This window comes from Rhizobium sp. 18055 (assembly GCF_902706285.1).
GTDB lineage: Bacteria > Pseudomonadota > Alphaproteobacteria > Rhizobiales > Rhizobiaceae > Rhizobium.
Window position 1 is genome coordinate 344,677 of record NZ_CACSKD010000001.1, and the last position, 227,787, is coordinate 572,463.

The window sequence follows — 227,787 nt, forward strand, 5'->3', positions numbered from 1 at the left end:
GACAATGGACGCTACGCCAAGAGCCAGGATCGTTCCGAGAACGGTGGCGAGATTTGTGTTCACGAAAGACGCGAGATCAAGACTTGGCCGCGACTGCAGCGTCAGCATCGTTGGGATGTTGGTAGATATCCCCATGCCGATCAGGAACGTCGAGGGCTTTGCGATCAGCAGCCCGAGCGGCAGAAAGAGAAAGGCGAGAGCCAGCGCCAAAGAAGAGAAGCCATTGAGCAGCGGCATAACCGAGAAGATAAATATGAAGCTCAAAGCCATGGCAAACAAGGAGTAGGTGAGGAACTTCCGTATGATCGGCGTGGGATTGTCCATCGTCGCGAAGAAGCAGATCAGAATGCCCGCAATGACAGGCGCTCCGCCGCCGCTGCTCCAGCCGGTCATGATCCAGAACGCCGTTCCCAGGATAATCGCAAGTGCGGCGGAGAAACCGGAGAACAGCGCCATGCCATAATCCCTGTGAATGGGCCGTTCGGTGTTTTCGCCGAAGCGCCGATTGAAGCGGCTGCGCGGATACCTTGCGCCGGAGGCAATTTCCTGGCGAAGTGCGAGACAATCGCTCCATATTTGCAGCACATCGCGCAGATGTGCACTGAAATCCAGAATCAGGAGCCCCTGCCAATCGGATGATGCATTCGCCTGCCGCTTGAGCGCCGTCAGCTGCGCCAGCATGGACAGGCGTTGTTCCTCCGGCAGCGCATCACCGCTGTTCAGCCATGACGTGACCTCTTTGATCAGGCGTTCTGTCTTGTCGGTTGGCAGATGCCCGGCTCTCGCCATTGCCAACTGGACATCAGCAAGGCCGGAAATGACCGGCAGGAGCGTTACCATCAAGACCTGCAGCTCGCGCGATCGGCCGACAAGCTGGCGATGGGTGGACGTGTCGTAGGAGACATGCGTCGTGAACATCCGTATATCGGCCGCCTCGGCAGCAAGGCGCCGGGTGGTCTTTGCCAAGGTCGGATCGGCAGAACGCCCCGCCAGCGCTGCCACGACCAGAGCCGAGCCATCCTTCAGCCATGCGTCGATGCGCGATGCCAATATGGGACCGGCGTGACGGGGGAAAACCAACCGGTTGATCAGCGCAGTGCAAATGATCGCCACCGAGATTTCGATCACTCGCGACGTGGCATAGGTGAAGGCATTTTCAGGATTGGCCACCAACGGGAAGCTGGCGAGTGCAACCGTATAGCCCGCCAGCATGAAGCTGTAGCTGCGCGGCGTGCGATCAAGCAGGCTGACCGCCAGACAACCACCAACCCACAGGGCGACCGCAAGCGTCAGAAGTTCAGGTGAATTGACCAGGTTGGGCACGAGGACGATCGTCACCGCACCACCGACCGCGGTCCCGATCAACCGGTAGGCAGCCTTGGACGTGCTTGCCCCCGAGAGCGGATTTGCCACGATATAGACGGTGGTGAACGCCCAATAGGGATTGGGTAGGTCAAAACACAGCGCAATGAACAGCGCGAGCACAGCTGCCGCGAAGGTCTTGATCGAAAAAACCATGTCCCAGAAATCGGGAACCCAGGTGAGTTTGTTGGTTGCCATATGCTTGAGAAAGGCCGCTTCTCGGTCGCCGGAAAACGGTCGGAGACGTATCCGTCCGCCAGCGGTATTTACATCGTATACGTATTATTTGCATACAATCCAAAACGACACAATATGCTTTACTCACTCGCGCCCTCCCGCTAGCGCTTTTCATGCAACGGAGTGCGTTGCGAAAAAGGGGCAGATATGGCGGACGAGCATTCGAGGACTTTGACCCGAAGGGCCGCGGTGACATCCGGCCTGCTGCAGGCCGGCAGCGTCTGGAAGCGGATGGCGGAAAAGGCGCTCGCAGACGACGGCATATCGTCGTCGCGTGCAAATCTGCTGCTATGGATCAGCCGCTCCGGCGGCGGCGCAAGGCAGGTCCAACTCGCCGAAAGCCTCGGGCTGGCAAGCCAGTCTCTCGTTCGGCTTTTGGACGAAATGAACGCGAGCGGCCATGTCGAACGCAGAGAAGACACCGGGGATCGGCGAGCAAACACCATATGGTTGACGACGCAGGGACAAGAATTGGCTGATCGCGTGGAACTGGTGATCGGCTCCTTGAGAGACAGGGTCCTCCATAATATCGACGACAGCGATATCGAGGCAGCGCACCGAGTATTCGATGCGATCGTCCGTGCAAGTAGTCAATACTCTTCCACTGGTTGAGCCTCCAGCAGACAACAGGGTATCCGAGACCTTTCCGCAACACTTCGCGTCGCAAAGCAGAAATCGTCGCTCAATCGGAATGTGACTGGAATGCAAGCTATTGCCTGAGAGGAATTAGTGTTATAAACGTTAGGCAAAGCATATAATACTATACCGGGGGAACGCCCTTCAGTGTACCTGCACCATGATGATGTCAGGATTGAAGGACAATGCAAAACGCAACTACTGGTCTTGATCAGCGAGATCACAAGATACTTTTCGTATCGCGAATTCTTGGATATGCCTTCGCATTTATGCTGATTTTCATCATCGCCATGGCGATGATCCCCAACCAGTTCTTCATCGTATCGACACGTGCGGTGATCAACGCTCCCGTGCAAATGATTGCCTCGCCGATTTACGGCAGGGTGGACAAAATTTCCTTGCAGGTTGGACAGGTCGTCAATCTTGGCGACGTGATGGCCACGGTTTCAAACCCCAACCAAGACCAGACGTCCCTGACCGGGCTCCGGCTCGAGAAGCTGGACCTCGCGGAAAAGCTCGCCAACACGACGAGCGTAGTGGCCGAGCGCACCGAACAGCTTAACAAGGTCAAGGTCCAGATCGAAAGCGTCAAGGCCGGGGTGCTGAGCGAACTGGCTGCAGTGATCGACAACTCCCAATTCAACGTGCAGACCTATCAGGCCCGCCTCAGCGAGCAGGACGCACTTCTGCAGCGACAACTGGTGATGCTGAAGAAAAAGATGGTGTCCGACGCCAGCCTGGAGCCGCAGCGCCAGAAGCGAAATGCGGCTCAAGCCGAGCTTGAATCCGCCAAGGGCGAGTTGCGTCGCAACGAGATCGTCCAGTCACTCGTCGGGCGCGATATCTACACTGGCGGCACGGTTGCCGCCAATCTGCTGACACTCGAGATGCAGCGCACGAAGCTTGCCGGCGATATTGCCGAAGACAATATCGAGCTGAACCAGATGAGCGAACGCAAGATTCAGGTCGACAATCTGATTGGCCGCGAAGAAGGGCGATTGGGCAAGACCGGCGCCGCCGAAGTCACCGCTGAACGCCACGGACAGATCGTCAGCGTCGACGCCTCATTCGGCGATTTCGTCATGCAGGGCCAGCCTGTGGCCAAGTCGCTCGACTGCACCGAGGCGTTTGCCGCCGCGGTCTATAGAAGCCGCGATGTAACCGGGCTTGAGATCGGCATGCCGGCGATGGTCAATTTCCGCAGCCTCGGCGTCAAGCGAAGCGGTCATATCTATAAGATCGTCCGGTACTTCAACTCGGGGCCTGAAAACCGCTACTTTGCGAAGTTCCCGGAAGCAGAGGGCCACGAGGTCTATGTTCTGGTCAAGGTCGATGAGCCGACGGCCGAAGACGGTAGCGTCGCCCAGCAGAACAACGACAAGTTCTTCGGATGCCATGTGGGCGAGGACGTCATTGTTTCCCTCGGCGAAACGATCACGTCGCGCATCGCACGCTACTCGAGAGCCGCAGTCGCAAGCCTTGCTTCGCCGGCCGGCATACTCTCTGCATCCACGTCTCTGGACAAGTCCACCGGACCGCGTCTCCCGTCCACCAAGACTGCAACACCATAGGAAGCTGAGCCCGACGTTTGTCTGCGTATCGCGAGGGGCAGAAATGAAGCGGATAAGATGGCTGATGCATAATATCAGGCATGCGGTGCTTGCGCTGATCGGAGGAGCCATGCTCGCTGTCGCATCGACAGGCGACGTGGCGCAGGCCGCAGATGGGTCGCACAATGAGCTTGCCTGCAAGCTTTGCGACGGCTTGGCGGCCAAGATGAGCGGCGAAGTTGAGCAGCCTTTCGTGTTCCGAAGCTTCGAGCCGTCAAACGGCGGCTCGGCGCTTCACCCGGCGCTGGAAAATACCGGATTCACCTATGACAACGCACTGGCGATGATGGCGCTTTACGGCTGCCAGCGAAAAGCCGAGGCCAAACGCGTTGCCGATGCGTTGGTCGTGGCACTTGAGACAGACCGGCATTATCACGATGGACGCCTGCGCAATGCCTATCGGTCGGGACCAGTGATCCCCGGCAAGGAAGGCATGCTGCTACCCGGATATTGGAACACCGCCAGCAACTCCTGGATCGAGGACGGCTACCAGGTCGGAACCGCGACCGGCAGCACGGCATGGGGCGCCCTGGCACTGCTGATGGCATATGAGGAGACAGATCAGCAGGCCTATCTTGATGCTGCGCAAAAGATCATGGACTGGATCCATCGCAGCACCACGGATCCGAAGAATGTCGGCTACTTCGGCGGCTTCTTCGGCCACGAACCGACACCCGACCGGATGACGTGGAAATCGACGGAGCACAATCTCGATGTCTATGCTGCAGACAGCTGGCTCGCGCGCGTCGATGCGGGCGGTGACTGGAGCCATGATGGAGAAAGCGCGCTGGATTTTCTCAAAGTCATGTGGAACGACGGCGAAGGTCGATTTTATATCGGCAGCGCCGAGAACAGCAATGCGCCGAACGTCGCCATGTCGGGGCTGGACGCCCAGCTTTGGCCGCTGATCGCCGTTCCTGATTTCAAATCCAAGGCCGACCGGGTCATGGAATGGACCGATCTCAACCACGGCGTCGAGGGTGGCTACGATTTCAACAGCGACCGCGACGGCGTGTGGCTGGAAGGTACCGCGCAGGCGGCGCTGGTGCTGCGACTGACCGGCCATCCCGACAAGGCCGAGCCGTTGTTCACGACCATCGCGGCGCAGATGGCGCCTGGGGGTCTTGTCTACGCCACGGAAAACGAACAGCTGACCACTGGCCTTCAAGTGGGGCCGAACTCGGCTCCCGGCGATTTCAAATACTACCGTCTGCCGCATATCGGCGCGACCGGCTGGGCTGTCCTGGCCGCTCTCGACCTCAACCCATTTGTCGGCCGCGCAGGCCAGACGCCGAGCAGCAAGGATAGTCCATGTCCCCCGAAGTAGTCACACTGTCGGACAGTATTCTGTTCTCGATGCTGGCAATCGTGCTGATCCTCGGATGCGCATGGCTGCTTGATAGCAACCGCGGCAAGGACCGGGCCATCTTCGGCACGATCCTGATCGTCATGCTGTTGAATTATCTCTATTTCCGCGTCACCAAGACCTTGCCGGATTTCGAATGGAGCGCCTACGCCATCTGGCCGCGGATCTACCTCTCCTTCGAAGTCGTGGTGATCTTCTATACGGTCCTGTCGATCATCTTCTTCTTCCGGCGCACCAACCACAGCGGCGCCGCGGATGAAAGCGAAGCGCTGATCGATCGGACACCACGGCACCCCGCGGTCGATGTGTTCATCTGCACCTACAATGAAGAACTGTCGATTCTCGAGCGGACAATTCTTGCCGCCAAGGCAATCGACTACAGCAACTTCACGGTCTGGGTGCTGGACGACGGACGCCGCGACTGGCTGGAAGACTATTGCCTTGAGATCGGTGTGAAATATCTGCGGCGCGGCGACAATATCGGCGCCAAAGGCGGCAATATCAACAACGCGATCAGACAGTCGGCCGAAGAGACGAACGCGCCCTTCATTCTTATTCTCGACGCCGACTTTGCGCCCCAGCGCGGTATTTTGAAGCGCACTGTCGGCCAGTTCGTCGATACCGAGATCGGCCTGATCCAGACACCGCAGTTCTACTACAATGCGGACCCGGTTCAGCATAACCTGCTGGCTTCAAAGGCCTGGGTCGACGATCAGCGCATCTTCTTCGACGTCATGCAGCCATCGAAGGATGGATGGGGCGCCGCCTTCTGCGTCGGAACCTCCTGCATCGTTCGCCGCGATGCCCTGGCCCTGATCGGCGGCATGCCGCAGGAGACCGTGACCGAAGACATTCACCTGACCTACCGGCTGATGCAGAAGGGCCTGAAGACCCGCTGGCTGAACGAGCGCCTCAGCGTCGGCCTGTCGGCAGAGAGCCTGTCCGGCTATATCACCCAGCGTTGCCGCTGGTGCCTCGGCACCATACAGGTCGCGCTTCTGAAGGACGGACCGTTCTTCGGCCGTGGCTACAGCATGATGCAGCGCCTGCACTATTTCCACGGCCTGCTTTTCTGGTTTTGCCGGCCGTTCATTCTGCTGTTGATGGCAGCCCCGCTGCTGTACTACTTCCTCGGCCTGCCGGCGATCCGGATGGAGCCTGAGGCATTCTTCCTTTATGCGCTGCCGATGGTGGCTGGCATGTGGGCGTTCCACTCGTGGGTCTCCGGGCGCCGCAGCCTGCCTTTGTTCACGGAGGTCTCGCAGATGGTCTCGGCGATCCCGATCACCATTGCGCTCGTCCATGCGCTGTTCCATCCCTTCGGGCGCCCCTTCAAGGTAACGGCCAAGGGTGAGGATCGCGGGCGCGTCGAAATCCTCTATCCGATCGCCGCCACGTTCTTCTGCATCATTGTTCTGACATTCATCGGCATGCTGAACGGTCCGCTGATGGGAACCTACAACGATCTCGACGGCTTCAGCGTCGCCTGGGGCATGGTCGTGATGGTATATGCCTTCGTCTCCATGCTTGTCTGCATCGAGCTTCCGCGCGCACCACTGGACAAGCTGGAGCTGACGCTGGCACGCGAGGGGCATGTTGCGGGCGGCGGCAGGTCCTTGCCATGCATGATCGATACGATCTCGGTGAACACCGCTGCGATCACGATGAAGGAGGAAATGGAACTCGGCAAGATGCGCCTCGGCGACGTCCTGATCTTCTCTCCATTCCCCGACTTCGATGTTGCCGGACAGGTGAAAAGTCTCGACAAGAGCAAGTCCGGCATATCGATGTCCATCGTCGCCGTCCGCGACCGCCGGAATGACTGGGATATCAAGAGAGATCCGGAAGAGATCAGGAAGAAGATGGTCCAGCGGCTGTTCAGCGAAATGCCGGAGGTCATGCCTGCACGCGCTTATCCGCTTGCAGCAATTCGGGGTTTGACCCAGCGCATGTTCGCGCGCCCATCGACATTTGTCGGGACGGCGGAGCCCTACACCATCGCGGCAAATCTGAACGTCAAGCAGGCATCCCGCAATGTCCAAAAACGGCGTTTCTTCACCCCAAAAGTTCCGCTGCTGCAGATCGGTGGACAAGGCATCGCGCCACCCATGGCGGGCGAATAAGCCCGCCATTTCACGCCGCGGCATCGGTGCGGTGAATGCGCCGGCGTTGACGGCCGCCGACATCGAACGGGCCTTCGATTGGCGTCAGATCTCAGATATCAGCGCCAGCCAAGCGCCGGCGCGACGTGCGTCAGGATCGCCTCGATCACATGGGCATTGTAGTCGACGCCGAGTTGGTTCGGGACGGTCAGCAACAGCGTGTCGGCTTCCGCGATCGCCTCATCCCTGGCAAGCTGCTCGATCAACGCATCAGGCTCGGCGGCATAGCTGCGACCGAAGATCGCCCTCGTCTTCTCGTCGATGAACCCGATCTTGTCGTCACCCTGGCCGTTGCCGCCGAAATAGGCGCGGTCACGATCATCCACCAGCGCAAAGATGCTGCGGCTGACGGAGACGCGCGGCGTGCGCTTGTGTCCGGCTGCAGCCCATGCCTCCCGGTAGACGCGGATCTGATCGGCCTGCTGGACGTGGAAGGGAAGTCCGCTCTCGTCATCCTTGAGCGTCGAGCTCTGCAGGTTCATGCCGCGCTCTGCCGCCCAGACCGCGGTGGCATTCGAGCCGGAGCCCCACCAGATGCGTTCGCGCAACCCGTCGGAATGCGGCTCGAGACGCAGAAGGCCGGGCGGGTTGGGGAACATCGGCCGCGGATTGGGCTGGCCAAAACCTTCGCCGCGCAGCACATCCAGCAGAACTTCGGCATGCCGCCGTCCCATATCGGCGTCCGAACCGCCCTCCTCCGGCTGATAGCCGAAGTAGCGCCATCCCTCGATCACCTGCTCGGGAGAGCCGCGGCTGATACCGAGCTGCAAACGGCCACCGGCGATGAGGTCGGCGGCACCCGCGTCCTCAGCCATGTAAAGCGGGTTCTCGTAGCGCATGTCGATGACGCCAGTGCCGATCTCGATCCGGCTGGTCTTGGCACCGACCGCGGCCAGAAGCGGAAACGGCGAGGCGAGTTGCCGGGCGAAATGGTGCGCGCGGAAATAGGCGCCGTCGGCGCCAAGCTCCTCGGCCGCCACGGCCAGATCGATCGACTGAAGAAGCGCGTCACCTGCCGAGCGGGTCTGCGATTGCGACGAGGGCGTCCAATGCCCGAATGAAAGGAAACCGATTTTCTTCATGGATCTGCACCGTGGGAGCGTAAGGAACGTGATTGGGGTTTCATCGCACAGTTCGCCATCGCGATACAGCACGTGCGACCGGAGAAGCAACTCCAACACGAGCGGCAAGGGCGAATTTCAAACCTCCAGAATCGAAAAAGCCTGCCGCGGGAGGAGGTGCGGCAGGCTTTCGAAAAGAACCGAACAGCAGCTGGGAGGAGGAGTGCTGCTATTCCCTCAGACGTCCCTGGGAGGAGGAGTGGGTCGTCTGAACCACGAAGCTTTGCGGGAGGAGGTGCATCGCTTCGATGAAATTGACTATACTGAAATTCTGGTCGATTTCGAGGCATTTTGTTGCAGTGCAGTTATGCGCAAAGCGCACAGCTGAAAATCCGCCCCCAATGACTGCAATATGGAACGCAGAACGCCCGCTCTGAAAAGAGCGGGCGTTCTGCAAAATGACGGAATGATCGTGAGATCAGCGAGCGATCGAAGCGCGGGCGACGGTGCGGATATCGCCACGGTCGATGCCGAGATCGCTGAGTTCGCGGTTGGTCATGCGACCAAGTTCGGTAACCGTCTGACGGTACTTGCGCCAGTTGTTCAGGCTGCGTGCTACGTTCATGATGATCCCCTTTCCTGAGGTTCGTTGACGTCAGCAACCTTGATTGGCCCCGGCGTCCTCTGATGTCGCTAATATAGCGACCTCCCCTGCCCGATAACAGCGACAATGCTTCACGCCACCCATGCGCGAAATGCAACGGTTGGCAGCTTATGCGCAAATGCTGAAAACTCAGGCTCTGAAGCGATCGAACGCCGTCAGACGCTTCATCGGCGGGTCGGCATCCGGCCAGCGGTAGATCTCTGCCCTGAGATAGCCGAGTTCATCATCGACAGCCGCGTCGTCCACTTCGATCCACCAGGATTTCGGACGACCATCACTGCCATCCGACCAGCGATAGCCGCGGGATTTGAGGTGGTCCTTCATATCGAAAGGGCTGTTTTCGGCATAAACGCGAACGCGTGCGCGCTGGCTGGCATCATAGAGTTCAGCAAACGCAGTCCGTGAACCGGCATCCGGCTGTTGCCCAAGCACCTGCAGAAGCGCGAAACAATCATCGACGGCACGGTGGCCTTCGTGAAAGTAACCGGCCTGACCGACGAGGTAACCAAGCTTCGTACCTTCGAAACCGCGCGCCGACCAATCGACTTCGGCATTCGAGCAAGCCCATGCCTTGCCTGCAAAAATCGGCGAAAAGGCTTCGCAGAATGGCCGGTCGAAACCGGCATTGTGAGCGATGATCAGATCGGCGGGGTCTATCAGCGCTTTCAGCGCCGCGATATCGATCGATCGGCCGGCGACCATGTCGTCGGTGATGCCGGTGAGTTTGGTGATATCGGATGGAATTGCGACTGTCGGCTGCTGCAATCCGCTGTAAATGCTGGTCACATCGCCGATATTGCCACCTTCGTCGAAGGTGAAGGCGATGGCGCCGATTTCGATGATCTCGTCCTTGCGGTGGTTGAGGCCGGTGGTTTCGGTATCGAGAATGACACCGCGGAGCGGGAAACCAGGGCGGACCGTTGTGGCGACAGCGCGCGGCTCAAGCTTCTTGAGTATCCGGTAGCGCCCTGTTTCCAGCAGGCAATCGACCATACCCTGCTCATTGATCTCGACAGGCGCCGGGCGCTTCAATGGCGCCTTGCGAGCCGATTGGGCCGAAGCTTGATTTGCCCCGCCTGTGAACATGTCGAACTGCTCTGCCATTTCCACTGATCTCTGTCGTCGTCTATGCCTGATGTATGTCGTCGCTGCGCTCGAAGGATGAGCACCATAGGTCGGTCAATCGCGCCATCGTCACGTGCGAATCGTCCGGATATACCCGTAAAAAACAATGGAAGAATTGAGACCGGCGGCAAGAGCAATCGCACATTGACGACGATATGGTTCCGCCTGGACCATATCAATTGTGGACAAGCACCCGCCCAGGATTGAGTCGCCGGTTACGAGAGTAGACGGCAGGGCACAGTTCAATCTGCGGCCAGTCCACGTCGTCGCGACAACATCAACAACACCAGCGATATAGGGTTCGCCCAGCTCACCTGCCGCGATAGACGAACTCGCCCGGGATTGCCGCCGCATCCTTGTCGGCCTGTAGCGTCAGCGCATCGCGCAACGGCGAGCGGATGCAGACCGGGTCTGTCGCGCTGGCGTCTCCCGCGAGCGCCATGGCCTGGCAGCGGCAGCCACCGAAGTCAATCGCCTTGCGGTCGCAGCTGCGGCAGAGGTCCGGCATCCAGTCTTCGCCGCGATAGGCATTGAAGGCTGCGCCATGATACCAGATGTCGGAAAGCGACTTGTCGCGGATATTGTCGAATGTCAGCGAGGGAATGGTCTCGGCCGCATGGCAGGGCAGCACCCGGCCCGATGGCGTGACATTCAGCCCGATCCGCCCCCAGCCGCCCATGCAGGCCTTGGGGTAGGACGAGTGGTGATCGGCAGGAACATAGTCGATCACCAGTATGCCTTCGAGACGCTTGCGCGCCTCAAGAACTGTGTCATTAGCCTTGAGGACCTGTTCGCGGGTCGGCATCAGCGCGCCGCGGTTCTTTTCGGCCCAACCGTGAAACTGCACGGTCGCGATCTCTATCCTGCGGGCGCCGAGCTTGACCGCGAGATCAAGCATGTCGTCGAGTTGGTCCATGTTCTGCTTGTGGCAGACGGCATTGACCGTCAGCGGCACGCCGCTTGCCTTGATCCAGCCGGCAACCGCCATCTTGCGGTCGTAGCCGCCCTTGTAGCCACCAATGCGGTCGGCCATATCGGGGGTCGTTCCCTGCAGCGAGAGCTGTGCGTGATCAAGACCGGCATCCGCCAGTTCCATCAGCCGCTTTTCGGTGAGGCCAACGCCTGAGGTAATAAGGTTGGTGTAGAGCCCTGCCGCAGCCCCGGCCGCCGTCAGCTCGACCAGATCGCGCCGCGATGCGGGCTCGCCGCCGGACAGATGCAGATGGAGAACACCCATCGCTGCCGCTTCCTGAAACACGCGGCTCCACTCTGCAGTGGACAATTCTTCCTTGATGCCGGTGAGCTCCAGCGGATTGGAGCAGTAGGGACAGGCCAGAGGACAGCGATGCGTCAGTTCGGCCAGCAGCGCCATTGGCGGCGGTGCCACCGACGACAGCTTTCCGACCGATTGCTTGACGGCGCTTCCCTCGATCCCCATCACAATACCTGCAGCATGCGGCGGTTGGCGAGTTCGCGAATGAAGGCCAGCACGTCGGTCGCGATCTGCTCGCGCGGCGCCTGAAATTCTGCGGCGAAATCATCGGCTATGGTATCGATGCTGCGCTTGCCGTCGAGCGCTTCGACGATCTTGATGGCAATCTCGTCGAGCGCCATCGCAAGCTCCGGTGCCAGCAGCACAGTCTGGCCGCGAACGTCATCGCGCCGCAACCGGACGCCGCGGGCAAGCTTGACGATCATGGAGCCGGTTATGGCAACGGAGGTTTCCCCGGTCATTGGGCCGCCTCTTCCAGGTCGCCGATAACGCCTTCGCGCCCATCCCAGCCGCCCGGCGGGATCAGCGCCGGGGTGACATAGGCAAAATGCAGCGCGTCGAGCTGCGCCCACAGCACCTCTGTCTTGAAGGTCAGCGCGGCTGCGGCTGCATCCTGCTTTTCCAGGGTGTTTGCATGGTCGAGAACATAGGCAAGACCGAAGGCGACATCGACAGGCGCTTCGCTCAAGCGCTGCCGGAAATAGGAGAGCGCCTGTTCGTTGGCAAAGGCGTAGTGCTCCAGCAAGCCGGTGATGCGGTCGGCGTGGATTTTCGGCGCAAAGAGCTCCGTCAGGGATGCCGCGACGGCTTCCAGCAAGGGCTTGTCGCGGACGAAATGGACATAGGCCTGCACCGCAAAGCGCGTGGCCGGCAGGATACCGCGGCCCGATGCGACATAGTCTGGATCGAGGCCGACGGCTTCTGCAAGCTTCAGCCAGCGCCGGATACCGCCGCCTTCGGTGATGCCGCCATCGTGGTCTTCGATGCGCGAGCGCCAGGCGCGGCGCATGTCGGCATCCTCAAGACGTGACATGAAAGCGGCATCCTTCATCGGGATGTGGCTCTGATAGCAGTAGCGGTTGATGACCCAGGCGCGCACCTGCGTCATACTGCAGTGGCCGCCATGTAGCATTTTGTGGAATGGGTGCTTGTCGTGATAGCGGTCGGCGCCGATCGCCATCAGCCGCGCCTCGAAGGCCTGCCGGTCAGGTGTTGCTGTCAAAGTCGATCTCCATGCCGTCATAGCCGATGTGGAAGCCGCTCTCCTCGAGCATGTCGCGCTCGGGTCCGGCGCGCCAGATCGGATTTGTGTTGTTGATGTGGACATACATTTTCTGGGCGATATCGAGCCCGGCCAGCGCCGAAAGGCTGCCGTCCGCTCCGCTGATCGCCATGTGGCCCATGCGCTGGCCGGTTTTCTGGCCGACGCCGACCGTAATCATCTCATCGTCGGTGAAAACGGTGCCGTCGAACAGCAGAGCATCAGCGCCATCGATCCGGTTTTTCAGGGCGTCGCTGATATGGGCGCATCCGGGAATGTAGTAGACGCGCGCATCACCCGCCGTCAGTTCGACACCAACGGTCTGCTCGCCTTCGAGCTGCAACTCCGGCTCGCCATCTTCCATGAAGAGCGGCACTTTTCCGGGAACGGCAAACAATCGCGCCTCAAGTCCCGGCAGCAACGAGAAAGGCCGCTCCAGCACGACGCTGTAGCGCGTGACGAACGCCGGATCGAGCGCGCGGAACACCGGGTTGTCATCGATGATCTCACCGATCGCCGATGTCACGAAAACATCCAGCGGCTGCTTCTCGCGCAGGATCAGCAGGCCGGCCAGATGGTCGATGTCGCCATTGGTGATCAGCACGCTCTTGATCGGACTGTCGCGCAGCATCCTGGGATGCAGGGCTCTGTTGTCGACGATCTGCTGGCGGATATCGGGAGATGCGTTCAAAATCGCCCAGTTATCGCCGTCAAGACTGACGGCCAGCGATGATTGCGATTGTGGCCTGACACCGGAGGCCGGATCGCGCGCAAGGCGGCAATTCTGGCAACCGCAATTCCATTGCGGAAGGCCGCCGCCCGCGGCGGCCCCAAGAACCAGACCGCGAAAGCCAGATGAATCTGTCACGCGCGGACCTCTAACATTCGAACTCAAAATTGGGTGTGACTGATCCTAGAACAGGATCGGTTCGCCGCCGTCTGCCGGTGCGTAACGGTTGATTTCCATGCCGCAGGTAACTTCGATGAACTTAGGGGCGTGCCAAGACATATGTGTCTCCATTCATGCTGTTTTCTTAACGGGGCTCGAGGTAGGCCGACTTATGTTGCGCCGCAATAGCTTTTTGAGCATGGCTGCCCGTCCAATGTCGCAAAGCCATCACAATCGCGGCATTGCCGTGATCGACTGCCGGCCGGAATGGACCGGCCGACAGGAGCGCAAACTAAGCGGCAGTGTCCCATTCCGGCGCCAGACCATCAGGGCTGACGATACGGCCGTCCGGTTGCGCCAACTTCTGGATCATTGCCATGTCTTCGTTGCTGAGATCGAAATCGAAGATGGCGGCATTTTCGGCGGCACGTGCCTCCGATACCGTCTTGGACAGGGTGACAAAGCCCTGCTGAATGATCCAGCGCAGCACGATCTGCGCGACCGAGCGGCGGTGCGCCGATGCGATCTCCTGCAAGACAGGATCGGCGAGCACCTTGCCGTCTGCCATGCCGTAGTAGGCGGTCAGCGACATGCCGAGCTCTTTTGCCGTCGCGATCACCGGTCGCTGGTCGAGATAGGGATGGTACTCGACCTGATTGTTGGCCAGCGGCTGCTGGCTGAGGCGTGCGGCCTCTTGCATCAGGGCCGTGTTGAAGTTCGACACGCCGATGTGCCGTGCCTTGCCGGATTTCGCGACCGCGTTCAGCGAGGCGATCTGCTCTTCCAGGCTGACAGCGATGTTCGGCCAGTGCAGCAGGAGCAGATCGACGTAGTCCGTCTTCAGCTTCGCCAGGCTTTCATCGACAGACGCCAGGAATGCATCGCGACTGTAATTTGCGACCCAGACTTTGGTTGTGAGGAAGACATCGGCGCGCGCGACGCCCGAGGCCCGGATCCCCTGCCCGACCGCGGCCTCATTGCCATAGATCTGCGCCGTATCGATGTGGCGATAACCATGCTGGAGCACGTGGGACACCATTCGCTCTGTGTCGGCACCCTCCATCCGGAACGTACCGAAGCCGAGTGCCGGAATGGACGCGCCGTTCGCATTGATAAAATTCATGGGAAGTTCCTTTCGGCTGTATCAGGCCGCGGAGGCGGCTGTGTTGGAATGAGCGCTCGTGCGGCGGTCGAGCGAGCCGCTCCACAGGGTCAACAGAAGCGCTCCGACCACGAAGATGGCGCCGATCCACGGTGTGGCGCCAAGGCCGAGCGAGGAGGCGACAACGATACCACCGACCCAGGCGCCAGCAGCGATACCGAGGTTGAAGGCCGCAATGTTCAAAGCCGAGGCAACATCGACGGCGGCAGGCCGCACGACCCCCGCAAGCTGGACGACGTAGATCTGCAGGCCGGGTACGTTGGCAAACGACAGGAAGCCGAGGGCAGCGAGCGTCGGGATCGTGAGCCATGGCGAAACCGCGGTGAAGCCGAAGACGACGAGCACGACTGCCTGCGCCGCAAAAAGCCAGACCAGAGCCTTGACCGGATCACGGTTGGCAAGGCGACCGCCGGCGATATTGCCGATCGCAATCGCAATGCCATAGAGCACGAGGATCAGGCTGACCGACGACGCATGAAAGCCGGTGACCTGCTCGAGGATCGAGGCCAGGAAGGTAAAGGCGACGAAGGTGCCGCCGTAGCCCAGAGCCGTCATCGCAAAGACGATGAGCAGACGACCACTGCCGAGAACCTTGATCTGATCGCCGATCGTGGCGGCTGGCGCCCTCTTGAGATTGGACGGCAGAAGAAGCCAGAGCCCTGCGAAGGCGATGACGCCGAGGCCTGCGACAGCCGCAAAGGTGGCGCGCCAGCCAAATGTCTGACCGATCAGCGTACCGAGCGGAACGCCGGTGACGATTGCGACCGTCAACCCCATGAACATCATGGCAATGGCAGACGCGCGCTTGTTCTCCGGAACAAGATCAGCAGCGATCGTCGATCCCACCGAGAAGAAGACGCCGTGTGCGAAGGCGGACAACACGCGGGCAACCAGCAGAAGTGCGTAACCGGGGCTGAGTGCCGCCATCGTGTTGCCGATGATGAAGAGCGCCATCAGGCCGAGCAGCAGCAGCTTTCGGTCGATACGACCGGTCAACGCCGTCAGGATCGGTGCGCCGAAGGTGACGCCGAGTGCATAGACGCTGACGATAAGGCCTGCCAGCGGCAGGCCGATGTGGAGATCGTTCGCAACAGTCGGCAAGAGCCCGACAATCACGAACTCGGTGGTGCCGATCGCGTAGGCGGCGACCGTGAGGGCAAACAAGGCGAGAGGCATGGCAGTCATCCAGTGCTGTGCCGAGCAAGCGGCGATTTGGGATGACCGGAATATGCCCCTCTGGCATTAATCCGATAAGAAGCTATATTTCGCTAATAGTTATGAATTGAATTCACAAGGAACATTGAAGTGGACAACACCGTCGGCGAGATGGAAGTCTTCGTGCATACCGCGAGGCTGCAGAGCTTTTCCGCGGCAGGGCGATTGCTCAGGATGTCTCCGTCGGCGGTGAGCAAGCTGGTGACTCGGCTCGAGGAGCGCCTGAAGACCCGACTGGTCGTCAGAACGACGCGCAGCCTGCAACTGACCCCGGAAGGCGAAGTCTATCTCGAACGGGCGCAGCGGATTCTCGATGACATCAAGGAGGCCGAGCAGGTGGTCTCGACCGGCGGCGAAGCAACACCGCGCGGCCGTCTGCGGGTCAGCGTCTCCGTCGCCTTCGGGGTCCGTTACATCGTGCCGCTGGTGCCGGAATTTCTGGCGCGATACCCGCTCGTTCAGCTTGATCTGTCACTGACCGACGGGATCATCGACATCGTCGAGGAGCGCGCTGACGTGGCCATCCGCTCCGGCGATCTTCGCGACACCTCGTTGAAGGCTCGCAAGCTGATGGATAGCAGGCGTGTCATCGTCGCCGCACCTGCCTATCTCGAGCGCATGGGGACGCCCGAAACACCCGGAGATCTCGACCGGCACAATTGCATGACCTTCAACTTCCGCCGCACATGGGAGGAGTGGCCTTTCCGCGACCCGGCAACGGGGCAGACTTTTTCGAAGGTGGTGAACGGCAATATTGAAGTGAACAACGGCCCAACTGCGCGCAATCTTTGCATCGCAGGCGTGGGGCTTGCCCGCGTCGGGGCGTTTCACGTTCAGCCCGACATCGATGCTGGCGTGCTGGTGCCGGTGCTTGAACCATTCAACACCGGCGATGTCGAACATATCCACGCCGTCTATCCCGGGCATCCCCATCTCGCGAGCAGGATCCGGGCGTTGATCGATTTCCTCGTCGAGAGAATCTGATGAGGGGCCTCAGCGAACGGCGCATGAGATCGATGCGCCGTTCGCGATGTCAGGCGTCGGCTCAGAGGCCGGTCGTCTTCATCAGTTGCTCCGGATAACGTTCGCCCTCAACCTGGATGGCCGCGGCGGCACTCTCGATATCGGCGAGGTCGGCAGCCGTCAGAGTGACCTCTGCAGCACCAAGGTTTTCTTCGAGACGATGCAGCTTCGTGGTTCCGGGGATAGGAACAATCCACGGCTTCTGCGCCAGCAACCAGGCCAGAGCAATCTGCGCCGGCGTCGCCTTCTTGTCCTCGGCGATCCGCTTCAGCAGGTCGATCAGCGCCTGGTTCTTTTCCATCGCTTCCGGCGTGAAGCGCGGCAGCAGCTTGCGGAAATCGTTCTCGCCGATCTTCGTGTCCTTGCTCATCGCCCCGGTCAGGAAGCCCTTGCCGAGCGGGCTGTAGGCAACCAAACCGATGCCGAGCTCTTCGCAGGCTTCGAGGATGCCATTGGTTTCCGGCCCACGGGTCCACAGCGAGTATTCGTTCTGCAGAGCGGCCACCGGCTGAACGGCATGAGCGCGGCGGACCGTCTGGGCGCCAGGCTCCGACATCCCGAAGTGCTTGACCTTGCCTTCCGCAATCAGGTCCTTGACCGTGCCGGCCACATCCTCGATGGGAACGTTCGGATCTACGCGGTGCTGGTAAAGCAGGTCGATCACCTCGACGCCGAGGCGCTTCAACGAGCCCTCGGCCGCCTTGCGGATCTGTTCCGGACGGCTGTTCACGCCTGACATTTTGCCATCGACGATATTGAAGCCGAACTTGGTGGCGATCACCACCTGATCGCGCATCGGCTGCAGCGCCTCACCAACGATTTCCTCGTTGGTGTAGGGCCCATAGACCTCAGCCGTATCGAAAAATGTGACGCCGCGCTCCACTGCCTGGCGGATCAGCTTCACGCTCTCCTGCGTGCTCAGCGCGTGGCTGTAGCTGAAGTTAAGCCCCATGCAGCCGAGGCCGACCGCCGAAACCTCAACTCCGCTTTTCCCGAGTGTTCGCCTTTGCATTGTCTTTCTCCTTGGGCATTTCGAATTGTCTTGTCCATCCACGCATCCCGAAGCCGCGCAGGCACATGCGCACCGAGGTGAACCACAGCCAGGGATATCGATGAGAACGCCAGCCTGCCGCCGGCTCCATTTGTCTCATGCAGACGATATAACGCAGATTGAACGATCGCATTAGATCATCAATCTTGCATGATCTTATACTCTACCCTCATGAATGGCGCAGCCGAGAGGTCAGGGGTCCAGCGCGACTATCTTTGCCGGGCGTCTCAAACGGCGATAGGATTCATCGATATTATGCCCGGTGTCGTCGTCCCAGTCGGCAAGCACGCCGAAGACGGAACAGTTGGAAAGCCTGAACCGATCGAGAAAGTTTTGCGCATCGCATCGCCGGGACCACACAGCATCGCCTGTTGAAAGCGTGCCGTCGTGGCGAATAGCCGGGGTGGATAGTTTGCCATCGTCGCCGAGGCTGATCGTGTCCTGCTCGTCAACCGCGTTGACGCCTACCGTGTAGATCATGCCGTTTCCCGTGAAGTCCGAACAAGGTGGCTCAGATCACCTAATTACGCACAGGCGCCCATTTAGTTTCATCAGAGGTTTGACAGATTTCAATTTGTCGCAAGGCCGCCTCAGCGAAGAGGCGCTTTGTCGTTGACCCGCATCAAATACGTGCGTGAAGACATTCCGCCGCATTGATGAACCGATGATTGCGCCTACATCAGCGGTATGAGGCAGTTTCGCCGCGCATATTTTTTGGGGAAGAAAATCCGTCATGAAAGGGTCAAAGACGATCACACAGATGAGCGTGCGCGAACGCCAGGACATACTGGCAGCCGTCGCCGACGCGCTCGAAACCAGCGCGAAGGAAGCCATGATCGAAGGCAACCCAAGCTTCGCGGCAAATTCAGAGAATCTCGCCTTGACCATTCGCGGAAGCGTCTATGGCCTTGCCAACAATGATCTGAAGGCGGCGGAGATCCTACTCCAACAGGCCATGACGCTTATCGAACAATTCCGCTTTCGCGACCCGCATCGGCCTGAGACACTGACACTTCATTGACCGGGGTGGCAACCCCGATCTCACGGCGATGACAGTTGCCTGGCGTAAAGCATGAGCCTCCGCAAAACAGACATATCGACGCGGCCATCAGCAATCTGCATCGAACGAGCGCGCATAGTCCTTCAGGTGAGCCAGAAGCATCTTGGCGTATCCGGGCAACTGCAGCGCGTTCCTGACGCAGACATAGAGTTCACGATCTGCCCAGGCATCCTCGATCGGCAGCACTTGAAGTTCCATGAATTTGGAGTAGCGCGTGGCTGCGCTCTCCGGCACGATCGAGATTCCGGCTCCCTGTTCGACAACCCGGCAGGTTGCCTCAAAGCCACCGATCAGCATCCGGAAATGCGGTCTACGCCCAAGTTCATTGGCATGGCGCCCAAGAAACTGCATCAGCGCCGGATTGCCCTGCTGCCCGATCATCTCGAAATCGAGGATCCGCGAGAATGCGATCGGACCTGACGGCATCTCGAAGGCTTTTGGTGCAATCACCACCAGACGATCCGGCACAAACCGGAAGCATTCAAAACCCGCCAGGTCGGCCGACGAAGCCACGATCGCAATATCTGCTTCGCCTTGCTTCAGCATGTTGACGGCCTCGAGGCTTGGCTTGTCTTCAACGTTGACGCTGATATCCGGGCGCTCGGCCAGAAAGGAGCCCAACGCCTGCGGCAGGTGCTCTGCGAGCATATTGGTATTCGACAGCAGCCTCACTCGGCCGGTGCGTCCATCCGCAAAGGCGTCGAGATCGGCCTCGATCCGGCGCGCATCGTCCAATATCTTCCGGGCATGGCTGGCCAGCATCTCGCCAGCCAAAGTCGGCTTGATACCTCGACCGGTGCGCTCGAAAAGTTCGAGGTCAAAAGCCTCTTCCAGCCGTTTCAACCGAGCGCTGACGGCAGCCACCACGACATGGTTCTGCCTGGCCGCCGCCGTCAAGCTTCCACCATCCACGGCGTCAATGAAGATTCGCAGATCGACCAAGTCAAATTTCACGCTCGATCCTTCACTTTTTGTGAAATCTGTTTGTATGACAAATAGATTTTCAAAGATAGTACCGCGCGGTTATGACGATAGCCAAGTCGCGAGCGCGACACATCGACACACGCCCTCCATTCTCCTCTAGGATGGATTCATAAAGCAGATTCAATATTTTGCTTTGTAAATCTTCGGCATTTCTGTGATGTGCCTGACGTTGTCTCGCGGCGACGTGGATTGGCTGTGCTCGTGGGAGGTGATGCAAGGCCTGTTGTCGTTTATTCATGCTTGATGAAAGCACGTCGATAATGCACTTGCTTACCGGTACTTCCCAACACCCCCTCGCCGCGCCACGCCACGCCCATTACATCAAGCGTCTACGGTCGGCTGCTCTCTGTCTGTGCGCGCTGGTGTCGATCACCAGCGCTGCGTCGGCACAGGATCAGTCTGCAACGCAAGCCGACCTGATCGCCAAGGGCCGCTATCTCGCCACGGCCGCCGACTGTGCCGCCTGTCATACGGCGCCACACTCCGGCCAGCCGTTTGCGGGAGGCTATGCAATCGAATCGCCACTCGGCAAGATCTTCTCGACCAACATCACCCCATCCAAGGCCGACGGCATCGGCAGCTACAGCGAAGAGGACTTCGCTCGCGCCGTGCGCGACGGCATCGCCAAGGACGGCAGCCACCTTTATCCGGCCATGCCATACACGGCCTATGCCAAGCTGTCCGACGAGGACATGTCGGCGCTCTACGCCTACTTCATGCAGGAAGTGAAGCCGGTCGATCACGCGCCCGAAAAGACCGAGCTGCCATTCCCCTTCAGCATTCGTGCATCGATGTCGGTGTGGAACCTTCTGTTCCTGAGCAAGGATCGCTTCCAGCCGGATGCATCGAAGTCCGCGGAATGGAACCGGGGCGCTTACCTCGCCGAGGCGCTCGAGCACTGCAGCACCTGCCACACGCCGCGAAACACCTTCATGGCGGAAAATCACAGCAAGGCGCTGTCGGGCGGGGCGCTCGGCGCGTGGTATGCGCCCAACATCACGTCCGATCCGGTCAACGGCATCGGCGGCTGGTCGCAGGATGAGATCGTGCAATATCTGAAGACCGGCCGCGCTGCCGGCAAGGCACAGGCCGCTGGCCCGATGGCCGAAGCTGTCGAGAACAGCCTTCAGCATCTCAACGACACAGATCTCAACGCGCTTGCTGTCTATCTGAAGGAAACCAAGCCGATATCTGGCAGCGAGGCCAAGCCACGCTACGAGTTCGGCCAGCCATCTGTGACCGAAGCCGCACTTCGCGGCCTGCCTGGACAGCAGCCCAACGAGAACGGATTTCACATCTTCAGCGGCACATGCGCCGCTTGCCACCAGCCGGATGGTGGCGGCAACAAGCATTACCCGTCCCTCTTCCACAACACGGCGACCGGTGCTGACACCCCTGCCAACCTTGTGGCGACGGTCCTGTTCGGCCTCAGCCGCACGGTTGGCGACGAGACGATCTTCATGCCAGGCTTCGGCCCCAACGCACCGTTCACCGACCGTCTGTCGGATCAGGACATCGCCGATGTCAGCAATTACGTGCTGACGCAATACGGCAATCCTGCTGCCAAGGTCACAGCGGCCGACGTGGCTGAACTGCGCCAGGGTGGCCCGGAGTCGCTGATCGTCAAACTCGCACCATTCGCTGCGCCAGCGGCGGGCATCGGTGGACTGATCGTGATCCTGGCCATCGTCTGGATGGTCCGTCGCCGGCAACGCCCCGCCACCGCCTGAAATTTCGTCATTCCCATTTTCATGAGCGCACGCGCAGGAGACCAGCGATGCCCTTCGATCCTTTAAACTCAGGTGCCGGTTCCTGGCACCGCCTGTCCCGGCGCGATTTGCTGCGAACCTCCGTCGCACTGGGCGCGATGGCAGCGCTGGCAGTTCCCTTGCCGGCGTCTGCAGCACCCGATGATACGACGCAGGCCTTCATGCAACTGTCGGAGTTCCTGACCGCGCGCAAGCTCGATCCGGTTCTCGGCGGACGTTACTTCGCAGCGCTCGCAAAGCGCAATCCGAACCTTGCCGCCGATATCGCCAGTCTGCAACAGGCGATCACGACGAGCGGTGCTGCCGATATGGATGCGTTCCTGGCGCAAGCCGCGACTGATCCGGCCCTGCTGGCCTCGATGCAGAAGATCGTCGGCGCCTGGTATCTTGGCGTGGTCGGCGAGCCCGAGGATGCTGAGCTCATCACCTACAGCGAGGCCCTCATGTATGCCCCGACGAAGGGCATCCTCACCATCCCCAGCTATGGTCCTGGCCCCAACGCCTGGGGACCGAAGCCCGATAGCAATATCTGACAGGAATCAAGACAATGGCTAACGACGCATATGATGCGGACCTGATCGTTATCGGCTCGGGCGTTATGGGCGGGATCATCGCCGCCAACCTCGCCAAGGCTGGCAAGAAGGTGATCGTTCTGGAGGCCGGCCCCCGCGTCGATCGCCGCGAGATCGTCGAGACCTACCGCAACGCGCCGGTCAAACTGTCGCTGGCAAACGCCAAGCTGCAGGGCGCCGGCTCGCCCTTCCCGAGCCTGCCGCACGCGCCGTCCACTTACGGCGACTACCTGCAGTACGAAGGCCCGGTGAAGTACAACACCTCCTACCTTCGCGTGGTTGGCGGCACGACCTGGCACTTCGGCTCGGCGCTGTGGCGGATGATCCCGAACGACTTCCGCCTGCAGTCACTCTACGGCCGCGGCCGCGACTGGCCGATCGGCTACGATGACCTCGAGCCTTACTACAACAAGGCCGAACTGGAGATGGGCGTGACCGGAACCGACGGCCAGGACGAGAGCGGCCAGGGCGGCGGCCCGATGCCACCCCGCACGATGCCGTTCCCGATGAAGCAGCTGAATTCCAGCTACATGTTCGACACGCTCGCAGAAAAACTCAGCGTCGGCGGCTTCAACCCGGTGCTTGAGCCGCACGGTCGCGCATCCCGCCCCTACAAGGGCCGTCCGGTCTGCGCCGGCAACAACAACTGCAACCCGGTCTGTCCGATCGGCGCCAAGTACGACGGCTCGATGCATATCGACGAAGCCGAGCGGCATGGCGCCACGCTGCTCGACAACGCGGTGGTCTACAAGATCGAAGCCGGCGACGACGGCAAGATCACCGCCGTCTGGTACAAGAAGCCAGACAACTCCGAGCACAAGCTGACTGCACCCTACTTCGTGCTGGCCGCCTATGGCATCGAATCCGCCAAGCTGCTGCTGATTTCGACCTCCGCGAAGTATCCGAACGGAATCGCCAACTCGTCCGACCAGGTGGGCCGCAACCTGATGGACCACACCGGCATCAGCATGAACATGCTGACCAAGGAAGATGTGTGGCCGGGCGAAGGCCCGACGGAACTGCTGGTCTATCTGAACCAGCGCGACGGCGCGTTCCGCAAGGACTATCCGAGCTACAAGATCAAGGTGCGCAACACCGTGCCGACAGCGCAGATGACCGAGGGCTTCATCAAGAAGGGCATCCTCGGCTCCAAGCTCGACGAGCAGATCCGCAGATATTCGGCTCGCTCGCTCAACTGGGCAATCGATTTCGAACCGCTGCCTCTGGCCGAAAACCGCGTGACGCCATCGAAGACCAAGTTCGATGCACTCGGCATTCCAGTTCCGTCGCTCTATTACAGCGTCACCGACTACTGGAACGCCGGACGCGACCGCGGCCTGCAGGATCTGAACAGGATCGCCGAACTGCTCGATGCAGAGGTTCTATCGACCGACGTCAAGTGGCAGAACCGCCAGCACGTGATGGGTACGACCCGGATGGGCGACGATCCGAAGGATTCGGTCGTCAACCGCGATTGCCGCACCCACGATCATCCGAACATGTTCATTGCCGGCACCAGCGTCATGCCGTCGGCGTCCTGCATGAACCCGACGCTGACGGGTGCTGCACTGAGCGTGCGGATCGCAGAAACGCTCGTCAAGGAAATCTGAGCCGGGCAATCGGTTCGGACATCCAGAAAACAGCAACAGCGATCGGCTGCAAAAGCCGTTCGCTGTTGCTTGTTTCATTCGTTCAACAATTTTTTCGCTCAGCGTCGGGCGGAAACAACCGCCCAGCGATCCGGATCAGTCGCGGCTGGTATAAAGCGCACTGGAACGCTCGAGATGCTTCAGGATCGCCGCCTCGGCGCCATCAGGATCTTTGGCGGTCAGACAGTCGACGATCTGTTCGTGCTCGACCAGCGTGAACTTCTCCTTGCCGGTCCAGATCAGCATGTCGGTATGATAGGCCTTCAGCCACGCCAGCATGGCCTCGCTCACCGCAACGAAGATCGGGTTGCGAGAGATCTGCGCGATCCGGGTATGAAACTGCATATCGGCCGAGATGAACTCTTCCGCATTGCCAAGCGCCCGACGCTGATGCTCGAGGATTTCCCGGAGGTCGGCAATATCGTCGCTCGTCGTCTTGATGGCAGCCTCACGCGCCATGCCGCGCTCGAAGAATATCCGGGTACTTTTCAGGTGTTCGAGGGAGTCGGCTGACTGCGACAGCATGATCTTCGCCGTCAGATCGACCTGGCGGAAAATCGACTTGGCCGTCAGTTGCAGCACCTTGGCGCGCTCGCCGTGGGAGATATTGACCAGCCCCATGCTCGACAGCGATTGCATCGCCTCCCGGATGGCCGGCCGGCCGACACCGAACCGCTCCATCAGCACGCGCTCGGATGGCATCTCGTCACCGGGACGAAGTTCGCCCGAGGTGATCATTCTCTCCAGTCGATCAAAAACTTCATCGGACAACTTGCGACGGACGATCTGTTCGACTGGCTGGTTCATGGTCTCTCGCTGACTCACAGGTTCCCTCCCTTATGCATGTTCGCGCGCCGGCAAGAAAGGCCGTCATCTGGATTAGCTCTGTCGTCCTTCGAAAATTTTTATTGCAGAAATTGGAATACTCATTATACCAGTTCGCGAGTTGGCGCCATGGCAAACTTCGGCCTTGGCAGGTGGAGCAACGAGACCTCATGATGATCACAGTTACTTATCGCATTGAAACGACCGGCAGTGTCGAGGCGATGGCCGCCAAGATCGCCAGCGATCAATCGACGGGCACCTTCGTGCCTGTTCCCGGTGAGACCCAGGAACTCAAGGACCGTGTTGCCGCCCGCGTTCTGGCCATCCGCCCCCTGCCCGACGCCGATCACTCGACCTGGCCCGAGATTGCGCCGGGGCACGGCCGCATCCACCGCGCTGATGCCGATATCGCCTTTCCGCTGGATGCCATCGGCACCGACCTCTCGGCGCTGATGACAATCGCGATTGGCGGCGTGTTTTCGATCAAGGGCATGACCGGCATTCGCATCGTCGATATGAAGCTGCCGGAAGCGTTTGCCTCGGCGCATCCAGGCCCGCAGTTCGGCCTTCCCGGCACCCGCCGCCTCACCGGCGTCGAGAAGCGGCCGATCATCGGCACCATCGTCAAGCCGGCCCTTGGCCTGCGCCCGCATGAGACCGCCGCCCTGGTTGGCGAGCTTATCGAATCCGGCGTCGATTTCATCAAGGACGACGAGAAGCTGATGAGCCCGGCCTATTCGCCGCTCAAGGAGCGCGTCGAGGCGATCATGCCGCTGATCCTCGATCACGAGCAGAAGACCGGCAAGAAGGTGATGTACGCCTTCGGCATCTCGCATGCCGATCCCGACGAGATGATGCGCAACCATGATCTGGTGCTGAAAGCCGGTGGCAACTGCGCCGTCGTCAACATCAATTCGATCGGCTTCGGCGGCATGAGCTTCCTGCGCAAGCGCTCCGGCCTGGTGCTGCACGCCCACCGCAACGGCTGGGATATCCTGACGCGCGATCCGGGTGCCGGCCTCGACTTCAAGGTCTACCAGCAGTTCTGGCGTCTGCTCGGCGTCGACCAGTTCCAGATCAACGGCATCCGCATCAAGTACTGGGAACCGGACGACAGCTTCGTCGAATCCTTCAAGGCCGTCAGCACGCCGATGTTCAGCAAGGCCGATTGCCCGCTGCCGGTTGCCGGCTCCGGACAATGGGGCGGACAGGCGCCCGACACCTACCAGCGCACCGGTCGCACACAGGATCTGCTGTATCTATGCGGCGGCGGCATCGTCAGCCACCCGGGCGGCGCGGCCGCAGGCGTGCGCGCCGTGCAGCAGGCGTGGCAGGCCGCGGTCGCCGATATCCCGCTCGACGAATACGCCAAGGATCACCCGGAACTCGCAGCCTCGATCGCGAAGTTCGGTGACGGCAAGGCAGCCTGAGACATGACCAAGCCTCTTCTCACCTACTACGGCGACGATTTCACCGGCTCCACAGACGTCATGGAGGCGCTCGCTTCCAATGGCGTACCGACCGTGCTGTTCCTCGGCATTCCCAGCGCCGAGACGGCGGAGCGCTTCGCCGACTATCGCGCTTTCGGCATTGCCGGCACCAGCCGCAGCGAAACGCCGGAATGGATGGACGCGCATCTGCCTGCGATCTTCGAATGGCTGAAGGCGCTTGATGCCGATATCTGCCATTACAAGGTCTGCTCGACCTTCGATTCCAGCCCTGCGATCGGCAATATCGGCAAGGCGATCGAGATCGGCAAGGCGCTGTATGGCCAGCCGATGGTGCCGGTTATCGTGGGCGCACCGCAGTTGAAGCGCTACACCGCTTTCGGAAACCTGTTCGCCGCCTATCAGGATCGCTTCTACCGCATCGACCGTCACCCAGTCATGAGCCGCCACCCTGTGACGCCGATGGCGGAAGCCGATCTGGCGCTGCACATGGCAAAGCAGACATCACTGCCGGTCGCTCTTGCCGACCTGGTGACCACGGCTGCAGCCGATGCCGACCAGCGTGTCGACACGATCATCGCAGACCTCTCGGGCATCCTGCTTATCGATGTGGACAGCGCGCAATCTCAAGCCGCTGCCGGCCGACAGCTTTGGCGGGCGAAACGCGACGGCGGCCTGTTCACGGCCGGCTCCTCCGGCGTCGAATATGCATTGCTGCAAGCCTGGAAAGCCGAAGGCTTGCTTGGCTCGCCGTCGATATTTGCCGAGCCCGGCAAGGTCGAGCGCATGGCCGTGGTGTCAGGCAGCGTGTCGCCGACCACAGAACGGCAGATCCACACGGCAACGCAGAACGGCTTCGACGCCATTGCCGTCGATCCGCTTGATCTTGCCGGCGAAAATGGCGAGCAAGCCATCGAGGCGGCCGTTGCCTCTGGTGTCGAACGCCTGAGGTCCGGCCGCAGCGTACTGCTGCACACCGCCCATGGACCATCCGCCGACAGGGGCACCGATATCGATCGCATTCCCGGCGCGCGTCATCGGCTCGGCTCTGCGCTCGGTATCATCCTGCGCCGGCTCGTCGAGACCGAAAAGCTGAGCCGCGCGGTCATCGCCGGTGGCGACACCTCGAGCCATGCGTTGCAGGAACTGCGTGTCGATGCGCTGACCACCCTGCTACCCCTGCCGCAGACACCGGGTTCGCCGCTCTGCACGGCGCATGGCAACTACGCGCCCACCAACGGCCTGCAGATCGCGCTCAAGGGCGGACAGGTCGGCACCGACAATTACTTCGCACAGATACGCGACGGAAGAAGGAGCTAGGCATGCGTTACTGGGTCGGCACCAGCTTCAAGATGAACAAGGTTCTCGGCGAGGCACTGTCCTTCGCCGAACGGCTCGCGGCCGCCGATGGTGACCGCCATCAGGACATCCAGCGCTTCGTCATTCCATCGTTCACCGCGGTACGCGACGTGAAGAAGGCGCTGGGGGAAAGCTCCGTCAAAGTCGGCGCGCAGAACATGCATTGGGATTCATCAGGCGCCTGGACCGGCGAAGTCTCCGCGCCGATGCTCAAGGACTGCAATCTCGATATCGTCGAACTCGGCCACTCCGAGCGCCGCGAGCATTTCGGCGAGACAGACGAGACCGTTGGCCTCAAGGTCGAAAGTGCGGTCAAGCACGACCTGATCCCTCTGATTTGCATCGGTGAGACGCTGACTGAGCGCAATGCAGGCGACGCAGATGCCGTGCTGAAGCGGCAGGTGGAAGGGGCGCTATCGCGGGTCACCGGTGCCGAACAAGATGCGACCATTCTGCTCGCCTATGAACCCGTCTGGGCAATCGGCGTCAACGGCATTCCGGCAACTGCCGATTATGCCGACGAGAGGCACGCCCGCATTGCCGATGTGGCAGCCAGGGCGCTCGGCCGCGTCGTGCCGGTGCTCTACGGCGGCAGCGTCAACCCTGACAACTGCGAGGAACTCATCACCCAGCCGCATATCGACGGCCTTTTCATCGGCCGCTCGGCCTGGGCCGTCGAAGGCTATCTCGACATTCTGAAGCGCGTTGCCGCGGTTATCTGATCGCAGCAACCAGGCCCCTTCATCCAGCCCCCGAATGATTGAAAGGACAAAACCCATGAAAATCGCCATCGGAGCGGATAACGCCGGCAAGCCCTTGCTTGACGTGATTGCCGCCCATCTCGCCGGCAAGGCGGATCTTGAGGTCCACGATCTCAGCCAATCCGGCTTTTACGCCGACCTGTCTCAGACCCTCGCCCAGACCATTGTCGATGGCCAGCACGAGCGCGGCATCCTGATCTGCGGCACCGGCATCGGCGTGTCGATCTCGGCCAACAAGGTGCCTGGCATCCGCGCTGCACTGACCCACGACACCTATTCGGCCGAGCGCGCGGCGAAGTCCAACAACGCCCAGATCATCACGATGGGCGCACGCGTAATCGGGCCGGAACTCGCCAAGTCGATCGTCGATACCTGGCTGGCTTCCGAATTCGATCCAAAGGGCTCATCCGCAGCCAATGTCGAGGCGATCGATCGCCTTGACTCGGTAAAGTAGTACTTATTGTGGCGTGGTGATTGACTCATCATACCAGCAGCGTTAACAATCCGATAAAAACCACGAGGTGAAGGAAACATGACTTCAATTGCTCTCTTTGGCGCCGGCGGCAAAATGGGTTACCGGCTCGCGAAAAACCTCAAGGGTTCGCGCTTTGACGTCCGTCATGTCGAAATCAGCGATGTCGGCAAGGCGCGTCTGAAGGACGACCTCGGCCTTTCTACCGTTGATGTAGACACTGCCCTCGACGGCGTTGACGTCGTCATTCTGGCCGTTCCGGACACGCATATCGGCAAGGTTGCCGCGGGCATCTCCGAAAAGCTGAAAGCCGGCACCATGGTCGTCGCTCTCGACGCCGCCGCGCCGTTTGCCGGCCACCTGCCTGAGCGCGCTGACCTGACCTACTTCGTCACGCACCCATGCCATCCGCCGATCTTCAACGACGAAACCGAAATGTCGGCCAAGAAGGACCACTTCGGCGGCCTGTTTGCCAAGCAGCACATCGTTTCGGCGCTGATGCAGGGTCCGGAAGACGCCTATGCCGTCGGCGAAGAAATCGCCAAGACCATCTGGGCACCGGTCATGCGTTCGCACCGCGTCACCGTCGATCAGATGGCGATGCTGGAGCCGGGCCTGTCGGAAACCGTTGCTGCCTCGCTGCTCGTCGTCATGAAGCAGGCGATGGACGAATGCGTTTCTCGCGGTGTTCCTGAAGAAGCCGCCCGCGACTTCCTGCTCGGCCACCTGAACGTGCTCGGCGCCGTCATCTTCGGCGAAGTCCAGGGCGTGTTCTCGGACGCCTGCAACAAGGCTATCGAATTCGGCATTCCCGCCCTGATGAAGGACGATTGGAAGCGCGTCTTCGAACCGAAGGAGATTGCTGACAGCATTCAGCGTATTACCTGATACCGATCCCGGGAGGGGGCAACCCCTCCCCATTCACCGCCCTGCTGGGAACAGGGCTTTCATTGGGAGGAAACCATGAGATTGACACGTAGACTGACCGTCGCTGCCTTCGTCAGCGCGCTTGCACTCGGCACTGCCATGCCTGCCTTTTCGGCAGACCTGATTGCCATCATCACCCCCGCACACGACAATCCGTTCTTCAAGGCCGAGGCCGTCGGTGCCGAAGCCAAGGCCAAGGAACTCGGCTACGAGGCGCTTGTCATGACCCATGACGACGACGCCAACAAGCAGTCCCAGATGATCGACACCGCCATCGGCCGCGGTGCAAAAGCCATCATCCTCGACAATGCCGGCGCTGACGCCACTGTTGCTGCGGTGAAGAAGGCCAAGGATGCCGGTATTCCGTCGTTCCTGATCGACCGCGAAATCAATGCCACCGGCGTCGCCGTCGCGCAGATCGTTTCCAACAACTACCAGGGCGCCCAGCTCGGAGCGCAGGAATTCGTCAAGCTGATGGGCGAGAAGGGCAATTATGTCGAGCTCGTCGGTAAAGAGTCCGACACCAATGCCGGCATCCGCTCGCAGGGCTACCATGACGTCATCGACGACTATCCGGATCTGAAGTCGGTCGCCAAGCAGTCGGCCAACTGGAGCCAGACGGAAGCCTATGCCAAGATGGAAACCATCCTGCAGGCCAATCCCGACATCCAGGGCGTCATATCAGGCAACGACACGATGGCCATGGGCGCCATCGCAGCGCTCCAGGCTGCCGGCCGCAAGGACGTGATCGTCGTCGGCTTCGACGGCTCCAACGATGTCCGCGACTCGATCAAGTCCGGTGGCATCAAGGCCACCGTGCTGCAGCCGGCCTTCGCCCAGGCGCAGATGGCTGTCGAACAGGCTGACGCCTACATCAAGACCAAGACCGCACCGAAGGAAGAAAAGCAGCTGATGGATTGCGTTCTCATCAACGCAGACAATGCCAGCAAGCTCGAAACCTTCGCCGTCTCGAAGTAACGACGGTCCAGGCCAATGGCGAAGAGCGCGATAGCAGCGCTCTTCGCTTTTTATCCTATCCCATCATATTGGAGTTTACTGGATGGCGATGGTCAGACGCGTGGTCGTGATCGCAATGCTTGCGCTGGCACTGCCGGGCTGCAAAATCATCAAGACGCCGACAGCAGAAGAAAAGGCCGCCGATGCCGCCAAGAGCGCGTTCGATCCTGCCGCAAAGGTCGAGGCGATCTGGCAGTCGCAGGCTATTCCCTATCTGCAGAAGCGCGCCGGCGACCTGAAGGACGTCGTGGCACTTTCCGCGTCGAGCCCGGATGAGGCCGGCGCGAAATACGGCAACACGCGCAAGCAGGCCAGCGCTCCCTGGACCTATGCGGTCAAGCTCACCGGCAAGGTTGTCGCGGCCGATACCGCCTCGCGAGCGGCAACACTCGACGTCGATATGGACGGCGATGGCAAGGCCGATGCAAAGGTGCAGATCGGCCCCGCGGTCCGCGGCACGGCCCTGCGCGACACGCTCGAATTCGTCAATTTCAACGAATTCAAGAACCAGATCGAATGGGCGCAATTCGGCAAGGCGTTCAACGAGAAGATCAACACGGCCCTGCTGGCTCCGCTGCCGCGCGACGGGCTGAACGGCAAGACCGTGACGGTCACCGGCGCGTTCCCGCTGCCGGCATCCGGGCAACTGCCGCTGATTACGCCTGCCGAACTGACGGTGGGGCCGTAGCGATGGCCGAACCGATCCAACAGGACATCATCCTGCGCCTCGATGACGTGTCGAAGGTCTATTCCGGCATCGTCGCGGTCAAGCGTGCCAATCTCGAGCTGCGGCGCGGCGCGGTCAACGTACTGGTCGGCGAGAACGGCGCCGGCAAGTCGACACTGATGAAGATCATCGCCGGCGTCGAGCGCCCGACGCTTGGGCGCATCATTCTCGATGGCGAACAGGTGTCGTTCGACAGCCCAGCCGACGCCCAGGCAAACGGCATCGGGATGATCTTTCAGGAACTCAACCTGTTTTCCAACATGACGGTGGCGGAAAACATCTTCGCCACCCGCGAGATCACCCGCGGCATTCGCGGCATCGATCACAAGGCCCAGATCGAAAAGGCCAATGGATTCCTGGACCGCCTGGATGCCGGCATCAATGCCGAGACCATGGTCGAGGATTTGCCGATCGGCCAGCAGCAGCTGGTGGAGATCGCCAAGGCGATGTCGCTCAATGCCCGCATCCTGATCATGGACGAACCGACCTCGGCCCTGTCTGCAGCGGAAGTCGAGATCCTGTTCAAGGTGATTGCCGAGCTGAAGGCGTCGGGCGTCGCCATCGTCTACATCTCGCACCGGCTGGAAGAGCTGATGCGGATCGGCGATTACATCACCGTCCTGCGCGACGGCCAGATCACCGGCCAGGCCATGGTGCGCGACATCGACACCAAGTGGATCGTCCGCTCTATGATCGGCTCGGACGCCAAGGATTTTGCCAAGGCAGACGATCATGCGCTCGGCGCCGAGGCATTTCGCGCCGAAGAGATCAGCCTGCCGCGGCGCACCGGCGGCCTTGCCGTCGATCACGTCTCACTTTCGGTACGATCCGGCGAGATCCTCGGCATCTACGGATTGATGGGAGCCGGACGCAGCGAATTCTTCGAATGCGTCATCGGCCGGCACAAACACTCGACCGGCAAGATCTTCATCGACGGCGAGGAAGTCCGCGCTAGGGATACCACGCGGCGGATCAGGCGCGGCCTCGCCCTCATCCCCGAGGACCGACAGCGCGAGGGGCTGGTGCAGGTGTTGTCGATTGCCAGCAACCTGACGCTTGCCAGCCTCGAACGCTTCACCCGGATCTTCCACATCAAAGCCGGCGCCGAAAAAGAGGGCATTCGCGACATGATCCGCGATCTGTCGATCAAGGCGCCGAACCCCGATTTCGAAGTCACCTCGATGTCCGGCGGCAACCAGCAGAAGGTGGTCATCGGCAAGGCGCTGATGACCCACCCCAAGGTTCTGCTGATGGACGAACCCAGTCGCGGCATCGATGTCGGCGCCAAGGCGGACGTGTTCCGCACGATGCGGAGACTGGCCGCCAACGGCCTTGCAATATTGTTTTCAACCTCCGACCTTGAAGAGGTCATGGCCCTTTCCGACCGTATCGCCGTTCTCAGCAACGGCAAACTGGTCGCCGTCTTCGACAAGAGCGAAGCGACGGAAGAAGCCATCATCGCGGCATCCGCCAAGGGTCACGGACATACAGGAAAGATCGCGTCATGACGGCGGACACCTCTTCCACTTTCGGGGCCAAGCTGTCGAGCGGCTCCATTTTGCTGACGCTGATGAAGCTCAGGACCTTTATCGCGCTGTTTGCGGTGATCATCTTCTTCGCAATCTTCGCGCCGAACTTCACATCGACGGCGAACATGATCCTGATGTCGAAGCACGTCGCGCTCAACGCCTTCCTGGCGATGGGCATGACCTTCGTCATCATCACCGGCGGCATCGACCTTTCGGTCGGCTCGATCGTCGGCCTGTGCGGCATGGTCGCCGGCGCGCTGATCCTCAACGGCGTCGAGCTGCCGATCGGCTATACGGTGTTCTTCAATATCTACGAGATCGTGCTGATCACGCTTGCCGTCGGCCTGGCGATCGGCCTGATCAACGGATTGCTGATCACCAAACTCAACGTCGCGCCATTCATCGCGACGCTCGGGACGCTCTATATTGCCCGCGGCCTGGCGCTGCTCTCTTCCGATGGCCAGACCTTCCCAAATCTGGTCGGCCGTCCGGAATATGCGACGACGGGCTTCGACGTCTTCGGCGCCGGGCGCATGCTGGGCCTGCCGGTCTCGATCTGGATTTTGATCGTGCTCGCGCTCATTGCCGGTTACGTGGCGCGCTCGACGCCGATCGGCCGGCATATTTTTGCGGTCGGTGGCAACGAGCGTGCGGCACGCATGTCCGGTATCCGTGTCGATGTGGTCAAGATCTTCGTCTACATGTTCTCAGGGCTGTGCGCAGCGATCGTCGGCCTGATCATCTCCTCGGAGCTGATGGCCTCGCATCCGGCAACCGGCGAAAGCTTCGAACTGAACGCGATTGCCGCAGCGGTGCTCGGCGGCACGTCAATGTCGGGCGGGCGCGGGACGATCGGCGGGACGATCATCGGCGCCTTCGTTATCGGCATCCTGTCGGACGGTCTGGTGATGATGGGCGTTTCATCTTTCTGGCAGATGGTCATCAAGGGCCTGGTGATTATTATCGCGGTGGTCGTGGATCAGGCACAGCGCCGTCTGCAGCAGCGCGTGACCCTCATGCAAATGGCAAAGGCAGGCTAAGCAATGACGGAATTGAATGGCGCACTCATCGGCTGCGGTTTCTTCGCGGTCAACCAGATGCATGCGTGGCAGGATGTGGCTGGTGCCTCGATCGTGGCGATCTGCGATCGTGATCCGGAGAGGCTAAAGATCGTCGGCGACCAGTTCGGCATCGAACGACGCTACAGCGATGCAGCGCAGATGTTTGCCGATGGCGGCTTCGATTTCGTCGACATCGCCACCACCGTCCAGAGCCACCGCGCGCTGGTGGAAATGGCCGCCGCCCACGAGGTGCCGGCGATCTGCCAGAAGCCATTCGCCAAGACGCTCGATGACGCCAAGGCGATGGTCAAGGTCTGCGCCGATGCCGGCATCCCACTGATGGTGCACGAGAACTTCCGCTGGCAGACACCGATCCAGGCGGTGAAGAAAGTGCTGGAAGCCGGCACGATCGGCCAGCCCTTCTGGGGCCGCTTCTCGTTCCGCTCCGGCTATGACGTCTTCTCCGGACAGCCATATCTGGCCGAAGGCCAGCGCTTCATCATCGAGGATCTCGGCATCCACACGCTCGATATCGCCCGCTATATCCTCGGCGATGTTGCCTCGCTCAGCGCCCGCACCAAGCGGGTGAACCCTGACATCAAGGGCGAGGACGTCGCGACGATCCTGCTCGACCACGAAAGCGGCGCCACATCGATCGTCGATGTCAGCTACGCCTCCAAGCTCTCGACCGAGCCTTTCCCGGAGACGCTGATCGAGATCGACGGCACCGAAGGCAGCATCCGGCTGTCGCAGGGCTATCGTCTCGAAGTGACCGGCAGACACGGCACCGAGGTTTCCGACGTCTCGCCGACGCTGCTCTCCTGGGCATCGCGCCCCTGGCACAATATTCAGGAAAGCGTCTACGCCATCCAGCAGCATTGGGCCGAACGCCTTGCCGCAGGTGGCGAGACCTCCACCTCGGGCGCTGACAACCTGAAGACACTCGCCCTTGTCGAAGCCGCCTATGACAGTGCTGCCAGCGGCCAGACGGTGGATATCGCGGCCATGCTGCGATGAGTGCCGAAACCGATGCGTTTCTGATTTATGGGACAAGAGAGGTCGAGCCTCAGCCGGTACGGCTGATGGCCGGCAAGCTGACGGCGGATCTCAGCGGCGGCAACCTGCGCACCATCACCTATGACGGTGTCGAGGTGCTACGCGCGGTCTCCTATCTCGTGCGCGACCGCGACTGGGGCACATACGCGCCGCAGATCGCCGATATGACGATCGACCAGACGGACAACGCCTTTGCCGTCAGCTATGTCGCGCATTGCGAAGGCCCCGATGGAACCGACCTCACGATCCGGGTCCGAATTTCCGCCGAGGCCAACGCGCCGCTGATCTTCGCGGCCGATGCTCTCTCCAAGACAGGCTTCGAGACCAACCGTTGCGGCTTCTGTATCCTGCACCCGATCGTCGGCGTTGCCGGATCGCCGGTGACGGTCGAGCATGCCGACGGGCTGCGGGTGGAGACGCGTTTTCCGGACCTGATCGAACCCTGGCAGCCGTTCAAGGATATGCGCGCCATCACCCACACAGCCATGCCTGATGTGACCGCCGAGTGCATCATGGAAGGCGATGTGTTCGAGATGGAGGACCAGCGCAACTGGTCGGACGCATCCTACAAGACCTATGTTCGCCCACTCGCCCTGCCCTGGCCGTACCGGATACCGGCAGGTGAAGCGGTCACGCAGCGGATCGTTCTTGGTATTACCGACAAGCGCGCAAAACCGTCCTCGACCTCGGTCGATATCCACCAGCCGCCAGTGATCCTCGCACCCGGCGAGCACCACGGCCGGATGCCGGCGATTGGCATCGTCGTCACTCCTGAAGAGGCCGATGCGGTGCTTGAGGCGCGCGGCATGCTGGCAGAGATCAACCCTCAGGAATTGCTCTTCCATTTCGATCCGGCAGCGGGACACGACGCACAGGCTTTCAAGCGCTTTGCAGCCGTTGCAAGGCTTCATCTCGGCTCATCGACGCTGGAAATTGCCTTGCCATGCAAACGGCCCGTTGAAGTAGAAACCCGAGAGATCGCGGCCCTGATGCGGGACGCAGACTTCAAGCCGGATGCGATCATCATATCGCCGTCGGTCGATCGGCAATCGACGCCACCAGGCAGCCAATGGCCGGAATGCCCGCCGCTTGAGCAGATCTATGCCGCCGCCCATGCCGCTTTTGCGGATATCCGGATCGGTGGCGGCATGCTGAGCTATTTCACGGAGCTCAACCGCAAGCGTGTGCCTGCCGAACCACTTGCGTTCATCAGCCATTGCACCAACCCGATCGTGCATGCCGCCGATGATCTCAGCGTCATGCAGACGCTGGAAGCTCTGCCCTTCATCACACGATCGGTACGCGCTATCTATGGCGACAAGCCCTACCGCATCGGCCCATCGACCATCCCGATGCGGCAGAACCCCTACGGCAGCCGGACCATGGATAATCCCAACAATATCCGCATGCCGATGGCCAACAGCGACCCCCGGCACAACGGCCTTTTCGCCGAAGCATTTGCGATGGGCTACGTCGCCAGGGTTCTGGAGTCCGGGCTGGAATGCCTGACACTGTCGGCGCTGACCGGAAAGTTCGGCCTGCTTGCCGGCGAGGGTGAACCCGTTGCCGCCGGTGGCCGCCGCCCGCTTTTCAAGGCGGTGCAGGCTTTGGCCGGCCTTGCCGGCTGCGAATGGGTAGAATGCTCGTCCTCCGGTCCTTCACGGGTCCTGGCGTTCGTGACAAAGGCGCCGGTCGGTGCAACTCTTTGGATCGTCAACGTCACCAGCAGTGATCAGCAGGTCGATCTTGGTTCTTTCAGACGTTCAGACAAATTGATGGGTGGCGTGCTATCTCTTTCACCCTATCAGGTAACATCCATCACGCTTGCAGATTGATCTTGCGTCGCGAGAGCCTGGACACCAACACGCTTGTCAATGTGAATCGCCAGCAAGGATCGGCGCGTTCGGGCGACCTGTCGCTCGGTCATATCGGCCCGGTGAAGCATCAGAAACCGTGGCTATATCGCGGATATACCGTGTCACCCGGCGCGATTTCTTCGATGGAAACGATGCGCCGGATGGCTGAGTTGGCGGGTAACCTTACCAGCTAACCAAGCAATCGGCTTTCGGTTGCAATGGCCCATTAGGCACGGCATCAGAGACACAGCGGCCCCAAACGCCGTGGTCCGTGGGGTACGGACCGGTAGGCTCGTCCCAGCGGGGCTGGGACGGGCTTCCAATCTCGTGGTTGGTATGTCGCGACAGATTGCAAGCCAACAGCCAACGAGCAACTGGCTGTGCATTGCTAAACGCAAACAGTTCTCTTGGCTGAAACGTAGCTGGATGATCGACCGGCCGGCGCGTGTCATACGTGTCTAAAGACCCTTTGCCAGCACCTGCTGACATCCCGGCGACAGACGTGCAGCATTCTCCCTCAGGCACGCGATAGCCCGGCCGCCGCCAAGCGGCGTTGACTGGCAGAACCGGCGGAAATCGGGGCCGCAGGTTTCCCTGACAAGAATGAGCTCCTCCCTCGGTGTAAAGGAGGGCATCTGACCACGCGGGTTTGCCGCCGGCATTGCGGTTGCGGCAGGCGCGACCACCGGCGGCTGAGCGGGCGAGCCCGAGCCAGCCGCGGGCGCCGGCGCGCCCGGCCGCACAGCCACGGGCGGCACAGCCGTCGTCTTCGGCTTTGCAGTGGTGATTGCCGACACCGCCTTGCGGCAACTGTCCGAGAGCGTCGCACTGTGCTGCTGCAGGCACGTCAGCGCCTCGATCCCACCGGGTTGGACGCCAGAGCATTGCGCAATGAAATCGGATCGGCAGTCAGATTTGACCGCGTTGCGCTGTTGCGCCGTCGGCTGCTGCGACACTGCCGTGTCGCCAGCAAACAACACGATGCACAGTGAAATCAGTGCTGACGCGACCGGTCGTTTGCCCCGGTTGCTCGGCGGCCTAGAAAGCAGATCTATACGCATTCCCTCCCCCAGCATTTTGAACGTCATGCACAAAGCGTCACCGGACCAGAGCGACCGCGCCAGCTGGGCGAGCCGCTGGCTCTCATGCAGAGATGCAATATTAGTATATGTTAATTAATATGGTTCCGCTAGCTCGCGCATGCCACCCAAATCCGCAATCACGGCAGTAGACACGCAACTTGCGACAAACGCCGAGCGTCGTGTCGTCCTAGTTCGAAGCAGTGCGCCGGGAATGAGCCTGACCAGAACTCGTCGCGATATACGCGCTGGCCGGAAATTCGTCCCGTCCACGCCCTGCAAATACGCGGGCGCGCTCGTTTGCCGCCGCCTGCAGCAACTCGGCAAAAACACCAAGACTGATTTTGTCCGCGCGCAGCATCTGGCGGATCAGCGGGTCTTTCAGAACTTCCGACATGGTCATGTCATGCATGGCCGCACTCCTTGGTTTGGAGATTGCGATTTAGCACGGCCGTGTAACGGCCCGATGTCCGGAGCGTGGCAGGAAGAAGGCAGCCGTTTCATAGCGAGCAGCTCTGCAACTACGGGGTCCCGCAGGTTGCCTTCCTGTCAACAGATGAACATTTTCTTATCGACAGTACCGAAACGACGAAATCTGGCCTGTTCACGACACCGCTGAGGCGTTAGACGCCTGTTGACCGCATCTTTTTTCCCCGATGTGGGTCCAAACTCTGGCCTCGCATTCGCGAGGCTTTTTTTCTTTGATGCATGCCCTACGAGAATAGATCACCAAATCAGTGGATAGATCCCGCGCAGTGTTGAACTTTTCGCTCGTCTGATGGACGATCAAAGGAATGCGAGGGAGGCTCACAAAAATGAAATCAGGGTTGGGGACGATTACCATTGCCGACGACGGACATAGCGGCCACGTCGCTTATGAACTCGGAGACAAGGATGGCATGTTGTTTGCTGGCGAGGAGCTTCTGCGTCGCGCAAAGGCAGCGAAGCGGGTGACGCTGGCTCCGCTCTCCATGCAGGCGGAACACAAGATACGAATCGGAAATGTGGATGCGAGCTCCGCCAATTTCCTTGTCCTGCCTTAGTTAAACTCCAACTGGCTCCGGTCTGCCACCGACACAATGATCAGCGATGCCGGTTCCGGCCTTCAGTGGGACGCGGCCTATGCGCAACTCCCGGCAGTGCCTTAGCACCGGCCGCCGGGAGTAGTGAAGCCGCCCCATTCAAAGAGCGACGAAAGCCTCTTCAGCAAGGTCGTAGACACGTCGGAATGCGGCTTCGGCACCTGCGATTGCTTGCTGCTCGTCTTCCTGCGTCAGATCGACACCATCCAGTGCGGCCGTGAAGGTACGCCAATGCAGACCGCGCCCTTCAGGTGCACCCGCCAGGTGACGCGCGCCGAAGTTTTCGTCGAGACCGAGTTTGGCAGCGTATTTCAGCAGGAAGGCTGCCCCGAGGTTCGACCCTTCGATCACGTAGATCCAGCCAAGCATTTCCCCAAGACCGACATCAGCGCCGTTCACGAACCTCGGATCGGCCTTGGCCGCAGGCACGCCGACGCCGAGATCAGTCATGTCCCGCTCAATCAGGCCAAGCCTGCGGCGACCTTTGAGGTCCGGTAGCAGTGCATCGAGCTTTCCATCGAAGAACAATGCATCAAGGTCGCGATGGAACAGATACTGCATCTTCAGGAAGCGACCATAGTGGCCGCGGTCGGCAAAGGGGTTCAATTGCATGATGCGCTTGTCGAGCCGCTCATGGGCGTCGTGTGTCGCATTCTTCAGCCGTTTTGTGCGGCTCTCTTCGGTCATCGGAGTCTCTCTTTTGCAATCGACATGAACATCACGTCCTTTAGAAGCGAGTAGCCGCTCTGCAAAAGCGATGCAACATCAATCATTTAGAATGGCTCTAAGGCAACCATTCGGAGATATCACCGATAAATGGATGTTTACGAACGCGTTACGCAACGCTGGCGTTCTGCCGCGTGTTTTCCGTTCGGCGACATCCGTCAGGAGATGACCGCAAGCCGCCACTTGATGCTGGCATTCACACCGGTGGCAACCGCGACGCCACCGGTCCATATCGAACATGGTCGCCGGAAATTCACTTCAGGAATTCGGCGCGATGCGGTGTGAACGTATCGATCAGGCGTCCCGGCTCCAGCGCCCTCACGCCGTGCACCAGATCGGGTGGAACGATGAAACTGCCGCCCTTCAGCAAGGTTTCCGTCCGACCGTCGATCGTCACTTCGAAGCTGCCCTCCGCGACATAGCTTGCCTGGATATGCGGGTGCGAATGCTTTGCGCCAATCGCGTCCTTCTCGAAAACGACCTCGACCATCATCATTTCAGGCAGGTAGGCCATGATCCGGCGGGTGACACCCGGTTCCGGGCTGACCCAATCACCGTGGTCGGCAGATATGAACAGATCACCTGATGTCATTGCGCAAGCCTCGTTTCAACTCTTCGATCGTTACTTCTCGGTGCAGTTGGCATGATCGATCGCTCTCCCTGCGATATTGAATCCATCTGACGACCACAGCCAAGCATGTGTGCATCGCCTGATCTGTTCCTCTGCCAGCAACGTGTCAGCGCTCTGCACCGCTTGCCCGTTCAACCGCCGCTCTCAACTCTGCGCCAGAATAGGGCTTCCTCAACAGCAGCGCCGAAGACGGGGCATGTGCCGGCAAGCTTTGTTCGCCGGTGGCAAAGACGACGGAAATATTGGGTTGTGCCGCCAGTATGCGAATAGCCAGATCCACCCCATTGATATCGGGCAATCCAATATCGGTGATCAGGATATCAATGTCGTTCGTCTGCAAGAACGAAAGTGCCTCGGCGCCGTCTGCGGCTTCAGTCGGCTCATGACCCATCTCGATCAGCATTTCTGCCATATTGGACAGGATGAGGAAATCGTCTTCGACGATCAGTATCCGGGGCTTGCCCGACGTTTCCTTCGGCGACGGCTGCAACGACATCGCCGGTGCGGACGCCTGCTCCTGCTGCTTGCGGTTGGCAATCACATGGCGAAGCCGGCGTGCCAGGGCCTCTCGGCTATAGGGCTTCGACAGCAACTCTACACCAGGGTCGAGCCTTCCGCCGTGGACGATCGAGTTTTCTGTGTAACCTGAGGTGAAAAGCACCGCCACGCCGGGCAATCGCTCCTTGGCACGCCGCGCCATCTCGCTGCTTTTCAGCGGGCCCGGCATGACGACATCGGTGAAGATCACATCGATCGGCACGCCGCTCTCGATCACGTTCAGCCCTGCCTGGGCGTCCTTGGCCGTGAGCACGCTGTAGCCCAGATCAGACAGTGTCTCGACCACGGTGGAGCGAACCTGCTCATCATCCTCGACCACGAGGACGGTTTCGCTGCCGCCGACGACGGGTCCGTTATGGACGGCAACTTCGCGGTCTTCGTCGGCGACAGAGCGCGGCAGGTAGATCCTGACCGTCGTTCCCTGATCCACTTCACTATAGATTTTGACATGCCCGCCGGACTGCTTGACGAAGCCATAGACCATGGAGAGACCGAGCCCGGTCCCCTTGCCTTCCGGCTTGGTCGAAAAGAACGGTTCGAACACCTTGTCCAGGATCTCCGGCCGCATGCCGGATCCGGTATCGGTGACGGCGAGCATCACATATTGGCCGGGCAGCACTTCCTGGTGATTGCGGGCATATTCCTGATCAAGGGCGGCGTTGCCCATCTCGATGGTCAGTTTGCCGGAGCCACTCATCGCGTCGCGGGCGTTGATGGCGAGATTGAGCAGCGCGTTTTCCACCTGCGTCGGGTCGGCATAGGTGTTCCACAGGCCACCGCTGGTCACGACTTCGACCTCGACGGCTTCGCCGAGCGACCGCCGCAACAGATCGTCCATTCCGCCGATGAAGCGCGCGATGTTGATGACCCGCGGCTCGAGCGCCTGCCGGCGACCGAATGCCAGAAGCTGGCTCGCCAGCTTCGCCCCACGATTGACCCCGGCCAGCGCATTGGCAAGGCGGCGCTGCGCCTGTTCGTTGCCCGCCATATCCTTGGACAGAAGCTGCAGATTGCCGGAGACCACCTGAAGCAGGTTGTTGAAGTCATGGGCGACACCGCCCGTCAACTGACCGATCGCTTCCATCTTTTGCGCCTGCTGCAGGGCGCGTTCGGCCTGATGGCGCTCGGCGATCTCCGCTTCGACCCGAGCCTCAAGGCTCTCGTTCAACTGCCTCAACTGCTCCTCAGCCCGGATACGGTGCCGCACCTGCCGCTCGAGACTGGTCGCGTGCTCCTGCAGGCTGGCCTCCGCATCCCGCTGTTCGGTGATATCGGTGTGGACACCGACCCATTCTTCGATCTCGCCCGACGCATCGAGGATCGGAACGCCGCGAATGGCAAAGCTCCTATAGATCCCGTCGGCGCGCCGCACCCGGTGTTCGTAAATATAGGTTTTCTTCGCGGCGACCGCAGCCTTCCAGCTTTCGACTGAGCCGGCCTGATCGTCAGGATGAACGGCATCCGCCCAGCCGTAACCTTGATAGGTCTCGAAGGACTGGCCCGTCAACGCAGACCATGCCGGCTGCTCCCCGAGCATGCGACCATCCGCAGCATTGGTCCAGATGACGCCATGCACCGCGTTGACCGCTGCGCGGAAGCGACCATTGCTGCGCTGAAGGGCGATCTCGGATTGTTTGCGATCCTCAATGTCGATCATCACGACATAGATGCCATCGATCTCATCCGTCGATGTCTGCCGGGGGACATAGCGAATTTCAGCGGTGCGGCGCACCCCATCCGGTCTGCCGACAGGGGTATCGGTGATGATCCGCTCACCCGCCATCGCCCGCTCGATCAAGGGAAGGCGGGCCTTATAGTTCGCCTCACCGACAACCTCGGAAACATGCTTGCCGACCACCGCGTTGGCGTCGAGGCCGAACCATTCCCTGTAGCCCTGGTTTGCGAAGCGGTAGACATGGCCTCGATCGATGAAGCCGACAAGGATCGGCAGTGCGTCGGTCAACCGCCTGAGTTCCTCGCGGCTGTCCGCAAGCTCGGCGACTGCCTTCACCTTTTCGGTATTTTCCAGAACCGTGCAGAGAACGCCATCGACCTTGCCGTCATCGTCATAAATCGGCGTGTAGAAGAGATCGAACACGACCTCCTCGGGCAGACCGTTGCGATTGAGGACCATCTTCTGGTCGCGATAGGACTGAACTTCGCCGCGGAACCCGGCCTCGAGGATCTTGCTGTTCCAATCCCATATCTCCGGCCAGATGCCGGGAACCGTCGCACCGAGCGCACGTGGGTGGTAGTTGCCGGCAATCTCGACATAGCCGTCATTGTAGATCATCACATGATCGTCGCCCCACATCAGAACCTGCGGGATCGGCGAATTGACGATCGAGTTGACCTTGATCCTGAGGTTCTGCGGCCATGCGTTGATCGGACCCAGCGAGGTCGACGACCAGTCGAAATTCCGAACGAGTTCTCCGGTTTCGCCACCGCCGATGGGCCATTGGCCGGACGTGAACTGATAATGCATAAAGCCACCAAGAAACGAAGAATTCCCATGTTTCATAGGCGACGGGAATGATCCTGTCCATGGGGGAGACGGCCGGCGAAATCTCGCAATGTGCGCGAGGAGATGCAGATCGCGCTCTGCCGCAGAACCGACCTTTACGGCATGCCAGCTGCGTGGCAGAGATGACGCATTGATGCTCGGAGACAGGAAAAGACACCTCCAAAACTCATCATCAGCTTTTTCATTTAAGCTGACGCTGCTATGGGAGCATGATGTCGTCCGGTATAAAGAGGAAACAGGCGAGATGAACGACAATGTCATTCAGTTCCGCAAACCCAAGCCGCAGAAAACGCCCAAGGCACCGCCACCGTGGCTCCGCAAGGTTCTGACGGTCGTCGCCGTGATCGCGGTATTCGTGGCAGCTTGGGCCTATTTCAGGCTGACAGCCTGAGGCCGAGGCACCACCCGGCTTTCGAATGAAGTCGTCCCTGCCGGACGCCATGCGGCTGGCGAGTGAGGCAGGCCCACTCATCCAGCCGACCGTATCGACGCCAAGTCGTTGCGTCTCGCTTACCACTGTTTGCTAAGCTTGAAACTGACCGTGCGCGCATCGCCATAGCCGCAAGCGCCTATGCCTCCGCAGCTTTCGACGTAGGTCTTGTCGAAGAGGTTGGTGACGTTGAGCGAAGCCGTCCAGTTCTCCTTCTTATAGCGGATGGCGGCATCCACTACAGCTGACGACGGCACCTTCAGGGTATTTTCGTCGTCGGCCCAGGATTCACCCTTATAGCGCAGGCCGGCGCCAAGGCTTACGCCGTCAAGTGGACCTTGAGTGACAGTATAGTCGAGCCACAGCGACGCCATGACATCGGGGACGATGTAGGGCGTCTTGCCGACGAGGGCCGTGTTCAGTGGGTTCTTGGTTACCTCGATATCCGTATAGGTGAACGAGCCGAGCAGTTTCCAGTTGTCGTCGAGATTAACCTTGGCTTCGAGTTCCACCCCCTTGGATTCCACTTCGCCGAGCTGCGACCGCGTATAGGGGGCTACCGGCAGCGAGACCGTGTAATTGCGCTTGTTGATCTGGAAGACCGAAGCGGTGAAGCTTCCATCGAAAAAGGTTGGATCATATTTCACGCCCGCCTCGACCTGCTGACCCTCTTCGGGAGAGAGCGGGCCAGCCGAACTCGTGCCGACCAGCGGGTTGAAGAAAGTCGCCACGCTGACATAAGGTGTCAGGCCATTGTCGAATTCATATGCAAGGCCGGCTCGCCCGCTCCAGGCGCCATCCGTGTCGCTGTAGCTGCTCGACGGCGTAAGCTTGCTGTTGAAGTCGCTATCGACGAAATCGTAGCGGCCGTTGAGTGTTACAAGCCAGTTGTCTGCGAAGCGGATCTGGTCCTGAGCGTAGAAGCCCAGCTGCTGCATGGTTGCAACTTCGTTGTAGAGCGGTCCCGGAGCAATTTGCGACCCACCGTAGACTGGGTTGAGCACATCAAGCGTACTGGCACCGAATGTCGAGTTTTGAATATTGTCGATGCGATAGTAGCGGTAGTCGACGCCGGCCATGACCTTGTGTGAGGTGGTACCGAGATCGAATTCGTTTTCGGCGCGGTTATCCCACGCAACGCTGTCGACACCCGTGTCGCCCTCGAAATTGATCCGGTTCAACTCCGTCGAAGTGGCATAGAGATACGGATAGACGTAGTGCTCGTATTTATCGAGGTGGCCGTAGCGGAAATTGGAGCTCAGCTTCCAGCCATTGTCGAACTCGTGTTCCAGCTCGTAGCCGAGCATCTGCTGGTCATAGCGGCCGGTATCCATGTCAGGTTCGCCGGGGAAGAAGCGACGCGAGATCTTTCCAAAGGAAGCGTCGGTGACGGTCCCCTCGTAAGGCAGGAAGCTGTTGCCCGTATGAACCTGGTCCAGCCCGCCGGCATAGGCCCACACGGTCAATTTCGTCGATTCGTCGGGCGACACGGTCAGTTGCGGCATGATGAAACCGCGCACGTCATGGGTAAAGTCGGTGTAACCGTCGCCCCCGGCGATCTTTCCGGTGAGACGGTAGCTCATCGTATCGCTGGTGCCGAGCTTGTCCGACATATCGAACCCGGTGAAGGCATTTCCGTTACTGTTGATGCCGATATCGGTGTAGAAATAGGGTTCGTCGGTCGGCCGCTTGCGGACCATATTGACGATGCCGCCTGGATTGGCGCCACCATAAAGCACCGATGCAGGACCTTTCAGCACATCGACGCGCTCAAGCATGAAAGGGTCGATCTGGAAGTTGCCGAACCCATAGGCGAAGAGATTGAGCTCATCCATGTACACACCAGTCTGGCTGGCATCAAAACCGCGGATATAGTACCAATCGGTGTCCGGATCGGTGCCGTAAGGACCGACAACGACACCGGGCGTGTAACGCAGCGCTTCGTCCACCTTGTTGACGACGCCGCGGTCGTCCATTTCCTGCCGGCCGACGACCGAGACCGCCTGCGGAACCTCGTTGAGCGGCGTAGCGGTTTTGGAGCCCACTGTGGTCCTCTTGGCAACATAGCCCCTTACAGGACCTATGCCGCTCGCATCGGCTGAGTCATCAGCTAAGGCGTTTCCAGCACCCGTGCCCTGAATGACAACTGGCTTCAGCTCGGTAGGCTCTTGCGCAACGGCAAGCGTCGCGCTCGCCCCGAAGACGGCAACGCCCGCCAGAAGCTTTGCTTTGAAGATAAAACGGTCTGCTCTCGCGCCCATGCTCATTATCACCCCACTCACGCCACACCCGTCATCCCAACGGTGCAGCCGACACCTACGAATAAGATGAGTGATTAACTCAATTTAAAGCGTGCAGCTTGTCGTGATCCGGGAAAAATTGAATGTTTTTGGGCAATTTTTCGTGGCTCGATCAAACGCCCAGACAGTGTGTCGTTCAGGCAACGCGGGCTTTCTTCCAGGTCGCCGGCGTCGTCCCGACATTCTTTCGAAACACGCGGGTGAAATGGGCCTGATCGGAGAAACCCGTTTCGGCAGCAATTTCCATCAGCGACTGGTCTGCGTGGAGGAGAAGTTGCTTTGCCTGCTCCAGCCGCGCGTTCATTTGCCACTGATGCGGCGCCATGCCGGTGGACGCCTTGAAGGCGTGGCTGAAATGGGATTGCGAGAGACCGGCAAGGGTTGCGAGCTCCTCGAGCCGGATATTGCGCATGCAGTTGTCGTTGATGAAGTCCTTGGCCTTGCGCAATTGCCATGCGGCGAGCTTGCTGCGCTTGCGGACCTCCGCCTTGCCAAGCTTCATCACGTCTATGATCAGCGCCAGCGCCAGGCCATCGCCATAGAGATCGTGCAGTGGCGCCGGGTTCATGCATTCGGTCGCGATCAGCCGCGACAGCGTCAGAATGCGCTCGTCGGAGAACAGCAGGCGCGGGCTGGTCAATCGATCCGGGTCGAGTTCCTCCATCAGCCGGCGCGCCACGATTTCGGCATCGAAATGCAGGTCGAGATGGCGAAGGTATTGGACATCTGTGAGGTCCGCCCAAAGTTCCATGCCAGCCGGCACATAGGAGATCGGGCGATGTTTGGTGTCCTGCACGCCGCCAGCACCCTTCGGGGTCAGCTTGACCAACGAATTGCCGGGACCACGCATATCGAGCAGGATGAACAACCGCGGATCATTGGCGACATAATAGCCGCCGGCATAAGGCGCGCATTCCACATCCCACACGTCCGCAACGATGCCGTTCCAGGTTCGCCGATGAAGGCCACCGACGACGGAGAAACCTTCGATCTTGTTCTGCATGCGGGGTTGAAATGTCATGTACGGTGAGCGCTATACCTTCTTGATAAACTCAAGTTTAAAGCAAGCGTATCGAAATGGCAATCTCGTGCAAGATGCTCACCCTATGTTTCAGCGCGACGGCAACGGCTGTTGTGGCATCAGCCGCCTCGGATGGAACCGCGCCAGACAAGCTCGGCCTTCAACCGGACGGAGTGCGCCTCGCCAGCCTCCTCGCCGTCGCCGGTACCGACGAGCCATTGCACCGCCTTTGTGGCCATGGTCACGACCGGTTGCGCAAAGGTGGTGAGATCGAAGGATGACCACGAGGCCTGTTCGATATCGTCGAAACCTGCGATGCAGAGCTGGTCGGGTATCGACATACCGAACTGATGGCGCGCCGCGTCCATGAAACCGCAGGCGAGCAGATCCGTCGCGCAGAAGACGGCGTCGGGCCGATCGGCGCGGGTAAGCATGCGTTGCGCCAGCACCTTGCCCGCTTCATATCCTGTCGATCCGTAGCGCTCGACGACGACCTCAAGGCCCAGTTTCGCTGCGGCTGCAACGAAGCCGCGCTCCCGACCCATGAGGCTCGGCGTGCCGGCTTCGGAGTTGGCAAACGCTAAGGTGCGGCATCCGGCCCTGGCGAATGCCATGGCGATCCTGCCGCCCGATTCATAATCGTCGAGATTGATCTTCAGCGGCCCCGGCTGGTCGTCATCGCGGTTGATGAGGACTAGGCGCTGCCCGCTGCGAAGGCAAAGCTGGGTGATGGATTTGTCGGGCAAGCCAGACAGGATGATCGATGCATCTGCGCGGTAACGGATAGCTTGCTGCAGTGCCCGATCGACGCTTCCGTCTGAGCGATCGGTGTTGACGAACATCGCCACCTTGCCGACATTCTGCAACTGGATGGTCAGTTCACGCAACAGCGCCGACCTGTATGGCGTTGCCACATCCGAAACGATCAGGCAGACGATACCACTCTCGTTGCGCATCAAGCCGCGGGCAAGGTGATTAACGTGGTAGCCGAGGGCATCAGCCGCTTCGAGCACGCGTTTTCGGGTATCGGCCGACACGCTGGCGCCAGGGGTAAAGGTTCGCGACACGGCAGAACGCGACACACCTGCCCGCTCGGCGACTTCCTGCGCACTGACGAATAGCTTTGACGACATGGGCACCCTTTCGTTGCACACAGTCATGCCTCGACTTGCACTTGCGTGCAATCGCAATGCCTTCGATCAATATGAAGTTTTCATGACGAATATTGACATCACACGCGCCAATGTGCTCCGTTTGCACGCGTTTGCAAAGTATTGAACAAGCAAACAGTCGGCATCGAACATCGCATTATCGCGATCATCACTGGCTGGGTTGCAGCCATCTTTTTTCACACAAGGAAATATCGCAATGACATCGGATGTCATCCCCGGACTTGAAGCACGCCTGGCGCTTGCCGAAGCGGTTGCGCGTGAGGCAGGCGCCGTCGCACTCGACTATTTCAAGCGCCGCGAGACGCTTGTCGTCGAGACCAAGCGGGATCAGCAGGACGTGGTTTCGATTGCCGACCGCGAGGTCGAAAACCTGATCCGCGGGCGGTTTCTCCGGGCCTATCCGACGGACGGCGTTCTCGGCGAGGAATACGGCCTCACCAACGGCACCTCCGGCTTCACCTGGGTGATCGACCCGATCGATGGAACCAGCCCTTTTGTGAACGGCATGCCGAACTGGTGTGTTTCCATTGGCCTGCTGCACGACGATGTTCCGGTCATCGGGGTGATTGCGGCACCCTGCCATGACGAACTCTATGCGGCAGCGCTCGGCATGGGCGCGACGTTGAACGGACAGCGGCTCGAACTCGACCCTGGGAAGACCATCCGAAACGCCGTCACCGGCATCGGCGCGAACAACCATGTCACCCCGGCTGTCGTGGCGAAGATGGTGGAGGATCTGCTGGAGGCCGGCGGCAATTTCATCCGCAACGGCTCCGGGGCGCTGATGCTCGCTTATGTCGCGGCCGGTCGTCTCGTCGGATATTACGAGCCCTATATGCACGCATGGGATTGCCTGGCAGGCTATTGCCTGGTGAAGGAAGCCGGCGGCTGGTTCCATCCCTTCCCGACACGTGGCGAGGGGCTGACGAGGGGCGCAAAAGTGCTTGCCGCAGCGCCAGGAGCGATCGACGATCTCCGCAGAATCGCCAGCGTCTGACCATATTCGATCGCGCCGCACTCTTATCTCAAGAACGAGAGACACTTAGACAGTCAGCCTCTCGTCCTCGCAGACGTTGCAACCTATATATACGCAGGAAGAATGCTGGCGATTTGCGCCGGCGACACGGAGACATGTATGAGCCGCGATCCGTACGAGCGTCTGGGCGTCAAGAAGGATGCTACGCAAAAAGAGATACAGAGTGCGTTCCGCAAGCTCGCCAAGAAACTGCACCCGGATCTCAACCCCGGCGACAAGAAGGCAGAAGAGCAGTTCAAGGAAATCTCCGCCGCCTATGAGATTGTCGGCGACGAGGACAAGCGCAAGCGTTTCGACAAAGGCGAGATAGACATGACGGGCGCCGAGCAGGCGCAGCGCAATTATTATCGTGACTACGCATCGCAACCGGGTGCCGGAAGCCGCTATCAGAACAATGCCGGTTTTGCCGACTTCGGCGACAGCGATGACATATTCTCCAGTTTCTTCTCCGGCCGCGGGCGCGGCGGCGGGCAATCCCGCTCGCAGGGGCAAGACCGGAAGTATTCCCTCGAGATCGACTTTCTTGATGCCATCAACGGGACCAAGACCCAGATAAGACTGCCGGATGGCCCGGCGCTCGACCTGCAGATTCCAGCTGGAACGCGGGACGGCCAGACCTTGCGGTTGAAGGGAAAAGGAGAGCCGGGCATCGGCGGTGGTCCGCCAGGCGACGCCCTCGTCGAAATCCGGGTGCGCGCCCACAAATTCTATGTTCGCGATGGCGACGACATACGCTTCGATCTGCCGATATCGCTGGCCGAAGCGGTGCTTGGTGGCAAGGTGCGCGTGCCGACGCCGTCTGGCGCCGTCAATCTGACCCTGCCGGCGCATTCCAACACCGGTAAGGTTTTGCGTCTCAAGGGCAAGGGCGCTCCGAAGCGCGCCGGAGGCGCCGGCGATGTCTATGTGTCGCTGAAGATCATATTGCCCGATGCACCGGACCAGAAGCTTGCTGATTTCATCAGCGAGTGGGCACCGGCCAATCCACAGGATCCGAGAAAGAGCATGGAGGAGTAGCCATGAATGATCTTGAATTCCGCCGCGCCCTGAAGATCGACGTCACCGTGGTCGATATCTGGATCGAGCAGGGCTGGCTTATTCCCGAAGCCCACGACGGCGACCGCGAGTTTCGCGATGACGACGTTGCCCGCGCCAGGCTGATACTCGATTTGACCCGCGACATGGGCGTCAACGAAGCCGGCGTCGATCTCATCATGGAGCTTGTCGATCAGATTCATGGGCTGCGCGGCACGCTTCGCGACATGCTCGGCGCCATGGAGCAGCAGGACGACGAAGTCCGGCGCCGCCTGCGTCACAAACTCGATACGCTTACGGCCGCCCGGGGCCGCTGAGGGCCGAGGGTGCAAGTAACAGGGAGGAAAACTTGACCGACCACAGCAGCGATCACGAGCATCACCAAGATCCCATCCATGTCGATTGGCGCGAGAACGGCGTGAAGGTCATTCCCGGTCATTCAGTCGATCCGAATACGGCGCAGACACCCGGCATGAACCGGGCGACGGCGATCAACAGGGCCCGTGCCGGCGCCGAGAAGATCTGGGCCGGCACGGTGACGATCCATGCCAATGCAAAGACCGGCGCGCACCATCATGGTGACCTGGAAAGCATTATCTACGTGGTGAAGGGCAAGGCACGCATGCGCTGGGCGAAGCCCTCGAATATACCGCCGAGGCCGGGCCAGGGGACTTCATTTTCATTCCACCTTATGTGCCGCACCAGGAAATCAATGCCAGCCGAGACGAAACACTGGAATGCGTCTTGGTTCGCTCCGGCCAGGAGCCTGTCGTGGTCAATCTGGATATAGAGCCGGTAGAAAAGCCGGAAGATGTGCGATGGATCGACCCGATCCACAAGTAGTCCACTATCGGTAGAGTCGCGCCGCATAGCCGCCTCGAGATGATCCTCGAAAAGTTTGGCCGACCCAGAATGGAAAATTCTGACCCCGTGCCTGATGCTGCAAAGGCCGATGCATCATCGCGTGTTCCGTGAACTGCGTGAGCCGGCCGAAATCGGAACCGATGAAAACTCGGCACCTTGCGTCAGAAGCACTGGACAGCAGCGGTTCCGGCTGCCGCACGCGAAAAAATTCACGTCACAACAATAAGTTCAGCATGCACTAATCCAATCATCACTTCCGGACGTAAATCTTGCTATTGTCGGCCGGACAGTCTTTGGAATGATTGTTTGGGCGCGAGAATACAGTCTTCGATGCACGTTTCATTTTCCGGAATTCCTCTACCGGGAGATGCATATGTGGATCAACTGGCTGGAATGAAGCCTATTGATTACTTATGATTGTATTGGCAGTTGCGCAGATATGGTGGCTTGCCGCCTGTTTTTCAGTTGAAAGTCAGGATTTTCAGGCACACGCGTAACAGTAAAGAAAAATGACCCGGCACAATTGATCCGTTCAAATATCTTGGTTAGGTTGATGCAGGGAATAATAATCACGTCACAACTGGCGTTAGAAGGATAAGGCCATGAAAGAAGCTCCCCACACCGTTGACGTACACGTTGGCAAGACGATCCGCATCAAGCGTTTGATGCGCAAAGTCTCGCAGACAGAGCTTGGCGATCGCGTCGGCGTTACGTTCCAGCAGATCCAGAAGTACGAAAAAGGCTCCAATCGCGTTTCGGCCAGCATGCTGGTGGAGATTGCCGGTGCACTTGAGGTCGATGTCCGTTCGTTTTTCGAAGATATCTCTGCCAATGCCAACGATAATCCGACACCAAGCGATGAGTTCGTCGTTTCCCGTGACGGCGTCTTGCTGAACGCAGCCTTTCTTTCCATCAAGAACGAACAGGTTCGCAAGAAGATCGTAAAGCTGGTGCAGGCAATTTCCGGCATGGAGCAGATTGAAAGCGAAGCTGCCGAGTAAGGCAGCCTCGCAAGGTCAGTCTCTCCGGCTAGTGGCGTTCCAGGACGACGAGGTTTTCTCGCGCGTCTTTCATCGCCAGCTTTGTCTTCGTCCCGATCAGCTTCTCAAGGTTGACGTCCAGTTCGCGTTCGGGGTCGATTCCGTCCCAATCGATCACGACCTGCAGCAGCGCCATGTTTGTCAGATGCATCAGATTGTTCAACTTGAGCTTCTGAGCTTCTTCCTTTGCGGCCGAAAGCAAGCGGAATATCCGTGCGTATTCGCTCCCTGTGCCTTCGTCCATCGTCTGAATGTTCATACCGTCCGCCTCTCTGAGATGCCCCAAACACCACTTTGGGGCTTCAGTCCTGAGCCATCATTCAGGCACGGCGTTATTAGAGCGTTACAGGCGTCACGCTGGTGATTTCCGCGTGCAGCATCTCCCAGTGAGACGTTGCAGCAAACCCCCAGTCACGCTTGCCTGCCGTGAATTTCACGCTGTCCAGATGACGTAGGACCATGTCCGCATCGGCACGCTTGCGTTCGATCTTGTTTGCGCGAATCAGCCGTAATATCTCCTTGGCGCGGACATCATTGTCGAATGCGCAGCGCTCCACTGCCTTCGGGTAGGTACGCTCGGAGAAATGAAGCCCCCGGCCTGCGAGCAGAAGCTTCTTGTACTCGCCCGACATGAGCAGGCCCTGGCGGTTCAATGCGTCGATGGTTGGCTGATAGTCCACCCAAGGAACGGAAAGAGGCAGCCAGCCAAGCTCCTGCGGCGCGTGAACCAGCGCCACGGCTTCATCGTCGATCAGCCTGCCATCGGCATAGTCATCATAAATCGAACCGATGCCGATCATTCCAAATGCCGAGCATTCCGCCGCCCTGAGCGCGCCCATGCTGGCGCCGCCGGCAACGATGACGTTCTGCTGAAGGGCGAAAAGAATTTCCTTGTGCCAGACCGACGGCATCTCGCCGAAATAGCCATCGACGATGCCGATCGCGCGGGCACCATCCTCCACAGCCTGAAGGATATCGCCGCGGGCAGCCGGCGCACGGAACTCGATCGAAGGATAGGTCGTTTGAAGTCTTGCAATATCCCGGCCGAAACTCGGCCCTGCAAATATCACTCTCATGCGTGGGCTCCCTGCATGGCGCCAACGGCGCGCAAGCCAAGTTGAATGAATTCGCCGCTGACATCGACTTCGAGGCCAGGCACGATGACGCGAACGACCGACACCGGAAGGCGGGGATGCGGCATTGGCACGGCGACCACCTGCTCGATCCCGCGGGCCCGCAGGCGATCGAGGATATGCCGGATGTTTTGCTGAATGCTGCGCTGGGCCGGCTCCGCGGCAAAAGCCGGGGCGACTGGCGTCTCGTCGCAGAGATCGATCAGCTGCTGCATCGGGCCATCGCCATCCAGGCGCTGATAGACGCGCGGAGAAAAGTCGTCACGGCTGCCGGCGATAGCCGTCAACCGGCTCTGGGCGGCCTCGGTTATGGCGCGCAATGCAGCACGAACTGGATCTGGATGACAGCCGCAACCGCCGCACACATGGGTCCAGCGGGCGTCAACACGATCGCTGAGGTCGCCGGGAACGATCACCGCCAGAAAGCTCGGGACGCCAATATCGGTCGTCATGTCGAGGAGGAGAAGCCGCATACCGGCGCGGGCAATGCGATCGACGATGATGTCGATCACCGGATCGCCGAAGCCGGCGGGATCGATGCGCGAACCACGCAACTGTTCGAAAGGCCGCAGCTGCGTCAGCGCCCATGCATCGCGCTCCACCAGTTCGCAGAGGCCATGAAGCACGGCCTCGGCAGGCCGGTTGCCGGAGGCCAATCCATCACTGGATTGCTCGAAGCCGGACGGGCGCGTGCCACGGTGATCAAGTCCGACGAGCGACCAGGGCACAAACACCGGCTTGTCGTTCATGATATCAAGACCTTCACTCCAGGCAAGTGGCCCGGCATCGATCTCCGATGGAACGCAACGCGCGACGGAATCCAGATCGATCAACGACGCACGCTCAGCCTTCATGCCGGCAAGCGTCGCGACGACCAGATCGTCCGGCTGCATCTCCGCCACCCGTGTTTCGACAGCCTCCATCGCCGCCGACGTCATGGCGGCATCCTCGTCGATGCCTTTGCCCTGAAACACCGAAAGCGTGTAACTGTTGGGACGGGTTGCGAAGGCAACCGGAATCTCAAGCAGGTCGAGCGCCGTCAAAAGGCCGACGCGCGTTATTCCAAGCTCGGCAAAGTGCGGCTTGATCGCCGCGAATGTCTGTCCAGGCGTCAAGGAGCGGTCGTGGTAGGCGCTGACGCCAGCCGCGGAAAGATTTAGATCCCCAGCCAAATCCGTGAGTGCGGCCTGAACAGACATTCGCAATAACCTCAACGGAACTTCAGGGCGTGAACGATGTTCGCAGTAGCGTTGGTGTCGAACTGAACGGCATCCTGCTTCAGAACAGCCTGGGCTGCAGCGGAGAGGCGAACGGTGGACTGCTTTGCTGTGTTGGTCATGTCATTCTCCTGTTGGTAGCAGCTTTGCGCTGCAGACAGGGGAACAATGAAGGGTCGGCGTTATTCCGGTGTGACTAGGATTTGCAGGAAATAACGGCCTTTAGGGGCCCGATGTAACACTTCAGGACAGGCCAGCCATCCTGAGTCCATCTATGAGCTGGCGAGTATCGTTAGGGTTGCGATCGGGCACGAAACGCCACACATCGTCGGTGCGAAAATCAGGAAAATTCTCAAGGACAACCGAGGCATAATGCGCGGCCGTCTCCGCGTCGCCGTTTTTGGCGTGCGCTGCAGCAAGCAGGCGAGACGTCGCCGGCCTGTCCTTCACGCGATCGAGCACCTCGATCGCCTTGGCGTAGTTCTCCTGAACGAAATGGATACCGCCGAGATTCCAGTAGTAGTAATCCGGCGGCAGCGGATTGAGCTTCAGTGCGGCGTGGCTCAATTCCAGCGCACGATCGCTCTGTCCGTCGTGCAGCAAAGCGTCTGCGTGATCGGCAAGGATATCGGCATCATTGGGATTGAGCATCTGCGCTTCGGCGAAAAAATCCAGGCTGTCGGCGAAACGGCGGCGATAAAGCGCAACGAAGCCCAACTCGCGCATCGCCCGGCCGCTGTTTGGATCGCTGTCGCGCGCCTGCCATGCCGACCGATCGGCTTCTTCCAGAAGCTCGGTGTCCTTCATGCCGCGCACCAGCCACTCCATACCGAGCACCCGGGCCATGCCCGCATGGGCGGACGAGAACCGGTCATGTCTGGATAGAGCCGACTTGAACCATTTGCGCGCCTGCCTGAGGTGCTGCAGGTCGGTCTTCGAGACCAGTCGTTTGCCCTCGAGGTAAAGCCGATAAGCCGATGGCGAGACGTCGTTCATCATATCGGTCAGTTCGCGCCGCTCGATCGTGTCGGCCAGCGTCATGACGATGCGCCGCGCCAGTTGCCCGAAGGAATGGTTGAGCTTCTGCATCGCCAGCGGCAGGTCGATCGCCCACAACACTTCGGCTGTCGATGTCTTGGTCAGCCGGCATGTCGCGTAAATCTCATCCTCGCGGCCATGAATGGTCACATAGACGGTGTAGTCGAAGCGCAACTCCGGCGGCATCGGTTGAAGGTCGCCGGTGGCAAGGCTGCGGTTGAGAATCTCGACGCTGGTATGCGCGGCGATGACCTTGAAACCGCGTTGCTGGCTCAAACCGATCGTCACGTCTTCGAGCAGAGCCCGGCCGACGCGCTGCAGCAGCGGCTCCGACAGCATCGTTTCCGGCGGCAGGATCAAAACCCTCGGCTGGCCGAGCGTATCAGCAACAGCCGGTCTTGCGGGCGTCAGGTCGGCGACGACAGGCGCTGCCGGGGCGATGACCCCGAGTTCCTGGGCGAGAGCCTGGGTCGCGGCATCCGGCTCAGCGCCGTATTCGGCCTTAAGCTCATTGCGGCAACGGAAATAGGCCTGGCGCGCTGATGCAAGATCACCCGATGTCGCATGCGCACGCATCAGGGCCCGGCAGGCGACTTCATGCGCAGGGTCGGTTGCCGCAAGCAGGCCGGCCAACAAAATCGTGTCGGCGAGTGTCAGCTTATCGGGTGTCTCCAGCAGCGTGATGAGATGGGCGTCGCGGCATTCGGCTATGCGCCGACGCTCGATCGTCGCCCATTCGTCTGCCTCCATCGTTGGCGCCCGAAATCCCTCAAGCAACTCGCCCTGCAGCAGGCTCCAATCGGCACGCGCCAAAGGATGGGTGGCGTCGCGCAACAGCAAGACATCCGCAGCCCAGCTTTCGGCATTGAAGGAGATGTGCGTGTTGGTGGCATTGATGAGACGCGGGAATTCCTCCGGCACGCTCCGATCGATGCGGGCGAGTAGCTGGCGAAGGCTGCCGGCGCGCTGCTTCGACACGTCGGATTGCCAGAGCATGCCGCGCAGCGTCTCGCGTTCCATCGAGAACTGCGGAGACGCCGCCACGAATGCCAGCAGAGGATAGGCTTTCTCCGGAAGCACGATTTCGCCGTCGTTGGCGAAAAGCGCGGGCTTTCCGAGCAAGCGAAGCAGGAGGCTGTATTTAGCCACTGACACCACGGGCAACTCGCTTTTGGATGATCCGAGTGCAAGTATAGTGAAAAGCGATTGTAACGCAAAAGGATTGCGCCTGTTCGGTTGAGTTTTTCAACCGTTAGATGATGTCATCTGAAACACGGTTTAAAAAATCGGGTCTTTCAACCGGGATCGTACCGATGCGGGGCAGACCGGACATCCGCTCAAAGAAATGGCGCCGACCTTTCGATCAGCGCCATCAATGCGATTGGCAATCTTGGCTTAGGCAGCAGCCGAAGCAGAGCCGGAGATCGGAACTTCAGAGATCGTCTTCAGAACCTGCGAAGCGATCTGGTAGGGGTCGCCCTGGGAGTTCGGGCGGCGATCTTCGAGATAGCCCTTGTAGTCGTTCTTGACAAACGAGTGCGGCACGCGGATCGATGCGCCACGGTCAGCAACGCCGTAGGAGAACTTGTTCCACGGTGCAGTTTCGTGCTTGCCGGTCAGGCGCTTGTCGTTGTCAGGACCGTAGACGGCGATGTGATCCATCAGGTTCTTGTCGAACTGCGCCATCAGCGCTTCGAAGTAGGCCTTGCCGCCAACTTCGCGCATGTACTTGGTCGAGAAGTTGCAATGCATGCCCGAACCGTTCCAGTCGGTGTCGCCGAGCGGCTTGCAATGATATTCGATGTCGATGCCGTACTTTTCAGTCAGGCGCTGCAGGAGGTAGCGAGCCATCCAGATTTCGTCGGCGGCGCGCTTGGAGCCCTTGCCGAAGATCTGGAATTCCCACTGGCCCTTGGCCACTTCGGCATTGATGCCTTCGTGGTTGATGCCGGCAGCCAGGCAAAGGTCGAGATGCTCTTCGACGATTTCGCGGGCAACGTCGCCAACGTTGGAATAGCCGACGCCGGTGTAGTAAGGGCCCTGCGGGGCAGGATAGCCCTGCTCAGGGAAGCCGAGCGGACGGCCGTTCTGGTAGAAGAAGTATTCCTGTTCGAAACCGAACCAGGTGCCTTCGTCGTCCAGGATGGTGGCGCGGGCGTTGGTTGCATGCGGCGTGACGCCATCCGGCATCATGACTTCGCACATGACGAGCGCGCCATTGGTACGAGCCGGATCAGGGTAAACGGCAACCGGCTTCAGAACGCAGTCCGACGAACGGCCTTCGGCCTGCATCGTCGAGCTACCATCGAAGCCCCAGAGCGGGAGCTGATCGAGCGTCGGAAATTCGTCGAATTCCTTGACCTGCGTCTTACCGCGAAGGTTTGGTACCGGAGTGTATCCATCGAGCCAAATGTACTCGAGCTTAAACTTGGTCATGTGCGAGTCTCTCAAACAAAGGTGTGAGCAAATCCTCAAGCGAACGCTTTGGCCGAAGCCGCACCACCCGCGAAGGGATGTCTAGGAGTATGCACGAAGCGTGCCAGTTGCCGCCATCCGGCCGAACTCTTTATCGCAAAAGCGCGACCGTCCGGAGCCACGAGACTATGCACAGACAGCAGCCGGGTGCGTGAACTCCCAGCGGACTCAACCGCTTACGCCGGTGCAAAGCCGCTTCCACGTTGAGAAACGACGCGCGGAAAAGATGAACGCGCGGGTGGATATATTTTTCTACACATTGCCAAATAGTATATTTTATAGGCATTTGCCTATTTATTGTATTTATGCATTTTCTGATATAAAGCTAATCAAGTAGCGATTGCCCACTATTCAAACATTTGTTGCACTTTTTTCAATCAAATAGCGCAATCTCTGTGCAACCGTGCTATTGTCTTCCTTAACGCTCTAGGGCGGACTCATTTTGGAGGCATGACATGGTTACTGGTGTGCATCACGAGTCGGCAACGATCTACGCTTTTCCGGCGAAGCGTTTTGCATCGACTGCACTTCGGCAAGCGGCGGATATGGAAGCAGCAATGGCGCCCTGCGTCTACGATAGCTGCTGGTATCACGACGATGCGGTGAAGCAGGAAGAGGCCCCGGCAAAGCCACGGTTTACTCCGCGCGTCGTGGACTGAACCATCGCTCCTCCGTTGCAGCGCTGCCCTGATGGACCGCGCCTATTGCCATGTGCGTCCTCTCAATATCCATTGAGGTTCGTTTCGCCGATCAGCGGGGTTGCACATAGTGCGTCCCCGCGCCATGACAACGCTCGCGAATTAAATTGCAGGCGGACGCATGTCAAAGAGAGAGATCGCCATCATCGGCGGCGGACCGGCAGGGCTGATGGCGGCCGAGATGCTGTCCTCATCAGGCCACGGCGTGACTATATACGAGGCAATGCCGACTGTCGGCCGCAAGTTTCTCCTTGCCGGAAAATCCGGCCTCAATATCACCCATTCGGAAGACTATCAGCGCTTTTCAACGCGGTTTGGGACGGCTGTCCCAAAGCTGCGTAGTGCCCTTGACGGCTTTCCGCCCGACGATGTCAGAAGATGGGCAGCCGGCCTGAAAACCGAAACATTCATCGGATCGTCAGGCCGCGTCTTCCCTGTGGCGATGAAGGCTTCACCCCTGCTGCGCGCCTGGCTCGGACGCCTAGAGGCGCAGGGCGTTAATATCCTCACACGGCACCGCTGGCAGGGCTTTTCGGATGGCGGATATGTCTTCGAGACGTCCAATGGCAGCATGACTGTCCGGCCGGACGCGGCATTGCTGGCACTCGGTGGCCAAAGCTGGCCGCGGCTGGGATCCGATGGCCGATGGGTCGAGTGGCTGAGGGAGCAGGCGGTTGCCGTTCATGACTTCCAGCCGGCCAATTGCGGTTTCAATGTCGATTGGAGCCCATTCTTCCGCGAACGCTTTGCAGGCGCTGCCGTCAAATCGGTGGTGGCGACATCGGAGGCGGGATCACTGCCCGGAGAATTCGTCGTCAGCCAGCATGGCATCGAGGGCAGTCTTGTCTACGCGCACGCCGCAGGACTGCGCGACCGGCTGGCCGCAGGACAGGTTGCGGCTCTGGTGGTGGATCTGATGCCTGGCCGTGCGCTGGAACGGATCGAACACGATTTGGCGCGGCAGGACCCCAAGACGAGCCTGGCGAACCGGCTGCGCAAGGGTGCAGGTATTGATGGCGTCAAGGCGAACCTCTTGCGCGAGTGTGGTACCGATGCCGACCTGCACGACCCCGTGCAGCTAGCAAAGCTCATCAAGACATTGCCGATCCCCGTCATCGCGCCACGCCCGATCGCGGAGGCCATATCATCAGCGGGCGGCGTTGCCTGGGATGAGATCGACGAACACTATATGCTGAAACAGCTGCCCGGCCTCTTCGTCGCCGGCGAAATGATCGATTGGGAAGCGCCAACCGGCGGCTACCTGCTGACGGCCTGCTTCGCCACCGGCAGGGCCGCTGCGCAGGGCATAACGACGTGGCTGGCGCGTTGAGCAGGCGATTGGTGCAGACACTGGCGGCACCAATCGCTGCTTGGCAGACTATTCGGCGACCTTGTCCCCTGCCACAGGTTCCTCGTCCGGCCGCTTGATCCTGAACCATGCGAGATAGAGAGCAGGCAGGAACAGCAGCGTCAGCACGGTCCCGACGACGATGCCACCCATCATCGCGTACGCCATTGGCCCCCAGAAGATCTCGCGGGAAATCGGAATGAGAGCAAGGCTTGCAGCCGCAGCGGTCAGCAATATCGGCCTCATCCGGTGCTGGGTCGCCTCTCGGACCGCATCCCATGGATGATGTCCCTCATGCCGCAGTTCCTCCACCTGAACGACGAGAATGACCGAATTTCGGATCAGGATGCCGATCAGCGCGAGAATGCCCAGGATCGCCACGAAACCCATCGGCGCGCCGCTCGACAACAGCGCGATCACCACGCCGATCAAGGCCAATGGGGCGACGGCGAACACCAGGAACAGCCGCGAAAAACTCTGCAGCTGGATCATCAGGATCGTTGCCATCGTAAACAACATCATCGGCACCACGGCTGCGATCGGCGCCTGGCTCTTGGCGCTCTGCTCGACGCTGCCGCCAACCTCCACCCGGAAGCCGGGTGGCAGCTTGGCCGCATAGGCATCCATATGCTTTGCCAACTGATCGACCACCGTGGCAGGCTGCTTGCTGTCGATGACGGCAGCCTTCACGGTGATGGTCGGCAGGCGGTCCCTGCGCCAGATCTTCGGCGGCTCTGTTTCATACCGGAAGTTCGCAATCGCTGCCAAGGGAACCGAACTACCGTTGCTGGTGCGCAATTGCAGGTCACGCAGCGTCTCGATGGAGCGTCGCTCGGATTCCTGCGCGCGGGCCAGGACCGTGATCAGATAGATATCGTCCTTCACCTGCGTGACAGAGGCACCGCCGACAATGCCGTTCAGCGACGACGCAATGTCTTCCGAGGTGACGCCAAGCTGGCGCGCCTTGTCCTGCAGCACATCGACCTTCACAACACGGGCCGGCTCGTTCCAGTCGTAGACGACATCGCCAAGCGACCGGTTGCGGCCCATGACGGCGCCGAGCTCCAGCGCGCGCTGGCGCACCTGCTCGATATCGGGCCCACTCAGGCGGTAGGCGACCGGGCGACCGACAGGCGGACCGATGTCGAGCAGCTTGACGTAGGCATCGGTGCCGACAAAGGTTTTCGTCAGATATGCCTGCAGATCCGCACGCAGCTTGTCGCGAACCTCCAAACTCTTGGTGACAATCACCACCTGGCCGAAGGACGTGGCGGGAGGCTGCACGTCGAAGGAGAGAACAAAGCGCTGGGCGCCCTGCCCGACATAGGTGGACCAGCGCTCGATATCGGGATTGCCTTGCAGCTTGTCTTTTTCGAACTTCGCCATCTGCGCATCGGTTTCGCTGATCGAGGCGTTGTCCGGCAGCGAGAAATCGACGATCAGCTCCAGACGATCGGATGAAGGGAAGAACTGCTGCTGCACGAACTGCATTCCGTAGACGGCGCCGGCAAACGCAATCACTGTCACCACGATGGTGACCCAGCGGAAGCGCATGCACAAATCCAGCAGCCTCGCGAAGGCGCGGGCAAACCAGCCTTTCTTCTCGTGATGCTGCTTCATGGTCTTCGGCAGGATCGTCACGCCGAGCAGCGGTGCAAACACCACCGCCACAATCCACGACACGGTCAGCGACACGGCAATGACCACGAAGAGCGAGAAGGTGAACTCACCGGCCGCGCTGTTGTTGAGGCCGACAGGCATGAAGCTGGCCACGGTGACCATTGTGCCCGTCAGCATCGGGAAGGCGGTGTGCGAATAGACGTAGGTCGCAGCCTTGGTGATCGGATCACCGGCCTCGAGCCGTGCCACCATCATCTCGACGGCAATCATGGCATCATCGACGAGCAGGCCGAGCGCGATGATCAACGCGCCGAGCGAAATACGCTGCAGCGAGATACCGTCATACTCCATGAAGACGAAAGTGATCGCCAGCGTCAGCGGGATCGAGAATGCCACGACGAGCCCGGCCCGCATGCCGAGACTGACGAAGCTCACCAGAAGCACAATGACGATCGCCTCGGCCAATGCTCGCGTGAAGCCAGATACAGCCTCGTCGACGATGCGCGGCTGATCCGAAACCAGATGCGGCTCGACGCCAACCGGCAGCGTCGCCTGCACCTTGCGCAATTCGACCTGCAGCGCATCGCCGAACTCGAGAAGATTGGCACCCTGCTTCATGCCGATGGCAAGCGCGATCGCCGGCACGCCGTTGAACCGGAAAAGCGACGTCGGCGGATCGGTGTAGCCGCGGGTGATGGTGGCGATATCGCTCAGCCGGAAGAAACGATTGTTGACCTGCAGATTGACGCTGCGCAGGCTGTCTTCCGAGGTGAACTGGCCGCTGACCCGCAGGCTGACACGCTCGCCCTGCGCCTGTAGCACGCCAGAGGGGGTAATGGCGTTCTGCGATTGCAGCGTGCTCAGGACATCGGCCTGGCTGATACCGAGCGCAGCGAGTTGGCGGGTCGAAAATTCGAGGAAGATCACCTCGTCCTGCGCCCCGACGAGATCGACCTTGCCGACATTGGGAACCGTCAGGATGTTGCGCCGAACGTCCTCGACGTAGTCGCGCAGCTGACGCTGGGAAAAGCCGTCGGACGTGAAGGCGTAGATGTTTCCGAATACGTCACCGAAGCGGTCGTTGAAGGTGGGCGTAGCGACCCCTGAGGGGAACTGCGCCTCGATATCGCCGATCATGTTTCTGACATTGACCCAGATACCCGGCACGTCGCGCGCCTTGGTGGAATCCTTCAGGTAAACGAAGACAATGGTCTGGCCGGCTGTCGTCAGCGAGTTCGTATAGTCGAGAGAATCCAGCTCCTCGAGCTTTCGCTCGATGCGCTCGGTGACCTGGCGCGTGGTCTCCTCTGCCGAGGCACCCGGCCACTGGGCCGAGATCGTCATCGTCTTGATGGTGAAGTTCGGATCTTCCTCACGCCCGAGGTTCATGTAGGAGAATATCCCGAGCAACGCGAAGACGATCATGAAGTACCAGATCATCGACCGGTGTTCGAGCGCCCAGTCGGAGAGGTTGAACTTGTTCATGAGCGCGCACCACCCTCGACCTTGATCTTCTGACCTTCTTTCAGGCTGTGCACGCCGGCAATGACAACGCGCGTCCCCGGCTCCAGGCCCGAGACCACCTCGACATGAGCGCCACCCTGACCAACAAGCTGAACTTGCTGCGACCTGACGGCGCCCTCCTTCTCATCCACCACCCAGATCAGCGTTTTGCCATCCTGGTCGAGAATCGCTGATGCCGGCAGGAAGAGCTTCTGGACTTCGCCGGAATTGCGAACGGCAGTGATTGTGGTGCCGATGCGGAATGCAGATGGCGGTGCTTGCAGCGCGATCTTGACGCGGCGCGTGCGAGTGGCGGCATCGGCAGTCGGCGCCACCTCGCGCACGACGCCGGAAGAGGTGATCGCGGGATTGATCTGCAGCAAGATCGAATAGGCGTCGCCTATCGCCGGGATCAGCGCGCCCTCGGGAATATCGACAACCGCGTCCCGGTCCTCCGGCCTGGCCACCGTGACGACGGATTCACCAGCGGAGACGACCTGCCCCACTTCGACCGACGTTGCCGTCACCACGCCATCGAAAGTGGCGAGGATCTGGGCGTAGGAGAGGTTCTCATTCGCCTTGTCGAGCATCGTCTGCGCCTGCACCACGGCCGACTGCGCGGCTTGAGTGGCCTGGACACTACTCTCGAGGCTGGCCTTCGTTGCCGTTCCGCCCTGGAACGTCGAGCGGGCGCGCTGTTCTACCGATGCCGCGTTGGCAAGTTGGGCTTTGGCATTGGCAAGCTGCGCTTGGGCCGACCCAACGGAGAGCTGCAGCGACGTCGGATCGAGTGCCGCCAGCCGTTGACCCTTCGTCACGACATCGCCGGTGTTGACATCGCGTGCCACCATCAACCCCGCCACCCGGAAGCCAAGCGGCGTCTCGGTTTTCGGCGCAACGGTTCCGGCAAAACTCGGGCTCGGGAGATGCGCCAGTTCGATGACGCTCGAAAATACCGGCCGGACAGGTGGTCCGGCATCCTTCTTCTCCTCGCTGCAGGAGGCGAGCAAGGCGATGGCGGGCAGAACCAGCAGCATTAGAGCGTTGAAGCGACGCATCAGCTCTGACCTCCTTCAACGGTGACTTTCTGGCCTGGTCGCAGCAGTTTCCCGCCGTCGATGACCACGGTCTCGCCGTTCTCAAGGCCACCCGATACGATCACCCGGCCGGTCTCGTATGTGGCCACCTTGACAGGCTTGAGATTGACGGTTGCGTCTTTCGGATCGACCACCCAGACTGCTGGATTGCCATCGATCGCAAATAGCGCAGTCCACGGCAGGACGATCATCTGCATCGGTGCCGACTGGGCCGAGCCGGTCACCGGCGCCCCGAGCGTCATCTGCGGCGGCGTCTCCTCCAGTGTGATCTTGACGCGCACGGTGCCGGTGGACGTGTCGATCGTGGGCGACACCTCGGTGACCTTGCCGAATGCCTTGACGGTGGGATCACTGACCAGAGCCACCTCGATCCGAGGGTTGCCGGGCTTTGATTGCAGCAGCGTCTCATAGATATAGAACACCGCGTCCCGCGGACCGTCCTGCGCCACGGTGAAGGCTGTCTGCGCCGCCTGCATGACCTGTCCGACCTCGACGTTGCGGGCAGTGACGATACCGGCTGCATCGGTCTTGAGGTCAGTGTATCCGAGGGCATCCTTGGTCGTGCCCAACTGCGCCCTGGCATTGTCGAGAGAACCCTGCGAGGTCTGGAGGGCGGTCGCGGCCTGGTCGTAGGACTCCTTCGAGATCGAGCCGCTGGCAAGCAGCGTCTTGCGTCTCTCGAATTCGGACGTCGCCTGATCGACATCGGCCTGGGCTGCAACGAGCGCTGCCTGCGCAGCCTCGACATCAGCCTTCTGCTGCTGCGGATCGACGCGCGCGATGACCTGTCCGGCCGCGACATGCGAACCGATATCGGCGGTCCATTCGGTCACCTTGCCGCTGACGCGAAACGAGAGATTGGACTGGATATGGGCGGCAATCTCGCCGGTCAGCTTGATGGTGTAGCGATAATCACTGAAGGCCACCGGAACGGCACGCACCGGGACCGCTAGCTCCGAAGGCTCGCGGTCTTCCTTCTGGCAGGACACCGGCACAAGGCAGAGGAAAAGCAGGCAAAGCGTCTTGATTTGCATTGTAGGAGTTCCCCCGAATTCCACGACTGACATGCTGAATAGGCATTGCCTCAGCCGCAAGACCACAGCCATTGGCCGGCGTCTACGGCGATGAAATCCCTCCTTAAACACAGACTATCGACGTTCGATATCCGGCAGTCTTTCCCCATCCGACTCGTCGAATGTAGCGCAGTTCCACGCAGAAGCAATTTCAGTGGCGGCATCTGATCACACTTATGTACGCACAGGCGCACATATCGGGCTATCACGTTAGCCCGGGCCTATTTGCGGACCTGAAACGTGTGTTCGGGACCCGGAAACCGGCCTGCGCGAACCTCGTCGGCATAGCTTTCGACCGCCTGCGAAACGAGCGGGCTCAATTCGGCGAAGCGCTTGACGAAGCGCGGTTTGAAATCGTTGAACAGTCCCAGCATATCATCCGACACCAGCACCTGCCCATCACAGGCCGGCGATGCACCGATGCCGATGGTCGGAACGCTGAGTGACGCGCTGAGTTCCCGCGCCAACGGTTCGACCGTTCCCTCGACGACGATCGCAAATGCACCGGCGTCTGCGACAGCTGCCGCATCGCGGCGGATCTTCCCGGCCTCCTGCTCGGAGTGGCCGAGCGAACGAAAGCCACCGGCCGTGTTGACAAGCTGAGGCATCAGTCCGACATGGCCGAACACAGGCACCCCGCGCGAGGTGAGGAAGGCAATCGTCTCGGCCATTTCCTCGCCACCCTCGAGTTTGATCCCATCACAGCCCGTGTCCTGCATGATGCGCACCGCATTGCGGAAGGCCTGTTCCTTTGATTCCTGATAGCTGCCGAATGGCAGATCGACGATCACGCAGGCATGCGAGGTGCCGCGCATCACGGCACGGCCATGGGCAATCATCATGTCCAAGGTAACGCCGACCGTCGTATCCATGCCATAGAGCACCATCCCGACGGAGTCACCGACCAGCAGCAGATCACAATGCGGATCGAGCAAACGAGCAATCGGCGTCGTGTAGGCCGTCAGGCAGACGATACGCTCACCGCCCTTCATCGACCGGATGGACGCCGTCGTCAGCCGCTTCTGCTTGCCCTGCGCGCTCATTATGCGGCCCTCGAATGCGCGGCCGATCGCAGGCCGATGACACGATTATCGAGGAGACGAGTGTCTCCGATCCGCACGAACAGCGCCACGAGGGCGGGTGCCGATTGCAGCGAGGCCAAAGGCTCCAGGGTGTCGGGATGCCTGACCGCGACGACCTCGGCGTTTGCCAACGGCTCTGCTGCGATGAACTGCGCAACCGCCGCTTCCAGCGCTGCCGGATTGTCGCAGCCTTCTGCATAGAGCCGCTCCGCTTCGGCAAGCGCCCGTGGCACGATGACGGCTGCAGCGCGCTCCTTTTCATTGAGATAGACGTTTCTCGACGAGCAGGCGAGACCATCGGCTTCGCGCACGGTCGGCACCGCAATCACGCAGACCGGTTGCGCCAGGTCCTCGACCATGCGCTTGATCAGCGCGACCTGCTGATAGTCCTTCTCGCCGAAATAGGCAGCATGCGGCTGGACGATGTTGAACAGCTTTGTGACGACAGTGGCGACACCGGCAAAATGGCCGGGCCGGACGGCACCTTCCAAATGGCGGCCGAGCTCGGGAACATCGACCACCGCCAGCATGGGCCGCGGATACATGTCCGCCACCTCAGGCGCAAAAAGGAAATCAACGCCGGCGTCCTCAAGAAGGGCTGCGTCACGGTCCAGATCGCGCGGATAGCGAGCCAGATCCTCGCTGGCGCCGAACTGCAGGGGATTGACGAAGATCGACACCACGGTCACGGCGTTGTCGGCCTTGGCGCGCGAAACAAGTTCCATGTGACCAACATGCAGAGACCCCATCGTCGGCACCAGGCCGATTGTCTTCCCGGCGCGCCGGGACGCTTCAAGGTGAGCCCTGATGTCTGCTATCGATCTGATAATATGCATGAAACTGTCCTCCCATACCTCTCCGCCGGCATGGCTGGTGCGACGAGGTGGCGGATAGAACTCGATTTGACGAAAAGCGTCAACGCAAGGAGCACCATTATATCGATTAAGCAGATGTGCGGCACGCGATTTTCCGCCGATGACGTCATGCGCCGGAAGTCGGCATGCAGCGGCGGGCCCATCGCATCAAACTGTGGACAGGCGCCTGATGCCATCCAACAATCGCGGCTTTCACACAAACTTATACATTCTCTTGTCCAAACTCCGCCCCAGTGATGGTAGAAGAACGGCATTGAAAAACGAATGCCCTTCACGGGTGTCACGACGATGTCCGACAGCAGCGGAGGGACAGTGACCAATCCATACGAGATTCTCGGTGTCCGGCGGGACGCGAGCGATGAGCAGATCAAATCGGCCTACCGCAGGCGGGCGAAGACAACACATCCGGATTCCGGCGGTGACCCGAATGCGTTCGGCCGCGTGCAGAAAGCCTATGAACTGCTGCTCGATCCGGTGCGTCGCAAGGTGTTTGACGACACGGGCTATGATGTCGAGCTTGCCGATCCAGTCGATCTTCAGGCGCTGATCGTGATCGAGAAGCTCGTCAACGAGCTCACTCTGGACGAACGCGAGCCGGGGACATTCGATCCGCTCACCCGCATGCGCGAGGATCTATCGGAGGATATGCGCAAGGCTCGCTTCAGCAAGCGCGAGCTGGAACGACACTCCTCGCGCATCGAGCATCACCTGGAGCGTCTGGAAAAACGACCCTCGACCGATATTCTGGGATCGATGCTGCGCGCCCGCGTCAAGGCCATCGCCTCCGCCATCAACGAGACCGAGGCCAAGATCAAGGCGAGCGAACGCGCCTGCGAGATGCTTTACGACTACGGCTATGAAGTGGATATGCAGGAAAACGAAGACGGCCTCCTCCACGAGGAGGAAGCCGCTCCATCAATTTCTGCGCCGAAGCGCGAAGATCGTCCGCTGTGGGTCGTCCCTGCCGCCGCTCAGGAGGGCTGAGGCAGGGATCGCTCGACCACAAGGTTTACGCGGCGCGCTGCTCGGTGCCCTGAATGGCGGCAAGCTTCCAGTCGGTGCCGGACTTGCGTACGAAGGTCCAAACCTCGGTGCTTTCCGTCGGCGCGCGCGCGTCTCCACTGACCACCCGACCGCCGTCGCGCTCGACCATCGCGTCGATCGATGAATAGCGCATGGCGAGGGTCGCATAGTCCGAACCGTCTTCACGCCAAGCCTCGGCAACATCGCCCTGCAGCAGTTTTACATTGGTGACCTGGTTGCGGACACCGTTGGTGGCGTTTTCGCCCAACTCTTCGGCCAGATAAGACATTGCTTCCGGTGTCGTCAGCCTGCGAAGCGTGCCGTAATCTTCGGCGCCGTAAGCAGTCTGCACCTCCGTCAACAGTTCCTCGAACTGGTCGAGGTCGTTCTGCTTGATCCCGACTTCGTCATTCGGCTTGCTGTCGCGCGGTGGCTGCGACGAAGCATTTCCGCCACCCATGCAAAAACCGCTCCCCATGCCAGAGCCAATGGTCGGAATACGGAACGAAGAATTGCCATTCGAAGCCATCGGGTTGACGCCGCTTGGTCCCGCTGCGGCACCGTATGACGGCTGCTGGCGGCGATTGGCAAAGTAGCGAATGGCAAGCATGGCCGCACCGGCGATCAGGGCGAACTGAAGCAGCATGCCGAGGAAGCCGAAGCCACCGCCGAAACCGTGACCGAGCAGCATGCCGAGCAGACCACCGGCGACGAGGCCACCGATCATCGAGCGGCCGAATCCCCCGAACAGGCCACCTGGGCGCTGCATGCCGCCAGCCTGCTGGCCGACATTAGGCGCCGTGGTTTGCGTGCGCGGCGTCATCGAGCGCTCGATCGGAGCAGACATGGTCGGAGCCGTCTGGGTGGTCGGTGGCGCCTGAAACGTCCGCGTACCGCGGCTGCCGAAACCGGAACTGCCCGCGCGCCGTGCATCTGCCTCCCCGATGGAAGCAAATACGGTAACGCCTGTCAGGACGGCAACCGCCGCAACCTTGGCAAAACGTGAAACGGCACGAGGCATCTTGAAGTCTCCCATATGGCAACAGTTAAGTGTCGCCGTATATATAGGTGGCTTTTTCCACGTTTGAAGCTTTTGCCTCGCATATTCCTTTGTTCCCGGTCTTGTCTTCGGAAAGAAGGCGGGATTGTGCGATCGGCGATCTTCGTCCGCGACGTCAAGATGCTCCATACCAGTCCAATTATTGAGAATAGCCCGCCAGAGCCGAAGGGCCTGGCGGGATATCATTCTTCCCCAGCATTTGCCGATCCCCTTCAGGGCATCGGTTCAGAGGCTGGACGGCGAGCCCAGCTTGTCGATCACCTGCAGCAGCAGATCCGCACAGGCCTTGGTCGGCTCATCATCGGCGCACTTGATATCGATCTTGGTGTCTCCATCCTCGATGCGGAAATGCGCTGCCTTGGAAGGCGGTGGTGGCGGCGGTGGGCGATGCCCGCGCAGCCCGAATTCACCATGCCCTGGGCCCCTTCGCGGCGCATCTGCCAGATCGCGCGGCGCGCGGGGAGCGTTCATGGCATCGGGACCGCCGGGTGGCGGTGGCGGGGCTAGCTGCTGATCGGCAACAGGGGGCTCAGCGCCCGGTGGCGGCGCAGGTGGCTGTTGTGCGAAAGCAGAGCCTGCCAGCACCGTCAGTGCAAGGCTGGAGAGTAGCAATCTGTTCATGGCGATATCCTTTCGTGGTGATCGCTGTTGGCGTCGTGAAACGAGTGTCGGTTGGTTTTGTTCGCGCGCTATCGTTCAATCTTGTGAAACAGTGCGGCGAGCCCGTGGTGCGGCGGCGGTCCACCGGCGGGGCCAAGTGCAACCGTGCTTCCATCTGCGTGCACGAGGTAGCTCGCATGCACGAAGCCATTGTCGAAGCGGCCCTGTACCGTGATGGCTTCATCTTTTGCAACGAGGCTGCCATCATCGCCGGCAGGTCCTGTTTCGATCAGAGCCTTGCCGCTGTCGTCCTGGATGACGAACTTGTTGCCATAGATCTCGGCGACCTTGCCTTTGACGGTCACCAGGCTCCAGGCGGGCATCGAAGAGATCGCGACCGGCGTGACCGGCGCCATCTCCGGCGCCGAACGGGCAATCTTCATCGCGGTGGCACCACCGGCCGCCCCGATGGCAAGCACGACAAAGCCTGCGATTGCGATTGCGGCAAGGTGATTGCGGCGCTTTGACTTACCACTTCCTATCGCTGCATCCACATGGCTCGCGGATGACGGTTCCTGGCTTGTGTCTGACATCGTGTTGCTCCTTTGCATGACTGACAACCCAAACCTAAACGCCTTGTCCCCTCGCCGCGCTGAACCTTCCGGTTCAGTTTGAGTTAAGGTCGCGCCTGCTATTTCCACCCGCCTGCAACACAAGGAAAGAAAGTCGCAATGCGCGTTCTCCTCGTCGAAGACGATGACGATCTCGGCACCCGCATCGCAGCCGCGCTGCGAGCCGAACATTTCGTGGTCGATGTTGCCAGGAACGGTGAGGATGCACTCCATGCCGGAATGACGGAGCTGTTCGATGCCGCAGTTCTCGACCTCGGTCTTCCGAAGATCGACGGTGTCACCGTGCTGAAGAACTGGCGCGAGAATGCCCGCAACTTGCCGGTCCTGGTGCTGACGGCCCGTGATGGCTGGCCGGACAAAGTGGCGAGCTTCAAGGCCGGTGCCGATGACTTTTTGACGAAGCCCTTCAAGATCGAGGAACTCGTGCTGCGGCTGCGCGCGCTCGTCCGCCGCTCGACCGGACACGCCTCCTCGCAGGTCGCCTGCGGCCCCTTGCAGTTCGATGCCCAGCTTGGAACGTTCGAACTCAACGGTTTGCCGCTGAGGCTGACGGCACTGGAGTGGCGCGTATTGTCCTGCCTGATGCTGCGCGCAGAAAACGTCGTCGATCGAGGCGAATTGATCGAGCGCGTTTACGACCGAAATGCGGAGGTCGATTCCAATTCGATCGAAGTCATCATTGCCCGCCTGCGCAAGAAGCTCGGCGCGCAATGCATCGAGACCGTACGCGGCCGCGGATATATGCTGACGTCACAGGTGCCGACGTGAGAGCTTTTACCAGCCCTACGGCCTCGATTGCAGGACGCCTTCTGATTTTCTCCATTGTCTTTGTGAGCGCGGCGCTCGTCGTCGCTTCGGTCATCTTGTGGTTCGCAATCAGAACGGTGGTCCGCGAGCAGATCGACCAACGACTGGACACCCAGATCGGCGCCATCGCGAGCGCAACCGCGAACGAGGGCGGCACGCTCACCGTTGGTGGACAACTTGACGGGCCACCTTTCGATCGCCTGGGATCGGGCTGGTACTGGCAGGTAGAGGCCAATGGCCAGCGTAAGTCATCACGCTCGCTCGGCACCGGCACCATTGACGCGCCGCCTGCCCATCAGGACTTTCGGCACATGCTGTCGGGCGCATCTTCACCCAACAGCGGCTCTGATCCCGATGGCAACCGGCTGTACATACGCCAGGCTGTGAGAAGTCTGGGCGGCGCGACCGTTACAATCACGGCGACGGCACCGTCGCGGGCGCTTGTCGATCCCGCCGGTCGAGCCTTGCTCTGGCTGATCCCCTGCATGGTCGCGCTGGGCGCGGTCCTGATCGCCGGTACGCTATGGCAGATCCGCTACGGCCTGCGGCCGCTGATATCCATCACCGACGACATTGACGCCATTAAAAAAGGCGAGCTGAGGCGCGTGCCCTCGCAGCGCACCGTTGAGCTGTCGCCTTTGGCTATCAGGACCAACGAGCTTCTCGCGCAAAACGAAGATCGGCTGACCGCAACGCGCCTGCAGTTTGCCAATCTAGCGCACAGCCTGAAGACCCCCGTCGCAAGCCTGTTCCTCGCACTCAACGACCACAATGACCCGCGGGGTGAACTGCGCCAACTCGCCGATCGGATTGACCGCAGAATAAAACATCACCTGAGTGCAGCCAGGCGTGTCATGGGCGGATCGTCAAGCGGCTCGCAGACTGCGGTATTTGCAATCGTTGCAGACCTTCAGACAGTCATAGCCAAGATACATGCCGATAGGCAGGTCGAGTTCACGAGCAGTGTGGCGGCCGACCTTGCGGTTGCCTGCGACGCACAGGACGTCGAGGAGATGCTTGGAAACCTGATCGAGAATGCTTTCAAGTGGGCATCGACGCGGGTGACAGTGACATCGCGGAGGGACGGGCAGCTCACCCAGATCGCCGTGGACGACGATGGGCCGGGTATTCCGGCGGAGCGACTACAAGCCGTCATCTTGCCGGGAGTACGCGAGGACGAACGCGTTCCCGGCGATGGGTTCGGATTGACCATCGTCACAGAACTGGCGGAGCTCTATGGCGGCTCGCTGCACCTTGAAAACCGCAAGCCAACGGGCCTGTCGGCAATCCTTTCGCTGCCGTCTGTAGACAGTGGAAACATTGCACGAGAGAAGTGATTGATCGCCGCCGTTCTGACCGTTTCCGTCGAAACGACGCATCATCAAGGTCCAAAGGCCAACAGCGCTGCAAGCGACAGGAACAGTGCCGGAAACATGACCACCGCGCCGATCTTCAGGAACGCCCATGTTCCGATGCTCAGCCCTTCTCTGCGCAGCGCATTCAGCCAGAGGATCGTTGCCAACGATCCGGTGACGGACAGATTTGGTCCGAGATCGATGCCAATCAGAACCGCGCCGGCGATCTTGTCCGAGACTTGGGCAGCCTGCACCGCACTGCCGGCGACCAGTCCGGCCGGCAGGTTGTTGACCAAATTGCTGACGACTGCGGCCAGCAGACCGGAAACGGTCGCCGTCGCGGTTGGAGCAGTGATCGAATAGGCGCGCAAGATACCGGCAAGGTGATCGGTCAAACCTGTCTTGTCGAGGGCCTCCACGATCACGAACAGGCCTGCGACCAGAGGCAGGACGCTCCACGAGACGCCCTTCAGCGTTTCGAGCGGGTACTCGCGTTTGACCGACGCCACGACAATGGTGGTCAGCACCGCTGCAGCGCAGGTTGGCATGCCAAGAGCAAAGCCTTTTGCCGACGCCACGACGAGAATGAAGGCCGTCGCGGCCAGGCCGACACCCGCCATTTTTGCGCTTGCCGTCAGGTGCGACTGCTCAACGACAGTTGCGACAGTATCCGCGCTGATCGAGCGCCTCTGCGTCCACCACAATGCTGCGAACGTCGCGACGATTGCAGCCACTGACGGGGCAGCGAATGTTGCGACCCAGCGATCGAGCGGCGGCATATCGCCGCCTGCGAAAATGACGAGGTTTGCGGGGTTGGAAATAGGTAGGACGAAACTGGCGGCATTGGCGATAAAGGCACAGATCAGCAGGTACGGCATCGGGTCCCTGACCTTCGCCGCCCTACAAGCTGCGTAGACCGCGGGTGTCAGCACGACCGCCGTCGCGTCATTTGACAGGAACACCGTGACGACGATGCCGACGATATAGACGAGCACGAACAGTCGTGAAGGCGATCCCTTGGCGCGCGCGGTAGCGACGGAAGCGACCCAATCGAACAGGCCCTCCATCCGCGCCAACTCGGAAAGAAGCATCATGCCGATCAGGAAGAGATAGACGTCGAAGCCCTTGGCGATACCGGCCCAGATGTCGGACAGGCCCACGACCTGCAATGAAGCCAGCAAAACCGCACCCGCAACGGCCCACACCGCTTCTGGCCAGCGAAACGGCCTGAGGACGATACCAAACGCTGTCAAGGCGGCGACCGCCCACGTCATGGAAGCAAATGTCATAGAGTGGGAGGTCCGATCGGCATCGAATTGGCGCTGGTCTGTCTGTCGGCGATGGAACTAGCAGACATTGCGAGACTGACAAGGGGCTATCGCACAATCTGCCGCAAACGTCCCCGCTCCATGGCTTCGCTGAACAAACGCCATAGCGGCGTGTTTCCAAAGCCGCACCGAGCAGGGAGCAGTTGTTCGTGCAGTCTGGAGCCTGGACACGCAGACGGTTGCAGACGACACCTTTGAGGCGCCCTCAGATACCCCGAGACTACACCAGGAGGTTCAGCGTCTTCTCCTTTTCGACATAGGCGCGCTGCTGGTCGGTGATGTAGTCGCGGACGACAGGCGCTGCATCGCGCGAGCGCGACAGCTGCATGTGGAAGACCAGTTGGCTACCGGTACGAAACATCATCTCGGCGCTGATCAGATAGAATTCCCACATTCGAGCAAAACGCTCATCGTAGAGCGCCACCACCTTTTCGCGATTGCTCTCGTAGCGCGCAGCCCAGTGCTGCAGCGTCGTGGCGTAGTGGACACGCAAGAATTCCAGGTCGGTAACCCAAAGGCTGTTGCGCTCGACCACCTCAAAGACTTCAGAAAGCGCCGGCGAATAGGCGCCAGGAAAAATGTACTTGCGCAGCCAAGCGCTCGCCATGCCGGGCGGGCTCATATGACCGATCGAATGCAACACGGCGACGCCGTCGTCGGGCATCAGCGCATTCAGCTTCGCAAAGAATTCGTCGTAGTGATGAACACCGACATGCTCGAACATGCCGACCGACACGATGCGGTCGAAAGGGCCGGTGACGTCGCGGTAGTCGCGCAGCTCAAAAGTGACACGGTCGGCAAGGCCGGCCTTTTTGGCTCGTTCGGTTGCCAGCGCCTGCTGTTCCTTCGACAGCGTCACGCCGAGCACTTGCACATCCTCGAGCTGCGCCAGATAGAGCGCCAGATCGCCCCAGCCGCAACCGATGTCGAGTACCCTCATGCCAGGTTTCAGCCCGAGCTTGCTTGCCAGCAGCCTCAGCTTGTTGCGCTGCGCCTGCTCCAGCGTCTCGTCGGGCTCGCGAAAGTAGGCACAGGAATAGAGCATGTTGTCGTCGAGGAACAATTTGTAGAAATCATTGCCGACATCATAGTGATGAGCAACGTTCTGCTGGGCCTGGCCCTTCTTGTTCGACTGCTGGCGCTTGCGGAAACGCATCTTGACGGCCCGCAGGATTTTCTGGATCGGATACGAGCCAAGCGACAAGCGGTTGACGGAAAACAGGGTCAGAAAGTCGCGGAGGTCCGAACCTTCCTCGAAGCGCATGGTTCCGTCCATATAGGCCTCACCGGCCGCAAGCTCGGCATTGAAGACCAGCGTCCGGTAAAGCTTCTTGTCCGTCAGCCGCATCGTCACCTGCGGCCCGTCCGTACCGGCAAAGACATGCCGCTTGCCCTCAGCGTCGATGACCGTCAGGCGGCCCTTGCGGATGAAGGCCTTCATCATGTGCGACAGCGGAAACATATGGAATCCCTTAAAAGAAATTGACCTTCGGGTTCAGATTCCGGATGCCGGATCGCGCCCCTCAACATTGCGTATGCTTGGTAGGCTTTGCAGTTACCGTGCCATGAACGTTTCCTGTTCCATCCCATCTTGCAAGCCCCTCGCCCGCGGTTCAATGCCAAGAAACGCGTTGGCTTCAATTTGAAGTCTCAGCAGCACAACAACAGGCGCCATCACCCTTATATGCCGAGCAACGGCAACTTCAACACCACCAGAAATGGCACCACGATCATCGGCCGCGGCCGACGGAATGAAGCATACAGGTGGCGTGGCGACGACTTGCATCGCGAATCGCTCGAGAGTGCAGCTTCCGAAGCGCAGCGCCACCAGAATGAGAGGTGCAGAGCCAGCGCAAAGCCGAAAAATGAGCTGCGGATCAAAGCGAAAACATGAATGACAGATAGGGGCCGCTGGGCGTTCGCAGCGGAGAGAAATTCCGATCGGTCACGATCAAAAGCGTGCCGGCTCCACAAACGCTACGGGATCACACCCGAGGGAATCCTTAATCCAGCGAGACAGTTGGCCACAGCAGCCCTTAAGGCCGGCCGCTTGTGAAAGCACGCCAATCGTGCGCAGCCCCGGCATTGCCGGGATACCCCTGTAAAACTGGCGAGACCAAACAAAAGGGCAAAGCACAAAAAAATAAAGGCCCGCTGGAGCAGGCCCTTCGAAGCAATAATATTGCTTTGGAAATCAGCGACCGTAGACCCGGCGCTTCAGGTCGGAACGGCTGATGCCGATATCCTTCAGTGCTGCGTCGTCGAGGCGGGAAAGTTCGCGGTAGGCTTTGCCGAGTTGGAAGAACTCGACGATCCGATTGGTCATTTTCATTGCACATCTCCAATTTTGATGCACAAATATTTATCTCATTGCACACGAGATGAGCAGAGCCAATTTTGCATATGAGGCATCTCGAATCGCTGGCCGACCCGCACCGGCGACCAAGCCCGGTCGTTAGGACAAAAAGCATTGCCTCATGATTTCAGCGTACTAACGGGCTTCATTGATCTGGAGGAAAGGCTGGCGGGAATGGCATGGCCCGCAGCCGGACGCGCGGCGCGGTGCGCTGAGCCAGCAACGATCGCCTGCCTATTATTATACCGCGATGCTTTTGACGATACGGCTGCTGGTTTGAAGCCCGCCGGGCTGCCCGAGCCAGACCATCGCCAGCCGGTCTCCGGTCTGTTTTGCCAGGTACATGTAGCTATCGGCCCGCTTCACAAACGAGGTGGCGGTATCATCCGGCTGCAGCAGGGTGACACCCACCGCCGCACCCAGCTCGACGACAACGCCGTCGATGGCGATGGGTTTGAAGATGCGGTCCGTAGCATCTGTCAGCGTCACCTCGACGTCGCCCAGGTGGGCCGGATCGATCTCCAACAGCACGACGAATTCGTCACCGCCGACACGGGCAATGAAGTCATTGGCGCGAAAGCTGTCCCGGAAGCGGCTGGCGATCGTCCGCAACACTTCGTCCCCCGCACCATGCCCCATGGTGTCGTTGACCGCCTTGAACCCGTTGAAATCGATGAACGCCAGCGCCAGAAGCTTTTCGGTCTCGTGGCGCTTCTCGATGTATTCGGCAACGGTTTCGTCGAAGCAGGCCCGGTTGGGCAGCCCTGACAAAGCATCGGTTCGCGCCGAAGCCCGCAATGCGAGTTCGATTTCGTGCTGATGGCGGACACGCGCGGACACATCGAGAATGACTTCGACGTCGAACGATACGCCATCGATGACCGTGCGCTGCGCCGATATCAGCGTCGGCAAGATCATGCCGTCGGAATGCTTGATATCCACCTCTTCCAACACGTAGCCGCCATCCTCGGCAAGCATTCGATGTCGGCGATCCCGGGCGGGGCTGCTGATGGCCGAGCCTTCAGAGGTCAGCGTTTTCCCGCGGATATCGTCCCACTTCAAGCCCGTCAGCCTGAGATAGGCGTCATTGACCTTGAGGTAGCTCGACGTCTCGGTGTCGCTGGTTGAAATAGCCATGGCGATTGGTGCGAACTCGAACATTCGCATTAATATCGAGGTCAGAACGTCTGGCGGCAGTATTTCTTCGTCGGCCATACACTTGATCACCAAAAGCACGGAAAACTGTTTAGCAGGTGAAAGTTAAGCTCTTCTGACTTTAATCTGCTAATTTAGTACGCAGATCGGCGCCTGTACCTTCTCCGCACAGGAGCGGGATGCTAGAGCTTTGCCGCAAACGCTTTGCAACAAGCGTGAATCTCACTATCTTGCGGCATCATCGTCAACAAACAAGGGTTCCTGTGTTTCTCGAAATTGGAATTGTGGTCTTGCTCACCATCCTGAATGGTGTGCTCGCCATGTCAGAATTGGCAGTCGTGTCCTCCAGGCCCGCCCGCCTCAAAGTTCTCGCCGATCACGGAAGCAGAGGAGCAGCCCAAGCAATTAAACTTGCCGAAAACCCCGGCAGGTTTCTGTCGAGCGTGCAGATCGGCATCACTCTGGTTGGCGTGCTTTCCGGCGCTTTCTCAGGCGCCACGCTCGGCAGTCGTCTGACGGCATGGCTTGAAGTGCAGGGCATGTCACCGACCGCAGCCGATGCTGTGGGTGTGGGTGTGGTGGTCATGGCGATTACCTACCTGTCGCTGATCGTCGGCGAATTGGTGCCGAAGCAGATCGCGCTGCGAGAGCCGGAGGCTGTCGCAGCGAAGGTCGCGCCGGCAATGGTGGTTCTTTCGAGACTGGCGCTACCGCTCGTCTGGTTGCTGGATACATCCGGCAAGCTCGTGTTGAGACTTCTCGGCCAGTCGGGCAAGGGCGGCGACAACGTCTCGGACGAAGAGATCAAGACTGTCCTCGCCGAAGCACAGTCCGCCGGCGTGATCGAAAGCGAAGAATCGGCGATGATCTCGGGCGTCATGCGCCTCGCGGACCGCACGGCGCGCGCCTTGATGACCCCGCGCCGCGACGTCGAAATCATCGATGTGGACGACAGCCTCGAGGAAATGCGGGCTCAGTTGCACAGCACCAAGCGCTCAAGGCTGCCGGTGCGGAAAGGCAGCTCCGATGAGGTTCTGGGCGTGCTTGCTGTCAAGGACTTCTATGACGCCATGTCTGAGCATGGGACGGTCGATCTGAAAAGCGTGACGCAGGATGTGCCGATCGTTTCCGACCTCTCGACCGCAATCAGCGTCATTCAGGCGATCCGCATGTCGCCTGTTCACATGGTTCTGGTCTTCGACGAATACGGCCACTTCGAAGGCGTCGTTTCCTCGGGCGACATCATGGAAGCGATCATGGGGGCGCTGCAGGACGGTCCGATCGACGAGCAGGCGATTGCGCGCCGGGATGACGGCTCATACCTCGTGTCGGGATGGACACCGATCGATGAGTTTGCGGAGTTCATGAATTTGAAACTCGGCGACGATCTCGAATATCAAACTGTCGCCGGCCTTGTCCTCGAAGAGTTGAAGCACCTTCCGGTGTTGGGCGAAAGCTTCACCAGGGATGGCTGGCGCTTCGAGGTCGTGGACCTCGACGGACGGCGGGTGGACAAGATCCTGGTCAGTTCTCTCGACACCAGAAATACAGCGGAAGTCGATTGAGATAGGCTGCCCCAATAGCCGCTGGCTTTGCGCATGATGGCGCCCGAACCCACTGCATGAAAGCGGCAAGCTCTTTGCCGCCTTCCAAATTATGGACGCACTGACCTTCCCTTTTGCGAAGTGAGATTTATCTAACGCCCTGTCGTCAAAAGATTTTCTCATGGAGCGGGGTTCACATGGCTTCTTCTGTACTTATCGGGATACTCATTACATTTCTGGTTATCGTTCTGGTTCTCTACCTTGTTGCTCGGCTTCCGATCGATGCCAGGGCAAAACAGATTGTCCAGATTATCGTCCTCATCATCGGCATCATTTCGCTGCTGAAGTACCTTGCGGTATTTTGATCGCATCGACTGACCAAGACGGTTCCGGTCGCGTGAAACCCAATACGGCTTCGCGCGGCCGTGAACTGCCAGCGATAGATCGCATCAGAGGTCAGTTTTCCGAATGGAGGCGGCACACTGTAGTTCGCGATCCAACGGCGTAAGCTCAACTAGCAGATTGCCGAAAGCCGCCGCAGACAAAAATCATCACAATGAGGAGCGTCCAACGTGAGCTGGATTCGCAGCAAAAGCGCAGAACGGTCCAAGGCGAGCTTTCCGGAGCTGTTCTTCGATCTGGTGTTCGTGTTCGCGCTGATACAGCTTTCCCACACCCTGGCCGCCGATTTCAGCACCGCTACGCTTGCCGAGAGCTTCCTGCTCATTCTCGCGATCTGGTGGCTCTGGATCTACACGACCTGGGTAACGAACCTGCTCGACACCGACCGGGAAGCCGTCAGGATGCTGCTCTTCGCGCTGATGTTTGGCGGCGTTCTCCTGGCGATCGCGTTACCGGAAGCATTTGGCGATCATGGCGTCGTCTTCGCGGCCCTCTATTGCGCAATGCAGCTCGGCCGCTCTGTGTTCATGCTGTTTGCGTTCCGGCGGGTCGATGACGCGTCCTACCTTACCTTCGTCAGGATCACAGTCTGGGTTGTCGCCTCAAGCCTGTTCTGGATGGCCGGCGCCTTTGCTGATCTGGAATCGCGTGTCCTCCTCTGGTCATTCGCGCTCGTGCTCGAATATGCCTCGCCGCTGGCGCGCTTCTGGGTTCCTTCACTCGGCCCATCGCCCCGTGAGTCGCTGGATATCTCGGGCGAGCATATGGCAGAGCGTTGCGCGCTGTTCGTCATTCTGTGCCTTGGCGAAACCATTCTGACGACCGGTCGCAACGCGGCTGAGCATATGCAGAGCAACCTGACGTTTGCGGTTTTCTGCAGCGCGTTCCTGACCACCGGCTTCATGTGGTGGATCTATTTTCACCATGGCCAGCAAAAGACCGCCGACAAGGCCGAAGAAACATCGGCGCCGGCGACCGTTGCCCACGGGCTCTTCACCTATGGCCATCTGCCCATCGTCGCCGGCATCATATTGACTGCCGTTGGCGAAGATTTCAGCCTTTCCCACCCGGATGAGCAGAGCAGCATCAAGAATGCACTGGCGATCCTTGGCGGCCCGGCGCTGTTTCTGGCCGGCAACATCTGGCTCAAGGTGGCAGCCGCTGAAAAGCCGCCGCTTTCCCATATCGCAGGCGTCGTCATCCTGGTCGCGGCAACGGCGCTGTTTGCATCACAGCAGAATTTCACCATTCAGATGGTCAGCACCGCGACGCTGCTTGTGGTGGCTCTCTGGGAGTATTTGGCCTTGCGGCGGGCAAACGCGACCACCGCGTGACCGAGCCGGATACGATCGACCGAAAACCATCTGTTCCGGCAGGAACAACGCCTCGCTTCGCACGTTAAAGGGTCGTCGAAGACGAGCGGGGCGACCGATAAGCGAATGACAGATTTTCAAGCCATTGCAGACAGCCGGACAACGGCGAGCACCATAGACTTCATCACCCGTGCCGCGCGACGCACGACAACCGCAGACGTTGCAACGCTGCCCGGCGGCATCATTCGGCCGGGGCGAAACGCCTGGCAGGTTGGCCGCGCCGACAAGGCGGCGTTCCTGGTCGATGGTGCAGCCTATTTCACGGCACTCGACCAGGCGCTGCGCAAAGCGAAGGACACGATCTGGATCGTCGGTTGGGATTTCAATCCGGATATCAGGCTTCGGCCGCACCAAAGCTCTGAAACACTCGGAGAATTGCTGCTTTCGCTGGCAGACGAGAACGCCCGCCTGCAGATTCGGATTCTGGTCTGGGGCATGGGGCCGGTTTACTCGGGCAAATCGCTACGGCTGTTTCGCGAAAGTGGATTTTCCGCCCATCCGCAGATCACCATGCGTTTTGATCTTCGCCACCCCGTGCGCGGGTGCCACCATCAGAAGCTCGTTTCGATCGACGACAGCCTTGGTTTCCTCGGCGGCATCGACCTCACGGCCCGGCGTTGGGACGAGCCGGATCACCGGATCGAGAACCCGCTCAGAAAATCGCCTGACGGCACGCCATACCAACCCGTCCATGACATGCATTCCATGGTATCAGGCCAGGCAGCGATGCTGATCGGCGATGTTGCACGCAGGCGATGGAAACGGGCGACGGGCCAGAAGCTGAAGCCCGCGATGACGGAAGGCGCGTCGTGGCCGATTGGCATCGCACCCGACATGGCGGACGCAACCACGGCAATTGCTCTCACCGAACCGGGGTTGATCGGCAAGCGCGGACACTACGAGGCCTTCAGGCTGACGCGTGACGCCATCAAGGCTGCGAGAAAGCTGATCTATATCGAAACGCAGTATCTCGCCTCGTTCGGGGTCGCACGCGCAATCGGCAAGCGGCTGAAGGAAATCGACGGTCCGGAGATCACCGTACTGGTCACCAAAAGTTCGCACGGGTTCCTCGAGAAGCTGACGATGGGGAACAATCGCGACAGGCTGATCCGGCGCCTGAAACGGATCGACCGCTATGATCGGCTGCGCGTGATGTATGCCGTGGTGCCGAACCAGCACGGCGACGAGCAGGAAATCGTTATCCACTCCAAGCTCCTCATCGTGGACGACCATTTTGTGCGCGTCGGCTCCTCCAACCTGAACAATCGATCGGAAGGTCTCGATACCGAGTGCGATCTTGCGATCGAGGCTTCCAACGATGCGCATCGTGACGCCATCGAAGCCTTGCGCCACCGGCTGATCGCCGAGCATCTTGAAGTGACCCCAGCGGCCGTGCGCGATATGGAACTGGCCAGGAGATCGATGAATGATGCGATCGAAGCACTGAACGCCCGCGGACGCGGCCTGCGGCATTTCGCTGTTGATATCGCAAACGGCGAGACGACACCGTTGATCGGCACCGGCCTCGTCGATCCCCGACGTCCCTACTGGCCGCTACAGAAGCTGCGCCTGCGGATCGGCAGGCTGGCGGCCGCCATCTTCTGATCCGGCGCGTTTGTGCCTGCGGAAAACCACCTCGCTGATGGCGAGGATCGGCAGGCCGATCAGAAGCGGCAATACGAAGTAGATCACCCGGAAAGCCACCAAGGCGCCGATGGAAGCCGCGCCCGGCAGAACGTGGCTTACCGTCGCCTCCAGCACGCCGAGGCCGCCGGGAACATGGGTGATCAGAATAGCGACATTGGCCAGCACGAAGGCAGTGGCCGTCTGAACGAAGCTCGTCTCCCCCTGAGCGGCGAGCATCTGATGCAGGCAAGCCGAGACGAAGATGAAATTCAACGTTCCAATCACCACCTGGCCGATGGCAAGTTCAACGCGGGGCATCTCGAAGCGCCATTTCCATAGACGCAGAGGTGTCCTGACCGTCGCGGCCAGCACCACATAGATGGCCGGAACAGCCACGCATGTGAGGCCGAGCAGGAACAGAGCGCGAGCGCTGAGCTTCAGCAGGTTGGCAGCATCCTCGGGATTGATCAGAAGGGCAATGCCGGTCAGCGCAGACAGGCCGATGCCGACCGTGACGCCGCAGAACAGGATCACCTTGGCGACTTCCTCGGTATTCAGCCCCCAGCGCGCATAGTAGCGATAGCGCACTGCGCCGCTGCTCAAGGCGGCAACGCCGAGATTGTGGCCGATCGACAGACCGGTGAACGAAGCGATGGCGGCCCTTGGATAGCTCAACGGCCTGCCGGCGTATCGCAACCCCATCCAGTCGAACCAGGTCAGGCAAAAATAGGATAGCGCCGCGAACCCGACGCCCGCAAAGAGGCGCGAGACAGGGATGGCGGCGATCGAGCGCGTTACCTCGTCGAGAGAATAGCGATTGAAGACCTTATAGAGCAGATAGGCCGCAAGCAGCAGGCCGAAGATGAGCGTCGCATTGATGAGGAAGCGCTTTGCCGACATAGAGATTCCGTTTCGGTTTGATCCGTCTACCTATGGAACGAAACAGGATGAAACCGGGTTCCCTCGCCATGAGCGCATTCACAGACTTTGCCCCTGAGAAGAACCGGGAATTCAAGATCCTTACCTACAATGTTCATAGCTGCGTCGGCACCGACCGCCGGATAGACCCGCAGCGGATTGCCGATGTCATCGCCCAATCCGGCGCGGATATCATTGCGCTCCAGGAACTGGACGTCGGCCGCAGGCGAACGGGGGGCGTGGATCAGGCGCATGTGATTGCAAGCCTGTTGAAAATGGAGGCGCATTTTCACCCGGCACTTCACGTCGAAGAGGAACAGTACGGCGACGCGATCCTGACGGCGTTTCCAACGCGGCTGATGAAAGCGGGACCCTTACCCTCAGTTGGAGAAACGCGGGGGGCGATCTGGGTGCAGGTGGATATCGCCGGCCAGCCCCTCAACGTGCTGAACACGCATCTTGGGCTTCGAAACCGCGAGCGTGTAAAACAGGTCGAGACGCTGCTGGGTCCGCAATGGATTGCCGATGCCGCGTTTCACGCATCACCTTCCGTCATATGCGGTGATCTCAATGCTATACCGGCGTCGCCGGCGTATAAGATGCTGGCAAGCCGGCTCAGGGACGCGCAGCGGATTGTCGGCCACAAACCGCGTGCAACATTTCCTTCACGCTTTACGATGCTGCGCATTGACCATCTGTTCGTGTCGGACCAGCTTGAAGTCGCGTCCGCGTCCGTGATCGCCGACCCGCTGACACGTCGTGCGTCGGATCATCTGCCGTTGCTGGCGACCATCAGGCAGCAAGCATCTGTAACCGGTCTCGGCTGATTGCACCGGGAAACCGCGTTAGATCTGCGATGTCGCATAAAAAGCGATTGCCCACGCCACAATCGTGGTTGCACCCAGGAAAATAATCAAAAAACGCACGTTACGCCTCCAGCGATTGGGTGACCGAGCCGTCGCGGACGTCCACTTGCCTACCTGCTTCGCTACATCTACGCATACGGCGCCGAAATGGTTTCACTCAACGGGGCAAATTGGCGTCAGTGCTGGGCTGCGAGCGACTGCCCGGCAATGCCAGCGGGCTGTCATGCGCATGCATCCGATCACCCCATCATGACCGCGTATGCCGTCTCGAGTTTAAAGTTGACATTTATAGTCATTATTTAATAACGATCGCATTCCAAACGGCGCCCCGACCTCATCGGCCGGGTCGCCGGTCAAAGGAACTGTGCCGGGCGGTCCCGGCGTTTCACCGAGCTGGAAGACGGATGACGAGCATGACGACATTGAACTGCCGGGCAGAACTGCGCTTGCTGAAGCTCTTCGACTACCTCCACCTCATCGTCGATCGTCTGGAAAGCTTCGATGCCACCATCGAGCGCGGCGATGGGACCCTTGCTTTCACCTACTCATTCGGCTCGGCACGCTTCATCATGCAGCCGGAAACGCTTGTTATGGAAGCATCGGCGCATGACGAGCACGGACTGCGGCGGATCAAGGAGCTTCTGAGCGTCGCAATCGAGCTCTACGCCAAGAGCGAAAATCCTCAGGTGACCTGGGAGGGGGATCTCGCCGATGACACCACGTTGCCGTCCTTCCGCCTGATGCGGGTCGATAATGCTTGGCAGGTGACGCCGGGCATGCGCCGCGTGCGCTTGCTCGGAGACAATCTCGATCGTTTCGAAACGGCCAGCAGCATGCATATCCGCATGCTGTTTCCAACCGCTGCCGTGCCGGAGCCCGTCTGGCCCATCGCCGGGCGCAACGGGCTCGCACTATGGCCATCGGAAGAGCGCAAACCGGTCACCCGCGTCTACACCATTCGCAATATCGATGCGGCCGCAGGCTACATGGACATCGACTTCGTCGTTCATGGTGATGCGGCCGACGGACATGAAGGCGTTGGTTGCGCCTGGGCGATGCATGCTGCCGAGGGCGACGTGGTCGGCATCATGGGTCCGCTCGGACGCCCCGTTCGTGCTGCCGAATGGTACATCATGGGCTGCGATGAAACGGGACTGCCGGCATTGAGCCGCATCCTCGAGCGTCTGCCGTCGCACGCGCGCGGTTTTGCCTTCGTGGAAGTCGCTGACGCCGCCTGCGAACAACGGATTGCTCATCCTGACGGTATCGATCTGCGCTGGATCCACAGAGATGGGGTCGCCGGCGGCGAGCACGAAGGATTGGTGCAGGCCATCCGTGCCGTCGCGTGGCCGGAGGATGTCTCGAGCTTCGGCTGGTTCGCCTCCGAGAGCGATGCATCCAGGCAGGTGCGCGAATACTGGCGGACCACTTTGGCCTACGGCCGTGACAAGACGCTGGCCGCCGGTTACTGGAAGCGCGGTGCAGCCGGATTGATGGCGAATTAGTGGTTTGCCCTCGCCTGACAGCGCACCCGTTATACCAGCATCACGATACACAGACCGCCGCCGCCTTGTTCCAGCATGCGTCTGCGAAACGGTCTGGCGTGGTCAACCATACCGTCTCCGACGCACCACCAGCCCATTTAGCACTTGCGGATCAGCGGCCAGCCTGCATTAAGTCGCCCGTCCGCGGTGTCTCAGGTTATTTTTCCCAATCGGCGCGGACCAACAGTCGCTCGGAAAGCGACGCATGCAAACACTTGCCTCAGGTACGCCCCATGAACGAAGCCCAATTTCTCGCGCTCTGCAAAGACGGAAAATTCAAGGAAGCGCTCGCGCTCGCGCTAGAAGGTCGCGAAAAGGCGAAGTATTCGCCCAGCCGCTTCGCGATAGACAAGAAAAGCGGAAAGCCGGTTTTCTACCGTGGCAACAAACGCGTCGTGCTGGACGAACAGGGCGAATGGCAGCTCGCCAAAGACAGCTGGTCGGCAATACCAAGCGGAAAATCCTGAGCTATAGGTTCAGGCACAAACTGCTCGGGAGCTAACCCTTGGGCTTGCTCAAGCGATCGAGACGAAGACTGTGCCGCGCATCTGTCAGCCTGGCGATTGCAAGGCCGACGGCAATGATGATGCTGACGACCGACGCAACACACAGCAGAAACATCAGGAATATCTTCGACTGCGCTGCCGCCATCGGATCCTGACCGACGAGGATCTGCCCGCTCATGATCCCTGGCAAGGTAATGATACCTGCCCCCACCATCTGATTGATGGTGGGAATGGCGCCGGCGCGAATGCGGCAATGGTGAGCAAGCTTGACCCAATCATGCCGTCTTCAAATGATGAGAAACCGTGCCATGCGGACCCATGCGCGTCAATGCGAACGGTCGGCACGGCTCGCGTGCCATAGGGCACCGGGCGTTGCTCTAAATCGCCCGGCGCCGACCAAAGATCAGGATGTTAGACCAGCATCCTCAGTTCTTGACGGTGTCTTCGAGGAAGAAGCGACCGAGCGGGTTCTGGTAGAAGTTCTCGATGTTCTTGCGCGAGACGTTGATGTAGGGGCTGTAATAGAGGTCGATCCAGTTGACGTCGTCTTTGGCCATCTTCTGGATATCGAAGTACATGGCTTCACGCTTCTTCGGGTCGAGCTCAAGCCGCGCCTTTGCGACCAGATCCTTTACAGCATCGCTCTTGTAGTTGGTCATGTAGTTGTTGTTGCTGTCATGGCCGAGCACGAAGGTGGTCTTCTGGTCGGGGTCGAGAATATCGTTGGTCCAGTAGTTGACCGAGATATCGTAGTCGCCGGCGACCGTCATATCCCATTCCTGGCTTGAATCGACCTTCTGCAGGTTGGCAGTGATGCCTGCCTTCAGTAGCTGCTGCTGCAGGAGAACGGCGATCTGCTCGTCGACTTCGTCCCCGGCACGCAGGAGGTAGGTAAGCGTCAGGTTGGGCTCGCCGGCGGCGGCCAGCATCTCCTTCGCCTTGGCCGGATCGTAGGGCCGCTGCATGTTGTCGGCGTAGTAGTAGAGAGCGCCCTTCGGAATATAGGAGTTCGCGACGGTGCCCTGGCCGAAGGTCACTGCATCGACGATCGCCTTCTTGTCGATTGCCATGTCGAGCGCCTGGCGGACTTCCTTCTTGCCGAGCGCGCCATGGGCGTGGTTGATCAGCAGGTGGTCTTCACGGGTCGAGCCATCGATATCGACATTGAGGTTTGCATCTTTCTTCAGCTCTTCGACGCGGGAGAAGGGGACGAAGATCGCGGTGTCGAGCTGTCCGGCCTGAACGTTCAGCATGCGCGTGTTGTCGTCGGGAACCGAGATCCACTCGACGCCATCGAGCTTGACCCGGTCGGCCTGCCAGAAATTGGGGTTCTTCTTGAGGATGACGCGGTCGCCGCGGCGCCACTCCTCGACCGTGAAGGCACCCGAGCCAATCGGCTTTTCGGCATAGACGTCGGGGCCGAGCGTTTCCATGCCCTTCTTGGAGATAACAGAGGCATTCGGCAGCGCCAGCGTCGACAGGAACGGTGCGGACGGATGCTTCAGCTTGATCGTCAGCGTGTGCGCGTCAGTCGCAACGGCAGTGTCGATGACCTTGTAGGAATCGCTCCACAGCGAACCGGCATCGTCGCGGATGCGCAGCAGGCTGTAGGCAGCATCGTCAGCCGTCAGCGGCGAGCCGTCGGAGAACTTCGCATCGCGGATCTTGAATGTGTAGGTCAGCCCATCGTCGGAAGCCGTCCAGCTTTCTGCGAGGCCGGGCTCAAGCTTGGTGCCGGTCTTATCGACCCGCACCAGGACGTCGTAAACGTTGGAGAATACCCAGTTATCGACATTCTGTGCCGTCTTGATCGGGTCGAACGTCGTCGAATCCTCGCGGCGGCCGATGGTCAGCACGCCCGCTGCTTCGGCGTAGCTGGCACTGAGCGTGAGGCCGGCCATGATGGCGGCAAGGCCAATCGTCTTCCATCTGTTGTTCATGACTGTGTTCCCTTTGTTGTTATTGCAAATGTTTCATTGGCAGAGGCGGCACGGAATAGACATCGGGTTCGGCTACAGGGACATCGTCCAGCAGCCGATTGTCCGGATCGATATCGGGAATGGCGGCGATCAGGGCGGCGGTATAGGGATTTTGCGGGCGCGCAAAAACATCGGCCGACAGCCCCTCCTCGACGATTTCGCCGCGATACATCACCACGACGCGTTCGCAGAGATTGCGGACGATCGCGAGGTCGTGGGCGATGAAGAGCAGCGTCAGCTGCATCTTCTGCTTCAGCTCCTGGAAAAGATCGATGATCTGCGCCTGAATGGTGACGTCGAGTGCCGCCACGCATTCGTCGGCGATGATCATCTTGGGATCGACAGCCAATGCGCGGGCAATGCCGGCGCGCTGGCACTGGCCGCCGCTCATGCTGCGCGGCTTGCGACCGGCAAACTCGCGCTCGAGGCCGACGAGATCGAGCAGTTCGCTCACGCGGGCGGGGATGGCCGAGGTCTCGACTTTTCCCTGCACCTTAAGGACTTCCATGAGCGTCTGGCCGATGGTCATTCTTGGATTGAGCGCGTTGAACGGGTCCTGGAACACCATCGCCGCCTCGCGCCGGATGCGTGCCAAGCCGGCTACCTTCTGTTGCGCGAGATCAATGCCGTCGAAGGTCACGTGACCCGACGATAGCGGCGTCAGGCCGAGGATCGCGCGTGCCAGTGTGCTCTTGCCGCTGCCGGATTCGCCGACGATGCCGACGCTCTCGCCGGGCATGATCTGCAGGCTGACACCGGCAACCGCACTCACCGTCTTCGAGTTGCCTTTGAAAGGGCCGCCGCCGACGTTGAAGCGGACATGCAGGTCGTCGATTTCGAGCAGCGGCCTTGCAACGCTTTTCTCCGGTCCGGCGGCGATCACTTCAGAAGTCACTTCGGCCGGCATCGACGGATGGCTGGCGATCAGACTGACAGTGTAGGGATGCTGCGGATGCGACAAGATCGTTCGCTTCGGCCCCTGTTCCAGCAGCCTGCCGCCGCGCAGCACGGCGATCCGATCACAGGTTTGCGCGACGATGCCGAGATCGTGGGTGATGAGGATGATCGAAAGCCCGCGCTTGTCACGGAGTTCCATCAAAAGCCGCAGGATCTGCGCCTGGATGGTGACGTCGAGCGCGGTCGTCGGCTCGTCGGCAATCAGTATCTTTGGGTTGCACGACAGCGCCACGCCGATCATGGCGCGTTGGCGCATGCCGCCGGAAAATTCGTGCGGATAGCTGTCATATTGCCTGGCCGGATCGGGAAAGCCGACCTGGGTGAGTATCTCTATCGCCGCCGCACGCGCATCCCGCGCATTGAGACCTTGATGATAGCGGATGCCTTCGGCGATCTGGTCGCCGATGCGCATGACGGGATCGAGATGACTGGTGGGGTTCTGGAACACCATGCCGATCTCACCGCCACGAACGGCCAGCATTTCCGCATCGCTGATCCCGGTCAGGTCGCGGCCCTCCAGAAAGACGTTGCCGCTTTCAAGCTTCAGCAGCGAAGATGGCAGGAGGCGCACCAGCGAGCGGCAAAACAGGCTCTTGCCGGAGCCGCTTTCACCGACGAGGCCGAGGATTTCGCCCTTGCCGAGATCGAGCGAGACGGCGTCGATCAGGGTGCGGACGCCCTCGTCGCCATAGGCTTTGACCGTCAGGTCGCGGACGGACAGGACGGGGGCGCTCATTCGTGCACTCCCAGAACTTCGCCGAGCGCATCGCCGAGCATGCTGAAGCCAAAGGCGAAGACGACGATCGACAGGCCGGGGAAAAGCGTGATCCACCAGGCCGTGGTGATGAAGCTCTGGCCTTCCGCCACCATCACGCCCCATTCGGCGATCGGTGGCTGCACGCCAAGGCCGAGATAGCTGACGGCCGCGCCGCTCAACAGCACCAGCACGGCATCCGACATCGAAAACACGATCGATCCGGCAATCGCGTTGGGCAGAAGATGGCGGAACATGATGCGGAAGCGGCTGAAGCCGAGGCTGACGGCGGCAACCGCATAGTCGCTGTTCTTCAGCACCAGCATCTGCGCCCGGATCAGCCGCGCGTATGACACCCAGCCGACCAGCGCCATGGCAATGTAGAAGCTGCTGAGACCTGGCCCCAGAATGGCAATGATCGACAGCATCAGCACCAGAAATGGGAAGGCCAGGATGATATCGACGAGACGCATGAACAGCGCATCGACGACGCCGCCGAAGAAACCGGCAATGGTGCCGACCGTGGTGCCGATGATGAACGGAAAGACAACGCCGATGATGGCGATCTGCAGGTCGATCCGTGTTCCCCAGATAACCCGCGAGAGGATGTCGCGACCGAAATTGTCGGTGCCGAAGGGATGCAGCAGCGATGGCGCCTGAAGGCGAACATCGGCGTTTTGGAAGATCGGATCGTAGGGCGCAATCAACGGAGCGCCGACGGCGAGCAGCACGAAGATCAACAGGATGCCAGCGCCGATCGTGAGCGCCAGACGCTTGCCGAGAAACGTCCGCCAACCGGTTGATGTCGGTGCCATCGCCATCGCGCTCATAGCGTCACCCTCGGATCGACGGCGACGGTCACGATGTCGGCGATGAAATTGATCAGTACCGTTGCGCAGGCAAACACCATGGCGACGCCCTGCACCACCATGTAGTCGCGCGAGAAGATGGCGCGCACCAGAAGTTGCCCCATGCCGGGCAGCGCGAAGACGCTCTCCACCACGACAGTACCGCCGATCAGCCAGCCGATGTTGACCGCGAGCAGATTGATGGTCGGCACCAGCGAGTTCGGCACGACGTGTTTCCAGAAGACGATGCCCTCGGGCATGCCGCGGGCTCGCGCAGCGGTCGCGACATCCGATTTCAGCCCCTCGATCATCGCTGCGCGCAGGCTGCGGGTGAGCACGGTTGAAAGCGAAAGCGCGATCGTCAGGCTCGGTAGCGCCAGATGGGCGAGCTTGTCTCCCAGGGTGGTGCCGTAGCCGGAGACCGGGAAGATACCGAGCTGGACGCTGAAGAGGATGATCAGCATCAGGCCGAGCCAGAACGGAGGAAATCCGATACCGAATGTCGAAATCACCCGGACTGCATGATCGGCCAATCCGCCTCGGTTGCGGGCGGCGATCGCTGCCATCGGCACGGCGATCAGCACCGACAGGATGACGCTTGCCAGCACCAGCGCAACGGTGGGCTCGATACGGGTAAGGATCAGCTTCAGCACGTCGATCTTGTAGAGAATGGACTTGCCCATCTCGCCATTGGCGAGGTTGCGCAGGAAGTAGAAATACTGCAGCCACATCGGCTCATCGAGACCGTATTGCGCGCGGATATTGGCAATGGCGGTCGGCGTCGCGCGGGTACCGAGAATGTTGCGGGCGGGATCGCCGGGGATCAGCCGAACCAGAATGAAGGTGATGACGCTGATGCCGAAAATGACAGGCAGAAACTGCAGGGGACGCGTCAGAACAAATCTATAGCGATGCATCGCGACGATCGCTCCTTTGTCTCGACATGCTCTGTATAGCTTCTCTTCTCATTGCGCGGCCTTGTGCCGGGACAGGAAATCGAGAAGCGCCGGATAGTAGTCACCCGGATTCTCGTAGAACGGCATGTGGCTGGCGTTGGCAAACACCTTCAATTCCGCATTCGGCAAAGCGAGTTTCATGCGCAACGCGCAGGCCGGCGTCAACTCGTCATGTTCGCCTGTCGTGATCAGCGTCGGCACCGTGACGCGGGAAAGATCCGGGATGCGGTTCCAGTCCTTGAGGTTGCCGATGTAGAGAAATTCATTCGGTCCCTGCATCGTCGCATAGGGGCCCATGTTCCAGTCGTCGAGCGACCGGCGCACCGGAGCCGGCCATTCCGGCAGGCGACAGACATGGCGGTAGTTCAAAATGGTCACGGCAGCCTGGTATTCCGGGTGGTCGTAGGTGCCCTGCGCCTCGTGCTTCTGCATCATGGACACCGTTTCCGGCCCGAGCGCTGCGCGCAGCCGCTCGAGTTCCAGGATCAGATGCGGCATGTCGGCGACGGTGTCCTCGAGGATCAGCGTCTGCAGGTTTTCGGGATAGGTCAGCGCATAGTCGATTGCCAGCCAGCCGCCCCAGGAATGGCCAAGCATATGCACCTTGCCGAGGCCGAGCACCTTGCGAACGGTTTCCGTTTCTTCGACATAGCGGCCGATGGTCCAGAGCCCGGCATCGTCAGGCCGATCGGAGGCGCCGGTGCCGAGCTGGTCGAAGGCGACGACGCGATAGCCTTTGTCAACAAGGCAGGAATGCGCTTCGCGCAGATAATCACAGGGAAGGCCGGGGCCGCCGTTCAGGCAGAACACCGTCTCATCGCCGCTTCCGAAGCTGTAGGCAATCACCTTGTAGCCATCGACATCGATCTCATATCGCTCGTCAGGCTCGATTTCACGCCACATTGATGTCTCCGGCAAAGATTCTGCTTGCTCATTAATTGGGCAAGGCTAAATTTTTATCCCAAACAGCATTCCGCGCCAGCTATAAGAAGTGATAGGTGGCGTTCTTGCTTACCGGGAGTCGGCCATGCTTGACGGAATCCGCGAGATCAAACGGCAGTTCACTGACCATCAGACGCTGGATGGCCGGATCGATCAGGTGCACGAGGCGATGAAGAGCCTGGGCTTCGAAGCGCTGATCTACGATTACACGCCGGTACCCTACGATCTCGACGGCGAGATCATGATCCCGTCGCTACTGAAGCTGCGCAACATTTCCGACGACATGCACGACTACTGGTTCGATCGCGGCTATTTCCGCATCGACCCGGTTCAGCAAGTGGCTTTGCGCACATCGACGCCGTTCTTCTGGAACTACGACGCAAATGCCGAAACGCTGATCAACCGCTTCATGAGTGAGAACACCGAGCCGGTTGCCCGCTACCTCAGCGAACGTGACATGTCGAGCGGCGTGACCGTGCCGATCCATATGCCGCGTGGCGACTACGCCACGGTCACGGGTATCCGCTATGGCCAGGACAAGCAGTTCCAGCGGGACGCCTTGCGCTACATCGCCGATTTCGGGCTGCTCGCCCATGTGTTTCACGAGACGGCCTACGATCTCTTTGACACGCAAGCCCGCAGTGCCGGCAGGCCGCGACTGACCGAGCGCGAGCGCGAATGCCTGCGTTACTCGGCCGAAGGGCTGTCCGCCAAGGAGATCGCCCGCATGATCGAGCGCTCCGTACCAACCGTGGTGATGCATCTGAATGCAGCCGCCAAGAAGCTTGGGGCCAAGAACCGTACCCAGGCCGTCGTCCGTGCCACGCACTATCGCCTGCTGGAAGACAGGCCATCCTATAACTTCTGATAGCTGCCGCGCCTTGCGCCGCCACGCTATGGTTTTCCATCGGATACCCAAGGATGGAGATGCCCGTGACCGCTGTCACGTCGAAGGAAGATTATCTGCCGTTTCGCGAATACCGCACCTGGTACCGCATCACCGGCTCGCTCGACAGCGGCAAGCTGCCTCTGGTGGTCGCCCATGGTGGACCGGGCTGCACCCATGATTATGTCGATAGCTTCAAGGACATATCCGCGCTCGATGGCCGAGCCGTCATTCATTACGATCAGCTCGGCAACGGCAACTCGACCCGCCTTCCGGACAAGGGTCCCGACTTCTGGACGCCGGCACTCTTCCTCGAAGAACTCGACGCACTTCTCGCCCATCTCGGCATTGCCGATCGCTATGCCTTTCTCGGCCAGTCCTGGGGCGGGATGCTCGGCGCCGAACACGCGGTTCGCCAGCCAAAGGGCCTGAAGGCCCTGGTCATCGCCAATTCGCCCGCCAACATGCATACCTGGGTTTCGGAGGCCAACCGCCTGCGCGAGGAACTGCCGAGAGACGTACAGGATACACTGCTCAAGCACGAACTTGCAGAGACGCTGACCGACCCGGAATACATCGCCGCATCACGGGTCTTCTACGACCGGCATGTCTGCCGCGTCACGCCTTGGCCGGCGGAAGTCGCCCGTACCTTCGCGATCATGGATGAGGACAACACCGTCTATCGCAACATGAACGGCCCGACCGAGTTCCACGTCATCGGAACGATGAAGGACTGGACGATCGAGGATCGACTGAGCCGGATCGAGGCGCCGACGCTGCTGATCTCAGGCAAGTATGACGAAGCCACGCCATTGGTGGTGAAGCCTTATGTCGATCATGTTCCCGATTGCGAGTGGGTGCTGTTCGAGAACTCAAGCCACATGCCGCATGTCGAGGAAAAGGCGCTGTGCCTCGACACGGTCTCGACGTTCCTGTCCCGGCACGACTGAGCCCAGACCGGGTTTGCGGTGATCCGCGGTGCGTCTGAGTAATTGCAGGCGCATCCGCGACAACGGGAATTTCGCCGTCGAGACGTCAGCGCTGGGCTCTAACAGGCGCCAGCGCGGCCGCGCTCAATCAGACGCGGTGCCGGAAAACGCGTTCAGCGGAATTTTCAGATATCGCCGACCGTTATCCTCGGGCGGCGGCAATTCGCCGCCTCGAAGATTGACCTGCAGGGCATGCAGCATGAGCTTCGGCATCGGCAAGGTCCGATCGCGCGCCGTTCGCAAAGCGATGAAGTCTGCCTGTGTTTTGCCGGCGACGTGCGGATTGGAGCGCCGCTGCAAGCCGACAGTGCTCTCCCAGGTCGCCTGGCGCCCGCCTTGCCGGTAGTCGTGACCGGTAAACAGGCGCGTCTCGTCCGGCAGCGTCAGGATTTCCTGGATGGACGACCAGAGGTCGCTCGCACTCCCACCGGGGAAATCGGCCCGCGCCGATCCGCTGTCAGGCATGAACAGTGTATCGTGGATGAATGCGGCATCACCGATCACGTAGGTGATCGATGCCAGCGTGTGACCCGGAGAATGGAAAACGGTTCCGTCGATATTACCGATCGAAAAACTGTCCCCGGCCGAAAAGAGCCTGTCCCACTGCGAGCCGTCGCAGGCGAAGCCACTCCAGTTGTAGATGTCGTTCCATAGTCTCTGCACGGCGATGACATGCGCGCCGATCGCCGTCGGCGCGCCCGTTTTCGATTTCAGGTACTGGGCGGCCGAGAAATGATCTGCATGAGGATGCGTGTCCAGGATCCACTCCACGCTCAGGCCGCGGCCGGCAATGTGCTGCAGGATCGCATCGGCACTTTTCGTGGCCGTTGAGCCCGACTTTTCATCGTAGTCGAGCACAGGGTCGATGATGGCACATTTGCCTGTCGCCAAATCCGCCACGACATATTGAATGCTGCCGGTGCGTTCGTGATAGAAACCGGTGACGTCTGGCGTGTTCATGGTCAGGCTGCGTTTCGCTCGTCGTTTCGTGGAAAGAAGATCGCACGGCTGGCATCGAAGTCATAATTTTGCGCATGATCCCTCGCGTCGGCGGCAAGCTCCGTGACCGCGTTCAGAATGAAATCGACATCCTGGTCCGACAGCAGGACGCTGAAATTGAGGCGGATGAAGCCGGGCTTGCGGATCTCTTCACCGTTGAGGATCGCCTGCCGTATCTCCTCAGACTGTTCGTCATCGATCGACAGCAAGCGGTGGACATACGGGCCGGCGCAGGCGCAGCCCCCGCGGGCCTGGATCCCGAAACGATCGCTCAGCATGCGCGTGATCAGCTGCTGATGGATATAGCCGCCTTGGCCGTCCTTTACCCGGAACGAAAAGATCGGCAGCCTCTGCGGCGCGAGTTCGCCCAGCAGTTCCAGATGATCGAGATCACGCCATGCAGCCAGCGCGCGCGCTGTCAGCTCGGCGTTTCTGGCCGCGAAATAGTCAGCTCCAAGCGCACCCTTCACCAGGAACGCCAGCGCCGCCCGGATATCGCCGACGACGTTGGGCGTCCCTGCTTCTTCCCGCGCTTCGAGACTGTCGCTGTAATCGTGGCTGTTTGGCGAGACGAATTTGACGGTCCCGCCGCCGGGCCACGAGGGCTTGGCGATGACGGACGCATCCCGCCTCATGATCAGGACACCCGATGCAGACGGGCCACCGATGAACTTGTGCGGTGACACCACGACGGCGTCGATCTCGGCATCCGGGCCATAAGACATGAAGATCGGCAGATACGGACCGGCCCCAGCATAGTCCCAGACCATGCTTGCACCGTTTGCCTTGGCAATTCGGGTGATCGCCTCGACATCGGTCATGATCCCGGTAACGTTCGAAGCGGCCGAGAAACTGCAGATCGTCAGATCTGCGGTCTCGTTGAGAGCCACCTGAAACGCCTCGATATCCGGGCCACCGGAAGGATCTTCCCTGATCTCGACGACCTCAGCGCCGCTTTCGCGCCAAGGCAGGATATTCGAATGATGCTCGTATGGGCCGACAATGATGCGCACCTTCTGGCCAGCCGCCAGCGATTGCTCGACACCGAGCAGCTTGACCAGCCGGTTGATGCCGGCCGTGGCGCCGGAACCTGCGAAAATGACGGCGTGTTCGGCGCCGGCTCCACAGCACTGGGCAATAATCGCACGCGCTTCCCTGCGCAGACGCGTCATGAACCCGCCGCAGTGGGACGCCTCGGTATGGCTGTTGGCATAATAAGGGAGAACCTCGTCCAGGATGAAGCGCTCGATCTGCAGGAGTGCCCGTCCCGAGGCCACGTAATCAGCGTAGAGAAGCTGCTTTACGCCATAGGGGCCTTCGATGGTCGCGGTTTTTCCGATCAGGCCTGAGCGCAACTCGGAGACGACGTCACCATCGATGAGGCCCTGCCTGAAGTCGTGCAGCGGGCCCTGGGATTGTTGTAAATCAGTCGACAAAACAGCCATCGCATACACTCCCAATCAAACTCGAGCTGATTATAACCCAAGATCACGCTTGAGACTTCACCATTTTCCGGCAATAATTCCTTAGAACTGGGTCAGGTGATAGCCTCTTATGATAAAAATCGATGATTTTGATATGCGCATTCTCTCAACCCTGCAGAGGAATGGCACGATCTCGCAGCGTGATTTGGCTGATGCTGTCGGCCTGTCGCAAAATGCCTGCTGGCGCCGACTGCAGCGCTTGAATGAAACCGGCATCATCCTTGGAACGCATGCCAAGATCGATCTTGTGGCGCTCGGGATCGATCTGACCGTCTTCGTGATGATCCGCACCCGCCATCATTCCAAGGATTGGGCCATCAGCTTCTGCAAACATGTCGAGAGCCTCCCTGAGGTGACCGACTTTTACCGGATTGGCGGAGAATGGGACTATCTCATCAAGGTCATGACGCGCGGGATTGCAGGATATGACGCATTCTACCAAAAGCTGATCACCGATTTCGACCTTGCAACGGTGACCGGCTTCTTCTCCATGGAGACGATTATCAGCAACCGCACCGCCGATCTGACGATGTTCCAGCGACTTTGAAGCATGCGGCACGGCCTATATGGACGGCGCATGTCGTATCGGGAAAGCGAAGTCGAAAATGCGTATCAGCTCGACCGAAGCGCCCTGTGTCTCAGTGCGAACAGCCGAAAAACGGCCGGCGCTACCGCGGATCAAAACAGCTGTTTTGTGAACGAAATCAGCGCGCCGCTTTCGCAGCGATCTCCAAAAATTTGATTTTTTTATGGACATCATGCGTATATCGCCTTACATAGGCCTCACTTCAATCAATGCGGCGGCGCTCTGAAAAGAACAAATATGCGCCGCACATCGATGCTTCTGTACGAGACGCTTCCTAAGAGCATTTCTATGCTGGGGAAGACAGAATCATCACCCCATCAAAAGCCACGGGCTGCGTAAGAAACAATTGCGATACTGCTTGATGCGACAGATATACTGGCGCCGGCTGCAGTATTGGATCAAAAGGAGAATGCCCGGCCTCTTGAGCTCGGCGCCTAGATTATATGAATTCTGCAACTGAAAAAGACGCGCCGGCACAGTCGGCTACGACCAAGATCAGTATCAACAACGTCTATAAAGTTTTCGGCGAGCATCCGAAAAGGGCCATGGCGCTGGTGCGCTCGGGCAAGTCAAAATCCGAGATCCATGCAGCGACCGGCTGCTCGATTGGCGTCAACGACGCCAGCTTCGATATTCGCGCCGGCGAGATCTTCGTGATCATGGGCCTGTCGGGCTCCGGCAAATCAACACTTCTGCGCCTCCTGAACCGCTTGATCGAGCCGACCTCGGGATCGATCGAGATCGATGGCCAGGATATTACCGGCATGTCGCGTCGGGAGCTGATCGCGCTTCGCCGTCGCGATATCAGCATGGTCTTCCAGTCGTTTGCGCTGCTTCCAAACCGCACGGTGCTGAACAATGCCGCCTTCGGCCTTGAAGTTGCGGGCGTCGGCGAAGACGAGCGCAAGCTAAAGGCGCTCGCGGCACTCAAGGCCGTCGGGCTGGAGGGCTATGCCGACAGTCGCCCGGACCAGCTTTCCGGCGGCATGAAACAGCGCGTCGGCCTTGCCCGGGCGCTGGCCAGCGAGCCGACAATCCTTTTGATGGACGAAGCCTTCTCGGCGCTCGACCCGCTGATCCGCACGGAGATGCAGGACGAACTGGTTCGGCTGCAATCGGAGCAAAGCCGCACCATTGTCTTCGTCAGCCACGATCTCGACGAAGCGATGCGCATCGGTGACCGTATCTGCATCATGCAGAACGGCAATGTCGTGCAGGTCGGCACGCCTGACGAGATCGTCACGAAACCGGCCAACGACTACGTTCGTTCGTTCTTCCGCAATGTCGATGTTGCCCACGTCTTCAAGGCCGGTGATGTCGCCCGCAAGTCGCAGGTGACGATCATCGAGCGCGATGGCGTCTCGGCTGCGGCAGCCCTCGAGCGGATGAAGAACTATGACCGCGAATACGCCATCATCCTCGGTCGCGACAAGCGCTACCACGGCATGATCAGCCAGACGTCGCTGATCGAGAAGATGCGGGCCAAGGCCGCCGACCCCTATCGCGGCGCCTTCCTGCCCGAGATCGAGGCGATCCCTGCCACCGAGCCGCTGTCGAACGTCCTCGGCAAGGTCGCCGCCAGCCCATGGCCGGTACCTGTCGTCGATGACGGCAACCGCTATCTCGGCTCCATCAGCAAATCGGCACTGCTCGAAACGCTCGACCGCGCCAGCTGACCCCAAACACATCGGATAAAACATGAACTTCGATATCGGAAACGGCATCGACGCTGCCGTCAATTACGTCCTCGACAATTTTTCACCGCTGTTGGACGCCATCGCCGCGACAATCGGCTTCGTCACCGATGGCATCCAGAATGCCCTGCTCGCCATCCCCATGCCGGTTGGAATCGCGGTCTTCGTGATCCTTTCGCTCTGGCGCGTCGGTTTCGGCTTTGCGGTGTTCACAGCCCTCGGCCTGCTGCTGGTCAATCACATCGAGCTCTGGGGCCCGATGATGGAAACGCTGTCGCTGGTGATCGCCTCGACGTTTATCGCCATGCTCATCGGCTTGCCGCTGGGCATCGCCATGGCCCGCAAGGATGCGGTCGCTGCCTTCGTGCGCCCTGTACTCGACCTGATGCAGACCATGCCGGCATTCGTCTACCTGATCCCGGCCGCAATGTTCTTCGGCCTCGGTGCCGTACCGGGCGCGATCGCCACGGTGATCTTTTCGATGCCGCCGGTGGTCCGCCTGACCAATCTCGGCATCCGCCAGGTGGATGGTGAATTCATCGAGGCCGGCAACGCCTTCGGCTGCACCAGCACGCAATTGCTGTTGAAGGTGCAACTACCCAATGCCATGCCCTCGATCATGGCCGGCATCAACCAGACGATCATGCTGTCGCTGTCGATGGTGGTGATCGCCTCGATGATCGGCGCCGGCGGCATCGGCAACACGGTGCTGACAGGCATCCAGCGTCTGGATGTCGGCACCGGGTTCGAGGGCGGCATCGCCGTTGTCATCCTGGCCGTCATCCTCGACCGCCTGACCCAAAGCCTCGGAAAACCCCGCCCAGCCTTCTGGCAGAGTTTGTTCCGCAAGGCAGAGCGCCATCAGCTGGCAACGGCAACCGCCTGACCCTGCGCGCCAAACCATGGCGGGCCAACGCCCACCGAATGCAAACCTTCGCAAAAGGAGCACATATGTTCAAAACACTTGCAACCCTCGGCCTTGCCGCCGCCCTTCTCGGTGGCACGGTCACCTCAAGCATGGCTGAAGACGCCAAGCCTGTGAAAATCGGCTGGGCAGCATGGTCAGACGCCGAATTCGTCACCAAGCTCGCGGCAAAGCTGATCGAGACCAAGCTCAATCAAAAGGTCGAACTGGTGCAGGCTGATGTGGCGCCGCTCTACCAGGGCGTCGGTCGCGGCGACCTTGATGCGATGATGATGGCCTGGCTGCCGCAGACCCATGCGGACTATTATGCCAAGGTGAAAGACAAGGTCGAGACGCTCGGAACCGTTTATGACGGCGCCAAGCTCGGCTGGGTCGTTCCGGATTATATTCCAGCAGACCAGATCGGCTCGATCGAAGATCTCAAGAAGGAAGACGTCCAGAAGAAGCTTTCCGGGACCATCCAGGGCATCGACCCCGGCGCCGGGCTGATGCGACTGTCAGAGAAGGCGGTCAAAGACTACGGACTGGACGGCTACAAGCTGCAGATCTCCAGCGAAGCCGGCATGCTGACGACGGTTGATCGCGCCGAACGCGGCGAAAAGTGGTTCGTGGCCACCGCCTGGAGCCCGCATTGGATGTTCGGCAAGCACAAGCTGCGTTACCTCGATGATCCGCGGAAATCGCTCGGCGAAGCCGAACACGTCGATATCCTGGCGCGCAAGGATTTCAAGTCGGACAACCCCAAGGTCGCCGGCTTCCTGTCCCGCATGAAGCTGCCGATCCCTGATCTGCAAGCGGCAATGTTCACCGCGCAGGAGACCTCCTACGACAAGGCGGTCGACAAATACATCACCGACCATCCTGATCAGGTGAAAAGCTGGATCGGCGACGAAGGCTGATTTCCGATCTAGGGCTTCACCTGTGGTGAAGCCCTTCTCCCGATCAGACAGGAGCGACGGATGTACATCGACAGCGCCAACACATTTCACGCCACAGACGACACGATAGGCGGGCGGATATCGCTTGCGCGCGACGCCGTCGATCTGCCGATTGACGACGCTGCCCGGCGCCTTGGCATCACACCGGATATGTGGTCGGCCTGGGAAAATGACCGCGCCGAACCGTTCGCAGACAGCCTGGAAGCGATCGCCTGCACCCTTGAGGTGAGCCTGGCGTGGCTGGTGAGCGGACATGGCAGAGGCCCGATCTGGCTGGCCGCCGCAAACAACAACGATGTGCACACGTCGAGCTGAAAGCCATAGGCTGGGATTGACGATTGCACGACGGACCAATGAGGAATGACAATGGATACGAAGACCATCACCGCAGAGTTGACGCAGCATATTCCAGGCACCCCCGCGCTCGACAGCGCCACGAGTGCTGGCCGAAGTGCTGATCTTCGAGGCATGCACACGCTCTATTCCGATATGGGCTGGCTGATCGCCGAGCGCTTTTCGTCGCTCGAAGACCGCCAGCGGGTGTTCGAACTGATCGAACTCGGCATGCGCAACGGCGACGGAAAACTGAAGAACGCTGTCTCAACCGGGCTGATCGAAGCGATGATTTCCCGCACAGGCTCACAGCCGGCAAGATGGCGGCAGATTTCGTCGCACCTCGGACCGCTATCCTCGGCCTACGTGCAGAGCTGACATCGGTTGCTTCCGGCGGACCGGCAGGGTCTGTGCACCGCCCTTCCGATTGGTGGGCGCACAGTCCCTGCCGATTTGCCACGCAGCTGTTATTTTAGTACGCACCGGTACATTATTTATCGGATCTTAAGATTAGCATCCTTAGATGACCTGACTTCACCACCGAGGGCACCGTCATGGTTTCTGCAGTTTCAAGCTCCGCGTCTACAATTCTGTCATCTTCGTCCAGTTCTTCCGACGTTGCCACGCTGGAGGCACAGCTTGCCGAAAAGCGTGCGACCCTGGCAAAGACGAAGGACGAGGACGAAAAGGCCACTGTCGAAAAGGCAATCGCAACACTCGAAGCAAAGATCGAAAAGCTCTCGGCCAGCAGCGAGACGACAGCCGCCCAGCCAGCTGCGGCGACCAATTCGAAGCCCGCCGCGCCGCCTGCGCAAATGTCGGGCGAAAGCGAGCGAATTGGCGATACGAATTTCGACGAGAGCACCGACTTTGGTGACCGCACCGCCTACGTCTGAGATCAGGTGATGCGATCAGCCGGCGCTTCGGCAGCCTGGCATTTGTTTATCGCGCAGAGCCTCTGGCTCAAAGCCTGTCACGTGATATGACATGGCAATGAGCGAAATCGAGAGCACTGATCAGGATGAGCCGGCCAAGAGAGGGCGCGGACGGCCGAAGACCCAGAGCGACGGGGAGCGCCGGACCGATATCATCGATACGGCCCGCAAGACCTTCGTCGATCTCGGTTACGCCGGCACCACGACCGAAACTGTCGCGGCGCGCTGCAAAATCTCCAAGCAGACGCTCTACAGGCTATTTCCAAGCAAGACGGACCTTTTTCTCGCAGTGGTCGCAGCCCACCGGCAGATGATGCTCGACCTTCCTCGGCCTATGGGGGAAGACGCGCCGGTGGCGGACGTCCTGCAGAAAATTTTCATGATCGATATCGACGAAGAGACGCAGCGCGAGCGCGAGGCGTTTATCCATATCGTTATGCGTGAAGGCGCCCAGATCCCCGAGATCGGCGAGATTCTGAGGCGCGAGGGCATCGATAAATCACGGCAAAACCTAGCGGACTGGCTGGATGGACAGGCAAGGCTCGGCAAGCTCGTCATCGACAATCCTTTGAGCGGCGCGCGCATCCTGATGGACATGCTGTTCGGCGCCATGGGCATGCCAAACCCCGATTGGAAAGACCGGGCAGACCGGCGCGCGCACCTTCAACGCTGTATCGCGATATTTGCGTCTGGCACCCGACCTGACCTGACCTGACCTGACCTGACCTGATGGCTCTCGTCGATCCGGCCGAAATATGGCGGCACCGAGGGTGCCGCCATCGATATCAGGCAGCTCTGGCTGCGTTGATCGGGATCTCGACGTCGATCTCCAGGATCGACATGTGTTCATCGCGATCCATCTTCACATGCACCCGGTCGCTATCGACCTGGACATGCTTGGCGATCACAGCCAGGATTTCTTCGCGAAGGATCGAGATCAGGTCCGACCCGGTAGACGAGCGTTCGTGGGCGAGCAGGACCTGCAGGCGCTCGCGGGCAGCGGGCGCGGTTCTCTGTTTGCCAAAGAGGCTGAAAATGCTCATGCGGCCTTCCTTCCGAAAATCTTGCCGAAGATACCCCGCTTTTCCCCAGGGACCGTCATCGGGACGTCTTCACCGGCCAGCCGGCGGGCGGCATCGAAATAGGCCATGGCCGGGGCGCTGCGGCTATCGGCGAGCGTGACGGGCGCGCCGATGTTGGAAGCCCGCAGAACATCCATGCTTTCCGGGATGATACCGAGCAGCGGGATCGACAGGATCTCCAGCACGTCGTCCACCTTCAGCATGTCACCGCGTTCGGCGCGGTTGGCGTCGTAGCGGGTCAGCAGCAGGTGCTTTTCCATCCGCTCGCCGCGCTCGGCCTTCAATGTCTTGGAGTCGAGCAGGCCGATGATGCGGTCGGAATCGCGGACAGACGACACTTCGGGATTGGTGACGACAACGGCAACGTCGGCATGGCGCATCGCAAGGGTGGCGCCGCGCTCGATGCCGGCAGGGCTGTCGCAGATCACCCAGTCGAAGTGACGCTTCAGGTCGGCCATCACCCGCTCGACGCCCTCAGCGGTCAGATTGTCCTTGTCGCGGGTCTGCGAGGCCGGCAGCAGGAATAGTGTTTCCAGCCGCTTGTCGCGGATCAGCGCCTGCGACAGCTTCGCGTCGCCCTGGATCACATTGATCAGGTCGTAAACGACCCGGCGCTCAGCACCCATGACCAGATCGAGATTGCGAAGACCGACGTCAAAATCGACGACCGCGACCTTCTCGTTTCTCTGTGCCAGTGCCGCTCCGAAGGCTGCGGTCGAGGTTGTCTTTCCAACTCCGCCCTTGCCTGAAGTGACGACGATGACTTTCCCCATCTTTCTCTCCTAGTGTCCTGGCCAACCTGGGCTCAGATAAGTTTCTCGGCCTTTATCGCCTCGTCTTCGAGCCAAAGCTGAACTGCTTTTCCACGAAGATCCGGCGCCATGTCTTCCGCCATTTTGTAGATGCCATCGATCGCCACCAGCTCCGCCTCGAGCTTCCTGCAAAAGATCCGCGCCGACGCATTTCCCACCGACCCCGCCATGGCGCGGCCGCGCAACGCTCCGTAAATATGGATCGAACCGCCGGCGATCACCTCGGAACCCGACGCTACTGATCCGATGACAGTCACGTCGCCCTCCGGAAAGATCACCGACTGCCCGGAACGAACCGGCTCCCGGATAACGAGAGACTGCAGCGCCTGGCGAACCTCCGCCGGAGCCGGGCTTCCCGCCACTTCCACGACAGGCTCCTGCTGCGGCAGCTCGAAATCCGACATCGGCCGGCCACCCTTCAGTGCCGGCGGCAGGCCGGGGCCAAGAATCGATGGACGACCGCCTTCGACACCCATGATGCTGACATTGCGCTTACCAAGCTCGGCAACCAGCTCTTTCAACTGCGCACGGTCGATTTCCAGATCCGTCACATCAAGCACAACCGGGCGCCCGAGGAAAAAACCTGCCGAGCGCGCAGCCAGATCGTCCAGCCGAACCAGCCAATCATCGAGCGGCAGGTCAGGCGACAACATCACCGCCAGAAAGGAACGGCCTTTGATACGGATGGAGCGAGCATCTGTTAGCAATTTGGTCATCTATGTTAAGAAATCGTTGATACTTTGTACCTTTGAGATGGTTAACAAAAGGTTAATATCGGCAACTTGCACGGGGCTGATCCTTTACGATTTCGCGGGGCGTGAAGCGAAGGGAACGACCTCTATGATGCGAATAAACGTTTCAAAATCAGTCGTTTGCGATCATAGAGCATGTCACGCTTAGGCACGCTGCATGCATAAAACGGAGCAGCGTCATCCCTTGAAATCCGATGCGCAGACAATTGAGATTTTTCCAATCCACCGAGAAAACGGCGAAACAGATATCTGCTCGGCTCAGCCTTGACCCATCCGCTGCAGAATCACGTCGAAAGACCTTTTGAGGGAAACATGGATGCAAGAGACTGAAGCACACGGAAGTCCGGTGACGTGGCACGCCGTCCTTGCAGCGATTGTCGACTTTCTGACTGCCTTCTGGATATCGGGCATGCTTGTCGCAACGATCGCCGGCGGTAGGACGCAAGGCGGGTTCAGCCTTCAGGGAATGCCCGCTCTTTTATGCTTCGCCCTGATCGTCGCTTATTTCGTCATCCGCAGTTACGTTCGCGTCCCGGCTGTTGTCCAACTGGAATCTTTGCTTCAACCGCCAGGACGGCGCGCGCCTGCGGTGCGCACATGTTCGTCGCTGTGTTTGCTGCGAATGCGCCGGACGGTCAGCCAGACACCAAGAACCACGATCGGCACGGCGGCTCCCGTCAGGGTTTCAGGCGCAATCTCGATTCCGACATTGTGGATCAGCTTGGCGAGGTAGCCGACGAGTCCGATGACGTAGTAGGAGATGGCCGCGACCGAAAGGCCTTCGACCGTCTGCTGCAGCCGCAATTGCAGATGCGCGCGCTTGTCCATCGAGCCGAGAATTTCGGTATTGAATTTCTGCAGTTCGACGTCGATCCAGCTGCGCAACAGCGCAGTGGCGCGCGCCAGCTTGCGCGACAGGTCAGCTTGGCGCTCCTCGACCGACTGACAGGTTCTCATGGCTGGCGCCAAGCGCCGCTGCAGGAAGGCGCCGAGCGTCTCGTTGCCCGGCAACGCCTTCTCCGTCAGCATCGCGACGCGTTCGAGAACGATGTTGTAATAGGCTCGGCTGGCACCGAAGCGATAGAGGCTGAGCGCCGCGTTGGCTTCGACCTCGGCTGCGAGGCGGGTGATCTCTGACAGCATGGCGTCTGCCTCGGCGCGCGCATGCTGCTTCATCCCCTGGGTGACGGCGGTAAAGCTGTTTTCGATCTGGCGAATTTCGGGCGACAGGGTCTGGGCGAGCGGCAAACCCATCATCGCCAGCGTCCGATATGTCTCGATGTCGAGAAGCCGCTGAACGAGCATGCCGCGGGCAGCGTCGGTCATCCCATGGTCGAGGATCAGGAACTTGGTGAGGCCATCACCGTCCTGGCGGAAGTCGGTGATCACCGTCGCCTGGCTGTCGGCGACCATGCTCTGACACAGGCTGGTCGGATCGAAATGAGCGATGACATCGCTGACGTCTTCGCTATCCGGGCGGATTTCAATGCGCACGCCTGAAATGAACGGACCGGGAGCCACAAAACTCGCACCAAAAGGACTGATCGGGATCTCGACGCCGAATTCGCCAAGCGCCGGCGTATCCCAAAAGTAGGTCGAGAACTCGGTATGACGCTCCCAGCGCAGCGTACCATTGCCCCACTTCAGGGTGTGGTGGCTGGTATCACTTGCAGGAGCCGGGACACCTTGGCCCAGAGAGAGTTCTGCAAGGATCGCCTGGTCGGCGACAAAATTGGCTTCCGTCAGAAAGGCGACCTGGAAGATGACGCGGGGTAGCGGAATAAGCGTGTAGGGGCGTGAATGGATTTCACCGAGCGCCCGCGCACGGACATCAGCGACTGGAAACGAAAAGCTGCGCTTCGACAAATCATGGCTCCTGACTGCACCCCGTCGGCCAGCCCTTCCTATTGGCTATTATCAAATGGTTCGCTCGGTACGACGTGGCGGTTTGACGCAGAATGCCGATGTCGGGCTTTCGATGCCGCAATCGGGCAGACGCTGGCCGCTACACCATCGGCACGGCAAAAGAAACGTGCAGGAACCAAAGCCCGGCTGAACTGTTTCTAAGTTAGATACCTTGAATAAGGGAGAGAGACCAATGAGACAGTTTATCAAGTTTGTCGTGATCGGCGGCATGGCGCTAAGCAGCGGAGCGCTCACCGGTTTGCCTGCCAGCGCACAGGACCTGGAGTTGCGCGTCGGGCCAGGCGGTGTTGGCGTCTACAACCGCGACCAGGATCGCAATCGCGACAACAGATACGACTATGACCGCGGCCGTGAGCGTGCATCTCGCCAAGGCTGCGACCCCGATGACGCCCTCGATTCGGCACGCGATGCCGGTTTCCGCCGTGCGCATGTGGTTCGCGTGACATCCAGAAACATCGTCGTTGACGGCTTCACGCGCGGCGGCCCCGACAGGATGGTCTTCGCGAATGTTCGAGGCTGCCCGGAAGTAGGCTAAACTACTGTTTTTATGTAAAAAAAGAGAGAACGGAAATGATGAGAACAATTCTTTTGGTAAGCGCAGTGGTCGGCGCACTTGCGTCCTGCACGGCGACCGAACAGGGAACGGCCATCGGCGCGGGAACCGGCGCGGTCATCGGCGGTGCGGTCACCCATAGCGTAGGCGGGGCCGCGGTTGGCGCTGTTGCCGGCGGCGTGGCCGGCGCGCTCATCGGCCAATCGACCGAACGTCGCGGGTACTGCGTGTATCGTGATCGCTACGGCCAGACCTACGAAGCGCGTTGCCGCTGAGGCGAACGACAGATTTCATAGAGCCGACCAGCCCATCGGTCGGGCGGCTCTTTTTAAAGGGACACCATATATATTAAACCAGATGGCAGAAGGAGGCCCAGCCATGCCTGCGAAATCGAAAGCTCAACAAAAGGCTGCCGGTGCGGCGCTATCGGCGAAACGCGGAGAAACCCCAAAGAACAAGCTCAAAGGTGCCTCAAGGACGATGATGGAGTCGATGAGCGAAAAGCAACTCGAAGAGTTCGCCTCGACAAAAACCAAAAACAAGCCTGAACACGTGTCCCGTTGACCAAACGGATTTACGAGCTGCAACTGATGAAGCGGCTCGCAACTTGATTTCCGTGCCCGATAATGCCGCCTGCGCCACGATGCGGACCAAATTTCATGTTGATGCATATCGAACATCAACGCGTCTTGGGCGAGCGTATGAACTGGATCACTCGGTATGTCGATGAGCCGCTGCTTCAGGGTGCTGCGGCACTGTTGAAGAGGTGGCATCAGCTTACGGGCCAGCGGCCCGACATGCTGGAGCCAGTATGGCATGTGCTTGCCGTATCGGTCTTGATGATTGCCAGCCTGCAGTTTCTAACGGGTCCCACCCTGCTGTTGAGCCAAGGGGCGCTCATCATGCTTGCCGTGCCTTCTGCGCTGCGACTGATGCAGAGAAGCTCCGTCAATTCAACCTATAGCTTGAATGACTACAAGACGATGCGGGCGGCCGCGATCGACAAGCGCGAGAATGAATGGGCGCTGCGCATGGCCGTTCTCGTCGGTTCTGCGACCCTCCCCCTCGCCCACCCGGTCAATGATATGATGGGCACCTATTTCATGCTGGGCGCATCGCTATGGTTTGCATCGACGGCGCCGCTCCGGTTCTACCTCAGCGCCGCCGAACCACCGGCGCCCGGCGAGGGCGATCGGTTTTCGCGCCGCGCTTTGGGCTCCGCGACCAGCTAGCGATTTTCCGATCTGCGGAACTTAGTCGCCTGATCCCCGTTTCTACACAACGGAGAAAAGGAGACTGCTATGCTTTATTACGCCCTGGTATTCCTCGTTGTAGCGCTGATCGCCGGCGTTTTGGGATTTGGCGGCATTGCCGGTGCATCTGCATCGATCGCACAGGTACTGTTCTTCATTTTCGTGGTGCTTTTCGTGGTTTCGCTGGCAATGCGCCTGTTGCGCCGCTGACTGATCCGAGAGGAGAATACGATGTCAAATCCACCATCTCCCCATCGAACCGAAGCGCTTGATCTCGCGCAGGAGTATATGCGCCTTGGAGGCAAGCGTCGCTCCGCCAATGACGACAATCTCGTATCGACGCGAGAGTGGGAAGCGGATAGCACGCAGGCAAAAGCATTCTGGAAAACTAAGATCGCTGCGCTCCCCGACGAAAAGCGCAATGAGGTGATCTCGCATCTGCCTGCGGTCAGCACGGTCTAGCAGAAGCAATCGGCTCTCGGGTGGAGCGCGTTGACAGCATCTTCGATTGAAGCCGGAATTCAATGACGCCTGCCGTTGCATCACTATGCGGCAGGCGTCGGATGTTAAAAAGCATGTCACGAGACGGGAAATGTCCGACGGCATCAGGGTGGAAGCACGACATTGGAATCGAATAGCATTGTAAAATCGGATGGCGTTGTGACGTTGAGAGACGAGACACAGCTTCGGTCATGTTTACCGAAGCGTCGCATGTCCGACGTCGAGTGCAAGCGCATAGTCGCTCAGATCGAACGAATCCAGCGCATCACCGATCAGGCAGAGCAGCAATCACGGGAGCTTTAGGCGAAGGAGGCGAGATGCGCTCAATCATGAGAAACAGCATCGCCAAATCTGACGCTTGTGACGAGTTTGCCCTTCTCATCGGTTACCTCGAACACGCTCTCATCAAGCGCCTTACCTGTGAGAATGCCATCTGCCATCATTTCTCTGGCAGTGCGCACCGCTTCGGTCTGGACCGCGTCCAGACTGGGCAACTCCACGCCGGTGTCATCTGCTAGAAAATCACCTTGTTCGCGGATGTTGAAAAAGTACCTCACAGTCAGGCTCTCCAGGTTGGTTTCCTTGATGTTTGATGAAGAACATGCGTGAGCGCCTAAAGTTCCGGAACCTGTCTGTTTCTACTGCCTTTATCGCTGGTTTTGATCCTCGAAATCCGGGGGGTGGATCTCGCTGGTGGGGCTGTTTGGGCGATTGCCACGGTGCGTGACAATCTGTTAAGCCTCGCGACACGGGTCGGACAGCCGATCGTGCGCCTGGAATCACATTACATTCGGAAATAGCGCCTCAGATCGCCTCAGGAAATTCATGTTTGGACATTGGAACGGACCGGCGGCTCTGGTGCTCACCAGGCAATTTCTCATCGTCGCAGCGCTCGGTATTCTCACCGCCTGTGCATCTCGTCCAAGCGCCGCAGTTCTGCAGCCGGTGTCCGCCAACAGCGCAGCGGGCAAAAAGATCGTTCTGCTGGCGGCAACCAACAGGCAGCCGGACGAAGCCACAAATGGTTTCAAGTCGGTGCGTGGCAGCGCCATCGTCTATCAGCGCTATGCAATCTCTATTCCGCCGAAGCACAAGTCTCCCGAGATCGAATATCCGACTGCGCACCCTGATCCGAAGCGTGAGATGGTGCTGACCGATCGGCGCACGTTGTCGAGGCCGGAGCTTCTCTCAGCCGCAGCAGCCGCTCCCGACAAGACCGGAACAGTGGGCATATTCGTGCACGGATATAATTACAGCTTCCAGGAGGCGCTGTTCCGATTGGCCCAAATCACTGCGGATGCCGATACAGGCGGAACGCCAATCCTGTTCTCCTGGCCATCGGAAGGCGCGGTAACCGGCTATGTCGCCGACCGTGACGCCGTACTTGCCTCGCGCGACGATCTTCGGGCCGTGCTGGGGTCGCTGTCCGCGCAACCGGGAATAAAGCGTGTCGTTCTGTTCGGACACAGCATGGGTGGGTTTCTCATCATGGAAACCCTGCGCGAACTGAAGCTTGCAGGCCGCGACGACGTTCTGCGCAAACTCGTCGTGGTGCTGGCCGCCCCGGATATCGACGCCGATGTTTTCCGCTCGCAGCTGAATGTTATCGGCAAGTTGGCAAATCCGCTGGTACTTCTGGTCTCGAAAGATGACCGGGCGCTTGCTGTCTCAAGCTTTATCGGCGGAGAACGGCAGCGTGTCGGGCGGCTTGACGTCAACGATCCAGCAGTTCAGGCGGCGGCCCGCACCTATGGTGTCCGTGTGATCGATATCACCGCCGTCAAAGGCGTCGATGGCCTCGGCCACGACCGCTATGCCAGCTTGGCTAGGCTTGGGCCGCAGCTTGCTTCGATGGACGGGCAACGTGGCGCGTCGGCGACAGAGGTAGGCGCATTCGTCTTCGATGCGGCCGGCGCCGTGGTGTCGAGCCCGTTCAGGCTGGCAAGCACGATCGTCACCCCGCACTGACAAGGCTGCTCAAATCACAATAAAACGGCTCAGCGGCGGCAAAACTATCCGGCTGTGCCCTGGCGGCAATAGCGCCAGCGACAATCGACGTTACAATAAGATGCAAATGGGGGTGAGATGGTGACGAAAACAGATTGGCCGAAAGAGGCGCTGACATCGGAAGCGATGGAAGCTTTGGATCGTGTCCTCAGAGCCTGGTGTTTGGAACGGGCTGTCGCCGTGGACAGCGAGCAAGGTCAGGCAACAGCGAAGGCGCTGATCGACTGGTTCGAATTCGGCGTTCACGACGAGCAGGAACTTGCGCGCCTTGCCCGTGACGAGCTGCAAATGAAGCCGTGATCACGATGCAGGTTGCTTTGGTCCGCCAAAGCAGGCCCGACAGCTACTGCAGCGTGGCATGAATGGTAAAGCGCCTCGCCATCTCCGGCCGGACGTCGAACAACTGCCTGAGGCGGCGGACAGCCTCATCGATCGTCAATACGACATCGGTGATCTGCTCGATCTCACAATAGAGATCGTAGGTTTCACGTTCGTCCAGACGCCCGCTGGCGATCAATCCCCGCGTCATACCAATCAGCCTTTCAACCCGCTGGACGATATCGAGGCTTGCACTGATGATGTTGTCAAGCATGCGCGATCCCCACTCTGCCTCATCAGAGACTGATGCAGATTCGGAACGGGTGCAATCCCTCAGTTTTTGTCAGGCGCGGTTACGCAGACCGGCAATCAGATCCTTGATGTCGTCGAGTGTGGGACGGTCGCGCGCATTCGCGGGCCTGGATCGTATTGCCGAGACGGAAAATGCGATTGCTGCGACAACGGCGCCAGCGGCGATGAGGGCCGATACCGGATAAAGCCTGAACGTTGCCTCGGCGCGCCATGCGGCTTCGATCGCTCCGCCCCTGGTGGTGCGACCGAGGGTGGCCACCGTCTTGCCCAGCTCTTCGACATCTCGCCTCAACGCCGCCAATTGCTCCGCGATGTCGCCATCCCGTGGTGACGCTTCGGTCGGTGAAGCCGAGCGCAGCGCAACCGCACTTTTCTTCGCGGGCTGCGCTATCACTGGACCAACGGCCTTGAGCGATTTTGCAGCCGGGGTACGATTGCGTGGTGGCATTTGATTTTCCCGTGGTCACAGCGAGATTTAGGAAGTCAATTGGTGCGGAGCGATGCGCTGGCAAGAGTTTCAACGATAATCTGAGCTGTGTGGCGCGCTATTGCTTCGATATCAGCGCTCTTATCCTACGCGCAAACCCATCCATGTGAAACGGCCTGGTCAGGAAGTGGGTGCCAGGCCGCCTGACGCGTGACCGTGCTTGCCCACTATGTTGGCTGCAAACGCGTTCCCCGGCTTCGCTTTGAACGGCCGATTTTCGGTCATTCGCAATCCGTTGCTGCCTTTTGCGGAACAAAAGTGGCATCGCGGCGGTTCCGGTCTGCAGAGCCCAATCAGAGACCGCACATGGAAATTCCGACATCGACCTACAGACTGCAGTTCCGAAACGGCATGACGTTCGACACTGCAGTCGAGCTGGTGCCTTACTTCAAGGCGCTGGGCATCAGCCACCTGTACGCCTCGCCGATCTTCACCGCGACCACCGCATCCACGCACGGCTACGACATTACCGACTGCAACGAGATAGACCCGGCGATCGGTGGCAGGGACGGCTTTGCGCGTCTGAGCGCAGCATTGAAGGCTGCCGGGCTTGGCCTGATTGTCGATATCGTCCCCAACCACATGGCAGCAACAACGGAAAATGCCTGGTGGGCCGATGTGTTGAAATTCGGCAGCGACAGCCGCTATGCCACCTATTTCGACATCGATTGGCGCGACCGCCTGACGCTGCCAATCCTCGGGAAGCCGTTCGAGGACGCCCTGGCGGATGGCGACTTCGAACTGATGCAAAATCCTCAAACCGACGAATGGAGCCTTTCCTATTTCGAGACGCATCTGCCATTAGCGCCAAGCAGCATGTCAGCCATCTCCGGCGACCCGAAAGACCGAGCGCTGATTTCACGTATCCACGATCTGCAGCCATACCGCCTGACATTCTGGCGCGAGGCTGCGAAGACACTCAGCTACCGGCGCTTCTTCGAGGTAACAGGACTTGTGGGTCTGCGTGTCGAGGATGAGGTGGTCTTTGCTGACAGCCACCGCCTGGTTTTCGATTTGGTTGCCTCCGGCGCCGTCCAGGGCCTTCGCCTCGACCATATCGACGGGCTCGCCGATCCAGCCTCCTATCTTGAACGGTTGCGTACAGCCGTTGGGCCACAGACCTTCATCGTCGCCGAGAAGATCCTCGGGCCCGATGAAACCCTTTCGGCGGACTGGCCGATACAGGGAACCACCGGATACGAGTTCATCTCGGCGCTCAGCAACCTCTTCATTGATGCCGGCGGCATCCAGGAACTCGGCCGCGCCTACGAAAGCATATCGCCGGACACGGCGGATTTTTCTGCCGGGCTTCGGGCAGCAAAAGTGCTCATGGTGACGCGCAACTTCGAGGGCGAGACCAATCGTCTGGTGCAGATGGCTCATTCGCTTCTTCCGAACTTCGATCGAGATGTACTGGCGGAAGCGATTGTGGAACTGCTGGTCGCCTTTCCTGTCTACCGTACTTACGGCCAGGCAGGGCAATGCTCCGCCACCGACCGTGCTGTGCTCGATAAGGTTGTCAAGAATGCCGCAAAACATGTGGCCGACGCGCTTGCAATGGATTCGGTTGCCGGGCTTTTTCACAGCGGCGATCGGGCGGAGGAGTTTCAGCGGCGCTTTCAGCAACTCAGTGGCCCGGTCATGGCAAAGGCCATGGAGGACACGCTGTTTTATCGGCATAATCTGTTGCTTGCAGCAAACGAGGTCGGCGGCGAACCTGGCGAGCAGCCGGGCGGCGTTGAAGAGTTTCACAGGCTGATGCAGCAGAGGGCAAGGCTGCAACCGCACGGACTGTCGGCAACCTCCACCCATGACACCAAACGCGGGGAAGACGCCCGCGCTCGACTTTTCGTGCTCAGTGAAGAGCCGGACCTGTGGCGCCGCAGCGTCGAGCGTTGGCGCGAGATGAACCGCGACCGCCTTGTCGAACTTCCAGCCGGCCTGACGCCGAACGGCAACGTCGAGTGGATGCTCTACCAGTCGCTGGCTGGTATCTGGCCCGAGGAATTTAGAGATGGTGCCGCAGAGGCCCTCAAAGACCGTTTCATGCCCTATGCCGAGAAGGCGGTCCGGGAAGCAAAGATCGAGACAAGCTGGGACACACCGCATCAGCAATATGAGGAGGCAGTCACATCCTACGCTGCCGGGTTGACCGTCTCGGCCAATCTGACATTTCACGAGGATTTCGCCGAGGTGCTGAAGCCGTTGGTGGCAGCAGGATATCTCAACAGCCTTTCGCAGACGCTAATCAAGCTGACGGCACCCGGTATCCCCGATATCTATCAAGGGTCCGAGGTCTGCGATTTCAGCCTTGTCGATCCAGACAATCGCCGCCCCATCCATGCCAGGGAATTGGCGCACATACTCGCGTCCGACGAGCATATCGCCGAGTTGACGCTGCCGGCACTGAAGCAGCGCATCGTCCAGATCGGCCTCAATCTGCGCAAACGAGAGCCGGCGTTGTTTGCGGAGGGGGAGTATCTGCCGCTTTCGGTGACGGGCAGCCATCGGGACCATGTCGTGGCGTTTGCCCGACGGCAGGGCGAGGCTTATGCAATCACGGTGGTGCCGCGCATGATGCTCGGACGGCTGGAACCCGGCGCGCTGTTTGCCCCTGCAGAATTCTGGGCAAGTACCGATGTCGTTCTGCCGACGCAGTTCCAGGGTCAGAAGCGTGACTTATTGACCGGCCACATGCACGAGGCCGCGGCGGTGTTGCCGGTGGCAGAAATCCTCGGCACGCAGCCGGTCGCCTTGTTGACGACAGATAGGGCGGCACACCTTGCTGCTCCGTAGATCTGCTTCTCCAGTAGATATCGACGGATCGGCATCCGCTCCCGCTCATTGACGCTCTGTCCAGCCCTCAACCATGATCGAAAGGCTTCGCGTGACTGACATGATGTTCGGCCCCATAAATTCCGGCAGCGGAGTTCGCTTTCGCCTTTGGGCCCCGCTTGTCGATAGTGTCGGCTTGAAATTGGCGGATCGCGAGCCACAAGACATGCAACGATCCGCCGACGGCTGGTACGACTGCGACATCGCCGATGCCGGACCGGGGTCGCTATACCGATTTGTCCTGCCGGACGGCCGTCAGGTGCCCGATCCGGCCTCCAGGTTTCAGCCACACGACGTGCATGGCTTCAGCGAGGTCATCGATCTGAAGTCCTATCGCTGGAAGAACTCCAACTGGGCCGGACGAGCCTGGGAAGAACTCGTCATCTACGAGATGCATATCGGCACCTTCACTGACGAAGGCACCTTCCTGGCCGCGATCGATCGGCTCGATCATCTCGCGCGATTGGGCGTCACTGCGATCCAGCTTATGCCGCTTGCGGATTTTCCCGGCCGCTATGGCTGGGGCTATGATGGCGTATTGCCCTATGCGCCCGATAGCAGCTACGGCCGGCCGGAGCACCTGATGGCATTGGTGGATGCAGCGCATCAGCGCGGCATCTGCGTTCTTCTTGATGTGGTCTACAATCACTTCGGCCCCGACGGAAATTACCTGCCCTCCTATGCGCCCCTGTTCAGCGACAGCCACCAGACGCCCTGGGGCAACGGGATCAACTACGACGGCGAAGGGTCGGGACCGATACGCGAGTTCGCGATCCAGAATGCCATCTATTGGGTGACAGAGTTCAAACTCGACGGGCTGCGGCTGGATGCCGTCCACGCCATCAAGGACGATAGCCGCGAGCATTTCCTCATCGAACTCGCACGCCGCGTCCGCGCAGAGGCCGGCGTTCGCCATGTGCATCTCATCGTGGAAAACGAGGACAACAACACTGATCTGCTGAAGCGCGACGAAAGCGGCGATGCAACGCTCTTTACCGCGCAATGGAACGACGACATCCACCATGTGCTGCACATCACAGCCACAGGCGAAACCTTCGGCTATTACGGCGACTATGCGCAAGACACCAACGCCATCGGCCGGGCGCTTGCGGAGGGCTTCGTGTTTCAAGGGCAGCATATGCCCTATCGCGGTGAAGCGCGGGGGAAAAGCACGTTGGCTCTGCCACCGACTGCCTTCATTTCTTTCATCCAGAACCATGACCAGATCGGCAACAGAGCAACGGGCGACAGGGTCATCGCCGCCCAGTCAGCAGAGATGGCAAAGGCGATCGCCGCCGTCTACCTGCTTGCGCCACAGATACCCATGCTGTTCATGGGTGAAGAATGGGGAGCGCAAGAGCCCTTCCCCTATTTCTGCGATCTCAACGAAGAGCTCAACGCAATGGTCCGCAAAGGCCGCCGGGAAGAACTCTCGCGGCTACCGGGTTTCGATGCCGACGATCTGCTCGACCCAACGGCACCCTCGACATTCGAGATGGCCAAACTCGCCTGGTGGAACATCTCCCATGCTCCCTACTCGGAGATGCTCGATTTCTACAGCATGCTTTTGAAGATCCGACACCAGGAGATCGTGCCGCTGCTGCGTGGCGCCAAGCGCGGCACCTTCGCCACTGACCCGAATGCTGCTGCCGTCGCAATCGACTGGCCGTTGGCAGGTGGGGGACGGCTTCATTTGCGTGCAAACCTTGGCAACGATGGCCTATCGCCAGACATCCGCGCAACAGATGCCCGGGAGGTATTCAGCCTGGGATCTGCAAACGGCGGCAAACTTTCGCCGTGGTCGGTATTTTGGAGCATCAGCCCCGGCTAACGCAGATGGTCGCCGTTCCGCGATCAAACGTTCGTGTGCCGCCGGTGCGGCATGGGAACCAACGCCGGGGCGTTCGAGTTTCGCTTTGCGAACGTCACATAGACAGCAGGCCAAATGACCAGACCCAGAGAAAAATCGAACAAAGAGACCCGCGAGAAGCGCTTCGTTGAAACAGAGAAAGTTGCATCCGAAATGATCGAGGCGGAAGCCCGCAGCAAGAAGGAAAAAACCGAACGCCTGCGTGCGATCCGCCTGGCCGCGCAGCAAAAGAGCGTTCCGTCCGAAGACGACACGACACCGGATTAAAGGATCGCAACGCAGCAGTCAGTTGCAAGGTGGTCGTTGTCGCGGCAACGTCGCGCCGCAGAGCAATGGCGTTGCGCTTCTGTGGTGTTTTCGCTACGCTGTAATCAATATCAATGGTCGCCAAGCCATCGCGGCGACCTAGCAAACGGAGTGTCAGCATGCTGCCGTCTCAATGCCGGATGGCTCGAGCGGCTCTCGACATGGGCGTTCGAGAGCTGGCCGAGTTGGCGCAGGTATCGACGAACACCATCACGCGTTTCGAAAAAGGCGAGGAGCCGCTCAAACCTCGGACAGTGTCGGCGATCCAGGCTGCGCTGGAATCTGCCGGCCTGGCATTCGTCGATGGTGATTATTCCGGCTCGGGCGGTCCCGGCGTCCGGCTGACGCAGCCCGCCGGCGGATCGCTCGACGTCAATGAAGACGAGATGGTGCAGTACAGGGAATATCTCGAAAACGATGCCCCGCCTGGTGCTGGCGGCTGAAAGGAACTGAGCGGTATGAGCTACGACTTCCACGTAGGCCAGAAGGTGGTCTGCATCGACGACAAGTTCAAACATGTCAGCATCGATCAGGGCATTCGCAAGGGCGAAATCTATACGCTTCGGTGGGTCGGCGAATACACCCACTACATCGACGGCACGTTCTTCGGCGTCAAGCTCGATGAGATCCACCGCGGGAACGATGACGGCCCGGAGGGCTACGGTGCAGCCGACATGCCGTTCAGAGCGACCCGGTTCCGCCCGCTCGCCAAGGACAAGATAGGATCGCTGCGCAAGCTGCTCGCACCGACCCCGGATGCACCCGTCGAGCCAAAGCAGAAGGTTCGCAAGAAGGAGGAAGTGTGAATTCGGGATTGACCTTAGCACCCGGCGAGCACCACACTTTACGCTTGCAAGCGCCTGCGATTGCGTTACATTCAACTTACGTAATTCGTTTCTGACCGCTGACCACGGATGTACTGGCAGCTGTTGTCGATACGGGTCGAAGAAGGTCGGTGCGATTTCGCCCCGGCCTTTTTCTTTGCAATGGCTTTGTAGCGCAAGGCCCAAGGGGCTGGTTGAAACAGCTTCTCAGCGCTATCCGCCAAGCATCAATTGGCCAGCGACTATTGCGGGTGTCAGGTTCATTCCGCCGATCTCAGCCAGTGAAGCACCCTTAGCTCCTCTTCGTCCATCCAGCTTAAGAGCCGCTTGCTCCTCGTCATCCGTGTCTCAAGTATCTGGCCAAGGCGTCCGGCCTTGAAGTCTTCGAAAACCGCGGGATGAATGTATGAACTGCGGCAGACCGCCCGGGTATTGACGAGCTTCAGCGCCACGGTGTCGATCACCTCGTTCAGCTGGCGGGAAATCGCACGCTCCGACGTCGCGACCTCCAGGGGCGCGAGGGCAGCAATCGCAGCACACGTCGCACCCCAGGTTCGGAACTGCCGCGAGCTGAATTCCTCACCGGCCGCGTCCCTGATGTAGGCGTTCACATCCTGAGACGATATCTGCCTGAACGTACCGTCGTCGGACATGCATTTGAACAGTTGCTGCCCCGGCAGTTCCTGCAGTCTGCGAACCACATTTGCAATCCGACGATCAGTGTGGACGAGGTTCCACTGCTTACCCGACTTTCCCTTGAACCGGAACTTCACGCTTGATCCTTGGATCGTCACGTGACGGTTGCGAAGCGTCGTCAGCCCGTAGGAGCCATTGCTCGCGGCATAGGTGGCATTGCCGATACGGATGTACAGGTTGTCCAACAGCCACACCACGGCCGCAAGCGCCTTGTCCATTGTCAGCCTCGGCGCCCGCAAATCGGCATCAACGCGCGCGCGTATGTCAGGCAGGCAAGAGCCGAAGTGTACAAGACGCTCGAACTTGGCCCGGGCGCGCTCGGCATGCCATTCCGGATGATAGCGGTATTGCCTGCGTCCCCTTGCATCGGTTCCGACCGCCTGCAGATGCGAAAGCGCGTTGGTGGAAATATGGACGTCGGTATAGGCTGGCGGAATGGCCAGAGCATTCAGGCGTGCAACCTCGTCTTTGTCGATGATGCGGCGACGATCGGGCGTGTAATACAGGAAGCCATTCCTGCCGGGCTTGCGCGTAATGCCATCCACAATATCGGACGTGTAGACGAGGCCAACAGGCATAAGCTCTGCTGCTACCACGTCGATCGATTTCACCGTCTCGTTCATGACGCAATAACTTCGTCATCACAGATTCAGTTCCCGCATCCGGCGCCAAACCTTGGTGGCCATCAGCGGGCGTGAAACCCGTTCAGGGGTTCGTGCGGAGGTAGGCTATCAAATCGGCGATTTCCGAACTCGTCCAGAGGCCTCCGAAGCTCATGCTCGTTCCCGGTACCTTCTTCCGCGGGCTATAGAGGAATTCAGAAAGCGATGCATCGTCCCAAACAAGGCCTCCGGCGCCGGCTGCCTGCATGGCCTGTGAATACTTGAAATCGGCAACCGCACCTGCGCGCCGCCCGAACACGCCTTTCAAGTGCGGCCCGAACTTGTTCGTATCGGAATCGGCGACATGACAGGCAACGCAGAGCCGGAAGACCCGCCTACCATGGTCGATATCTTCCGCCGATGCCAATCCGACGCCTGCGACAAGAATTGCAATCGAAACGGCACTCGTCGCTACTGGCTTTTTGCGCATGGCACTTTGAACTTTCAATCAGAAGAATGCGGCCGACATTTCCGGCGAACCTTCGAGCGAGTGCGCCATCAGTTCAAGTGCATTTTGCAGGCCCAACCGCGTGATTGGTCCGCCAAGGCAAACCCGGACGGTTTCCGTCGCTGGTCCTTCGACGGTAAAAGCGTCGCTGGCGACGATGCCGATCCCGGACGATCGCATGTGGCTGGCGAAGGTCGACCGTGTCCAGCCATGCGGGAGCGGCAGCCAGATGTTGAAGGCGATCGGATCTGCCTCGAAGCTGCCTTTGGGAAGGATGGCATGCGCCATGTGCTGGCGGACAGCCGCCTCGAGGCGAATGAACCGCAGGATCATGTCGGCCGTTCCATCCTCGATCCAACGCGTTGCAAGCGCCACCATGAGCGGCGATGCCATGACGTTGCTGGCGCGCATGGCACTGACGAACGGCCACGCGGCTTTGGTGTCGGGCGCAACGACATAGGCCAGGCGAAGCCCGGCACCGATGCATTTCGCCAAACCGCCAATATGCCAGGTCAGATCGGGCGCCATGGCGGCAAGGGGCGCTGGCCCATGGAGCGGGATGAAGCCGTAAGCGTCGTCCTCGACGATCGGCACATGATATTTGCGCGCAACGGCACAGATGTCCTCACGTCGCTTTTGCGGGATCGTCAGTGTCGTCGGGTTCTGGATCGTTGGGTTGAGATAGAGCGCCTTCGGCTTCAACCGTTCGCAGGCGTCTGCAAATGCGTCCGGCAGAATACCATCTGCATCCATCTGCAGGCCGAGAAGATTGAGCCGCAGTTGCGCGGCAATCGAGCGTATCCCGGGATAGGTAATGCTCTCCGACAGGATAATCTCGCCCGGTTTGGCGAGTATGCCGAAAATGGCGAGCAGCGCCGGGTGAGCGCCCGGCGTGACGAAGATGCGCTCCTGCGACGGCACGAGACCGCGCCGGCTGAGCCACGAGGCTGCCGCCTCCTTGTCCATCGCCGATCCGCCAAACCCCTGATAGCGCAACAGCGGCACCATGTCTGCCGCGACTGCCTTCAGACCATCCTGCATGCGGGCCAGCAGCTCCGGATCGTCAGGCTCCGGCGGCATATTCATCGACAGATCGATCGCCAGAGCCCGGCGCGGGTCGGCGCGGTCGTGCGCCCAGGCGCGATCGGCCCCATCGAGCGCCAGGATGAATGTACCACGGCCGACATGGGTATCGACCAGCCCGCGCTTGCGTGCCTCGACATAGCCGCGCGCCACCGTGGTGAAATCGATCGACAGGCGCTTGGCCAGTTCACGCTGCGGCGGCAGCCGGTCTCCCGGCGCCAGCCGCCCTGTTTTGATGTCCATATGGATCACATCGGCGATAGCCATGTAGCGAGGGCCACTGCTGCGGCTCAGGTCTGGAAACCAATCGTTCATTCGACAATCTCTGCTGCGCTCGATTTGGATTGACTGTATATTGTTGCACTCGGAATATGTCACTCATTTTGTAGGAGATACGCGTAAACATTGCCGATGCAACGGATCCGAGTTATCTTTGCGGATAGCGGCGACCTTATTGATGGTTTATTGACTGCATTCACTTTTCATCACCTTGCAACATTTCTTAGCGCTTAAATGGAGTCTGTTTACGCAGAACGACTGTAGCCAGCAATAATTGAATGTATTTTTGTATGGATATTTGCGGATATTGAATGCTATTTATGCACATTCAATCTGGCACGGCGCTTGCAATTCCTTCGTTGTCCCCAAGCAGGGAAGTTTCAACGATAGGAGCTCCAGATGCCCGCAGTCACCAAGCCAGCCCACGAGAAGGGCGACTTCTTCGTCGATTACGAAGAGAAGGTTTTTGAAGACGTTCAGGCCCAATCGGGCGAGAAAGCCCTTGTCACCTTTCACACCGTTGCTTTCGAAGGGTCTATCGGCTTCGTCAACCTGCTGCAGGCCACGCGCCTGAAGCGCAAGGGCTTCGAGACGTCCATCCTTCTTTACGGTCCCGGCGTCACGCTCGGCGTACAACGCGGCTTCCCCACACTCGGCGCCGAGGCATTTCCCGGCCACCTGAATTTCAACAACCAGATTGTCAAGTTCATGGAAGAAGGCGGCAAGGTCTATGCCTGCCGTTTCGCGCTGCAGGCGCTCTATGGCCATGGCGAGCCATCGCTCATTCCCGGCATTACCCCGATCAGCCCGCTCGATGTCCTTGATCTCGTGCTGCTCCATCGCCGCGACAACGCCTTCATCCTCGATACCTGGACGCTCTGACCCCTCGGGAGGCGGCCCGCCGCCTCCCACATCGAACGCACTGTCACGATATCCAGGAAACCGCCATGGACAAGAAACACACCGTCCGAGCCGCTGCCGCGCAGATCGCGCCGGACCTGACATCCCGCGAAAAGACGCTGGCCCGCGTGCTTGAGACGATCCGGGAAGCTGCATCGAAGGGCGCCGAGCTCATCGTCTTTCCGGAGACGTTCGTGCCCTGGTACCCGTATTTTTCCTTCGTCCTGCCCCCCGTGCTTTCCGGCCGCGAGCATATCCGGCTCTACGAGGAAGCCGTTTCGGTGCCGAGTGCGGCAACCGATGCTGTGTCGACGGCGGCGCGCGAACACGGGATCGTGGTCGCTCTCGGCGTCAACGAGCGCGACCACGGAACGCTCTACAACACGCAACTGATCTTCGATGCCGATGGCACGCTCGTCCTCAAACGCCGCAAAATCACGCCGACCTTCCACGAGCGGATGATCTGGGGCCAAGGCGATGGCTCCGGCTTGAAAGTCGTCGACAGCGCCGTGGGCCGCGTCGGCGCGCTTGCCTGCTGGGAGCACTACAATCCGCTGGCCCGCTACGCGCTGATGGCACAGCACGAGGAGATCCACATCGCGCAATTTCCGGGCTCCATGGTCGGCCCGATCTTTGCTGAGCAGATGGAAGTGACGATCCGCCATCACGCACTCGAAAGCGGCTGTTTCGTCGTCAACGCCACCGGCTGGCTCAGCGAAGAGCAGATCGGCTCGATCACACCCGACCAGGGACTCCAGAAGGCACTGCGCGGCGGCTGCATGACAGCGGTCATCTCGCCTGAAGGCAAACACCTCGCGCCGCCGATCACCGAGGGCGAAGGCATTCTGATTGCCGATCTCGACATGAGCCTGATCGTCAAACGCAAGCGCATGATGGATTCCGTCGGCCACTATGCCCGCCCCGAATTGCTGCACCTCGTCATGGACGACAGGCCGACTGCGCCGATGGTGACCGCCACTGCATACGCTCCCTTCACAACGGATGAGACAAGGATCAAGACCGATGGAGAACTCGACACGTCTTTCGACGGAAACGCTGATCAACGAACTGCAGTCCTTCGGCGCCCGGCTGGTTGATCCAAGCGCCGGCCACGAAAGCCGCCGCGGCGGTGCCGGCCCTTCGGACCACAAGGCGATCACCATCGACGGCATGACGGTGATGGTGCCGGTACACACCGCACCGGCCTTCGAGAGCCCGTATCTGGTCGAAAAGCCTGACGATGCCGGCAACAGCCGCATCAGCCGCGACGGCAAGGTGCTCGGCGAGGTCTCGTTTCCGCTGCGTCCGCGCTTCTACGAACGCAGCACATCGGACGGTATTCCGTTTTCGCAGATTGCCGTGCTGCACGGCCGCGATGTGCTGGCGACGACGGTGCTTCAGACCTGTATCCGCTATCAGAGTCGCACCAAGACCTGTCAGTTCTGCGCGATCGGCCAGTCGCTTGCGGCGGGACGCACCGTCGCGCACAAGACACCACAACAGCTTGCCGAAGTTGCAAAAGCCGCCGTCGAGCTGGATGGCGTCAAGCACATGGTCATGACCACGGGGACGCCGAAGGGTGACGACCGCGGCGCTGCCGTGCTTGCCGAAAGCGCCCGCGCCATCAAGGCCGCCGTCGACCTGCCGATCCAGGCCCAGTGCGAGCCGCCGGAAGACGACATCTGGTTCTCGCGGATGAAAGAAGCCGGTGTCGATGCGCTCGGCATGCATCTGGAAGTCGTGACGCCCGAAATCCGGGCTCGCATCATGCCTGGAAAGGCGCAGGTTCCGATCGAGAAATACATGCGCTCCTTCAAGGCAGCAGTTAAGGTCTTCGGCCGCGGTCAGGTCTCGACCTATATTCTGGCCGGCCTCGGCGACACCCGAGAGGCGATCCTCGACATCTGCACACAGCTGGTCGAGATCGGCGTCTATCCCTTCGTCGTGCCCTTCGTGCCGATCTCAGGCACGCCGCTGGAAAGCCATCCGGCCCCGAAGCCCGACTTCATGCATTCGATCCTCGGTCCTCTATCGAAGATGTTGGTCGAGAGCGGCCTGAAGGCCGTCGACATCAAGGCCGGCTGCGGCAAATGCGGCGCCTGCTCGGCGCTCTCCACCTATGAAAGGATGCTCAGCAAATGATGTGCGATCCCTTTGCGCCCTATCGCGTCAGCGAGTTCCAGGTGAAATTTGCCACCTCACAATGGGAGCGGCAGCAGGCTCACGCCCTGCGGCGCGCCGTTTTCTGTGGGGAGCAGCAGATCTTCGAGGAGGACGACCGCGACGCCATCGACGACCACGCCATCCCGATCGTCGCGCTGTCGATGATGGGCGTGGCCCCGGATCAGCTGGTCGGCACGGTGCGCATTCATCAGGCGGAGCCAGGCTTGTGGTGGGGCTCGCGCCTGGCGGTAGACCAGGAGTTTCGCAAGATCGGGGCGTTGGGCGCAACGCTTATCAGACTGGCTGTGTCGTCTGCCAACGCCATGGGATGCCACACGTTCCTCGCCAATGTGCAGGCCCAGAACGCCTTGCTGTTTCGCCGGCTGCATTGGGATATCGTTGAAGAGTTCGAGATCTACGGCAAGCCGCATCTGCGCATGAAGGCTGACCTTACCTACTACCCCCCTTGCGTGACGCCTGAGGCAGGCTTTGTCGCCCTTGCCAAGAAGGCAGCGTGAGATGGGCAAGATCGACATCCAGGCACTCGCAGACAAACTCGCAGCCAGCAGCGGGATCGCTGCCAAGCAGGATATCGGCATCATTGCCGCCCGTCTTGGCCTGCCCGGTCAGCCCATCGCAGTTGGCGATGATTGCGCAGCCATCCCCGATGGAGATGGTTATCTGCTATTTGCGATCGAAGGTTTCATCAACGAATTCGTTGCCGCCGACCCGTGGTTTGCCGGCTGGTGCGGCGTCATGGTCAACATATCGGATGTCGCCGCCATGGGCGGCCGGCCGATCGCCGTCGTCGATGCAGTCTGGGCGAATGGTGAAGCAGGGGCAGCACCCGTGCTTGACGGCATGCGTGCCGCCGCTGCGACCTTCAGCGTGCCCGTCGTCGGCGGCCACACCAATATCCGCACCGATCGTGGGCAGCTTTCGGTTGCCATCCTTGGTCGGGCGAAGAAGCTGCTGACCAGCTTCGATGCCAGAGCCGGCGATCTCCTGATCGCGGCGATCGATCACCGCGGACGCTACCGCGAGCCCTTCAACAACTGGGAGGCGGCAACGGAGGCACCGCCTGCACGGCTGCGCGATGATCTGGAGATCCTGCCCGAGATCGCCGAGGCCGGACTGGCGCTCGCTGCCAAGGACATCAGCCAGGGCGGCATCGTCGGCACCGCCATCATGCTCGCGGAGTGTTCCAGCGTCGGCATCGACATCGATATCTCCGCGATCCCGTTACCGGATGGCGTGACACTCGACCGCTGGCTCGCGACCTTTCCAAGCTTCGGCTACCTGCTCTCGGTATCGCCCGCCAATGCCGACCACGTCATCCGGCGCTTTGCCGCTCGCGGCATCAGCGCTGCCGCTATCGGGCGGGTCGTCGCCGGCAGTACAGTGACGATCACGGATGACGAGGAACGAGCGGTTGTCCGCGATCATGCCGCAACCCCGCTGCTGCAGCTTGGCAGGCAGGAGCAGGCAGCATGAGCCGGCCCCTGCGCATCGCCATGCTTTCCCACTCCACCAATCCTCGCGGCGGCGTGGTCCATGCCATGCAGCTTTCCGAGGCGCTGACGGCACTCGGCCACGAGGTGGTGCTGCATGCTCCTGATGCGAAGGGCACCGGCTTTTTCCGCATGCCATCCTGCCATGCAATGTGCATCCCGGTTGACCCGGCGCCGGCCGACATGACCGAAATGGTGGAGCAGCGGATTGCCGATTATGTCAGGCATTTCGAGCGTGACGTCGCACGCGATTTCGATCTGTTCCATGCCCATGACGGCATCTCCGGCAATGCGCTGGCCACCTTGAAGGAGCGCGGGCTGATTGCTGGCTTCGCGCGCACGGTCCACCACATCGACAGGTTTTCCGATCCTCACCTGATGGAACTGCAGGACCGTTCGATCGACCGCGCCGATCTGCTTTTCACCGTCAGCGCCCTTTGGCAGCAGGTGCTGAAAGACACTCGCGGGCTTGCTTCGACAGTCGTCGGCAACGGTGTCGATGCACACCGCTTCTCGCCTGCTGTCGATGCAGGGGCATTGCGGGTGACGCTCGACCTGCCCAAAGGCCCGGTGTTTCTCTCCGTCGGCGGCATTGAAGCGCGCAAGAACACGATCCAGATGCTGGAGGCCTTCCGCCAGTTGCGCGCGATCCAGCCGGACACGCAGTTCGTCATCGCTGGCGGGGCGTCGTTGCTTGATCACCGCGGTTATCAGGGCGAATTCCGGGCGGCACTTGCCGCGCTCGGCGACCATGCAGCCTCGGTCCATGTGCTTGGCACGGTGGCCGATGCCGATATGCCGGCGCTCTACCGCCTTGCCGACACCCTGGTTTTCGCCTCGGTGAAGGAAGGGTTCGGCCTGGTGGTGCTGGAGGCGATGGCGAGCGGCATCCCTGTGGTGGTCTCCTCGATCGCGCCGTTCACGGAATATCTGGCCCCCGATGACGCCATCTGGTGCGATCCGGACAATCCCGCCTCGATCGCTGAAGCGATGGCAAAATCTCTGACACCTGCACTGCGGCAGCGGCTTGCGGCGCGCGGCCCGGTCGTTGCAGCCGAACACAGCTGGCAGCGCACCGCGACTTTGCACCTCTCCGCCTACCAGTCATTGAAGGAGCCTGCCGATGCCTGAAATGCGCTTCGTCATTGCCTGGCCGGATGGCCGCGAGGAGACCTGCTACTCGCCCTCGCTGGTGATCCGCGATTTTCTCGAAGAGGGCCAGACCTATCCGATTCGTGATTTCCTCGATCGCAGCCGTAAGGCGCTGACCATCGCCAGCGACCGCGTCGAGGCGAAATACGGCTACCCCTGTACGCTCGCCCGCAGCCAGCTTGCCCGTATCGAAGAGGCGGGCGCGAGGTTCATCTCCGACGCTGACGCCAAGGTGCGCTGCGAAAGCTTCATTCCGTGAAAGGACATCATGCCATGACCCTCCCCCTCAAATCGCACTATAGTGCCGTCGTCATCGGTGGTGGCCAGGCCGGGCTCTCTGCCAGCCACTATCTGCAGGTCCACGGCATCCAGCATGTCGTCTTCGAAAAGAAGACGGTGGCGCACAAATGGAAGAACGAACGCTGGGACGCCTTCTGCCTGGTGACGCCCAACTGGCAATGCCAGCTGCCCGGTCATCCCTATGACGGCGAGGATCCGCACGGCTTCATGGTGAAGGACGAGATCATCGGCTATGTCGATCGGTTCATCACAAAGGTGGGCGCACCGGTGCTGGAAGGCACATCTGTCACCTCGTTGGAGAAAAGCGGCGATCTGTTCCGGATCGAGACCAATGCCGGATCGATCACGGCAGACAGCGTCGTGATCGCCACCAGCCTCTATAGCGAACCGGCGATCCCGCGCGCTGCAGAGCGCTTGCCCGACAGCATCATGCAGATCCACACTGCTGACTACCGCAATCCCGGCCAGCTGCCAGACGGCGGCGTCATCGTCGTCGGCTCCGGGCAATCAGGATGCCAGATTGCAGAGGACCTGCATCTTGCCGGCCGCAAGGTGTATCTTGTCACCGGCAACGCGCCGCGCTGCGCCCGCTTCTATCGCGGCCGCGATGTGGTGGATTGGCTGGCCGATGTCGGCCAATACGACATCACCGTCGAACATGACGGCATGACCAAGAAGAAGCACGACACCAATCACTACCTGACCGGGCGCGACGGCGGGCGCGATATCGATCTACGCAAGTTCGCACTTGAGGGCATGGCGCTCTATGGCCGCATGCATGGCGTATCGGGTGGAAAGATGCTGTTCCAGCCGAACCTCAAATCCAACCTCGATGGCGCCGACCGTGTCTATAACGGCATCAACGCGCTGATTGACCGCCACATCGCAGACAAGGGTATCGACGCGCCGGCAGGCTCGCCCTACGTGCCGCTTTGGGAGCCTGAGACCGAACCGACCGAGCTCGATCTCGCTGCCGAAGGCATCACCTCCGTTATCTGGGCGACCGGCTTCACCCCCGATTGGTCCTTCGTCGGCCTGCCGATCTTTGACGGCAACGCCTATCCCGTCCATCGCCGCGGTGTAACGGCCGTCGATGGCGTCTACGTGCTTGGCCTGCCCTGGCTCTGGACCTGGGGCTCCGGCCGTTTCCTCGCCGTCGGCAAGGATGCGGAGCACGTCGTCGGTCATCTTGCCGACCGCATCGTCAACAAGGCTGTTTCTTCCGTTCTCAAACAGGCGGTGAATGGCTGAGCATGACCGTCGCAGCTATTGACTTCCCCCTGCAGGAGCCGAGCGCGCGCGAGCTTATGGCGCGCGCGCTGGAGCCGCACATCCTGATCGGCATGCCGCACCTCAACCCGCATGGCCTGTCCGAAACCTGGCTGATGAAGGAACTCGGGCACCGGCACTGGCTGATGCTGGCCCTGCATCTTGGCATGGAGAACGCCGATTTCCGCACGCCCGACGGCGAGGAGGCCTATGCCGCGATCTCTGCCACCGCGCTATCGGAAGCGCGCTTCGATGATGTCCGCGCCAACGACGTTCTGACGATCCGCTCGGTGCTGACGCCGGTTTCGCGAACGCAGGTCTCGACCCGTCACCGGCTTTCGGTTAGGGGTAGCCACATTGGCACTGTCGAGCTGATTTCTGCCTTTGTCCATCGCTCCGTTTCCGGCGATAACCATTCGATCGCCCGGATTGCCATCCGTGACAGATTTCCGAAGGGCCTCGAAGAGAACCAACTGGCATCTGCCGCCGCCGCCATTCGCAACGGCCATCTCGACACCTATTTCGGGCTGCCAACCGCGCGCGAGAAAGTGCTGCGTGCGTTGCGTTACGAACCCGATCTGTCCCAGGAGTTCAACGGTGCGGGCCTGTTTTATTTCGCGGAGTTCCAGGCGCTGGCCAATCGCGCATTCGACCGCTGGTTTCCCCGCATCACCTCTTCGCACACCGTGCGACGACGCGACGTCTTCTTCTCGGGGAATATCCGCCCGGGCGAGACGCTGATGGTCGAACTCATGGAGATCGATCTGGCCACGCGTTCGGCCTGCTGTTGCATCCGGCGCAGTGATGGAAAGCCGATCGGATCCATATTTACGTCCTGGGCGTAAAGGACCACCGCGCTCGCGATCGCCCGCGCGGGTAGATGGCGAGCCTCAGCGCGGTGATAGTTTGAGCAAATGCTTTGGTCGGGGCTCACAAATTCAGCACCCGGCACTGCCAGAACACGCAGGAAAACGGCGGAAAATAGCGATAATAACTTGAATATAAAAATGAAATTACAGTTTCATATAAACTGGCATGAAATCTGCTACTCCCTTTATGCGACAGAGCGAATGTTCAAAGGCATTAAAAAAAGGGAACGGCATGACGTATCTATCCAAAAATACTCCCAGCATATTTACGCGCATTCGAACGGCAGCTCTGGTAGGTGCGGCCACTCTCACAATGGTAGCAGCCAATGCCGGCACCGTTTTCGCCGCGGGAACGCTGCGCATCGGGATGACGGCATCCGACATTCCGCTCACAACGGGCCAGACGGACCAGGGCGGCGAAGGTCAGCGGTTCATGGGCTATACGGTCTACAACTCGCTGATCGAATGGGACCTGACGAGCGCCGACAAGCCTTCGGCGCTGATCCCCAGCCTCGCGGTCTCCTGGGATGTGGATGCGACGGACAAGACGAAATGGATCTTCAAGCTTCGCGACGGCGTGAAGTTTCATGATGGCAGCGCCTTCGACGCCAATGCCGTCATCTGGAACCTCGACAAGATTCTGAAGCAGGACGCCCCGCAGTTCGACAAGCGCCAGTCCGCTCAGGGCAAGTCGCGCATTCCGGCCGTTGCTTCCTACAAGGTAATCGATCCGCTCACCGTCGAGATCACCACCAAGTCGCCGGATGCCACGCTGCCCTACCAGATCAGCTGGATCGTGATGTCGTCGCCGGCAAACTGGGAAGCTCAGGGAAAAAGCTGGGACGCTGTGGCGCAGAAGCCTTCCGGCACCGGCCCATGGAAGATGGAGAGCGGCTTCACGCCGCGTGAGCGCGTCGAACTGACGCCAAACAAGGAATACTGGGACAAGAAGCGCGTGCCGCAGCTCGACAAGCTGGTTCTGATCCCGCTGCCCGAGCCGAACACCCGCGTTGCCGCCCTGCGTTCCGGTCAGGTCGACTGGATCGAAGCACCGGCACCCGATTCCGTCAGCTCGCTGAAGGAAGCCGGCTTCAAGATCGTCACCAACTCCTATCCCCATAACTGGACCTGGCATTTCTCCCGCGTCGAGGGTTCGCCGTGGAATGACATTCGCGTGCGCAAGGCCGCCAACCTTGCGGTCGATCGCGATGGTTTGAACGAACTGCTCGGCGGCCTGTCGATCCCGGCGCAGGGCTATCTGCCGCCCGGCCACCAGTGGTTCGGCAACCCGACGTTCAAGCTCAGCTACAATGTCGAAGAGGCAAAGAAGCTGATGGCAGAGGCCGGCTTCGGTCCTGACAAGCCGATCACCACCAAGGTCATCATCTCGTCCTCCGGCTCCGGCCAGATGCTGCCGCTGCAGATGAACGAGTACATCCAGCAGACGCTCGCCGAAATCGGCATCAAGATCGAGTATGAGGTGGCCGATTGGAACACCGTCATCAACATCTGGCGTGCCGGTGCCAAGGACCCAAGTGCCAAGGGTGCGACGGCGATCAACTACAGCTACTTCATCCAGGACCCCTTCACCGCCCTGATCCGCCAGTCGCAGTGCAACCTTGCGCCGCCCGCCGGCACCAACTGGGGCTACTATTGCGATCCCGAGATGGATGCCCTGTTCGACAAGGTGCGCACCACGTTCGACGCGGCTGCACAGGACAAGGTGCTGCAGCAGATCCACGAGAAATACGTCAACGAAGCGCTGTTCCTGATGGTCACGCATGACGTCAACCCGCGCGCCATGACCGACAAGGTCCAGGGTTTTGTCCAGGCACAGAACTGGTTCCAGGACTTCTCGACCATCAGCATGGCGCCCTGACCCAACGCCTGGCTGCGCGCCGCTCCCCGGCGCGCAGCCCATGTTGCCCGATCCAACCCCGACTTGTGAGGACACCATGCTGGCCTATGCCTTGAAACGACTGCTGCATGTCATCCCCGTGGCCATCGGCGTGAGCATCGTCTGCTTCATGCTCATCCATATTGCGCCGGGTGACCCACTTGCGGCGATCCTGCCCTCCGATGCCTCGGCGGAGATGCAGAACCAGATGCGAGCCTTCTATGGCCTCGATCGTCCACTGCCCGTGCAATATGCCCTCTGGGCGTGGCGAACGCTGCATGGAGACCTTGGCGTGTCGATTGCGTCCGGCCGGCCGGTTCTCAGCGAAATCATGGACGCCTCGGTCAATTCGATCATTCTGGCTGTCGCCGCAACCATCATCGGCTTCACCGTCGGCTCGGTTCTCGGCTTCGTGGCAGGCGTGTTCAGAGGCGGCTGGATCGATCGTCTGGCATCGGCTTTCGCGATGCTTGGTGTAAGCGTCCCGCATTACTGGCTCGGCATGGTGCTCGTCATTGCGTTTTCCGTCACGCTCGGCTGGCTGCCGGCGATGGGCGGCGGCCCCGGCGGGTCGGACGGGCGCGCCTTCAGCTGGGAATATCTGCAATATCTGATCCTGCCTGCGGTGACGATGTCCGTCATCCCGATGGGCATCATCGCCCGCACCATCCGCTCTCTGGTGGCCGATATCCTCTCACAGGACTTTACCCAGGCGCTGGCCGCAAAGGGGCTGATGAACCGGCAGATCATGCGCCATGTGGTGCGCAATGCCGCACCGACCGCAATCTCGGTGATGGGCCTGCAACTCGGCTATCTCCTCGGCGGTTCGATCCTGATCGAAACCGTGTTCTCGTGGCCCGGCACCGGCTTTCTGCTGAATGGCGCCATCTTCACCCGTGACCTGCCGATCCTGCAGGGCACGATCCTGGTGCTGGCGATGTTCTTCGTCCTGCTCAACCTGATCGTCGATGTGCTGCAGAGCGCGATCGATCCGCGCATCCAGAGGAGCTGACCCATGGCCGTCATAACAGCAGATCTGACTTCGGAGCCCGCCCGCGTAGCAAAGTCACCCGGCTTCTGGAGCGGCGTCGTTCGACGTCTCTGTCGTGATCCGGTGGCGCTCGCGGCTCTGGGCGTCGTCATCCTTCTGGTGCTGATCGCGATATTCGCGCCCTACATCGCCCCCTACGACCCATCGAAAGGCAGCGTCATCCGGCGCCTGAAGCCGATCGGCACGCCGGGCTACATCCTCGGCACCGACGAACTCGGGCGCGACATGCTCTCGCGTCTGATCTACGGCGCCCGCCTGTCGCTGGTGATGGGCGTCATCCCGGTGCCGGTTGCATTCGTCATCGGCTCGGCAATCGGCATCATCGCCGGCTACGCCGGCGGGATCACCAACACGTTGATCATGCGCACGATCGACGTTTTCTACGCATTCCCTTCCGTGCTCCTGGCCGTTGCTCTCTCCGGCGCGCTCGGTTCGGGCCTGACCAATGCGCTCGTCTCTCTGACCGTGGTGTTCATCCCGCAGATCGCACGCGTCGCAGAAAGCGTCACCACCCAGGTCCGCAAACTCGACTATGTGGACGCCGCCCGAGCATCCGGGGCACCCGATCGCACCATCATCCGGGTCCACATTCTCGGCAATGTGCTCAGCCCCATCTTCGTCTTCGCGACGAGCCTGATCTCGGTTTCGATGATCCTGGCATCCGGCCTGTCGTTTCTAGGCCTTGGCGTGCGTCCGCCCGACGCCGAATGGGGGTTGATGCTGAATACACTGAGAACCGCCATCTACAACAATCCGTTCGTGGCGGCTTTGCCGGGATTGATGATCTTCATCACCTCGGTCTGCTTCAACCTTTTCTCCGACGGGCTGCGCACAGCCATGGACGTGAAATCATGAGCGTCGGACATTCACCGTACAATCAGGAACTTGAAATCGGCGAGCGCGGCGGACCGGCGCAGCCGCTGATTTCGGCTCGCGGTCTTCTCAAGCACTTTCCAGTGAAGAGCAGCGGATTTTTCGGACCGAAGAAAGTCGTGCGCGCCGTCGATGGCGTCGATTTCGATATTCTCAAGGGTGAAACGCTGGGCGTCGTCGGCGAAAGCGGCTGCGGCAAATCGACAACGGCGCGGCTGTTGATGAACCTCATCGTTCGCGACCAGGGCGACATATTGTTCGATGGCGAGACGGTCGGCGGCACGCTGCCGCTGGCACAATACCGGCGGCAGGTGCAGATGGTCTTCCAGGACAGCTACGCCTCGCTGAACCCGCGGCTGACGATCGAGGAATCGATCGCCTTTGCGCCTCAGGTCCACGGCGTACCCGCCGCCAAGGCTATCGCGCGCGCGCATGATCTGCTTCATCGGGTGGGGCTGGAGCCGGGCCGCTTTGCCGGGCGATATCCGCACGAACTGTCGGGCGGGCAGCGGCAGCGCGTCAACATCGCCCGCGCGCTGGCGCTCGAGCCGAGGCTGATCATCCTCGACGAGGCGGTATCCGCGCTCGACAAGTCGGTGGAAGCTCAGGTCCTCAACCTGCTGCTCGACCTCAAGCGGGACTTCGGGCTGACCTATCTCTTCATTTCCCATGATCTCAACGTCGTGCGTTTCATGTGCGATCGGGTGATGGTGATGTATCTCGGCAAGGTCGCAGAGATCGGCAGCCGGCAGGCGATCTTCGAAAACACCCGGCACCCCTACTCTTCGGCGCTGCTGGCCTCGATGCCGAAAATGGACCCCTCCGAGCGGACGATGGAGCCGCCGCTGACAGGCGATCCGCCGAACCCGATCGATCCGCCGAGCGGCTGTCGCTTTCACACCCGCTGCGGCTTTGCCGAAGACGTCTGCAGCCAGACACTGCCGCCATTGGCGAAGGTTTCCGAAGAGCAGTCTACCGCCTGTCTGATGTCGATATCGGGGTCCGGCCACAGCCGTGCACCCGTTGCCATGGAGGCTTGAGATGACGCAATCCGATGTCGTGATCGATATCCAGAACCTCTCCGTCACCTTCAACCGCGGCCGCAAGCCGGTGAAGGCCGTCAATGGCGTCAGCCTTCAGGTAAGGGCCGGCGAGGTCGTTGCTCTGCTCGGAGAATCCGGCTCCGGCAAGAGCGTCACCATGCGTTCGCTGCTTCGCATGCATCCGAAAGGGACCACGATCGACGGGTCGATGTCGGTGGCTGGAAGCGATGTCACCGGCCTCTCCACACGCGAGCTTGCCAACTTGCGTGGCGCCGTCGTCTCGATGGTGTTTCAGGAGCCGCGCCTCGCCCTTGATCCGGTCTACACGCTTGGCCGGCAGATCGAGGAGACGATCATGCGCCATGAGAAAGTCTCGCGCTCGGCCGCCATGGCCCGTTCGCTTGCGCTGTTCGAGAAGGTCCGCATCCCCTCGCCGGCGCGGCGCCTGCAGAACTATCCGCACGAGATGTCGGGTGGCATGCTGCAGCGCGCGATGATCGCCATGGCGATTGCCTGCAATCCCAAGGTCCTTCTCGCCGATGAGCCGACCACTGCACTCGATGCAACGGTGCAGATCCAGATCCTGCTGCTCATCCGCGAGCTGCAAAAGGAATATGGATTGTCGGTCATCTTCGTCACCCACGATATCGGCGTTGCTGCCGAGGTCGCCGACCGTATTGCGGTGATGTATGCCGGCCGAATCGTCGAGGAGGGTCGCGTCGGAGACATCATCCGCGACCCGAAACACCCCTACACCAAAGGGCTTCTCGGCGCGCGCGTCGAGCTCGCGGACGGCCGAGACCGGCTGATCACCATTCCCGGCGCGCCGCCGGATCTGGCCAACATGCCGCCGGGTTGCGCCTTTGCGCCGCGCTGTGCGCAAGCATCGGAGCCTTGCCGCACCGAGGTTCCGGCACTTGTCGCGGCAGAACGCGCGGGCCAGGTTGCCTGTCTTCTCTACGGCTGAGAAAACCGTATCATCGCTGAAAAATAAAATAAAGCAGGAGGTGGGCGCCCGGTTTCGGGCGTCCGAAATGCCATGAAACATATCGTCGTCATCAATCCGAACACGTCCGAGACAACCACCGCGATGATGACCGACCTCGTTCGTCAATCGCTTCCCGCCGGCATGTCCGCAGAAGGTGCTACAGCGGCGGTCGGCGTGCCGATGATCCTCAACAGCACAGAGCTTGCCAAGTCTGCCGACGGCGTCGTGCAGATGGGATTGGCTGCAGCCGCAAAGGCCGATGGCATCATTGTCAGCGCCTTCGGCGATCCGGGACTGGAACAGTTGCGCGCATTGATCGGCATCCCTGTTGTCGGCATATGCGAGGCAAGCTTGCTGGAAGCCGCATCGGGCGGCAGGCGGTTCGGCATTGCCACCGTCACGCCCGATCTCGTCGAGAGCTTCGCGGCAAAGGCCATGGGCCTCGGACTAGGCCACCTCTTCACTGGCACCCGCCTGACGAGCGGAGACCCGATGTTGCTCGCCAACGACCCGGATCGGCTGCAGGCATCATTGGCAATCGCGGTGAAGGAGTGCCTCGAGCTTGATGGCGCCCAGGCCGTGATCATCGGTGGCGGACCGCTCGGCAGGGCTGCCGCCGATCTCCAGCAACAGCTCTCCTCTCCAGTGATCGCTCCGATTGAGTCAGCGCTGACGCTGCTCCTGCGACAGATAGATCATCGCACGGCGACGGCTTCGAGCATGTCGTGATGATCAGATCGTCTGCGCGCGGCAGCCCGCGTTTTCCGATTGCAAATGCTGGCGTTGCGAAGGAAAGTCCGCCGCCTGGATATGTCGCGGAGACCATCGTGCCGAAAGATCGTTCTTTTCTGTTTCGCGTCAGGGAGGCGCTTCCCGACCTTCATCCGGCGGAAAAGCGCCTGGGGGAATTCGTCTGCGACTTTCCCGGCGAACTCGCGAGCTATTCGGCGCAGGAGCTTGCCGCCCTGGCGCATGTCTCCAAGGCCACCGTGACCCGCTTCATCCAGCGACTGGGCTACGACACCTATGAGGAGGCGCGCCGCCATGCGCGCGCGGAAAGACAGACCGGCTCCCGGCTGTTTCTCGCCAACTCGACCGACGCTTCATCGGTCCAATCGGTGAAGGCGCATATTGCCCAGGGTATCGCCAATCTTGAGGCGACGTTCGTGTCAATTCCCGACAGCCAGATCGAAGCCGCGGCAGCGGCGATCCTGCAGGCGCGCAAGGTCTGGGTGATCGGCTTCCGCAGCAGCCAGCCGTTCGCTTCCTATCTGCAATGGCAATTGACGCAGGTCATCGAAAACATCAGCGTGATTCCTGGCGCTGGCCAGACAATGGGCGAGCATCTGGTCAGCCTGCGAGACGATGATGTCGTGGTGTTCTTCGCGATGCGGCGGCGCATAGCGCAGATCGACGCGATCATCGATCAGATCAGACGATCGAAATCCTCGCTGCTCTATGTGACCGACGAGAGTGCGCCTTTCGAGACCAGCGCAACATGGCACTTCCAATGCCAGACGCTGGCTCCCGGTCCCTTGTTCAACCACACGTCGGTGATGGCGCTTTGCCATCTGCTGATAACGCGGTGCCTGGAAAAGGCAGGCGTGGAGGGGCGCACGCGCCTTCGCAACATCGAGGCGCTGAACGAGGGGCTGGATGAGCTATGAAAGGCAGTGTCCACAATCGCCCCCGTACGGCCGCCAGCACCCGTTGCAACTGTCACAGGCGGTGGACCGCGCAGACCGCTAAGAGTGGTGTCTCAGCGTGAGGGGCGAATCTCCTGCGCGATCCATCACATTTGATATCAGCGCACCAGCCAAATTAAAAGAACCATGCAGTACCATATTTTCCTCCACGTTCAGCAAGGCGGCATGATCGGGAAGGCTGTCGTTTAAACCGGGCAACCTGTCTCTAGGCCAAGATTGAGAGCGTGTGGCTGAGCGCACCGATCTCGCCCAGCAGGGCGACCAGTTCATCGGTATGATCCTGCGTCAGCCGACCGAGTTTGCCGCTCGTCTCCCACAAATTCTGGAGGTGCTGACCGAGGTGGCGCGCACTGGTCATGATCTCGAGGATCTGATCGCGGTTTTCCCAGGTTGCGATGACCGTCTGCTCTGCCATTCCAATCGCCATATCCGGTGTCACGTCTGGTTCGGCTCTCAACATCAACATGTCCGGGCTCCTCCAGATGCCAGATCGACAAGCGGCGTGGCGCCGAGACGGTTGGACAGGTCGGACAACATCGGCAGCAGTGGCGCCTGGCAGGAGCGGTAGAAGATCGTCTGGCCTTCGCGTCGGGTGGAGACAAGGCCGACGGCGCGCAGCTTGGCAAGATGTTGCGACAGGGCCGATTGGCTGATGCCGATCTGATTGGCCAGTTCCCCGACGCTCACCTCGTCTCGGGCAAGCCGGGACAGGATCGCCAGTCGCCGCGGGTTTCCCATGGCGGCCAGCACTCTCGAATATTTCTGGATCATCTGTGCATCACCCATTGCGATCAATATCCAAGGCACTGAGGGTCAAACGGCAACACGCAGGCAAACTTTGCGATTGCCTGCCCGGTGGGGGCGCCGTCAGGCGGACAATCGGCGATCAGCCGCGGCCATCGGCCCGGCATCAGAATCGCAACGTCATTAAATGGGAATTATTCCCATGCGTCAAGACGCAGGCGTATGGCGCTATTGAGAGTGCGCTGACCGCCAACCGCGCCAGTCGAGGTGATCGGAGGTCGATGTGCAGAACTTCCGGTTCTGCTTGTTTGAAAAGAGATCGGCCTGCTCCACCGTTTCGGCTCCACGACGCAATACCTCCGATGCTTTTAAACGCATTGGCGGCATAGGCGTTCCCACACCCACTGAGCTGAACCCCAGCGTAGCTACGATCATACATGCGAACGGAAGCGGCGAAACCTCAGGCTGCAAGCGACGGTGGGAAGCAGGCCATGTCAGTCACGGCCACCGACGTCCGACAGGAATGAGATTGCCTCGACCAGAGATACGATCCGACGGCGAACCTCTGTTTTCTTCACGCGCCCGAAGGCGGCATTGAGGGCAAGCCCTTCCGAGGAACTGATAAACGCCATGACATCGGTTCCCACAGCGGTGCTCTTGAATGCCGGGCCGGGTTCGCCGGGGGAGTGTTCGAAAAAGAAGGAGATCGGGACAGCAAGGACATGTGCCGCGGCCTGAAGACGGCTGGCGCCCAGCCGGTTGGTGCCCCGCTCATACTTCTGCACCTGCTGGAAGGTGACCTGGATTTTGTTGCCAAGTTCGGTTTGCGTCATACCGCAGGCGAGACGTTGCATCTTCAAGCGGCGCCCCACTTCGACGTCGATTGGATTGGGAGTTTTAAGAATTTGCACCATCGGCTTTTCTCTTCAAGCTGTCATGAATGAGTGGCGTGACAGCGATTGCCGCATTGGCGCCGATCCGGGCGTGACGCTCCTGAAGCCGGATAGCAGCTTTTGATGGCGTGCCGGTGAGTGCGGAACACCCGAGAAAAATGTCATGCTACTCCCCCTGACCATGAACGAAACACTCGGCCATGCGCGTGGTTTACGCCATGCAGTCCAAGCGTCAGCAATCCAAGTTCTGGGAGTGAACGGTTAAGATTTAGATAATCGGCATTAACAAGCGACTAATCTATAAGGTTTCGGCGCAAAGCTTCGGCTATTGCGTGCGCTCTGTTCTTGGCATTCAACTTACGCGATGCAGTCTTCATGTATGTATTCACGGTTTCCACGGTATAGCTGGCCGCCTTGGACACTTGCTCGCTGGTCATCCCCTGGCCCGCGAACCTCAAGCAGGTCAGCTCTCCAACAGAAAGCTTGAGGCTTTGCGTGGCAAATGTCTCCATCAATGTCTGTGTCGTTTCGGAATGCACCAGCCCGGCGATGCGGCGGAGGAAATCGATCTCACCCTGATCGAACGGCAACCGGCGCGTAAACGTCACAGCCCCGAACAGCAGATTGTTTCTCCTGATCGGAAACAGGGTGCGATTGAAGACGCCATAGCCGCGAAGCAAATCGGCGAGGCGTGCTGATGGCGGCGTGACGGCAAAGACGTCGGCCTCGGTCACACAGTCATCCACGCCTTTGGCCGACGCCACGACCGGATCACTGAGATACAGCTTTTCCGCATGATAGACCTCAAGAAAGCCAGGCGGAAAGTCACTATCGACAGAGTTCAGCATGCCAAAACGGTAAGGGTCCAGATCAAGCCCGCTTACCGCAATGAAGTCGAAAGCCACAGCCCCGCGAAGACGGGTGACAAAGGACCCGCTCGAAATCCTGCGGTGCCGCGGGACGGACATGATATCGGGGTAGTCGCGAAATTCCGAGGTCGCCATACAGCCGTCTGTGCAATTTAAGATAGATTCGCCAATCGTTATACCTTTGCGGCTGACTAGCGGCCAGAGATTGTTTCGACGAGAAAGCGCCCTATCGTTGGCGTTGTTAACAACGGCCGCAGGTGGCCGCCGGGACCCCGCATTGGAATTCTCACCATCATAAACTGTCCGTTAGGACTCTGTTGACCATAATTGGCAACAGAGTGGCGTCACCGATGCCGCGCTGTCGATCTCCATTGCGCTTCACCAAGGACGAGAACCGTGTTTCTGCACCAAGCAATCGTTTCAATCCCGACGACCACCTTGGCCTTGGTCTTCTCCTTGCTGGTTCACCGGCTGGCGCTGATCGGCATGTTGATGTTTGCGGCAATCGTCGGCGCGACGCAGGCAGCGGCTGAGGACCGGGCGCTGAAACTGTTCTTTACCCACACCGGCGAAAGAGCGACCATCGTCTACAAGCGCAACGGACAATTCGATCAGAAAGGACTGGTACAGATCAATCGCTTCCTGCGTGATTGGCGCAAGAACGAACCGACCAAGATCGATCTGCGCCTGCTTGATCTGGTGTGGGAGGTTTATCAGCGCAGTGGCGCCAAGCAGCCCATACACGTTGTCTCCGCCTATCGCTCGCCATCCACCAACAACATGTTGCGAAACCGCTCGCGCAGCACCGGCGTCGCCAAGAAAAGCCAGCACATGCTCGGGAAGGCGATGGATTTCTACATACCCGGCGTGAAGCTGGCGACACTCCGCGGACTGGCCATGCAGATGCAGGTGGGCGGCGTTGGCTATTATCCGACCTCGGGATCACCTTTTGTACATTTGGATGTCGGCAACGTTCGCGCCTGGCCCCGCATGTCACGCCAAGAGCTGGCGCGACTGTTTCCAAGCGGTCGCACGCTGCATCTGCCAACGGACGGCAGGCCCTTGCCGGGTTACGAGGTGGCAATTGCAAACCAGAAGAGCCGCATTCGCACATCCGCTATCGCGATCGCTCGCGATGCGGACGACGAGGACGACGCGGGGTCCGTGACGACGGCAGCAACCGGTTTGAACACGAAAACCCTGGCGACGGCACTCCTGCCAATTCCTAAAAGCCGCGCAGAAAAGGGGCTGGCGCTGCAGATCGGCAGACCGGTGGACGACGCCGGCAGCACTCCCACCGTTGCCGATATGGCGTCGATGGTGATCCCAATGCCGACATTGCGGCCGGATCGAAATGACGGCGCCGTCTCTTCGACATCGGTGAAAGGCGCTCCTGCGCTATTTGCAAGCCTTGTCGTTGGCCGCAGCGCTGCCGGTGAATTGCTCGTGGCAGAACATCCGAAGAGCCTGATGACGAACACGCAGGTCATGCCGGCTTCATCAGTGCCACAGATGTCCGCAGGCGTCGGTACGATCTCTGCCGAGGCGCTGGTTGCGTGGGCCATGCAGCCGCCGGGTACAAGCATTGAAATGACAGCGCCACGCCCTTTCGGTATTCCTCTTCCTGAAGAACACGATGCGACGGAGCAGACCGGCGACGCCTCGGATGTCGCCGAAGATCGCTTCAATGCCGACAGATTTGCATTCGAGGGCTGACGCGATCGTCTGCCGCGGATTTTTCGACAGGCTTCGGTACGGAGATCGTCATGCCCGAAACAATGCGCGTCCACGCGTGACAAACTCGGGGATGCTGCCGAACGACAGTGAAAACAAGGCGTTGATAGGTCGAAACATCACTGACATAGTGCCGTCGAACGTCGCCGCATCCCTCAGCAAAGACAGAAGCATGACCGATCTCGTATCCTCGCCTGCAGTTCCAGCCGCAGCATGTCCAACGCGGCCCCTGGCCAAGATCAGTCTGAAGTGGACGATGATCGAAGAGGATGGTCTGTCCATCCTTGAGAAATTCCAGCTCCTGCGGGATCTCGGCTTTGATGGCGTCGAGCTCGACGCGCCCAACGATCTGCCGCTCGACGAGGTGTTGAACGCCCGCGACAAGACGGGACTTGCCATTCCAGGCGTGGTCAATTCGATGCACTGGAAGACCCCGCTCACGGACGCAGATCCTGCGACGCGCCAGGCCTGTGTCGATTCCATGATTACAGCCCTTCGCGATGCCAAGGCTTATGGAGCCGATACGGTGCTGCTGGTGCCCGGCGTTGTCCGAGGCAGCAATACGTCCTACAAGACGGCCTATGCGCGATCGCTGGAAGAAATCGCCAGGATTCTCCCCTATGCGGAAGAAACAGGTGTTTCGATCGCGCTTGAGAATGTCTGGAACGACTTTTTGCTCAGCCCTTTGGAGGCCGCAGCTTTCGTCGATGCCTGCAACCATCCCAAGGTCGGCTGGTACTTCGATGTCGGCAACGTGCTCCGCTACGGACGGCCGACCGATTGGATCGAGGCGCTCGGCAAGCGCATCCTGAAGATCGACATCAAGGAATTCAGCCTTGAGAAGATGAACGCGCAGGGCCCCTGGAAGGGCTTCGATGTCGAGATTGGTGATGGCGACTGTGACTGGCCGGCCGTCAACCGCGCCTTGTCAGAGATCGGCTATTCAGGCTGGGCCTCAGCCGAAGTGCCAGGCGGCGACCGCAAGCGACTGGCCGCGATCAAAGAACGGGTCGATCGCATCGCCGCGGCGTAGTCGCTCTTGGCCCTGCCGCGAGATCAGTTCGTGAGTTCGGCCAGCAACCTGCGGGCATTGGCAAGACCGGTTTCGCAGCCGAACAAGGTCGGCTCGTTGCCCTCATATTCCAGCGATACGAAGCCGTCGTAACCGGAATCGACGACGCTCTGGAGGATCGCCTTCACCGGCAGGTCACCATAGCCGAACACCGAACCGCGGATATGCTGCCCGCCGACAGTCTCGAGCCAGCCAGGGCCGGGGTTGGTGGGGCGAACGTAGAAATCCTTCAAATGCACGAAACTCGCCTGCGTGATCGATGCGCGCGTTCCCATCAGGGCGTCTTCATCCACACAAAGGAAGTTGCCGACATCGAGCGTCATCTTGAAACTCGGCAGATCGACGGCATGGATCAGGCGTTTGATGCGCTCGCTGGAGTTCATGAAGAAGCCGTGATCCTCGACGCTGGCAATCACGCCAAGGCGCTGCGCATGCCCGGCGACCTCGTGGCAAGCCTCGGCAATCCCGGAAAAAGCCTGCTCGAAATCGGCAATGCCGGTTGCGCGCAGAGACCAAGGCACGACGTCGTGGCGCAGGAAGCGGACATCAAGCCGATCGCAAAGTTCGACATAGCGCTTGACCCGCTCGATCTGGGCGCGCCGATCAGAACCGATGAAGTCAGCGCCGATACAAATCCCCGATAACGGAATGCCGGATTGCGTCGAGGCATTTCGGAGACGCTCAAGGCTTTGCTGATCGCTTCCAAGTTCGTATTGCAGATCCTCGCCGACAGGTGCAACCGATAGCGTCGCAAGTTCGACATGTTCGCCGCCATGATCCCTGGTCCATGTGAAGATGTCCTCGATCTGCATGGCACCGCTGAGCATCAGCGGGCGGAAACTGTAGGAACTCAGGCCGATTTTCATGGGGGACTCCTCAACGTCAGCGGCGGCAGCATCCAGAACATGGTTGAGACTGTCAATATCGAGATTGACAATCAACCCGATACATCTTTGTTTGTTATCAAAGAGATGAACAGCGTGGAGTCTAACTGGGATGCTCGACAAGTCAGCCGATGTGGTCATTATCGGGAGCGGTCCGACGGGTTCCGCCTATGCCAGGGTCATTCGTGACAACTGGCCGGAAGCGCGAATTTTGATGGTGGAGGCCGGCCCCCAGATCAGACAGGAGACCGGCGCCCACCTCGACAACATCACCGACAACCAGGCCCGCGCCGAAGCCGAGATCAAGGCACAGGGGCCGACGCCAGCGCCATATGCGCCGATCACGCGAGAGGAATGGGACGCGCGGCGTACGGGCGGCTTCGACGCCTCGCTGCTGCGCCGTCAGGGGCTGTTCATGGCCAATGATGGCGACCCCAAGGACGACACACTGTTTGCGGGCTTTTCGGCAGCCAACCTCGGCGGTATGGGAACGAAATGGACGACAGGCTGCCCTCGCCCATCCCGCGCCGAGCAGGTACCCTTCATCAAGCCCGACGTCATGGCGGAAGCGCTCGACCACGCGGCGATCCTGCTGAAGGTCAATCCGGACCTCCATCCTGGCGATCCTGTTGCAGAGAGCCTACGCGACCGGCTGGGGAGCCTTTTCAACGCCGGCCGGCCCGATGATCGTCGGGTTCAGCCTATGCCGCTTGCCAGCACAGCGATACCGGGTGGCTTCCTGCGCCACGGTACCGATGTGATCCTCGGATCCTTGATCGACGAGCCGAAGGAACTGTTCACGATCGCCACGAAAACGGCGTGCCGCCGGGTATTGCACGAGGGCGGCCACGTCAGCGGCGTTGAACTTGTCACGCTGGATGACGGCGCCGTTTGGCAGGTGGAAGCGGGCACGGTGGTCGTCGCTGCCGACTCCCTGCATTCGCCGCAGCTGCTCTACGCATCCGGTATCCGTCCCGATGCCCTCGGCCGGCATATCAACGACCACTATCAGGTCACCAAGCTGATCGAGATGGACACCGAGCAGCCGATGGAATCGATGAGTTGGATACCGAGCGCCGATGACTGGCTTTTCTCGGTCACGATCGCGCCGACCAGTGCCCACACACTCCCCTTCCCGGCCACGTTCAATGGCCAGCCGGTGTTTATCGGCGTTTTCTGCGCCTCCGACCTGATCCCGGAGAATCAGGTCCTGTTCGACGAGAGCAAGCCGGATTGGCTGGGACTGCCGTCGATCTCGATCAAGGCGCACAAGACTGCCGACGATCTCGCCCGGCTCGAACAAGGCAAGGAACTGGTCGCGCGGATTGCGGGCACGATCGGCCGGCCGGCCGAGGGGTTCGAAACCATCGTCCTTCCTGTCGGCAGCTCGCTTCACTATCAGGGCACGATACGCATGGGCGCTGAGGACGATGGCACCAGCGTCTGCAACCAGGACAGCCAGGTCTGGGGCTTCGACAATCTCTATGTTGCCGGCAATGGCATCATTCCGACTGTGACGGCTTCCAACCCGACGCTGTTTTCCGTGGCTCTGGCCACGCTCGGTGCACGTCGCGTTGCGCGCAATCGCCACACAGCCTGAAGGACGCCGTCCGGCATGAACAATGTCGACGCTCTTAAAAAGCAGAACCGGAGACATCAATTGCAAGCAGAACCATTATCGGTCCTCGTGGTCGGCCTGGGCCAGATGGGAACGAGCCATGCCCTGGCCTATCACAAGCATCCCGGCTTCCATGTCGTCGGCCTGGTCAACCGCTCAACACCGAAGCTGCCGGAAGAGCTGTCAGGCTATCCGGTGCGCGATGATTACCTGAAGGCTCTGGCAGAGTTTTCGCCGCAAGTGGTGTCGATCGCCACGCATACCAACACCCATGCCGACATGGCTGTCGCGGCGCTCGAAAGCGGCGCCCATGTGTTTGTCGAGAAGCCGTTGGCGGCGAATGTGGCCGATGCGGAGCGCGTGGTCGCGGCGGCCAAGGCCAATGGCCGCAAGCTGATCGTCGGTTACATCCTTCGCCATCACCCATCCTGGATGCGGATGATCGACGAGTCCCGCAAGCTCGGCGGCCCCTATGTGTTCCGCATGAACCTCAATCAACAATCGAGCGGCAGTGCCTGGGACATCCATCGCTCCATCATGCAGACGACATCGCCGATCGTCGACTGCGGCGTCCACTATGTCGATGTGATGTGCCAGATCACCGACTCGAAGCCGGTGGAAGTTCGCGGAATGGGTGTGGGTCTGGCCAAGGGGCTGCCATCGGGCATGTATAATTATGGCCACTTCCAGGTCATCTTCGAGGACGGCAGTGTTGGCTGGTACGAGGCCGGATGGGGGCCGATGATGTCGGAGACGGCGTTTTTCGTCAAAGACGTCATCTCGCCAAACGGCTCGGTTTCGATCGTCATGGATGAGGGCGCAAGCTCTGCAAGCCTCGATGCCCACACCAAGACATCCCGACTGCGGGTTCACCACGCAGAAACCGATGCTGCGGGTGGCTTTGCCAGGTCGGACGAGTGGCTGGACATGCATGACGAGCCCGACCACCAGATGCTGTGCGACCGCGAGCAGGACTTCGTCTATCGCGCCGTGACCGAGGATCTGGATCTCGCCCGCCATATGGACGACGCCGTGACATCGCTGAAGATCTGCATTGCCGCCGACGAGAGCGTTCGATCCGGGCAACCGATCAAGCTTTAGCAGCCACACGATCCAGCCTGTGTTCTCCACCGTCCGTGCGCGAACACAGGCCTCGGCTATTCTTCACCAGCCACGATCTTGGCCTCTTTCGCTGCATCTGCAATGAAGCAGGCGATCTGCGGCACCAACAAAACCATTGCACCCGCTTGTTGCTCGATGCGATATCGATTGCGTACCGTGACAGCAGTTGATCGCCGCCTGTTTTCCTGGAGACACCATGACGTTCGACCCATCCCTCTCCGAGCTCGCCGATGAAGCCAAGACCTGGCGCCGGACGATCCACCAGTACCCGGAACTGCTGTTCGATCTTCCGAAGACCGCAGCGCTGGTGACGGAAAAGCTTGAGGCTTTCGGTTGCGACGAAGTCGTCGGCGGCATCGCCAAATCGGGTGTCGTCGCCGTCATCAACGGCACGAGGGGCGCCGGCAAGACCATTGCCCTGCGCTGCGACATGGACGCCCTGCCGATGTTGGAGCAGACCAACCTTCCGCATGCCTCAAAGGTCGAGAACATGATGCATGCCTGCGGGCATGACGGCCATACGGCCATGTTGCTGGCAGCCGCCAAGCACCTCTCGGCGAATAGGGATTTTGCCGGAAAGGTCGTGCTGATATTCCAGCCGGCCGAAGAAGGTGGCGGCGGCAGTCGCGTGATGATCGAGGAAGGTGTGCTCGAGCGCTTCGGCATCGAGGAAGTGTATGGCATGCACAACCAGCCGGGGCTCGATGTCGGCTCCTTCGCCATTCGCAGCGGCCCGATGATGGCGGGCGGCGATCGCTTCGTCGTCACGATCAACGGCAAGGGCGGTCATGCGGCCTATCCGCATCTGTGCCACGACCCGGTGCTCGCCGGCGCGCAGATGATCGTCGCGCTGCAGTCGATCGCCTCACGCTTCACCAATCCCTTCGATCCCGTCGTCGTCTCGGTCACCTATATCGAGGGTGGCAATGCCAGCGCGCTCAACGTCATCCCGGCGGCAATCAAGATCGGTGGCACCATTCGAACCATGCTGCCGGAGACCCGCAAGGCTGTCGAGGCGCGCTTCCGCGAGGTTGTCTCGACCACTGCGAAGCTGATGCAGACCGACGCCGAGCTCGATTGGCGCCCCGGCTATCCCGTAACAGTCAACGACCCTGAAAAGACCAGGGTTGCCGCTGGTGTTGCGCAATCATTCGCCGGCGCCGACCGCGTCGATAGCGACTGGCCCGCGACGATGGGCTCGGAGGATTTTTCCTATATGCTGGAGAAGCGCCCGGGCGCATTGATCTGGCTCGGCAACGGCGATACCGCCGACCTTCACAATCCGGCCTATGATTTCAACGATGACGCGATCATCCACGGCCTTCGCTATTGGGTAACGCTCGTCGACCAGCAACTTAACGGCAAAACGGACGTTTGAAATGGCTGAGGCAACGAAGGTACATCTATCGTTCGACGAACTCGTTTCATTGCTGGAACAGATCTTTCTGAACAACAACGTCTCCGCAACGAACGCCCGCATCCTGGCGCTGAATTGCGCATCATGCGAGCGGGATGGCTCGTTCAGCCATGGCGTATTTCGCGTCCCCGGTTACGTCTCCTCGTTGAAGAGCGGATGGGTGGATGGCGCAGCCGTTCCCGAGGTCGAGGACTGCGGCCCGGCGTTTCTGCGCGTCAACGCCAACAACGGCTTCACACAACCAGCCTTCCTCGCCGCACGTGATCAGTTGGTCGAGAAGGTGAAGACGAATGGCGTCGCCGTCATGGCCGTTCGCCGCTCGCATCACTTCAGCGCGCTCTGGCCTGACGTCGAGCCCTTTGCCGATCAGGGCCTCGTGGCACTCAGCGTCGTCAACAGCTTCGCCTGCGTCGTGCCGCATGGCGGCAAGAAGGCGCTGTTCGGCACCAACCCGGTGGCTTTTGCGGCCCCGCGCGAAGGCGCGCCGCCTTTCGTGTTCGATCAGGCGACGAGCGCCATAGCCAACGGCGATGTGCAGATGGCCGCCCGCGAAGGCAAGCAGTTGAAGCCGGGCATGGGCGTCGATCGCGACGGTCAGCCGACCACCGATCCAAAGGCCATTCTCGACGGCGGCGCGCTGCTGCCGTTCGGTGGCCACAAGGGCAACTCGATTGCACTGATGGTCGAGATCCTTGGGGCGGCACTGACGGGCGGCTACTTCTCCTCGGAGTTCGACTGGAGTACGCATGAAGGCGCCCAGACGCCCTATACCGGCCAGATGTTCATCGTCATCGATCCCGAACGCGGCGGCAATGCCGTGTTCCAGCATCGCGTTGCCGAGATCTGCGACCTGGCACTGGACGCTGGACAGGAGCGCCTTCCGGGCGACCGCAGGCACGTCACCCGAGCACTGGCTGCCAAAGACGGCATTCCGCTCGATGCAGAAAATCTGGAAAAGCTGAGAACACTGGCTGCTGGCTAATTTGTTACCGGTTGGGAGATTGCGATAATGACCGCTCCCCCACAGGCACCGGCTGTTCGGCGCGCATGGCTCTGCGACACCTGGCCGAATGCCTCAGCCGCACCGGCGGCTGAGTAGCAATCCTGGCCATTATCGCGGACGATCTCTCTATCGTCGATTACGCCGCGGTTTTGGCAGCGCTTAGACCGGCATTGCGGGACTTCATCAGCGGCTGGATATGTTCACCGAACTGTTCGATGCCAACGATGAAATCGTCGAAGGTCATCATGACGCCCTCGATGCCGGGCTGCACGGCGATCACGTCAAGCATTGCGGCCACTTTTTCATAGGAGCCAATCAGCTTCAGCATGCCGGTTGGCTCTGCCGTCTCAGGATTTGCCAGCATCGCTGCGGCCCGGCGTGCCATGCCGCCTGCGGTGGAATTTGCTGCCGCGTTCTTGTCTGCGGCAGACTGGCTGCGCTGCCATTCGATCGCTTCGAGATCCGTACCCTTCTTGTAGTGTTCCCACTTCGCGAAGGCCATCTCGTCGGTGCGGTCCGCGATGATCATCAGCAGCGTATAGGCGCCGACCTTGCGACCATAGGGCTCCGTCACATCGAGCAGACGCTTGGCGTTGTCACCGGCGCGATCGACATTGTTGATGCCGCTGCCTGCACCGACGAAATTATAGTCACAATGTTCGCCGACGAAGCGCATGCCGCTGTCGCTGGCGCCGGCTGCCACGATATCGATATGGCCGGAGGGACGCGGCGACAATTTGCAGTCGTCCATCTGGAAGTAGTCGCCCTGGAAATTGGAGACGCCGGTCTCCCACAGATCCTTCATCACGCTCACATACTCGCTGGCATACTGGTAGCGGCGGCTGAAGTGTTCGTCGCCGGGCCAGAGACCCATCTGCTGGTATTCCTTGGGCTGCCAACCGGTGACAATGTTGACGCCGAAACGGCCGGGTGCAATCGAATCGATCGTCGAGGCCATGCGGGCGGCCAGCGCCGGCGGCATGGTCAGCAGCGCGATCGAGGCATAGAGCTTGATCTTCTGCGTCACCGCGGCGATGCCCGCCATCAGCGTGAAGGCTTCCAGATTGTGCTGCCAGTATTCGCTGGGGCCATTGAAGCCGCGCAGCTTGATCATCGCCAGCGCAAAGTCGATCCCGTAATGCTCGGCACGCTGCACGACAGTCTTGTTGAGATCGAACGTCGGATAAGTTTCCGGCGATGTCGTGGAGATCAGCCAGCCGCGGCTGCCGATCGGAATGAATACACCCATCTTTACCATTGCTATTCCCTTTTTTGCTTATCAACTTGGCGGCCGTGTCAGGCCGCAGATTTCTCGGCCATCAGCTCGGGATTGCGGGTCTTCATCAGCGGCTGGATGTGCTCGCCGAATTGCTCGATACCGACGACAAAATCATCGAAGGTCAGCATGATTCCCTTGAGGCCCGGTGTCGCGGCAATCTCGTCCAGCATGCGGGCGACGTTTTCGTAGGAGCCGATCAGCTTCAGCATGCCTGTCGGCTGCGGGTTCTGGATCTGGCGCACCAGCGCTGAGGCCGTGGACCCCTCCTTTGCGACGGTGTCCTGGCCTGCCTGGCTTGCCTGCCATTCCAGCGCCTCGATATCCGTGCCTTCCTTGTAGTGTTCCCACTTGGCGAAGGCCATTTCATCGGTGCGGTCGGCGATCACCATGAGCAGTAGGAAGGCGCCTGTGTCCCGCCCCGTCGCCTTTGCCGCCGCCTCGACCTTGGCGACCATCGTCCTCGCACCATCGGTCTCGTTCATGTTGCCGCCGGCGCCGATGAAGTTGTAGTCACCATACTCGGCGACGAACTGCATGCCGCGCTCGGACTGCCCTGCCCCGACGATCGGGATATGCGCAGAAGGGCGCGGCGAAAGCTTGCAGTCGTCCATCTGGAAGAAGTCACCCTTGAAATCGGACACGCCCTTGGTCCAGAGGTCGCGCATGACCTGCACATATTCGGAGGCGTAGTCATAGCGACGGGAGAAGTGCTCCGGCGTCAGCTCCAGGCCCATCTGCTGGTATTCCTTGGGCTGCCAGCCGGTGACCATGTTGATGCCGAAGCGGCCGGGAGCAATGGAATCGATCGTCGACGCCATGCGGGCAATCACCGCCGGCGGCATTGTCAGCATAGCCACCGATGCGAAGAGCTGGATCTTCTTGGTGACAGCCGCGATCCCCGCCATCAGCGTGAAGGATTCGAGATTGTGCACCCAGTATTCGCTCGGGCCGTTATAACCGCGCAGCTTGATCATCGACAGAGCGAAGTCGAGACCATAGTGCTCGGCGCGCTGGACGACCGTCCGGTTGAGATCGAAGCTCGGCATGGTCAGCGGCGAGGTTGTCGAAATAAGCCAACCGCGACTGCCGATGGGAATGAAGACGCCGATTTTTGTCATTGAGCTGTTCCTACCACTTGTTGAAAATACCCCAGGGAAGACTTGAACGAGACCACCGCAATGCCAAGCGACGAATTCGAAGCTCGACCTTGAGAAAATCTCATCTGCACCCGATCCGGCGCCACCGGCATCAATGCGACATGCGCGGTCGCCCTCAGGCGGCCTTGCTTTGCTCCGCCATGAACGCCGCGCCGACGAGCTTGGCGCAGGCGATCACCTTGCGATCCTGATAGCGGCGAGCGACCAGAGAGAGGCCGACCGGCCGACCATTCGGGCCTGTAAAGCCCGGCACATTGACCACCGGAACCTGCAGCAGCGTCCACATGGAGTTGAACGAGGCGTCGCCGGTCAGTTCGATGCCCTCAGGCGCCTCGCCGGTCACGCTCGGCGTCAGAATCAGATCGTAGCCAGCTGCAATGTCGTCGAAGATCAGCCTGCACTCGTCGGCGAGACGATAGGCGGCCCGCGTTTCGGCGATGCTGTAATCGTCGCGGTTTTCGACGATGGCGCGGAAATCGTCATGAATATCTGATGTCGCCGCATATTCGTTGAGAAACGCCGCACGCCCCTCTCGCCGCAGGATCTTGCGGTGTGCATCGTGGATCGCCTCGAAGGGTGGCGGCAGCGCGACCTCGCTGACAACGGCACCAGCGTCTCGCAGACAGGCGATGCCCGACGCCATCGCCGCCTCGGTTGCCGGCATCGCCTTGTGCCAGACGGGGGAGCGGCAGACGCCGATGCGCATGCCTGCCAGCCCCCAGGGTGTTGCCTGCTCCAACGCATCAAGCCTGAAGACGTCAGCCAGCAGCGCCAGATCATCGGTAGAGCGGGCATAGAGGCCGAGCGTGTCGCATGTGGCGGAGTACATTTTCAGCCCTTCACGGCTGATCGAGTTCCATGTCGGTTTCCAGCCGTATATCCCGCAGAACGAGGCCGGACGGATCGTCGAGCCGCCGGTTTGGGTTCCGAGCGCAATCGTTGCCTGGAAATCGGCCACGGCAGCGGCGGAACCGCTGGACGAGCCTCCGGGCGTGCAGTCGAGCGCGATGGGGTTACGGGTCGGGCCGCCGCGATTGGTCGTCGCGAATTCCGTCGTCACCGTCTTGCCGACAATCAGCGCGCCGGCGGTTCTCAGCATATCGACACAGGCCGCATCCACGCCGGGGCGGCTGTCCCGGTAGCGTGACGTGTTGTGTTGGGTCGGCATGTCCTTGGTGTTGATGACATCCTTTACCCCGATCGGCACCCCGTGCAGCGGTCCCTTGGTCTCCGCGGCATCGAGCCTTCTCGCCTCGGTCACGATCTGGTCGCGATCGAACCAGGCATAGGCCTGAACCTCTTCGCCGCGCGCATCGACGCGTGCGATGATCGCCTTGGCAACATCTGCGACAGCGAGCGTGCCGCTGCGGGTGAGCGAAGCAAGCGTTGTAGCATCCAATTCATTGGGCTTGGACATCGGTCATTCCTTCATCTGTCAGTAAAGGGAGAATATCCGCGCGATGGCGGCCGGATCGTCGGTGACGGTCAGCGCCAGAGCGAGCAGGATGCGCGCCTTCTGCGGGTTGAGGTTGTCTGCTGTCAGAAAGCCGAGTTCCTCCAGCCGCCTGCCGCGATGAACGATGCCGCTTCCGGCGCGGGTGGATTGCATTACGACGACGCCGGCCTTGCGGGCGCGCGTAAGCGCCTCGATCTGGGCGGGCGTTACGAGGCCGGGCGCAAAACCTGCCGAAACGATGCCCTTGGCGCCAGCGGCAACAAAGGCATCGATGTCGGCGCCATCCGCACCGGCATAGGCATAGCTGATATCGACGCGCGGCAAGGCTTCGAGGCCGCTGACATCGAACTCGGTGACGGGTGCCGTCTGCCTCTCGGTGCGTCGATAGTAAGCGACCGTTTCGCCATCGACATAGCCGAGAATGCCGAAATCGGGCGATCGGAAGGTCTGAAGCCGGAAGGTTGCGGTCTTGGTCACTTCACGGGCCGCGTGAATCTCGTCGTTGAGCAGCACCAGGACGCCACGCCCCGCCGACTGCGGTGCCGCCGCCACCCGGATCGCGTTGACCAGATTGAGCCTGGCATCACTGGAAAGGCCGCTCAACGGACGCTGGGAGCCGACGACCACCACCGGCACAGCGACCTTGAGCGTCAGATTGAGGAAATACGCCGTCTCCTCGAGCGTCGCCGTGCCATGGCCGATCACCAGACCGGCGATGTCAGGATCGTCAGCGACAACGCGGCTGCACAGTGCGACGAGCTGTTGCCACTCGGTAAAGCCGATTGCCGTGCTTGGGATGTTGGCGAACGGGATGGCAACGACATCGGCGACCTCAGCCGTTTCGGGAACTGCAGCCAGGATGTCTGCCGCATGCAGCATGTTCTTGTGATCGCCGTAAAAGACGATATCCAGCGGGTCCAGCCCGAGGGACGCGATGGTGCCACCCGTGCCAATGAAAGCGATTTTCCGTTTCACGCAACCCCCGATCGAACAAATCCGTCAAAGCTCGCTGAGGCTATCGCCGTCATTGTCTTTACGCGCGTCAGAATTTCTCACTATGCCGCTGAGAAATGGTCATTTGGTCCGGTCACTGCACTGCAACATAGTCTGCGCAACCGGACGGCATCCAGACTATCGGATGCCTTCAATGCAGCGATAGTTCAGGAGCGACGATGATGGATGTCGATCGATTCAAACTCGGAATGCGAAGGCTCGCATCCGGCGTTTCATTGATCACCACGCTTGCGGACGGCAACCGGCACGGTCTCGTCGCAACCGCGGTCAGTTCCGTAACGGGCGAGCCGCCATCGCTGCTGATCTGCGTCAACAAGAATGCGTCGGCACACGACCACATCAGCCGGTCCGGCATCTATTGCGTCAATGTGCTGCCTGAATCGGCACAGACGATCGCTGCCCGCTTCTCCAGTGCGATGGACCGCGAGAAACGCTTTGAAACCGGCGAATGGGAAGTGCTGGAGACCGGCGCGCCGGCGCTGGTCGGCTCTCTGGTGAGTTTCGACTGCGAAGTGCGCGAAACGCTCTCCTACAAGTCGCACACGATCTTCATAGCGGAAATCGTCGCAACCGAAATCTGGAGCAGCGAGACGTCACCGCTGGTCTACCTCGACGGCCGCTACCGGCAGATCCTCATCGAACCCGAAATGGCGATTATCGCCTGACGGCACAAGCCATCTTTTGACAGCAGCAGTGCCAATCCGACCCCGGGGGTGGCTCGATCTCGACGACTGACACGGTGCGCAGCACCAAAGTGAATGCATGGGAACAAAATAACGGGCAAAGCCCAGCAAATGGAGAGGCAAATGACCGACAAGAAGAGCGTCCGTATAACGCGGCGTGGTCTGTTGAAAGGTGCTGCGGCAACCGCCGGTGCGGCGGCGGGCTCAGGTGTGATCACCGGGTTCCCGACAATCTGGGCCCAGAACATCAAGGACGTGAAGATCGTTCACGTCGGCCAGTCCTATTCGACCATCAAGAACATCCAGGACCAGGCCAACAAGGATCTCGGCTTCACCATCGAGATGCAGACGGTCGATGTGACAACGCAGATGAACCGTATGCTGACGCAGCCGAAAACGATCGATATTGCCGATCTCGGCAACACCTCGGTCCGGTATCTGCTCAACAAGAACATTGTCCAGCCGATCACCACCAAGGAATACAAATGGTGGGACAAGACCGTTTCCCTCTTCCAGACCGGCAAGTATCCGAATGGCAAGGAGGCCTCGCTACAGGGCTTTGCGCCGATCAAGTCGCAGTATTACACCGATGCCAATGCCACTGCATATTCGATGACGCCGACCGAGTGGCTGGTCGGCGTGCCACTCTATTATAATGCAGACACACTCGGCGTCCGCCCAGATCTCGTTGGCGACATCAAGATCGACAGCTGGGCGAAGCTGCTCGACCCGGCCTTCAAGGGCCGCGTGGCGCTGCAGGAAGGCGTCAATGTCGGCCTGCCGGATGCGGCGATGGCGCTGGAAGCACTTGGCGAGGTCAAATATGTCGATAAGGGCAACATGACCCGCGCCGAGATCGACCAGACGATCGCCAAGCTGATCGAGTACAAGAAGGCCGGGCAGTTCCGCTCCTTCTGGCTGAACTTCGACCAGTCCGTGCAGCTGATGGCCTCTGGCGAAGTCGTGCTGCAGTCGATGTGGTCGCCGGCGGTGACGGAGGTCAGGACCCGCGGCATTCCCTGCACCTTCCAGCCGCTGAAGGAAGGCCATCGCGGCTGGTACATCATGATGTTTGCCATGCAGCATCTTGAAGGGCTGCAGCGCGAATGCGCCATCGAGTACATGAACTGGTACAATTCCGGCTGGGCCGGCGCCTTCATCTCACGCCAGGGCTTCTACAACACCATCCCCGAAAACGTGAAGCCACTGATGACGGCCAACGAATATGGCTACTGGTACGAGGGCAAGCCCGCCAGCGAAGACATCCTCAACCCGTTCGGCAAGGTCATGGAAAAGACCGGTGCCGTGCGTGACGGCGGCGCGCTGTGGGATCGGATGGGCAATATCGGCATCTGGAACACGCTGATGGACGAGGACCGCTACCTCGTTCGCCAATGGCAGAATTTCATCGCTGCCTGATGACGGAACGAGCGGCAGCGTCATGCGGCCGCTCGTCCCTTGAGATGTCTTCTCCAAGCAAGGATCGCAATCGATGAAAGCACCGTCATCGGGAAGTGTCGCATCTTTCCTGCAGGTCGCACCAATGGCCATCATCCTGATCTGCCTGGTGCTGCTGCCGCTGTGCATGATCTTTGCTGTCAGCTTCATGGATTACGGCTTCGCCGAGGTGATACCCGAGCTCCTATGGGAGAATTACACCGACATCTTCACCTCGGACCTGACGCTGCGGCTTTACGCACAGACCTTCAAGTTCGTGGCGATCGTCTGGGCGGTGACGCTGCTGCTTGGGTTCACCATCTCCTACTACCTGGTGTTCCACGTCCGCAGCGGCGCCATGCGGGCGATCTGCATGGCCGCCTGCGCAATCCCCTTCTGGACGTCAGGACCGATCCGGATGATCTCCTGGATCCCGCTGCTCGGGCGCGAGGGCCTGGTCAACAAGGCCCTGCTCGACATCGGCGTCATCGAACAGCCGCTCAGCTGGCTTCTCTATTCCGAGTTTTCGGTGATCATCGTCTATATCAACGTGCTGACGCTGGCGATGCTCGGGCCGATCGCCAACTCGATGAGCAAGATCGACCAGAGCCTGATCCACGCCGCACGCGACCAGGGCGCCAACGAATGGCAGATCGTCACCTCGATCATCCTGCCGCTGGTCAAGCCCGGCATCGCCATCGGCTCTATCTTCATCATCACCGCAGTGATGGGCGACTTCTTCATCGTCAAGCAGATGGGTGGCGGTCAGATCAACACCGCTGTCGGTGCGATCACCACCGAACTCAATGCCTTCCAGTACCCGCCGGCAGCGGCGAAATCAGTGGTGATGCTGGTGATCGTGCTCACCTTCGTGGCAGCCCTGTTGCGGCTCGTCGACATCCGCAAAGAACTGGCGAACTAGGAGATTGAGAATGCGTGAAAGAGGACAACCCCGCCCGAGTTCCTTCTATTTCCTGTTCGCCATCTTCGCCCTCTATCTCGCATTTCTTTACGGGCCGATGCTGTGCGTCTTCATCCTGTCGTTCCAGGGGCCGACGGGCGGCATGAGCTTCCCGATGGTCGGTGTCTCCACGCACTGGTTTCAGGTTCTCTTTGCCGGAAGCGGCGGCGCCGGCGTCGGCGATATCCATGATTCCTTCATCCGCTCGATGCGGCTCGCCGCCATCGTCGCAACGCTGACGGTGCTGATCGCGGTTGCCGCCGGCATGGCCTATCGGCGGAAATTCCCCGGCTCCAATTTCGTCTTCTATTCGGCCATCACATCGATGGTGCTGCCCGGCATCTTCGTCGGCTTCGGCATCGCGCTTGCCTTCAATCTGATGGGTTATCAGGTGGAGTGGTTCACATCAGGCATCGGCGCCCAGCTCACATGGTCGCTACCCTTCGGTCTGCTGATCATGTTCATCGTGCTCGGTCGTTTCAACAGATCCTACGAGGAAGCGGCCACCGATCTCGGGGCCACCAGCTGGCAACGGTTTCGCGAGGTGATCCTGCCGATCATCCTTCCGGGCGTGATCGGCATCTTCATGGCCGGCTTCACCTCATCCTACGAGGAGGCGGCACGCACGTCGCTGAATGTCGGCACCGGCAACACCATGCCAATGGAAATCACCGGCCTGCTGACCGCCGCCACCTCCCCCGTGCTGTTTGCGGTCGGCACGGTCACTACACTTTTCTCCTTCTCGCTGGTGATCGGCACGTTGCTTCTGACGATGGCAATCGCAAGACGCCGCCGCCTGCGCATTCGCGCCCATTGACCGGAAATTTCAGCCAGAGGTGACCATCATGAGACATGACAAGAAACTTGCGGCCGAAACGGACATGTCCCGCGACCCGAAGCAATCCGCACGACCGCGCACCAACGACGTCGAACTGGTCGCGCTGACCAAGCACTATGGCGACAGCACCGCCGTTGACACGATATCGTTGCGCATTCCCGCCGCCAGCTATTGCTGCCTGCTTGGGCCGAGCGGCTGTGGCAAGACGACGACGCTGCGGATGATTGCCGGGCATGAGATCGTCTCGGAAGGCGATATCCTGATCCAGGACAGGAACGTCACCATCGCGCCCGCCGTCAGTCGCGGCACGTCGATGATGTTCCAGAGCTACGCGCTCTTTCCGCATCTGAGCGTGCTCGACAATGTCGCCTTCTCTCTGAAATTGCGCGGGATCTCGAAGACAGAGCGCCACCGCGAGGCGATGGAATATCTGGCGCTGGTGCAGATGGAGAACCTCGCCGATCGCATGCCCGCCCAATTGTCCGGCGGCCAGCAACAGCGCGTGGCACTGGCCAGATCGCTGATCACCAAACCAAAAGTGCTGCTGCTTGACGAGCCGCTTTCCGCGCTCGATCCGTTCCTGCGGATCGCCATGCGGGCCGAACTGAAACGGATACAGACGGAGCTTGGCATCAGCTTCGTGCATGTGACCCACAGCCAGGAAGAGGCCATGGCGCTTTCCGATGTCATCGTCGTCATGAATGGCGGCAAGATCATGCAGGCGGGTTCCGCGCGCGATGTGTTCGAGAAGCCAACGAATGCCTTCGTCGCCCGCTTCATCGGCGGCCACAATGTCATCCGCATCGGCGACCGCACGGTGGCGGTTCGCGCCGACAAATGCCACATCGCCAATGCGTCCGACGATCGCCACACGATGGCAGAGGTGGTGGGGCGGGAGTACCAGGGGCCGACCGTTCGGATCAATCTGATGACGGCTGACAAACAGCCCTTGTCGGCGCTCATTCCAGACGGACAGTTCTTCGCGGCACCCTATGCTGTCGGCGACAGGGTCACCGTTTCCTGGTCGCCCGATGATGAATGGAGCCTGCAGGGGTGATGATCCGGATCCTGCCCGGCTGCTCTGTCGCAATTCCAATCAGACATGAAAGCAAAGGCCGGACTATCCGGCCTTTGCTTTCATGTAGAATCGACTGGACGACAATGCGTAAGATACGGCTTACGCAGCGTAGACACCCGGCTTGGAGCCGGCCTCGGCAAACAGCCAATCCTTGAAGCGGTTGATGGCTGACGATGTCACCTGCATCGAAGAGACGAGATAATAGGGATTGCGGATAGGATAGGCTTCGCCGAGACGTACCAGTTCGCCGGTTTCAAGCGCCTTCTCGATCAGGATCGAACGTCCGAGCAGTGCGCCCATGCCGGCCTTGGCGGCCTCTATCGCCGGGCCGCCCTGATTGAACCTCGGGCCTTTCGCCGTGTCGTTGCGCGCAATGCCATATTCCCTGAGATAGCGTTCCCAATCGGGATACTGGCCGTTGCTATCGGCCTTGGCGCGGTCGACATGGACGAGCGGCAGATCGCGAAGCGAGCGAAAGCTGAGTTCGCCATATTCCTGCGCAAGCTGCGGCGAGCAAACCGGAATGATCTCTTCCTCAAGAAGCAGTTCAACCTTGCGGTCGAGATTGGTGCGCCAGTTACAGATCCAGACGTCAGATGTATCCGCTTCGATCTGGGAGCGCTGGATGAAGGTCGTCAGCGAAATGTCGATGTCGGGAGAGATCCGGAAAAACCGCTGGAGCCGCGGCATCAGCCAGAGCGACGCCACGGAAGCCGAAGCTCCGACAACGAGGCGATCGGGCATATCCAGCGGCTTGCGCAACGAGACGATAGCATCGTCGATCAGGTCGAGCGCCTCGGTCAGTTTCGCAAGGCAGGCGCGCGATTCAGGCGTCAATTCCAGGCGGCTGTTTTTTCGAAGGAAAAGCTTCGACTGCAGAAACTCCTCCAGAAGCCGTATCTGGTGACTGACCGCCGTCGGCGTCACGCAGAGTTCGTCGCTCGCACGGACAAGGCTGTTATGTCTTGCTGCCGCTTCAAAGGCGCGAACGGCATTGAGAGGTACACGTCGTCTCATCAGAATGCCCCCGTATCAGATCCCCCCGCGCTTAAGAAAACACGGGCATCAACCGACAGCAAGCACATTTTTTGTTCAATATCATTCCGCGTTTATTTTTTAGGCGCATCGGTTTTCCGGGCGGCCAAAAGCCTACTCGGCGGGGCGGGCGACCGGCCCATCGACAAATTCCTCAGCAAGCTTTGACGCCCTGCCCAGATCGAAAACGATCTCGCGTCGCATCCGCCGGAAATAGGCGTAGGCCAGGCCCATGCCGAGGCAACACAGGGCTCCGTTTGTGAAGATCGATACCCAGACACCGAATTGTTCGGCGACGAAGCCCGTCAGCATAGCCCCGATCGGCGAGGAGCCGGTGATCAGCAAATGCACCATGGAGGCGAAGCGGCCGCGCATGTCGGGCGGGGATTGAAGCTGCAGCGAAGCGCTGACGGAGGCCGAGAAGGTGACGGCAGAGGCGCCAACGACGACAAAGAGGCCGCAACTGAGCCAGAGGTTATCCGTCAGGGATATGGCGATCAGCATAAGGCCGAAGCTGAGGCCGGAAAGCAGGATGCGCGGCACAGACGGTGCGCCACGGCTCGTCAGCAGAAAGGCAGACACGAACGAACCGGTCCCGAGGCAGGAGTTGAGCAAGCCGAATTCGGCTGCGCTCGCATGCACGAGGTAGTTGGCGACAAGCGGCACAATCGTCGTGAAATTCTGCCCGAACATGCCGATAAAGGCTGTGGCGATCAGCAGGAACAGAATTGTCGGCGTCTTGCGGGCATAGGAAACGCTCTCGCCGATCTGCATCAGCACGCTGCGCTTGCCGGAAAAGCGCGTTGGCTGCAGCTCGCTGCTGCGGATCAGCACCAGAGCGAGCAGAATGGCGGCGAAGGTCAGGGCATTGAGCAGGAACGCTGTTCCGACACCAAAGATCGCGATCACGACACCCCCGATCGCCGGGCCGACGATCCGGCCGAGATTTTGGATCATCGATACTAGCGCAACGGCATTCGGCACACTTGGAAGATCGACCAGCTCACTGACGAATGCCTGCCGCAGAGGGGTGTCCAGCGCGTTGATGACGCCGAGCGTCAGCGCAAGACAATAGACATGCCAGATGGTCACCGTGTTGGTTGCAACCAGAATCCCGAGCACCAAGGCCTGCACTGCTGCAAACGCCTGGGTGAAGAACATCAGCTTTCGTCGCGGAAACCGGTCGGCGACGGCGCCGCCGATGAGCGCGAGCAACATGATCGGCAGAAACTGCAGTGACGCGACGGTGGCCAGCGCCAGTGACGAATTGGTCAGCTTCAGGACAAGCCATCCCTGCGCCGTCGTCTGCATCCACGGTCCGGTCACCGATACGAGCAGACCGAAGAAGAAGATCCTGAAATTGCGGATACAGAGTGCAGGAAATCGGCCGGCCAGGCGGCCGGGTGCAATCGAGGCAGCCATCATTCACCTGTCAAACAGCTGCTCTCATGACGTATTCGTCCGGCTTCCGGTTCACGTCGAACCCCCAGCGCTCACGGATTGACGCTTGCCGCTCGAGATCGATCTCGGCGACGACGAGCTCATCCGTCATGGTCTTCGCCTTCTTGATAATGGCGCCGTCGGGACCGATGATCAGGCTGCCGCCGATGTAACGCATGCCGTTTTCGACACCTGCCTTGCCGGCCGCGATCACATAGGTCCCGTTGGAATAGGCGCCGCCGCACATGGCAAGCTCGGAGGCGCGACGTGCGCTCGAAAGCGTGTTGCTCCCCATGACAGGCGTATTGTAGCCGACACAGACGATGTCGGCACCATTGAGTGCGAGCGAACGATAGGCTTCGGGAAAGCGCCTGTCGTAGCAGATCAGTCCGCCGAGCTTGATCGGATCTGTGTCGTAGACGCCGAAGCCCAGATCGCCGGGTGCGAAGTAGCGCTTTTCCAGGATGGTGACTTCGCCGCTCGGCTTGGGTTCGACGAAACCGGGTATGTGCACTTTTCGGAACGTGCCCACGTGCCTGCCGCTCTTGTCGATGAAGGCCATGGAATTATAAACACCCTGACCGGTCAGTTCGGCAAAAGGCAGCACGATGGCCATACCGTGCGCCTTCGCCTTTGCCGACACGGCGGCAATCGCGGCGTCATTGTCCGCCTTGGCGGCATAGAGCTCGGCACGATCATGCACCGTTGCGCCGAAATAGGGCGTCAGCGCCAGCTCCGGCAGCACCACCAGCCTGACCTGCTGTTCCGCTGCCTGATCCAGCAAGGGAAGAATGCGCGAAACCGTAGCCTCAATGCTGCGGCTGGCTGGGCCAAGCTGTAGTGCGGCGGCAAAAAACGTCATGATGCGGTCTCTCTCATGCCATGGAATATCGGGAGGAAATCAGGCCGCGGCACTCGCTACCGAAGCACTCTCGCTGATCTGCCGCAGCGCCTCGTCCGCCGAGATCACGTCGCAGATCTTGAACTGCATGTCGAAGAGTGCCGCGGCATGAGACATCTCGATGCGGTCGAACACCGCCTCCTCGATCACCTGCATCTTGTAGCCGAGCGCCATGCCCTCGACGCAGGTTGCACGCACGCAGCCGCTGGTGCTGTTGCCACCGACAAGCAGGCCGTCAACACCGAGATTGTTGAGCATCATATGCAGGTTGGTGAAGGTGAAGCAGCTCGGCGTCTGCTTCTCGACGAGGAACTCGCCGGGCTGCATCGCGACCTCGACAGGTATCTCTGAATTCACGTTCAATGCGCTGAAGTTGTTCGACGGGTCGGCCGCAGGCAAACCGCTGATACCGTAGAAGACATGCTTGGAATAGATGACCGGCATGCCTGCAGCACGCGCAGCGCTGAGCAGGCGCTGCTGATATGGAATTGACTTCCATGCATGCGGGCCACACGCGCCGGAGTACACGTCGAGCTGCTCGTAGATCGGCTTGTCGAAGCCGCAGGCAGTCACCTGCATGTCAATCAGCAACAGGGCATTGCGCTGGCCCGGACCATTGGCCACCCGTGGCTTACGTACCGCCATGACCTTCTTGTCATCCTCGGAAAGAAATTTGTCCCAGACTGCCATCCGCCTCTTCCTCTGCATTATCAACAACTGCAGCAAACTTAGCTTCGGCGGTCACATGTGGCGAATGGCGATTTCTTCGGTCGCGGATGAGAAATGCTCAGGTCTCCGCATTCGCTTGTCGTGCGTCCAACAGCGATCGACGACGGGGACAGCCTTACAGACTGCGGGTTCTCTGCCAAGCCGCTGCCAGGCGCTCCGGCTGGTGACGGCGGCCGATCAGGACGACCTTGTTGTCGCTCTCCGATGGCGCGCCCGCCAGCAGCTCCAATGGTTGGACATGGCCGGCGACAGACTGAAACAGAAGCCGCCCACGAGACGATGCGACAACACCCTTTGCGCGGATCAGATCACCGCCGTGTCGATGCAGAAGGGCAGTCATGAAGGCCCCGAAAGCATGCCAGTCGGATGGATCGACCGGGTTCTCGCCGAGTTGCAATGTCACTGAGCAAAGTGGATCGTCGTCTGACTGGAATTCGAAGCTCACATGTCGCGGTGACGGCATCACCGGGAGTTGCTGCTCCTTGCCAAACGCGTAGGCCCTGACAGGCGCCACCGGATTGAGCATCCCGATGAGATGGATCATATCCGCAAGATCATCGGGGGAACACACATCAACCTTGGTCAATGCGATCTCGTCTGCACTCTCCACCTGCGAACGGGCGAGGCCATCGCCGAGGAGCCGTGCAAAGCCATTCCGAGCATCGACCGCAACGATTACGCTTTCAAGGCGTAGATGGCGTTTGAGGACGGGATCGTCCAGGATTGCCCGGACAATCCGGGCGGGCTGCGCGATGCCGCTCGTCTCCATCAGAATGGTCCTGTTCGGATGTTCGCCACGCCCATCCTTGGTCCGATCGTTGCAAATCTCGTGCAGCACCGCCAGAAATTCATCGAGCCGTTCGCAACAGGCGCATCCGCCGGCCACCACCTTCAACGTTTCGGCGCGCTCGAGGAGATACTCGTCGACCGCCACCTCAGCCATTTCGTTCAGCAGGATGATCGGGCGATCCGCCTGTTCGAACAGCCGGTGGCGCAGCCAGGTGCTTTTGCCCGCACCGAGAAAGCCGCCGAGAATCGACAGGGACATCAGCGCCTGCGTCATGCCACCGGCTCTGACGGCTCAGCCAACGGGTCGTAACGCCCTCCCGTCCAGGCGTTTACGGTCGCCCAGACGTCATCGAAATTGCGGCAGATGGCGCGCTTGCCGGTGGCCGTGGTCAGCAGGAAGTCGGGAGAATTGAGCTGCGATTTCACGCCGATGCGATAGGGGCGCAACATCGACGAAATGATCCGCGCCATCGCCATCCGCGTTGCCATGCGCGCGTGCGGCGACGTGTCCGCGGCATCCGTCCATTGGCCGGCCAGTTGAGGATAGCCACAACCCGCGCACATCTGCACATCCTTTCAGAATTGGAGAGTGCCGAGGATTGCAGTTATCCTCGGCAACGTCGGGCATGCTTCAGATGACGGCCGGCCGCTTCTTGCCCGCGAAGGGGAAGCGAGCACGAAAATCGTCGGCAATCGTTTCGAACGGCTGCCATTCGATGCCGGAATGCGTGTTGATATGGTCGATCAGGCGTTCGAGCATCATCAGCACCTGAGGACGGCCGGCAACATCGGGATGGATGGTGAAGCAGAAGGCTGCGTAGTCCATCTCGCGATAAACCCAGTCGAACTGCTCGCGCCACATATCCTCGATGTCGCGGGGGCTCACGAAGCCATGGCTGTTCGGCGCAGCCTTCATGAACATCATCGGCGGCAGATCGTCGACATACCAGTTTGCACCAATATCGACGAGATCGATTTCGTCGCCATGGATCATCGGCTTCATCCAGCTCGATGCCGGCTGCGTGTAGTCGATCGTGTTCCACCGATCGCCCACCCGGGCATAGAACGGCTGGAAATCGCGGTAACCTTGGCTGTGGTCGTAGGAGAAACCGTATTTCTGCAGCAATGCGGCCGTGTTCACCGACATCTCCCACCATGGGGCCACGTAGCCGCGCGGCTTCTTGCCGCTGAGCGCCTCAATCAGCTCGATCGACTTCGCCAGCACATCCTCTTCCTGCTGCAGCGTCATGGCGATCGGATTCTCGTGCAGATAGCCATGCGCACCGATTTCGTGACCCGCGGCCACGATCATGTCCATTTCCTTCGGGAAGCTTTCGAGCGAGTGCCCCGGGATGAAGAACGTGTTCGTCATCCCGTATTTCTTGAACAAGCGCAGGAGGCGCGGAATTCCCACCTCGGTTGCGAAGACACCGCGCTGGATATCCGAGGGGCTATCTCCGCCACCGTAGGATCCGATCCAACCCGCGACGGAATCGATATCCACTCCAAAACTGCACTTGATCGACTTCATACCGGCGTCCCCTTTTTTTGCCTTGCGACCGACAGGCTACAAGACCGGGGACATGTTTGGCCAGCCATCCGGCTGACAGATTTTTCTTGGTCCCGAGCCCGTGCCTTCCGGGGCGACGGGGCTGAGCGCAATTATGAAACACCGCCGAGTGATCGCTTCGTCTGGATCATCAGGAGATGAACATCAGGCCGACCAGCTGCGGCCAAGCACATCGACCCAATTGCGCCAGGCAATCTTGCCAAGTTCTTCATCGTTGAAACCGTGGACGCGAAGCGCTTCGATCAGCCGGGGAAGGCCCGCGGCATCCTTCAATTCGGCGGGGATCGTCGTCCCGTCGAAATCCGAACCAAGCGCGACATGATCGATACCGATCCGGTCGGCAATGTAGGCGACGTGCCGCACAAGCAGATCAAGAGAGGTGTTGGTATCCCGCACGCCATCGTCGCGCAGGAACAGGACGCCGAAATTGATGCCGGCGAGCCCGCCGGTATCGCGGATCGCGTCGAGCTGGCGATCGGTCAGATTGCGGCTATGAGGGCAGAGCGCATGCACATTCGAATGCGATGCGACCAGCGGCGCCTTCGACAAGGCGGCAATGTCCCAGAAGCCCTGTTCGTTCATGTGCGACAGATCGACCATGATTTTCAGCTCGTTGCAGGCGCGGATCAGATCCCTGCCCGCCTCGGTCAAGCCCGGCCCGATATCCGGCGTCGAGGGGAAGCGGAAGGGCACGCCGTAAGCGAAGATGTTGGGCCGGCTCCACACCGGACCGAGCGTGCGCAGGCCTGCCTGGTGCAGCACGTAAAGCGCGTCCAGATTTCCGGCAATCGCCTCGGCACCCTCGATATGGAACACGGCGGCGAAACTGCCGGCATCCATCGAGCGCCGGATATCCTCAGCACTGCGGCACACGGTCAGCGCGCCGTTCGATCTGCTCTCGATATCGAACAGCAGCCGCGCCATCGCCAGCGTTTCATTCAGGGCATCCGGCTGGGCAGGCGTTGGGAAATCGCCGTTGGCGTCCTTGGTCATGCTGGGCGAAGGAACGTAGATGGCGCAAAGGCCGCCGGCCAGGCCGCCCGCGCGGGCCCGCGGCAGATCGATGTGGCCGGACGCTTCACCCTCCAGAAACGGCGTGATCGGGTCTTCAACTCCGCTGCGGTGCAGACGCAGCAACGCGTCGTTATGGCCGTCGAACACTGGAACGAGAGAATTCGGCATCTTTTCAAAAATCCTGAGACAAGCCTGAAGGTCGCACAATCTCTAAGGTATGTCGGCGCCGGGCCACAAATGCAATCCGCGCATAACCCTTGCGAAAAACGGAATTGGTCGCCCCGAAACCTGCCTGATAAGAGGCGTGATCAAAATTGCGGCAAAGCCATGCAGATCTCTGTCGTCTGCACGGCCGGTCTTCGGATCATCAAAAGGGGAATTAAAATGGTATCAAGACGCAACTTCCTGATCGGCGGCGCAGCCCTGCCCTTCCTGTCCTACATCGATCTGGCAGAGACAGCCTTTGCAGCCACGCCGAAGGACATTCTCGTTGTCGCCCAGCAGCTCGACAACATGACCAGCCTCGACCCGCATGAAGGTTTTGAGGCCGTTGGCGGCGAGATGATCAGCAACATGTACCAGAAGCTGGTACGCGCCAACAGCGACAAGCCGGACGAGGTCGATCCGGTCATCGCCGCCTCCTGGGAAGCGGACGCAGACGGCAAGGTCTTCACCTTCAAGCTCGCCGACGCAACCTTCTCCTCCGGCAATCCCGTAACGGCTGACGACGTGGCATTCTCGCTGCAGCGCGCCATCAAGATGAACAAGAGCCCGGCCTTCATCATCAACCAGTTCGGCTTCAATGCCGAGAACGTCGAAAGCCGGATCGTCGCTACCGACGCCAAGACCGTGACGCTGACGACCGAAAAGCCGACGGCAATTTCCTTCCTGCTGTTCTGCCTGTCGGCAAACATTGCAGCCATTGTCGAAAAGAAGACCGTTCTTGCCAACGAAGCCAATGGCGATCTTGGCAATGCCTGGCTGCAGAAGAACAGTGCCGGCTCCGGCTCGTTCCTGCTGCAGGCCTGGAAGCCGAGCGAAAGCGTGTCGCTGACCCTCAACGAACACGGCCCCTACAAGGGCAACCTGAAGCGCGTGGTCGTGCGTCACGTGGTCGATCCGTCGTCGCAGATGCTGATGCTGCAGAAGGGCGACGTCGATATCGCTCGCGACCTCACCTCCGAGCAGATGAAGGCGCTGAAGACCGACGAGGACGTCGTGCTCGTGCGCAAGCAGATCGCCTCGCTTGTGCTGATCTCGCTGAACCAGAGCAATCCCAACCTTGCCAAGCCGCAGGTATGGCAGGCCGTCAAGTGGGCACTCGACTACGAAGGCATGCAGCAGAACATTGTTCCGCTGACCCACGAAGTGCACCAGAGCTTCGAGCCTGCCGGCTTCCCCGGCACCGTCGATGACGCGCCGTTCAAGAAGGACGTCGCCAAGGCAAAGGCGCTGATGGCCGAAGCCGGTCTTGCAGATGGCTTCGACATCACCATGGACCACTATTCGGCGCAGCCCTATCCTGATCTCGCGCAGGCGATCCAGGCCAACCTCGGTGAAATCGGCATCCGCGTGAAGCTGCAGTCTGCCGAGAACCGCCAGGTTCTGACCAAGATGCGCGCCCGCCAGCACGAGATGGCGCTGTCGGCCTGGGGCACGGACTATTTCGACCCGAACTCCAATGCCGAAGTGTTCTGCATCAACAAGGATAATTCCGACGGCGCCAAGACCAAGCCCTTCGCATGGCGCTCCAGCTTCAAGAGCGACGACTTCACCGCCAAGGCTGAAGCCGCACGCGACGAGAAGGACCCGGCAAAGCGCCTGGAACTCTACGCAGCGCTGCAGCGGGACTTCATGCAGAACAGCCCGTTCGCCGTGATGTTCCAGACGACGAAGACAGCTGCCTGCCGCAAGAACGTCGAAGGCTTCCGCCTTGGCGCGCTGTCGGAAGGCAACTCCTACCTGGAGACCAAAAAGGCGTGAACCGTCGTCTCAAAAGCATTGCCGCGACACTGAGCAGCGTCCTCCTGACGCTGTTCGGCCTGACCGTGCTCACCTTCCTTATTGGGCGGGTGATGCCGGTCGATCCGGTCATTGCCGCCGTCGGCGACAATGCACCGGAGGACGTCATTCTCCGTGCGCGGGCAGAGATGGGACTGGATCAGCCATTGCCGATCCAGTTTCTCCACTATCTGAACCAATTGCTCCATGGCGATCTCGGCGTGTCGGTGCTGACCAGGAACCCGGTGTCGCAGGATATTGCCCGCTTCTTCCCGGCCACGTTCGAACTGGCCACCGCAGCGCTTATCCTCGCAGTGGTGATCGGCGTTCCGCTTGGCGTATGGGCGGCGGTCCGGCAAGGCTCGTTTACCGACCAGGCAATCCGTGTCGTCTGCCTTGCCGGCCATTCGGTGCCGGTGTTCATGCTGTCGCTGATTTCGCTGCTGGTGTTCTATTCGGCACTCGACATCGCGCCCGGCCCCGGCCGTCAGGACATCATCTATGATGGCATGATCGCTCCCATCACCGGCATCCTGACGATCGACACGCTGGTTGCCGGCGATTTCGGTGCCTTCTGGGACGCGCTTGCCCATATGGCGCAGCCGGTCATCATTCTCGCCTATTTCTCGATGGCCTATATCGCCCGCATGACGCGCGCCTTCATGATCGACGCGCTGAAGGGTGAATACATCATCACCGCACGCGCCAAGGGACTGTCGCTCGCAACCGTCATCTGGGGGCACGCCTTCCCGACCGTTGCCGTGCAACTCGTTACCGTGCTGGCGCTGACCTATGCAGGCCTTCTCGAGGGTGCTGTCGTCACCGAGACGGTGTTCTCGTGGCCGGGCCTCGGCCAGTACCTCACCGTATCGCTGATGAATGCCGACATGAACCCGGTCGTCGGCGCAACGCTTCTGATCGGCCTGATCTATGTCGGCCTCAACCTGCTCGCGGACCTTCTCTACCGCGTCCTCGATCCTCGGGTACAATAATGATCGCCACCTTCCGAAACTGGGCGCTCGACGAATCCCCGTCCTCTCGCCAGCAGGCCGCCTGGGGCAACCGCTACCGCATCTGGCTCAACCTGCGCTCCAACCCGCTCGGCATGATCGGCCTGACGATCATCGTCGTGTTCGTGGCACTGTCGATGCTGGCACCTTTGCTCGCCTCGCATGATCCGGCAACGCAGGAGCTCGCAAACCGCCTGGCTGCACCGAGCGCCGCCCATTGGTTCGGCACCGACGAGCTTGGGCGCGACATCTATTCCCGCCTGCTTTACGGCGGCCGCGTCACGCTTGGCATGGTCATTGCCGTCGTCGTGCTGGTCGCCCCGATCGGGCTCGCCATCGGCTGTATCGCCGGCTATTTTGGCGGCATCGTCGATACTATCCTGATGCGCCTGACGGACATCTTCCTGGCCTTCCCGCGCCTTGTCCTGGCGCTCGCCTTCGTGGCGGCCTTGAAGCCCGGCATCGAGAGCGCCGTACTGGCCATCGCACTCACCGCCTGGCCGCCCTATGCGCGTCTGGCACGCGCGGAGACCATGACGGTGCGCGGCAGCGACTTCATCGCCGCCTATCGCCTGACGGGCGGCTCGGCCTGGCGCATCATCTTCCGCCACATCGCGCCGCTTTGCATGCCCAGCCTGATCGTGCGCGTGACGCTCGACATGAGCTCGATCATCATCACCGCCGCAAGCCTCGGCTTCCTCGGCATGGGCGCACAGCCGCCATCCCCGGAATGGGGTGCGATGATCGCCACCGCCAAGCGCTTCATCTTCGAACAATGGTGGGTCGCCACCATTCCGGGCGTTGCGATCTTCCTCGTCTCGCTGGCCTTCAACTTCCTGGGCGACGCGCTGCGCGACGTTCTCGATCCGAAGGGAGCTTGACGGCATGCTGGTCGAGATCAACAACCTTCATATCGGCTTCGAGAGCCGCACCGGCTTCGCGCCGGCGGTCAAGGGCGTATCGATGACGCTCGGCACGGAAAAGCTTGGCATCGTCGGCGAAAGCGGCTCGGGCAAGAGCCTGACAGCACGCGCGCTGATGAAGCTGCTGCCGAAACAGACGCGCATCGAAGCCGACAAGCTCTCCTTCGATGGCATCGACATCTTGAGCGCAACCGAAAAGCAGATGCGCCAGATCCGTGGCAAGCGGGCCGGCTTCATTCTGCAGGACCCGAAATATTCGCTGAACCCGGTCAAGACGATCGGCAGCCAGGTGGCGGAATCCTGGCGCACCCACAAGGGCGGCAGCCGGCGCGAAGCACTCGAAGCCGCAGTCACGCTGCTGGAACAGGTGAAGATCCGCGATCCTCGCAAGGTCGCAGCATCCTATCCGCACGAAGTCTCGGGCGGCATGGGCCAGCGCGTCATGATCGCCATGATGCTGGCACCCGATCCGGAGCTGTTGATCGCAGACGAACCGACGAGCGCGCTCGATGCGACGGTGCAGGCCGAAATCCTGCGCCTGATCGAGGAACTGGTTTCGGAACGCGGCATGGGCCTGCTGCTGATCAGCCACGACCTGCCATTGGTCTCCCATTTCTGCGACCGCGTCGCGGTGATGTATTCCGGCCGTGTGGTCGAAGAGATCAAGGCATCCGAACTGCTCTCCGCAAAGCATCCCTATACGCGCGGGCTGCTGAACTGTATGCCGTCACTGCTCCATCCGAAGGAGCGCCTGCCAGTGCTGACCCGCGACCCGGAGTGGCTGAAATGACGATCGATATCGACAATCTCCGCATCCGGTTTGGCGACCGTGAAGTCGTCAAGGGTGTGTCTTTCTCGGTCGCAGCCGGCAGCAGCTTCGGCATCGTCGGCGAAAGCGGTTCCGGCAAATCGACGGTTCTGCGTGCCATGGCTGGCCTCAACAACGACTGGAGCGGTCGGATCTCGTTTTCCGGCAATGACGCGCCGTTGTTCCGTCCGCCGGCGTTCTTCCGCAAGGTGCAGATGGTGTTCCAGGATCCCTACGGCTCCCTGCACCCGCGCCAGACCATCGACCGTATCCTCTCCGAATTGCCGCTTGTCCACGGCATGGACCGCATCGACGACCGGATTGCCAAGGTGCTATCAGCCGTGGCGCTACCGCAGAACGCCCGCTTCCGCTATCCGCACCAGCTGTCCGGCGGCCAGCGCCAGCGCGTGGCCATCGCCCGCGCCCTGATCGCCGAACCTGAGGTCCTTCTTCTCGACGAGCCGACAAGTGCGCTCGACGTCTCGGTCCAGGCGGAAATCCTGAACCTCCTTGCCGACCTCAGGGCAGAGCGAAAGCTCACCTATGTCATGGTCAGCCACAATCTCAGCGTCATCGCGCATCTGTGCACCGAGGTCGGGGTGATGGTCGATGGCAACATGGTGGAACAACTCACGGCCGAAAACCTGAGGCTCGGCAATGTCAGCCATGCTCATACCCGCGAACTGCGGAGCCTGAGCGTGGAACTCGAGGAGCCGGCCTGAGCGGACCCAGGCCCGGTTCCCGCGTTTTTCTTTCGAGGATACAGCATGCAAGATACCGCCGATTGGAACGCTGCAGCCGCAGCCGTCAGGACGTTCACCAGTGGCTGGACGGCTGAACAGCCGGGCGGCGCCGTCATTGGCTTCGACGCCCGTGGCATTCGCTTTGCAGAGGCCGGCGGCGTCGAGAGCCTTGCGACCATGGCACCGTTCTCTGTGCAGACGGTCGTGCGCTATGCCTCCGTCACCAAGCATGCCTTCTGTGCCATGGTGCTTTCGCATCCCGACGCAATCTCGCTTGGCGATACGCTCGGGCAACATCTTCCCGAGTTGCAGACGCCGATGGCCGATGTCACGGTCGGTCGCGCGCTCGATATGAGCGGCGGCCTGCCCGATACACGCGAATGCCTGTCGCTGCTCGGTCTGTCGGTCTATACCGAAACCAAGTCCGGCCCGCTTTTCGATTTCCTGGCCCGGCAGACCCGCCTCAACTACGAGCCGGGAACAGAGGTTTCCTATTCCAACACCGGCTACCGGCTGGTCGAGGAAGCCCTGCAGCGCAAGGGTCTGTTCTTCCGCGATTTCATCCGCAACACCGGCGCCGGGGCAGACGCAGCATTCGACGCACCTGACATGTGGAACGATGCCGTCGCCGGTCTGGTGCCGGGCTATTGGCATGACGGCGAAAAGTGGCAGCTGTCGGCGGCCGGCCTGCATATCTCCGCCTCCGGCAGCATGACCGGCAGCGCCACCAGTCTCGCCAGCTGGCTGCGTGCGCTGCTCGCCGGCACCGGTGAGCTTGGCGGCATGCTCGCTCGTCTCTCGGCACCGCGTAACCTCGCCGATGGTCGCGAGAGCGGCTACGGTCTCGGCATGCGCAGAACCATTCTCGGCGGTCGCCACTTCACCGGCCATGGTGGCTCGCATCCGGGCTACAAGACTTACTTCCTTCTCGATCCACAGACCAAGTGCGGCTTTGTCATCGTTTCCAACCGCGAAGACACCAATGGCAACAAGATCGCGCAGGAGGCAATGGCCGCCTTGCTGGATCTGCCATTGCCCGTCCCGTCAGCGGCCATAACCGATGGCCTCTACGTTACGGAAACCGGACCTTGGTGGATCGAGGTCAAGGGCTCCACGGTGACCTGGCTCGATGCCGACGACACCGTTTACGAAGACGACGGCGTGTTCGTTTCATCGCTGTCGGCCTCGTCTCCGATGCGGCTGAAGATGGATGGATCGGCGATCGTCGGCGAAATAGGCCACCCGGCGCGACGTCTGCTGCCTGCCGTGGACGACGGCGTTCCCGCCTCGCTCTCGGGGCGCTGGTTTTCGGATGAAGGCGCCTTCTTCGAGGTCGATGGCGATGTCGTGGTGATGGGTGTCGGCCCTGTCAGGCACCGGATGCCGCTGCGCGCGCTCGGCGCTGGTCGCTTCCTGTTCACGCTGAAGGATGGTCCATGGACGAAGCGGGTGTGCATGCATCTGCTTGATGCCAACCGGCTGGAGCTGGTTCTGTCCCGCGCCAGAATGATCGAGTATAGCCGCGCCGGTTGATTGCATTTTCCCGCCAAAAAGACCAATTGAGGGCACGGCTCATGCAGCCGGTTGAAATTGGAGCGACTGGTGGAAGTCAAATGGCTTGAAGATTTCCTGGCGCTGGCGGGAACGCTGAACTTCTCGAAAGCGGCCGAGGAACGCCACGTCACGCAATCGGCTTTCAGCCGCAGGATACGGCAGCTGGAAGCCTGGGTCGGCACCAGCCTGATCGATCGCGCCACCTATCCGTCGCGGCTGACGGATGCGGGCCACCGCTTCGTGCCCATCGCCGAGCAGACGTTGCAAGGCCTCTATCAGGCACGGCGCAACCTGCAGCACGAGGAGGGAACGGACGCGCGGACAGTGACGCTGACGGCGCTGCACACCCTGTCGTTCACTTTCTTCCCGAACTGGCTGAACGATCTCAACGCCCGACTGGGGCCGATCGTTTCTCATCTCAGACCGGATTCAGGCAGCATGGAAGAGAACCTAGACTCGCTGATCAACGGCGATTCCGACTTCCTGCTGACCTACCAGAACCTTCATGTGCCGATGCTGCTCGACCCCCAGTTCGAACATCACCGGCTCGGCGCCGAGACCATCGTTGCCGTCACGGCACCGGATGCCGAAGGAAATCCGCGACACCGGATCGAGCCGGGCTTTGCCCATGTGAGCTATCAGAAGACCTCTTTCTTCGGCCAACTGGTGTCTGGCGCGATGGCGGAGCGCCTGCCTCCTGACAACCGCGTCCACGTTGGCAGCATGTCGGTCGGCCTGAAGGGCATGGTGATGTCCGGCTGGGGGCTCGCGTGGATACCGGAAAGCCTGGTCGCGGCGGAATTGGCCGATGGCAGCCTGGTGAGGGCGGCAGGGCCGGACTGGGACATCGAAGTCGAGATCCGGCTCTACCGTTCCAGAGAAAACCGCCGACCGATCGTCAAACGCATATGGGACGTGTTGGTCGGCGATTGATTGGTTCAGACCGCGGTGCGGCGGGCATTGTCCATGTAGAGCGTGCGCAGGCGCTTGAACATCGGCCCCGGTACACCATCGCCGACGGGCTTGCCGTCGATCGCCGTGATCGGCACGATGAAGTTGGACGCGCTCGTCAGGCAGGCTTCGCGGGCAGCCATGGCTTCCGCAACGGAAAACGGACGTTCCTCGATCGTCAGGCCCTGTTCGCGGGCAAGGTCCAGAACGGCCAGGCGCGTGCAACCCGGCAGCGTCGCATTGCCGTTGCCGCGGGTGATGATCTTGTCGTCATGGGTAATGATATAGGCCGTCGATGACGCGCCTTCGGTGATGAAGCCGTCCTCGATCATCCATGCCTCATCGCAACCGTCAGCATTGGCGATCCGCTTGGCAATCACCTGCGGCAGCAGGCAGACGCTCTTGATATCGCGGCGCTCCCAGCGCTGATCCGGCACGATCTTGACCTTGAGGCCCTTTTCGACGGCAGCCACATGTTCCAGCGTCTTGACCTGCGTGAACAGCAGCAGGGTCGGTTCGAGATCGTCCGAATAGAGAAAATTGCGATCCTCGGCACCGCGGGTATACTGCAGATAGACGACCCCCTCCGTCAGCTTGTTCTCTTCGACCAGCCGCTTTTCGATCGCCACGATCTCGTCGGTGGTGACAGGCAGCCGTCCACCGATCTCGCCGACGCTGCGCTCCAGGCGCGCCATATGCAGAGGACTGTCGATCAGCTTGCCGTCCAACACGGCTGTCACTTCGTAGATCCCGTCTCCGAACAGGAAACCACGATCGAAGATCGAGATATGCGCTTCATTCTCAGGAAGGAACGCGCCGTTCAGATAGACGGTGCGGGTGGTCTGGCTCGGCATGGGAACTCCGTCATGCATAGTGAAAAGTGTCAGCGACGCCTGATGGTATCGAGAGAAATCGCCTCGAAGGTCGATCTCTTGTCCGTGCCGGCATTGTAGCCATGCGTTGTCGTCGCCATGGTGAGGGAATTGATGATGGCCTCCTCGGTCGCCTCGATCACCGCTTCGAACAGCGGCGAGACGGCATCGTTGGAAAGGACCGGATATTCGGCAATCGCCTTGCGGCGGGCCGGTGTGCGGCGAACCGCCTCGGCCGTCGAAAAAGCCAGCGCGTAGTCACCCGAGCCATTGGAAAGGGCGGCACCCGTGCGGGCGAGACCGCCGAAGCAGCGCTCCGCCAGGCGTTTCAGATTGCGCGAACAAAGTGGTGCGTCAGTGGCAACCACCATGACGATCGAGCCATCCCTGTCGTGGACATCGTTTGGCCTGTAGGCCTGGCCCGCAATCGTCAGCGTGCCACCGTAGTTCGACTGGACCAGCACGCCAAGCGTATACGTCTTCGACGCAACCGAAACCCGGCGCGAACTGCTGCCCATACCACCCTTCAGTCCGAAGGCCACCGTGCCGGTTCCCGCTCCGACCGCGCCCTCTTCGACCGGTCCGGTCTCAGCGGCAGCCAGGGCCGTCAGCATCTCTTCAACGGTCGGCCGTGGAGCGCGAATATCGTTCAGCCGGGAATCATTGGTCTCGCCGACGACAGCGTTGAGCGATACGACGCGCTCATTGCCCGGCTGGGCAAGCGTGAAGTGGTTGATCGCCTCGATAGCGCGTCCGACGGCCAGCGTGTTGGTCAGGATGATCGGCGTTTCCGTTTCGCCAAGCTCGGCTATCTGGGTGCTACCTGCGAACTTGCCGAAACCGTTGAAGACAGCGAGTGCTGCAGGCACCTTGTCCTGAAACAGATTGCCGCCATGCGGCAGGATGGCTGTGACGCCGGTACGGGTGCGCTCGCCTTCGTGGCAGGTCACATGCCCGACGCATACACCCGCGACGTCGGTGATCGCATTCGAGGGTCCGGTCTCAAACCGCCCCGGCGCGATACCAAGTGCGCGCAGCCTCATACGTGTGTCGTCTGTCATGCCGATCAAGCCCCGGAAGCAATGACGACATGTTACTTGCTGATGCCGGGCAACGGCACAACAAAAACGGAATAGTTTCAGACCTGTCTTGCAATGGGCGCTTGGTCACCCGGCCCAAAAGTGGCCAATGACCGCTACCGCTGATCTGGGCATTAGGCAAAAGCGCGGGGCATTGCCTCTGAACAGTCTTTGCCCGACCCCAATCGGACCGCAGCATACCAGCAAACTATTGGAGGAACCGAAGAGCAGGCAGTGGGGTCGCATATGGCGACACCCACTGCCGTCAGAATGCCCTGGGAGGGTCATTTACCAGACAAACTTCACATAACATGATTTTTTTGTAAAGCACTTCGCGGTGGTCGATGTCGAATTATTCCATTGGACAGCCAGTTAGACTCCCCATCTAACTCTTCCGCCTCGCCCAGCCCCGCCAGAACAATGCAGCATCACCATACCTTCAGAATTCGTGAAGATTGATCGAGCGCACCGAAGGCATCTGCGAACGCGATACCACTGGATCTACCCGCGGAGCCTGGGTTTCTTTGCCGCCGATCAATGTAATTGGTGGCCGAGATCATGCCGGGCTGACCTTGATCGGGGCTCAATGGCGAACTGGCCTTGCCGTCGGCAACCCGCGACGCCTTGTGAGGGCATTGCGATTTTCCATCTTATAGTATACCCCCCTATATTAATCCTACATGTACCAAGACGGAGCGGCTGAAATGGGCGCACACCACCATGATGGCGACGGACACCGTCATGATCATGACGACCACGGCAGCCACACCCGCCGCGTCTTGAACGCGAAACATCACCATGTCTTCCTCGGCGACGATCACGACAGGAACGCACGCCGAACCTGGACGGTGATCGCCATCACCGCCTCGATGATGGTCGTGGAGATTGTGGCAGGAAACATCTTTGGATCGATGGCGCTCGTCGCCGATGGCTGGCATATGTCGACGCATGCTGCCGCGATGCTGATCACGGCACTCGCCTATCTCTATGCCCGCAAACACGCGAAAAATAGCAGGTTTTCATTCGGCACCGGCAAGCTCGGCGATCTGGCAGGTTTTGCCAGTGCCATCGTCCTGGCAATCGTTGCTGTTCTCATCGGCTGGGAGAGCGTCCTGCGGCTCCGATCGCCGATCCCGATCGACTTCGAGCAGGCGATCTTCGTCGCGGTCCTCGGCCTCATCGTCAATCTCGTCTGTGCCTGGCTGCTGAAGGATGACCATTCGCACCATGGCCATGGGCACGATCACCACGACCATCATGGCGGACACGAAGGCAGCGACAACAATCTTCGTGCCGCCTATATCCACGTGATGGCTGATGCCCTGACATCGGTTCTGGCGATCATCGCGCTTCTGGCAGGCAGTCTCTACGGCTTGTCGGTCCTTGACCCACTGATGGGGATCGTCGGCGCATTGGTCATTGCGAAATGGTCATGGAATCTGGCGCGCGACGCCGGCGGCGTCCTGCTCGACTATGTTCCGGAACACGAGGACCTGCCCGAAGAAATCCGCGAGATCATCGTCGCCGAAGGTGCCGAAATCCAGGACCTGCATGTCTGGCAGCTCGGACCCGGCCATCACGGCGCGATCGTTTCGATCACCGCCGACACCCCGAAAGCGCCGTCCTACTACCGCGAAAAGCTGGCGGCTATCCACGATCTCTCCCATGTCACGGTTGAGGTCGAAGCCAAAGCGGCCTAGCAAGGCCACGCAATCAGCCACGTCCGCAGGAGTTTTTCATTGTCCCATACCAGCCGCGAGAAGACGAAGCTTCTGAACCGTGTTCGTCGGATCAAGGGGCAGATGGAGGCGGTGGAGCGGCTGCTGGAGGAAGACAGGGGTTGTACCGAGGTGCTCCAGCTTGTTGCGGGTATCAGAGGAGCCATCAATGGCTTGATGGGTGAGATCATCGAAGATCACATCCGCCATCATGTCGCAGATGGCGTGCTATCCCAACCGGAGCGCGACGATGGTGCGCTGGAGCTGATCGACGTGGTACGCACCTACCTGAAATGAGAGCTGATGCCCGACGAGGATCGTCCGCTCAGAGTCACGGCCGCGCAAGGATGTCCCCATGAAACTCGAAACGCCCTGCACGGATGTGTGCAGTTTCGATCCGCGCAAAAAGTGGTGCTTGGGCTGCGGTCGCACAACCGACGAAATAAAGTCCTGGCGCAAGTTGACCCCATTTCGCCGCCAAGCGCTGTCCAACGAACTGAAGCGTCGCATGAAATGGATCGAACAGAACGGCAAGCCTGAGGCAGGCTGGCTCCGAAGCTCAACCTGCCAAGTGCTGCCAAGTGCCGCAAGCCGCCAGATCAGCGGCCCACGGAGCCTTGATGCAAACAGGGCTTCAGGCAACGACTGCTACAGTGGAAACTCGTTGGCGAGCGTGACGTGGTGATGGATGCGTCCCTCGAAGAACCGGGACAGGACTTCATCGGTCGCAGCGCGGGCGCGGGTGCGCGCCGGACTTGCAAGCGCCGCATCGACAGCAGCGATATCCGGGTAGTTGACTGCGAGCACCATCGGGATTTCAGGAGCGCCGTCGTCGCGCGCTTCGGCAAAGGAAACGCGGACATCGAGCGCGCCTGGGAATTCCTTCCAGCGCGGCAGGATGATTTCCATGACAGCAGCCCGGAAGGCCTCCGTCTGGCCGTCCTTTACCTTGCCTTCGAACAGTGCGTAACGGGTAATCACTGGGTCTTCTCCTTGTCCATCTTCATTCCGTTGAAAAACTCCATCAACGCTGCCTGATCCTCGCCGCCAAGCCCGGCTGCAGTCAGCAGGCGGTGCACTTCGGCGCAGACAGCCGTCAGCGGCATCGGCGTATTGGTCCGCCGCGCCAGGTCCTGGGCGCCGTTCAGATCCTTGACCATGTTGTCGATACGCCCTGTGCGCCGATAATCCTTCGCCACGAAACGCGGCATGTATTCCTGCAGGATGGCGCTGTCGGCCCGTCCGCCCTTCAGTGCCTGCGGGATCCTGGCAGCGTCGACACCGGCATCCATGGCCAGTTGGGTCGCTTCGGCGACCGCCAGGAAATTCAACCCGCACAGGACCTGATTGATCAGCTTGGTGGTCTGGCCGGCGCCGGAGCCGCCCATGTGGGTGCAGTTGCTGGCGAGATGCTTCAGCACGTTCTGGGCCCTTGCCACATCCGCATCGCTGCCACCCAGCATCAGGGTCAGTTCGCCGGTCAGCGCCTTTGGTGCACCGCCCGACAAGGGACTATCGACCCAGCCAAGCCCGCGATTGGCCGCTTCGGCAGCCAGCGCCTTGGTGGCATCAGGATCGATCGACGACATGTCGATGATCAGCGTGCCGGGACGCGCGCCCTCGGCGACGCCGGCCTGACCGAACACGGCGGCCCGGACGGTGGCAGGCGAATTCAAGCTGCAGACCACATAATCTGCATTGGCCGCAGCCTCTGCTGCACTGCCGGCAACATCAGCCCCCTGCCCTGCCAGCGCTGCCATCTTTTCCTGGTCCGGATCGAAGACCGTCAGCTTGTTCCCGGTGTTGAGCAGCCTCGTTCCGATGGCGCCACCCATGGCGCCAACACCGATCAACGCAATATGATTGCTCATGTGTGCTTCTCTTTTGTCAGATCGATCCCGGACATCAAAGCGACGCGGTAATGCCGCCATCGACATAAAGGACGTGGCCGTTGACGAAGGCGGAGGCATCGGATGCCAGGAAGATGCAGGCTCCGACCAGTTCCTCGACCTTGCCCCAGCGGCCAGCGGGCGTGCGCTTGGCAAGCCAGGCGGAAAACTCCGGGTCGGCAACCAGTGCGGCATTCAGCGGCGTCTCGAAATAGCCGGGCGCAATGGCATTGCATTGCAGGCCGTATTTCGCCCAGTCGGTCGCCATGCCCTTGGTCAGGTTGCCGACGGCGCCCTTGGTTGCGGTATAGGGTGCGATGCCGGGTCGGGCGAGTGCGGTCTGGACACTGGCGATATTGATGATCTTGCCGTGGCCGCGAGCGATCATGTGACGGGCCGCAGCCTGTCCGACATTGAACACGGAAGCTATGTTGGTCTGCAGCAAGCGCTGGAAGGCATCCGGCTCGAAATCCTCCAGTGGTCCTCGATGCTGCATCCCGGCGTTGTTGACGACAATGTCGATCGCCCCGACTTCGGCTTCAAAACCATCGATCGCTGCGCGCACGGCAGCGTGATCCGTAACGTCGAAGGCAAGCGTACGGGCCTTGCCGAGTTCGGCAACCGCACCCGCCAGTTTCGCCTCGTCCCGGCCATTCAGCACAACCTCAGCACCGGCCGCGGCCAGGCCGCGTGCCAGCGCAAGCCCGATGCCCTGCGACGAGCCGGTGACGAGGGCGCGGCGCCCCTTCAGGTCGAAGATTTCTAAACTCATTTTTTCTCTGCCTCATCGACAAACGCATCCTGGGATGCACAATGTTAACGATAACATTCATGATCCCTGCAGAGCTGTCAAGACAAGAGAACAGCCGAGTGCGGCGCCACGGACTGTGCATGCAGACTACCTGCCGAAGCTCGATCGGCATGGTCAAAGCATTTGAAAGAACCGTCATTTGCCGGGCTTTGCCGTACAGCAACAGCAGGAGCCCCGATAAAATCCATTGTCGCCCGCCTTTTCACGAAGACGTTTGCCACGCCGCCCTTTACACGGTTCGGATATGCCATCATCAGCAGGACAAAGATCCGCGCGCTGGCTCCTTGTCCGGCAGACGATCCCGCGGGGCTCTTTGCTGATGGATGCATTCCATAAGATGGGCAATTCAATTTTTCCGATGGGCCAGTTGGATCGAACGCGGGTATACAACAAGACAAGTCACTCCCATGATCGGGCGACATTCAAAGATGCCCGAAGGAAATGTGAGTGACATCCGACGTTCTCCCGATGACCGGCCATGCAGCAAATCAATCCGCCTCTGTTTCCCAAGGACAGGATCAGTCCTGCCGGAGTATGCTTGCGGCATTGGCGGCGCAGGGAGAGCTTCTTGTCGTCGATCAGGAAATCGATCCTGTCTTTGACCTGTCTGCCTTGTTGTCGCTGACCCATGAGACCTGTGCTGTGCAGGCAAACAGGATCAAGGGTTACGACATGCCGGTGTTCGGCAACCTGCTCGCGGATCTCGATCGTATCGCGATGGCCATGAACGTGCCGCGCGAAAATATCCAGTCGGCCCTGCTCGGCTCGATCAAGACGCCGATTGCCCCCGTCGTGATCGACAATCCTCCGGTACAGGAAAAGCTGTTCGAAGGTGGCGTGCTGGCCCACCTGCCGGTTCCGACCTTCTTCAGCCAGGAAACCGGCCCCTATATCAGCGCCGGGCTGATGATTGCCCGCGATCCCGAGACCGGCCTCGGCAACGCATCCTACGCCCGCCTGAAGATCCTCGGACCGAACGAGGCGCTGATCGGCATTGCGCCGAACCACCACCTGGCGATCATGGCCCGCAAGGCTGCCGACAAGGGCGAAACCCTTCCTTTCGCCGTGGTGCTCGGGGCACATCCCATTATTCAGCTCGCGGCCTGCCTCTATCTCGGTCTTGGTGACGACGAGATGCATTGCGCCGGCGCGCTGTTCGGCGAACCGGTGCGGATGGCACGCTGCCGCACCAGCGATATCCTGGTGCCGGCCGAGGCGGAAATCGTCATCGAAGGACAGATCCATGCCGACAAGACAATCGTCGAGGGTCTCGTCTCCGAATATCACGGCATGTACGAAAACTATGGAACCGGCGTTCTGGCCACGTTCGATTGCATGACCACCCGCGCCGACGCCATGATGCAGGTGATCCTGCCGGGCTATCATGCCGAGCACATCTATCTCGGTGCCGTGCCGATTGCCGCGAGCCTCAAGGCACAGCTGGCGCGGGTCATTTTGAATGTCGGCGAAGTCGCTGTGACGGCTTCGGGTTGCGGCCGTAACAATGTCGTCGTGCAGATCAACAGGCCGCGACCGGGCCAGGCCCGCCGTGCGATGGCGGTCTGCTGGGGTGCGGTCAGCATCATCAAGAACGTTACGATCGTCGATGCCGACGTCGATCCATGGGACCTCAACGCCGTCGAGCTGGCAAAATCGACCCGCATGCGGGCAGAGCGCGACATCCTGATCATCAAGGACCTGCCGGCAGATCGGTCGGAGCCCCAGGAAGACGGCTTCATGGTGGCCAAGGTCGGTTATGACGCCACCTGCCGGCCGAGCGACCGCAAGGAAGGCTACGACAAGGCCGCGCCGCCGGCAGCATCCTACGAGCGCATGCGGGCGCTGCTGGCTGACGCCATGCCGGAGGTTTCATTTTGATCGCTTCGCCAGCCATCGTTGCGAGCATGTTTGAGCGAATGCACGGAGCGTGCTCATGCGCAGGCTGATCGTCGCCATAACCGGTGCGTCCGGCACCTGCTACGGCGTGCGGGCGCTGGAAATGTTGCGCGAAATGGGCGGCTTCGAGACCCATCTGGTGATCTCGCCGGCCGGCCTGCGCACCGCTGCCGAAGAAGGCATCGGCTATGACGCCGACCAAATCAAGGCACTGGCCGACGTCTGCCATAGCCACAAGGATATCGGCGCGTCGATCGCCTCGGGTTCGTTCAAATCGGACGGCATGCTGGTGGCGCCCTGCTCGGTGAAAACGCTGAGCGGCATCGCACATTGCTATAGTAACGACCTGATCACAAGGGCAGCCGATGTCTGCCTGAAGGAACGCCGCCGCGTCGTGCTGATGGTGCGGGAGACACCATTGCATGCAGGGCACATCGCCCTGATGGACCAGGCCACCCGTAGCGGCGCGATCATCATGCCGCCGGTGCCGGGCTTCTACACCCAGCCGAAGACCATCGACGATCTCATCAACCAGACCGTCGGGCGTGCACTCGATCTGTTCGATATCGACCATCCGAGCGTGCGCCGCTGGAAAAAGGGGGAAGCCTCTTAACGACCGACTGACAGGCGGACGGCGGCTGGGAGGACCGCGGTTCGGAATAACAAGGGGAACGCCGACTGCCAAAACGGACAGCGGCAAACTGGAGAAAATCCATGACTGAGACACTTCGCACTGCCACAACCCGCAACACGAATGCCCGCACCAACACCTCCCGCGCCCTTGCTGTAGCATTTGCCATGCTGTGCGCCTCAACGTCAGGCATCGCCCATGCTGCCGATGAGCAGCCCGTCAAGGGTGGCGAAATCACCATCGTCAACGGCTCCGACGTCAAGAGCTGGGACCCGGCAGTCACCAGCGGCACCTTCCCGGGTGGCCCGATGGACATGCTCGACGCCATCTACGGCTTCATCGTCTATTCCGACGTCAACGGCAAGATTCAGGGCGGCATGTCCGAGAGCCTGACGAGCGAGGACGCCAAGGTCTGGACACTCAAGCTTCGCCCCGGCGTGAAATTCACCGACGGCACCGCCTATGACGCCGACGCCGTCAAGTTCAACTGGGACCGCGCCGCCGACCCGGCAACGCTGGCCCCTGCGCAGGCTTTCGTCTCCTCCTGGAACAAGGGCATCAAGATCGTCGATCCGCTGACGATCGAGATCACCCTTCCCAAGCCCGACCGCAATTTTGGCGCGACGCTGGCGCAACTCGCACCGTTCATCGGCTCGCCGACTGCTCTGAAGGCCGCCGAAAAGAAGACCGACATCAAGCCTGTCGGTGCCGGCGCGTTCCTGCTCGACAACTGGAACCAGGGCGTCTCGATGACGATGAAGCGCAATCCCGCCTATTGGGACCAGCCGCGCCCCTATCTCGACACACTGAAGTTCGTTGTTATCCCGGAGACCAACAGCCGCATCTCCACCGTCGTCCAGGGTGGCGCGACGATGATGGCCGGCTACATGTATCAGTTCGGCTCGAATGCCACGGCCGAAGGCGTCACCACCCACGAAATCCCGCTTTCCGGCCTCTACCGCGCCTACTTCAACCAGGCGAAGGGTACCTTTACCGACAAGCGCGCCCGTGAAGCCTTCTACGAAGCGCTGCAGCGTCCGCGCCTGATGAAGGCCTACACGCAGATCGACGGCTATGTCATGCCGACGAACTATTTCACGGCTGACTCCCCCTACTACGACGCAACCTACAAGCTGCCGGAATACAATCCCGAGCACGCCCAAGAGCTGTTCAACGCGCTCGCCAAGGACGGCAAGCCGTTCGACATCAAGATCGTCACCTATTCCAACTCCGACCTGAAGCGTCTCGGCTCCTACCTGCAGCAGGCGCTTGGCGCCTATGAGAACGTCTCGGTCAAGCTGGAGCTCGTCGATCAGGCGATGCTGACCCCGACCTGCAAGGCGCAGGGCAATTTCGACCTTTGCGTCGATGGCGGCGTGCTGGTGGCAAACGGTGCCGAACCGATCATCACCAACCTTCTGGGCTCCAAGGGCAACGACAACTGGGGCAAGTACAACAGCCCCGAGATGGACAAGGCACTCGCTGCCGCCAACGCCACGATGGACCCCAAGGCAGTAAAGGCTGCCTACGCCGACGTCCAGAAGCTGGTGGTCGACGACCTGCCGCTCTACATCTTCGGCTCGGAAGCGCGTAACCTGCTGATCCGCAACAACACCGGCGGCATCGTGCCCTCGAATGGCGGCATCCTGCAGAAGCAGTTCCTGTTCGTCTGCAAGGACGCCTGCACGACGAAGTAATGCGTCAAGCGAGGTCCTGGCCCCGCCGGTCGGGACCTCCAACGATCCGCCGTGCCGGTTGCCGGCGACAAGAGATCCGTTGCGACCGAAGCCCGGTCGCCGCGACAACCCCACTGCGAAGGTAACTTTCGATGTTTGATAAACGGCCCAGGACCACATTCCGCGAACTCATGTCGGCCGGACAGGTGTTCACACCCTGCGTCTGGGACTGCTACTCCGCCAAGGCGGCCGAGATGGCCGGCTTCAAGGCGATCCTGCTTTCCGGCGCCTCGCTCGGCTTCAGCATGTCCGGCGTTCCCGACATGGGCCTGCACAACCAGGAAGAACTGGTATGGGCGACCGATCGCATTTCCGATTATTCGCCACTGCCGCTGATCATCGATGCCGATGATTGCTTCGGCGACGTGGCACAGGCCTATCGCACCTGCCGCCGTCTGGCCAAGGCCGGCGCCGCTGCCATCCTGCTTGAAGACACGCCGAACGAGCGCGGCTATGCCCGCTTCGGCCGCGCCATGGAAGCGGCAACGCTGGCCGGCAAGCTCGACGGCAATATCGACCATCCTGTCATCTCCAAGGAGCTGTGGCTCGCCAAGATCAAGGCCGCGCTCGACGCCTGCGAGGGCACGGATTGCGTGGTCATCGCCCGCACCGAATCGAAACTGGAACTGGGCCTCGACGACGCGATCGACCGCTGCATCCGCGCTGCTGAACTCGGCTGCGAGATGACCTATGTCCACGGTCTTCGCACGCTTGAGGAATGCCAGAAGGTTGCCAAGGTACTGCCGGGCTGGAAGATGTTCGGCGACGTCGCCACCCAGGACGGCAAGGCCTTCGTCGAACTGGAAGACATCGCAGCACTCGGCTTCAACCTTGTCACCATGCACTACCTCGAGAAGGGTTCGATGTGGGGCATGATGGATTACGGTCATCGCGTCTTCAAGGAACAGAGCACCCGCTATTCCGACGAGCATACGATGGGCGGCCTCAGCAAGGCGGATCAGCGCGAGCTCCTGGAGCGCGACATCGGCTGGATGGCAGCAGAAGACGAATGGAAGAAGATCTGAAACTGACTGGCTCGCATCGATGAAGATGCAGGCCATGAAGGCGTCGGCGACAGTCGCCGGCGCCGTACGGTCCGACAACTCGAACCGCAGAAGGAGTTAGGCGCTTGATGACCGGGTTGAAGCCCTATGCAAGGGCGATATCGACACGGATCCTGGCCGGGATCCCTGTATTCATTCTTGTCACTTTCGGCGCCACGGCTCTTTCCAGCATGGCGCCGGGGTCGGCCGCACAGCTGATCCTGGGCGACAATGCGACGGCTGAGCAGGTTGCAGCGCTCAACAGCGCCTATGGCTACGATCTTCCACTTTGGGAGCGCTACCTGAAATGGCTGGGAAACCTGTTGCAGGGTGACCTCGGGCAGACGCTGTTCAGCCAGCAACCTGTGGTCCAGGTCGTATTCGACCGTGCCGCCGTCACCTTCGAGATCGCTTTTCTGGCCATGTTCTTTTCGCTGATCGGCATTCCAATCGCCATGTATACAGCGAGCCACTCGGGAAAGCTCGCCGACCGAATTCTGCGCTCCATCTCCTCGGTCCTGCTCGCCGTGCCGACCTTCGTCATCGTCGTGCTTTTGTCCTACGTTTTCGCGATCGTCCTGCGCTGGCTCCCGGCCACCGGCTGGGCAAACTTCAGCGACGATCCACTCGCCAATCTCTGGTACGTGGCGCTGCCGGTCCTCTGTCTCAGCCTGCACCAGATCGCCTATCTCTACCGCGTCGCCCGCAACGAGATGATCACCACGCTGCAGGAAGACTTTGTCCAGGTTGCCCGTGCCCGCGGCCTGTCCCTGAGCTACATCATGCTGCGCCATGTGCTGCGCCCGGCAATGCCGCAGATCCTGACCGTCATGGGCCTGTCGCTGACCTATATGCTGGCCGGTTCCTTCGTCGTCGAAAGCTACTTCGCCGTGCCTGGCATCGGCTGGACCGTGCTGACCGCCGTCAAGAGCCACGATATCCCGCTCGTCCAGGCGATCCTGTCACTCACCGTCGTCATCTTCGTCATCGTGTTCATGCTCGTCGATATCGGTTACGCCATCATCGATCCGAGGGTCACCGTATCATGAATGCCACGCCCCAATCCCCCGCAGCCGGAACAGCCACGCTGGCCAGTATTGCCCGCGCCGCGATGCCCGCCACCAGCCGCCTGCGGCTGCCCGGCGGCACCGTGTTCGAAATGCTTGCCGCAGCGTTCCTGGTCTTTCTCGTGCTGATCGCGCTGTTCGTCGATTTCATCCCCGGTCTCGTCAGCCCGAAGTTCCCCTATGGCGACTTCTCGCAGCTTCCTGACCTGACGGTCAACGGACTGCTCGGAACAGACGATATCGGCCGCAGCATCCTGTCGCGCGTGCTTTACGGCGCCCGTGCATCGCTGATGATCGTTGGCGTCGCCACCTGTCTTTCGGTGTCTGTCGGGCTGCTGCTCGGCATGCTGGCCGGATACTACCGCGGCATGATCGAGCGCATGGTCGATCTCTACGCCAACACGATGTCGGCGCTGCCTTCGGTGCTGGTGGTGCTTGCCTTCGTCACGGCAACAGGCACGTCCGTCGGCGCCATCATCCTGATCCTTGGCATTCTCGACATCGGCACTTATGCGCGTGTGGCGAAAGCAGGGGTGATCTCGCAGAACAACCGGGACTATGTTCTCGCCGCCCGTGCCATGGGCGCCACCGACGCCCGCATCATGCTGCAGGAAATCATGCCGAACCTGGTCCCGGCGCTGACCGCGGTAATGCCGACGCTGATGGCCGGCCTCATCATTACCGAGGGCTCGCTGAGCTTCCTTGGCTACGGCATTCCAGCACCGGCTCCAAGCTGGGGCGGGATGATCGCCAGTTCGACGGACCTGCTCAGCCGTTTCCCGGTGCTGATCGTTGGCCCGACGATGGCCATCGTCCTCACCGTCTATGCCCTCAACACCGTCGGCGACTACCTCGCCCAACGCCTCAACAGCCGCGAGCGGGGGGATTGAGATGACTGAACAACAAGACCAACCTATCCTCGCCTGCCGCGACATGTCCTGCCTGATCAAGGCGCGCCCGCAGCCGCTCAAAGTGCTGCAACATATAGACTTTTCAGTCCGTCGGCGCACGGCGCTCGGGATTGTCGGCGAGTCCGGCGCCGGCAAATCGATGCTGATCAAGTCGATCATGGGCATTGCTCCCGGCAGCGTTCACGTCGAGGGGCACATCACCGTCGATGGCGAGGATCTGTCGGCGATGAAACCGCGCGACAGAGCGCGCTTCATCGGCCGCAAGGTCGGCATCGTGTTCCAGAACCCGATGACCTCCCTCAATCCCTATGTGCCGGTCGGCCGCCAGATCACCGAGGCATGCCGGCAACATCTTGGCCTGTCTGGCGATGCAGCGCGCCAGCGGGCGATCGATCTGCTGACCGTCGTCGGCATTGCCGACCCCGAAGACTGCTACGATTACTACCCGCACCATTTTTCCGGCGGCATGAAGCAGCGCATCATGATCGCCGCCGGCCTGATCTGCCAACCCGACCTGCTGATCGCCGACGAGGCGACAACAGCGCTCGACGTGACGGTGCAGAAGGAAGTTCTCGATCTCCTGCAGACCATCCAGCAGGAACGTCAGATGTCGATGATCCTGGTGTCGCACAATCTCGGCGTCGTCGCCGGCCGTACCGACGAGATCCTTGTCCTTTACGGTGGTCACATCGTCGAGTACGGCCCGACGTCGGACGTGTTCCGCAATCCGCGCCACCGCTACACCGAGGCCTTGCTGTCGGCGATGCCGCAGATGGACCAGCCCGCACACACGCGGCTCCGGACCATTCCTGGACAACCGCCGAGCCTCGTCAACCAGCCGCCTGGATGTCCCTTCGCGCCGCGTTGCAGCGCTGCTGAAGGACCATGCCATGTTTCCATGCCGGAGATGAAAAGCGGCGTGGACAATCGCCATCGCTTCGCATGCCATTTCCCGCTGGAGCAGACCGCCAGCCCCGCAATTCGCCAGGACATCATCACAGAAGGCGGGCTTGCTCATGGTTGAGACCCTCAAACAGATCGCCGAAACCGCGGCCAAGGCGCCCCTGCTGCAGATCGCCGAACTCTCCGTGCACTTCACCCGTTCCGGCAAGCTGATGCGTGCCGTCGATAATGTCTCGCTCCACGTTGCACCCGGAGAGACGCTCGGCCTCGTCGGCGAGAGCGGCAGCGGCAAGACAACGATCGGACGTGCCGTGCTCAGGCTGCTGCCGGATGCCAATACCCAATGGAACGGCTCGATCCGCTACCAGGGTACCGACATTGCGAAGCTTTCGAAGCGTGACATGCGCCGGATGCGCGGCCGCCTGCAGATGATCTTCCAGGACCCTGTTTCGTCGTTCAATCCGCGCCGCAGAATAGAGGATATCGTCGCCGAAGGTCTGATCATCCAGGGCGTATCCAAGGCCGATCGCAAGACCCGCGTCGAGGCGGCGCTTGCCGACGTCGGCTTTACACTCTCTGACGTTGCCGGCCGCAAGCCGCACCAGTTCTCGGGCGGCCAGTGCCAGCGCATCGCGATCGCGCGAGCGCTTGCCGTACAGCCGGAACTGATCGTCTGCGACGAACCGGTGGCCTCGCTCGACGTCTCGGTGCAGGCGCATGTGATCAACCTGCTGCAGGATATCCGAGAGGCCCGCAATCTGGCTTTGATCTTCATCTCGCATGATCTTGCGGTGGTGAAGAATGTCAGCGACCGCGTGGCCGTGCTCTACATGGGCAGGATCGTAGAGGTCGGCACCGGCGAAGAGATCTACGACCGGCCCGCCCACCCCTATACGCGCAAGCTGCTCGAGGCCGTTCCTGTCGTCGATGCCAGCCGCAAGCTGCAGCCCGACACTGAGCGGACGGCGATCCCGTCTCGCATCCGCCCGCCGACAGGTTGCGCCTTCCGCACCCGCTGCCCACGCGCGGCCGCCCGCTGTGCCGAAGAGGAACCGATGCTCACGCCGGCTCCACGCGGCCAGATGGTTGCCTGCCACTTTCCACATGACGAGGCGGCGCCCGGCATGATGGCGAAGACGGCATAGGAGCGCGCGATGCAGCAGACAAGCTTCGCCGACAGCGTCTGGCCCAACATGATCCTGCTTTACGTGGACAGCCGGGTTTCAGACCTCTGCTTGTCCCTGCAGGACGAATTCGATGCCGATGTCCCCGTTCTGCTGCTCCTCGTGCTTGCCGACCAGTATGGCCTCTCCTGCGAGAAAGAGGCCTTCGACAGGTTCGTGGCCGGAGCCGCGGTATGGCGGGAACGTGTCGTGAGGCCCCTGCGGTCCGTTCGCCAGGCAATGAAGGGGCATTGCGCCACGGACAGCGAGACGGCGCTGCGCGAAGAAATCAAGCGGGTCGAATTGCTGGCCGAAAAGCTGCACGTCGCCCGTCTGGCAGAAGCCTTTCCGATGGATGCCGCCGAGCAGCATCCGAAATACGATTTGGCCGATCGCTATCTGGCCGATCGTGGCCTTTCCGGTGAGCGGCGGAGCGCCTGCCTGTTGTTGTTTGACGATGTGATCACGAAGCTCGTGAAGATCGTCAAACCCGCCCACCTCCAAAATCATTGCGACCGAGTTAGAAAGACGACTGTATCATGAGCGATTTCGACACTGTGATCCGCGGCACCCTTGTGAACGAAGATGGTGTTACCGAAGGCGGCTTCGTTGCCGTGCGCGACGGCAAGATCGCCATGCTTGGTGCCGGCGCGCCACCTGCGGCCCGCGAAACGCATGACTTCGGCGAAGCGCTGGTCCTGCCCGGCACGATCGACGGCCAGGTCCATTCGCGCTCGCAGAAGGATCAGGAGGATTTTATCTGGTCGACACGGTCTGCAGCGGCGGGCGGCGTCACCACCATCGTCGATATGCCCTATGATGCCGGCGGCAAGCTGATCTGCACGGCTGAGCTTCTGACGGAAAAGGCGGAAAGTGCCGCCGAGCAGGCCCGTATCGATTTTGCGCTTTACGGCACCATCCGTCCGTCCGAAGGGGCGCTGCATATCGCCGAGATGGCGAAGGCCGGCGCCATCGGTTTCAAGTTCTCGACCTTCGAGACGGACCCGAACCGTTTTCCGCGCATTCCCACCCCGCTACTCCATGCCGCGTTCACCGAAGTCGCCAAGACCGGCCTGATTGCCGGCGTGCACAATGAAAACGACGAGTGCGTGAAAGTCTGGAGCGAGGCCGTCAAGGCGACCGGCCGCACCGATTACCGCACCCACGGCGATTCCCGCCCGGCCATCGCCGAAACGCTGGCGATCGCCGAAGTCTACGAGATTGCCGAGGCGACCGGCTGCTCGGCCCATATCGTCCATTGCTCGGTGGGCCGCGGCTACGAAATGGCGCAGGCCTACCGCCAGCAGGGCGTCGATGCGACGATCGAGGCCTGCATCCATTACCTCGTCTGCAGCGAGGAAGAAGATGTCTCGCGGCTGATCGGCCGTGCCAAGTGCAATCCGCCGATCCGCTCGGCCAAGGAACGCGAAAAGATCTGGGAGCACCTCGCCGCCGGCCATGTCACCATCGTTTCGACCGACCACGTGTCCTGGAGCCTGTCGGCCAAATCCTCCAAGGTGATGCTGGAAAATTCCTCCGGGATGCCGGGCCTCGAAGTGCTGCCGAGCCTGCTGCTCGACGGCCTGACGGATCGCGACCTGCCTCTGACGCACGCACCGCGTCTGTTGGCCTCCAATCCTGCCCGCCTGTTCCGCCTTGCCGACCAGAAGGGTTCGCTGGCGATCGGGCTCGATGCCGACATCGCCGTCTTTGCCGAGCGCCCACGTCTCTACGATGCCGCGGCCAGCGGTCACAACGTTGTCGGCTGGAGCCCCTATGAGGGCCGCCGCATCCGTCACGCGGCAATCGCCACCTTCCAGCGCGGCGGCCTGATCTTCGATGGCACACATGTTCTGGCGCAACCCGGCGCCGGCCGCTTCATTCGTCCGAGCGTCAACGCTCTGACGCCGACTGCGTGACAAGCCGATGACATCGTTCCACAAAACCGACCGTGACCGTCTGCAGCAGGACTTCGATGCCCTCGCTGACATCACTGAGCCGGGCATTCCCTGGACGCGCCGGTCATTCACGCCGATGTTCCTCAAGGGCCGCAGCTATCTGGAAAGGCGCTTCACCGAAGAGGGGCTGTCGACCAGCATCGACTCGTCCGGCAATCTGATCGGCCGGTGGCAGGGCGCCGATGCCTCGCTGCCGGTGCTGATGACAGGCTCGCATAGCGACACGGTCCCGAGCGGAGGGCGCTTCGACGGTATCGCCGGCATCCTCTGCGGGCTCGCAGCCATCCGCGCCCTGCGCGAGACTGGTTATCGGCCACGCCACACGATCGAACTGGTCGATTTCCTCGCCGAGGAACCGAGCGAGTGGGGCTTGTCCTGCATCGGCAGCCGCGGCATGGCGGGCGCGCTTGGTCCAGAACATCTGGCGATGAAAGGCCCCGGTGGCGAAGAGCTTGCCGATGCGATCATCCGCGTCGGTGGCGCGCCGGAACGCATCCGCCAGCACCAGCGCACCGACATCGGCCGCTTCGTCGAGATCCATATCGAGCAGGGGCCGGTTCTGGAGCGGCTGAACGTGCCGATCGGCATCGTCACCGCCATTGCAGGGATAGCCCGGCTGCGTATCCGCATCGAGGGCGAAGCTGCCCATGCCGGCACAGCACCGATGACGATGCGCGCCGATGCCGGGATTGCCATGGCAGCGCTTGCGGTCGAACTGCGCGATGCCGCACGCGCCGTCGAAGGCAAGGGTCATTTCACCGCCACGATCGGCATCATGCGGTTCGAGCCGGGCGGCGCCAATGTCGTGCCGGGTGCAGCCGAGGCGATCGTCGATATCCGTGCCGAGACCGACGAGGCGATGGACGACTTTCTCGCGCGCGCCGGCGAACTGGCGCAGCGGGCCGCCGAACGCGAAAACTGCAAGGTCATCGCGGTCGAGAGATTGAGCCGAACCTTTGCCGTTGCCTGCGATCCGGCCCTGCGCACCGTGATCGAGGACAGTGCCAGCGAACTTGGGCTTGGCACCTTGCCGCTGGCATCGGGCGCCGGCCACGACGCCGCCTTCGTGGCGCGGCTTGCCCCTGCGGCGATGATCTTCGTGCCATCCAAGGACGGCAAGAGCCATACGCCGGAAGAATGGACCGACACCGAAGCCATTGCGCTCGCCGCCGATCTCCTGACCCGCACGCTGCTGCGGCTGGATATGCAGCCGGACGCACCCTGAAAACCTGGAAACACCTCCGACGTTGCGACGCCGAGAACACCATCACCTGAAGGACCATTACACATGACAAGCATCATCCTTGACGGCGACAGCCTGACGATCGAACAGACCGTGCGGATCGCCCGCGAAAACGTGAAGGTCGAGATCGCGCCTGCCGCACGCGCCGAAATCATCAAGAAGCGCGAATACATCGAAGAGAACTGGCTGACCGAGAATGCCCCAGCCACCTATGGCTTCAACACCGGCGTCGGCAAGCTCAAGGACTACAAGATCAACCAGGCCGACAACGAGCAGTTCCAGCTCAACATCGTGCTCTCGCACTGCTCCGGGATCGGCGAACCCGCTTCGGAAGAGATCGTCCGCGCCATGATGGCGGTTCGCATCAATGCCTTCTGTGTCGGTGTGTCGGGCCTGCGCATGGAGGTGGTCGATCGTCTGGTGAAGATGCTCAACGAAGGCGTTCATCCTGTCGTGCCGATCCAGGGTTCCGTCGGTGCCTCGGGCGACCTTGCACCGCTCGCCCACATGGTCTCCGTGCTGATCGGCTACGAGGACGCCGAAGCTTACTACAAGGGCGAACGCATGTCGGCGCCGAAGGCACTCGAGCTTGCCGGCATCAGCCCAGTGACATTCGAACTGAAGGCCAAGGATTGCCTGGCGCTGATCAACGGCAACAGCCTGTGCGCCGGCATGGGCGCGCTGACGCTGTTCGACGCAGAACAGTTGATGAAGACTGCGGATGCGATCGGCGCACTCAGCCTTGAAGCCGTGCGTGGCGAACAGGCAGCCTTCGATGCTCGCATCCACGAAGTCCGCAAGCAGCCCGGCCAGATTGCCGCGGCCGAGAATATCCGCCGTCTCGTCGAGGGTTCGCGCCGTGCTTCCGAATCCGCGCGCGCCGTACATCTCGAGGACGACATCCTGCACCCGACCTATCACCCGCGCGTACAGGACCAGTATTCGTTCCGCTGCCTGCCGCAGGTGCATGGCAGCTGCCGCGACCAGCTCGATCATGCCAAGACGATCATGACCCGCGAGCTGAACGCCGCAACCGACAATCCGCTGGTATTCTGGAACGAGAACGGCGCACTGGAATTCCTCTCCGGCGGCAATTTCCACTGCGAGCCGATTGCCTTTGCGATGGATATCCTGACGATCGCCCTGATCGAGATCGGCAACATCTCCGAGCGTCGTCTGTTTGCGCTGTGCGACACGACGCTGAACTACGGCCTGCCGCCGAACCTCGCCGGCAAGCCGATCGGCCTCAACTATGGCTACGGCATCATCTCTACCGCCGCTGCCGCCGTGGCATCGGAAAACAAGACACTGGCCTTCCCGGCCGTTGCCGATACCATCCCCACCAAGAGCAGCCAGGAAGACCACGTATCGATGGCCGCCTGGGCGTGCCGAAAGGCGCAGCAGGTTCTCGACAACATGCCGAAGATCGTTGGCGTCGAATGCCTTCTGGCGACCAAGGCGATCTTCCTGACCCGCGGCGCGCTGGGCGGCTTCAAGCTCGGCCGCGGCACACAGCCGCTCTATGATGCGCTCGCCGCCGTGATCCCGCTGCAGGACGGCGACGGCTATATGCAGAAGCAGATCAAGCCGGCATTTGCGATGGTCAGCGAAGGCAAGGTCCTCGATGTCGTCGAAAAGGCAGTCGGCGCACTGCGCTGATCAACGACATAAGCTCCGGCCGGTAATTTCGGTTGCCGGCCGGAGCTTCTATTTTTCCGGGGATCACATCCGCCCCATTCCTGCGCTCACTGCCGGCCAATTGCGGCTTTCCCACCGGCAATTTCGCTGTGCGTCACCGCGCGCACTTGAGGCTTGCGATGTCGCTGCCTATTCTGCCTTTCATGGACAAGATCGGCGTAGAGCTCAGGCTTCTGGCAAATTTCATATCGGCCTGTCAGAACGCCCGGATTTCCGACGCCGCCGCCAGTCTCGGCCAGACGCCCTCGGCGCTGAGCATGGCGTTGCGAAAACTCGAGGATCGCCTCGGAATGCGGCTGTTCGTCCGCCAGGGCGGCTACCTCGGATTGCTGCCAGCCGCCTTTTGGCTGTTCCGGCAAAGCTGCCAGTTGCTGTATCTGGAGGAATATGCGCGCAGCGCTTTCTCCCTGCCTCACGCGCGGCTTGACCGGCTCGTCGTCCATCTGGATCTCAGCCTGGCGATCGGCCGCTTTTCCAAGGCGCTGATGCTGGCAACCCAGGAGACAATGCGCCAGCATCCGGAGACTTTCGTGGAGTGGCGCGTGGTTGGCCAGGACGACAGTGCCGACGCCGCCTGCCTGCGGTCGCAACTGGACGGCATGTTCGTCGGCGGCACGGAGATTGTCCGGATATTCTACGATGCCGCGGCCGATGCCCCGGAGACCACTCACCTCCTCGACGACCAGTGGATTGTCGTCGGATCGTCTGACAGCCATCTCGATCTTTCGCCCGCAGCCGATCCGATCGCTGTGCTGAAGATGCGCCCGCGTCTCATTGAGGCTATTTCCACGTATGTTGACGGTGGCGAACTGGATGGGCGACTTCGGTTTCTGGAGGATGATCCGGCACAATTGGCGAGCCTGCTGCAGGAATTCCCTCATCTGCGTTTCCTGGTACCCGCCAGCATGCTCGCCGACCGGATGGGCCTCGCACGTCTTGAGTGGGCGCCATTGAAGCCAGCGCTCGTGTCGCGACTTGTCGGGCAGACAGAAGCAAAGGGAACCGGCAAGGGAAATGGCTTTCTCCATTCCTTGAAGCGCAATTTGGCCGGCGAGGAACGGAACATCGCCTTCGAACCGAAGCTGACGCTGCGGCAGATCCAGTATTTCAACCTCGCCTGTCGTAGCGGCGGCATTTCGGCGGCGGCACGCGTTGCCAATGTCTCGCAGTCTTCGCTATCGGCGCAGATCCACAAGATGGAATCGATAGCCGGCGCCGATCTTCTCGATCGTCACCGCGATGGCTCAGCTCTGTCCGCTTCCGGCAACGGTTTTCGCCCCTTCGCGACCGCCATTGAGGAGCGACAGGCGTCGCTGCTGCGCATATCCCGCGATATCGCCGCCCACAGCCAGGCGAACGTAAGGATCGGTACGCTTCCCAGCTCCGGTCATGACAGCGCGCTGACGGAAAAGATTGCCCGGGCCATCACAGCCGTCCATGCCAGCCATCCAACCTGGAAGCTGCAGGTCAGCGAGAGCTCGAATGCCGTTCTGCATGACAGGATCAAGGCCGGCGAACTGAATATCGCGATTGTCGGCGCTGCCCAGCCGCAGGTAGCCCGCATTTCACTGGGCTCAAGCGAAGCCCTGTCAGTCGTCGCAAATCCAAAGCTTCGTCTTCCCGACGTAAAGGAAATGACGCTTGATGAGGTTTGCAGGCTCCCCCTGGTCCTCGGCGTTCGCCAGCTGAGCATCCATCAGAATGTGGCGCTTGCCGCAAAGGCCCGAAACATTCATCTGGCACCCGTTATCGAAGTCGGGTCGCTGGCCTTGGCAATTGCGATGGTGCGCAATGCGCCGCTCTGCACGGTTTTGCCGGCCTCTTCCGTACGCAAGGATCTGATGGCCCGCACGCTCGTTGCAGTTCCGATCAACCGCGATGAAGTTCCCGGTGCGTTGTCGATCATCTTCTCCGCAGACCGCTCCTTGTCCGATGCAGAGCGGGTGATTGTCCAGGAACTGGTCAATATCTTCAAAGAGGGAGGAACGGCGGCAGGAGCACTCGACCACAAAATCGGGAAGGATTGAAGCGATCCAGGCGCAATGAAATTTGATCTCCTGTGGGGCTATCGGTCGCCGCTTACGCTTGGCGTCTAAGCAGGAACGTCATCTCATGGATCGATCAGCGGCAGCGAAAATTTAGAATTTACGGGCCTGGAAGGCAAATATCACTTCACGACAGGCTAACGGGGTGGTTGATAGAACGGCGCTGGCGCTATAGGGTCGCCGTGCGAGGCACATAGCCGATACAGTAAAAGGAACGATCATGCCTGAAGGCACAGTTAAATTCTTCAACGACGACAAGGGATTCGGTTTCATCACGCCGGAAAATGGCGGAACGGACGTTTTCGTTCACGTGTCTGCTTTGCAGCGCGGCGGCTCGCTGCGCGAAGGTGACAAGGTCAGCTTCGAAATCGGCCAGGATCGCAAGACCGGGAAGTCCAAGGCTGAAAACGTCTCTGTGCTCTAATCACAGCGACCAGCAAGTTTCGCCTGCCTGTGAAAACAGGCAGGCGGACAGCATCCACAGCAGGTTTTGCTGACAATATCCGCTGTTGAACGTCTGCGGATAGACATAGCTGTGCCTCGGCTTGTGTTGCCTAACAATGCAGGCCAACTTTTGGCTGCCATGAATTATGATGGCGTATGGCGAGCATCAGGACGCAGTTTCGCGAAATCGCGCTGATTTCCGTGTTGAGAAACGCTCAATCCACAGGATTTTTGGGCCGCAACCCGCTGCATCGATGAATAAAGCCATCGTTGGCTCTTCGATCCTAATTCACGGTCACGCTGATGATGAACTTGCGCTTCTCCAACTCCACGAAGTAAGCGGCAACGTCGAAATACTCTTCCGGTGCCCATACCCCTGGCCTTTTCGGGTTGGAAAGGATCAACTGCGCTGCGATCGAGCCATTCATCGACGTGCAGGCATCCGTGTAGCCGGCATAGATCGGGTCGGGTCTCACAACCACCTGAACGGTAACCGTGGCCTCGACGCCGTTCTTCCTTCCTTTGCCGATCGCAAAATGAATCTCGTGACTTTCCTGGTCCGGAACGCGGTCAGCGTTCTTCTTGACGTTGCGCTCGATCACCTTGTTCAGCACATCGAGCGGCTTGACCATGCGGCCCCCGATCTCGACCGGCTCGTCAAAATCCCCGAAACCGGCCTTGACCAGCCCGGCCCACGCTTCGTGCTCGCGGTGCGGCAGGTGCAGTTTCCATGAAAACTCCTTGATCCCTTTCTCCCGGATGCCGTCAGCAAGGGGCACGGTCAGCTGTTCGGAGTGAGGCGAGTGCATGAACTCGCAACGCCCCCAGGGCTCAGGCAGATCAAGATACTCCTGACCGCTCATAGGCGGGCACTCGACGTGTTTGCCATCGTAGAACTGCGTGCTCGGATGCGCGTATTCTGCAAGCACGGTCGAGACACTGTAGGGCGGCACCAGGATCGGATTTTCGGCGCCAACGAATTCTGCGGCCCAATAGAGCTTGATGCTGTCGATCGTATCGAGCTCGTCCGCGACCGCCCTGCAGATCACGTTCGACATTCCAGGATCGGCCCCGACGCCAATGACCGCTGTCACACCCGCCTGTTTGAAGCGCTCGTGCTCCGCAATCTGCTTGACCGTGTAGGTTCCGAGGCCGCCCAGATCCACATAGGGAACGCGCGCAGCAAGCGCCGCTTCGAAAATCGTCATCTGGAAGCCAAGCAGGGTCGGCACGCAGTTGATGCAGATGTCGGCGCCGGCGATCACGGAGTGCAGCGTGTCGGCATTGGATACGTCGAGATCCACAAGCGTTATCCTGGGCTCGCCGAGTTCACCGGCAAGTGCCTCCATCTTGTCACGCGAAGCATCGCAAACGCGGATCGCCGTGATGTCGATGATGGCCCGGTTCGACAACAGGTCGCGAACGATACCTGCGCCCATGAAACCCGCGCCGCCTAGAATGGTAATGATCATCTTCTGTCCAATCGCTGAATATCAAACATGCTTGCGGCCGCCGTCTTGGTAGAACCAGTCGTCCGGGTAGGGATACCACCAACTCTGCACGGCCGGCTGGTGGTCGATAATGACCATCTTCGAGCGCCGGAACACATCCAGGCCAAGCTTCGAGAGCTCGCGCCCGAGACCCGATTTCTTCCAGCCACCGAAGGGCAAGGCGTCGTTGTCGATCATCGGATTGTTCACCCAGACCATCCCGGCTTCCAACCGATCGGCTGCTTCCATCGCCTCATCGAGCGAGGTGGTGAAGATGGAGGCGCCGAGACCAAATTCGCTGTCATTGGCGGCGTCAATCGCTTCGTCGAAGTCGTTCACACGCATAACGGCCGCGACCGGTCCGAAGCACTCCTCGCGCATGATCGCCATATCCGAGGTGCAACCGGTCAGGATCGTGGGTTCGTAGAACCACCCGACAGGCTCGCTTTCGGGGACCTTTCCGCCGATCACGACGGTCGCGCCCTTGGCCTTGGCGTCTTCGACAAGGCGGACGACCTTCTCGCGGGCAGCGCTGCTGACAAGCGGGCCGATTTCAGCGCGAGTCAAGCCATTGCCAATGCGCAGACGCTTCGCCTCGGCGACGAACTTTTCGATGAAAACGTCATGGACGCTGTCCACGACAAAGAACCGCTCGGCAGACGTGCATACCTGGCCGGACATATGAAATGCTGCGGTCACGGCCCCTGCTGCGGCGACGCCGAGCGGCGCATGTGCCGTGATGATCATCGGGTCCGAGCCGCCAGCCTCGATAACAGCCGGTTTCATCTGCGCCGCCGCGGCAACCGCGACTGCCTTGCCGGCTGCGACAGAACCCGTGAATGCGACGGCGTGGGTCTTCGGTGAGGCAATCAACGACGAGGCGAGCTCGGTTCCGCCAGGCAGGCAAGCGATCAGGCCGTCCGGTAGGGCTTCGAAAACCCGCATGAATTCCAGCGTCGACAGGGTTGTCGCGGGCGCCGGTTTCACGACGCACGCATTGCCCGCCGCAAGCGATGCCGCGACGGTCCAGCACATCAACAGGATGGGGAAGTTGAACGGCATGATGTGAACGCTGACGCCAAGCGCTTCGTAGCGTGCGAACTGGAAGGACCCGGCCTGGGTTGTACCGGCCACCTTTCCGGCTTCGTCTCTTGCCATTTCCGCAAAGTATCGGAATGCGCCGGCACAATTTGCGACTTCGCCGATCGCTTCCGGATAGGGCTTGCCCATTTCTCGCGACATCAGCTCTGCGCACCGCCGCATATCGGTGGCCTCTATTGTGCTGGCGATCTTGTGGAGAACGGTGGCTCGCGACTTGGCATCCAATCGTTTCCACTGGCGCTGAGCCAGCGTTGCTGAATCCAGGACGCCGGCGAGTTCGCCTTCGGTCACCTCGCCGACAACGCCGACCTTCGCGAGCGTTGAGGGGTCGGACACATCGCTCACGCGGCCGGCGCCCCGGTGGTACCGGCCGGCCGAGAAATAGGTTGGTTGTGTGGGATCGAACATGAATGCCGTTTCCTGAGTTGAATGGGTCTGAATCGCCGCCGCAAATTTTGCCCACGGCTCCTGCAGGTGGATCAGCGCGATCGCACGTGCGGCCTAGCGGATCATGTAGACCTTCTTGATGGTCTCATGGACCGTGCAGACACCTTTCCAATCCTGCGGGAAGAAGGCTGCGGTATCGGGTGTAACCTCGATGACATCACCGCTTTCGTGCACATAGGTGCAGCGCCCCTCCAGGAAGTGGCAGAACTCATCGCGGGTCACATGGCACTCCCATTTGCCGGGTGTGCAGATCCAGAGTCCGCATTCGCTTTGGCCGTTCGGTCCTTTGTGGATCAGCCGTCCGGAGACGTGGCTCACACCTTCGATCATCGTCGGAATGGTGCCCCAATCGACCAGATCCGTCTGTTTCAGTGGCTCATACATACGTGGTGTCGTGCTCATTGGAGTGCTCCCTGAAATGCCGGTTCAAGCCAGCATGTAAATGTTTCGAATTGTGTCGATCACGTTGCATTCGCCGGTCCATCCGGCCGGAAACATCACGGCTGTTCCGGAGGCAACCTCGATCACCTCGCCGACGTCCGACGTGTAGACGGCGCGCCCCGCGACGAAGTGGCAGAATTCATCGCGCGGGATCGACAGACGCCAGCGCCCTGGCGTGCATACCCAGATGCCGGTCTCCGGCTGATTGTTCGGTCCTTTGAACAACAACCGGCCCGAAGAGTGCGATTGGCCGTCGATCATCTCCGATTGATCACCCCAATCGACCAGGTCGTTGAATGTTGTCGCCGCATGGAGGTGCGGAGCGGACGAACGCAATGTGTCAGACATGGTATTTCCCGGTTGTGACGAGTTGATCGAGGATTGCTGCCGCCTTCTGCGGACCATTCTGCGACTGCATGTGGGCAGAGGTCTCAGCCAGCTTGCGTTGCATGGCGGCGCCATTGATCATCTGGTCAAGCTTTTCGGCCAGTTCATCATCGGTCCAGTCGTAGCGAGGCATCTTGAAGCCGTGGCCGGTCTCATCGACGCGCGTGGCATTGTCATGCCCGTCCCAGACGTAAGGCATGATGATCGCAGGCTTGCCGAAGTAGAGGCACTCGGTGAAGGAATTGTTGCCACCATGATGGATTGCCGCGTCGGTCTGGGGGATCACCGATGGCTGCGGGAACCAGCTGTCAACGATCACATTGCCCGGAAGATCGTGATACTGATCCTTGTAGTCGCCGACATTGACCAATGCCCGATAGGGCAGTTTGCCGATCGTCTCGATCAGCCTTTTCAACAGGTCGGTATCGCCGGCCCCGAGCGATCCGAACGACACGTAAATCAGCGGCTTGTCGTTGTTGCGCTCGAAGGTCGGAACCGCATAGGGCGCTTCCTTTCGGATACAGCCTTCCAGATACTGGTAGCGGCCGGGATCAAGAGGATGCGCCCGGCTGAACTTAACGGGCTCAGGATAGAGGAGCAGGTTCATGAAGGGGGAAGGCTCGAAGAACTGGCCAATCGGATAGGCGCTCTCTCCTGTCGAGGCCAGGAATTCGTTGAAGTCATCGTGGATCGGCTGGATCACCTCGTTGAAGCGCGCTCGAAAGGCCTCGTGGCCTTCGGTATCGTCCTGCCGGCAACCCGATAGATGCGGGGGAATGCTCGGATCTTCGATCTCGTTTTCGGAGCATGAGATGATGCGGACCCAGGGCTTGCCGTATTGCTTGATGGCCGGGAACAGGATGACGTTATCGACGCAGATGAGATCCGGCTGGATCGTCTCCAGCACCGCCGGCAGATCCTTCTCCGCCCACCTCGCGCTATCGACAATCGCTGTCCAGCAATCCTTCACGTAGGTATCGATCTGCTCATACGGGCTCTTCCGAAAATTCGGGATATGGCCATTGATGAAGTCCTCCCAGAATTTCGCCATCTGCTCGGGCAGCATCGGCTCCGACAGGTTGATCGGATGCGCCTCGAAGCCGTAGCCCTGATAGACGGACACGAAGCCGGGATCGGACAGAAAGACGGCCTTGTGCCCCATCGCTTCGACCGCCTGAGCGATACCGACGGAGTTGAGTGCCGGGCCGAATGCTGCCTCCGGGAAGAATGCAATTTTCTTGGTCATGACAGTTCCCTTTTTTTATCGTTCGTTCCCGGTGTCAGAACACGTGGCACTTCGCCGGATCCACCAGCAGGCCGACCGGCTGGCCGGGCGCAAAATGTCGCCCCTCCTCGGCCGTCACACGCACCTGGACCGGAGCATCGGAAACCTTCGTCGCCACGTGCAGCACGCGATCCAGGCCGTGATAGGCGATGGCGGAGATCGTGCCTGAAATGCCATCGGCGCCCTTGGAGAGCCTGATGACTTCGGGACGGACAGCAATGGTTGCCGCGCCGGGCGGCCGTTTTGCCGGTAGCGCGAAGCTATAGCCGTCTGTGCTGAACGTGCCGTCGCGATCGATGTCACCCGCGATGAAGTTCATGATGCCGATGAAATTTGCCACGAACCGGTCCTGAGGGGCCTCGTAGATCTCCTCCGGCGTGCCGACCTGAAGCAGCTTTCCGTCCTTGAGGATCGCCATGCGATCGGCCATCACCAGCGCTTCCTCCTGGTCGTGGGTGACGATGACGAAGGTGATCCCGGCTTCGTGCTGTAGGCGCTTCAGCTCGAGCTGCATTTTCTCGCGCAGTTTTTTATCCAGCGCGCCGAGCGGCTCGTCGAGCAGCAGCACCTTCGGCCGTTTCACCAGAGCCCGCGCCAGCGCAACGCGTTGTTTTTGGCCTCCCGACAGCTGATCGGGCTTCCGGTCCGCCAGGGCCGTCAGATCGGTCGTGGCCAAGGTCTCGTCCACGCGTTTGCGGACCTCACTTTTGGGCAAGCGCTCCATCTCAAGGCCATAGCTGAGGTTCTGACGGACAGTCATATGCGGAAAGAGGGCGTATGACTGGAACATCAGGTTGAGCGGTCGCTTTTCCGGGGGCAACGGCGCGATGTCCTGCCCCGACAGCCAGATGGCGCCGCCACTTGGCGTTTCAAAGCCGGCGAGCATGCGAAGAAGCGTTGTCTTGCCGCAGCCAGACGGCCCGAGGAGCGCGAAGAACTCGTTCCTGCGGATTTCCAGCGTCACGCCATCGACGGCGACAACAGGGCCGAATGTCTTGTGGAGCGCCTCGATCTTGAGGATCGTCTCGTGTCTTCCTTCGGCATCGATCATTTAATCTGTTCTTTGTTGAGCCATTGAGAGGCGAATAGGGCCAGAGCGCTTACGCCCATGACGAGTGTCGCCAGCGCGTTGATTTCCGGCGTGATGCCGAAGCGGATCATGGAATAGATCTGGATCGGCAGCGTGATCGAGGAGCGGCTGGCGCCTGATGTGAAGAATGCGATGATGAACTCGTCGACAGACAGCGTGAATGCCAACAGCGCACCAGCAACGATCGCGGGCAGAATGACGGGAAACGTCACCCGCCAAAAGGTCGTCCAGGCGGAAGCGCCGAGATCGCGGGAGGCCTCGACGATCGAATAGTCAAAGTTCTTGAGCCGGGCCCTCAGCACCGAGCAGACGAATGCCAGGTCAAAGATCACATGGCTGGCGATGATCGTCGGCAAGCCGAGTGTCAGATTGAGCTTGGAAAAGAACGACAGGAGAGCAACGGCCAGGACGATATCGGGAATCACCATCGGCGCGAAGGCCAGCGCCTCGAGCCCGCTGCTCTTACGGCGCCGCGTCTCCATTCCGATTGCCAGCATCGTGCCAAGGACGGTGGAGATGAGCGTCGCGCAGATCGCGACAACGAGCGTGTTCCAGGCAGCCCGCAGAATGTCGTTATTCTCGAAGAGGGAGCTGTACCACTTCGTTGAAAATCCTGACCATGTCGTCGGCAGTCCTGCCTTGTTGAACGACAGCAGCACCAGAACCGCGATCGGCAGGTAGAGAAAGCCGTAGACAAGAACGAGCACGATCGTGTCGGGCAGACGAGACCTTCTCATGGCACGCTCCCGACCGCCTGCTCGCCGCTGGCCCTTGCTGTCAGACGCGCCTGCGACATCAGAAGAATGACCATCACGGTGATCAGCACCAGCCCCAGGGCGGCGCCGAAGGGCCAGTCGTTTGCCGTGAGGAACTGATCATAGACCACGTTGCCAATCATCTGGAAACGACCGCCGCCCAAAAGCGCGGGGGTGACGAAATTGCCTATGGAGAGCACAAAAATGAAAACGCCTCCCGCAGCGACACCCGGCATGGTGAGCGGCAATGTCACACGCAGAAACGTTCGGCAGGGGCCGGCGCCGAGATCGCGGGAGGCTTCCATCAGCTCCGGGTTCAAACGCGATAGGGTCGAATAGATCGCGAGAATGACGAACGGAAGGTAGTTATAGACGAGGCCCGTGACGACCGCGCCTTCCGTATACAGCATCGAGAACGGCTCGCCGGTATAACCAAGCATCTGCAAAAGCTTGTTGAACAGCCCTTCGCGGTTGAGCAGCAGCATCCACGCGTATGTGCGGATCAGATAGTTTGACCAGAACGGCAGCACCGCGAAGAAAAGCAACGTCGGCTGCCTCATGCGCGGCGCGCGACTGATGGCATAAGCTGCCGGATAAGCGATCACGATTGCGATCAGCGTCGCAGTTCCGGCGATCCGTGCAGATTGCAGAAAAATCCGTGCGTAAAGCGGATCTGCCACTCGCGCAAAATTCTCAAGGGTGAAATTGTATTCGATGCCGCCCCATACACCGCGTTGGAAAAAGGCGTAACTGAGGATCAGCAGGCAGGGGGCGACCATGAACACGAGCAGCCATGCGACAGGAGGCGCTGCGATCAGGTTTGGTCTTGTTTTCTGATAGGACACGAAGGCTCTGCCTTTGAGGTTCTCGGTAGGCTGGTCTCCCGACCTGGCGCGGTGACACCGGACGGCCGGGAGCATGGGGCCGCCTGACGGCGGCCCGCGGCCGGTTCAGATGTGCCGACGCTTAATTCGCGGCTTTGATCTCGCTCACCACCCTGGCGTAGTTTTTCTGGGCAGCGCCAAGATCGCGCAGGAGTTCGTACTTGGTGAGTTCCGCCGGCGTCATGCCCATCGTCGGGTACTGCTTGATGAGGGCGGGATCCAGGCTTTCCATGGCGGCTTTGTTCGGCACCTTGTAGAGAATGTTCTGCGCGGCCCAGGCATGGTTCTTGGCATCCAGGATGAAGTTTATGAACTTCATGGCCGCATCCTTATGCTCTGAATCCTTCATCACCACGATGGTATCGACCCAGAGATCGGAACCTTCCTTCGGCACCACGAACTTGATGTCCTTGTTGTCGGTGATCCCATAGTTGCACCAGCCGTCCCAGGCTTGAACAAGGTGAGCTTCGCCAGAAACAAGCTTCGAGTAAAAGGTAGTGTCGTCGTAGGCCAGTAGCGTCTTCTTTGCCTGGATCAGGAGCTCCTTGACCTCATCGAGTTTGGCAGGATCGGCCTCGTTTACCGAATAGCCCTTCGCAAGCTCGCCCGCGGCCATGAGCCAACGGTCGGTCGCAAGCATGGTCGTCTTGCCCTTGAGATCATCGGAGGGCTGCAAAAGGCTCATCCAGCTATCGGGCGTGCCCTTCACGAGATCCGAACGGTAGCAAAGACCGGTGGCGCCCCAGGTATAGGGAACGGAGAACGCGTTGCCCGGATCGTAGGCGAGGTTGACAGCCTCGGGATAGAGATTTGCCAGGTTCGGAACGGCCGCCTTGTCGATCGGAGCAAGCATTCCCTGCCCGTTGAGAACCTCAGCAAATGGCGATGAAACGAACACCACGTCATATCCCTTGCCGTGGCTGGCCATGAGCTTGCCCATGATTTCTTCATTGGTGGCGTGGTTCACCACCTCGATCTCAAGGCCGGTCGCGGCCTTGAAAGTCTCGGCGATATCCTTCGCCATGTAGCCATCCCAGTTCGATATCACCAGGTCCGCCGCCGACGTCGCATGCGCACTTCCCAGTATCAGCGAGATAGCCATCACCTTCGCACTCAACGGCTTGAGCGCGGACAGATTCGTCCCTTTCACGGAGAACTCCCATTTTTCGATTTGTTCCAGCCTCAACGGGCGGCGCCGCTTATGCGATCATTGATTGCCCTGGCCTGACTGTATTATTTTCGATAAAAATACGTCAATAGGAAAAATGATATCGGTCTTATTTTTGACTTTCTGCATCAAGGACCCTTGAAAAGGGGCGATTCAGAGGGCAGCATGACGCCAGAAACGGATTTGATGGAATGACCACCGAGCAATCGCGCCCCAACCACCGGCATGTTGAACTGGCGCAAAAAATACTGGACATCGTGATCGAGCGGGGCATGTCTCGGGGCGAACGCCTTGCGGAACAGACGCTGGCTTCGCTTTGCAATGTCTCCAGAACTCCGATCAGAAAGGCATTGCAGGTGCTGGCAGACCAGGCATTGGTGGCGGCCGACACCGATGGCGGCTACGTGCTTGCCGTGGATCCCGTAACTATCCCCGGCCTCGGCGGCGGCGATGGCGAGGCGAGCGAAAGCGACATCCACGCGGCGATCCTGCGCGATCTGGCTGCCGGTCGAATTCACGAAATACAAACCGTCGCCGGGCTGCAACGGCGCTACGGCACCTCCAGACAGGCGGTACAAAATGCTTTAAACAGACTGTCGGACGACAATCTGGCCGAGCGTGGCGCAGGGCAACAGTGGGTTCTCAAGCATTTCGCGGTGAGCGCCGACGCTGTTGCGAAGAGCTATGAATTCCGACTGGCGACGGAACCGCTGGCCCTGACGCTGCCGGGTTTCCGACGCGACCTTGGGGCAATCCTGTCGCTCCGGCAGTCCATGCTGCTGCTGAAGGAAGCCGACGAACGCGCTTTCGACACCCGGCTATTTGAACGCACGGATTTCGATCTGCACATGCTCATTGCGCGGGGCTGCGGCAATCCATTTGTTGCCGAAGCGCTCTCCAACCACCATCGACGCCGCCGCGCCCTGCCATCCTCCAATCATGCAAACGCCTTCCGCTTGACGCAGTCCAATTTGGAGCACATTCAGATACTTGAACAAATCGAACGCGGGAACCTCGAGCTCGCCGCAGATCTGATGCGCGTGCATATACAGCTCTCGCAATCCCAGCGCCCCCGACTTGCAGGTCGCGGCGTCCCCCCGGCCTTCAAGCTCGTAGCACGCTAGATTCCATGTTGCCCGAAAAGATCATCGCCTTTTTCCCGGAAGCCAGCTACGGCGCTGCGTTGAACTGTGTCGGCATCGCACAGGCCGTCAGACGGTCTGGCCACCGCCCTGTATTTATCTGTCACCCCGGGTTCAGCGGCGTTTTCGCCGAATACGGCTTCCCGGAATACCCGCTTGCTGACACCGAGCGCCCGACGGATTGGAATGACTTCATAGAGCGCCACCAGGAGGCATTTCGCCAGTCGCCGATCGATCAAATCGACGCCTATGTCGCGCCGACGTGGGAAGCCATCGTCGATACGGCGATACGCGTGGAGGAGCCACTCCGCCAGTTGCTTGCGCGGCTGAAGCCGGATGTCATCGTGCTGGACAATGTCGTGATGTTCCCGGCGATCGCCAATGCCGGCGTGCCGTGGGTGCGGATCGTTTCCTGCGCGGAGACGGAGATCCCCGACGAGAATATCCCGCCCTACCTATCCGGATGTGGCGACAACGACAGACAGGGCTGGGATCGGTTCCGGAGTCTTTACGAGAAGACGGTCGCGCCGACACACAAGCGATTTTCGGCGTTCCTGAACGACTGCGGCCTCAAGCCACCGGTGAGCCCGAGCTTTCTGGACCCCTCGCCCTACCTCAACCTGCTGCTTGCACCTGAAATCATACGGCACGAGCGCCGCGACAAGCTGGACCCGCGTAGGTTTGTTTTCCTCGACGGATGCGTGCGTCATGAAGCGCCCTACCCGCTGCCACGATTTGCAAGTCATAACGAAGCACCATTGGCTTTCGTGAGCTTCGGCTCTCTCGGCGCCATGGATGTTGCGATGATGAAGCGCATGATTGGCGTCTTTTCCGAACTGCCCTATCGTTTTCTGGTCAACGCTGGCCATTGGCGAGAGGAATACCGCGAGGTACCGGACAATGTCTTCATCGACAGCTGGTTCCCGCAGCCATCCGTTGTCGAGCAGGCGAGCCTCTTCATTCACCACGGCGGCAACAATTCGTTCTGCGAAGCACTTTACTTCGGCGTCCCATCTCTGGTGATGCCCTATTGCTGGGACGGTCACGACAACGCTGCTCGAGCGCTGGAAACAGGCGTCGGGCAAAGGCTGGATCGCTACAACTGGACCGCGCCGGACCTGCAGGTGGCAATTCGATCCCTCATCGAGGACGCAACGATGCGTCGCCGTCTGAAGGAAAACGCCAGCACCATGCGGAACGCTGCGGGGGCAATGCGTGCCGCGCAGGAAATCGTGGCGGTGGCCAGGAGTTCCGAGGCGGCAGTCCAGACAAATCGGGAGCCATAAGATGCGCAGCAAGCTTTTCATCGGTGGAAAATGGATAGCGCCCGCCAGGGGCGGGACTTTCGACGTGGTGAACCCGGCGACGGAACAGGTCGTCTTTCACGCTCCTGCGGCAACGTCGGAAGATGTCGAGCTGGCCGTGAGCGCTGCCAGGGCAGCATTTGATACCGGGCCTTGGCCGCGGATGTCGGGCAAGGATCGTGCTGTCATATTGCGGAGGATCGCGGATCTGATCCTGTCCGCAAAGCACGAGCTCGCCCACATGGAAGTGACTGACAACGGCAAGCCGATGCCGGAGGCAATCTGGGATGTCGAGGATGCGGCTGGCTGCTTCGCGCTCTACGCAAGCTATGCCGAAGAACTCGATGCCGACACGGGGGAAGACATTCCCCTTGGAGACGACCGCTTCTCGTCGAAGGTTGTCCGGGAACCGGTCGGCGTCGCCGCCGCGATTATTCCGTGGAACTATCCATTTCTGATGGCCGCATGGAAAGTCGCACCGGCCCTTGCTGCCGGCTGCACCATGGTGTTGAAGCCCTCGGAGCTGACGCCCCTGACAGCCCTTGAACTCGGCGCGATCGTCAATGAAGCCGGCCTTCCGCCCGGCGTGTTGAACATCGTGACAGGCCTTGGCCCAGATGCCGGCAAACCGCTTTCAGAACATCCGAATGTGGACAAGATTGCCTTCACCGGTTCGGTGGCAACCGGTTCGAAGATCATGGCAGCGGCATCCCGAGACATCAAGAACATCAGCCTCGAACTTGGCGGGAAATCACCTTTCGTGGTGTTTGCAGACAGTGATATCGGCAAGGCCGTCGAGTGGATCATGTTCGGTATTTTCTGGAATCAGGGCCAGGTGTGTTCAGCCACCTCGCGCGTTCTGGTGGAGGAAGCGCTCTATCCAAAGCTCCTGGAACGGCTGGTCGTTGAGGCCGCGAAAATTCGGGTGGGCAACGGCCTTGATGAGGGCGTGCTGCTCGGACCTCTTGTATCGAGTGGACAGCAAGATAGGGTTCTCGCAGCCATCGAGCAAGGCAAGGCCGAGGGTGCCAGGGTGGCTTACGGTGGTGGCCGGCCTTCCGCTCTCAAAACCGGATACTTCCTGGAGCCAACCGTTCTGGTCGATATGGCCGAAGACAGCTTTGTCTGGAAGGAAGAGATCTTCGGGCCCGTCGTCTGCATCAAACCGTTCCGTGATGAAGCCGACGCTATCCGCATGGCGAATGACAGCCGCTTTGGTCTCGCGGCCGCGGTGATGTCGGAAGACAAACCACGGGCAGAGCGCGTGGCGAGAGCACTTCGCGCCGGCATTGTCTGGATCAACTGCTCCCAGCCCACATTCAGCGAGGCACCGTGGGGTGGCTTCAAGCAATCCGGGATCGGTCGCGAACTCGGACGCTGGGGACTGGCAAACTATCTCGAAATCAAGCAGATCACGACCTTCGAAGGCCAGGAGCCCTGGGGCTGGTATATCAAATAGCAGCCTCGGAGCTTATCGTTTGAAACTCAGGCCAATGGTCATGGCGCCACCCGCCGGAAAGCCCGTCGATGGGCCTTTCGGCAAGTCTGAGGTTCTCGCTGCGGCTTCGGCAGCGACGACCGCTTCGTCATCCTTGCGCGTGTCCGACACGAGAACAGACCCTGATGCGGATGGCGGCTGCGGGTTGCGACCTGAAACTGCCTCAGAGATCGGCGGAACGAGGCGCCGTTCAGCGTGGTGTGCAATAATCCCAGTAGCCACGGGTCTGAGCGCTATTCGACCAGTACCAGCACAGTTCGGGGCTTGGCGCCGGCGGCGGCGTGGCGGTGGCCACAGCGATGACCGTGCCGACGGCGACGCCTGCAACAACAGCGCCGTAATATGGCCTGCGAACCCAGGGCTTGTACGGCCGGACGACCACTGTTCTGCGCACCGCCGGCCCATGAACTGGCCCGCCATGGCGCACAACCGTGCGTTCCCGGGCAACGACACGCACTTGCACGATATCAGAGATGGACCTGGATTGAGATTGAGCGTGTGCGGCAAGCAATCCAGCCTCGGCTTCGCCTGACAAGGCAATGACAAGACACGCTGCGAAAACAACGAACTTCTTCATGCAACGGCTCCCAAAAAGGTTGGTAGGCTACAATTGCGCTGGCGGCAGATGCGTTCCCAGGGGGACGCGTCCAAACTGCCAATAAATGGCATGCAATCAGGCATATCCAGTGGATGGTCTGCGATGAGCAACCAAACCACCAAGGACACCATTAAGCAACCACTAATACACTCAAATTCAGATCGCATCCCTATTTTTCGGATGCTGCAATTCAGAACGCCAGACCCACTGACCTGAACCGTTTTCGGCGGATCCGGAAATGGGTCCCATGTTCATTCGGCCGCAGATGAAGAGCGTCGAGGAGTTGGGCGATTACGGCATCGTGCTCAGCTTCGCTATGGCTACTGTGCCAGGCCAGCAGACTGATACGCCTGGTCATGAAGCTGTACGATCCCGCCGGTCGGCCCTCGAAATCGACGGATAAAGTGTCACTCGCTTCCTTCACGCTTGATTTCGAGACCAATCTCCCGCATCTCAGGAGGGCGAACATTGACGCCCTCGTGAACGGAATGCTGGCTGCCAGTGGCAACGTCTCAACCTGCTAAGTCCAGCCTGAACGTGCTGGTGATCGATGAGAACAGCATTCGAGCCTCCATCATCGAGCTCGGGCTTCGCGAGGCTGGCTATCTGCGCGTGACTGTCATCGACGACATGAACGGCCTGGCGCGCCGCATCGAGGAGATCAATCCAGATGTCATCGTCATCGACCTGGAGAACCCGAACCGTGACATGCTGGAAAGCATCTTCCAGATCTCACGGGCGGTAAAACGGCCGATCGCCATGTTCGTCGACAAATCGGATGAGGATTCGATCATTGCCGCGGTGGATGCCGGGGTCTCTGCCTACATTGTCGATGGCCTGAAAAAGGAGCGGGTAAAGCCGATCCTGGAGATGGCCGTCAGTCGCTTCAATGCCTTCAGCCGGCTGCAGCGAGAACTGGCCGATGCGCGGTCGGCGCTCGAAGAGCGCAAGGTCATTGATCGAGCCAAGGGTATATTGATGAAGATGCGCGGCCTGTCGGAGGAGGACGCTTTTGCCCTTCTGCGACAGACCGCGATGAACGAAAAGAAGAAGATCGCCGATATCGCCCAGAGCGTCGTCACCGCCGCCGGGCTGTTGATGTGATGCCCGCTGATGCGATAAATGCGCGCGAGATATTCCTGATGTCCGGAGGAAACCGGGGTGGATAAAACAATGACCGAAAGCGCGACCGGCGGCCTTGCCGCACCGAGCCGGACAAGTACGGAAGGCCCCAGGACGCTGCGCGCCGGCTTCATTCCGCTCGTCGATGCGTCCGTGCTGATTGCCGCAGCGGAGTTCGGCTTCGCGGCGAAGGAAGGACTGACGCTTGATCTGGTCAAGGACGTGTCCTGGGCCAACGTGCGCGATCGGCTGGCGTTCCGGCAGTTTGACATCGCTCATATGCTGTCGCCGATGCCGGTTGCTTCGATGCTCGGGCTCGGCTCGAACCCGTCGCCGACCATCACCCCCTTCTCGCTCGGCCGAGGGGGCAACGCCATCACCTTGTCGACTGTACTGTTCGAACGGATGCAGCAGACCGCCGGCCTATCGGAGATGCCAGCGGCGCTCGAAAGCGCGCGCGCTCTGGCCATGGTGCTGCAGGACATGAAGGCGCGCGGCGAGCCGCTGCCGACGCTGGGCATGACCTATCCCTTCTCCTCCCACAATTATGAGTTCCGCTACTGGCTGGCTGCCGGCGGCGTCGACCCTGACAATGACGTGAAGCTGGTCGTCGTACCGCCGCCGCTGACCTCCGACGCGCTTGCCGCCGGCGCCATCGACGGCTTCTGCGTCGGCGCGCCCTGGAACATGATTGCTTCTGAACGCGGCGTCGGACGCATCGTCGTCGCCAAGCAGGACATATGGCCGTCGGCACCGGAAAAAGTCATCGGCATGCGGCCTGACTGGGCTGAGGCCCATCCCGAGACCGTCTCTCGGCTGATCGTGGCCCTCGATGCGGCAGCGCGCTGGTGTGATCGCGGCGAAAACCACGACGCGCTGGCCGAAGCCTTGGCCGACACACGCTACGTCGCCGCCCCGGTCAAGATCATTCGCCATGTGCTGTCAGGCGAATTCAGCCTCGATGACAAGGGCAACCGTCGGGTGATCGACGATTACTTCCTGTTCCACGGCCGCTTTGCGAACTACCCGAGACCAAGCCATGCGCTCTGGAGCTACAGCCAGATGGTTCGCTGGGGTCAGGCGGAACTGACGCTGAACAACGCCAGAGCCGCCGCATCCGCCTATCGTCCCGATCTTTATCGGGCAGCACTTGGCGCAGACAGCGCCCCCCCGGATGCGGATATCCGCATAGAAGGCAATGAGGACGGAGACCGCTTCATGGATGGCCACATCTTCGATCCATCGAAGTTCGTCGACTATGTCTCGGGCTTTGCGGTTCGCAGTCTGCAGGCACCGTCGCCAAGCTCTGACGACCACTGATTGTTTGCTGCCGTGCACAAATAGCTTGCACGCCGGCATGCCGCCAAGATGGCATTCGCACAAAACATCAGCACTAAGCGAGCACGATGAAAAATTGAGCTGCGGCATCCATCTACCGCTTTTCCCTTTGATTTCATTGCATTAGAAAAACAAATTAAAACTGGCACGCTGGTTGCATGGTTAAAACCGCACTGGTCAATGGCGACCGGCGCGAGCTGAGCGCACGATTGCGTTCACAAAAGACATCGACGTCGCAAGGTTTTTGCAGTCCGGGACCTCCCTCCCGATGACGCATTCACCGAGCGGCGTTTTTTTATTCCCAAAATTCCGGCCAGCACCAGCAGAGGAAGCCTCCGCATGAAAAAGATCGTCACGACCGGCATCACACGACGCAGCATTTTGAAGACGAGCGCAGCGGCAGCGCTGATCACCGCCGTCCGCACAGCCTTCCCATCCGGCGCCTTTGCCGCTACGGCAGGTCCGGAGGTCACCGGCGCCAAGCTCGGCTTCATCGCGCTCACCGATGCGGCGCCTCTGATCGTCGCGCAGGAAAAGGGCCTGTTCGCCAAGCATGGCCTTCCCGATGTCGAGGTTGCCAAGCAGGCCTCCTGGGGCGCAACCCGTGACAACCTCGTGCTCGGTGGCGCGTCCAACGGCATCGACGGCGCGCATATCCTCTCGCCGCTCCCCTACCTGATGCAGGCAGGCAAGGTGACGCAGAACAACCAGCCGGTGCCAATGAGCATCCTGGCGCGGCTGAACTACGACAGCCAGGGCATCTCGGTCGCCAAGGAATATGCCGATACCGGCGTGCAGCTCGATGCGTCCAAGCTGAAGGCCGCCTTCGAGAAGAAGAAGGCCGAGGGCAAGGAGATCAAGGCGGCGATGACCTTCCCTGGCGGCACCCACGATCTCTGGCTCCGCTACTGGCTTGCCGCCGGCGGCATCGACCCCGACAAGGACGTATCGACCATCGTCGTGCCGCCGCCGCAGATGGTGGCCAACATGAAGGTCGGCAACATGGATGTGTTCTGTGTCGGCGAACCCTGGAACGAGCAGCTGGTCAACCAGGGCATCGGCTTCACCGCGGCCACCACCGGCGAACTCTGGAAGGGTCACCCGGAAAAGGCGCTCGGCATGCGCACCGACTGGGTCGAGAAGAACCCGAACGCCGCCAAGGCGCTGCTGATGGCCGTGATGGAAGCCCAGCAATGGTGCGACAGCATGGACAACAAGGAGGAGATGTCGACCATTCTCGGCAAGCGCCAGTGGTTCAACGTGCCGCCGAAGGATGTACTCGGCCGCCTCAAGGGCGACATCAATTACGGCAACGGCCGCGTCGCCCATGGCACCGATCTCTACATGAAATTCTGGGCCGGCGGCGTCTCCTACCCGTTCAAGAGCCACGACACCTGGTTCCTCGCCGAAAACATCCGCTGGGGCAAGTTTGCGCCGGATACCGACATCAAGGCGCTGGTCGGCAAGGTGAACCGCGAAGACATCTGGCGCGACGCCGCCAAGGACCTCGGCGTTGCCGCAGCCGACATCCCGGCATCGTCGTCGCGCGGCAAGGAAACCTTCTTCGATGGCAAGGTCTTCGATCCGGAAAACCCGTCCGCCTATCTCGATAGCCTCGCGATCAAGGCCGCATCCTGATTTCCGCTGCCGGCGCCCGATTGGCGCGCCGGCTCCTTCCCTATCCCGAGGAGTGTCCCATGCCCGCCCTGGCCAAGAAACAGACCATCGCTGCCGCAGCGAACATCTCGAAGACGGCGACCATCCTGCCGCTATCGAAGCGGCCCGCAACCAAGTTCGATATGAAGACGGTCACATCCGCCGTGCTGGCCAACGTCGTTCCGCCAATGGTCGTCCTGGCCATCATGCTTGCCGTCTGGCAGGTGCTCTGTTCGTCGCCAACGGCCTCCCTGCCCTCGCCGCATCTGGTCTGGCAGGAGAGCTACGATCTTATCGCCTACCCGTTCTTCAACAACGGCTCGCAGGATATCGGCCTCGGCTGGCGTGTGCTGATCTCGCTGCAGCGCGTCGCCTATGGCTTCGGTCTTGCCGCCATCGCCGGCGTCGTGGTCGGCGCCATCATTGGCCAGTCGGTCTGGGCCATGCGCGGCCTCGACCCGATCTTCCAGGTGCTGCGCACCGTGCCGCCGCTCGCCTGGCTGCCGCTGTCGCTCGCCGCCTTCCAGGATAGCAATCCTTCGGCGATCTTCGTGATCTTCATCACCTCGATCTGGCCGGTGATCATCAACACCGCCGTCGGCGTGCGCAACATCCCGCAGGATTACCGCAACGTCGCCAAGGTGCTGCGGCTGAACCAGATCGAATTCTTCTTCAAGATCATGCTGCCCTCGGCCGCCCCCTATATCTTCACCGGCCTTCGCATCGGTGTCGGCCTGTCGTGGCTGGCAATCGTTGCCGCCGAAATGCTCACCGGCGGCGTCGGCATCGGCTTCTTCATCTGGGATGCGTGGAACTCCTCGCGCCTGCCCGACATCATCGTCGCGCTTGCCTACATCGGCGTCGTCGGCTTCGCGCTCGACAAGCTGGTGGCAGCCGTCGGCAAGCTGATCACCCGCGGCGCTTCGGCCAATTGAGAGGAACGATCATGACCGCTTATCTCAAGCTCGATCATATCGACAAACACTTCGACCGGGCAGGCACGCGCGCCGAGGTGCTGAAGGGCATCAACCTGACGATCTCCAAGGGCGAGTTCGTGTCGATCATCGGTCATTCCGGCTGCGGCAAGTCCACGCTGCTCAACCTGATCGCCGGATTGACGCCGGTGTCGGCAGGCGCCGTGCTGCTGGAAAACCGCGAGGTAAACGCCCCCGGTCCCGAGCGCGCCGTGGTGTTCCAGAACCACAGCCTGTTGCCGTGGCTGACCGTCTACGAGAACGTCAACCTCGCCGTCTCCAAGGTCTTCAGCCGCTCCAAGAGCAAGGCCGAGCGCCACGACTGGGTCATGGCCAATCTCGACCTCGTGCAGATGGCGCACGCCAGGGACAAGCGCCCATCGGAAATCTCCGGCGGCATGAAGCAGCGTGTCGGCATTGCCCGTGCGCTGTCGATGGAGCCGAAGATCCTGCTGCTCGACGAACCATTCGGCGCGCTCGACGCACTGACCCGCGCCCATCTGCAGGACGCGGTGATGGAAATCCATGCCCGCCTCGGCAACACGATGGTGATGATCACCCATGATGTCGACGAAGCCGTGCTCCTGTCCGACCGGATCGTGATGATGACCAACGGCCCGGCCGCCAAGATCGGCGAAGTACTCGACGTGCCGATCCCGCGCCCGCGCAACCGCATCGAGCTTGCCTCCGACCGAACCTACCTCAAATGCCGCGAAGCCGTGCTGAAGTTCCTCTACGAACGTCACCGCTTCGTCGAAGCCGCGGAGTAACAATCATGACCGAACGACTCGTCATCATCGGCAACGGCATGGCGCCCGGGCGCATGCTCGAGCACCTGTTCGAAAAGGCGCCCGGGCAATACCAGGTGACCATTTTCAACGCCGAGCCTCGCGTCAACTACGACCGCATCATGCTGTCGCCGGTGTTGTCCGGCGAAAAGACCTACGAGCAGATCGTCATCCATGGCGACGGCTGGTATATCGAGCATGGCATCACCCTCTACAAGGGTCACAAGATCGTCGCCATCGACCGGCATGCGAAGACCGTGACCTCGGACCACGGCGTCACCGAAAGCTACGACAAGCTGGTGATCGCCACCGGTTCTGTGCCTTTCATCATTCCGGTCCCCGGCAAGGACCTGCCCGGCGTCATCACCTATCGCGACCTCGACGATGTGCAGGCGATGCTGCTGGCTGCCCAGTCGCGCGAGAAGGCGATCGTCATCGGTGGCGGCCTGCTCGGGCTGGAAGCGGCCGCGGGGCTCAGCCTGCGCGGCATGGATGTCACCGTGCTGCATGTCAATCCGACGCTGATGGAACGCCAGCTTGATCCGGCCGCCGGCTATCTCCTGCAGAAGGCGATCGAAGAGCGCGGCATCAAGGTGATCACCAAGGCCAACACCAAAGCGATCATCGGCAATGGCAAGGTCGAAGGGATCGAACTCGACGACGGCCGCATCATCCCGGCAACGCTTGTGGTCATGGCCGTCGGCATCCGCCCGAACGCGGCGATTGCGAAAGAGGCCGGCATTGCCGTCAACCGTGGCATCGTTGTCGATGACGGCATGCAGACATCCGATGGCAGCATCCTGGCGCTCGGCGAATGTGCCGAAGTCGGCGGGCAGGTCTATGGCCTGGTCGCGCCGCTTTACGAGATGGCCCGCGTTGCCGCATCGCACCTTTCCGGCGACACATCGGCAGCCTTCGTCCATTCCGACACGCCGACCAAGCTCAAGGTCACCGGCATCGAACTCTACTCGCTCGGCGACTTCGCCGATGGCGACGACCGGCAGGAAATCGTGCTGCGCGACGCCACCGCCGGTGTCTACAAGCGTCTTGTCCTGAAGGACAACCGGATCATCGGCACCGTCCTTTACGGCGAGACCGCCGATGGTGCATGGTTCAACGACCTGAAGAAGAAAGCCACCGATATCTCGGAGATGCGCGACACGCTGATCTTCGGGCAGGCCTACCAGGGAGGGTCCCCGCTGGACCCTATGGCGGCCGTTGCAGCCTTGCCGGATGATGCGGAAATCTGCGGCTGCAACGGCGTATGCAAGGGCAAGATCACCTCGACGATCTCGGCCAAGGGCCTTACCTCGCTCGACGATGTGCGCGCCCACACCAAGGCCTCCGCATCCTGCGGCTCCTGCACCGGCCTGGTCGAGCAGCTGATGGCATTGACGCTCGGCGAGACCTACAACCCGGCGGCGGTGACGCCGATGTGCACCTGCACCGAACTCGGCCATGACGACGTTCGCCGGCTGATCAAGGCCAAGGGCCTGAAAACCATCCCTGCCGTGATGCAGGAACTGGAATGGAAGACCTCGTGCGGCTGCGCAAAATGTCGGCCGGCGCTGAACTACTACCTGGTCTGCGACTGGCCGGACGAATATGCCGACGACTACCAGTCGCGCTACATCAACGAGCGCGTCCACGCCAACATCCAGAAGGACGGCACCTATTCGGTGGTGCCGCGCATGTGGGGCGGCGTTACCAACTCCGGCGAATTGCGCGCCATTGCCGATGTGGTCGACAAGTTCGAGATCCCGATGGTGAAAGTCACCGGCGGCCAGCGCATCGACCTGCTCGGCATCGAAAAAGAGGACCTGCCCGCCGTCTGGGCCGATCTCGGCAAGGCCGGCTTCATCTCCGGCCAGGCTTATGCCAAGGGCCTGAGGACCGTTAAGACCTGCGTGGGCTCTGACTGGTGCCGCTTCGGCACCCAGGATTCCACCGGGCTCGGCATTCGCATCGAGAAATTCATGTGGGGCTCCTGGACACCGGCCAAGCTCAAGCTCGCAGTGTCCGGATGTCCGCGCAACTGCGCGGAAGCGACCTGCAAGGATATCGGCGTGATCTGCGTCGATTCAGGCTTCGAGATCCATTTCGCCGGTGCCGCCGGTCTCGACATCAAGGGGACGGAAGTGCTCGGGCTGGTGAAGACCGAAGACGAGGCGCTGGAGCATATCGTGGCACTGACGCAGATGTATCGCGAGCAGGCCCGCTATCTGGAGCGCATCTACAAATGGGCCAAGCGCATCGGCCTGGAGGAAATCCGCCGGCAGATCATCGGCGATGCCGACAAGCGGCAGGCCTACTACGAGCGTTTTGTCTTCAGCCAGAGCTTTGCGCAGGTCGATCCCTGGTCGGAGCGCGTCTCCGGCAAGGACAAGCACGAATTCAAGCCGATGGCGACGATCGGCTATTCCCAGGCAGCGGAGTGAGGAGATGGATATGAACTGGCATCCGATCGGTGACATTTCCGACATCCCACTGCGCGGCGCCCGCTGCGTCAAGACTCCCCAAGGCAAGATCGCCGTGTTCCGCACCGCCGAAAACGAGGTCTTCGCCATCGAGGATCATTGCCCGCACAAGGGCGGCCCGCTCAGCCAGGGCATCGTCCATGCGAGAGCCGTGACCTGCCCGCTGCACAACTGGGTGATCTCGCTCGAAACCGGCAAGGCCCTTGGCGCCGACGAAGGCGAGGTCCGCACCATTGCGGTCAGGAACGAGGACGGCGCGCTGTTCATCGCGCTCGAAAGCCTGATGATGGCGGCGGAGTGATGGCAACAGAGGTCAAGACCACCTGTCCCTATTGCGGCGTTGGCTGCGGCGTCATCGCCAAGGTGGCCGATGACGGCGTGGTCTCCGTCAAAGGTGATCCCGACCATCCCGCCAACTTCGGGCGGCTGTGCTCGAAGGGCTCGGCGCTCGCTGAAACCATCGACTTGGACGGGCGCATCCTGCATCCCGAGATCGATGGAAAGCCGGCCGGCTGGGACGACGCGCTTGACCTCGTCGCAGCCAAATTTTCGCAAGCGATCGTCGAGCACGGACCGGACTCCGTCGCCTTCTACGTTTCCGGCCAGTTGCTCACCGAGGACTACTACGTCGCCAACAAGCTGATGAAGGGTTTCATCGGCTCCGGCAATATCGACACCAACTCGCGCCTCTGCATGTCGTCCTCCGTCGCCGGCCATCGCCGCGCCTTTGGCGCCGACACGGTGCCGGGCTGTTACGAAGACATGGAGCTCGCAGATCTGGTGATCCTGACCGGCTCGAACCTCGCCTGGTGCCACCCGGTCATCTACCAGCGGCTGGCCGCCGCCAAGGCTGCCCGTCCGTCGATGAAGGTCGTCGTCATCGACCCGCGCCGGACGATGACAGCCGACATCGCCGACCTGCATCTGGCGATCCGGCCCGATAGCGACGTGGCCCTGTTCGTCGGCCTGTTCGGCCACCTGATCGCGACCAACGCCATCGACCAGAACTATGTCGCCGAACACACCACAGGTTTTGCCGAAACCTTCGCAACGGCGTCGGCTGTCTCGACCAACGACGTGCTGGAGCAGACCGGCCTGCCCGCCATGCAGCTTCGCGAGTTCTACCGGCTGTTCGCCAAGACGGAAAAGGTCGTCACCTGCTACAGCCAAGGCGTCAACCAGTCGTCGTCGGGCACCGACAAGGTCAACGCCATCATCAACTGTCACCTCGCCACCGGCCGCATCGGCCGGCCGGGCATGGGACCGTTTTCGCTGACCGGCCAGCCGAACGCCATGGGCGGCCGCGAGGTCGGCGGCCTCGCCAACATGCTCGCCGCCCATATGGCGATCGAAAGCGCCGAGGACCGCGATCGCGTCCAGCGCTTCTGGCAGTCGCCTGTTATCGCGACCAGGCCCGGCCTCAAGGCCGTCGATATGTTCAAGGCGGTGGGCGACGGCCGCATCAAGGCGCTGTGGATCATGGCGACCAATCCCGTGGTCTCGATGCCGGATGCCGATGCCGTCGAAGCGGCGATCAGGGCCTGCCCCTTCGTCGTGGTCTCCGACATTCTGAAGGACACCGACACTGCCCGTCACGCCGATGTGCTCCTGCCATCGCTTGGCTGGGGTGAGAAAAGTGGCACGGTGACAAACTCCGAGCGGCGCATCTCCCGCCAGCGGCCGTTCCTCGACGGACCGGGTGAAGCACGCGCCGATTGGTGGCAGTTGGCCGACGTTGCGCGACGGATGGGTCTCGAAGAAGCGTTCGACTTCACCTCGCCCTCGGAAATCTTCGCGGAACACGCGGCACTGTCAACCTTCGAAAACGATGGCAGCCGTGACTTCGATATCGGTGCCCACGCCGAGACCGATCAGGACGGCTATGACGCACTGCTCCCCTTCCAATGGCCGCAGCCTGCCGGCGCGCCGCAGACAGAAACGCGTTTCTTCGCCAAGGGCGGCTTCTACCACGCGGACGGCAAGGCGCGGTTCATCGCGGTCGAGCCAGCCATCTGCGACCGCACCAATCCTGACTATCCTTTCACGCTCAACACCGGCCGCATCCGCGACCAGTGGCACACGATGACGCGCACCGGCAAAAGCGCCCGCCTTTCCTCCCACATCGCCGAGCCTTTTGCCGAGCTCCACCCGCGCGATGCGATGGAAATCGGCGTCGGCAATGCGGCCCTTGTCGAGATCGAGAGCCCTTATGGCAAATCGATCGTCCGCGCCCTGATCACCGAGCGACAGGCCCGTGGCAGCATCTTCGTGCCGATGCACTGGAACGACCAGTTTGCCGCCAGGGCCCGCATCGACGTCGTCGTCGCTCCGATCACCGATCCCATATCCGGCCAGCCTGCCTCCAAGAACGTTGCCGTCGCGGCACGCCCTTTCAAGGCGGCCCACTATGGCTTTGCCGTATCGGCAGCGAAGCCTGATGGTCTTGATGCCGCCTATTGGGCGGTGGCAAAGGCCGAGGGTGGCTGGCGCTTGGAGCTTGGCTTCGATCAGCCCGTGGAAGACTGGCACAACTGGTGCCGCGAGACATTCGCTATCGCCGGACACATCGAGCCGCTCGGCTATGCCGACCAGCAGACCGGCGATCTCCGGCTGGCCTTCTTCGATGGCGCGCGCCTGCTGGCCGCTCTGTTCCTGGCGCGCCAGCCGGTTGCGGTTGCCCGCAACTGGGCGATCTCGCAGCTCACCGCCGCGCATGACGATCTGCGCAAGCGCTTCGCGCTTGTCGCCGGCCGCCCCGGCGCCGACAAGCCGGACCCGGGTGCCACCGTCTGCTCCTGCCTCAGCGTCGGCGTCAACCAGATCATATCAGCCGTGCGCGGCGGCTGCCACAGCGTCGAAGCCGTCGGCGCCCACACCAATGCCGGAACCAATTGCGGCTCGTGCCGCGCCGAAATCAGGGGGATCATCGATGGATGTCTTGCAGCCGCCGCGGAATGACAGCCCGGCCCGCATGGACCGGCTCGCCAAATTGCCCATCTTCTGGGCGCTCGAAGGCAAGCGTGTCGTGGTTGCTGGAGGCACGGATGCCGCGGCCTGGAAGGCCGAGTTGCTGGCCGCCTGCGGCGCGGAAGTCCATGTCTATGCAGAGCAACTATCCGAGACATTCCAACACCTGATCGCCCAGAATGCCGCACATCCGCAGGGCAGATTCGTTCACGCCGCACAGAGTTGGGACAGGAAGAGCATGATCGGTGCGGTCATGGCCATCGCCGACTGCGAGCAGGAGGACGAAGCGCAGGCATTCTTCGACGCCGCGCGCGACGCCGGCGTACCGGTCAACGTCATCGACAAGCCCGCCTTCTGCCAGTTCCAGTTCGGCTCGATCGTCAATCGATCGCCCGTCGTCGTGTCGATATCGACCGATGGTGCGGCTCCGATCCTTGCGCAGGCGATCCGCAGACGCATCGAGACGCTGCTGCCGCAAGCGCTGAAGGGCTGGGCGCAGCTTGCCCAGTCGCTGCGGGAAGCGGTCAATCAGCGGCTCGCAACGGCCCAGTTGCGCCGCGCCTTCTGGGAACGGTTCGTCGATCGTGCCTTTTCAAGTTCGGATACGCCGGAGGAGGGCGTCGGCGGGCAGCTTCTCGATGATGCCGACAGGCTTCTCGAAGCGCCCGCCTCTTCTACCTGCACCGGCCGCGTCACGCTTGTCGGCGCAGGCCCCGGAGACGCGGAACTGCTGACGCTGAAGGCAGTGCGCGCCCTGCAGGCTGCCGATGTCATCCTGTTCGACGATCTCGTTTCGTCAGAGGTGCTGGAGCTTGCCCGCCGCGAGGCCAAGCGCATGCTGGTCGGCAAGCGCGGCGGTCGCACCAGCTGCCGCCAGGAGGATATCAACGAGATGATGGTCAAGCTCGCCAAGGCGGGAAAACGCGTGGTGCGCCTGAAATCCGGCGACCCGATGATCTTCGGCCGCGCTGGCGAGGAGATCGCCCATCTCGACCGGGAGAACATTCCGGTTGATGTCATCCCCGGCATCACCGCAGCAAGCGCCATGGCCTCGTGCCTCGGTATTTCGCTGACCCATCGCGACCACGCACAATCTGTTCGCTTCATCACCGGTCATTCGCGCAGTGGTGGGCTGCCGGTGGACGTGAACTGGGCGATGGTCGCCGATCCGCACACGACGACGGTATTCTACATGGGCGGCCGAACGGCGGCGCTGATCGCCGATCGGTTGACCTCCGAGGGCTTGTCGCCTTCAACACCAGCCGTCATCATCAGCGATGTCAGCAGGGCGACGCAGCGTCACTGGCGCGGCCAACTCAAGACCATCAGGGACGGCATCGCCGCAATCGGTTATGAAAAGCCCGTTCTGATCGCCGTCGGCCTGGCTTTGGCTGCAGGCCGAAAGATCGTCGAGGTTCCAGACAGCCCTGCGGGCTGGGAGAACGTTGCGGATATCGGCTTGCAAGGTGGTGGCGGTATGGCCGCCGGTCGCCCTATCATCTTGTCTGGCGGCATTGGTCAGCTGGCATCGGCCGTACAATGATGAGGCTTTAGCCACTCCCGCGCCCGCGGCTCAGGTCGAAGGCTGTCAAGAACGCAAATCCAGATTTGCGGTGCGGCTATCTCGATCCGCTGTCATCGCTGATGCGCCACGATGGCCAAGCCGCGATCGGGCTCGCAATCGGTATGGGGTCGGACGCCAACCGGCTGGAGTTCGGCGTAAACGTCAAAACCGGCAGTATCGGTGACCCCGGCTCAGAAAGCTTGAATGCCGCGTTCAATGTTCGACTCGTCGGCTTGTCAACGAGATGGGGCAACGCATGTCAGTTGCTCGGAGTGCTCGGTGCCGTGCTATTCTGGTAGTGGTGAATGCCGGCACTAGCGGTTGAAAACATGCGCTCATTTTTGAGGCGCTCGGCAAACCCCGATGCCCGGACATACTCGAGCACATCGGGATTCAATCCCGCGAGCCAAAGCGTGACACCTTGCTCTGCAAGCCTTCTTTCGCTCTCGATCAACATCTGCAGCGCAGAATATTCTATGTCGAAGACCCTGCTTAGATCCAGCAGGAGAACGCCGGGGTTCGCGTGGATGACAAGTTCCCGGACGCGATCGACGACCTGTTGCACATTGACGAAGAAGAGCCGGCCTTCCGGTCGCACAATCAACAGCCCATCGAAGGTTTCGTCATCGGGATGCAGTGCCGAGAGCGGGCGCAGGATATCTTCATCGCGCTTGCGGCCGAGGACGTGGATACGCGGGTTGGCTGCCTGGCTCGACAAACCGACCAAGGACAGGACGACGGCAACGACAATGCCTTGAAGCGTGCCAAAGACAAGCACACCCAAAAAGGCTGCAACCGCCCACCGAAACTCCATCCTTCGAACCTTTCGGATCAAAGCGAATTCCTCCGGCTTGATCAGCCCAACGGAGTAGACGATCACGATTGCAGCGAGCGCCGCTTGAGGCAGGAGGCCAAGCAATGGGGCAAGCACCAACATCGTCGCAACAGAGACGGCCGCCGCAACGAGAGAAGCCTTCTGGGTTCGTCCGCCGACGGCACGCACAACCGCGGTCTGCGACGTACCGCCGCCTGCAGGCATCGCTCCGAAAAATGCGCCAGAAAGGTTCGCCGCACCGGTTGCGATCAATTCACGGTTTGGTCGGATGGACATGTCGGACAGGGCGGCAAAGGCGCGGCCGGCGGCGATCGTCTCGGTGAAGCTCATCAGCGAGATGCCGATCGCCCCAGGCAGCAACCGGGTGACAAGGTCGATGCTCGGCAGGGTCAGCGAGGGCAGCCCCTGTGGGATGCTGCCGACGATCGAAACGCCATGTGTGCTGAGGCTGAACAGCCAGGATACTGCAATCGCCGTCCCGACGACGGCAAGGGGGGCAGGCGAGTGAGGCTTCACCCGTTCCATGAGAAGCAACGACACAAGTGCAACGCCTCCCACCAAAGCCGTCGCGGTCGAGGTTTCTGGAAGGTGCTGCAGGAGGCTCAGTACGTCTCGGAAGAAGCCCTCCTTGGCAAAATGGAGGCCAAACAGCTTCGGTATCTGATCGAGCACGATCACCAGCCCGATACCAGCCTTGAAACCGGTCAACACAGGCGAGGAGATGAAATTCGCGACGAACCCGAGCCGCAGAGCCGAGGCCAAAATCAGCAGCAGGCCCGTCAGAGCCGTCAGCGTCGCAGTTGCCGTGATCAGCTTGCCAGCGTCGCCATCAGGCACGACAATCGCCAGTTCAGCGGCAGTCAGGATCGCCAGTGTGGTCGTCGAACTGACACTCAGGACGCGCGACGTTCCTAACAGTGCATAGACGATCATCGGGACAAAGGCCGTGTAGAACCCCACGCTCACCGGCAGGCCCGCAACGGTCGCATAGGCCATCGCCTTGGGCAGGACCACCGCGGCAGCCGTCAGACCCGCAATGATATCCGGTCGCAATGTGCCGGCTGATGGCTCGTTTGATCTGTCAGCGCCCGTTGACCAAAGCATGTCTCCCCCTTGCCTGCATCAAAGAGGGTGCCGAAGAGCGCCTTTCGTTGCGCTCACTTGACGCCCTCGGCATCCCAATCCCCAGCTTGCTTCCCGACAGACACGAATGCCTGCGAATTTCGGCGGCTCTATCCCGCAACCACGTTGACGATAATGGTTCCCCAGGTCGTGAGCAGGATGTGGCCGATGGGCACCGCCGGCGTATAGCCGAGGACGGCAACGGTACTGCCGGATCGGTCCTGGATGGCCGCCATTCCCGCCGTCATGGTCTGCGCACCGGTTAGCCCACCGAGCAGCAATATAGGGTTCATTCGCAGCACGTAATGTCCGAAATAAAGTCCGACGATCATCGGGAGAATGGTCACGGCCATGCCGCCGAACAACAGGCCAATCCCCGCCTCAGAGACGGCCGAGACGAAGACAGGTCCCGCATGCAGACCGATCATCGCGACGAAAGCGGCAAGCCCCAGTGCGGTCATTAGCGATACCGCGGCATCTGGGATGCGGCCGAAGAGCGGAAAGCGCGTGCGCAGGTGCCCCACAAGAAGACCCGCGAGCAATGTGCCCACGCTGGTACTCAAGGAAATCCTGATGTCACCGACAGGAAACGCGACGACGACCCCGACAAGCCCGCCGAGGAATATCGCAAGTCCGAGAACGAAGAAGTCCGTTGCCGTTGTCGGTGCAACGATGGCGCCAATCTGTTTGGCGGCATGTGAGACAACCGCTTCCGGACCGACGAGGCGGACCACATCCCCCCGTTCGACGGCGACCCCAGGTCCAATCGGGATGTCGTTTCCGCCGCGCGTGATCTGACGCAGATAGAGACTGTGTGCCCAACCGAGCTTGGCCACCTCCTCTATGCTGCGACCCCGGATGTCACGGGATGTTACCAGAACGTCGGCAACCGATACCGGAATGTCGAGAAGCTCGCGGTCTTCCACCTCCTCGGCGCGTGGGCCGAGCACGCGTACCAGAGTTTCCCGCGTGCCCGACACGGCAACGACGTCCCCTGGGGCCATCACAACCTCGGGCGCCGCCTCAAGGATCAGCCCGCCCCTTCGCAAGCGCTGGATGAAAAGCCTGTGTTCTGGAAGAGTCGTTTCAGCCGCTCTCATGGACATGCCGACAATTGGTGCGCTTTCCGCGATCCGGTAGGCGCGCAGTTCGAAGCGGTGCCAGGCCGAAGCGACCCCGGCAGCTGTCCGGGTTATCCCGAGCTCCCTTTCCAGTTTCAGCGCCTCGGCAGCAAGGTCGATTCCAAGCAGTCTGGGGCCCGCAACGCTGCAGAATAGAATAACGCCAAGGGCGCCGAATATGTAGCACACCGCGTCAGCGACAGCGATGTGGGCCACAAGACGCAGACGATCGACTTCCGGTAGTGGCAGTGCGTTGATTGCCTCACTTGCCGTTCCCATGGCCGGGCTTTCGGTGAGCGAGCCCGAAAGAAGCCCTGCAGCAAACCCCGGATCAAGATCAAGCGCCTTGGCGACCACGATGGCCACCAGCAGCCCGGTGACACAGACGACGATGGCCAGCAGCACGGGTTTCAGCCCGTCTCGTTTCAATGCCTGCAGGAACTGCGGACCGACCGAGTAGCCGATACCGAAGAGGAACAGAAGGAACAGGAATGATTTCGCCATCGCTGCAATCGGCACGTCGGCGAACTGTCCTATCAGGATGC

At 60.5% G+C, this 227,787-nt stretch carries 219 protein-coding genes and 2 pseudogenes (2 of these 221 cut by a window edge); 126 read left to right on the top strand and 95 right to left on the bottom strand.

Going from position 1 to position 227,787, the window contains the following annotated elements; translation table 11 throughout:
* Positions 1–1,560: the 5' portion of an FUSC family protein gene (locus GVL52_RS01535; protein WP_160003490.1), read on the bottom strand. Its footprint begins 519 nt before the window's first position; the window shows 1,560 of its 2,079 coding nt (coding positions 1–1,560); the start codon lies at positions 1,558–1,560; its stop codon lies off the left edge, out of view.
* Between the two features lie 228 nt (positions 1,561–1,788).
* Here GVL52_RS01535 and GVL52_RS01540 point away from each other — a divergent pair, with 228 nt between their 5' ends.
* From GVL52_RS01540 to GVL52_RS01555, 4 genes are all read left to right on the top strand, one after another.
* Positions 1,789–2,211 (top strand): MarR family winged helix-turn-helix transcriptional regulator, encoded by a 423-nt coding sequence (locus GVL52_RS01540; protein ID WP_244619057.1) that lies wholly within the window; start codon positions 1,789–1,791, stop codon positions 2,209–2,211.
* A 293-nt stretch (positions 2,212–2,504) separates the two neighbouring features.
* Positions 2,505–3,806 carry an HlyD family secretion protein gene (locus GVL52_RS01545; RefSeq protein WP_244619058.1) on the top strand — a complete coding sequence of 434 codons (1,302 nt, stop codon included), beginning with the start codon at positions 2,505–2,507 and terminating at the stop codon, positions 3,804–3,806.
* 64 nt (positions 3,807–3,870) lie between these two features.
* Entirely contained in the window at positions 3,871–5,172 is a 1,302-nt protein-coding gene (locus tag GVL52_RS01550) for a hypothetical protein (RefSeq protein ID WP_160003493.1), read from the top strand.
* Complete coding sequence (locus GVL52_RS01555) at positions 5,157–7,334, top strand: glycosyltransferase (RefSeq protein ID WP_160003494.1); 2,178 nt, start codon at positions 5,157–5,159, stop codon at positions 7,332–7,334. The genes GVL52_RS01550 and GVL52_RS01555 overlap by 16 nt, the downstream gene beginning before the upstream one ends.
* 98 nt (positions 7,335–7,432) lie before the next feature.
* Here the strand turns inward: GVL52_RS01555 and GVL52_RS01560 are convergent, their stop codons facing one another.
* From GVL52_RS01560 to GVL52_RS01605, 10 genes are all read right to left on the bottom strand, one after another.
* A complete protein-coding gene (locus GVL52_RS01560) occupies positions 7,433–8,455 on the bottom strand; it encodes an LLM class flavin-dependent oxidoreductase (protein ID WP_160003495.1) in 1,023 nt (340 codons plus the stop codon).
* A 457-nt stretch (positions 8,456–8,912) separates the two neighbouring features.
* Complete coding sequence (locus tag GVL52_RS01565; RefSeq protein ID WP_160003496.1) at positions 8,913–9,059, bottom strand: DUF1127 domain-containing protein; 147 nt, start codon at positions 9,057–9,059, stop codon at positions 8,913–8,915.
* A gap of 168 nt (positions 9,060–9,227) precedes the next feature.
* Positions 9,228–10,202, bottom strand: coding sequence for a 3'-5' exonuclease (locus tag GVL52_RS01570; RefSeq protein ID WP_200847738.1), 975 nt, complete (start codon positions 10,200–10,202; stop codon positions 9,228–9,230).
* Between the two features lie 331 nt (positions 10,203–10,533).
* Positions 10,534–11,661: a pyrroloquinoline quinone biosynthesis protein PqqE gene (pqqE, locus tag GVL52_RS01575; protein ID WP_160003497.1), complete on the bottom strand. Its 1,128-nt coding sequence runs from the start codon at positions 11,659–11,661 to the stop codon at positions 10,534–10,536.
* Positions 11,661–11,957 (bottom strand): pyrroloquinoline quinone biosynthesis peptide chaperone PqqD, encoded by a 297-nt coding sequence (gene pqqD, locus GVL52_RS01580; RefSeq protein ID WP_160003498.1) that lies wholly within the window; start codon positions 11,955–11,957, stop codon positions 11,661–11,663. Before pqqD ends, pqqE begins: the two co-directional genes overlap by 1 nt.
* Positions 11,954–12,718 carry a pyrroloquinoline-quinone synthase PqqC gene (gene pqqC, locus GVL52_RS01585; RefSeq protein ID WP_160003499.1) on the bottom strand — a complete coding sequence of 255 codons (765 nt, stop codon included), beginning with the start codon at positions 12,716–12,718 and terminating at the stop codon, positions 11,954–11,956. The genes pqqD and pqqC overlap by 4 nt, the downstream gene beginning before the upstream one ends.
* Complete coding sequence (gene pqqB / locus GVL52_RS01590; RefSeq protein ID WP_160003500.1) at positions 12,702–13,625, bottom strand: pyrroloquinoline quinone biosynthesis protein PqqB; 924 nt, start codon at positions 13,623–13,625, stop codon at positions 12,702–12,704. The genes pqqC and pqqB overlap by 17 nt, the downstream gene beginning before the upstream one ends.
* A 45-nt stretch (positions 13,626–13,670) precedes the next feature.
* The gene (gene pqqA / locus GVL52_RS01595; RefSeq protein WP_160003501.1) at positions 13,671–13,766 is read right to left on the bottom strand and encodes a pyrroloquinoline quinone precursor peptide PqqA; all 96 of its coding nucleotides are present in this window, start codon (positions 13,764–13,766) and stop codon (positions 13,671–13,673) included.
* Positions 13,767–13,938: 172 nt separating this feature from the next.
* Complete coding sequence (locus GVL52_RS01600; protein WP_160003502.1) at positions 13,939–14,769, bottom strand: aldo/keto reductase; 831 nt, start codon at positions 14,767–14,769, stop codon at positions 13,939–13,941.
* Positions 14,770–14,790: 21 nt separating this feature from the next.
* Positions 14,791–15,984, bottom strand: a complete 1,194-nt coding sequence (locus tag GVL52_RS01605; RefSeq protein ID WP_160003503.1) for an MFS transporter — start codon at positions 15,982–15,984, stop codon at positions 14,791–14,793.
* Positions 15,985–16,113: 129 nt separating this feature from the next.
* Between GVL52_RS01605 and GVL52_RS01610 the strand changes: the two genes are divergently transcribed.
* A complete protein-coding gene (locus GVL52_RS01610) occupies positions 16,114–17,007 on the top strand; it encodes a LysR family transcriptional regulator (protein ID WP_160003504.1) in 894 nt (297 codons plus the stop codon).
* A gap of 61 nt (positions 17,008–17,068) precedes the next feature.
* Here GVL52_RS01610 and GVL52_RS01615 read toward each other — a convergent pair whose 3' ends face one another.
* Both GVL52_RS01615 and GVL52_RS01620 read right to left on the bottom strand, forming a co-directional pair.
* Positions 17,069–18,058, bottom strand: a complete 990-nt coding sequence (locus GVL52_RS01615) for an aldo/keto reductase (RefSeq protein ID WP_160003505.1) — start codon at positions 18,056–18,058, stop codon at positions 17,069–17,071.
* A 231-nt stretch (positions 18,059–18,289) separates the two neighbouring features.
* Positions 18,290–18,577 (bottom strand): hypothetical protein, encoded by a 288-nt coding sequence (locus GVL52_RS01620; RefSeq protein ID WP_160003506.1) that lies wholly within the window; start codon positions 18,575–18,577, stop codon positions 18,290–18,292.
* Between the two features lie 253 nt (positions 18,578–18,830).
* Between GVL52_RS01620 and GVL52_RS01625 the strand changes: the two genes are divergently transcribed.
* Positions 18,831–19,118 (top strand): hypothetical protein, encoded by a 288-nt coding sequence (locus GVL52_RS01625; protein WP_160003507.1) that lies wholly within the window; start codon positions 18,831–18,833, stop codon positions 19,116–19,118.
* Positions 19,119–19,205: 87 nt separating this feature from the next.
* Here the strand turns inward: GVL52_RS01625 and GVL52_RS01630 are convergent, their stop codons facing one another.
* Entirely contained in the window at positions 19,206–20,111 is a 906-nt protein-coding gene (locus tag GVL52_RS01630; protein WP_160003508.1) for a LysR family transcriptional regulator, read from the bottom strand.
* A gap of 290 nt (positions 20,112–20,401) precedes the next feature.
* On the opposite strand from GVL52_RS01630, the gene GVL52_RS01635 reads away from it, so the two are divergent.
* The 3 genes from GVL52_RS01635 to GVL52_RS01645 are packed head-to-tail and all read left to right on the top strand — an operon-like array spanning position 20,402 to position 24,092.
* Positions 20,402–21,871 (top strand): cytochrome c, encoded by a 1,470-nt coding sequence (locus tag GVL52_RS01635; protein ID WP_160003509.1) that lies wholly within the window; start codon positions 20,402–20,404, stop codon positions 21,869–21,871.
* Between the two features lie 47 nt (positions 21,872–21,918).
* Positions 21,919–22,443 carry a sugar dehydrogenase complex small subunit gene (locus GVL52_RS01640; protein ID WP_160003510.1) on the top strand — a complete coding sequence of 175 codons (525 nt, stop codon included), beginning with the start codon at positions 21,919–21,921 and terminating at the stop codon, positions 22,441–22,443.
* Between the two features lie 14 nt (positions 22,444–22,457).
* Positions 22,458–24,092: a GMC family oxidoreductase gene (locus GVL52_RS01645; RefSeq protein ID WP_160003511.1), complete on the top strand. Its 1,635-nt coding sequence runs from the start codon at positions 22,458–22,460 to the stop codon at positions 24,090–24,092.
* 135 nt (positions 24,093–24,227) lie between these two features.
* Here the strand turns inward: GVL52_RS01645 and GVL52_RS01650 are convergent, their stop codons facing one another.
* Positions 24,228–24,938 (bottom strand): transcriptional regulator NanR, encoded by a 711-nt coding sequence (locus GVL52_RS01650; protein WP_160003512.1) that lies wholly within the window; start codon positions 24,936–24,938, stop codon positions 24,228–24,230.
* A 188-nt stretch (positions 24,939–25,126) separates the two neighbouring features.
* Here GVL52_RS01650 and oiaX point away from each other — a divergent pair, with 188 nt between their 5' ends.
* The 12 genes from oiaX (at position 25,127) to GVL52_RS01710 (ending at position 37,363) form a co-directional block, all read left to right on the top strand.
* Positions 25,127–26,386 (top strand): 3-oxo-isoapionate-4-phosphate decarboxylase OiaX, encoded by a 1,260-nt coding sequence (oiaX, locus tag GVL52_RS01655; RefSeq protein WP_160003513.1) that lies wholly within the window; start codon positions 25,127–25,129, stop codon positions 26,384–26,386.
* Positions 26,387–26,389: 3 nt separating this feature from the next.
* Positions 26,390–27,724 (top strand): four-carbon acid sugar kinase family protein, encoded by a 1,335-nt coding sequence (locus GVL52_RS01660; protein WP_160003514.1) that lies wholly within the window; start codon positions 26,390–26,392, stop codon positions 27,722–27,724.
* Between the two features lie 2 nt (positions 27,725–27,726).
* Complete coding sequence (locus GVL52_RS01665; protein WP_160003515.1) at positions 27,727–28,485, top strand: triose-phosphate isomerase; 759 nt, start codon at positions 27,727–27,729, stop codon at positions 28,483–28,485.
* A 55-nt stretch (positions 28,486–28,540) separates the two neighbouring features.
* Positions 28,541–28,978 carry an RpiB/LacA/LacB family sugar-phosphate isomerase gene (locus GVL52_RS01670; RefSeq protein ID WP_160003516.1) on the top strand — a complete coding sequence of 146 codons (438 nt, stop codon included), beginning with the start codon at positions 28,541–28,543 and terminating at the stop codon, positions 28,976–28,978.
* A gap of 78 nt (positions 28,979–29,056) precedes the next feature.
* Positions 29,057–29,884, top strand: a complete 828-nt coding sequence (locus tag GVL52_RS01675; protein ID WP_160003517.1) for a phosphogluconate dehydrogenase C-terminal domain-containing protein — start codon at positions 29,057–29,059, stop codon at positions 29,882–29,884.
* Positions 29,885–29,959: 75 nt separating this feature from the next.
* The gene (locus tag GVL52_RS01680) at positions 29,960–30,901 is read left to right on the top strand and encodes a D-ribose ABC transporter substrate-binding protein (protein ID WP_160003518.1); all 942 of its coding nucleotides are present in this window, start codon (positions 29,960–29,962) and stop codon (positions 30,899–30,901) included.
* Positions 30,902–30,983: 82 nt separating this feature from the next.
* Entirely contained in the window at positions 30,984–31,628 is a 645-nt protein-coding gene (locus GVL52_RS01685) for a DUF2291 family protein (protein WP_160003519.1), read from the top strand.
* Between the two features lie 2 nt (positions 31,629–31,630).
* Positions 31,631–33,175 (top strand): sugar ABC transporter ATP-binding protein, encoded by a 1,545-nt coding sequence (locus GVL52_RS01690; RefSeq protein WP_160003520.1) that lies wholly within the window; start codon positions 31,631–31,633, stop codon positions 33,173–33,175.
* Positions 33,172–34,236 (top strand): ABC transporter permease, encoded by a 1,065-nt coding sequence (locus GVL52_RS01695; RefSeq protein ID WP_160003521.1) that lies wholly within the window; start codon positions 33,172–33,174, stop codon positions 34,234–34,236. Before GVL52_RS01690 ends, GVL52_RS01695 begins: the two co-directional genes overlap by 4 nt.
* A gap of 3 nt (positions 34,237–34,239) precedes the next feature.
* Positions 34,240–35,274 carry a Gfo/Idh/MocA family protein gene (locus GVL52_RS01700; protein ID WP_160003522.1) on the top strand — a complete coding sequence of 345 codons (1,035 nt, stop codon included), beginning with the start codon at positions 34,240–34,242 and terminating at the stop codon, positions 35,272–35,274.
* A complete protein-coding gene (locus tag GVL52_RS01705) occupies positions 35,271–37,148 on the top strand; it encodes a hypothetical protein (RefSeq protein ID WP_160003523.1) in 1,878 nt (625 codons plus the stop codon). The genes GVL52_RS01700 and GVL52_RS01705 overlap by 4 nt, the downstream gene beginning before the upstream one ends.
* Positions 37,149–37,150: 2 nt before the next feature.
* A complete protein-coding gene (locus GVL52_RS01710; RefSeq protein ID WP_160003524.1) occupies positions 37,151–37,363 on the top strand; it encodes a hypothetical protein in 213 nt (70 codons plus the stop codon).
* A 264-nt stretch (positions 37,364–37,627) separates the two neighbouring features.
* Here GVL52_RS01710 and GVL52_RS01715 read toward each other — a convergent pair whose 3' ends face one another.
* Both GVL52_RS01715 and GVL52_RS01720 read right to left on the bottom strand, forming a co-directional pair.
* Entirely contained in the window at positions 37,628–38,230 is a 603-nt protein-coding gene (locus GVL52_RS01715) for a cysteine rich repeat-containing protein (RefSeq protein WP_160003976.1), read from the bottom strand.
* A 208-nt stretch (positions 38,231–38,438) separates the two neighbouring features.
* Positions 38,439–38,660 (bottom strand): hypothetical protein, encoded by a 222-nt coding sequence (locus GVL52_RS01720; RefSeq protein WP_160003525.1) that lies wholly within the window; start codon positions 38,658–38,660, stop codon positions 38,439–38,441.
* 403 nt (positions 38,661–39,063) lie between these two features.
* On the opposite strand from GVL52_RS01720, the gene GVL52_RS01725 reads away from it, so the two are divergent.
* Complete coding sequence (locus GVL52_RS01725) at positions 39,064–39,291, top strand: hypothetical protein (RefSeq protein WP_160003526.1); 228 nt, start codon at positions 39,064–39,066, stop codon at positions 39,289–39,291.
* A 138-nt stretch (positions 39,292–39,429) separates the two neighbouring features.
* On the opposite strand, the gene GVL52_RS01730 is transcribed toward GVL52_RS01725, so the two are convergent.
* The 3 genes from GVL52_RS01730 to GVL52_RS01740 form a co-directional block, all read right to left on the bottom strand.
* Positions 39,430–40,017, bottom strand: a complete 588-nt coding sequence (locus tag GVL52_RS01730) for a biliverdin-producing heme oxygenase (RefSeq protein ID WP_160003527.1) — start codon at positions 40,015–40,017, stop codon at positions 39,430–39,432.
* Between the two features lie 292 nt (positions 40,018–40,309).
* A complete protein-coding gene (locus tag GVL52_RS01735) occupies positions 40,310–40,648 on the bottom strand; it encodes a cupin domain-containing protein (protein ID WP_160003528.1) in 339 nt (112 codons plus the stop codon).
* Between the two features lie 145 nt (positions 40,649–40,793).
* On the bottom strand, positions 40,794–43,730 hold the full coding sequence (locus tag GVL52_RS01740) for a PAS domain-containing protein (RefSeq protein WP_160003529.1): 2,937 nt from the start codon (positions 43,728–43,730) through the stop codon (positions 40,794–40,796).
* 283 nt (positions 43,731–44,013) lie between these two features.
* Here GVL52_RS01740 and GVL52_RS30295 point away from each other — a divergent pair, with 283 nt between their 5' ends.
* Entirely contained in the window at positions 44,014–44,160 is a 147-nt protein-coding gene (locus tag GVL52_RS30295) for a hypothetical protein (protein ID WP_200847739.1), read from the top strand.
* Between the two features lie 119 nt (positions 44,161–44,279).
* Here GVL52_RS30295 and GVL52_RS01745 read toward each other — a convergent pair whose 3' ends face one another.
* The 3 genes from GVL52_RS01745 to GVL52_RS01755 form a co-directional block, all read right to left on the bottom strand.
* On the bottom strand, positions 44,280–46,460 hold the full coding sequence (locus tag GVL52_RS01745) for a TonB-dependent siderophore receptor (protein WP_160003530.1): 2,181 nt from the start codon (positions 46,458–46,460) through the stop codon (positions 44,280–44,282).
* A gap of 175 nt (positions 46,461–46,635) precedes the next feature.
* Positions 46,636–47,520: an AraC family transcriptional regulator gene (locus tag GVL52_RS01750; RefSeq protein WP_160003531.1), complete on the bottom strand. Its 885-nt coding sequence runs from the start codon at positions 47,518–47,520 to the stop codon at positions 46,636–46,638.
* Between the two features lie 119 nt (positions 47,521–47,639).
* Positions 47,640–48,653 (bottom strand): substrate-binding domain-containing protein, encoded by a 1,014-nt coding sequence (locus GVL52_RS01755; protein WP_160003532.1) that lies wholly within the window; start codon positions 48,651–48,653, stop codon positions 47,640–47,642.
* A gap of 235 nt (positions 48,654–48,888) precedes the next feature.
* On the opposite strand from GVL52_RS01755, the gene GVL52_RS01760 reads away from it, so the two are divergent.
* From GVL52_RS01760 to GVL52_RS01780, 5 genes and pseudogenes are all read left to right on the top strand, one after another.
* On the top strand, positions 48,889–49,689 hold the full coding sequence (locus tag GVL52_RS01760) for an inositol monophosphatase family protein (RefSeq protein ID WP_160003533.1): 801 nt from the start codon (positions 48,889–48,891) through the stop codon (positions 49,687–49,689).
* 138 nt (positions 49,690–49,827) lie between these two features.
* Positions 49,828–50,745, top strand: a complete 918-nt coding sequence (locus GVL52_RS01765) for a DnaJ C-terminal domain-containing protein (protein ID WP_160003534.1) — start codon at positions 49,828–49,830, stop codon at positions 50,743–50,745.
* Between the two features lie 2 nt (positions 50,746–50,747).
* Positions 50,748–51,080, top strand: coding sequence for a chaperone modulator CbpM (locus GVL52_RS01770; protein WP_160003535.1), 333 nt, complete (start codon positions 50,748–50,750; stop codon positions 51,078–51,080).
* 32 nt (positions 51,081–51,112) lie between these two features.
* A pseudogene (locus GVL52_RS01775) lies at positions 51,113–51,606 on the top strand (cupin domain-containing protein).
* Between the two features lie 623 nt (positions 51,607–52,229).
* Positions 52,230–52,628, top strand: a complete 399-nt coding sequence (locus tag GVL52_RS01780; RefSeq protein ID WP_160003536.1) for a helix-turn-helix domain-containing protein — start codon at positions 52,230–52,232, stop codon at positions 52,626–52,628.
* A 28-nt stretch (positions 52,629–52,656) separates the two neighbouring features.
* Here the strand turns inward: GVL52_RS01780 and GVL52_RS01785 are convergent, their stop codons facing one another.
* From GVL52_RS01785 to GVL52_RS01805, 6 genes are all read right to left on the bottom strand, one after another.
* On the bottom strand, positions 52,657–52,926 hold the full coding sequence (locus GVL52_RS01785) for a hypothetical protein (protein ID WP_160003537.1): 270 nt from the start codon (positions 52,924–52,926) through the stop codon (positions 52,657–52,659).
* 76 nt (positions 52,927–53,002) lie between these two features.
* The gene (locus GVL52_RS01790; RefSeq protein WP_160003538.1) at positions 53,003–53,743 is read right to left on the bottom strand and encodes a TfuA-like protein; all 741 of its coding nucleotides are present in this window, start codon (positions 53,741–53,743) and stop codon (positions 53,003–53,005) included.
* Positions 53,740–54,999: a YcaO-like family protein gene (locus GVL52_RS01795; protein ID WP_160003539.1), complete on the bottom strand. Its 1,260-nt coding sequence runs from the start codon at positions 54,997–54,999 to the stop codon at positions 53,740–53,742. The genes GVL52_RS01790 and GVL52_RS01795 overlap by 4 nt, the downstream gene beginning before the upstream one ends.
* An 11-nt stretch (positions 55,000–55,010) precedes the next feature.
* Positions 55,011–55,139, bottom strand: coding sequence for a hypothetical protein (locus tag GVL52_RS31140; RefSeq protein WP_280179085.1), 129 nt, complete (start codon positions 55,137–55,139; stop codon positions 55,011–55,013).
* Between the two features lie 121 nt (positions 55,140–55,260).
* Entirely contained in the window at positions 55,261–57,204 is a 1,944-nt protein-coding gene (locus GVL52_RS01800; RefSeq protein ID WP_160003540.1) for a BTAD domain-containing putative transcriptional regulator, read from the bottom strand.
* 246 nt (positions 57,205–57,450) lie between these two features.
* The gene (locus tag GVL52_RS01805) at positions 57,451–58,491 is read right to left on the bottom strand and encodes a glutamine synthetase beta-grasp domain-containing protein (protein ID WP_160003541.1); all 1,041 of its coding nucleotides are present in this window, start codon (positions 58,489–58,491) and stop codon (positions 57,451–57,453) included.
* A 494-nt stretch (positions 58,492–58,985) separates the two neighbouring features.
* Here GVL52_RS01805 and GVL52_RS01810 point away from each other — a divergent pair, with 494 nt between their 5' ends.
* Together GVL52_RS01810 and GVL52_RS01815 are read left to right on the top strand one after the other, a co-directional pair.
* Positions 58,986–59,189 (top strand): DUF2735 domain-containing protein, encoded by a 204-nt coding sequence (locus GVL52_RS01810; RefSeq protein ID WP_160003542.1) that lies wholly within the window; start codon positions 58,986–58,988, stop codon positions 59,187–59,189.
* Positions 59,190–59,349: 160 nt separating this feature from the next.
* Entirely contained in the window at positions 59,350–60,558 is a 1,209-nt protein-coding gene (locus tag GVL52_RS01815) for a TIGR03862 family flavoprotein (protein ID WP_160003543.1), read from the top strand.
* A 48-nt stretch (positions 60,559–60,606) separates the two neighbouring features.
* Here GVL52_RS01815 and GVL52_RS01820 read toward each other — a convergent pair whose 3' ends face one another.
* The 5 genes from GVL52_RS01820 to panC all read right to left on the bottom strand — a co-directional run bounded on the left by GVL52_RS01820 (position 60,607) and on the right by panC (position 67,787).
* A complete protein-coding gene (locus GVL52_RS01820) occupies positions 60,607–63,681 on the bottom strand; it encodes an efflux RND transporter permease subunit (RefSeq protein WP_160003544.1) in 3,075 nt (1,024 codons plus the stop codon).
* Positions 63,678–64,757, bottom strand: a complete 1,080-nt coding sequence (locus GVL52_RS01825) for an efflux RND transporter periplasmic adaptor subunit (protein WP_160003545.1) — start codon at positions 64,755–64,757, stop codon at positions 63,678–63,680. Before GVL52_RS01825 ends, GVL52_RS01820 begins: the two co-directional genes overlap by 4 nt.
* A complete protein-coding gene (locus tag GVL52_RS01830) occupies positions 64,757–65,830 on the bottom strand; it encodes an efflux RND transporter periplasmic adaptor subunit (RefSeq protein WP_160003546.1) in 1,074 nt (357 codons plus the stop codon). The genes GVL52_RS01825 and GVL52_RS01830 overlap by 1 nt, the downstream gene beginning before the upstream one ends.
* A gap of 260 nt (positions 65,831–66,090) precedes the next feature.
* The gene (panB, locus tag GVL52_RS01835; RefSeq protein WP_160003547.1) at positions 66,091–66,912 is read right to left on the bottom strand and encodes a 3-methyl-2-oxobutanoate hydroxymethyltransferase; all 822 of its coding nucleotides are present in this window, start codon (positions 66,910–66,912) and stop codon (positions 66,091–66,093) included.
* Positions 66,912–67,787, bottom strand: a complete 876-nt coding sequence (gene panC, locus GVL52_RS01840; RefSeq protein WP_160003548.1) for a pantoate--beta-alanine ligase — start codon at positions 67,785–67,787, stop codon at positions 66,912–66,914. Before panC ends, panB begins: the two co-directional genes overlap by 1 nt.
* A 327-nt stretch (positions 67,788–68,114) precedes the next feature.
* Here panC and GVL52_RS01845 point away from each other — a divergent pair, with 327 nt between their 5' ends.
* Entirely contained in the window at positions 68,115–68,810 is a 696-nt protein-coding gene (locus tag GVL52_RS01845) for a J domain-containing protein (RefSeq protein WP_244619084.1), read from the top strand.
* A 25-nt stretch (positions 68,811–68,835) separates the two neighbouring features.
* Here GVL52_RS01845 and GVL52_RS01850 read toward each other — a convergent pair whose 3' ends face one another.
* The 3 genes from GVL52_RS01850 to GVL52_RS01860 form a co-directional block, all read right to left on the bottom strand.
* Entirely contained in the window at positions 68,836–69,870 is a 1,035-nt protein-coding gene (locus GVL52_RS01850; RefSeq protein WP_160003550.1) for a Tim44 domain-containing protein, read from the bottom strand.
* 264 nt (positions 69,871–70,134) lie between these two features.
* Positions 70,135–70,530 (bottom strand): hypothetical protein, encoded by a 396-nt coding sequence (locus GVL52_RS01855; protein WP_160003551.1) that lies wholly within the window; start codon positions 70,528–70,530, stop codon positions 70,135–70,137.
* Between the two features lie 68 nt (positions 70,531–70,598).
* Entirely contained in the window at positions 70,599–71,102 is a 504-nt protein-coding gene (locus GVL52_RS01860; RefSeq protein ID WP_244619059.1) for a hypothetical protein, read from the bottom strand.
* Positions 71,103–71,240: 138 nt separating this feature from the next.
* Between GVL52_RS01860 and GVL52_RS01865 the strand changes: the two genes are divergently transcribed.
* Together GVL52_RS01865 and GVL52_RS01870 are read left to right on the top strand one after the other, a co-directional pair.
* Positions 71,241–71,909 (top strand): response regulator transcription factor, encoded by a 669-nt coding sequence (locus tag GVL52_RS01865; RefSeq protein ID WP_160003552.1) that lies wholly within the window; start codon positions 71,241–71,243, stop codon positions 71,907–71,909.
* A gap of 62 nt (positions 71,910–71,971) precedes the next feature.
* Positions 71,972–73,285 carry a HAMP domain-containing sensor histidine kinase gene (locus GVL52_RS01870; RefSeq protein ID WP_244619060.1) on the top strand — a complete coding sequence of 438 codons (1,314 nt, stop codon included), beginning with the start codon at positions 71,972–71,974 and terminating at the stop codon, positions 73,283–73,285.
* A 44-nt stretch (positions 73,286–73,329) separates the two neighbouring features.
* On the opposite strand, the gene GVL52_RS01875 is transcribed toward GVL52_RS01870, so the two are convergent.
* From GVL52_RS01875 to GVL52_RS01895, 5 genes are all read right to left on the bottom strand, one after another.
* The gene (locus GVL52_RS01875; protein ID WP_160003554.1) at positions 73,330–74,592 is read right to left on the bottom strand and encodes an arsenic transporter; all 1,263 of its coding nucleotides are present in this window, start codon (positions 74,590–74,592) and stop codon (positions 73,330–73,332) included.
* 259 nt (positions 74,593–74,851) lie between these two features.
* Complete coding sequence (locus GVL52_RS01880) at positions 74,852–76,093, bottom strand: cyclopropane-fatty-acyl-phospholipid synthase family protein (RefSeq protein ID WP_160003555.1); 1,242 nt, start codon at positions 76,091–76,093, stop codon at positions 74,852–74,854.
* Positions 76,094–76,186: 93 nt separating this feature from the next.
* The gene (locus GVL52_RS01885) at positions 76,187–76,417 is read right to left on the bottom strand and encodes a hypothetical protein (protein ID WP_160003556.1); all 231 of its coding nucleotides are present in this window, start codon (positions 76,415–76,417) and stop codon (positions 76,187–76,189) included.
* Positions 76,418–76,825: 408 nt separating this feature from the next.
* Positions 76,826–76,963: a DUF1127 domain-containing protein gene (locus tag GVL52_RS01890; RefSeq protein ID WP_160003557.1), complete on the bottom strand. Its 138-nt coding sequence runs from the start codon at positions 76,961–76,963 to the stop codon at positions 76,826–76,828.
* A gap of 264 nt (positions 76,964–77,227) precedes the next feature.
* The gene (locus tag GVL52_RS01895) at positions 77,228–78,124 is read right to left on the bottom strand and encodes a GGDEF domain-containing protein (protein WP_244619061.1); all 897 of its coding nucleotides are present in this window, start codon (positions 78,122–78,124) and stop codon (positions 77,228–77,230) included.
* 281 nt (positions 78,125–78,405) lie between these two features.
* Here GVL52_RS01895 and GVL52_RS01900 point away from each other — a divergent pair, with 281 nt between their 5' ends.
* From GVL52_RS01900 to GVL52_RS01915, 4 genes are all read left to right on the top strand, one after another.
* Positions 78,406–79,707, top strand: a complete 1,302-nt coding sequence (locus GVL52_RS01900) for a hemolysin family protein (protein WP_160003558.1) — start codon at positions 78,406–78,408, stop codon at positions 79,705–79,707.
* 176 nt (positions 79,708–79,883) lie between these two features.
* Complete coding sequence (locus GVL52_RS01905) at positions 79,884–80,051, top strand: Thivi_2564 family membrane protein (RefSeq protein ID WP_160003559.1); 168 nt, start codon at positions 79,884–79,886, stop codon at positions 80,049–80,051.
* Between the two features lie 207 nt (positions 80,052–80,258).
* Positions 80,259–81,422 carry a low temperature requirement protein A gene (locus GVL52_RS01910; RefSeq protein ID WP_160003560.1) on the top strand — a complete coding sequence of 388 codons (1,164 nt, stop codon included), beginning with the start codon at positions 80,259–80,261 and terminating at the stop codon, positions 81,420–81,422.
* Positions 81,423–81,527: 105 nt separating this feature from the next.
* A complete protein-coding gene (locus GVL52_RS01915) occupies positions 81,528–83,066 on the top strand; it encodes a phospholipase D-like domain-containing protein (protein WP_160003561.1) in 1,539 nt (512 codons plus the stop codon).
* Here the strand turns inward: GVL52_RS01915 and GVL52_RS01920 are convergent.
* Positions 83,016–83,987, bottom strand: coding sequence for a lysylphosphatidylglycerol synthase domain-containing protein (locus tag GVL52_RS01920; RefSeq protein ID WP_160003562.1), 972 nt, complete (start codon positions 83,985–83,987; stop codon positions 83,016–83,018). The two genes, GVL52_RS01915 and GVL52_RS01920, sit on opposite strands and share 51 nt — an antisense overlap.
* A gap of 68 nt (positions 83,988–84,055) precedes the next feature.
* On the opposite strand from GVL52_RS01920, the gene GVL52_RS01925 reads away from it, so the two are divergent.
* From GVL52_RS01925 to GVL52_RS01935, 3 genes are all read left to right on the top strand, one after another.
* On the top strand, positions 84,056–84,832 hold the full coding sequence (locus tag GVL52_RS01925; RefSeq protein ID WP_160003978.1) for an endonuclease/exonuclease/phosphatase family protein: 777 nt from the start codon (positions 84,056–84,058) through the stop codon (positions 84,830–84,832).
* Between the two features lie 452 nt (positions 84,833–85,284).
* Positions 85,285–86,376 (top strand): siderophore-interacting protein, encoded by a 1,092-nt coding sequence (locus GVL52_RS01930; protein WP_244619062.1) that lies wholly within the window; start codon positions 85,285–85,287, stop codon positions 86,374–86,376.
* Between the two features lie 272 nt (positions 86,377–86,648).
* The gene (locus tag GVL52_RS01935) at positions 86,649–86,882 is read left to right on the top strand and encodes a hypothetical protein (RefSeq protein WP_160003979.1); all 234 of its coding nucleotides are present in this window, start codon (positions 86,649–86,651) and stop codon (positions 86,880–86,882) included.
* Between the two features lie 31 nt (positions 86,883–86,913).
* Here GVL52_RS01935 and GVL52_RS01940 read toward each other — a convergent pair whose 3' ends face one another.
* The 6 genes from GVL52_RS01940 to GVL52_RS01965 form a co-directional block, all read right to left on the bottom strand.
* Positions 86,914–87,168 (bottom strand): ABC transporter permease, encoded by a 255-nt coding sequence (locus GVL52_RS01940; RefSeq protein ID WP_280179089.1) that lies wholly within the window; start codon positions 87,166–87,168, stop codon positions 86,914–86,916.
* 178 nt (positions 87,169–87,346) lie between these two features.
* Positions 87,347–88,861 (bottom strand): ABC transporter substrate-binding protein, encoded by a 1,515-nt coding sequence (locus tag GVL52_RS01945; protein WP_160003565.1) that lies wholly within the window; start codon positions 88,859–88,861, stop codon positions 87,347–87,349.
* A 19-nt stretch (positions 88,862–88,880) separates the two neighbouring features.
* The gene (locus GVL52_RS01950) at positions 88,881–90,593 is read right to left on the bottom strand and encodes an ABC transporter ATP-binding protein (RefSeq protein ID WP_160003566.1); all 1,713 of its coding nucleotides are present in this window, start codon (positions 90,591–90,593) and stop codon (positions 88,881–88,883) included.
* A complete protein-coding gene (locus tag GVL52_RS01955) occupies positions 90,590–91,441 on the bottom strand; it encodes an ABC transporter permease (RefSeq protein ID WP_160003567.1) in 852 nt (283 codons plus the stop codon). Before GVL52_RS01955 ends, GVL52_RS01950 begins: the two co-directional genes overlap by 4 nt.
* On the bottom strand, positions 91,438–92,376 hold the full coding sequence (locus GVL52_RS01960; protein ID WP_160003568.1) for an ABC transporter permease: 939 nt from the start codon (positions 92,374–92,376) through the stop codon (positions 91,438–91,440). Before GVL52_RS01960 ends, GVL52_RS01955 begins: the two co-directional genes overlap by 4 nt.
* A gap of 48 nt (positions 92,377–92,424) precedes the next feature.
* Complete coding sequence (locus GVL52_RS01965; RefSeq protein ID WP_160003569.1) at positions 92,425–93,318, bottom strand: proline iminopeptidase-family hydrolase; 894 nt, start codon at positions 93,316–93,318, stop codon at positions 92,425–92,427.
* A 124-nt stretch (positions 93,319–93,442) separates the two neighbouring features.
* Here GVL52_RS01965 and GVL52_RS01970 point away from each other — a divergent pair, with 124 nt between their 5' ends.
* Positions 93,443–94,225, top strand: coding sequence for a LuxR family transcriptional regulator (locus GVL52_RS01970; RefSeq protein ID WP_160003570.1), 783 nt, complete (start codon positions 93,443–93,445; stop codon positions 94,223–94,225).
* Between the two features lie 65 nt (positions 94,226–94,290).
* Positions 94,291–95,193, top strand: coding sequence for a proline iminopeptidase-family hydrolase (locus tag GVL52_RS01975; RefSeq protein ID WP_160003571.1), 903 nt, complete (start codon positions 94,291–94,293; stop codon positions 95,191–95,193).
* 123 nt (positions 95,194–95,316) lie between these two features.
* Here the strand turns inward: GVL52_RS01975 and GVL52_RS01980 are convergent, their stop codons facing one another.
* Together GVL52_RS01980 and GVL52_RS01985 are read right to left on the bottom strand one after the other, a co-directional pair.
* A complete protein-coding gene (locus tag GVL52_RS01980) occupies positions 95,317–96,192 on the bottom strand; it encodes an MBL fold metallo-hydrolase (protein WP_160003572.1) in 876 nt (291 codons plus the stop codon).
* Between the two features lie 2 nt (positions 96,193–96,194).
* Positions 96,195–97,676 carry an aminotransferase class V-fold PLP-dependent enzyme gene (locus GVL52_RS01985; protein ID WP_160003573.1) on the bottom strand — a complete coding sequence of 494 codons (1,482 nt, stop codon included), beginning with the start codon at positions 97,674–97,676 and terminating at the stop codon, positions 96,195–96,197.
* Positions 97,677–97,785: 109 nt separating this feature from the next.
* Here GVL52_RS01985 and GVL52_RS01990 point away from each other — a divergent pair, with 109 nt between their 5' ends.
* The 8 genes from GVL52_RS01990 (at position 97,786) to GVL52_RS02025 (ending at position 103,841) form a co-directional block, all read left to right on the top strand.
* Positions 97,786–98,262 (top strand): Lrp/AsnC family transcriptional regulator, encoded by a 477-nt coding sequence (locus tag GVL52_RS01990; RefSeq protein ID WP_160003574.1) that lies wholly within the window; start codon positions 97,786–97,788, stop codon positions 98,260–98,262.
* Positions 98,263–98,744: 482 nt separating this feature from the next.
* Entirely contained in the window at positions 98,745–99,977 is a 1,233-nt protein-coding gene (gene proV, locus GVL52_RS01995) for a glycine betaine/L-proline ABC transporter ATP-binding protein ProV (protein WP_160003575.1), read from the top strand.
* A gap of 22 nt (positions 99,978–99,999) precedes the next feature.
* A complete protein-coding gene (locus GVL52_RS02000) occupies positions 100,000–100,881 on the top strand; it encodes a proline/glycine betaine ABC transporter permease (protein ID WP_160003576.1) in 882 nt (293 codons plus the stop codon).
* Between the two features lie 65 nt (positions 100,882–100,946).
* Entirely contained in the window at positions 100,947–101,819 is an 873-nt protein-coding gene (locus GVL52_RS02005; RefSeq protein WP_160003577.1) for a glycine betaine ABC transporter substrate-binding protein, read from the top strand.
* Between the two features lie 60 nt (positions 101,820–101,879).
* Positions 101,880–102,173: a helix-turn-helix domain-containing protein gene (locus GVL52_RS02010; protein ID WP_160003578.1), complete on the top strand. Its 294-nt coding sequence runs from the start codon at positions 101,880–101,882 to the stop codon at positions 102,171–102,173.
* Positions 102,174–102,224: 51 nt separating this feature from the next.
* Entirely contained in the window at positions 102,225–102,569 is a 345-nt protein-coding gene (locus GVL52_RS02015; RefSeq protein WP_160003579.1) for a hypothetical protein, read from the top strand.
* Positions 102,570–102,745: 176 nt separating this feature from the next.
* Complete coding sequence (locus GVL52_RS02020) at positions 102,746–103,087, top strand: hypothetical protein (RefSeq protein ID WP_160003580.1); 342 nt, start codon at positions 102,746–102,748, stop codon at positions 103,085–103,087.
* Positions 103,088–103,184: 97 nt separating this feature from the next.
* Positions 103,185–103,841, top strand: coding sequence for a TetR/AcrR family transcriptional regulator (locus GVL52_RS02025; RefSeq protein WP_160003581.1), 657 nt, complete (start codon positions 103,185–103,187; stop codon positions 103,839–103,841).
* 70 nt (positions 103,842–103,911) lie between these two features.
* Here the strand turns inward: GVL52_RS02025 and minE are convergent, their stop codons facing one another.
* From minE to GVL52_RS02045, 4 genes are all read right to left on the bottom strand, one after another.
* Positions 103,912–104,169: a cell division topological specificity factor MinE gene (minE, locus tag GVL52_RS02030; protein WP_160003582.1), complete on the bottom strand. Its 258-nt coding sequence runs from the start codon at positions 104,167–104,169 to the stop codon at positions 103,912–103,914.
* Positions 104,166–104,981: a septum site-determining protein MinD gene (minD, locus tag GVL52_RS02035; RefSeq protein ID WP_160003583.1), complete on the bottom strand. Its 816-nt coding sequence runs from the start codon at positions 104,979–104,981 to the stop codon at positions 104,166–104,168. Before minD ends, minE begins: the two co-directional genes overlap by 4 nt.
* 32 nt (positions 104,982–105,013) lie before the next feature.
* On the bottom strand, positions 105,014–105,736 hold the full coding sequence (minC, locus tag GVL52_RS02040) for a septum site-determining protein MinC (RefSeq protein ID WP_160003585.1): 723 nt from the start codon (positions 105,734–105,736) through the stop codon (positions 105,014–105,016).
* 597 nt (positions 105,737–106,333) lie between these two features.
* A complete protein-coding gene (locus GVL52_RS02045; RefSeq protein WP_160003587.1) occupies positions 106,334–107,638 on the bottom strand; it encodes a DUF3422 family protein in 1,305 nt (434 codons plus the stop codon).
* A 232-nt stretch (positions 107,639–107,870) separates the two neighbouring features.
* Between GVL52_RS02045 and GVL52_RS02050 the strand changes: the two genes are divergently transcribed.
* From GVL52_RS02050 to GVL52_RS02075, 6 genes are all read left to right on the top strand, one after another.
* Complete coding sequence (locus GVL52_RS02050) at positions 107,871–108,233, top strand: hypothetical protein (RefSeq protein WP_160003589.1); 363 nt, start codon at positions 107,871–107,873, stop codon at positions 108,231–108,233.
* A gap of 35 nt (positions 108,234–108,268) precedes the next feature.
* Entirely contained in the window at positions 108,269–108,526 is a 258-nt protein-coding gene (locus GVL52_RS02055; protein WP_160003591.1) for a glycine zipper domain-containing protein, read from the top strand.
* A gap of 103 nt (positions 108,527–108,629) precedes the next feature.
* Complete coding sequence (locus GVL52_RS02060; protein WP_160003593.1) at positions 108,630–108,815, top strand: DUF3008 family protein; 186 nt, start codon at positions 108,630–108,632, stop codon at positions 108,813–108,815.
* 137 nt (positions 108,816–108,952) lie between these two features.
* Positions 108,953–109,483, top strand: a complete 531-nt coding sequence (locus tag GVL52_RS02065; RefSeq protein WP_200847740.1) for a hypothetical protein — start codon at positions 108,953–108,955, stop codon at positions 109,481–109,483.
* A 69-nt stretch (positions 109,484–109,552) separates the two neighbouring features.
* On the top strand, positions 109,553–109,714 hold the full coding sequence (locus GVL52_RS02070) for a DUF1328 domain-containing protein (RefSeq protein WP_037185010.1): 162 nt from the start codon (positions 109,553–109,555) through the stop codon (positions 109,712–109,714).
* Positions 109,715–109,735: 21 nt separating this feature from the next.
* A complete protein-coding gene (locus tag GVL52_RS02075; RefSeq protein WP_160003597.1) occupies positions 109,736–109,966 on the top strand; it encodes a hypothetical protein in 231 nt (76 codons plus the stop codon).
* Between the two features lie 362 nt (positions 109,967–110,328).
* Here the strand turns inward: GVL52_RS02075 and GVL52_RS02080 are convergent, their stop codons facing one another.
* Positions 110,329–110,562, bottom strand: coding sequence for a hypothetical protein (locus GVL52_RS02080; RefSeq protein ID WP_160003599.1), 234 nt, complete (start codon positions 110,560–110,562; stop codon positions 110,329–110,331).
* A gap of 268 nt (positions 110,563–110,830) precedes the next feature.
* On the opposite strand from GVL52_RS02080, the gene GVL52_RS02085 reads away from it, so the two are divergent.
* Positions 110,831–111,973: an alpha/beta hydrolase gene (locus GVL52_RS02085; protein ID WP_160003601.1), complete on the top strand. Its 1,143-nt coding sequence runs from the start codon at positions 110,831–110,833 to the stop codon at positions 111,971–111,973.
* A 117-nt stretch (positions 111,974–112,090) separates the two neighbouring features.
* A complete protein-coding gene (locus GVL52_RS02090) occupies positions 112,091–112,312 on the top strand; it encodes a hypothetical protein (RefSeq protein ID WP_244619063.1) in 222 nt (73 codons plus the stop codon).
* Between the two features lie 43 nt (positions 112,313–112,355).
* Here the strand turns inward: GVL52_RS02090 and GVL52_RS02095 are convergent, their stop codons facing one another.
* Both GVL52_RS02095 and GVL52_RS02100 read right to left on the bottom strand, forming a co-directional pair.
* Positions 112,356–112,604 carry a hypothetical protein gene (locus GVL52_RS02095; protein ID WP_160003603.1) on the bottom strand — a complete coding sequence of 83 codons (249 nt, stop codon included), beginning with the start codon at positions 112,602–112,604 and terminating at the stop codon, positions 112,356–112,358.
* Positions 112,605–112,673: 69 nt separating this feature from the next.
* Positions 112,674–113,090 carry a hypothetical protein gene (locus GVL52_RS02100; protein ID WP_160003605.1) on the bottom strand — a complete coding sequence of 139 codons (417 nt, stop codon included), beginning with the start codon at positions 113,088–113,090 and terminating at the stop codon, positions 112,674–112,676.
* A 345-nt stretch (positions 113,091–113,435) separates the two neighbouring features.
* Here GVL52_RS02100 and treY point away from each other — a divergent pair, with 345 nt between their 5' ends.
* The 5 genes and pseudogenes from treY to GVL52_RS02125 all read left to right on the top strand — a co-directional run bounded on the left by treY (position 113,436) and on the right by GVL52_RS02125 (position 118,946).
* Positions 113,436–115,925 (top strand): malto-oligosyltrehalose synthase, encoded by a 2,490-nt coding sequence (gene treY, locus GVL52_RS02105; protein ID WP_160003607.1) that lies wholly within the window; start codon positions 113,436–113,438, stop codon positions 115,923–115,925.
* A gap of 100 nt (positions 115,926–116,025) precedes the next feature.
* Positions 116,026–117,795: a malto-oligosyltrehalose trehalohydrolase gene (gene treZ, locus GVL52_RS02110; RefSeq protein WP_160003981.1), complete on the top strand. Its 1,770-nt coding sequence runs from the start codon at positions 116,026–116,028 to the stop codon at positions 117,793–117,795.
* 114 nt (positions 117,796–117,909) lie between these two features.
* A complete protein-coding gene (locus GVL52_RS02115) occupies positions 117,910–118,101 on the top strand; it encodes a hypothetical protein (RefSeq protein WP_160003609.1) in 192 nt (63 codons plus the stop codon).
* Positions 118,102–118,259: 158 nt separating this feature from the next.
* A pseudogene (locus GVL52_RS02120) lies at positions 118,260–118,484 on the top strand (helix-turn-helix domain-containing protein); the annotation flags it as partial.
* Between the two features lie 114 nt (positions 118,485–118,598).
* Positions 118,599–118,946, top strand: a complete 348-nt coding sequence (locus GVL52_RS02125; protein WP_160003613.1) for a CAP-Gly domain protein — start codon at positions 118,599–118,601, stop codon at positions 118,944–118,946.
* Positions 118,947–119,224: 278 nt separating this feature from the next.
* Here the strand turns inward: GVL52_RS02125 and GVL52_RS02130 are convergent, their stop codons facing one another.
* The 3 genes from GVL52_RS02130 to GVL52_RS02140 all read right to left on the bottom strand — a co-directional run bounded on the left by GVL52_RS02130 (position 119,225) and on the right by GVL52_RS02140 (position 122,168).
* Complete coding sequence (locus tag GVL52_RS02130) at positions 119,225–120,283, bottom strand: DNA topoisomerase IB (protein ID WP_160003614.1); 1,059 nt, start codon at positions 120,281–120,283, stop codon at positions 119,225–119,227.
* An 82-nt stretch (positions 120,284–120,365) separates the two neighbouring features.
* Positions 120,366–120,752, bottom strand: coding sequence for a cytochrome c family protein (locus GVL52_RS31145; protein ID WP_160003616.1), 387 nt, complete (start codon positions 120,750–120,752; stop codon positions 120,366–120,368).
* A gap of 18 nt (positions 120,753–120,770) precedes the next feature.
* Positions 120,771–122,168, bottom strand: coding sequence for a PLP-dependent aminotransferase family protein (locus GVL52_RS02140; protein WP_160003617.1), 1,398 nt, complete (start codon positions 122,166–122,168; stop codon positions 120,771–120,773).
* 363 nt (positions 122,169–122,531) lie between these two features.
* Here GVL52_RS02140 and GVL52_RS02145 point away from each other — a divergent pair, with 363 nt between their 5' ends.
* From GVL52_RS02145 to GVL52_RS02220, 16 genes are all read left to right on the top strand, one after another.
* A complete protein-coding gene (locus GVL52_RS02145; protein ID WP_160003619.1) occupies positions 122,532–123,014 on the top strand; it encodes an MSMEG_0572/Sll0783 family nitrogen starvation response protein in 483 nt (160 codons plus the stop codon).
* 65 nt (positions 123,015–123,079) lie between these two features.
* Complete coding sequence (locus tag GVL52_RS02150) at positions 123,080–124,129, top strand: Nit6803 family nitrilase (RefSeq protein WP_160003621.1); 1,050 nt, start codon at positions 123,080–123,082, stop codon at positions 124,127–124,129.
* The gene (locus tag GVL52_RS02155) at positions 124,056–125,174 is read left to right on the top strand and encodes an MSMEG_0568 family radical SAM protein (protein ID WP_160003623.1); all 1,119 of its coding nucleotides are present in this window, start codon (positions 124,056–124,058) and stop codon (positions 125,172–125,174) included. Before GVL52_RS02150 ends, GVL52_RS02155 begins: the two co-directional genes overlap by 74 nt.
* Positions 125,171–125,713: an MSMEG_0567/Sll0786 family nitrogen starvation N-acetyltransferase gene (locus tag GVL52_RS02160; protein ID WP_160003625.1), complete on the top strand. Its 543-nt coding sequence runs from the start codon at positions 125,171–125,173 to the stop codon at positions 125,711–125,713. Before GVL52_RS02155 ends, GVL52_RS02160 begins: the two co-directional genes overlap by 4 nt.
* A 1-nt stretch (position 125,714) precedes the next feature.
* Positions 125,715–126,689, top strand: coding sequence for a sll0787 family AIR synthase-like protein (locus tag GVL52_RS02165; protein ID WP_160003627.1), 975 nt, complete (start codon positions 125,715–125,717; stop codon positions 126,687–126,689).
* The gene (locus tag GVL52_RS02170) at positions 126,686–127,837 is read left to right on the top strand and encodes an MSMEG_0565 family glycosyltransferase (RefSeq protein ID WP_160003629.1); all 1,152 of its coding nucleotides are present in this window, start codon (positions 126,686–126,688) and stop codon (positions 127,835–127,837) included. The genes GVL52_RS02165 and GVL52_RS02170 overlap by 4 nt, the downstream gene beginning before the upstream one ends.
* Positions 127,830–128,117, top strand: a complete 288-nt coding sequence (locus GVL52_RS02175) for an MSMEG_0570 family nitrogen starvation response protein (RefSeq protein ID WP_160003631.1) — start codon at positions 127,830–127,832, stop codon at positions 128,115–128,117. The genes GVL52_RS02170 and GVL52_RS02175 overlap by 8 nt, the downstream gene beginning before the upstream one ends.
* Before the next feature lie 14 nt (positions 128,118–128,131).
* Entirely contained in the window at positions 128,132–129,409 is a 1,278-nt protein-coding gene (locus tag GVL52_RS02180) for an MSMEG_0569 family flavin-dependent oxidoreductase (RefSeq protein WP_160003633.1), read from the top strand.
* A 2-nt stretch (positions 129,410–129,411) separates the two neighbouring features.
* Complete coding sequence (locus GVL52_RS02185; protein WP_160003635.1) at positions 129,412–130,272, top strand: Pnap_2097 family protein; 861 nt, start codon at positions 129,412–129,414, stop codon at positions 130,270–130,272.
* Positions 130,273–130,609: 337 nt separating this feature from the next.
* On the top strand, positions 130,610–132,175 hold the full coding sequence (locus tag GVL52_RS02190) for an ABC transporter substrate-binding protein (protein ID WP_244619064.1): 1,566 nt from the start codon (positions 130,610–130,612) through the stop codon (positions 132,173–132,175).
* Positions 132,176–132,251: 76 nt separating this feature from the next.
* Positions 132,252–133,205 (top strand): ABC transporter permease, encoded by a 954-nt coding sequence (locus GVL52_RS02195; RefSeq protein ID WP_160003982.1) that lies wholly within the window; start codon positions 132,252–132,254, stop codon positions 133,203–133,205.
* 3 nt (positions 133,206–133,208) lie between these two features.
* A complete protein-coding gene (locus GVL52_RS02200) occupies positions 133,209–134,099 on the top strand; it encodes an ABC transporter permease (protein WP_160003639.1) in 891 nt (296 codons plus the stop codon).
* Positions 134,096–135,157, top strand: coding sequence for an ABC transporter ATP-binding protein (locus GVL52_RS02205; RefSeq protein WP_160003641.1), 1,062 nt, complete (start codon positions 134,096–134,098; stop codon positions 135,155–135,157). Before GVL52_RS02200 ends, GVL52_RS02205 begins: the two co-directional genes overlap by 4 nt.
* A gap of 1 nt (position 135,158) precedes the next feature.
* Entirely contained in the window at positions 135,159–136,127 is a 969-nt protein-coding gene (locus GVL52_RS02210; RefSeq protein ID WP_160003642.1) for an ABC transporter ATP-binding protein, read from the top strand.
* Between the two features lie 72 nt (positions 136,128–136,199).
* A complete protein-coding gene (locus tag GVL52_RS02215) occupies positions 136,200–136,877 on the top strand; it encodes an aspartate/glutamate racemase family protein (RefSeq protein ID WP_160003644.1) in 678 nt (225 codons plus the stop codon).
* A gap of 95 nt (positions 136,878–136,972) precedes the next feature.
* Positions 136,973–137,815, top strand: coding sequence for a MurR/RpiR family transcriptional regulator (locus tag GVL52_RS02220; RefSeq protein WP_200847755.1), 843 nt, complete (start codon positions 136,973–136,975; stop codon positions 137,813–137,815).
* Positions 137,816–138,059: 244 nt separating this feature from the next.
* Here the strand turns inward: GVL52_RS02220 and GVL52_RS02225 are convergent, their stop codons facing one another.
* From GVL52_RS02225 to GVL52_RS02240, 4 genes are all read right to left on the bottom strand, one after another.
* The gene (locus GVL52_RS02225; protein WP_160003647.1) at positions 138,060–138,320 is read right to left on the bottom strand and encodes a hypothetical protein; all 261 of its coding nucleotides are present in this window, start codon (positions 138,318–138,320) and stop codon (positions 138,060–138,062) included.
* Positions 138,314–138,640 carry a helix-turn-helix transcriptional regulator gene (locus GVL52_RS02230; RefSeq protein ID WP_160003649.1) on the bottom strand — a complete coding sequence of 109 codons (327 nt, stop codon included), beginning with the start codon at positions 138,638–138,640 and terminating at the stop codon, positions 138,314–138,316. The genes GVL52_RS02225 and GVL52_RS02230 overlap by 7 nt, the downstream gene beginning before the upstream one ends.
* A 452-nt stretch (positions 138,641–139,092) precedes the next feature.
* On the bottom strand, positions 139,093–139,512 hold the full coding sequence (locus tag GVL52_RS02235) for a helix-turn-helix domain-containing protein (protein ID WP_160003651.1): 420 nt from the start codon (positions 139,510–139,512) through the stop codon (positions 139,093–139,095).
* 272 nt (positions 139,513–139,784) lie between these two features.
* Positions 139,785–140,495 carry a LuxR C-terminal-related transcriptional regulator gene (locus tag GVL52_RS02240; RefSeq protein WP_160003653.1) on the bottom strand — a complete coding sequence of 237 codons (711 nt, stop codon included), beginning with the start codon at positions 140,493–140,495 and terminating at the stop codon, positions 139,785–139,787.
* A gap of 261 nt (positions 140,496–140,756) precedes the next feature.
* On the opposite strand from GVL52_RS02240, the gene GVL52_RS02245 reads away from it, so the two are divergent.
* Positions 140,757–142,076 (top strand): DUF882 domain-containing protein, encoded by a 1,320-nt coding sequence (locus GVL52_RS02245; RefSeq protein ID WP_244619065.1) that lies wholly within the window; start codon positions 140,757–140,759, stop codon positions 142,074–142,076.
* 190 nt (positions 142,077–142,266) lie between these two features.
* Positions 142,267–143,127 carry a sugar phosphate isomerase/epimerase gene (locus GVL52_RS02250; protein WP_244619066.1) on the top strand — a complete coding sequence of 287 codons (861 nt, stop codon included), beginning with the start codon at positions 142,267–142,269 and terminating at the stop codon, positions 143,125–143,127.
* 23 nt (positions 143,128–143,150) lie between these two features.
* Here GVL52_RS02250 and GVL52_RS02255 read toward each other — a convergent pair whose 3' ends face one another.
* On the bottom strand, positions 143,151–144,032 hold the full coding sequence (locus GVL52_RS02255; protein ID WP_160003655.1) for a sugar phosphate isomerase/epimerase: 882 nt from the start codon (positions 144,030–144,032) through the stop codon (positions 143,151–143,153).
* A 130-nt stretch (positions 144,033–144,162) separates the two neighbouring features.
* Here GVL52_RS02255 and GVL52_RS02260 point away from each other — a divergent pair, with 130 nt between their 5' ends.
* The 4 genes from GVL52_RS02260 (at position 144,163) to GVL52_RS02275 (ending at position 149,189) form a co-directional block, all read left to right on the top strand.
* Complete coding sequence (locus GVL52_RS02260) at positions 144,163–145,650, top strand: GMC oxidoreductase (RefSeq protein ID WP_160003657.1); 1,488 nt, start codon at positions 144,163–144,165, stop codon at positions 145,648–145,650.
* A 60-nt stretch (positions 145,651–145,710) separates the two neighbouring features.
* Positions 145,711–146,769, top strand: coding sequence for a Gfo/Idh/MocA family oxidoreductase (locus tag GVL52_RS02265; protein WP_280179086.1), 1,059 nt, complete (start codon positions 145,711–145,713; stop codon positions 146,767–146,769).
* 217 nt (positions 146,770–146,986) lie between these two features.
* Positions 146,987–148,168, top strand: coding sequence for a M20 aminoacylase family protein (locus GVL52_RS02270; RefSeq protein ID WP_160003661.1), 1,182 nt, complete (start codon positions 146,987–146,989; stop codon positions 148,166–148,168).
* A gap of 1 nt (position 148,169) precedes the next feature.
* The gene (locus tag GVL52_RS02275) at positions 148,170–149,189 is read left to right on the top strand and encodes an Ldh family oxidoreductase (protein WP_160003663.1); all 1,020 of its coding nucleotides are present in this window, start codon (positions 148,170–148,172) and stop codon (positions 149,187–149,189) included.
* A 157-nt stretch (positions 149,190–149,346) separates the two neighbouring features.
* Here GVL52_RS02275 and rutA (GVL52_RS02285) read toward each other — a convergent pair whose 3' ends face one another.
* From rutA (GVL52_RS02285) to GVL52_RS02300, 4 genes are all read right to left on the bottom strand, one after another.
* The gene (gene rutA, locus GVL52_RS02285) at positions 149,347–150,468 is read right to left on the bottom strand and encodes a pyrimidine utilization protein A (protein WP_160003666.1); all 1,122 of its coding nucleotides are present in this window, start codon (positions 150,466–150,468) and stop codon (positions 149,347–149,349) included.
* A 38-nt stretch (positions 150,469–150,506) separates the two neighbouring features.
* Positions 150,507–151,607, bottom strand: a complete 1,101-nt coding sequence (gene rutA, locus GVL52_RS02290) for a pyrimidine utilization protein A (protein ID WP_160003668.1) — start codon at positions 151,605–151,607, stop codon at positions 150,507–150,509.
* 154 nt (positions 151,608–151,761) lie between these two features.
* Positions 151,762–153,063, bottom strand: a complete 1,302-nt coding sequence (locus tag GVL52_RS02295) for an amidase (RefSeq protein WP_160003670.1) — start codon at positions 153,061–153,063, stop codon at positions 151,762–151,764.
* An 18-nt stretch (positions 153,064–153,081) separates the two neighbouring features.
* The gene (locus GVL52_RS02300) at positions 153,082–154,077 is read right to left on the bottom strand and encodes an asparaginase (RefSeq protein WP_160003672.1); all 996 of its coding nucleotides are present in this window, start codon (positions 154,075–154,077) and stop codon (positions 153,082–153,084) included.
* 200 nt (positions 154,078–154,277) lie between these two features.
* Here GVL52_RS02300 and GVL52_RS02305 point away from each other — a divergent pair, with 200 nt between their 5' ends.
* The 5 genes from GVL52_RS02305 to GVL52_RS02325 all read left to right on the top strand — a co-directional run bounded on the left by GVL52_RS02305 (position 154,278) and on the right by GVL52_RS02325 (position 159,092).
* Positions 154,278–154,781, top strand: a complete 504-nt coding sequence (locus GVL52_RS02305; protein WP_160003674.1) for a flavin reductase family protein — start codon at positions 154,278–154,280, stop codon at positions 154,779–154,781.
* Between the two features lie 141 nt (positions 154,782–154,922).
* The gene (locus GVL52_RS02310; protein ID WP_244619067.1) at positions 154,923–156,218 is read left to right on the top strand and encodes a PotD/PotF family extracellular solute-binding protein; all 1,296 of its coding nucleotides are present in this window, start codon (positions 154,923–154,925) and stop codon (positions 156,216–156,218) included.
* A gap of 73 nt (positions 156,219–156,291) precedes the next feature.
* On the top strand, positions 156,292–157,158 hold the full coding sequence (locus tag GVL52_RS02315; protein ID WP_160003678.1) for an ABC transporter permease: 867 nt from the start codon (positions 156,292–156,294) through the stop codon (positions 157,156–157,158).
* Positions 157,159–157,168: 10 nt separating this feature from the next.
* Positions 157,169–158,014 carry an ABC transporter permease gene (locus GVL52_RS02320; protein WP_160003680.1) on the top strand — a complete coding sequence of 282 codons (846 nt, stop codon included), beginning with the start codon at positions 157,169–157,171 and terminating at the stop codon, positions 158,012–158,014.
* 64 nt (positions 158,015–158,078) lie between these two features.
* Complete coding sequence (locus GVL52_RS02325) at positions 158,079–159,092, top strand: ABC transporter ATP-binding protein (protein WP_244619086.1); 1,014 nt, start codon at positions 158,079–158,081, stop codon at positions 159,090–159,092.
* A 120-nt stretch (positions 159,093–159,212) separates the two neighbouring features.
* Here GVL52_RS02325 and GVL52_RS02330 read toward each other — a convergent pair whose 3' ends face one another.
* The 8 genes from GVL52_RS02330 to GVL52_RS02365 all read right to left on the bottom strand — a co-directional run bounded on the left by GVL52_RS02330 (position 159,213) and on the right by GVL52_RS02365 (position 166,759).
* On the bottom strand, positions 159,213–160,130 hold the full coding sequence (locus GVL52_RS02330) for a LysR substrate-binding domain-containing protein (RefSeq protein ID WP_160003684.1): 918 nt from the start codon (positions 160,128–160,130) through the stop codon (positions 159,213–159,215).
* Between the two features lie 132 nt (positions 160,131–160,262).
* Positions 160,263–161,570, bottom strand: coding sequence for an MFS transporter (locus tag GVL52_RS02335; protein WP_160003686.1), 1,308 nt, complete (start codon positions 161,568–161,570; stop codon positions 160,263–160,265).
* Positions 161,571–161,580: 10 nt separating this feature from the next.
* Positions 161,581–162,450 carry a nitrilase-related carbon-nitrogen hydrolase gene (locus GVL52_RS02340; RefSeq protein ID WP_160003688.1) on the bottom strand — a complete coding sequence of 290 codons (870 nt, stop codon included), beginning with the start codon at positions 162,448–162,450 and terminating at the stop codon, positions 161,581–161,583.
* A 39-nt stretch (positions 162,451–162,489) separates the two neighbouring features.
* Positions 162,490–163,179 carry an isochorismatase family protein gene (locus GVL52_RS02345; RefSeq protein WP_160003690.1) on the bottom strand — a complete coding sequence of 230 codons (690 nt, stop codon included), beginning with the start codon at positions 163,177–163,179 and terminating at the stop codon, positions 162,490–162,492.
* A gap of 154 nt (positions 163,180–163,333) precedes the next feature.
* Positions 163,334–164,281 (bottom strand): GTP-binding protein, encoded by a 948-nt coding sequence (locus GVL52_RS02350; RefSeq protein WP_160003691.1) that lies wholly within the window; start codon positions 164,279–164,281, stop codon positions 163,334–163,336.
* Positions 164,278–164,571 carry a hypothetical protein gene (locus GVL52_RS02355; protein ID WP_160003693.1) on the bottom strand — a complete coding sequence of 98 codons (294 nt, stop codon included), beginning with the start codon at positions 164,569–164,571 and terminating at the stop codon, positions 164,278–164,280. The genes GVL52_RS02350 and GVL52_RS02355 overlap by 4 nt, the downstream gene beginning before the upstream one ends.
* Positions 164,572–164,638: 67 nt before the next feature.
* Entirely contained in the window at positions 164,639–165,538 is a 900-nt protein-coding gene (locus tag GVL52_RS02360; protein ID WP_160003695.1) for a polysaccharide deacetylase, read from the bottom strand.
* A gap of 183 nt (positions 165,539–165,721) precedes the next feature.
* Entirely contained in the window at positions 165,722–166,759 is a 1,038-nt protein-coding gene (locus GVL52_RS02365; protein ID WP_160003697.1) for a dipeptidase, read from the bottom strand.
* Between the two features lie 216 nt (positions 166,760–166,975).
* On the opposite strand from GVL52_RS02365, the gene GVL52_RS02370 reads away from it, so the two are divergent.
* The 7 genes from GVL52_RS02370 (at position 166,976) to GVL52_RS02400 (ending at position 174,563) form a co-directional block, all read left to right on the top strand.
* Positions 166,976–168,574, top strand: coding sequence for an ABC transporter substrate-binding protein (locus tag GVL52_RS02370; RefSeq protein ID WP_160003699.1), 1,599 nt, complete (start codon positions 166,976–166,978; stop codon positions 168,572–168,574).
* Complete coding sequence (locus GVL52_RS02375) at positions 168,571–169,584, top strand: ABC transporter permease (protein ID WP_160003701.1); 1,014 nt, start codon at positions 168,571–168,573, stop codon at positions 169,582–169,584. Before GVL52_RS02370 ends, GVL52_RS02375 begins: the two co-directional genes overlap by 4 nt.
* Entirely contained in the window at positions 169,581–170,483 is a 903-nt protein-coding gene (nikC, locus tag GVL52_RS02380; RefSeq protein ID WP_160003985.1) for a nickel transporter permease, read from the top strand. Before GVL52_RS02375 ends, nikC begins: the two co-directional genes overlap by 4 nt.
* Positions 170,484–170,487: 4 nt before the next feature.
* Positions 170,488–171,315: an ABC transporter ATP-binding protein gene (locus tag GVL52_RS02385; RefSeq protein ID WP_160003703.1), complete on the top strand. Its 828-nt coding sequence runs from the start codon at positions 170,488–170,490 to the stop codon at positions 171,313–171,315.
* Positions 171,312–172,055, top strand: a complete 744-nt coding sequence (locus GVL52_RS02390; protein WP_160003705.1) for an ABC transporter ATP-binding protein — start codon at positions 171,312–171,314, stop codon at positions 172,053–172,055. Before GVL52_RS02385 ends, GVL52_RS02390 begins: the two co-directional genes overlap by 4 nt.
* 45 nt (positions 172,056–172,100) lie before the next feature.
* Positions 172,101–173,609 carry a serine hydrolase gene (locus GVL52_RS02395; protein WP_160003707.1) on the top strand — a complete coding sequence of 503 codons (1,509 nt, stop codon included), beginning with the start codon at positions 172,101–172,103 and terminating at the stop codon, positions 173,607–173,609.
* 69 nt (positions 173,610–173,678) lie between these two features.
* Entirely contained in the window at positions 173,679–174,563 is an 885-nt protein-coding gene (locus tag GVL52_RS02400; RefSeq protein ID WP_160003709.1) for a LysR family transcriptional regulator, read from the top strand.
* Positions 174,564–174,568: 5 nt separating this feature from the next.
* On the opposite strand, the gene GVL52_RS02405 is transcribed toward GVL52_RS02400, so the two are convergent.
* Together GVL52_RS02405 and GVL52_RS02410 are read right to left on the bottom strand one after the other, a co-directional pair.
* Complete coding sequence (locus tag GVL52_RS02405) at positions 174,569–175,435, bottom strand: D-amino-acid transaminase (RefSeq protein WP_160003711.1); 867 nt, start codon at positions 175,433–175,435, stop codon at positions 174,569–174,571.
* Between the two features lie 29 nt (positions 175,436–175,464).
* Positions 175,465–176,514: a P1 family peptidase gene (locus GVL52_RS02410; RefSeq protein ID WP_160003713.1), complete on the bottom strand. Its 1,050-nt coding sequence runs from the start codon at positions 176,512–176,514 to the stop codon at positions 175,465–175,467.
* Between the two features lie 722 nt (positions 176,515–177,236).
* On the opposite strand from GVL52_RS02410, the gene dmeF reads away from it, so the two are divergent.
* Genes dmeF through GVL52_RS02425 form a run of 3 tightly spaced genes read left to right on the top strand, consistent with a single transcriptional unit; the run spans position 177,237 to position 178,935 of the window.
* Positions 177,237–178,232 (top strand): CDF family Co(II)/Ni(II) efflux transporter DmeF, encoded by a 996-nt coding sequence (gene dmeF / locus GVL52_RS02415; protein ID WP_160003714.1) that lies wholly within the window; start codon positions 177,237–177,239, stop codon positions 178,230–178,232.
* A 39-nt stretch (positions 178,233–178,271) separates the two neighbouring features.
* Positions 178,272–178,547, top strand: a complete 276-nt coding sequence (locus GVL52_RS02420; protein WP_160003716.1) for a metal/formaldehyde-sensitive transcriptional repressor — start codon at positions 178,272–178,274, stop codon at positions 178,545–178,547.
* A gap of 58 nt (positions 178,548–178,605) precedes the next feature.
* On the top strand, positions 178,606–178,935 hold the full coding sequence (locus GVL52_RS02425) for a DUF1289 domain-containing protein (RefSeq protein WP_160003718.1): 330 nt from the start codon (positions 178,606–178,608) through the stop codon (positions 178,933–178,935).
* Here GVL52_RS02425 and GVL52_RS02430 read toward each other — a convergent pair.
* The 3 genes from GVL52_RS02430 to GVL52_RS02440 are packed head-to-tail and all read right to left on the bottom strand — an operon-like array spanning position 178,899 to position 180,911.
* Positions 178,899–179,231, bottom strand: a complete 333-nt coding sequence (locus GVL52_RS02430) for a hypothetical protein (protein ID WP_160003720.1) — start codon at positions 179,229–179,231, stop codon at positions 178,899–178,901. The two genes, GVL52_RS02425 and GVL52_RS02430, sit on opposite strands and share 37 nt — an antisense overlap.
* On the bottom strand, positions 179,228–180,121 hold the full coding sequence (locus tag GVL52_RS02435; protein ID WP_160003722.1) for an NAD(P)-dependent oxidoreductase: 894 nt from the start codon (positions 180,119–180,121) through the stop codon (positions 179,228–179,230). The genes GVL52_RS02430 and GVL52_RS02435 overlap by 4 nt, the downstream gene beginning before the upstream one ends.
* Before the next feature lie 34 nt (positions 180,122–180,155).
* Positions 180,156–180,911, bottom strand: a complete 756-nt coding sequence (locus GVL52_RS02440) for an SDR family oxidoreductase (RefSeq protein WP_160003724.1) — start codon at positions 180,909–180,911, stop codon at positions 180,156–180,158.
* Between the two features lie 507 nt (positions 180,912–181,418).
* Here GVL52_RS02440 and GVL52_RS02445 point away from each other — a divergent pair.
* The 14 genes from GVL52_RS02445 to GVL52_RS02510 all read left to right on the top strand — a co-directional run bounded on the left by GVL52_RS02445 (position 181,419) and on the right by GVL52_RS02510 (position 197,668).
* A complete protein-coding gene (locus GVL52_RS02445) occupies positions 181,419–182,828 on the top strand; it encodes a UbiD family decarboxylase (RefSeq protein ID WP_160003986.1) in 1,410 nt (469 codons plus the stop codon).
* A 55-nt stretch (positions 182,829–182,883) separates the two neighbouring features.
* Positions 182,884–183,459, top strand: coding sequence for a UbiX family flavin prenyltransferase (locus GVL52_RS02450; protein ID WP_160003726.1), 576 nt, complete (start codon positions 182,884–182,886; stop codon positions 183,457–183,459).
* A 101-nt stretch (positions 183,460–183,560) separates the two neighbouring features.
* The gene (locus GVL52_RS02455; protein WP_160003728.1) at positions 183,561–185,174 is read left to right on the top strand and encodes an ABC transporter substrate-binding protein; all 1,614 of its coding nucleotides are present in this window, start codon (positions 183,561–183,563) and stop codon (positions 185,172–185,174) included.
* A 131-nt stretch (positions 185,175–185,305) separates the two neighbouring features.
* On the top strand, positions 185,306–186,238 hold the full coding sequence (locus GVL52_RS02460; protein WP_160003730.1) for an oxaloacetate decarboxylase: 933 nt from the start codon (positions 185,306–185,308) through the stop codon (positions 186,236–186,238).
* A gap of 107 nt (positions 186,239–186,345) precedes the next feature.
* On the top strand, positions 186,346–187,305 hold the full coding sequence (locus GVL52_RS02465; RefSeq protein WP_160003732.1) for an ABC transporter permease: 960 nt from the start codon (positions 186,346–186,348) through the stop codon (positions 187,303–187,305).
* A complete protein-coding gene (locus GVL52_RS02470; protein WP_244619069.1) occupies positions 187,302–188,213 on the top strand; it encodes an ABC transporter permease in 912 nt (303 codons plus the stop codon). Before GVL52_RS02465 ends, GVL52_RS02470 begins: the two co-directional genes overlap by 4 nt.
* Before the next feature lies 1 nt (position 188,214).
* Positions 188,215–189,258 (top strand): ABC transporter ATP-binding protein, encoded by a 1,044-nt coding sequence (locus GVL52_RS02475; protein ID WP_160003734.1) that lies wholly within the window; start codon positions 188,215–188,217, stop codon positions 189,256–189,258.
* Positions 189,251–190,282 carry an ABC transporter ATP-binding protein gene (locus tag GVL52_RS02480; protein WP_160003736.1) on the top strand — a complete coding sequence of 344 codons (1,032 nt, stop codon included), beginning with the start codon at positions 189,251–189,253 and terminating at the stop codon, positions 190,280–190,282. The genes GVL52_RS02475 and GVL52_RS02480 overlap by 8 nt, the downstream gene beginning before the upstream one ends.
* A 9-nt stretch (positions 190,283–190,291) precedes the next feature.
* The gene (locus tag GVL52_RS02485) at positions 190,292–190,843 is read left to right on the top strand and encodes a TIGR02444 family protein (protein WP_160003737.1); all 552 of its coding nucleotides are present in this window, start codon (positions 190,292–190,294) and stop codon (positions 190,841–190,843) included.
* Positions 190,840–192,219 (top strand): dihydroorotase family protein, encoded by a 1,380-nt coding sequence (locus GVL52_RS02490; RefSeq protein WP_160003738.1) that lies wholly within the window; start codon positions 190,840–190,842, stop codon positions 192,217–192,219. Before GVL52_RS02485 ends, GVL52_RS02490 begins: the two co-directional genes overlap by 4 nt.
* Before the next feature lie 7 nt (positions 192,220–192,226).
* Positions 192,227–193,483 carry a Zn-dependent hydrolase gene (locus GVL52_RS02495; protein WP_160003739.1) on the top strand — a complete coding sequence of 419 codons (1,257 nt, stop codon included), beginning with the start codon at positions 192,227–192,229 and terminating at the stop codon, positions 193,481–193,483.
* A gap of 63 nt (positions 193,484–193,546) precedes the next feature.
* Positions 193,547–195,160 (top strand): histidine ammonia-lyase, encoded by a 1,614-nt coding sequence (hutH, locus tag GVL52_RS02500; RefSeq protein ID WP_160003741.1) that lies wholly within the window; start codon positions 193,547–193,549, stop codon positions 195,158–195,160.
* A gap of 158 nt (positions 195,161–195,318) precedes the next feature.
* On the top strand, positions 195,319–197,226 hold the full coding sequence (locus GVL52_RS02505) for a LysR family transcriptional regulator (RefSeq protein ID WP_160003743.1): 1,908 nt from the start codon (positions 195,319–195,321) through the stop codon (positions 197,224–197,226).
* Positions 197,227–197,464: 238 nt separating this feature from the next.
* Positions 197,465–197,668 carry a cold-shock protein gene (locus GVL52_RS02510; RefSeq protein ID WP_160003745.1) on the top strand — a complete coding sequence of 68 codons (204 nt, stop codon included), beginning with the start codon at positions 197,465–197,467 and terminating at the stop codon, positions 197,666–197,668.
* A gap of 304 nt (positions 197,669–197,972) precedes the next feature.
* On the opposite strand, the gene GVL52_RS02515 is transcribed toward GVL52_RS02510, so the two are convergent.
* From GVL52_RS02515 to GVL52_RS02555, 9 genes are all read right to left on the bottom strand, one after another.
* On the bottom strand, positions 197,973–199,160 hold the full coding sequence (locus GVL52_RS02515) for a saccharopine dehydrogenase family protein (RefSeq protein ID WP_200847741.1): 1,188 nt from the start codon (positions 199,158–199,160) through the stop codon (positions 197,973–197,975).
* Between the two features lie 21 nt (positions 199,161–199,181).
* On the bottom strand, positions 199,182–200,687 hold the full coding sequence (locus GVL52_RS02520; protein WP_160003747.1) for an aldehyde dehydrogenase: 1,506 nt from the start codon (positions 200,685–200,687) through the stop codon (positions 199,182–199,184).
* A 93-nt stretch (positions 200,688–200,780) separates the two neighbouring features.
* Entirely contained in the window at positions 200,781–201,128 is a 348-nt protein-coding gene (locus GVL52_RS02525) for a cupin domain-containing protein (protein WP_160003749.1), read from the bottom strand.
* Positions 201,129–201,152: 24 nt separating this feature from the next.
* Positions 201,153–201,503 carry a cupin domain-containing protein gene (locus GVL52_RS02530; RefSeq protein WP_160003989.1) on the bottom strand — a complete coding sequence of 117 codons (351 nt, stop codon included), beginning with the start codon at positions 201,501–201,503 and terminating at the stop codon, positions 201,153–201,155.
* A gap of 4 nt (positions 201,504–201,507) precedes the next feature.
* Positions 201,508–202,800, bottom strand: a complete 1,293-nt coding sequence (locus GVL52_RS02535; protein WP_160003751.1) for a glycosyltransferase — start codon at positions 202,798–202,800, stop codon at positions 201,508–201,510.
* Positions 202,801–202,834: 34 nt separating this feature from the next.
* Entirely contained in the window at positions 202,835–203,890 is a 1,056-nt protein-coding gene (locus GVL52_RS02540; protein ID WP_160003753.1) for an ABC transporter ATP-binding protein, read from the bottom strand.
* A complete protein-coding gene (locus GVL52_RS02545) occupies positions 203,887–204,666 on the bottom strand; it encodes an ABC transporter permease (protein WP_160003755.1) in 780 nt (259 codons plus the stop codon). Before GVL52_RS02545 ends, GVL52_RS02540 begins: the two co-directional genes overlap by 4 nt.
* A complete protein-coding gene (locus GVL52_RS02550; protein WP_244619071.1) occupies positions 204,663–205,529 on the bottom strand; it encodes an ABC transporter permease in 867 nt (288 codons plus the stop codon). The genes GVL52_RS02545 and GVL52_RS02550 overlap by 4 nt, the downstream gene beginning before the upstream one ends.
* Positions 205,530–205,650: 121 nt before the next feature.
* Positions 205,651–206,718, bottom strand: coding sequence for a spermidine/putrescine ABC transporter substrate-binding protein (locus tag GVL52_RS02555; RefSeq protein ID WP_244619072.1), 1,068 nt, complete (start codon positions 206,716–206,718; stop codon positions 205,651–205,653).
* A gap of 209 nt (positions 206,719–206,927) precedes the next feature.
* On the opposite strand from GVL52_RS02555, the gene GVL52_RS02560 reads away from it, so the two are divergent.
* From GVL52_RS02560 to GVL52_RS02570, 3 genes are read left to right on the top strand one after another with little or no spacing between them, the layout of a single operon-like run.
* Positions 206,928–207,860, top strand: coding sequence for a GntR family transcriptional regulator (locus GVL52_RS02560; protein WP_160003758.1), 933 nt, complete (start codon positions 206,928–206,930; stop codon positions 207,858–207,860).
* 5 nt (positions 207,861–207,865) lie between these two features.
* Positions 207,866–209,164 carry a glycosyltransferase gene (locus GVL52_RS02565; protein ID WP_160003760.1) on the top strand — a complete coding sequence of 433 codons (1,299 nt, stop codon included), beginning with the start codon at positions 207,866–207,868 and terminating at the stop codon, positions 209,162–209,164.
* A 1-nt stretch (position 209,165) separates the two neighbouring features.
* On the top strand, positions 209,166–210,641 hold the full coding sequence (locus GVL52_RS02570; protein WP_160003762.1) for an aldehyde dehydrogenase family protein: 1,476 nt from the start codon (positions 209,166–209,168) through the stop codon (positions 210,639–210,641).
* A gap of 229 nt (positions 210,642–210,870) precedes the next feature.
* Here GVL52_RS02570 and GVL52_RS02575 read toward each other — a convergent pair whose 3' ends face one another.
* On the bottom strand, positions 210,871–211,257 hold the full coding sequence (locus GVL52_RS02575; RefSeq protein ID WP_160003764.1) for a hypothetical protein: 387 nt from the start codon (positions 211,255–211,257) through the stop codon (positions 210,871–210,873).
* Between the two features lie 522 nt (positions 211,258–211,779).
* Between GVL52_RS02575 and GVL52_RS02580 the strand changes: the two genes are divergently transcribed.
* The 9 genes from GVL52_RS02580 to cysG all read left to right on the top strand — a co-directional run bounded on the left by GVL52_RS02580 (position 211,780) and on the right by cysG (position 224,143).
* Positions 211,780–212,382, top strand: a complete 603-nt coding sequence (locus GVL52_RS02580) for an ANTAR domain-containing response regulator (protein ID WP_160003765.1) — start codon at positions 211,780–211,782, stop codon at positions 212,380–212,382.
* Between the two features lie 57 nt (positions 212,383–212,439).
* On the top strand, positions 212,440–213,720 hold the full coding sequence (locus GVL52_RS02585) for a CmpA/NrtA family ABC transporter substrate-binding protein (RefSeq protein ID WP_200847742.1): 1,281 nt from the start codon (positions 212,440–212,442) through the stop codon (positions 213,718–213,720).
* Positions 213,721–214,077: 357 nt separating this feature from the next.
* On the top strand, positions 214,078–215,376 hold the full coding sequence (locus GVL52_RS02590) for a CmpA/NrtA family ABC transporter substrate-binding protein (protein ID WP_160003769.1): 1,299 nt from the start codon (positions 214,078–214,080) through the stop codon (positions 215,374–215,376).
* A 59-nt stretch (positions 215,377–215,435) separates the two neighbouring features.
* Entirely contained in the window at positions 215,436–216,329 is an 894-nt protein-coding gene (ntrB, locus tag GVL52_RS02595) for a nitrate ABC transporter permease (protein ID WP_160003771.1), read from the top strand.
* Positions 216,330–216,340: 11 nt separating this feature from the next.
* A complete protein-coding gene (locus tag GVL52_RS02600) occupies positions 216,341–217,138 on the top strand; it encodes an ABC transporter ATP-binding protein (RefSeq protein WP_160003773.1) in 798 nt (265 codons plus the stop codon).
* A gap of 5 nt (positions 217,139–217,143) precedes the next feature.
* The gene (gene nirB, locus GVL52_RS02605; protein WP_160003775.1) at positions 217,144–219,594 is read left to right on the top strand and encodes a nitrite reductase large subunit NirB; all 2,451 of its coding nucleotides are present in this window, start codon (positions 217,144–217,146) and stop codon (positions 219,592–219,594) included.
* A gap of 4 nt (positions 219,595–219,598) precedes the next feature.
* Entirely contained in the window at positions 219,599–219,934 is a 336-nt protein-coding gene (gene nirD, locus GVL52_RS02610) for a nitrite reductase small subunit NirD (protein WP_160003777.1), read from the top strand.
* Positions 219,934–222,591 carry a nitrate reductase gene (locus GVL52_RS02615; protein WP_160003779.1) on the top strand — a complete coding sequence of 886 codons (2,658 nt, stop codon included), beginning with the start codon at positions 219,934–219,936 and terminating at the stop codon, positions 222,589–222,591. Before nirD ends, GVL52_RS02615 begins: the two co-directional genes overlap by 1 nt.
* A complete protein-coding gene (cysG, locus tag GVL52_RS02620) occupies positions 222,563–224,143 on the top strand; it encodes a siroheme synthase CysG (RefSeq protein ID WP_160003781.1) in 1,581 nt (526 codons plus the stop codon). Before GVL52_RS02615 ends, cysG begins: the two co-directional genes overlap by 29 nt.
* A 280-nt stretch (positions 224,144–224,423) precedes the next feature.
* On the opposite strand, the gene GVL52_RS02625 is transcribed toward cysG, so the two are convergent.
* Together GVL52_RS02625 and aspT are read right to left on the bottom strand one after the other, a co-directional pair.
* Positions 224,424–226,103, bottom strand: a complete 1,680-nt coding sequence (locus GVL52_RS02625) for a SulP family inorganic anion transporter (protein ID WP_160003782.1) — start codon at positions 226,101–226,103, stop codon at positions 224,424–224,426.
* Positions 226,104–226,231: 128 nt separating this feature from the next.
* Positions 226,232–227,787, bottom strand: the 3' portion of a protein-coding gene (aspT, locus tag GVL52_RS02630; protein ID WP_160003784.1) for an aspartate-alanine antiporter. 136 nt of this gene lie beyond the right edge of the window; the window shows 1,556 of its 1,692 coding nt (coding positions 137–1,692); its start codon lies beyond the right edge, outside the window — the gene reads right to left on this strand; its stop codon occupies positions 226,232–226,234.

What these genes read in the sequence shown, in the direction of transcription:
- GVL52_RS02005 (WP_160003577.1), top strand. Translation starts at nt 100,947, where the DNA reads ATGTTCAAAACACTTGCAACCCTCGGCCTTGCCGCCGCCCTTCTCGGT.
- GVL52_RS02615 (WP_160003779.1), top strand. Translation starts at nt 219,934, where the DNA reads ATGGCAACAGAGGTCAAGACCACCTGTCCCTATTGCGGCGTTGGCTGC.
- GVL52_RS01790 (WP_160003538.1), bottom strand. Translation starts at nt 53,743, where the DNA reads ATGAGAGTGATATTTGCAGGGCCGAGTTTCGGCCGGGATATTGCAAGA.
- GVL52_RS02335 (WP_160003686.1), bottom strand. Translation starts at nt 161,570, where the DNA reads ATGGCTGCCTCGATTGCACCCGGCCGCCTGGCCGGCCGATTTCCTGCA.
- GVL52_RS02130 (WP_160003614.1), bottom strand. Translation starts at nt 120,283, where the DNA reads ATGAACGAGACGGTGAAATCGATCGACGTGGTAGCAGCAGAGCTTATG.
- GVL52_RS01905 (WP_160003559.1), top strand. Translation starts at nt 79,884, where the DNA reads ATGGCTTCTTCTGTACTTATCGGGATACTCATTACATTTCTGGTTATC.
- nirB (WP_160003775.1), top strand. Translation starts at nt 217,144, where the DNA reads ATGACCGAACGACTCGTCATCATCGGCAACGGCATGGCGCCCGGGCGC.
- GVL52_RS02210 (WP_160003642.1), top strand. Translation starts at nt 135,159, where the DNA reads ATGACGCAATCCGATGTCGTGATCGATATCCAGAACCTCTCCGTCACC.
- GVL52_RS02190 (WP_244619064.1), top strand. Translation starts at nt 130,610, where the DNA reads ATGGTAGCAGCCAATGCCGGCACCGTTTTCGCCGCGGGAACGCTGCGC.
- GVL52_RS02505 (WP_160003743.1), top strand. Translation starts at nt 195,319, where the DNA reads ATGTCGCTGCCTATTCTGCCTTTCATGGACAAGATCGGCGTAGAGCTC.
- GVL52_RS02140 (WP_160003617.1), bottom strand. Translation starts at nt 122,168, where the DNA reads ATGAACGATTGGTTTCCAGACCTGAGCCGCAGCAGTGGCCCTCGCTAC.
- dmeF (WP_160003714.1), top strand. Translation starts at nt 177,237, where the DNA reads ATGGGCGCACACCACCATGATGGCGACGGACACCGTCATGATCATGAC.
- GVL52_RS01860 (WP_244619059.1), bottom strand. Translation starts at nt 71,102, where the DNA reads ATGTCAGACACAAGCCAGGAACCGTCATCCGCGAGCCATGTGGATGCA.
- GVL52_RS02270 (WP_160003661.1), top strand. Translation starts at nt 146,987, where the DNA reads ATGACGTTCGACCCATCCCTCTCCGAGCTCGCCGATGAAGCCAAGACC.
- GVL52_RS01745 (WP_160003530.1), bottom strand. Translation starts at nt 46,460, where the DNA reads ATGGGCGCGAGAGCAGACCGTTTTATCTTCAAAGCAAAGCTTCTGGCG.
- GVL52_RS01850 (WP_160003550.1), bottom strand. Translation starts at nt 69,870, where the DNA reads ATGCCTCGTGCCGTTTCACGTTTTGCCAAGGTTGCGGCGGTTGCCGTC.
- GVL52_RS02450 (WP_160003726.1), top strand. Translation starts at nt 182,884, where the DNA reads ATGCGCAGGCTGATCGTCGCCATAACCGGTGCGTCCGGCACCTGCTAC.
- GVL52_RS01765 (WP_160003534.1), top strand. Translation starts at nt 49,828, where the DNA reads ATGAGCCGCGATCCGTACGAGCGTCTGGGCGTCAAGAAGGATGCTACG.
- GVL52_RS01640 (WP_160003510.1), top strand. Translation starts at nt 21,919, where the DNA reads ATGCCCTTCGATCCTTTAAACTCAGGTGCCGGTTCCTGGCACCGCCTG.
- GVL52_RS02195 (WP_160003982.1), top strand. Translation starts at nt 132,252, where the DNA reads ATGCTGGCCTATGCCTTGAAACGACTGCTGCATGTCATCCCCGTGGCC.
- GVL52_RS01815 (WP_160003543.1), top strand. Translation starts at nt 59,350, where the DNA reads ATGTCAAAGAGAGAGATCGCCATCATCGGCGGCGGACCGGCAGGGCTG.
- GVL52_RS01555 (WP_160003494.1), top strand. Translation starts at nt 5,157, where the DNA reads ATGTCCCCCGAAGTAGTCACACTGTCGGACAGTATTCTGTTCTCGATG.
- GVL52_RS02295 (WP_160003670.1), bottom strand. Translation starts at nt 153,063, where the DNA reads ATGTCCAAGCCCAATGAATTGGATGCTACAACGCTTGCTTCGCTCACC.
- GVL52_RS02540 (WP_160003753.1), bottom strand. Translation starts at nt 203,890, where the DNA reads ATGATCGATGCCGAAGGAAGACACGAGACGATCCTCAAGATCGAGGCG.
- GVL52_RS02015 (WP_160003579.1), top strand. Translation starts at nt 102,225, where the DNA reads ATGGATACGAAGACCATCACCGCAGAGTTGACGCAGCATATTCCAGGC.
- minD (WP_160003583.1), bottom strand. Translation starts at nt 104,981, where the DNA reads ATGGGGAAAGTCATCGTCGTCACTTCAGGCAAGGGCGGAGTTGGAAAG.
- GVL52_RS01615 (WP_160003505.1), bottom strand. Translation starts at nt 18,058, where the DNA reads ATGCAAAGGCGAACACTCGGGAAAAGCGGAGTTGAGGTTTCGGCGGTC.
- GVL52_RS01950 (WP_160003566.1), bottom strand. Translation starts at nt 90,593, where the DNA reads ATGAGCGCCCCCGTCCTGTCCGTCCGCGACCTGACGGTCAAAGCCTAT.
- GVL52_RS02600 (WP_160003773.1), top strand. Translation starts at nt 216,341, where the DNA reads ATGACCGCTTATCTCAAGCTCGATCATATCGACAAACACTTCGACCGG.
- GVL52_RS02075 (WP_160003597.1), top strand. Translation starts at nt 109,736, where the DNA reads ATGTCAAATCCACCATCTCCCCATCGAACCGAAGCGCTTGATCTCGCG.
- GVL52_RS02275 (WP_160003663.1), top strand. Translation starts at nt 148,170, where the DNA reads ATGGCTGAGGCAACGAAGGTACATCTATCGTTCGACGAACTCGTTTCA.
- GVL52_RS01740 (WP_160003529.1), bottom strand. Translation starts at nt 43,730, where the DNA reads ATGCATTATCAGTTCACGTCCGGCCAATGGCCCATCGGCGGTGGCGAA.
- GVL52_RS01550 (WP_160003493.1), top strand. Translation starts at nt 3,871, where the DNA reads ATGCATAATATCAGGCATGCGGTGCTTGCGCTGATCGGAGGAGCCATG.
- GVL52_RS02200 (WP_160003639.1), top strand. Translation starts at nt 133,209, where the DNA reads ATGGCCGTCATAACAGCAGATCTGACTTCGGAGCCCGCCCGCGTAGCA.
- GVL52_RS01760 (WP_160003533.1), top strand. Translation starts at nt 48,889, where the DNA reads ATGACATCGGATGTCATCCCCGGACTTGAAGCACGCCTGGCGCTTGCC.
- GVL52_RS01670 (WP_160003516.1), top strand. Translation starts at nt 28,541, where the DNA reads ATGAAAATCGCCATCGGAGCGGATAACGCCGGCAAGCCCTTGCTTGAC.
- GVL52_RS01700 (WP_160003522.1), top strand. Translation starts at nt 34,240, where the DNA reads ATGACGGAATTGAATGGCGCACTCATCGGCTGCGGTTTCTTCGCGGTC.
- rutA (WP_160003668.1), bottom strand. Translation starts at nt 151,607, where the DNA reads ATGACAAAAATCGGCGTCTTCATTCCCATCGGCAGTCGCGGTTGGCTT.
- GVL52_RS02465 (WP_160003732.1), top strand. Translation starts at nt 186,346, where the DNA reads ATGACCGGGTTGAAGCCCTATGCAAGGGCGATATCGACACGGATCCTG.
- GVL52_RS02330 (WP_160003684.1), bottom strand. Translation starts at nt 160,130, where the DNA reads ATGAGACGACGTGTACCTCTCAATGCCGTTCGCGCCTTTGAAGCGGCA.
- GVL52_RS01965 (WP_160003569.1), bottom strand. Translation starts at nt 93,318, where the DNA reads ATGTGGCGTGAAATCGAGCCTGACGAGCGATATGAGATCGATGTCGAT.
- GVL52_RS01785 (WP_160003537.1), bottom strand. Translation starts at nt 52,926, where the DNA reads ATGAACATTCAGACGATGGACGAAGGCACAGGGAGCGAATACGCACGG.
- GVL52_RS02565 (WP_160003760.1), top strand. Translation starts at nt 207,866, where the DNA reads ATGTTGCCCGAAAAGATCATCGCCTTTTTCCCGGAAGCCAGCTACGGC.
- GVL52_RS01680 (WP_160003518.1), top strand. Translation starts at nt 29,960, where the DNA reads ATGAGATTGACACGTAGACTGACCGTCGCTGCCTTCGTCAGCGCGCTT.
- GVL52_RS02365 (WP_160003697.1), bottom strand. Translation starts at nt 166,759, where the DNA reads ATGCCGAATTCTCTCGTTCCAGTGTTCGACGGCCATAACGACGCGTTG.
- GVL52_RS02150 (WP_160003621.1), top strand. Translation starts at nt 123,080, where the DNA reads ATGGACAAGAAACACACCGTCCGAGCCGCTGCCGCGCAGATCGCGCCG.
- GVL52_RS01960 (WP_160003568.1), bottom strand. Translation starts at nt 92,376, where the DNA reads ATGCATCGCTATAGATTTGTTCTGACGCGTCCCCTGCAGTTTCTGCCT.
- GVL52_RS02350 (WP_160003691.1), bottom strand. Translation starts at nt 164,281, where the DNA reads ATGACGCAGGCGCTGATGTCCCTGTCGATTCTCGGCGGCTTTCTCGGT.
- GVL52_RS01605 (WP_160003503.1), bottom strand. Translation starts at nt 15,984, where the DNA reads ATGCCTCTCGCCTTGTTTGCCCTCACGGTCGCCGCCTACGCGATCGGC.
- GVL52_RS02340 (WP_160003688.1), bottom strand. Translation starts at nt 162,450, where the DNA reads ATGACGTTTTTTGCCGCCGCACTACAGCTTGGCCCAGCCAGCCGCAGC.
- ntrB (WP_160003771.1), top strand. Translation starts at nt 215,436, where the DNA reads ATGCCCGCCCTGGCCAAGAAACAGACCATCGCTGCCGCAGCGAACATC.
- pqqE (WP_160003497.1), bottom strand. Translation starts at nt 11,661, where the DNA reads ATGGGGATCGAGGGAAGCGCCGTCAAGCAATCGGTCGGAAAGCTGTCG.
- proV (WP_160003575.1), top strand. Translation starts at nt 98,745, where the DNA reads ATGAATTCTGCAACTGAAAAAGACGCGCCGGCACAGTCGGCTACGACC.
- GVL52_RS01825 (WP_160003545.1), bottom strand. Translation starts at nt 64,757, where the DNA reads ATGCGTCGCTTCAACGCTCTAATGCTGCTGGTTCTGCCCGCCATCGCC.
- GVL52_RS01920 (WP_160003562.1), bottom strand. Translation starts at nt 83,987, where the DNA reads ATGTCGGCAAAGCGCTTCCTCATCAATGCGACGCTCATCTTCGGCCTG.
- GVL52_RS02115 (WP_160003609.1), top strand. Translation starts at nt 117,910, where the DNA reads ATGACCAGACCCAGAGAAAAATCGAACAAAGAGACCCGCGAGAAGCGC.
- GVL52_RS01780 (WP_160003536.1), top strand. Translation starts at nt 52,230, where the DNA reads ATGAAAGAAGCTCCCCACACCGTTGACGTACACGTTGGCAAGACGATC.
- pqqD (WP_160003498.1), bottom strand. Translation starts at nt 11,957, where the DNA reads ATGACCGGGGAAACCTCCGTTGCCATAACCGGCTCCATGATCGTCAAG.
- GVL52_RS02175 (WP_160003631.1), top strand. Translation starts at nt 127,830, where the DNA reads ATGCCTGAAATGCGCTTCGTCATTGCCTGGCCGGATGGCCGCGAGGAG.
- GVL52_RS02090 (WP_244619063.1), top strand. Translation starts at nt 112,091, where the DNA reads ATGGTGACGAAAACAGATTGGCCGAAAGAGGCGCTGACATCGGAAGCG.
- GVL52_RS31145 (WP_160003616.1), bottom strand. Translation starts at nt 120,752, where the DNA reads ATGCGCAAAAAGCCAGTAGCGACGAGTGCCGTTTCGATTGCAATTCTT.
- GVL52_RS02480 (WP_160003736.1), top strand. Translation starts at nt 189,251, where the DNA reads ATGGTTGAGACCCTCAAACAGATCGCCGAAACCGCGGCCAAGGCGCCC.
- GVL52_RS02225 (WP_160003647.1), bottom strand. Translation starts at nt 138,320, where the DNA reads ATGTTGATGTTGAGAGCCGAACCAGACGTGACACCGGATATGGCGATT.
- GVL52_RS02000 (WP_160003576.1), top strand. Translation starts at nt 100,000, where the DNA reads ATGAACTTCGATATCGGAAACGGCATCGACGCTGCCGTCAATTACGTC.
- GVL52_RS02010 (WP_160003578.1), top strand. Translation starts at nt 101,880, where the DNA reads ATGTACATCGACAGCGCCAACACATTTCACGCCACAGACGACACGATA.
- GVL52_RS01685 (WP_160003519.1), top strand. Translation starts at nt 30,984, where the DNA reads ATGGCGATGGTCAGACGCGTGGTCGTGATCGCAATGCTTGCGCTGGCA.
- GVL52_RS01675 (WP_160003517.1), top strand. Translation starts at nt 29,057, where the DNA reads ATGACTTCAATTGCTCTCTTTGGCGCCGGCGGCAAAATGGGTTACCGG.
- GVL52_RS01845 (WP_244619084.1), top strand. Translation starts at nt 68,115, where the DNA reads ATGTCCGACAGCAGCGGAGGGACAGTGACCAATCCATACGAGATTCTC.
- GVL52_RS02100 (WP_160003605.1), bottom strand. Translation starts at nt 113,090, where the DNA reads ATGCCACCACGCAATCGTACCCCGGCTGCAAAATCGCTCAAGGCCGTT.
- GVL52_RS02205 (WP_160003641.1), top strand. Translation starts at nt 134,096, where the DNA reads ATGAGCGTCGGACATTCACCGTACAATCAGGAACTTGAAATCGGCGAG.
- GVL52_RS02440 (WP_160003724.1), bottom strand. Translation starts at nt 180,911, where the DNA reads ATGAGTTTAGAAATCTTCGACCTGAAGGGGCGCCGCGCCCTCGTCACC.
- GVL52_RS01855 (WP_160003551.1), bottom strand. Translation starts at nt 70,530, where the DNA reads ATGAACAGATTGCTACTCTCCAGCCTTGCACTGACGGTGCTGGCAGGC.
- GVL52_RS02160 (WP_160003625.1), top strand. Translation starts at nt 125,171, where the DNA reads ATGATGTGCGATCCCTTTGCGCCCTATCGCGTCAGCGAGTTCCAGGTG.
- GVL52_RS01820 (WP_160003544.1), bottom strand. Translation starts at nt 63,681, where the DNA reads ATGAACAAGTTCAACCTCTCCGACTGGGCGCTCGAACACCGGTCGATG.
- GVL52_RS01830 (WP_160003546.1), bottom strand. Translation starts at nt 65,830, where the DNA reads ATGCAAATCAAGACGCTTTGCCTGCTTTTCCTCTGCCTTGTGCCGGTG.
- GVL52_RS02320 (WP_160003680.1), top strand. Translation starts at nt 157,169, where the DNA reads ATGCGTGAAAGAGGACAACCCCGCCCGAGTTCCTTCTATTTCCTGTTC.
- GVL52_RS02250 (WP_244619066.1), top strand. Translation starts at nt 142,267, where the DNA reads ATGACCGATCTCGTATCCTCGCCTGCAGTTCCAGCCGCAGCATGTCCA.
- GVL52_RS02260 (WP_160003657.1), top strand. Translation starts at nt 144,163, where the DNA reads ATGCTCGACAAGTCAGCCGATGTGGTCATTATCGGGAGCGGTCCGACG.
- GVL52_RS01875 (WP_160003554.1), bottom strand. Translation starts at nt 74,592, where the DNA reads ATGACATTTGCTTCCATGACGTGGGCGGTCGCCGCCTTGACAGCGTTT.
- GVL52_RS02490 (WP_160003738.1), top strand. Translation starts at nt 190,840, where the DNA reads ATGAGCGATTTCGACACTGTGATCCGCGGCACCCTTGTGAACGAAGAT.
- GVL52_RS01650 (WP_160003512.1), bottom strand. Translation starts at nt 24,938, where the DNA reads ATGAACCAGCCAGTCGAACAGATCGTCCGTCGCAAGTTGTCCGATGAA.
- GVL52_RS01665 (WP_160003515.1), top strand. Translation starts at nt 27,727, where the DNA reads ATGCGTTACTGGGTCGGCACCAGCTTCAAGATGAACAAGGTTCTCGGC.
- GVL52_RS02185 (WP_160003635.1), top strand. Translation starts at nt 129,412, where the DNA reads ATGACCGTCGCAGCTATTGACTTCCCCCTGCAGGAGCCGAGCGCGCGC.
- GVL52_RS01880 (WP_160003555.1), bottom strand. Translation starts at nt 76,093, where the DNA reads ATGTTTCCGCTGTCGCACATGATGAAGGCCTTCATCCGCAAGGGCCGC.
- GVL52_RS02060 (WP_160003593.1), top strand. Translation starts at nt 108,630, where the DNA reads ATGCCTGCGAAATCGAAAGCTCAACAAAAGGCTGCCGGTGCGGCGCTA.
- GVL52_RS01810 (WP_160003542.1), top strand. Translation starts at nt 58,986, where the DNA reads ATGGTTACTGGTGTGCATCACGAGTCGGCAACGATCTACGCTTTTCCG.
- GVL52_RS01705 (WP_160003523.1), top strand. Translation starts at nt 35,271, where the DNA reads ATGAGTGCCGAAACCGATGCGTTTCTGATTTATGGGACAAGAGAGGTC.
- GVL52_RS02065 (WP_200847740.1), top strand. Translation starts at nt 108,953, where the DNA reads ATGAACTGGATCACTCGGTATGTCGATGAGCCGCTGCTTCAGGGTGCT.
- GVL52_RS02520 (WP_160003747.1), bottom strand. Translation starts at nt 200,687, where the DNA reads ATGTTCGATCCCACACAACCAACCTATTTCTCGGCCGGCCGGTACCAC.
- minE (WP_160003582.1), bottom strand. Translation starts at nt 104,169, where the DNA reads ATGAGCATTTTCAGCCTCTTTGGCAAACAGAGAACCGCGCCCGCTGCC.
- GVL52_RS01600 (WP_160003502.1), bottom strand. Translation starts at nt 14,769, where the DNA reads ATGAATTTTATCAATGCGAACGGCGCGTCCATTCCGGCACTCGGCTTC.
- GVL52_RS01985 (WP_160003573.1), bottom strand. Translation starts at nt 97,676, where the DNA reads ATGGCTGTTTTGTCGACTGATTTACAACAATCCCAGGGCCCGCTGCAC.
- GVL52_RS02240 (WP_160003653.1), bottom strand. Translation starts at nt 140,495, where the DNA reads ATGGCGACCTCGGAATTTCGCGACTACCCCGATATCATGTCCGTCCCG.
- GVL52_RS02470 (WP_244619069.1), top strand. Translation starts at nt 187,302, where the DNA reads ATGAATGCCACGCCCCAATCCCCCGCAGCCGGAACAGCCACGCTGGCC.
- GVL52_RS02460 (WP_160003730.1), top strand. Translation starts at nt 185,306, where the DNA reads ATGTTTGATAAACGGCCCAGGACCACATTCCGCGAACTCATGTCGGCC.
- GVL52_RS01560 (WP_160003495.1), bottom strand. Translation starts at nt 8,455, where the DNA reads ATGAAGAAAATCGGTTTCCTTTCATTCGGGCATTGGACGCCCTCGTCG.
- nirD (WP_160003777.1), top strand. Translation starts at nt 219,599, where the DNA reads ATGGATATGAACTGGCATCCGATCGGTGACATTTCCGACATCCCACTG.
- GVL52_RS01980 (WP_160003572.1), bottom strand. Translation starts at nt 96,192, where the DNA reads ATGAACACGCCAGACGTCACCGGTTTCTATCACGAACGCACCGGCAGC.
- GVL52_RS02165 (WP_160003627.1), top strand. Translation starts at nt 125,715, where the DNA reads ATGGGCAAGATCGACATCCAGGCACTCGCAGACAAACTCGCAGCCAGC.
- GVL52_RS31140 (WP_280179085.1), bottom strand. Translation starts at nt 55,139, where the DNA reads ATGACCAACACAGCAAAGCAGTCCACCGTTCGCCTCTCCGCTGCAGCC.
- GVL52_RS02235 (WP_160003651.1), bottom strand. Translation starts at nt 139,512, where the DNA reads ATGGTGCAAATTCTTAAAACTCCCAATCCAATCGACGTCGAAGTGGGG.
- GVL52_RS01625 (WP_160003507.1), top strand. Translation starts at nt 18,831, where the DNA reads ATGAAAGGGTCAAAGACGATCACACAGATGAGCGTGCGCGAACGCCAG.
- GVL52_RS02025 (WP_160003581.1), top strand. Translation starts at nt 103,185, where the DNA reads ATGAGCGAAATCGAGAGCACTGATCAGGATGAGCCGGCCAAGAGAGGG.
- GVL52_RS02070 (WP_037185010.1), top strand. Translation starts at nt 109,553, where the DNA reads ATGCTTTATTACGCCCTGGTATTCCTCGTTGTAGCGCTGATCGCCGGC.
- GVL52_RS02510 (WP_160003745.1), top strand. Translation starts at nt 197,465, where the DNA reads ATGCCTGAAGGCACAGTTAAATTCTTCAACGACGACAAGGGATTCGGT.
- pqqA (WP_160003501.1), bottom strand. Translation starts at nt 13,766, where the DNA reads ATGTCTTGGCACGCCCCTAAGTTCATCGAAGTTACCTGCGGCATGGAA.
- GVL52_RS02495 (WP_160003739.1), top strand. Translation starts at nt 192,227, where the DNA reads ATGACATCGTTCCACAAAACCGACCGTGACCGTCTGCAGCAGGACTTC.
- GVL52_RS01890 (WP_160003557.1), bottom strand. Translation starts at nt 76,963, where the DNA reads ATGAAAATGACCAATCGGATCGTCGAGTTCTTCCAACTCGGCAAAGCC.
- GVL52_RS02410 (WP_160003713.1), bottom strand. Translation starts at nt 176,514, where the DNA reads ATGACAGACGACACACGTATGAGGCTGCGCGCACTTGGTATCGCGCCG.
- GVL52_RS02525 (WP_160003749.1), bottom strand. Translation starts at nt 201,128, where the DNA reads ATGAGCACGACACCACGTATGTATGAGCCACTGAAACAGACGGATCTG.
- GVL52_RS01865 (WP_160003552.1), top strand. Translation starts at nt 71,241, where the DNA reads ATGCGCGTTCTCCTCGTCGAAGACGATGACGATCTCGGCACCCGCATC.
- GVL52_RS02055 (WP_160003591.1), top strand. Translation starts at nt 108,269, where the DNA reads ATGATGAGAACAATTCTTTTGGTAAGCGCAGTGGTCGGCGCACTTGCG.
- GVL52_RS02315 (WP_160003678.1), top strand. Translation starts at nt 156,292, where the DNA reads ATGAAAGCACCGTCATCGGGAAGTGTCGCATCTTTCCTGCAGGTCGCA.
- GVL52_RS02355 (WP_160003693.1), bottom strand. Translation starts at nt 164,571, where the DNA reads ATGTGCGCGGGTTGTGGCTATCCTCAACTGGCCGGCCAATGGACGGAT.
- GVL52_RS02020 (WP_160003580.1), top strand. Translation starts at nt 102,746, where the DNA reads ATGGTTTCTGCAGTTTCAAGCTCCGCGTCTACAATTCTGTCATCTTCG.
- GVL52_RS01660 (WP_160003514.1), top strand. Translation starts at nt 26,390, where the DNA reads ATGACCAAGCCTCTTCTCACCTACTACGGCGACGATTTCACCGGCTCC.
- GVL52_RS02360 (WP_160003695.1), bottom strand. Translation starts at nt 165,538, where the DNA reads ATGAAGTCGATCAAGTGCAGTTTTGGAGTGGATATCGATTCCGTCGCG.
- GVL52_RS02180 (WP_160003633.1), top strand. Translation starts at nt 128,132, where the DNA reads ATGACCCTCCCCCTCAAATCGCACTATAGTGCCGTCGTCATCGGTGGT.
- panC (WP_160003548.1), bottom strand. Translation starts at nt 67,787, where the DNA reads ATGCATATTATCAGATCGATAGCAGACATCAGGGCTCACCTTGAAGCG.
- GVL52_RS01770 (WP_160003535.1), top strand. Translation starts at nt 50,748, where the DNA reads ATGAATGATCTTGAATTCCGCCGCGCCCTGAAGATCGACGTCACCGTG.
- rutA (WP_160003666.1), bottom strand. Translation starts at nt 150,468, where the DNA reads ATGGTAAAGATGGGTGTATTCATTCCGATCGGCAGCCGCGGCTGGCTG.
- GVL52_RS02560 (WP_160003758.1), top strand. Translation starts at nt 206,928, where the DNA reads ATGACCACCGAGCAATCGCGCCCCAACCACCGGCATGTTGAACTGGCG.
- GVL52_RS01730 (WP_160003527.1), bottom strand. Translation starts at nt 40,017, where the DNA reads ATGACCGAAGAGAGCCGCACAAAACGGCTGAAGAATGCGACACACGAC.
- GVL52_RS01915 (WP_160003561.1), top strand. Translation starts at nt 81,528, where the DNA reads ATGACAGATTTTCAAGCCATTGCAGACAGCCGGACAACGGCGAGCACC.
- GVL52_RS02310 (WP_244619067.1), top strand. Translation starts at nt 154,923, where the DNA reads ATGACCGACAAGAAGAGCGTCCGTATAACGCGGCGTGGTCTGTTGAAA.
- GVL52_RS01750 (WP_160003531.1), bottom strand. Translation starts at nt 47,520, where the DNA reads ATGACATTTCAACCCCGCATGCAGAACAAGATCGAAGGTTTCTCCGTC.
- GVL52_RS01570 (WP_200847738.1), bottom strand. Translation starts at nt 10,202, where the DNA reads ATGGCAGAGCAGTTCGACATGTTCACAGGCGGGGCAAATCAAGCTTCG.
- GVL52_RS02435 (WP_160003722.1), bottom strand. Translation starts at nt 180,121, where the DNA reads ATGAGCAATCATATTGCGTTGATCGGTGTTGGCGCCATGGGTGGCGCC.
- GVL52_RS02590 (WP_160003769.1), top strand. Translation starts at nt 214,078, where the DNA reads ATGAAAAAGATCGTCACGACCGGCATCACACGACGCAGCATTTTGAAG.
- GVL52_RS02395 (WP_160003707.1), top strand. Translation starts at nt 172,101, where the DNA reads ATGCAAGATACCGCCGATTGGAACGCTGCAGCCGCAGCCGTCAGGACG.
- GVL52_RS01620 (WP_160003506.1), bottom strand. Translation starts at nt 18,577, where the DNA reads ATGATCTACACGGTAGGCGTCAACGCGGTTGACGAGCAGGACACGATC.
- GVL52_RS02370 (WP_160003699.1), top strand. Translation starts at nt 166,976, where the DNA reads ATGGTATCAAGACGCAACTTCCTGATCGGCGGCGCAGCCCTGCCCTTC.
- GVL52_RS02345 (WP_160003690.1), bottom strand. Translation starts at nt 163,179, where the DNA reads ATGGCAGTCTGGGACAAATTTCTTTCCGAGGATGACAAGAAGGTCATG.
- GVL52_RS01735 (WP_160003528.1), bottom strand. Translation starts at nt 40,648, where the DNA reads ATGACATCAGGTGATCTGTTCATATCTGCCGACCACGGTGATTGGGTC.
- GVL52_RS02575 (WP_160003764.1), bottom strand. Translation starts at nt 211,257, where the DNA reads ATGAAGAAGTTCGTTGTTTTCGCAGCGTGTCTTGTCATTGCCTTGTCA.
- GVL52_RS30295 (WP_200847739.1), top strand. Translation starts at nt 44,014, where the DNA reads ATGAACGACAATGTCATTCAGTTCCGCAAACCCAAGCCGCAGAAAACG.
- GVL52_RS01805 (WP_160003541.1), bottom strand. Translation starts at nt 58,491, where the DNA reads ATGACCAAGTTTAAGCTCGAGTACATTTGGCTCGATGGATACACTCCG.
- GVL52_RS02535 (WP_160003751.1), bottom strand. Translation starts at nt 202,800, where the DNA reads ATGACCAAGAAAATTGCATTCTTCCCGGAGGCAGCATTCGGCCCGGCA.
- GVL52_RS02095 (WP_160003603.1), bottom strand. Translation starts at nt 112,604, where the DNA reads ATGCTTGACAACATCATCAGTGCAAGCCTCGATATCGTCCAGCGGGTT.
- GVL52_RS02570 (WP_160003762.1), top strand. Translation starts at nt 209,166, where the DNA reads ATGCGCAGCAAGCTTTTCATCGGTGGAAAATGGATAGCGCCCGCCAGG.
- GVL52_RS01990 (WP_160003574.1), top strand. Translation starts at nt 97,786, where the DNA reads ATGATAAAAATCGATGATTTTGATATGCGCATTCTCTCAACCCTGCAG.
- GVL52_RS02385 (WP_160003703.1), top strand. Translation starts at nt 170,488, where the DNA reads ATGCTGGTCGAGATCAACAACCTTCATATCGGCTTCGAGAGCCGCACC.
- GVL52_RS02215 (WP_160003644.1), top strand. Translation starts at nt 136,200, where the DNA reads ATGAAACATATCGTCGTCATCAATCCGAACACGTCCGAGACAACCACC.
- GVL52_RS01895 (WP_244619061.1), bottom strand. Translation starts at nt 78,124, where the DNA reads ATGGCTATTTCAACCAGCGACACCGAGACGTCGAGCTACCTCAAGGTC.
- GVL52_RS02625 (WP_160003782.1), bottom strand. Translation starts at nt 226,103, where the DNA reads ATGCTTTGGTCAACGGGCGCTGACAGATCAAACGAGCCATCAGCCGGC.
- treY (WP_160003607.1), top strand. Translation starts at nt 113,436, where the DNA reads ATGGAAATTCCGACATCGACCTACAGACTGCAGTTCCGAAACGGCATG.
- GVL52_RS01645 (WP_160003511.1), top strand. Translation starts at nt 22,458, where the DNA reads ATGGCTAACGACGCATATGATGCGGACCTGATCGTTATCGGCTCGGGC.
- GVL52_RS02155 (WP_160003623.1), top strand. Translation starts at nt 124,056, where the DNA reads ATGGAGAACTCGACACGTCTTTCGACGGAAACGCTGATCAACGAACTG.
- GVL52_RS02515 (WP_200847741.1), bottom strand. Translation starts at nt 199,160, where the DNA reads ATGATCATTACCATTCTAGGCGGCGCGGGTTTCATGGGCGCAGGTATC.
- GVL52_RS02145 (WP_160003619.1), top strand. Translation starts at nt 122,532, where the DNA reads ATGCCCGCAGTCACCAAGCCAGCCCACGAGAAGGGCGACTTCTTCGTC.
- GVL52_RS01565 (WP_160003496.1), bottom strand. Translation starts at nt 9,059, where the DNA reads ATGAACGTAGCACGCAGCCTGAACAACTGGCGCAAGTACCGTCAGACG.
- GVL52_RS02445 (WP_160003986.1), top strand. Translation starts at nt 181,419, where the DNA reads ATGACCGGCCATGCAGCAAATCAATCCGCCTCTGTTTCCCAAGGACAG.
- GVL52_RS01930 (WP_244619062.1), top strand. Translation starts at nt 85,285, where the DNA reads ATGACGACATTGAACTGCCGGGCAGAACTGCGCTTGCTGAAGCTCTTC.
- GVL52_RS01715 (WP_160003976.1), bottom strand. Translation starts at nt 38,230, where the DNA reads ATGCGTATAGATCTGCTTTCTAGGCCGCCGAGCAACCGGGGCAAACGA.
- GVL52_RS02390 (WP_160003705.1), top strand. Translation starts at nt 171,312, where the DNA reads ATGACGATCGATATCGACAATCTCCGCATCCGGTTTGGCGACCGTGAA.
- GVL52_RS02325 (WP_244619086.1), top strand. Translation starts at nt 158,079, where the DNA reads ATGTCCCGCGACCCGAAGCAATCCGCACGACCGCGCACCAACGACGTC.
- GVL52_RS02455 (WP_160003728.1), top strand. Translation starts at nt 183,561, where the DNA reads ATGACTGAGACACTTCGCACTGCCACAACCCGCAACACGAATGCCCGC.
- GVL52_RS02050 (WP_160003589.1), top strand. Translation starts at nt 107,871, where the DNA reads ATGAGACAGTTTATCAAGTTTGTCGTGATCGGCGGCATGGCGCTAAGC.
- treZ (WP_160003981.1), top strand. Translation starts at nt 116,026, where the DNA reads ATGATGTTCGGCCCCATAAATTCCGGCAGCGGAGTTCGCTTTCGCCTT.
- GVL52_RS02425 (WP_160003718.1), top strand. Translation starts at nt 178,606, where the DNA reads ATGAAACTCGAAACGCCCTGCACGGATGTGTGCAGTTTCGATCCGCGC.
- GVL52_RS01725 (WP_160003526.1), top strand. Translation starts at nt 39,064, where the DNA reads ATGAAATCAGGGTTGGGGACGATTACCATTGCCGACGACGGACATAGC.
- minC (WP_160003585.1), bottom strand. Translation starts at nt 105,736, where the DNA reads ATGACCAAATTGCTAACAGATGCTCGCTCCATCCGTATCAAAGGCCGT.
- GVL52_RS02545 (WP_160003755.1), bottom strand. Translation starts at nt 204,666, where the DNA reads ATGAGAAGGTCTCGTCTGCCCGACACGATCGTGCTCGTTCTTGTCTAC.
- panB (WP_160003547.1), bottom strand. Translation starts at nt 66,912, where the DNA reads ATGAGCGCGCAGGGCAAGCAGAAGCGGCTGACGACGGCGTCCATCCGG.
- cysG (WP_160003781.1), top strand. Translation starts at nt 222,563, where the DNA reads ATGGATGTCTTGCAGCCGCCGCGGAATGACAGCCCGGCCCGCATGGAC.
- hutH (WP_160003741.1), top strand. Translation starts at nt 193,547, where the DNA reads ATGACAAGCATCATCCTTGACGGCGACAGCCTGACGATCGAACAGACC.
- GVL52_RS02485 (WP_160003737.1), top strand. Translation starts at nt 190,292, where the DNA reads ATGCAGCAGACAAGCTTCGCCGACAGCGTCTGGCCCAACATGATCCTG.
- GVL52_RS02230 (WP_160003649.1), bottom strand. Translation starts at nt 138,640, where the DNA reads ATGGGTGATGCACAGATGATCCAGAAATATTCGAGAGTGCTGGCCGCC.
- GVL52_RS01945 (WP_160003565.1), bottom strand. Translation starts at nt 88,861, where the DNA reads ATGAACAACAGATGGAAGACGATTGGCCTTGCCGCCATCATGGCCGGC.
- GVL52_RS02085 (WP_160003601.1), top strand. Translation starts at nt 110,831, where the DNA reads ATGTTTGGACATTGGAACGGACCGGCGGCTCTGGTGCTCACCAGGCAA.
- GVL52_RS02305 (WP_160003674.1), top strand. Translation starts at nt 154,278, where the DNA reads ATGGATGTCGATCGATTCAAACTCGGAATGCGAAGGCTCGCATCCGGC.
- GVL52_RS01695 (WP_160003521.1), top strand. Translation starts at nt 33,172, where the DNA reads ATGACGGCGGACACCTCTTCCACTTTCGGGGCCAAGCTGTCGAGCGGC.
- GVL52_RS01885 (WP_160003556.1), bottom strand. Translation starts at nt 76,417, where the DNA reads ATGCAAGTCGTCGCCACGCCACCTGTATGCTTCATTCCGTCGGCCGCG.
- GVL52_RS01690 (WP_160003520.1), top strand. Translation starts at nt 31,631, where the DNA reads ATGGCCGAACCGATCCAACAGGACATCATCCTGCGCCTCGATGACGTG.
- GVL52_RS01635 (WP_160003509.1), top strand. Translation starts at nt 20,402, where the DNA reads ATGCACTTGCTTACCGGTACTTCCCAACACCCCCTCGCCGCGCCACGC.
- GVL52_RS02405 (WP_160003711.1), bottom strand. Translation starts at nt 175,435, where the DNA reads ATGCCGAGCCAGACCACCCGCACCGTCTATCTGAACGGCGCGTTCCTT.
- GVL52_RS01720 (WP_160003525.1), bottom strand. Translation starts at nt 38,660, where the DNA reads ATGCATGACATGACCATGTCGGAAGTTCTGAAAGACCCGCTGATCCGC.
- GVL52_RS01935 (WP_160003979.1), top strand. Translation starts at nt 86,649, where the DNA reads ATGAACGAAGCCCAATTTCTCGCGCTCTGCAAAGACGGAAAATTCAAG.
- GVL52_RS01955 (WP_160003567.1), bottom strand. Translation starts at nt 91,441, where the DNA reads ATGAGCGCGATGGCGATGGCACCGACATCAACCGGTTGGCGGACGTTT.
- GVL52_RS02170 (WP_160003629.1), top strand. Translation starts at nt 126,686, where the DNA reads ATGAGCCGGCCCCTGCGCATCGCCATGCTTTCCCACTCCACCAATCCT.
- GVL52_RS01755 (WP_160003532.1), bottom strand. Translation starts at nt 48,653, where the DNA reads ATGTCGTCAAAGCTATTCGTCAGTGCGCAGGAAGTCGCCGAGCGGGCA.
- GVL52_RS02255 (WP_160003655.1), bottom strand. Translation starts at nt 144,032, where the DNA reads ATGAAAATCGGCCTGAGTTCCTACAGTTTCCGCCCGCTGATGCTCAGC.
- oiaX (WP_160003513.1), top strand. Translation starts at nt 25,127, where the DNA reads ATGATGATCACAGTTACTTATCGCATTGAAACGACCGGCAGTGTCGAG.
- GVL52_RS01970 (WP_160003570.1), top strand. Translation starts at nt 93,443, where the DNA reads ATGCTTGACGGAATCCGCGAGATCAAACGGCAGTTCACTGACCATCAG.
- GVL52_RS01795 (WP_160003539.1), bottom strand. Translation starts at nt 54,999, where the DNA reads ATGTCTGTTCAGGCCGCACTCACGGATTTGGCTGGGGATCTAAATCTT.
- GVL52_RS01925 (WP_160003978.1), top strand. Translation starts at nt 84,056, where the DNA reads ATGAGCGCATTCACAGACTTTGCCCCTGAGAAGAACCGGGAATTCAAG.
- GVL52_RS02125 (WP_160003613.1), top strand. Translation starts at nt 118,599, where the DNA reads ATGAGCTACGACTTCCACGTAGGCCAGAAGGTGGTCTGCATCGACGAC.
- GVL52_RS01545 (WP_244619058.1), top strand. Translation starts at nt 2,505, where the DNA reads ATGCTGATTTTCATCATCGCCATGGCGATGATCCCCAACCAGTTCTTC.
- GVL52_RS02475 (WP_160003734.1), top strand. Translation starts at nt 188,215, where the DNA reads ATGACTGAACAACAAGACCAACCTATCCTCGCCTGCCGCGACATGTCC.